At 72.3% G+C, this 208968-nt stretch carries 204 protein-coding genes and 4 tRNA genes; 145 read left to right on the top strand and 63 right to left on the bottom strand.

What is annotated here, in order from left to right; genetic code table 11:
* Nucleotides 1-66: 66 nt before the first annotated feature.
* The 8 genes from AB0L25_RS09455 to AB0L25_RS09420 form a co-directional block, all read right to left on the bottom strand.
* The gene (locus AB0L25_RS09455) at nucleotides 67-666 is read right to left on the bottom strand and encodes a GTP-binding protein (RefSeq protein ID WP_500170278.1); all 600 of its coding nucleotides are present in this window, start codon (nucleotides 664-666) and stop codon (nucleotides 67-69) included.
* On the bottom strand, nucleotides 647-1069 hold the full coding sequence (locus tag AB0L25_RS09450) for a DUF742 domain-containing protein (protein WP_500170277.1): 423 nt from the start codon (nucleotides 1067-1069) through the stop codon (nucleotides 647-649). The genes AB0L25_RS09455 and AB0L25_RS09450 overlap by 20 nt, the downstream gene beginning before the upstream one ends.
* Nucleotides 1069-1479 (bottom strand): roadblock/LC7 domain-containing protein, encoded by a 411-nt coding sequence (locus AB0L25_RS09445; RefSeq protein WP_500170276.1) that lies wholly within the window; start codon nucleotides 1477-1479, stop codon nucleotides 1069-1071. The genes AB0L25_RS09450 and AB0L25_RS09445 overlap by 1 nt, the downstream gene beginning before the upstream one ends.
* Complete coding sequence (locus tag AB0L25_RS09440; protein ID WP_500170274.1) at nucleotides 1476-3854, bottom strand: nitrate- and nitrite sensing domain-containing protein; 2379 nt, start codon at nucleotides 3852-3854, stop codon at nucleotides 1476-1478. Before AB0L25_RS09440 ends, AB0L25_RS09445 begins: the two co-directional genes overlap by 4 nt.
* A gap of 289 nt (nucleotides 3855-4143) precedes the next feature.
* The gene (locus tag AB0L25_RS09435) at nucleotides 4144-5775 is read right to left on the bottom strand and encodes a prenyltransferase/squalene oxidase repeat-containing protein (RefSeq protein WP_500170273.1); all 1632 of its coding nucleotides are present in this window, start codon (nucleotides 5773-5775) and stop codon (nucleotides 4144-4146) included.
* Nucleotides 5772-6701, bottom strand: coding sequence for a terpene synthase family protein (locus AB0L25_RS09430; RefSeq protein WP_500170271.1), 930 nt, complete (start codon nucleotides 6699-6701; stop codon nucleotides 5772-5774). Before AB0L25_RS09430 ends, AB0L25_RS09435 begins: the two co-directional genes overlap by 4 nt.
* Complete coding sequence (locus AB0L25_RS09425) at nucleotides 6698-8059, bottom strand: cytochrome P450 (protein ID WP_500170269.1); 1362 nt, start codon at nucleotides 8057-8059, stop codon at nucleotides 6698-6700. The genes AB0L25_RS09430 and AB0L25_RS09425 overlap by 4 nt, the downstream gene beginning before the upstream one ends.
* 401 nt (nucleotides 8060-8460) lie before the next feature.
* Nucleotides 8461-8808 (bottom strand): hypothetical protein, encoded by a 348-nt coding sequence (locus AB0L25_RS09420; protein WP_500170268.1) that lies wholly within the window; start codon nucleotides 8806-8808, stop codon nucleotides 8461-8463.
* 110 nt (nucleotides 8809-8918) lie between these two features.
* Here AB0L25_RS09420 and msrA point away from each other — a divergent pair, with 110 nt between their 5' ends.
* From msrA to AB0L25_RS09400, 4 genes are all read left to right on the top strand, one after another.
* Nucleotides 8919-9575, top strand: a complete 657-nt coding sequence (gene msrA / locus AB0L25_RS09415; protein WP_500170267.1) for a peptide-methionine (S)-S-oxide reductase MsrA — start codon at nucleotides 8919-8921, stop codon at nucleotides 9573-9575.
* Between the two features lie 45 nt (nucleotides 9576-9620).
* Nucleotides 9621-9932, top strand: a complete 312-nt coding sequence (locus AB0L25_RS09410) for a hypothetical protein (protein ID WP_051300895.1) — start codon at nucleotides 9621-9623, stop codon at nucleotides 9930-9932.
* Entirely contained in the window at nucleotides 9908-10324 is a 417-nt protein-coding gene (locus tag AB0L25_RS09405) for a PIN domain-containing protein (RefSeq protein WP_500170265.1), read from the top strand. The genes AB0L25_RS09410 and AB0L25_RS09405 overlap by 25 nt, the downstream gene beginning before the upstream one ends.
* Nucleotides 10325-10405: 81 nt before the next feature.
* Entirely contained in the window at nucleotides 10406-10864 is a 459-nt protein-coding gene (locus tag AB0L25_RS09400; RefSeq protein ID WP_500170264.1) for a hypothetical protein, read from the top strand.
* 6 nt (nucleotides 10865-10870) lie between these two features.
* Here AB0L25_RS09400 and AB0L25_RS09395 read toward each other — a convergent pair whose 3' ends face one another.
* A complete protein-coding gene (locus tag AB0L25_RS09395; protein ID WP_500170262.1) occupies nucleotides 10871-11461 on the bottom strand; it encodes a TetR/AcrR family transcriptional regulator in 591 nt (196 codons plus the stop codon).
* Nucleotides 11462-11533: 72 nt separating this feature from the next.
* On the opposite strand from AB0L25_RS09395, the gene AB0L25_RS09390 reads away from it, so the two are divergent.
* Nucleotides 11534-12373 carry an SDR family oxidoreductase gene (locus AB0L25_RS09390; protein ID WP_500170260.1) on the top strand — a complete coding sequence of 280 codons (840 nt, stop codon included), beginning with the start codon at nucleotides 11534-11536 and terminating at the stop codon, nucleotides 12371-12373.
* A gap of 21 nt (nucleotides 12374-12394) precedes the next feature.
* Nucleotides 12395-13060 (top strand): hypothetical protein, encoded by a 666-nt coding sequence (locus AB0L25_RS09385; RefSeq protein ID WP_500170258.1) that lies wholly within the window; start codon nucleotides 12395-12397, stop codon nucleotides 13058-13060.
* On the opposite strand, the gene AB0L25_RS09380 is transcribed toward AB0L25_RS09385, so the two are convergent.
* Nucleotides 13039-13713: a hypothetical protein gene (locus AB0L25_RS09380; RefSeq protein ID WP_500170256.1), complete on the bottom strand. Its 675-nt coding sequence runs from the start codon at nucleotides 13711-13713 to the stop codon at nucleotides 13039-13041. The genes AB0L25_RS09385 and AB0L25_RS09380 overlap by 22 nt on opposite strands.
* Nucleotides 13714-13869: 156 nt before the next feature.
* Between AB0L25_RS09380 and AB0L25_RS09375 the strand changes: the two genes are divergently transcribed.
* Complete coding sequence (locus AB0L25_RS09375; RefSeq protein WP_500170254.1) at nucleotides 13870-15000, top strand: sensor histidine kinase; 1131 nt, start codon at nucleotides 13870-13872, stop codon at nucleotides 14998-15000.
* Nucleotides 14997-15644, top strand: a complete 648-nt coding sequence (locus AB0L25_RS09370; protein WP_500170252.1) for a response regulator — start codon at nucleotides 14997-14999, stop codon at nucleotides 15642-15644. Before AB0L25_RS09375 ends, AB0L25_RS09370 begins: the two co-directional genes overlap by 4 nt.
* Here the strand turns inward: AB0L25_RS09370 and AB0L25_RS09365 are convergent.
* The 5 genes from AB0L25_RS09365 to AB0L25_RS09345 form a co-directional block, all read right to left on the bottom strand.
* Nucleotides 15633-16259, bottom strand: coding sequence for a TetR/AcrR family transcriptional regulator (locus AB0L25_RS09365; protein ID WP_500170250.1), 627 nt, complete (start codon nucleotides 16257-16259; stop codon nucleotides 15633-15635). The two genes, AB0L25_RS09370 and AB0L25_RS09365, sit on opposite strands and share 12 nt — an antisense overlap.
* Nucleotides 16260-16338: 79 nt before the next feature.
* Entirely contained in the window at nucleotides 16339-17340 is a 1002-nt protein-coding gene (locus AB0L25_RS09360; protein WP_500170249.1) for an AMP-binding enzyme, read from the bottom strand.
* Nucleotides 17341-17364: 24 nt separating this feature from the next.
* Complete coding sequence (locus AB0L25_RS09355; protein ID WP_500170247.1) at nucleotides 17365-20604, bottom strand: carboxyl transferase domain-containing protein; 3240 nt, start codon at nucleotides 20602-20604, stop codon at nucleotides 17365-17367.
* Between the two features lie 770 nt (nucleotides 20605-21374).
* The gene (locus tag AB0L25_RS09350; protein ID WP_500170245.1) at nucleotides 21375-22037 is read right to left on the bottom strand and encodes a response regulator; all 663 of its coding nucleotides are present in this window, start codon (nucleotides 22035-22037) and stop codon (nucleotides 21375-21377) included.
* Nucleotides 22016-23338 carry a sensor histidine kinase gene (locus AB0L25_RS09345; protein ID WP_500170244.1) on the bottom strand — a complete coding sequence of 441 codons (1323 nt, stop codon included), beginning with the start codon at nucleotides 23336-23338 and terminating at the stop codon, nucleotides 22016-22018. The genes AB0L25_RS09350 and AB0L25_RS09345 overlap by 22 nt, the downstream gene beginning before the upstream one ends.
* A gap of 131 nt (nucleotides 23339-23469) precedes the next feature.
* Here AB0L25_RS09345 and AB0L25_RS09340 point away from each other — a divergent pair, with 131 nt between their 5' ends.
* From AB0L25_RS09340 to AB0L25_RS09330, 3 genes are all read left to right on the top strand, one after another.
* Complete coding sequence (locus AB0L25_RS09340; protein WP_500170242.1) at nucleotides 23470-24225, top strand: ABC transporter ATP-binding protein; 756 nt, start codon at nucleotides 23470-23472, stop codon at nucleotides 24223-24225.
* Nucleotides 24219-26162, top strand: a complete 1944-nt coding sequence (locus tag AB0L25_RS09335) for an FtsX-like permease family protein (RefSeq protein ID WP_500170240.1) — start codon at nucleotides 24219-24221, stop codon at nucleotides 26160-26162. The genes AB0L25_RS09340 and AB0L25_RS09335 overlap by 7 nt, the downstream gene beginning before the upstream one ends.
* A 711-nt stretch (nucleotides 26163-26873) precedes the next feature.
* The gene (locus tag AB0L25_RS09330; RefSeq protein ID WP_500170238.1) at nucleotides 26874-27149 is read left to right on the top strand and encodes a hypothetical protein; all 276 of its coding nucleotides are present in this window, start codon (nucleotides 26874-26876) and stop codon (nucleotides 27147-27149) included.
* Between the two features lie 375 nt (nucleotides 27150-27524).
* On the opposite strand, the gene AB0L25_RS09325 is transcribed toward AB0L25_RS09330, so the two are convergent.
* The 3 genes from AB0L25_RS09325 to AB0L25_RS09315 all read right to left on the bottom strand — a co-directional run bounded on the left by AB0L25_RS09325 (nucleotide 27525) and on the right by AB0L25_RS09315 (nucleotide 31580).
* Nucleotides 27525-28352, bottom strand: a complete 828-nt coding sequence (locus AB0L25_RS09325; RefSeq protein WP_500170236.1) for an ABC transporter permease — start codon at nucleotides 28350-28352, stop codon at nucleotides 27525-27527.
* The gene (locus AB0L25_RS09320; RefSeq protein WP_500170235.1) at nucleotides 28349-30832 is read right to left on the bottom strand and encodes an alpha/beta fold hydrolase; all 2484 of its coding nucleotides are present in this window, start codon (nucleotides 30830-30832) and stop codon (nucleotides 28349-28351) included. The genes AB0L25_RS09325 and AB0L25_RS09320 overlap by 4 nt, the downstream gene beginning before the upstream one ends.
* Before the next feature lie 115 nt (nucleotides 30833-30947).
* A complete protein-coding gene (locus tag AB0L25_RS09315; protein ID WP_500170233.1) occupies nucleotides 30948-31580 on the bottom strand; it encodes a TetR/AcrR family transcriptional regulator in 633 nt (210 codons plus the stop codon).
* Between the two features lie 87 nt (nucleotides 31581-31667).
* Here AB0L25_RS09315 and AB0L25_RS09310 point away from each other — a divergent pair, with 87 nt between their 5' ends.
* Nucleotides 31668-34265, top strand: a complete 2598-nt coding sequence (locus AB0L25_RS09310) for an MFS transporter (protein ID WP_500170231.1) — start codon at nucleotides 31668-31670, stop codon at nucleotides 34263-34265.
* 47 nt (nucleotides 34266-34312) lie between these two features.
* Nucleotides 34313-35140, top strand: a complete 828-nt coding sequence (locus AB0L25_RS09305) for a YceI family protein (RefSeq protein ID WP_500170229.1) — start codon at nucleotides 34313-34315, stop codon at nucleotides 35138-35140.
* Here AB0L25_RS09305 and AB0L25_RS09300 read toward each other — a convergent pair.
* The 5 genes from AB0L25_RS09300 to AB0L25_RS09280 form a co-directional block, all read right to left on the bottom strand.
* Nucleotides 35137-35868 (bottom strand): SecDF P1 head subdomain-containing protein, encoded by a 732-nt coding sequence (locus tag AB0L25_RS09300; RefSeq protein ID WP_500170227.1) that lies wholly within the window; start codon nucleotides 35866-35868, stop codon nucleotides 35137-35139. The two genes, AB0L25_RS09305 and AB0L25_RS09300, sit on opposite strands and share 4 nt — an antisense overlap.
* Before the next feature lie 790 nt (nucleotides 35869-36658).
* On the bottom strand, nucleotides 36659-37720 hold the full coding sequence (locus AB0L25_RS09295) for a 2-oxoacid:ferredoxin oxidoreductase subunit beta (protein ID WP_500170225.1): 1062 nt from the start codon (nucleotides 37718-37720) through the stop codon (nucleotides 36659-36661).
* Nucleotides 37713-39554, bottom strand: a complete 1842-nt coding sequence (locus AB0L25_RS09290) for a 2-oxoacid:acceptor oxidoreductase subunit alpha (protein ID WP_500170224.1) — start codon at nucleotides 39552-39554, stop codon at nucleotides 37713-37715. The genes AB0L25_RS09295 and AB0L25_RS09290 overlap by 8 nt, the downstream gene beginning before the upstream one ends.
* Before the next feature lie 379 nt (nucleotides 39555-39933).
* Complete coding sequence (locus tag AB0L25_RS09285) at nucleotides 39934-41427, bottom strand: LolA-like protein (RefSeq protein ID WP_500170222.1); 1494 nt, start codon at nucleotides 41425-41427, stop codon at nucleotides 39934-39936.
* 137 nt (nucleotides 41428-41564) lie between these two features.
* Nucleotides 41565-42836: a hypothetical protein gene (locus tag AB0L25_RS09280; protein ID WP_500170221.1), complete on the bottom strand. Its 1272-nt coding sequence runs from the start codon at nucleotides 42834-42836 to the stop codon at nucleotides 41565-41567.
* A 153-nt stretch (nucleotides 42837-42989) separates the two neighbouring features.
* Here AB0L25_RS09280 and AB0L25_RS09275 point away from each other — a divergent pair, with 153 nt between their 5' ends.
* The 4 genes from AB0L25_RS09275 (at nucleotide 42990) to AB0L25_RS09260 (ending at nucleotide 46206) form a co-directional block, all read left to right on the top strand.
* Nucleotides 42990-43361, top strand: coding sequence for an NADH-quinone oxidoreductase subunit A (locus AB0L25_RS09275; RefSeq protein ID WP_500170219.1), 372 nt, complete (start codon nucleotides 42990-42992; stop codon nucleotides 43359-43361).
* A gap of 73 nt (nucleotides 43362-43434) precedes the next feature.
* Complete coding sequence (locus AB0L25_RS09270) at nucleotides 43435-44610, top strand: NADH-quinone oxidoreductase subunit B (protein WP_500170217.1); 1176 nt, start codon at nucleotides 43435-43437, stop codon at nucleotides 44608-44610.
* On the top strand, nucleotides 44607-45260 hold the full coding sequence (locus AB0L25_RS09265; RefSeq protein ID WP_500170215.1) for an NADH-quinone oxidoreductase subunit C: 654 nt from the start codon (nucleotides 44607-44609) through the stop codon (nucleotides 45258-45260). Before AB0L25_RS09270 ends, AB0L25_RS09265 begins: the two co-directional genes overlap by 4 nt.
* Entirely contained in the window at nucleotides 45253-46206 is a 954-nt protein-coding gene (locus tag AB0L25_RS09260) for a complex I subunit 1/NuoH family protein (protein ID WP_500170213.1), read from the top strand. Before AB0L25_RS09265 ends, AB0L25_RS09260 begins: the two co-directional genes overlap by 8 nt.
* On the opposite strand, the gene AB0L25_RS09255 is transcribed toward AB0L25_RS09260, so the two are convergent.
* Together AB0L25_RS09255 and AB0L25_RS09250 are read right to left on the bottom strand one after the other, a co-directional pair.
* Nucleotides 46203-46994 (bottom strand): hypothetical protein, encoded by a 792-nt coding sequence (locus AB0L25_RS09255; protein WP_500170211.1) that lies wholly within the window; start codon nucleotides 46992-46994, stop codon nucleotides 46203-46205. The two genes, AB0L25_RS09260 and AB0L25_RS09255, sit on opposite strands and share 4 nt — an antisense overlap.
* A 58-nt stretch (nucleotides 46995-47052) precedes the next feature.
* The gene (locus AB0L25_RS09250; RefSeq protein ID WP_500170209.1) at nucleotides 47053-47904 is read right to left on the bottom strand and encodes a ComEA family DNA-binding protein; all 852 of its coding nucleotides are present in this window, start codon (nucleotides 47902-47904) and stop codon (nucleotides 47053-47055) included.
* A gap of 207 nt (nucleotides 47905-48111) precedes the next feature.
* Between AB0L25_RS09250 and AB0L25_RS09245 the strand changes: the two genes are divergently transcribed.
* The 7 genes from AB0L25_RS09245 (at nucleotide 48112) to htpX (ending at nucleotide 55453) form a co-directional block, all read left to right on the top strand.
* A complete protein-coding gene (locus tag AB0L25_RS09245) occupies nucleotides 48112-48567 on the top strand; it encodes a 4Fe-4S binding protein (RefSeq protein ID WP_500170208.1) in 456 nt (151 codons plus the stop codon).
* On the top strand, nucleotides 48564-49181 hold the full coding sequence (locus AB0L25_RS09240; protein WP_500170206.1) for an NADH-quinone oxidoreductase subunit J family protein: 618 nt from the start codon (nucleotides 48564-48566) through the stop codon (nucleotides 49179-49181). The genes AB0L25_RS09245 and AB0L25_RS09240 overlap by 4 nt, the downstream gene beginning before the upstream one ends.
* Nucleotides 49181-49549, top strand: coding sequence for an NADH-quinone oxidoreductase subunit NuoK (gene nuoK, locus AB0L25_RS09235; protein WP_500170205.1), 369 nt, complete (start codon nucleotides 49181-49183; stop codon nucleotides 49547-49549). Before AB0L25_RS09240 ends, nuoK begins: the two co-directional genes overlap by 1 nt.
* The gene (locus AB0L25_RS09230) at nucleotides 49546-51543 is read left to right on the top strand and encodes an NADH-quinone oxidoreductase subunit 5 family protein (RefSeq protein WP_500170203.1); all 1998 of its coding nucleotides are present in this window, start codon (nucleotides 49546-49548) and stop codon (nucleotides 51541-51543) included. Before nuoK ends, AB0L25_RS09230 begins: the two co-directional genes overlap by 4 nt.
* Entirely contained in the window at nucleotides 51540-53045 is a 1506-nt protein-coding gene (locus AB0L25_RS09225; protein ID WP_500170201.1) for a complex I subunit 4 family protein, read from the top strand. The genes AB0L25_RS09230 and AB0L25_RS09225 overlap by 4 nt, the downstream gene beginning before the upstream one ends.
* On the top strand, nucleotides 53045-54538 hold the full coding sequence (locus AB0L25_RS09220) for an NADH-quinone oxidoreductase subunit N (RefSeq protein ID WP_500170199.1): 1494 nt from the start codon (nucleotides 53045-53047) through the stop codon (nucleotides 54536-54538). Before AB0L25_RS09225 ends, AB0L25_RS09220 begins: the two co-directional genes overlap by 1 nt.
* Nucleotides 54539-54604: 66 nt before the next feature.
* On the top strand, nucleotides 54605-55453 hold the full coding sequence (gene htpX, locus AB0L25_RS09215; RefSeq protein WP_500170197.1) for a zinc metalloprotease HtpX: 849 nt from the start codon (nucleotides 54605-54607) through the stop codon (nucleotides 55451-55453).
* Nucleotides 55454-55546: 93 nt separating this feature from the next.
* On the opposite strand, the gene AB0L25_RS09210 is transcribed toward htpX, so the two are convergent.
* Both AB0L25_RS09210 and AB0L25_RS09205 read right to left on the bottom strand, forming a co-directional pair.
* Complete coding sequence (locus tag AB0L25_RS09210; RefSeq protein WP_500170196.1) at nucleotides 55547-56035, bottom strand: YajQ family cyclic di-GMP-binding protein; 489 nt, start codon at nucleotides 56033-56035, stop codon at nucleotides 55547-55549.
* A 54-nt stretch (nucleotides 56036-56089) separates the two neighbouring features.
* Nucleotides 56090-56503 carry a cold-shock protein gene (locus tag AB0L25_RS09205; RefSeq protein WP_500170194.1) on the bottom strand — a complete coding sequence of 138 codons (414 nt, stop codon included), beginning with the start codon at nucleotides 56501-56503 and terminating at the stop codon, nucleotides 56090-56092.
* A 137-nt stretch (nucleotides 56504-56640) separates the two neighbouring features.
* Between AB0L25_RS09205 and AB0L25_RS09200 the strand changes: the two genes are divergently transcribed.
* Together AB0L25_RS09200 and AB0L25_RS09195 are read left to right on the top strand one after the other, a co-directional pair.
* Nucleotides 56641-56722 (top strand) — tRNA-Tyr (locus AB0L25_RS09200).
* Between the two features lie 445 nt (nucleotides 56723-57167).
* Nucleotides 57168-58040 carry an NAD(P)-dependent oxidoreductase gene (locus AB0L25_RS09195; RefSeq protein ID WP_500170192.1) on the top strand — a complete coding sequence of 291 codons (873 nt, stop codon included), beginning with the start codon at nucleotides 57168-57170 and terminating at the stop codon, nucleotides 58038-58040.
* Here the strand turns inward: AB0L25_RS09195 and AB0L25_RS09190 are convergent.
* On the bottom strand, nucleotides 58030-58500 hold the full coding sequence (locus tag AB0L25_RS09190) for a nuclear transport factor 2 family protein (protein ID WP_500170190.1): 471 nt from the start codon (nucleotides 58498-58500) through the stop codon (nucleotides 58030-58032). The two genes, AB0L25_RS09195 and AB0L25_RS09190, sit on opposite strands and share 11 nt — an antisense overlap.
* An 83-nt stretch (nucleotides 58501-58583) precedes the next feature.
* On the opposite strand from AB0L25_RS09190, the gene AB0L25_RS09185 reads away from it, so the two are divergent.
* The 5 genes from AB0L25_RS09185 to AB0L25_RS09165 are packed head-to-tail and all read left to right on the top strand — an operon-like array spanning nucleotide 58584 to nucleotide 61778.
* Entirely contained in the window at nucleotides 58584-59147 is a 564-nt protein-coding gene (locus tag AB0L25_RS09185; RefSeq protein ID WP_500170188.1) for a TetR/AcrR family transcriptional regulator, read from the top strand.
* A gap of 6 nt (nucleotides 59148-59153) precedes the next feature.
* On the top strand, nucleotides 59154-59639 hold the full coding sequence (locus AB0L25_RS09180) for a 2'-5' RNA ligase family protein (protein WP_500170186.1): 486 nt from the start codon (nucleotides 59154-59156) through the stop codon (nucleotides 59637-59639).
* A gap of 10 nt (nucleotides 59640-59649) precedes the next feature.
* Nucleotides 59650-60204: a DEAD/DEAH box helicase family protein gene (locus tag AB0L25_RS09175; RefSeq protein ID WP_500170184.1), complete on the top strand. Its 555-nt coding sequence runs from the start codon at nucleotides 59650-59652 to the stop codon at nucleotides 60202-60204.
* Nucleotides 60205-60237: 33 nt separating this feature from the next.
* Nucleotides 60238-60954, top strand: a complete 717-nt coding sequence (locus AB0L25_RS09170) for a MerR family transcriptional regulator (RefSeq protein ID WP_500170182.1) — start codon at nucleotides 60238-60240, stop codon at nucleotides 60952-60954.
* Complete coding sequence (locus AB0L25_RS09165; RefSeq protein ID WP_500170180.1) at nucleotides 60948-61778, top strand: hypothetical protein; 831 nt, start codon at nucleotides 60948-60950, stop codon at nucleotides 61776-61778. Before AB0L25_RS09170 ends, AB0L25_RS09165 begins: the two co-directional genes overlap by 7 nt.
* A 3-nt stretch (nucleotides 61779-61781) precedes the next feature.
* On the opposite strand, the gene AB0L25_RS09160 is transcribed toward AB0L25_RS09165, so the two are convergent.
* The gene (locus tag AB0L25_RS09160) at nucleotides 61782-63089 is read right to left on the bottom strand and encodes an MFS transporter (RefSeq protein WP_500170178.1); all 1308 of its coding nucleotides are present in this window, start codon (nucleotides 63087-63089) and stop codon (nucleotides 61782-61784) included.
* A 313-nt stretch (nucleotides 63090-63402) separates the two neighbouring features.
* On the opposite strand from AB0L25_RS09160, the gene AB0L25_RS09155 reads away from it, so the two are divergent.
* The 9 genes from AB0L25_RS09155 (at nucleotide 63403) to AB0L25_RS09115 (ending at nucleotide 69577) form a co-directional block, all read left to right on the top strand.
* Nucleotides 63403-64152: a protein phosphatase 2C domain-containing protein gene (locus AB0L25_RS09155; RefSeq protein WP_500170176.1), complete on the top strand. Its 750-nt coding sequence runs from the start codon at nucleotides 63403-63405 to the stop codon at nucleotides 64150-64152.
* A gap of 35 nt (nucleotides 64153-64187) precedes the next feature.
* Entirely contained in the window at nucleotides 64188-65315 is a 1128-nt protein-coding gene (locus AB0L25_RS09150; protein ID WP_500170174.1) for an acyl-CoA dehydrogenase family protein, read from the top strand.
* Nucleotides 65316-65419: 104 nt separating this feature from the next.
* Nucleotides 65420-65492 (top strand) — tRNA-Thr (locus AB0L25_RS09145).
* A gap of 283 nt (nucleotides 65493-65775) precedes the next feature.
* A tRNA-Met gene (locus AB0L25_RS09140) sits at nucleotides 65776-65849 on the top strand.
* A gap of 118 nt (nucleotides 65850-65967) precedes the next feature.
* Nucleotides 65968-66132, top strand: coding sequence for a 50S ribosomal protein L33 (gene rpmG / locus AB0L25_RS09135; RefSeq protein WP_026404241.1), 165 nt, complete (start codon nucleotides 65968-65970; stop codon nucleotides 66130-66132).
* Nucleotides 66133-66672: 540 nt separating this feature from the next.
* The gene (locus AB0L25_RS09130; RefSeq protein WP_500170172.1) at nucleotides 66673-67110 is read left to right on the top strand and encodes a MaoC family dehydratase N-terminal domain-containing protein; all 438 of its coding nucleotides are present in this window, start codon (nucleotides 66673-66675) and stop codon (nucleotides 67108-67110) included.
* A 2-nt stretch (nucleotides 67111-67112) separates the two neighbouring features.
* A complete protein-coding gene (locus AB0L25_RS09125; RefSeq protein ID WP_500170170.1) occupies nucleotides 67113-67538 on the top strand; it encodes a MaoC family dehydratase in 426 nt (141 codons plus the stop codon).
* A gap of 74 nt (nucleotides 67539-67612) precedes the next feature.
* On the top strand, nucleotides 67613-68680 hold the full coding sequence (locus AB0L25_RS09120; protein WP_500170168.1) for a UDP-N-acetylmuramate dehydrogenase: 1068 nt from the start codon (nucleotides 67613-67615) through the stop codon (nucleotides 68678-68680).
* A gap of 126 nt (nucleotides 68681-68806) precedes the next feature.
* Nucleotides 68807-69577: a GntR family transcriptional regulator gene (locus AB0L25_RS09115; RefSeq protein WP_500170167.1), complete on the top strand. Its 771-nt coding sequence runs from the start codon at nucleotides 68807-68809 to the stop codon at nucleotides 69575-69577.
* A gap of 16 nt (nucleotides 69578-69593) precedes the next feature.
* On the opposite strand, the gene AB0L25_RS09110 is transcribed toward AB0L25_RS09115, so the two are convergent.
* Nucleotides 69594-70553, bottom strand: coding sequence for an adenosine deaminase (locus tag AB0L25_RS09110; RefSeq protein WP_500170292.1), 960 nt, complete (start codon nucleotides 70551-70553; stop codon nucleotides 69594-69596).
* A 332-nt stretch (nucleotides 70554-70885) separates the two neighbouring features.
* Between AB0L25_RS09110 and AB0L25_RS09105 the strand changes: the two genes are divergently transcribed.
* The 3 genes from AB0L25_RS09105 (at nucleotide 70886) to AB0L25_RS09095 (ending at nucleotide 73278) form a co-directional block, all read left to right on the top strand.
* Complete coding sequence (locus AB0L25_RS09105) at nucleotides 70886-71914, top strand: hypothetical protein (RefSeq protein WP_500170165.1); 1029 nt, start codon at nucleotides 70886-70888, stop codon at nucleotides 71912-71914.
* Nucleotides 71915-72026: 112 nt separating this feature from the next.
* Entirely contained in the window at nucleotides 72027-72536 is a 510-nt protein-coding gene (locus AB0L25_RS09100) for a SigE family RNA polymerase sigma factor (protein ID WP_500170163.1), read from the top strand.
* A gap of 1 nt (nucleotide 72537) precedes the next feature.
* Complete coding sequence (locus tag AB0L25_RS09095) at nucleotides 72538-73278, top strand: hypothetical protein (protein ID WP_500170161.1); 741 nt, start codon at nucleotides 72538-72540, stop codon at nucleotides 73276-73278.
* Nucleotides 73279-73329: 51 nt separating this feature from the next.
* Here the strand turns inward: AB0L25_RS09095 and AB0L25_RS09090 are convergent, their stop codons facing one another.
* Nucleotides 73330-74541, bottom strand: a complete 1212-nt coding sequence (locus AB0L25_RS09090; protein ID WP_500170159.1) for a pyridoxal phosphate-dependent aminotransferase — start codon at nucleotides 74539-74541, stop codon at nucleotides 73330-73332.
* Between the two features lie 291 nt (nucleotides 74542-74832).
* On the opposite strand from AB0L25_RS09090, the gene AB0L25_RS09085 reads away from it, so the two are divergent.
* The 23 genes from AB0L25_RS09085 (at nucleotide 74833) to AB0L25_RS08975 (ending at nucleotide 102759) form a co-directional block, all read left to right on the top strand.
* Nucleotides 74833-74905: transfer RNA gene (locus tag AB0L25_RS09085), tRNA-Trp, on the top strand.
* 123 nt (nucleotides 74906-75028) lie between these two features.
* Nucleotides 75029-75283 carry a preprotein translocase subunit SecE gene (secE, locus tag AB0L25_RS09080; RefSeq protein ID WP_500170158.1) on the top strand — a complete coding sequence of 85 codons (255 nt, stop codon included), beginning with the start codon at nucleotides 75029-75031 and terminating at the stop codon, nucleotides 75281-75283.
* 128 nt (nucleotides 75284-75411) lie between these two features.
* On the top strand, nucleotides 75412-76356 hold the full coding sequence (nusG, locus tag AB0L25_RS09075) for a transcription termination/antitermination protein NusG (RefSeq protein WP_500170291.1): 945 nt from the start codon (nucleotides 75412-75414) through the stop codon (nucleotides 76354-76356).
* A 120-nt stretch (nucleotides 76357-76476) separates the two neighbouring features.
* Nucleotides 76477-76905 (top strand): 50S ribosomal protein L11, encoded by a 429-nt coding sequence (gene rplK, locus AB0L25_RS09070; protein WP_500170156.1) that lies wholly within the window; start codon nucleotides 76477-76479, stop codon nucleotides 76903-76905.
* A gap of 60 nt (nucleotides 76906-76965) precedes the next feature.
* The gene (gene rplA / locus AB0L25_RS09065; protein WP_500170154.1) at nucleotides 76966-77682 is read left to right on the top strand and encodes a 50S ribosomal protein L1; all 717 of its coding nucleotides are present in this window, start codon (nucleotides 76966-76968) and stop codon (nucleotides 77680-77682) included.
* Between the two features lie 156 nt (nucleotides 77683-77838).
* A complete protein-coding gene (locus AB0L25_RS09060) occupies nucleotides 77839-78750 on the top strand; it encodes a hypothetical protein (protein WP_500170152.1) in 912 nt (303 codons plus the stop codon).
* Nucleotides 78751-78919: 169 nt separating this feature from the next.
* The gene (locus AB0L25_RS09055) at nucleotides 78920-79771 is read left to right on the top strand and encodes an SCO4651 family lipoprotein (RefSeq protein WP_500170150.1); all 852 of its coding nucleotides are present in this window, start codon (nucleotides 78920-78922) and stop codon (nucleotides 79769-79771) included.
* 128 nt (nucleotides 79772-79899) lie between these two features.
* A complete protein-coding gene (locus tag AB0L25_RS09050; RefSeq protein ID WP_500170290.1) occupies nucleotides 79900-80772 on the top strand; it encodes an SCO4651 family lipoprotein in 873 nt (290 codons plus the stop codon).
* 312 nt (nucleotides 80773-81084) lie between these two features.
* A complete protein-coding gene (rplJ, locus tag AB0L25_RS09045) occupies nucleotides 81085-81639 on the top strand; it encodes a 50S ribosomal protein L10 (RefSeq protein WP_500170148.1) in 555 nt (184 codons plus the stop codon).
* A 52-nt stretch (nucleotides 81640-81691) separates the two neighbouring features.
* Nucleotides 81692-82081, top strand: a complete 390-nt coding sequence (gene rplL, locus AB0L25_RS09040) for a 50S ribosomal protein L7/L12 (RefSeq protein ID WP_500170146.1) — start codon at nucleotides 81692-81694, stop codon at nucleotides 82079-82081.
* Nucleotides 82082-82798: 717 nt separating this feature from the next.
* Nucleotides 82799-83869 (top strand): ABC transporter ATP-binding protein, encoded by a 1071-nt coding sequence (locus AB0L25_RS09035; protein ID WP_500170144.1) that lies wholly within the window; start codon nucleotides 82799-82801, stop codon nucleotides 83867-83869.
* A complete protein-coding gene (locus AB0L25_RS09030; protein WP_500170142.1) occupies nucleotides 83869-84717 on the top strand; it encodes an MlaE family ABC transporter permease in 849 nt (282 codons plus the stop codon). The genes AB0L25_RS09035 and AB0L25_RS09030 overlap by 1 nt, the downstream gene beginning before the upstream one ends.
* Nucleotides 84718-85566: an MlaE family ABC transporter permease gene (locus tag AB0L25_RS09025; protein ID WP_500170140.1), complete on the top strand. Its 849-nt coding sequence runs from the start codon at nucleotides 84718-84720 to the stop codon at nucleotides 85564-85566. It begins immediately after the preceding gene.
* Nucleotides 85567-85573: 7 nt separating this feature from the next.
* Nucleotides 85574-86881, top strand: a complete 1308-nt coding sequence (locus AB0L25_RS09020; protein WP_500170138.1) for an MCE family protein — start codon at nucleotides 85574-85576, stop codon at nucleotides 86879-86881.
* A complete protein-coding gene (locus AB0L25_RS09015) occupies nucleotides 86878-87909 on the top strand; it encodes an MCE family protein (protein WP_500170136.1) in 1032 nt (343 codons plus the stop codon). The genes AB0L25_RS09020 and AB0L25_RS09015 overlap by 4 nt, the downstream gene beginning before the upstream one ends.
* Entirely contained in the window at nucleotides 87910-89004 is a 1095-nt protein-coding gene (locus tag AB0L25_RS09010) for an MCE family protein (RefSeq protein ID WP_500170134.1), read from the top strand.
* A gap of 19 nt (nucleotides 89005-89023) precedes the next feature.
* The gene (locus AB0L25_RS09005) at nucleotides 89024-90355 is read left to right on the top strand and encodes an MCE family protein (protein WP_500170132.1); all 1332 of its coding nucleotides are present in this window, start codon (nucleotides 89024-89026) and stop codon (nucleotides 90353-90355) included.
* On the top strand, nucleotides 90352-91749 hold the full coding sequence (locus AB0L25_RS09000; protein ID WP_500170130.1) for an MCE family protein: 1398 nt from the start codon (nucleotides 90352-90354) through the stop codon (nucleotides 91747-91749). The genes AB0L25_RS09005 and AB0L25_RS09000 overlap by 4 nt, the downstream gene beginning before the upstream one ends.
* Entirely contained in the window at nucleotides 91746-93233 is a 1488-nt protein-coding gene (locus AB0L25_RS08995) for an MCE family protein (protein ID WP_500170128.1), read from the top strand. Before AB0L25_RS09000 ends, AB0L25_RS08995 begins: the two co-directional genes overlap by 4 nt.
* Nucleotides 93234-93243: 10 nt before the next feature.
* Nucleotides 93244-93741 (top strand): Rv1363c family protein, encoded by a 498-nt coding sequence (locus AB0L25_RS08990; RefSeq protein ID WP_500170126.1) that lies wholly within the window; start codon nucleotides 93244-93246, stop codon nucleotides 93739-93741.
* Nucleotides 93738-94898 carry an Rv1363c family protein gene (locus AB0L25_RS08985; protein WP_500170124.1) on the top strand — a complete coding sequence of 387 codons (1161 nt, stop codon included), beginning with the start codon at nucleotides 93738-93740 and terminating at the stop codon, nucleotides 94896-94898. The genes AB0L25_RS08990 and AB0L25_RS08985 overlap by 4 nt, the downstream gene beginning before the upstream one ends.
* Before the next feature lie 499 nt (nucleotides 94899-95397).
* A complete protein-coding gene (rpoB, locus tag AB0L25_RS08980; RefSeq protein ID WP_500170123.1) occupies nucleotides 95398-98865 on the top strand; it encodes a DNA-directed RNA polymerase subunit beta in 3468 nt (1155 codons plus the stop codon).
* Between the two features lie 21 nt (nucleotides 98866-98886).
* Nucleotides 98887-102759, top strand: a complete 3873-nt coding sequence (locus AB0L25_RS08975) for a DNA-directed RNA polymerase subunit beta' (RefSeq protein WP_500170121.1) — start codon at nucleotides 98887-98889, stop codon at nucleotides 102757-102759.
* Nucleotides 102760-102908: 149 nt separating this feature from the next.
* Here the strand turns inward: AB0L25_RS08975 and AB0L25_RS08970 are convergent, their stop codons facing one another.
* The 5 genes from AB0L25_RS08970 to AB0L25_RS08950 form a co-directional block, all read right to left on the bottom strand.
* On the bottom strand, nucleotides 102909-106667 hold the full coding sequence (locus tag AB0L25_RS08970; protein ID WP_500170119.1) for an Ig-like domain repeat protein: 3759 nt from the start codon (nucleotides 106665-106667) through the stop codon (nucleotides 102909-102911).
* An 11-nt stretch (nucleotides 106668-106678) separates the two neighbouring features.
* Nucleotides 106679-107440 (bottom strand): HoxN/HupN/NixA family nickel/cobalt transporter, encoded by a 762-nt coding sequence (locus tag AB0L25_RS08965; protein WP_500170117.1) that lies wholly within the window; start codon nucleotides 107438-107440, stop codon nucleotides 106679-106681.
* The gene (locus tag AB0L25_RS08960; protein ID WP_500170115.1) at nucleotides 107437-108120 is read right to left on the bottom strand and encodes a hypothetical protein; all 684 of its coding nucleotides are present in this window, start codon (nucleotides 108118-108120) and stop codon (nucleotides 107437-107439) included. The genes AB0L25_RS08965 and AB0L25_RS08960 overlap by 4 nt, the downstream gene beginning before the upstream one ends.
* Nucleotides 108121-108386: 266 nt before the next feature.
* Complete coding sequence (locus AB0L25_RS08955; RefSeq protein WP_500170113.1) at nucleotides 108387-109157, bottom strand: GNAT family N-acetyltransferase; 771 nt, start codon at nucleotides 109155-109157, stop codon at nucleotides 108387-108389.
* 156 nt (nucleotides 109158-109313) lie between these two features.
* Nucleotides 109314-109970, bottom strand: a complete 657-nt coding sequence (locus AB0L25_RS08950; protein WP_500170111.1) for an SDR family NAD(P)-dependent oxidoreductase — start codon at nucleotides 109968-109970, stop codon at nucleotides 109314-109316.
* Between the two features lie 84 nt (nucleotides 109971-110054).
* Here AB0L25_RS08950 and AB0L25_RS08945 point away from each other — a divergent pair, with 84 nt between their 5' ends.
* From AB0L25_RS08945 to AB0L25_RS08790, 32 genes are all read left to right on the top strand, one after another.
* Nucleotides 110055-110939 carry a LysR family transcriptional regulator gene (locus AB0L25_RS08945; protein ID WP_500170109.1) on the top strand — a complete coding sequence of 295 codons (885 nt, stop codon included), beginning with the start codon at nucleotides 110055-110057 and terminating at the stop codon, nucleotides 110937-110939.
* Nucleotides 110940-111055: 116 nt separating this feature from the next.
* Nucleotides 111056-111289 (top strand): hypothetical protein, encoded by a 234-nt coding sequence (locus tag AB0L25_RS08940; RefSeq protein ID WP_500170107.1) that lies wholly within the window; start codon nucleotides 111056-111058, stop codon nucleotides 111287-111289.
* 411 nt (nucleotides 111290-111700) lie between these two features.
* Entirely contained in the window at nucleotides 111701-113203 is a 1503-nt protein-coding gene (locus AB0L25_RS08935) for a hypothetical protein (RefSeq protein WP_500170105.1), read from the top strand.
* 489 nt (nucleotides 113204-113692) lie between these two features.
* Nucleotides 113693-114067 (top strand): 30S ribosomal protein S12, encoded by a 375-nt coding sequence (gene rpsL / locus AB0L25_RS08930; RefSeq protein ID WP_026404044.1) that lies wholly within the window; start codon nucleotides 113693-113695, stop codon nucleotides 114065-114067.
* A complete protein-coding gene (gene rpsG, locus AB0L25_RS08925; protein WP_026404045.1) occupies nucleotides 114067-114537 on the top strand; it encodes a 30S ribosomal protein S7 in 471 nt (156 codons plus the stop codon). Before rpsL ends, rpsG begins: the two co-directional genes overlap by 1 nt.
* A gap of 41 nt (nucleotides 114538-114578) precedes the next feature.
* The gene (fusA, locus tag AB0L25_RS08920; protein WP_500170102.1) at nucleotides 114579-116690 is read left to right on the top strand and encodes an elongation factor G; all 2112 of its coding nucleotides are present in this window, start codon (nucleotides 114579-114581) and stop codon (nucleotides 116688-116690) included.
* Nucleotides 116691-116770: 80 nt separating this feature from the next.
* Entirely contained in the window at nucleotides 116771-117964 is a 1194-nt protein-coding gene (gene tuf, locus AB0L25_RS08915; RefSeq protein WP_500170100.1) for an elongation factor Tu, read from the top strand.
* A 108-nt stretch (nucleotides 117965-118072) separates the two neighbouring features.
* Complete coding sequence (rpsJ, locus tag AB0L25_RS08910; RefSeq protein WP_018657599.1) at nucleotides 118073-118381, top strand: 30S ribosomal protein S10; 309 nt, start codon at nucleotides 118073-118075, stop codon at nucleotides 118379-118381.
* 14 nt (nucleotides 118382-118395) lie between these two features.
* Nucleotides 118396-119040 (top strand): 50S ribosomal protein L3, encoded by a 645-nt coding sequence (gene rplC, locus AB0L25_RS08905; protein ID WP_500170098.1) that lies wholly within the window; start codon nucleotides 118396-118398, stop codon nucleotides 119038-119040.
* Nucleotides 119037-119639, top strand: coding sequence for a 50S ribosomal protein L4 (gene rplD, locus AB0L25_RS08900; protein ID WP_500170096.1), 603 nt, complete (start codon nucleotides 119037-119039; stop codon nucleotides 119637-119639). Before rplC ends, rplD begins: the two co-directional genes overlap by 4 nt.
* 14 nt (nucleotides 119640-119653) lie before the next feature.
* Nucleotides 119654-119953, top strand: coding sequence for a 50S ribosomal protein L23 (rplW, locus tag AB0L25_RS08895; protein ID WP_500170094.1), 300 nt, complete (start codon nucleotides 119654-119656; stop codon nucleotides 119951-119953).
* A gap of 41 nt (nucleotides 119954-119994) precedes the next feature.
* Nucleotides 119995-120828: a 50S ribosomal protein L2 gene (gene rplB / locus AB0L25_RS08890; protein ID WP_500170092.1), complete on the top strand. Its 834-nt coding sequence runs from the start codon at nucleotides 119995-119997 to the stop codon at nucleotides 120826-120828.
* A gap of 12 nt (nucleotides 120829-120840) precedes the next feature.
* On the top strand, nucleotides 120841-121122 hold the full coding sequence (gene rpsS / locus AB0L25_RS08885) for a 30S ribosomal protein S19 (protein WP_030176138.1): 282 nt from the start codon (nucleotides 120841-120843) through the stop codon (nucleotides 121120-121122).
* 36 nt (nucleotides 121123-121158) lie between these two features.
* Entirely contained in the window at nucleotides 121159-121539 is a 381-nt protein-coding gene (gene rplV / locus AB0L25_RS08880) for a 50S ribosomal protein L22 (protein ID WP_026404053.1), read from the top strand.
* Nucleotides 121539-122354 carry a 30S ribosomal protein S3 gene (gene rpsC, locus AB0L25_RS08875; protein WP_500170091.1) on the top strand — a complete coding sequence of 272 codons (816 nt, stop codon included), beginning with the start codon at nucleotides 121539-121541 and terminating at the stop codon, nucleotides 122352-122354. Before rplV ends, rpsC begins: the two co-directional genes overlap by 1 nt.
* A gap of 8 nt (nucleotides 122355-122362) precedes the next feature.
* Nucleotides 122363-122782: a 50S ribosomal protein L16 gene (gene rplP / locus AB0L25_RS08870; RefSeq protein ID WP_026404055.1), complete on the top strand. Its 420-nt coding sequence runs from the start codon at nucleotides 122363-122365 to the stop codon at nucleotides 122780-122782.
* On the top strand, nucleotides 122782-123021 hold the full coding sequence (rpmC, locus tag AB0L25_RS08865; protein WP_026404056.1) for a 50S ribosomal protein L29: 240 nt from the start codon (nucleotides 122782-122784) through the stop codon (nucleotides 123019-123021). The genes rplP and rpmC overlap by 1 nt, the downstream gene beginning before the upstream one ends.
* Nucleotides 123018-123287, top strand: a complete 270-nt coding sequence (rpsQ, locus tag AB0L25_RS08860) for a 30S ribosomal protein S17 (RefSeq protein ID WP_500170088.1) — start codon at nucleotides 123018-123020, stop codon at nucleotides 123285-123287. The genes rpmC and rpsQ overlap by 4 nt, the downstream gene beginning before the upstream one ends.
* Nucleotides 123288-123351: 64 nt before the next feature.
* Nucleotides 123352-123720, top strand: a complete 369-nt coding sequence (gene rplN, locus AB0L25_RS08855; protein ID WP_026404058.1) for a 50S ribosomal protein L14 — start codon at nucleotides 123352-123354, stop codon at nucleotides 123718-123720.
* Nucleotides 123720-124070 carry a 50S ribosomal protein L24 gene (gene rplX / locus AB0L25_RS08850; protein ID WP_500170087.1) on the top strand — a complete coding sequence of 117 codons (351 nt, stop codon included), beginning with the start codon at nucleotides 123720-123722 and terminating at the stop codon, nucleotides 124068-124070. The genes rplN and rplX overlap by 1 nt, the downstream gene beginning before the upstream one ends.
* On the top strand, nucleotides 124063-124638 hold the full coding sequence (rplE, locus tag AB0L25_RS08845; RefSeq protein ID WP_051301106.1) for a 50S ribosomal protein L5: 576 nt from the start codon (nucleotides 124063-124065) through the stop codon (nucleotides 124636-124638). The genes rplX and rplE overlap by 8 nt, the downstream gene beginning before the upstream one ends.
* 2 nt (nucleotides 124639-124640) lie before the next feature.
* Nucleotides 124641-124826: a type Z 30S ribosomal protein S14 gene (locus AB0L25_RS08840; protein WP_500170085.1), complete on the top strand. Its 186-nt coding sequence runs from the start codon at nucleotides 124641-124643 to the stop codon at nucleotides 124824-124826.
* Between the two features lie 139 nt (nucleotides 124827-124965).
* A complete protein-coding gene (gene rpsH / locus AB0L25_RS08835; protein WP_026404060.1) occupies nucleotides 124966-125364 on the top strand; it encodes a 30S ribosomal protein S8 in 399 nt (132 codons plus the stop codon).
* 16 nt (nucleotides 125365-125380) lie between these two features.
* A complete protein-coding gene (gene rplF, locus AB0L25_RS08830; protein WP_500170083.1) occupies nucleotides 125381-125917 on the top strand; it encodes a 50S ribosomal protein L6 in 537 nt (178 codons plus the stop codon).
* 2 nt (nucleotides 125918-125919) lie between these two features.
* Nucleotides 125920-126306 carry a 50S ribosomal protein L18 gene (gene rplR, locus AB0L25_RS08825; protein WP_500170082.1) on the top strand — a complete coding sequence of 129 codons (387 nt, stop codon included), beginning with the start codon at nucleotides 125920-125922 and terminating at the stop codon, nucleotides 126304-126306.
* A 34-nt stretch (nucleotides 126307-126340) separates the two neighbouring features.
* A complete protein-coding gene (gene rpsE, locus AB0L25_RS08820; RefSeq protein WP_075894470.1) occupies nucleotides 126341-126964 on the top strand; it encodes a 30S ribosomal protein S5 in 624 nt (207 codons plus the stop codon).
* A complete protein-coding gene (rpmD, locus tag AB0L25_RS08815) occupies nucleotides 126961-127143 on the top strand; it encodes a 50S ribosomal protein L30 (RefSeq protein ID WP_026404064.1) in 183 nt (60 codons plus the stop codon). The genes rpsE and rpmD overlap by 4 nt, the downstream gene beginning before the upstream one ends.
* Nucleotides 127144-127145: 2 nt before the next feature.
* Nucleotides 127146-127628: a 50S ribosomal protein L15 gene (gene rplO, locus AB0L25_RS08810; RefSeq protein WP_034519599.1), complete on the top strand. Its 483-nt coding sequence runs from the start codon at nucleotides 127146-127148 to the stop codon at nucleotides 127626-127628.
* 214 nt (nucleotides 127629-127842) lie between these two features.
* On the top strand, nucleotides 127843-129138 hold the full coding sequence (gene secY / locus AB0L25_RS08805; protein WP_500170288.1) for a preprotein translocase subunit SecY: 1296 nt from the start codon (nucleotides 127843-127845) through the stop codon (nucleotides 129136-129138).
* Nucleotides 129138-129788: an adenylate kinase gene (locus AB0L25_RS08800; RefSeq protein WP_500170079.1), complete on the top strand. Its 651-nt coding sequence runs from the start codon at nucleotides 129138-129140 to the stop codon at nucleotides 129786-129788. The genes secY and AB0L25_RS08800 overlap by 1 nt, the downstream gene beginning before the upstream one ends.
* Nucleotides 129789-129870: 82 nt before the next feature.
* Entirely contained in the window at nucleotides 129871-130686 is an 816-nt protein-coding gene (map, locus tag AB0L25_RS08795; protein ID WP_500170077.1) for a type I methionyl aminopeptidase, read from the top strand.
* Nucleotides 130687-130716: 30 nt separating this feature from the next.
* Nucleotides 130717-131148 (top strand): DUF1707 SHOCT-like domain-containing protein, encoded by a 432-nt coding sequence (locus AB0L25_RS08790; RefSeq protein WP_500170076.1) that lies wholly within the window; start codon nucleotides 130717-130719, stop codon nucleotides 131146-131148.
* Between the two features lie 24 nt (nucleotides 131149-131172).
* Here the strand turns inward: AB0L25_RS08790 and AB0L25_RS08785 are convergent, their stop codons facing one another.
* Nucleotides 131173-131988 carry a phosphodiesterase gene (locus AB0L25_RS08785; RefSeq protein WP_500170074.1) on the bottom strand — a complete coding sequence of 272 codons (816 nt, stop codon included), beginning with the start codon at nucleotides 131986-131988 and terminating at the stop codon, nucleotides 131173-131175.
* A gap of 268 nt (nucleotides 131989-132256) precedes the next feature.
* The gene (locus AB0L25_RS08780; protein WP_500170073.1) at nucleotides 132257-132814 is read right to left on the bottom strand and encodes a hypothetical protein; all 558 of its coding nucleotides are present in this window, start codon (nucleotides 132812-132814) and stop codon (nucleotides 132257-132259) included.
* A 270-nt stretch (nucleotides 132815-133084) separates the two neighbouring features.
* Between AB0L25_RS08780 and infA the strand changes: the two genes are divergently transcribed.
* The 8 genes from infA to truA all read left to right on the top strand — a co-directional run bounded on the left by infA (nucleotide 133085) and on the right by truA (nucleotide 138078).
* Nucleotides 133085-133306, top strand: coding sequence for a translation initiation factor IF-1 (gene infA / locus AB0L25_RS08775; protein WP_034519601.1), 222 nt, complete (start codon nucleotides 133085-133087; stop codon nucleotides 133304-133306).
* Nucleotides 133307-133412: 106 nt separating this feature from the next.
* Nucleotides 133413-133526, top strand: a complete 114-nt coding sequence (gene rpmJ, locus AB0L25_RS08770) for a 50S ribosomal protein L36 (RefSeq protein ID WP_026404072.1) — start codon at nucleotides 133413-133415, stop codon at nucleotides 133524-133526.
* 200 nt (nucleotides 133527-133726) lie between these two features.
* The gene (rpsM, locus tag AB0L25_RS08765; RefSeq protein ID WP_500170070.1) at nucleotides 133727-134107 is read left to right on the top strand and encodes a 30S ribosomal protein S13; all 381 of its coding nucleotides are present in this window, start codon (nucleotides 133727-133729) and stop codon (nucleotides 134105-134107) included.
* A gap of 55 nt (nucleotides 134108-134162) precedes the next feature.
* Nucleotides 134163-134564 carry a 30S ribosomal protein S11 gene (rpsK, locus tag AB0L25_RS08760; protein ID WP_021596710.1) on the top strand — a complete coding sequence of 134 codons (402 nt, stop codon included), beginning with the start codon at nucleotides 134163-134165 and terminating at the stop codon, nucleotides 134562-134564.
* 19 nt (nucleotides 134565-134583) lie between these two features.
* On the top strand, nucleotides 134584-135210 hold the full coding sequence (rpsD, locus tag AB0L25_RS08755) for a 30S ribosomal protein S4 (protein ID WP_500170068.1): 627 nt from the start codon (nucleotides 134584-134586) through the stop codon (nucleotides 135208-135210).
* Between the two features lie 120 nt (nucleotides 135211-135330).
* Nucleotides 135331-136344: a DNA-directed RNA polymerase subunit alpha gene (locus AB0L25_RS08750; RefSeq protein WP_026404075.1), complete on the top strand. Its 1014-nt coding sequence runs from the start codon at nucleotides 135331-135333 to the stop codon at nucleotides 136342-136344.
* Between the two features lie 95 nt (nucleotides 136345-136439).
* On the top strand, nucleotides 136440-136952 hold the full coding sequence (gene rplQ / locus AB0L25_RS08745; protein ID WP_500170066.1) for a 50S ribosomal protein L17: 513 nt from the start codon (nucleotides 136440-136442) through the stop codon (nucleotides 136950-136952).
* A gap of 232 nt (nucleotides 136953-137184) precedes the next feature.
* Nucleotides 137185-138078 (top strand): tRNA pseudouridine(38-40) synthase TruA, encoded by an 894-nt coding sequence (gene truA / locus AB0L25_RS08740; RefSeq protein ID WP_500170287.1) that lies wholly within the window; start codon nucleotides 137185-137187, stop codon nucleotides 138076-138078.
* A gap of 40 nt (nucleotides 138079-138118) precedes the next feature.
* Here truA and AB0L25_RS08735 read toward each other — a convergent pair whose 3' ends face one another.
* Genes AB0L25_RS08735 through AB0L25_RS08725 form a run of 3 tightly spaced genes read right to left on the bottom strand, consistent with a single transcriptional unit; the run spans nucleotide 138119 to nucleotide 141789 of the window.
* On the bottom strand, nucleotides 138119-139723 hold the full coding sequence (locus AB0L25_RS08735) for a hypothetical protein (protein WP_500170065.1): 1605 nt from the start codon (nucleotides 139721-139723) through the stop codon (nucleotides 138119-138121).
* A gap of 24 nt (nucleotides 139724-139747) precedes the next feature.
* Nucleotides 139748-140668, bottom strand: a complete 921-nt coding sequence (locus AB0L25_RS08730) for a hypothetical protein (RefSeq protein WP_500170063.1) — start codon at nucleotides 140666-140668, stop codon at nucleotides 139748-139750.
* A gap of 29 nt (nucleotides 140669-140697) precedes the next feature.
* Nucleotides 140698-141789 (bottom strand): CAP domain-containing protein, encoded by a 1092-nt coding sequence (locus AB0L25_RS08725; RefSeq protein ID WP_500170061.1) that lies wholly within the window; start codon nucleotides 141787-141789, stop codon nucleotides 140698-140700.
* Nucleotides 141790-142188: 399 nt separating this feature from the next.
* Between AB0L25_RS08725 and rplM the strand changes: the two genes are divergently transcribed.
* From rplM to glmM, 3 genes are all read left to right on the top strand, one after another.
* The gene (rplM, locus tag AB0L25_RS08720) at nucleotides 142189-142641 is read left to right on the top strand and encodes a 50S ribosomal protein L13 (protein WP_075905053.1); all 453 of its coding nucleotides are present in this window, start codon (nucleotides 142189-142191) and stop codon (nucleotides 142639-142641) included.
* A gap of 189 nt (nucleotides 142642-142830) precedes the next feature.
* Nucleotides 142831-143346, top strand: a complete 516-nt coding sequence (gene rpsI / locus AB0L25_RS08715) for a 30S ribosomal protein S9 (protein WP_500170059.1) — start codon at nucleotides 142831-142833, stop codon at nucleotides 143344-143346.
* 185 nt (nucleotides 143347-143531) lie between these two features.
* Nucleotides 143532-144875: a phosphoglucosamine mutase gene (gene glmM / locus AB0L25_RS08710; RefSeq protein ID WP_500170057.1), complete on the top strand. Its 1344-nt coding sequence runs from the start codon at nucleotides 143532-143534 to the stop codon at nucleotides 144873-144875.
* 142 nt (nucleotides 144876-145017) lie between these two features.
* Here the strand turns inward: glmM and AB0L25_RS08705 are convergent, their stop codons facing one another.
* Both AB0L25_RS08705 and AB0L25_RS08700 read right to left on the bottom strand, forming a co-directional pair.
* Entirely contained in the window at nucleotides 145018-145326 is a 309-nt protein-coding gene (locus AB0L25_RS08705; protein ID WP_500170055.1) for a hypothetical protein, read from the bottom strand.
* Between the two features lie 23 nt (nucleotides 145327-145349).
* Complete coding sequence (locus tag AB0L25_RS08700) at nucleotides 145350-146018, bottom strand: HNH endonuclease family protein (RefSeq protein WP_500170053.1); 669 nt, start codon at nucleotides 146016-146018, stop codon at nucleotides 145350-145352.
* A gap of 130 nt (nucleotides 146019-146148) precedes the next feature.
* Here AB0L25_RS08700 and AB0L25_RS08695 point away from each other — a divergent pair, with 130 nt between their 5' ends.
* The 5 genes from AB0L25_RS08695 (at nucleotide 146149) to AB0L25_RS08675 (ending at nucleotide 150662) form a co-directional block, all read left to right on the top strand.
* Nucleotides 146149-147111 carry a DUF389 domain-containing protein gene (locus tag AB0L25_RS08695; RefSeq protein ID WP_500170285.1) on the top strand — a complete coding sequence of 321 codons (963 nt, stop codon included), beginning with the start codon at nucleotides 146149-146151 and terminating at the stop codon, nucleotides 147109-147111.
* Between the two features lie 113 nt (nucleotides 147112-147224).
* Nucleotides 147225-148166, top strand: a complete 942-nt coding sequence (locus tag AB0L25_RS08690; protein ID WP_500170051.1) for an ABC transporter ATP-binding protein — start codon at nucleotides 147225-147227, stop codon at nucleotides 148164-148166.
* Nucleotides 148163-149041, top strand: a complete 879-nt coding sequence (locus AB0L25_RS08685; protein WP_500170050.1) for an ABC transporter permease — start codon at nucleotides 148163-148165, stop codon at nucleotides 149039-149041. The genes AB0L25_RS08690 and AB0L25_RS08685 overlap by 4 nt, the downstream gene beginning before the upstream one ends.
* Nucleotides 149038-149949: an ABC transporter ATP-binding protein gene (locus tag AB0L25_RS08680; protein WP_500170048.1), complete on the top strand. Its 912-nt coding sequence runs from the start codon at nucleotides 149038-149040 to the stop codon at nucleotides 149947-149949. The genes AB0L25_RS08685 and AB0L25_RS08680 overlap by 4 nt, the downstream gene beginning before the upstream one ends.
* Nucleotides 149946-150662 (top strand): ABC transporter permease, encoded by a 717-nt coding sequence (locus tag AB0L25_RS08675; RefSeq protein ID WP_500170046.1) that lies wholly within the window; start codon nucleotides 149946-149948, stop codon nucleotides 150660-150662. Before AB0L25_RS08680 ends, AB0L25_RS08675 begins: the two co-directional genes overlap by 4 nt.
* 31 nt (nucleotides 150663-150693) lie before the next feature.
* On the opposite strand, the gene AB0L25_RS08670 is transcribed toward AB0L25_RS08675, so the two are convergent.
* Complete coding sequence (locus AB0L25_RS08670) at nucleotides 150694-151110, bottom strand: hypothetical protein (RefSeq protein WP_500170044.1); 417 nt, start codon at nucleotides 151108-151110, stop codon at nucleotides 150694-150696.
* Between the two features lie 84 nt (nucleotides 151111-151194).
* Here AB0L25_RS08670 and AB0L25_RS08665 point away from each other — a divergent pair, with 84 nt between their 5' ends.
* Entirely contained in the window at nucleotides 151195-151521 is a 327-nt protein-coding gene (locus tag AB0L25_RS08665) for a PadR family transcriptional regulator (protein WP_500170042.1), read from the top strand.
* On the top strand, nucleotides 151518-152135 hold the full coding sequence (locus AB0L25_RS08660; RefSeq protein WP_500170040.1) for a permease prefix domain 1-containing protein: 618 nt from the start codon (nucleotides 151518-151520) through the stop codon (nucleotides 152133-152135). Before AB0L25_RS08665 ends, AB0L25_RS08660 begins: the two co-directional genes overlap by 4 nt.
* 4 nt (nucleotides 152136-152139) lie before the next feature.
* Here the strand turns inward: AB0L25_RS08660 and AB0L25_RS08655 are convergent, their stop codons facing one another.
* Genes AB0L25_RS08655 through AB0L25_RS08645 form a run of 3 tightly spaced genes read right to left on the bottom strand, consistent with a single transcriptional unit; the run spans nucleotide 152140 to nucleotide 155191 of the window.
* Complete coding sequence (locus AB0L25_RS08655; protein WP_500170038.1) at nucleotides 152140-153552, bottom strand: pyruvate, phosphate dikinase; 1413 nt, start codon at nucleotides 153550-153552, stop codon at nucleotides 152140-152142.
* Nucleotides 153549-154121, bottom strand: a complete 573-nt coding sequence (locus AB0L25_RS08650) for a transcriptional regulator (RefSeq protein WP_500170284.1) — start codon at nucleotides 154119-154121, stop codon at nucleotides 153549-153551. The genes AB0L25_RS08655 and AB0L25_RS08650 overlap by 4 nt, the downstream gene beginning before the upstream one ends.
* Nucleotides 154122-154123: 2 nt before the next feature.
* A complete protein-coding gene (locus AB0L25_RS08645) occupies nucleotides 154124-155191 on the bottom strand; it encodes a TetR/AcrR family transcriptional regulator (protein WP_500170036.1) in 1068 nt (355 codons plus the stop codon).
* Nucleotides 155192-155274: 83 nt separating this feature from the next.
* Here AB0L25_RS08645 and AB0L25_RS08640 point away from each other — a divergent pair, with 83 nt between their 5' ends.
* The 4 genes from AB0L25_RS08640 (at nucleotide 155275) to AB0L25_RS08625 (ending at nucleotide 158440) form a co-directional block, all read left to right on the top strand.
* Nucleotides 155275-156222, top strand: a complete 948-nt coding sequence (locus AB0L25_RS08640) for an ATP-binding cassette domain-containing protein (RefSeq protein WP_500170034.1) — start codon at nucleotides 155275-155277, stop codon at nucleotides 156220-156222.
* The gene (locus tag AB0L25_RS08635) at nucleotides 156219-156989 is read left to right on the top strand and encodes an ABC transporter permease (RefSeq protein WP_500170033.1); all 771 of its coding nucleotides are present in this window, start codon (nucleotides 156219-156221) and stop codon (nucleotides 156987-156989) included. Before AB0L25_RS08640 ends, AB0L25_RS08635 begins: the two co-directional genes overlap by 4 nt.
* A gap of 60 nt (nucleotides 156990-157049) precedes the next feature.
* A complete protein-coding gene (locus tag AB0L25_RS08630; protein WP_500170031.1) occupies nucleotides 157050-157190 on the top strand; it encodes a hypothetical protein in 141 nt (46 codons plus the stop codon).
* Between the two features lie 77 nt (nucleotides 157191-157267).
* Entirely contained in the window at nucleotides 157268-158440 is a 1173-nt protein-coding gene (locus AB0L25_RS08625) for a GDSL-type esterase/lipase family protein (RefSeq protein WP_500170029.1), read from the top strand.
* 10 nt (nucleotides 158441-158450) lie between these two features.
* Here AB0L25_RS08625 and AB0L25_RS08620 read toward each other — a convergent pair whose 3' ends face one another.
* Nucleotides 158451-159929, bottom strand: coding sequence for an MGH1-like glycoside hydrolase domain-containing protein (locus AB0L25_RS08620; RefSeq protein WP_500170027.1), 1479 nt, complete (start codon nucleotides 159927-159929; stop codon nucleotides 158451-158453).
* Between the two features lie 140 nt (nucleotides 159930-160069).
* Nucleotides 160070-161308: an MFS transporter gene (locus AB0L25_RS08615; protein ID WP_500170025.1), complete on the bottom strand. Its 1239-nt coding sequence runs from the start codon at nucleotides 161306-161308 to the stop codon at nucleotides 160070-160072.
* 97 nt (nucleotides 161309-161405) lie between these two features.
* Between AB0L25_RS08615 and AB0L25_RS08610 the strand changes: the two genes are divergently transcribed.
* The 3 genes from AB0L25_RS08610 (at nucleotide 161406) to AB0L25_RS08600 (ending at nucleotide 163330) form a co-directional block, all read left to right on the top strand.
* A complete protein-coding gene (locus AB0L25_RS08610) occupies nucleotides 161406-162098 on the top strand; it encodes a TetR/AcrR family transcriptional regulator (RefSeq protein WP_500170023.1) in 693 nt (230 codons plus the stop codon).
* Nucleotides 162099-162276: 178 nt separating this feature from the next.
* A complete protein-coding gene (locus tag AB0L25_RS08605) occupies nucleotides 162277-162906 on the top strand; it encodes a LysE family translocator (RefSeq protein WP_500170021.1) in 630 nt (209 codons plus the stop codon).
* A gap of 97 nt (nucleotides 162907-163003) precedes the next feature.
* Nucleotides 163004-163330, top strand: a complete 327-nt coding sequence (locus AB0L25_RS08600) for a VOC family protein (protein ID WP_500170282.1) — start codon at nucleotides 163004-163006, stop codon at nucleotides 163328-163330.
* Nucleotides 163331-163355: 25 nt separating this feature from the next.
* Here the strand turns inward: AB0L25_RS08600 and AB0L25_RS08595 are convergent, their stop codons facing one another.
* The 3 genes from AB0L25_RS08595 to AB0L25_RS08585 are packed head-to-tail and all read right to left on the bottom strand — an operon-like array spanning nucleotide 163356 to nucleotide 169890.
* Nucleotides 163356-165632 (bottom strand): DUF4132 domain-containing protein, encoded by a 2277-nt coding sequence (locus AB0L25_RS08595; RefSeq protein WP_500170019.1) that lies wholly within the window; start codon nucleotides 165630-165632, stop codon nucleotides 163356-163358.
* Complete coding sequence (locus AB0L25_RS08590) at nucleotides 165629-167662, bottom strand: DUF4132 domain-containing protein (protein WP_500170018.1); 2034 nt, start codon at nucleotides 167660-167662, stop codon at nucleotides 165629-165631. Before AB0L25_RS08590 ends, AB0L25_RS08595 begins: the two co-directional genes overlap by 4 nt.
* Complete coding sequence (locus AB0L25_RS08585) at nucleotides 167662-169890, bottom strand: DUF4132 domain-containing protein (protein ID WP_500170016.1); 2229 nt, start codon at nucleotides 169888-169890, stop codon at nucleotides 167662-167664. Before AB0L25_RS08585 ends, AB0L25_RS08590 begins: the two co-directional genes overlap by 1 nt.
* Before the next feature lie 124 nt (nucleotides 169891-170014).
* Here AB0L25_RS08585 and AB0L25_RS08580 point away from each other — a divergent pair, with 124 nt between their 5' ends.
* Nucleotides 170015-171403 carry an alkaline phosphatase PhoX gene (locus AB0L25_RS08580; protein ID WP_500170014.1) on the top strand — a complete coding sequence of 463 codons (1389 nt, stop codon included), beginning with the start codon at nucleotides 170015-170017 and terminating at the stop codon, nucleotides 171401-171403.
* A gap of 75 nt (nucleotides 171404-171478) precedes the next feature.
* Here the strand turns inward: AB0L25_RS08580 and coaA are convergent, their stop codons facing one another.
* Nucleotides 171479-172417: a type I pantothenate kinase gene (gene coaA, locus AB0L25_RS08575; RefSeq protein WP_500170012.1), complete on the bottom strand. Its 939-nt coding sequence runs from the start codon at nucleotides 172415-172417 to the stop codon at nucleotides 171479-171481.
* 122 nt (nucleotides 172418-172539) lie between these two features.
* On the opposite strand from coaA, the gene glmS reads away from it, so the two are divergent.
* Nucleotides 172540-174384, top strand: coding sequence for a glutamine--fructose-6-phosphate transaminase (isomerizing) (gene glmS, locus AB0L25_RS08570; RefSeq protein WP_500170010.1), 1845 nt, complete (start codon nucleotides 172540-172542; stop codon nucleotides 174382-174384).
* A gap of 216 nt (nucleotides 174385-174600) precedes the next feature.
* On the opposite strand, the gene AB0L25_RS08565 is transcribed toward glmS, so the two are convergent.
* The 3 genes from AB0L25_RS08565 to AB0L25_RS08555 form a co-directional block, all read right to left on the bottom strand.
* Complete coding sequence (locus AB0L25_RS08565; RefSeq protein WP_500170008.1) at nucleotides 174601-174807, bottom strand: DUF397 domain-containing protein; 207 nt, start codon at nucleotides 174805-174807, stop codon at nucleotides 174601-174603.
* Nucleotides 174808-175059: 252 nt separating this feature from the next.
* Nucleotides 175060-175275, bottom strand: coding sequence for a DUF397 domain-containing protein (locus AB0L25_RS08560; RefSeq protein WP_500170006.1), 216 nt, complete (start codon nucleotides 175273-175275; stop codon nucleotides 175060-175062).
* Nucleotides 175276-175321: 46 nt separating this feature from the next.
* On the bottom strand, nucleotides 175322-176182 hold the full coding sequence (locus tag AB0L25_RS08555; protein ID WP_500170004.1) for a helix-turn-helix domain-containing protein: 861 nt from the start codon (nucleotides 176180-176182) through the stop codon (nucleotides 175322-175324).
* Nucleotides 176183-176408: 226 nt separating this feature from the next.
* Between AB0L25_RS08555 and AB0L25_RS08550 the strand changes: the two genes are divergently transcribed.
* The 8 genes from AB0L25_RS08550 (at nucleotide 176409) to tsaD (ending at nucleotide 184310) form a co-directional block, all read left to right on the top strand.
* Complete coding sequence (locus AB0L25_RS08550; protein WP_500170002.1) at nucleotides 176409-177884, top strand: NAD(P)H-hydrate dehydratase; 1476 nt, start codon at nucleotides 176409-176411, stop codon at nucleotides 177882-177884.
* A 55-nt stretch (nucleotides 177885-177939) separates the two neighbouring features.
* Nucleotides 177940-179064 (top strand): alanine racemase, encoded by a 1125-nt coding sequence (gene alr, locus AB0L25_RS08545; protein ID WP_500170000.1) that lies wholly within the window; start codon nucleotides 177940-177942, stop codon nucleotides 179062-179064.
* Nucleotides 179065-179077: 13 nt separating this feature from the next.
* The gene (locus AB0L25_RS08540) at nucleotides 179078-180163 is read left to right on the top strand and encodes an alpha/beta fold hydrolase (RefSeq protein WP_500169998.1); all 1086 of its coding nucleotides are present in this window, start codon (nucleotides 179078-179080) and stop codon (nucleotides 180161-180163) included.
* A gap of 50 nt (nucleotides 180164-180213) precedes the next feature.
* A complete protein-coding gene (gene tsaE / locus AB0L25_RS08535; RefSeq protein WP_500170281.1) occupies nucleotides 180214-180642 on the top strand; it encodes a tRNA (adenosine(37)-N6)-threonylcarbamoyltransferase complex ATPase subunit type 1 TsaE in 429 nt (142 codons plus the stop codon).
* A gap of 230 nt (nucleotides 180643-180872) precedes the next feature.
* Nucleotides 180873-182000, top strand: coding sequence for a hypothetical protein (locus AB0L25_RS08530; protein ID WP_500169997.1), 1128 nt, complete (start codon nucleotides 180873-180875; stop codon nucleotides 181998-182000).
* A gap of 80 nt (nucleotides 182001-182080) precedes the next feature.
* Nucleotides 182081-182743: a tRNA (adenosine(37)-N6)-threonylcarbamoyltransferase complex dimerization subunit type 1 TsaB gene (gene tsaB, locus AB0L25_RS08525; protein ID WP_500169995.1), complete on the top strand. Its 663-nt coding sequence runs from the start codon at nucleotides 182081-182083 to the stop codon at nucleotides 182741-182743.
* A complete protein-coding gene (gene rimI, locus AB0L25_RS08520; RefSeq protein ID WP_500169993.1) occupies nucleotides 182740-183276 on the top strand; it encodes a ribosomal protein S18-alanine N-acetyltransferase in 537 nt (178 codons plus the stop codon). Before tsaB ends, rimI begins: the two co-directional genes overlap by 4 nt.
* Complete coding sequence (gene tsaD / locus AB0L25_RS08515) at nucleotides 183273-184310, top strand: tRNA (adenosine(37)-N6)-threonylcarbamoyltransferase complex transferase subunit TsaD (protein ID WP_500169991.1); 1038 nt, start codon at nucleotides 183273-183275, stop codon at nucleotides 184308-184310. Before rimI ends, tsaD begins: the two co-directional genes overlap by 4 nt.
* Before the next feature lie 30 nt (nucleotides 184311-184340).
* Here the strand turns inward: tsaD and AB0L25_RS08510 are convergent, their stop codons facing one another.
* From AB0L25_RS08510 to AB0L25_RS08500, 3 genes are all read right to left on the bottom strand, one after another.
* A complete protein-coding gene (locus AB0L25_RS08510; RefSeq protein ID WP_500169989.1) occupies nucleotides 184341-185345 on the bottom strand; it encodes a phosphotransferase family protein in 1005 nt (334 codons plus the stop codon).
* A 274-nt stretch (nucleotides 185346-185619) separates the two neighbouring features.
* Complete coding sequence (locus AB0L25_RS08505; protein WP_500169987.1) at nucleotides 185620-187182, bottom strand: apolipoprotein A1/A4/E domain-containing protein; 1563 nt, start codon at nucleotides 187180-187182, stop codon at nucleotides 185620-185622.
* 683 nt (nucleotides 187183-187865) lie between these two features.
* The gene (locus AB0L25_RS08500) at nucleotides 187866-189113 is read right to left on the bottom strand and encodes a class I SAM-dependent methyltransferase (protein WP_500169985.1); all 1248 of its coding nucleotides are present in this window, start codon (nucleotides 189111-189113) and stop codon (nucleotides 187866-187868) included.
* Nucleotides 189114-189369: 256 nt separating this feature from the next.
* Between AB0L25_RS08500 and groES the strand changes: the two genes are divergently transcribed.
* From groES to AB0L25_RS08475, 5 genes are all read left to right on the top strand, one after another.
* Nucleotides 189370-189678 carry a co-chaperone GroES gene (gene groES, locus AB0L25_RS08495; RefSeq protein ID WP_026402970.1) on the top strand — a complete coding sequence of 103 codons (309 nt, stop codon included), beginning with the start codon at nucleotides 189370-189372 and terminating at the stop codon, nucleotides 189676-189678.
* Nucleotides 189679-189760: 82 nt separating this feature from the next.
* Nucleotides 189761-191386, top strand: coding sequence for a chaperonin GroEL (gene groL / locus AB0L25_RS08490; RefSeq protein WP_500169983.1), 1626 nt, complete (start codon nucleotides 189761-189763; stop codon nucleotides 191384-191386).
* A gap of 169 nt (nucleotides 191387-191555) precedes the next feature.
* Nucleotides 191556-192230, top strand: a complete 675-nt coding sequence (locus AB0L25_RS08485) for a sigma-70 family RNA polymerase sigma factor (RefSeq protein ID WP_500169982.1) — start codon at nucleotides 191556-191558, stop codon at nucleotides 192228-192230.
* On the top strand, nucleotides 192227-192976 hold the full coding sequence (locus tag AB0L25_RS08480; protein WP_500169981.1) for a hypothetical protein: 750 nt from the start codon (nucleotides 192227-192229) through the stop codon (nucleotides 192974-192976). The genes AB0L25_RS08485 and AB0L25_RS08480 overlap by 4 nt, the downstream gene beginning before the upstream one ends.
* A gap of 272 nt (nucleotides 192977-193248) precedes the next feature.
* A complete protein-coding gene (locus AB0L25_RS08475; protein WP_500169979.1) occupies nucleotides 193249-194544 on the top strand; it encodes an FAD-binding oxidoreductase in 1296 nt (431 codons plus the stop codon).
* 42 nt (nucleotides 194545-194586) lie between these two features.
* On the opposite strand, the gene AB0L25_RS08470 is transcribed toward AB0L25_RS08475, so the two are convergent.
* Nucleotides 194587-194973 (bottom strand): DUF5319 domain-containing protein, encoded by a 387-nt coding sequence (locus AB0L25_RS08470; RefSeq protein WP_075894742.1) that lies wholly within the window; start codon nucleotides 194971-194973, stop codon nucleotides 194587-194589.
* Between the two features lie 243 nt (nucleotides 194974-195216).
* Here AB0L25_RS08470 and guaB point away from each other — a divergent pair, with 243 nt between their 5' ends.
* The 3 genes from guaB to glpD all read left to right on the top strand — a co-directional run bounded on the left by guaB (nucleotide 195217) and on the right by glpD (nucleotide 199861).
* Entirely contained in the window at nucleotides 195217-196713 is a 1497-nt protein-coding gene (gene guaB, locus AB0L25_RS08465; protein WP_500169977.1) for an IMP dehydrogenase, read from the top strand.
* 117 nt (nucleotides 196714-196830) lie between these two features.
* On the top strand, nucleotides 196831-197943 hold the full coding sequence (locus tag AB0L25_RS08460) for a GuaB3 family IMP dehydrogenase-related protein (RefSeq protein WP_500170279.1): 1113 nt from the start codon (nucleotides 196831-196833) through the stop codon (nucleotides 197941-197943).
* A gap of 178 nt (nucleotides 197944-198121) precedes the next feature.
* A complete protein-coding gene (gene glpD / locus AB0L25_RS08455; RefSeq protein WP_500169975.1) occupies nucleotides 198122-199861 on the top strand; it encodes a glycerol-3-phosphate dehydrogenase in 1740 nt (579 codons plus the stop codon).
* A 24-nt stretch (nucleotides 199862-199885) separates the two neighbouring features.
* Here glpD and AB0L25_RS08450 read toward each other — a convergent pair whose 3' ends face one another.
* Complete coding sequence (locus tag AB0L25_RS08450) at nucleotides 199886-200596, bottom strand: TetR/AcrR family transcriptional regulator (protein ID WP_500169973.1); 711 nt, start codon at nucleotides 200594-200596, stop codon at nucleotides 199886-199888.
* A 216-nt stretch (nucleotides 200597-200812) separates the two neighbouring features.
* On the opposite strand from AB0L25_RS08450, the gene AB0L25_RS08445 reads away from it, so the two are divergent.
* The 3 genes from AB0L25_RS08445 to AB0L25_RS08435 are packed head-to-tail and all read left to right on the top strand — an operon-like array spanning nucleotide 200813 to nucleotide 204969.
* Nucleotides 200813-202393: a succinic semialdehyde dehydrogenase gene (locus AB0L25_RS08445; RefSeq protein ID WP_500169972.1), complete on the top strand. Its 1581-nt coding sequence runs from the start codon at nucleotides 200813-200815 to the stop codon at nucleotides 202391-202393.
* An 8-nt stretch (nucleotides 202394-202401) separates the two neighbouring features.
* Entirely contained in the window at nucleotides 202402-204168 is a 1767-nt protein-coding gene (locus tag AB0L25_RS08440; protein WP_500169970.1) for an FAD-dependent oxidoreductase, read from the top strand.
* Nucleotides 204169-204228: 60 nt separating this feature from the next.
* Entirely contained in the window at nucleotides 204229-204969 is a 741-nt protein-coding gene (locus AB0L25_RS08435; protein WP_500169968.1) for a DNA alkylation repair protein, read from the top strand.
* Here AB0L25_RS08435 and AB0L25_RS08430 read toward each other — a convergent pair.
* Nucleotides 204957-205955 carry a zinc metalloprotease gene (locus AB0L25_RS08430; protein ID WP_500169966.1) on the bottom strand — a complete coding sequence of 333 codons (999 nt, stop codon included), beginning with the start codon at nucleotides 205953-205955 and terminating at the stop codon, nucleotides 204957-204959. The genes AB0L25_RS08435 and AB0L25_RS08430 overlap by 13 nt on opposite strands.
* A gap of 273 nt (nucleotides 205956-206228) precedes the next feature.
* Here AB0L25_RS08430 and guaA point away from each other — a divergent pair, with 273 nt between their 5' ends.
* Nucleotides 206229-207797 (top strand): glutamine-hydrolyzing GMP synthase, encoded by a 1569-nt coding sequence (gene guaA, locus AB0L25_RS08425; RefSeq protein ID WP_500169964.1) that lies wholly within the window; start codon nucleotides 206229-206231, stop codon nucleotides 207795-207797.
* A gap of 13 nt (nucleotides 207798-207810) precedes the next feature.
* Here the strand turns inward: guaA and AB0L25_RS08420 are convergent, their stop codons facing one another.
* Nucleotides 207811-208848: a hypothetical protein gene (locus AB0L25_RS08420; protein WP_500169963.1), complete on the bottom strand. Its 1038-nt coding sequence runs from the start codon at nucleotides 208846-208848 to the stop codon at nucleotides 207811-207813.
* Nucleotides 208849-208968 lie beyond the last annotated feature (120 nt).

Below are 208968 nucleotides of genomic sequence, written 5' to 3'. Positions count from 1 at the left end.
CCCCCCCGCCCCCCCCCCCCCCGCCGCCCCCGCCGGGCCCCCCCCCCCCGGCCGCTTCGTAAGCCTTTAGACCGGTTGTTCTTCGGTGATGCCGCGGGCCTTCATGGCGTGCAGGACGAGGTCGATGAGGACCTCCTTGCACGAGTCGAGCTTGCGGGCGTCGCAGAGCATGACGGGGACCTTCGGGCCCAGGTTGAGGGCCATCTGGATCTCCTCCAGGTCGTACTGCTGCGCGCCCTCGAAGCAGTTGACGGCGACGATGAAGGGGGTGTTGCGGCGCTCGAAGTAGTCGACCGAGGGGAAGCAGTCGGACAGCCGGCGGGTGTCGGCGAGGACGACCGCGCCGAGCGCGCCGAGCGTGACCTCGTCCCACATGAACCAGAACCTCTGCTGCCCGGGCGTGCCGAACAGGTACAGGACGTACTCGTCCCGCATGGTGATGCGGCCGAAGTCCATCGCGACGGTCGTCGTCTGCTTGCGTTCGACACCGGAGACGTCGTCGACGCCGACGCTCTCGTCGGTCAGAATCTCCTCGGTCCGCAGCGGGCGGGTCTCCGAGACGGTCCCGACCATCGTGGTCTTGCCGACCCCGAAGCCGCCCGCGATGACGATCTTTACCGCGGTGGGCAGCCGACGCGCGCGCACACTAGAGGGCCCGGAGACCATCGATCACCGCCTTGTAGAGCCTGATGTCGTGCATGTCCGCCTCCGGCTCGGGCTCCTGCATCATGACGAACCCCTTGTCGAGGAGGTCGCCGAGCATGACCCGGACGGTCGCGACGGGAAGGTCGAGGTGGCCGGTGAGCTCCGCCACCGACATCACCGACTGGCACAGCCGGATGATCGCCAGGTGTTCGGGGCCGAGGCCGATGGCGCCCTCGGGTTCCGGTCCGGACGCCACCACCAGCGTGATGAGGTCGAACTTGCCGCGGGCGGGTTCGATCCGCCCGCTGGTCATCACGTACGGGCGGACCATGGGGCCCGCGTGGTCGTCGAGCAGTTCGTTCTCGGCCGGGGGCCGCGGCGCCGGCTCGTCCGGCCAGCGCTCGGTATCCTCGGGAGGCATCATCAGGAGCCCGCCTCGGTCCGCGACGGCGACGTCAGGTGGTGCCCCATGCTCGTGACCAGCATCGCCATCTCGTAGGCGATCAGGCCGACGTCGGCCTCCTCCTCGGCGAGGACCGCCAGGCAGGCGCCCTTCCCGGCGACGGTGACGAGCAGGAACGCCGACTGCATCTCGATGATCGTCTGCCGGACCGGGCCGCCGCCGAAGCGGACCCCGGCACCCTTGGCCAGGCTCTGGATCCCCGCCGCGACCGCCGCCAGGTGCTCGCCGTCGTCCTGCGTGACCCCCTCGGAGGAGGCCATGAGCAGGCCGTCGGCCGACAGGACGACCGCGCTGCGGGCGTGCGGGAGCCGATGGACGAGGTCGTCCAGCAGCCAGCCCAGGTCGGATGCGGACCCCGTCTTCTGCGTCACTGCTCTTCCTCGCCTTCCGGTGTGTTGCCGAGGGTCGCGGCCGCGTCGTTGCGGCCCTGCCGGGTGCCGCGCTGGTACGACCCCATGATCCGCTTGATCTCCTCGGGGGAGCGGCCGGGGTCGTCGTCCTCGTCCGGCTGCGGGGCGGCGCCGGCCTCGTCGGTGCGCAGGGGTTCGGCAAGGTTCGCCTGCGGCACCCGGACGGGCAGTCCGGACGGTGTGGTGGAGATGTCGGGCACGGGTGGGAGGTCCTCCGGCTCGATGGTCACGGGACGTTCCCCGGTGTCCGCCAGGGGGACGTCCGTCTGGGAGCGCGGCTCGTCCGCGGGGGCGTCCCGCCGGACGGGCGGGACGGACGCGCCGTCGTCGGTGCCGTCGTCGCCCCGGGGCGTCCAGGGGGCTTCGGTGCCGCGGTCGCCGTTCGCGGGTCCGGAGCCGCCGGGCACCGCGACCAGTGCGGGCCCGGCCGCGGGCGCCGCGGCCCTCGCGCCGACCCCGGCCGGCTGGCGGACCTCCAACCCGTTCGGTGTGGTGGTTCCGCTCTTCGCCGCGGCGGCGGCGGCGCGGAGGCGGTCTTCCGGCTGTTCGACGATGAGCTCGCTGGGGATCACGACGACCGCGGTGGTGCCGCCGTACGCGGAGCGCTTCAGCATGACCTGGAGGCCGTACCGCTCGGCGAGCTTGCTGACCACGAACAGACCGAGCTGCACGGAGCTCTGCAGGTTGAAGTCGGGCGGGTCGGCGATCCGCTGGTTGATCTCGGCGAGCTTCTCGTCGGTCATGCCGAGCCCGCGGTCCTCGATGTCGATGGCGAAGCCGTTGCCGACCAGGTGGCCGCCGACCTGCACGACGGTGTCCGGCGGGGAGAACGACACCGCGTTCTCGATCAGCTCGGCCAGCAGGTGGGTGACGTCGCCGACGGCGCGTCCGGCGAGCCCGATCGGGCCGAACGGGAGGACGGTGACGCGGGTGTAGTCCTCGACCTCGCCGACGGCGGCGCGGACGACGTCCACCATCGGCACCGGGTTGCGCCAGCCGCGGGCGGGGAGGGCGCCGGACAGGACGATGAGGTTCTCGGCGTTGCGCCGCATCCGGGTCGCGAGGTGGTCGAGGCGGAACAGCTCCTCGAGTTCCTTCGTCTCGATGTCGCGGCGCCGCTCCATCGTGTCGAGCATGGTGAGCTGCCGGTGGACGAGCGTCTGGGTGCGGCGGGCGAGGCTCAGCAGGACGTCGCGGATGCCGCGGCGCAGTTCGGCCTGCTCGACGGCGGTGCGGATCGCGGTCTCCTGGACGACGTTGAACGCGCGGCCGACCTGGCCGATCTCGTCGTTGCCGAACTGCAGCGGCGGGGCCTCGGTGGCGACGTCGACCTTCTCGCCGTGCCCGAGGCGTTCGACGACACCGGGGAGGCGCTGCTCGGCCAGTTCGAACGCGGCGCCGCGCAGCTTCTCCAACTGCCGGACGAGCGCCCGCGCCGTGGTGATCGACACGACGACCGACGCGATGACGGCGAGCAGGCCGAGACCGCCGGCCAGCGCGAGCCGGAGGACCACGCCCATGACGACGGGGGTGGTGCGTTCGAGGAGCCGGTCTCCGGCGTCGAGCACGAGCTTGTCGTGGCCCGTCATGATGGGCTCGACGGCGGCCTGCCACTCCGCCGCGGTGACCGCGGGCCTGCTGCTGGTGCGGGCCTGCTGAATCACGCGCTCCTCGAGGCCGTGGAGCTGGCGGTAGGCGGTGCCGTTGCGGAACTTCTCGTACTCGGCGCGATCGGCGGCGGGCAGCTCGCCCACGGCCTCGTCGAAGAGGAACCGCTGGGTGCCGACGAGCCGGTTGAACTCGATGGCCTCGGCCGTGGTGAGGCGTCCGGCGGCCAGCGCACCGGTGAGCAGGGCGTCCTCACGGGAGAGGACCTCGCGGGCCCGGGTCAGGGCGATCAGGGTGCGGCTGTCCTTGGCGATGACCTCGTCGTCCACGCCGGCGCTCGTGTTGAAGATGCGGAACGTCGCGTCGATGACGGTGTTGAACGTCTCCGCGGCCTGGAGCCGGTCCGTGCCCCGGTCGATGGACTGCCGGGCGGCGCCGAGCTCGCCGAGGCTCGCGATCGTCTCCCTGACGCGCTTCCATCCGATGTCGCTGGTCGCGTCCTTGGTGTCCTCGTTGTCGGCGAGTTCGCGGAACGTGCTCGAAATCCGGTCGGTGCGGGCACGCTGGGTGTCCAGGGTTTCCCGCGCCTGCGGGGAGGGGCGCCCCAGGTACGCCATCGTGACCCGGCGTTCTTCCTGCAGGGCCGTGATGAGGTCGTTGCCGGGACGGCCGGTGTTGGCGTCGAGGGTGCCGACCTCGAGCAGGTCAAGGCCGTCGCGCAAAGTCACCCATGCGGCGAATCCCCAGAGGGCGACGAGTGACAGCAGAAGCGCCGTGACCTTGAGTCGCACGCGCGAATTGCGCAAGCGCATTGTACCTGCCCAGAAATAGATAGCGTCATGGGTACGTGTCAGGGGTCGAGCCCGGAGCGCCCGATTTCGTGTGGCATGACGGGGGCGAAACACGTGACCGTTTCGTTGCCGTGCAGAACTGTAGCAACGCCGCCATACCCACTCAAGGCGAATGCCGACAACGGGTACGATGTCCTATTTGAGCATCCATGAGGCTTTTGTTAGCCTAGAGGCGCCTGTCTTTTGGCGCGAAGCCGCGGCGGGTGAGATGAAGCGCGGCGAGGATTTCGGCGTCGACGATCGCCGTGGGGTGATAGAGGTCTTTATCATGCCACAGGGCCGGACGCGGCTCGTCGTCGGCCGAGCGGAGCAGCCATCGGCGTCCGTCCGTTACCGCCCGCGCGACCGCCGAGTCCGCGTTCGTCCCGGTGAGCAGCAGCGTCTGGAGCGCGTACGCCGTTTCCTCGGCGGTTCCGTTCCACGCACCCCACGAACCGTCAGATCGCTGCGTGGCCAGCACCCAGCGGATCGCCCCGGCCACGGCGTCCCGTCCGGCGTCGCCGCCGAACTCCGCGAGCGCGAGCGCGCAGGACACCGTGGCGTAGTAGGGGGACGCGTGCCACCGGTCATGCCAGCTTCCCTCCTCGTGCTGCTGGTCGCACAGCCACGATGAGAGCTTCCTCACGATTCCGGAAGAATGCTGAACGGACATCCCCGGGTCGGGCGAGCCCGTTCCGATGTCCTTCAAGTATCGGCCGAAGGCGCTGAGAACATGCGCGTTCACGCTGGCCGAATGGCCGTCTTCACCCGGCCAGGTGCAGAAATGGGTGTCGGTCTCGTAATGCAGCAGCGAGGTGGGCGCGCACCTGACGCCGAGGAGCGACAGCGAGTAGAGGGTCATCGCGGTCGTATCGGCGTCGGCGGGCAGGCCCGCCGCCGCCGGAGTGCCCTCGGGGCCGAGGCCCGCAAGAAGTTCCGTAACGAGTTCCGCCGGCACGTCCGGGGAGAGTCCGGCACGCACCAGGGTGCCGAGCACCCAGGAGCGTTCGAACATCGTGACGGGCACGCCGCACGGGACCGGTCCGCCCTGGCTGCGCACGACGGTCTCCAGGAAACGCCGAGCGGGATGCCCCGGGTCTGCGGCGCCGGCGTCACCGAGCCAGGCGGCGGTCGCGGCCGGAGCCGCGCCGATCGCGCCCGTCGGAGCGGGGTGCGCCCCGGCCGCGCCCGCCCCGGCAGGACCGGCCACCTCCAGCGCGTGGAAGAGCTTGACCGGCAAGGGAACGCCCGCGTCCAGCGCGGCCAGGACGGCGGCCAGCCGCCCGCCGTCGAACCAGGCGGGCAGCGCGGGCGCTCCCCGGCGGACCCAGTCGCGCAATACCGTCGACGACGAGTCCCGCAGACCGCGCAGACGATCGTCGATCGAGCCGGTCAGCGAGGCCATGATGACGTCCGCCGCGGGCATGTCGGGCACGTCGGCCGGGGCGAGCCGCGCGAGCAGCCGCGCCAGCATGCCGAGCGCGCGGTCGGCGGCGCGTTCCAGGGCCGCCCGATCGGGTCCGTCCGGCGCCCGCTCCAGGCAGGCGATCAGCGCGTCCGCCGCGCTCAGCGTCGGGACGAGCGCGTAACCGCCCGGGCCGCCCCAGCCGCCGTCCGGCCGCTGCGACTCCAGTAGATAGGCGATGCGCCTCCCGTGACCGGTGAGCCACGGAGCGAGCACGACGAGCCGCGCGGTCTCGTAGACGGACGGCGAGACCTGCCCCCAGGGCTCTCGGATCAGGCTCCTGACCAACTCGTTCGCCGCGGCCCGGTGATCGGCCCCGGTCGAGGTCGCGGTGGCGCGGTCGTCGACGGTCACAGGCTCCCCCAATAGTCGGTGGTCCCGTAGAAGCCGGTGCTGTAGCCGATCTGCCGCTCCAGATAGTCGGCCTCGCGCGGGCAGGTCTCCCGCAGTGGCCGCAGCAGCTCACGGCACTCGTCGACGATCGCGGCGATCCGTCCGGTCACCCCCGCGCGGTCCACGCCGAGCATGAGGGAGTTGAGGTCGCCCCACGTGACGTCCCGCTCATAGGTGGCGAGGTCGTTGAGCAGCCGCAGCACGCGCTGCACCTCCTCGCCCACCCGCCACAGTTCGTCGAGGTGGTCGAGCGTCCGCCGGTCGCCCGTGAAGATCCAGTGCGCGACGTTGACGAGCGACGACCCGAAATTGTCCGCGTTGGCGACGTACTCCTCGAAGGACGGCGCGGTACCGGGGTCCTCCTGGAAGCGTGCCTTCCACTCCCACTCCCGCGCCATCGCCGTCAGGTACCGCTCGAGCTGCCGCCGCCACAACCGCTCGCCGGACTCGAACGCGGGGACGGACGCGAGATCGTCCTGCAGGTCGGCCAGGCAGCGTGCGAGCTCGGAAGCGGCCGTGGCCGGCTCGGTGCCGGGACGGCTCCCGGAAGCCGGACGATCCGGAACGGCCGTGCATGCGCGGACGACCGAGGCGACGTCGTCGCGCGTCTCGGCGCAGTAGTCCACGACCCAGTCGGCGCCGAAGACCCACAGCGACGCGCGGACGGCGATGCGCAGCCGGTCCGCGGACTCCCAGGGCGCGCCGAACGCGTTGGCCATCGCGACCGTGCCGAACAGGCGGCCGTCGAACGGCCGGGCGGAGAACAGGACGGGATAGGACTCCGCCCACTTCTCCAGGTCGCGCTGGCAGTCGGCGGCCAGCGCCGCGGTCCTGCCGGCCTCCAGCGCCCGCTGTATCTCGTCCTCGGCGATGCTCTGCGTCGTCACTGCCGCCCCTTCGGCACGAGGGAGATGTCCACCCGCTCCCGCGGGATCAGCGTGAGTCTCACCTGCGGTTCGACGGGTTTCTCGTTCTGCACCACCGGACGGAACCGCTGCAGCAGGGTCGCGGTGATCAGCTGCGCCTCGATGGTGAAGAAGAGGGTCCCGACGCACTGGTGGGGCCCGGCGCCGAAGGCCATGTACGCGAACCGGTGGCGACCCTTGGCGCGGGCGGGGGAGAACCGGTCCGGGTCGAAGACGTCCGGGTCGGGCCATACGTCGCCGAGCCGGTGCGTGAGGTAGGGGCTGATCAGGACGGTCTTGCCGCCCTTGATCCGCACCCCGTCGATGACGTCGTCGGCGACGGACGTCCGGGGGATGATCCAGCCGATGGAGTACTTCCGGAGCAGCTCCTGGATGACCGTCTTCGTGTAGCGGAGCTCCGGCGGGTGCGCGCGGCCCGGCGGGTCCGAGCCCAGCACGGCGTCGACCTCGGCGTGGACCTTCTCCGCCACGTCCGGACGGTCGTTCAGCACCACCCACAGCCAGGTGAGGGCCGTCGCGGTCGTCTCGGTCCCGGCGGTGAACATGGCCACCACGCCGTCGCGGACCTGCTGGTCGTTGAGGCCGCGCCCCTGCTCGTCCCGCGTCTCGATCAGCATGGAGACGATGTCGCGCTCGATGACGTCGCCCCGCCGCGCCTCCCGGACCAGCGGGAGGATCACGTCGTCCACCGCCTGGACGGCGGACCGGAACGCCTTGTCGCCGGGGAGCGGCACCGACAGCGGGACGAACGGCATCAGCATCCGGAAGCCGATCGACCTCGTCGCCGTCCTGATCGCGTCGGCCAGATGGTCCGCTTCGTCCAGCGAGATCCGGTTGCCGAAGAAGACCCGGATGATGGCCCGCTGCACGATGCGGGTCATCTCGGTCTGGGAGTCCACCGCGACCCCGGTCGCCCGTTCGCCCAGCCGGTCGACGCCCTCGGCGATCGTCCGCGCCATCTCGTCCGTCACGGAGGCGATGTTCGGCCCCGACATCAGCCGCTGGAAGATCCCCCTGTTCAGAGCCCACTCGGGCCCTTCCCCGGCGATCTCGCCCACCAGCCGGGTGAGCGGCTTCCACATCATGCCTTCGCGCGGGTAGTTCGCGGCGTTGTCGCGCAGGACGTGCTGAACATGATCGGGGTGCGTCACGAGATAGGGACGGAAGACGCCCAGATCCACTCGGGTGATCTCCCCGTTCGCTTCCCGGCCGAGTTGCTCGAACGCGCCGAGGGGATCGCGGAGGAGTTTGGGAATGCCTTGCAGGAATGGAATCCTGCCGGGCTTCCTTGCCATCTGCGGGACGAGATCAGTGGTCATGTCCGCCTGCCGTCATGCGAGGTATCCGAACATCGAAAGCTGGCGAGATTGAGTTGTTTTTCTGGTTTACCAGACCGCCCTAGAGGGGACATGTCATGGTTTGGAGTGACCTGTGCGCTTTGTGACGTTCGATGGAAGTATCACATGATCGTTTGGGTGGGGCAAGGTTGCGAGAGGGGCGAATTGGGAGTCATTGTCTGTGGTGTGCGTCACTGACGAACGCGTTGTCAGAAAAATTGACCGAACGCCTATATGCAAGGCGTGTTCAGTCAATCACCCAAAGTGATGGCGCCGTGGATGCGGCAACGGGCGTAATCGAACAATAGTTCGACATCCCGTCAGGTTCCTGGATAATTAGCCAGTGAAATAAAGGCCGGTGTTCCCGGCTGTCGGCCGTTCCGTCATCCGGTGGGCAGCAGCGGCGGCCACGTGAGCCGGCCCGTCACCCGGAAAGCGCCGGAGAACGTCCGGCCGTCGCACCGCACCCGCACCGTGTGGGTGCCGGACTCGACGCCCTTCCGTACGACGACCGAGCCCACGCCCTCGTGCAGCCGCACCCTCGCGAACGCCGGGGACGACACCGTCCCCGCATCGCACCCGGGCACCGAAACCTGCACCTCGTCGCCCGGCCGCGCCATCCCGGGATCCACCGTCACGCCGCCGCGCTCACCGGTCGTGGCCTCGCCCGCCGCGGGCACCGCCAGCCCCGCGGCGATGAGGGCGCCCCCCAGGACAGTGACGCTGAGCACGCGCAACGAAACTCCTCGAATCGGAATGTGACGCCCGGCACTTTAGCCGCTCCCGCGCATCCGCTCCAGAGGAGCCGCTGACCTCCGCTCCGAAGAGCTAACCTGAAGACATGTTCGGCCTAGCCAAGACCCAGATGGTCACCCCGGAGAAGGCGCTGCCCGGCCGGGACGAGCCCATCCCGGTGCCGCCGCGCCACGACGTCCTGGACGCCCCCCTCGCCCCGCCCTACCCGGACGGCGTCGAGATCGCCGAGTTCGCCCTCGGCTGCTTCTGGGGCGCCGAACGCAAGTTCTGGCAGACCCCCGGCGTCGTCTCCACCGCCGCCGGCTACGAGGGCGGCTACACGCCCAACCCCACCTACGAAGAGGTTTGCAGCGGCCTCACCGGCCACACCGAGACCGTCCGCGTCGTCTACGACCCCGCGAAGATCACCTTCACCGACCTCCTGCGCGTCTTCTGGGAGGCCCACGACCCCACCCAGGGCATGCGCCAGGGCAACGACGTCGGCACCCAGTACCGCTCCGCGATCTTCTACCGCGACGACGCCCAGCGCGCGGCCGCCGAAGCCTCCCGCGACGCCTACCAGCCCGTCCTCACGTCCGCCGGCTACGGCCCGATCACCACCGAGATCACCGCCGCGACCGACTTCTACTTCGCCGAGGACTACCACCAGCAGTACCTCTCGGACAACAAGAACCCCAACGGCTACTGCGGCATCGGCGGCACCGGCCTCTCCTGCCCGGTCGGCGTCGCTCCGGTCGAGTAGCGGATACCGCCCTCAGTTTGCTACTTGAAGTAGTAAACTGAGGGCATGGCTGCGGAGGAGAAGGAGTTCGGGCTGGGCGAAGGCCCGGCCGTGAAGGCGAGCGTCTCGCTAAGAGCCGGGAACATCCGCGCCGTCCGTGAACGGGTGGGAAGCCGTGGTTTCTCCGCCTACGTCGATGCCGCCGTCGAGCGCCAGATAGAGCGCGACCTGCTCGAAGAGGCATTGCAGGCCAATGAGAACGCTTCCGGGCCGATCCCGCAGGCGCTGCGCGACGAAGCCGCAGATCTCTTCCGTGCCGTCAAGGCTGCGCCCGAGTTGCAGGAGGGCGCCGAGTGGGCCGGTCACGAAGCAGGCTGAGCGCGGGCACGCTCGTCCTCGACTGTGAAGGCCTGGTCAAGTGGTGCCAGGCCGATCAACGCGTCACGGCTCTGGTCCGCGAAGCTCAGGACAACGACTTTCGTGTCGTGATCAGCGCGCTCACTCCGATCGAAGCCCAAGACGTCCGGACCAAGCCGGACCGCCTCCGCTGGTACCTGTCCAGGCTCCGCGTCGAACCGGTCACCGAAGAGATCAGTACGGCCGCCATCGACCTGCTTCGCGCCCACCGGCTTCACGGGCACAAGTACGCGATCGACGCGGTCGTCGCCTCCACGGCGCACCGGGCTCCGAAGCCCGTGGTCCTCCTGACCTCCGATGAGGACGACATGACGACCCTCTGCGGGAAGTCCGTCAAGGTGGTCGCCGTATGACTCGGCCGACCTCGACCGTCCGGTCTGGATGCACGTGTATCGAGGGCCGGGGCCGGTGACGGCCGGGGCGGGAGGGTGGCCGTGAGCGGGGGCGAGGCCGATCGTCTGGGGCGGGTGCTCACTCCGGAGGACGTCCAGGCGATCGGGATGCTCGATCTGCAGCGGCTCGCGCGGGAGAACGCCGGCCGGGAGTTCCAGGCCGACGAGCCCGCCTTCGGCGTCCTCAACTGCCTGCGCATGTGGGAGAACCTGATCCTGCGCATGGAGGAGGGGTGGCGGCGGCAGGACTACTACATGGTGTACGAGTACTTGAACGTCCTTACCGTCAGGAACGGTATCGAGGACTTTCTCGACGCCATGTCGCCTGGCTTGCGCGCCAAGGTCGGGAGCTGCGTGGACAGGCTCGATGCCCGCTACCGCGCCGTGACGTACGACGACGGCGGGGAGGAGCTCGCGCGGTACTGGCGGCCGCTGGCCGAGGGGCGGGAGGTCCGCTGGTGGTGGACCCGGTGTCCCGCCGAGTTCCCGCCCGGGTGGTGAGCCGGGTCAGGGCTTCGGGGCGGGGAGGGTGTCGAGCCAGCGGGTGAGGCGGGCGCCTTCGCGGGTCATGATGCCGGGGTCGCGGAGGGCGTTGGCCAGGACGGACATGCCCTGGTAGCCGGCGACGAGCGTGACGGCGAGGCCGGACGGGTCGGGTAGGCCGAGCTCGCGGAACTGGCGCTCGACCCAGCCGAGGAGGACGCGGACGACGTTCGCCGCCTCGACGTCGAGTCCGCCTTCGGGACGTTTGTCGAGTTCGGTGGCCAGCGTGCCGGTGGGGCAGCCGTAGCGGGCGGCGACGTCCCGGCGGTCGACCCATGCGTCGATCAGGCCCTTCAGGCGGTCGAGGGGGTCGGGCAGCTCGTCGAGCCGGTCCGTGAGACGGGTCAGGTTCGCGGCGTGCTCGTGCAGGGCGGCCTGGACGAGGTCGTCCTTGGTCTTGAAGTAGTAGTACACGTTCCCGGTCGGGACGTCGGCGGCCTTCGCGATGTCGGCGATGGTGGTGCGTTCGACGCCCTGTTCGTGCAGGACGCGCGCGGCGGCGGCCGTCAGCCGGCGGCGCTTGTCGCTCGCCCGGGACCTCGTTGAGTCAGTCACCCGACTAACTGTAGTCCGGAGAACCTGCTACGGTTCCGAGTTAGTTAGCCAACTGACTCAAAGGAGATCGGCATGATCGTGGTGACCGGGGCGACCGGGAACGTCGGCGGGGCCGTGGTGCGTCTGCTGACCGGGGCGGGCGAGAAGGTGACCGCCGTGTCGCGGCACATCGCCGACGCGCCCGAGGGGGCCGTGGCGATGCGGGCCGACCTCGCCGACGCCGCGAGCCTCCGCCCCGCGCTGGACGGGGCCGACGCGGTGTTCCTCTGCCCCGCCGGCGACCTGCTCGCCGGCGCGGGCGACCCGGCCGGGCTCGTCGGGACGATCGAGGCGGCGGGCGTGCGGCGCGTGGTGCTGCTGTCCTCGCAGGTGACCGCGACCAGGCCGAAGGCCGTCTCGCACGCCCGGCTGCGCGAGTTCGAGCAGGTCGTCCGCGACTCGGGGCTGCGATGGACGATCCTGCGGCCCGGCGGCTTCGCGTCCAACGCCTACGCCCACATCGCGAGCGTCCGCGCCGACCGGACGATCGCGGCCCCGTTCGGCGACGTGGGGCTCCCGCTGATCGACCCCGCCGACATCGCCGAGGTCGCGGCCGCCGCGCTGCGGGACGGGCGGCACGCGGGGCGCACGTACGTCCTGACCGGCCCGGCGGTGATCACCCCGCGAGAGCAGGCGGCGGCGATCGGCGCCGCCATCGGCGTCGAGCTGGGCTTCACGGAGCTGACCCGCGAGCAGGCGATGGCGGTGTTGTCCCAGGTCATGCCGGGGCCCGTCGCGGACGGCACCCTCGACATCCTGGGCGCGCCGACGGACGAGGAGCTCGCGATCAGCCCCCACGTCGAGGAGGTCCTCGGGCGCGCGCCGCGCTCGTTCGCCGCGTGGGCCGAACGCAACGCCGCGGCCTTCCGCTGAGCGGCGCGGCATGATGGCCCGGTGGGGTTCGGAACGTACGCGCGGCGGGTCCGCGACGAGGCGTCGGACCCGCGTGCCCGGTACGCCGCGCTCCGCTGCGCCGTCGGCCGCTACAGTCCGCTGGGCTTCAACGCGACGTGGGCGTACGTCACGGCGGTCGCGCGTCCGCTGCCGGACGTCCGCCGCGACGTCCCCGCGCTGCTGCGGGCCCTCGACGTCCTGGAGGCGAGCCGGTCGGTGCTGCTGGCGGAGACGGCGGCGTTCGCGGCGGTCCGCCGCGCCGAGAAGGCCGCGGGCCGCCGGACGCCGCGGCCCGCCGACCTGGCGCCGTTCGCGACGCCGCGCTGGCCCGGCCGGGCGGCGCCGTCCCGGCTGGGGCTCGTCGCGGCCGTGGCCGACCGGCACCGCTGGTTCCGCGGGCTGCCGTTTCCCGACGCGTCCCTGCTGACGGACGAGCGGGCCCGCGACCTCGCCGACCTGCGCGACCGTCTCGAGGCGGCGGCCGGCGGGTACCTCGCGCGGCTGGGGGAACCGGACGGCGCCGTCCGGGGCTCCGCCGCCGAGGCTCTGCGGGGGATCGACGCGTTCGTCCGTCCCGGCTACGCGCCCCTGAACACGTACGTGCTGCCGTGGCGCCGGTTCGCCGCCCTTTTGGAGTACGCGGCTCAGCCGAGGGACGAGACGTAGGCGAGGGCGCCGAGTGCCGCGGCGAGGGCGGCGGTGCGGGCGAGCGCGCGGGACGACGGGCGCGGGGCGTCCAGCAGGACGCGGGCGCCGCAGGGGACGAGCGCCGCGGCGAGCCCGGCGGTCGCGGCGATCGACAGGGGCGTGGTGCCCTTCAGGACGCCGAGGGGCAGGGCGGCCGCGAGCGCGAGGGCGAGCGCGCGGGGCGCGCCGAGGGCGCCGGCCCGGTGCGCGCCGAGGGCGAGCAGCGGCCAGCCGAGCATGATCGCGAACGAGGCGTAGCGGAACACGTGGAAGCCCGTGTAGGAGTCGGCGACGGCTTCGGTCGCGGCGCCGACCCCCTGCGCGTCGACCAGCCGGAACGCCAGGTGGTCGGCGCCCGCGTGGAACGTCCGGGCGAACAGCCCGACGATCGTCAGCGCGCCGCCGAGCGCGGCCGTCCGGTTCAGGCCGATCAGGTGCAGGACGGCGGGGCAGAGGACGATCGTGCCGACGGCGAACGCGCTGTAGGAGGCGGTCATGAGGACGGGGTGACCGTCGAACGCGGCGAGCTGGTCGGGAAAGAAGAACGGGTAGCGCGCGCGCAGCAGAACCCCAGCCATGAGTAGCGCGGGCCCCAGGATCAGTGACATGCCCGTGAGATGCGTCTTGGTCATGCCCCAACGGTCGTGGTTTCAGGCCAACGGCGAATCAGCCCGCGATGGACGATCGGGATGTCCTCCCAGGGCGACACTCATGGACGTTCATCCTCCTGCAGGACGATCCACACTGGGCTGATGTGCGGGGCACATCGTCCGGATACCGTTCGGCACGTGGAAGGCCGTCGTGGTTTCGTGCTCGATCTGGTCGCCGCGTTCGCCGTGGTGGTCGCGAACGTGCTCGTGGCAGGCAACCTCCTCAAAGACCGCGACGATTTCTCGCTGTGGTTTCTGGGGTCGGTGTTCGTGGCCTTGGGGCTCGGGTGCGTTCTCGGCACGCGCCGCCGGGCTCCTGTGGCCGCTCTGTACGTTGCCCTGGGTCTGTCCGGGGCAGCCACTGTCGCGGGCTTGCTGTGGGAGCCGTTCGTGGTGGTCTCGCTCGCGCTTTACCTGGTCGCCGCCCAGGGCGGTTCGAGGCGGACATTGGTGTGGTGCGGCGGTATCGCACTGGGCGCGACGTCGCTGGGACAGGTCGTCCACCCGAGGTGGGAGTGGCCGGTCGCCGCCGGATGGGCCGTGGCGGGCGCCGCGCTCTGCACGGTGACGTGGACGATCGGACGGTTCGTCCGGGCGCGGCGGCTCGACGCCGAGGCCCTCGAACGGCAGCGCGAGCGGCAGATCGTGATGGACGAACGGCTGCGGATCGCCCGCGAGATGCACGATGTGGTCACGCACGGCATGGGGCTCATCGCGGTCAAGTCCGGCATCGCCAACCACATCGCGGGGGAGCGGCCGGAGGAGGCGCGGGAGGCGCTGCGGGTGATCGAGGCGACCAGCCGGGAGGCGCTCGTGGAGATGCGCAGGCTGCTGGGCGTCCTGCGGGACGGGTCGGAGCCGCCGGCGCCCGGCCTGGCCGGGCTCGCGGACATCGCCGCGCGGGTGCGGACGGCGGGCGTGGACGTGGACCTGGCGATCGCGTGCCCGGACGGCCTGCCGGACGGTGCGGGCCTCGCGGTGCACCGGATCGTGCAGGAGGCGGTCACGAACGTCGTCAAGCACGCCGCCCCGGCGCGGTGCGCGGTGCGCGTCCACGATGATCAAGGCGTGGTGCGGATCGAGGTGACCGACGACGGGCCCGGCGGCGCCGCCGGCGCGGGCGGGCACGGCCTGGTGGGGATGCGGGAGCGCGTCGCGGTGTACGGCGGGTCCTTCGAGGCCGGGCCGCTGCCGGGGCGGGGGTTCCGGGTGGTCGCGACGCTGCCCTACGCGGCGGCCGCGACGCCGGCCCGGGGAGCGGACGCGTGACCGTGCGGGTGCTGATCGCGGACGACCAGGCGCTGCTGCGGGGCGGTTTCCGCGCCCTGATCGAGACCGCGCCGGGACTGGCGGTCGCGGGCGAGGCGGCGGACGGCGCCGAGGCGGTGCGCGCCGCGCGCGAACTGCGGCCCGACGTCGTGCTGATGGACGTCCGGATGCCCGGTACGGACGGGATCGAGGCCACGCGTCGGATTCGTGCGGACACCGACGTGCGCGTCCTCATCCTGACGATGTTCGACCTCGACTCCTACGTGTTCGCGGCCCTGCGCGCGGGGGCGAGCGGGTTCCTGCTCAAGGACGTTCCGCCCGCCGATCTGCTCGCGGCCGTGCACGTCGTCGCGTCCGGGGAGGGCCTGCTCGCCCCGACCGTGACCCGGCGGCTCATCGAGGAGTTCGCGCGGCGTCCCGAGCCGGGACGGGCGCCGGCGCGGCGGCTCGACGGGGTGACCGGACGGGAGCGCGAGGTGCTCGCGCTTGTCGGGCGCGGCCTGTCGAACGGGGAGATCGCCGAGCACCTGCACCTGAGCTTGGCGACGGTGAAGACGTACGTGGGGCGGCTGCTGGCGAAACTGCACGCCCGGGACAGGGCGCAGTTGGTCATCGTCGCCTACGAAACCGGGCTAGTCCCCTGACGCTTCGGGGAGACCCAGGAGACGCAGGTACATCGCCGTCAGGTGGTTTACCGTCTCGTCGTACCCGGACGGGTTCGCCGCAACGTGGTGGGCGAACTGGGTGAAGATCCCGTAGGTGGCCTCGGCGATGACGGGGGCGGGCGCGGCGGGCCGGGCGCGGCCCTGGACGGCCAGCCGTTCGATGTACCGGGACGTGCGGTGCATCGGCCGTTCGCGTATCTCGCGCCAGATCGCGTGGATCCCGGGGTCCGCGAGGGCCTGGTGCTCGATGACCGTCATCAGTTCGAGGTTGTCGGTGCAGGCCCGCAGGAAGGCCGCACTGGACTCGCGGGCCAGCTCGTACGGGTCGTCCGCGTTCACGCCGGGGAGTTCGTGGGCGGCGAGGAAGGCGTCCCGGACGCGCAGGGCGACGGCCTCGAACACGTCGGCCTTGGACGCGAAGTAGATGTAGAACGCGGCCCGGGAGACCTCCGCCTCCCGGGTGATGTCGGCGATGGTGGTGCGGGCGTAGCCGATCCGGCCGAACACCCGGGCGGCGCAGTCGAGGAGCAGGGAACGGGTCTCGCTCTCCCTGCCTTCGCGGGCGGTACGGGCCGCCCAGGGTGTCTTGGTCATATCGATCCAGGGTATGCGGGTCCGCCGCGGGCCGAGCGCCCCGACCGTCCGGGACGGCCTGGGACGGCCCGGGCGGCGGTCAGCCGGACAGCTCCGCGATGATCGCCTGCCGGAGCCGGTACTTCTCGACCTTGTTGGTGGGCGTGCGCGGGATGTCGTCGACGATCCGGACGTGCCGGGGCCGCATGTACTTCGGCATCGCGCCGGCCGCGAACGCGTGCACCGCCTCCTCGGTGAGCCCGGGTTCGGCGGCGACGACGAACGCGCACACGTCGTCCTCGTCACCCTCGCGGCCGGGGATGGCGAAAACGGCACAGAACTGGATCTTCGGGTGCTGGTTGAGCAGGTCCTCGACCTGGAAGGACGACAGGTTCTCGCCGCGGACGCGGATGCGGTCGCCGAGCCGGTCGACGAAGTAGAACAGGCCGTCGTCGTCGCGGACGGCGGCGTCCCCCGTGTGGAACCACAGGTTGCGGAACGCGGCCACGGTCGCTTCTGGCTTGCCCAGGTACTCCTTGAGGAAGAGACCGGGGAGACGTGGGCGCAGTGCAAGTTGCCCTTGCTCTTCCGGGGCGCACTCTTCGTCGTGCTCGTTCAGGACGGTCGCGTCCACGAACGGGGTCGGGGAGCCCATCAGTCCCTTGCGCGTGACCGTTTTCCCTTGGACGACCGTGACGCCGTGACGTGCGGCGACTTCGGCGACCTGTTCGTGTGTCAGGCCCCGGTAGAGGTCGGGAGGGGTGCCCTCACCCGGCGGGGTCTCCTCCATGAGGATCGAGAGCGGCGCCCCGGATTCCGTCTGCCCGAACCCGGCGGTGACGAAGTCGATCCCGAAGCGCGTTGCGATTTCGTGGTGCTGCAGGGGGAGCGGCTGCATGTGGACCTTGTTGAGCGTGTTGCGGCGGTCGCTGCCCGCGATCGCGTCGGTGCGGCGCGCGAAGTCGGCGAACGTGAGGGTGACGCCGTCCTCGCCGTAATGGAAGAACGGCCTGTCCCCGGCGACGGTCGCCCAGTGGTCCAGGCGGGCGGTCACGATCTCCCCGTCCGCCCGCAGGCGCGCGGCCAGCTCGTGCTGGTTCATGGCGAATCCTCCTGTCGGGGCCGGTCAGGGGCGGGCGCCGAACGACGGGCGTCCGGTCAGTTCGGGCAGCAGCCGATAGGCGTCGCGGACCCAGTCGCACAGCAGGGCGCGGCTGTCGCGCGGGTCGATGAGGTCCTGGACGCCGAAGCGTTCGGCCGTCCGGAACGGCGAGGTGATCGCGGCGAGCTGCGCGCGGAGCCGTTCGAGCTCCCGCTCCGGATCGTCGGCCTTCTCCAGGTGCGCGCGGAACGCCGCCTCGATCCCGCCCTGCACCGGCAGCGACCCCCAGTCGCCCGACGGCCACGCCCAGCTCCGTCCGGGCCGGTGCCGGTTCACGATCCCGGCCCCGCCCACCCCGTACACGCGACGCAGGATCAGCTCGGCCTGGGGAACCCTCGCCTGGTACACGGCGGCGATGGCGCGCGCGCCGTGCCGGATGGTCGCGCGCCGTTCGGCGGACGACCCGATCGTCATCCCGGCCTGGTCGGTGAGGCTGACGATCGGCAGATGGAACGTCTCGCACAGGTCCACCAGGCGGGTCACGGCCTGCGCGCCCTCGGCCGACATCGTCGCGCCCTTGAACGGGTCGGCGGCGATCACCCCGACCGGGCGGCCGTCCAGGCGCGCCAGCGCGGTGACCGTCGCGCCCCCGTACTCGGCGTACCGGAACACCGAGCCCGCGTCGAACACGGCGTCCAGGATCGGGTCGATGCGGTACGGCGCGCGCGGGTTGCGCGGGACGGCCGTCAGCAGGTCGTCGGTGCGGCGGTCGGCCGGATCGGTGGCGGGGGAGACGGGCGGAAGCTCGAAGACGCTGCCCGGCAGGTACGACAGGAACCGCCGGACGACGTCGAAGGCGGCCTCCTCGGTGGGGACGAAGCGCTCGATCGCGCCGTTGCCCCGGTGGATCCCGGCGCCGCCGAGCTCCTCCTTCGTGAGGTCCTCGCCGGTGCCGCCCCGCACGACGGGCGGCCCGGCCGTGAAGAGCTGCCCGATTCCCTCCACCATGACCGACAGGTGCGACATGACGAGCCGGGCCGCGCCGAGGCCCACGGTCGGCCCGAGGCACGCGGCGACCACCGGGACCAGCGACATGTTGTCCACGACCGCGTCCCACGCCGGATTCACCGGCAGGTACGTGAACCCCGCCTCCGTCGCCATCTTGACGCTGCCGCCGCCGCTCGCGCCGTCCAGCAGCCGGACGACCGGCAGCCGCATCTCCCGCGCGTACTCCTCGGAATACACCTGTTTGGCATGGATCGCCGCATCCCCGGACCCGCCCCGGACCGTGAAGTCGTCCGCCCCCAGCACGACCTTGCGGCCGTCGATCCGGGCCGTCCCGGCCACGAAGTTCGCGGGCAGCAGCGAAGCGAGCCGCCCGTCCGGGCCGTGCTCGGCGAACCCGGTCAGCGACCCGATCTCCGCGAAGCTCCCGGGATCGACCAGGAGGTCGATGCGCTCCCGCACGGTCAGCCGGCCCGACGCGTGCTGCCGCGCGACCTTCTCCGGCCCGCCCATCCGGTGGGCCAGCTCCCGGCGGCGATGGATCTCCTCCACCTCGGCCGCCCAGCCGTCGTCCGCGGGCGCGCTCTCCTCCGCCGCGCCCGTCACGTCCGCCGGCTCGACGAAGAACAGCGGAGCGCCCTCGTCGACCAGCTCCCCCTTCGCCGCGACGACCTTCCGGACGATCCCGCCCGAACCCGCCCGGACCACATGCTCCATCTTCATGGCCTCCAGGACCATGAGCCGGGCGCCCGGCGCCACCCGGTCGCCCTCGGCGGCCTCCACGCCGACGACCGTGCCCTGCATGGGCGCGACGATCGCGTCCGTCCCGTCCGGAACCGCCACGGCCGATTCGATGGACTTTTCGCCACCGGTTCGTTCGTCGCTGTCGAAGTAAAGGCGCCGATGGTCGCCCTCAAGAAGCTCGGCCAGATGGTCGGCCACGAACGTTGTCGTCCAGTTCCCCTCGGCGACGTCCGGATGCCGCAGAAGGCTCTGCAGTAGGGGAATGCTGGTCGACACCCCTTCCACATGGAACTCGCCCAACGCCCCGTAGGCCCGAGCCAGAGCGTCCCCGAACGTGCTCCCACGCGCGATGACCTTCGCGATGAGCGAGTCGTACCGCGGGCTCGTCCGGTACCCGGGGTAGCCGTACGTGTCGACCCGCACCCCCGGCCCCGTCGGCGGGACGAACGCGCGCAGCCTCCCCGCGCTCGGACGCGGCGCCCCATCGCCGTCGAGCGTCTCCAGGTTGACGCGAACCTGCACGGCGAAGCCGTCCGGTTCGGGCGTCCGATCGAGACCCACCTCCCGCAGCGACGCACCGTCCGCGAGCCGGATCTGCGCCCGCACCAGATCGACGCCCGTGACCTCCTCCGTCACCGTGTGCTCCACCTGGAGGCGAGGGTTCGCCTCGATGAACCAGAACTCGTCGCCCTGCACGAGGAACTCGAACGTCCCGAGACCCTCGTAGCGGACGTGCCCCGACATCCGGACGGCCGCGTCGAACAGCCGTTCCCGCAGGTCCGCGTCCAGCCCGGGGCTCGGGGCGACCTCCACGAGCTTCTGGTGCCGCCGCTGCACGCTGCAGTCCCGATCCCACAGATGCCGCACCGCCCCGGACCCGTCCCCCGCCACCTGCACCTCGACGTGCCGAGCCGCCGCGAGCAGCCGCTCCACGTACAGGTCCCCGTTCCCGAACGCCTGCCGCGCCTCCGAACGGCACCGCTCGTACGACTCGTCCAGTTCGTCCGGCCCCATGACCGCCCGCATCCCGCGCCCGCCGCCGCCCGCGAGGGCCTTGAGCATCACGGGCCCGTGCTCCGCCGCGAACGCCCGCGCCTCCGCGAGCGTCGTCGCGCCCCGCGTCCCCGGGATCACCGGCACCCCGAGCTCCACCGCGAGCGCCCGCGCCCGCGCCTTGTCCCCGAACAGCTCCAGCAGCTCCGGGCGCGGCCCGACGAACGTCAGCCCCGCCTCCGCGCACCTGCGGGCGAACCCCGCGTTCTCGCTCAGGAACCCGTAACCCGGATGGACGGCGTCGCACCCGGTCTCCCGCGCGGCCTCGACGAGCCGTTCGACGTCCAGGTAGGCCGCGACGCCCTCGCCGGGAAGCTCGTGCGCCGCATCGGCGATCCGCGTGTGCAGGGACCCCGAGTCGTCCCGCGCGTGCACGGCGACGGACCGCACCCCGAGCTGCGCGGCGGCGCGGGCGATCCGGACGGCGATCTCTCCTCGATTGGCCACCAAGATGCCCTGCATGCCGCCCCTCACCTGCGCGTTGACACTGACGTCAACGCCATCATGCGGCCCCCGCGCCGCATTTGGCAAGTGTGCACCGACACACGATGACCCCTCCCCCGCTGTACGAAATGCCCACCGGGCGCCCGTCCTGAAAGCGGGCCGAACCGCCCACCTGGCCGACGAGTGCTGATCGGCCCTGCTCACCGGTGGCCCGGCTCAGACGCCGCCGGACGTGCGAGGTCGGCCCGCCACGCGTATGGCGAACCCGCCACGTGGCGGACCCGCCTGGCTCGGTCCGCCGCCGGGAGCGCCGGGTCGAACCCGCCACGCGCGGGGGCGAATCTGCCGCGCGTGGGTGCGGGCCCGCCCCGCGCCGGCCCGGGGCGGGCCCGCCCCGGGCGCCGGTTCGCCGCCGACATCGCCTTCGGCGGACGGAGCCGCCTTGGCGTGAAGATCGACGCGGGCCGCCCGACAGCCCGGCAGCCCGACGGCCCGGCAGCCCGACGGCCCGGCAGCCCGACGGCCCGGCAGCCCGACGGCCCGGCAGCCCGGTGGCGTGGCAGCCCGGTGGCGTGGCAGCCCGGGGGCCAGTGGCCCGGCGGCCCGGCGGCCTCACGGCCCGGCGGCGTGGTGGCGCGGCAGCCCGGTGGCGCGGCGGTCCGGGGGCCAGTGGCCCGGCGGCCCGGCTGCCCGGCGGCCCCGCGGTGCGGCGGCCCGGCGGCGCGGCGGCGCGGTGGTTCGGCAGCGCGGTGACGCTGGGGTCTGGCAGGCCAGGTGGTCCCGGGGGGTTAGGCGGCGGTGCTTCGGAGGTAGGTGAGGACGGCGAGGACGCGGCGGTTCGTGTCGTCGGTGAGGGGGAGGTCGAGTTTGCCGAGGATGCTGCCGACGTGCTTGCCGACGGTCACCTCCGCGACCACCAGGCGGCGGGCGATCGCCGTGTTCGAGTGGCCTTCGGCCATGAGCGCGAGGACCTCCCGTTCGCGTGCCGACAGCCGTGCGAGCGGGTCCTCGCTGCGACGCAGCAGTTGCCGGACGACCGAAGGGTCGACGACCGTGCCGCCGTCGACGACCCGGCGCAGCGCGGCCGCGAACTCCTGGACGTCCACCACGCGGTCCTTCAGCAGGTAGCCGGCCCGGGCGCCGTCGTGGGAGTCGAGCAGCTCGCTCGCGTAGCTCACCTCCACGTACTGGCTGAGCGCGACGACGGCGAGGCCGGGCCTGGACGCGCGCAGCTCCACGGCGGCGCGCAGGCCCTCGTCGCTGAAGCCGGGCGGCATGCGGATGTCGGTGACGACCAGGTCGGGTTCGTGCGCGGACACCGCGTCGATCAGGGCCCCGGCGTCGCCGACCGCGGCCACGACCTCGAACCCGAACCTGGCGAGCAGGCCCGCGAGCCCCTCCCGCAGCAGGACGCCGTCCTCGGCGAGGACTACCCGGATGGTCGGCTGCAAGGCGACTCCACGCGCAGGACGGTCGGCCCTCCGGCCGGACTGGACAGCAGCATTCTCCCGTCGACGACCGCCACCCGGTCGGCCAGGCCGGTGAGACCGGTCCCCAGGGCGGGGTCGGCGCCGCCGCACCCGTCGTCCTCGACTTCGAGGACGAGCATGCCGTCCCGGATCCGGACGGTGACCGAGGCGCGCGTCGCGCGGCTGTGCTTGGCCACGTTGGCCAGTGCCTCGGCGGCCACGAAGTACGCGGTTCCCTCCTCGTGCGGCGCGAGCCGTCCGGGCAGGTCGGCCCGGACCGTCACCGGCACCGGGGAGCGGTCGGCGAGCTCCCGCAGGGCCGCGGGGAGGCCGCGATCCGTCAGGACCCGGGGGTGGATGCCGCGGATGAGCTCCCGGAGTTCGCCCATCAGCAGCTTGGCGTGCTCGTGCGCCTCCGCGACGCTCCGCCCGGCGTCGGAGTCGGGCGGGATGTCGACGCGGGCCAGGCCGAGCTGCAGCGTCAGGCCGAGGAGCCGCTGCTGCGCGCCGTCGTGCAGGTCGCGCTCGATGCGGCGGCGCTCGGCCTCGAACGCGTCCACGAGACGGGCGCGCGACCGCGCCACCTCGACGAGTTCGGCCCGCAGCCGCTCGTCGCGGTCGCGCCCGAGCAGCGCGCGCGCCACCGCGCCGTGCGCGCCCGCGAGGAGAGCGGCCAGGTACGGGAGGGCCGCCAGGAGGACGGCGCCGAGCAGCGCGTACGGGATCGCGCCGGTGGGCGTGGCGACCTCGGCCACGCCCAGCGCGACCGGCTGCCCGGCCCCGCGGGCCAGCAGCGGGCTGAGCACCAGGCCCGCGACGACCAGGGCGAACACCAGGAACGCCCCGTACAGGACGGGCACCACGGTCACCAGCAGGAACGCGTAGCCCATCTCCCGCCAGACCGCCGCGTCGCCGTACCGCACGGGCGACCACGGCCAGACGTCCGCGGCCGCCGCCCCCGTCGCGCGTGGGCGGACGGGACGGGAGTCGACCAGCCGGAGACGCCGGCGCTCGACCTCGGCGAGCGGCAGCGCCACCAGCGGGCCGATCCCCGCGACGAGCAGGACGCCGAGCGCGCCCAGCAGCAGCCGCGCGCCCACGCCGTGCGGCGACGAGAGCGCCTCCGCCCAGGGCAGCGCGAACAGCCCGAAGGGCACGGCCGCCGCGAGCACGGGGATCGGCGTCGTGAGCAGATACCCCGCGCAGCGCCACGGCCACCGCGTGAGCAGGAACCGGCGTCTCGTCGCCGACTCCAGCGCGGTACGGGGTTCGGCGGCGGTCATGGCACCCAAGCTAGCCAGCGGACGGCCGACCTGGAGGTATGCCTACCCATACCTTCAAGTTGGTGGCTGGACATGATCCGGCGCCCATGCCCCCGGTGGTTCCTTGGATTGCGGAAGCGAGGGGGATGACAATGTCGATCACACCGATGGCCGGGGTCCCGGCGTCCGAACTGCGCGCGGTGGTCCGGGATCACGGAGGCGGCAACGCGCGGGTCCGCGCCCTCGACGGGGTCAGCATGGCGTTCCCCGTCGGCTCCTGGACGGCCGTCATGGGCCCGTCCGGTTCCGGGAAGTCCACGCTGCTGCACTGCGCCGCCGGGCTCGACCGGGTGGACGGCGGGCAGGTGTACCTCGCCGGGCAGGACATCACCTGGGCGCCCGACCACGTGCTCACCGGGCTGCGCCGCCGCACCATGGGATTCGTCTTCCAGAGCTTCAACCTGATCGGCTCGCTGACCGCCGAGCAGAACGTGGCGCTCCCGCTGAAACTCGCGGGGCTCCGGGTGTCCCGCGCGGACGTCCGCGCGGTGCTCGCCTCGGTCGGCCTCGGCGACCGGCTGAGACACAGACCCCGCGAACTGTCCGGCGGTCAGCAGCAGCGGGTGGCGATCGCCCGCGCCATGGTCACCAGACCCGCCGTCCTGTTCGCCGACGAGCCCACCGGTGCGCTCGACTCCGCGTCCGCCCGCACCGTCCTGGCCCTGCTCCGCCGGATGGTCGACCAGGACGGTCAGACCGTCGCGATGGTCACCCATGACCCGGCGGCCGCCGCCCACGCCGACGCGGTGGTGTTCCTGTCCGACGGCCGGCTCGTCGACCGGCTCGACCGCCCGACCGCCCGCGACGTCGCCGAACGGTTGGCCCTGCTGGAGGCGGCGCCGTGCTGACCGTGTCCCTGCACACCTTCCGCGAGCACCGCCGGCTGTTCGCCGGGGCGGTCACCGCCGTCGCGCTCGGGGTGGCGCTCGTCCAGGCGTCCCTCCTCGTGATGATCTCCGCCGACCGGGCGCCGCTCCCGCCCGGCCTCACGGGCCGCGCCCGGGAGGAGCTCCGCGAGGACTACGCCGGAGCCGCCACCGTCCTCGGCATGACGCTGATGCTGGCGACCTTCCTGACGATCTTCATCGTCAGCTCGACTTTCGCCTTCACGGTGGCGCAGCGCCGACGCGAACTCGCCCTGCTCCGCCTCCTCGGCGGCGGCCGCGCCGGGCTGGTCGCGCTGCTGCTCGGCGAGGCGCTCCTGCTCGGCACGGTCGGCACGGCCATCGGGATCATCGTCGGCATCCCGGCGATGTGGCTGCAGGCCCTGCTGATGATCCGTCTCGGCTTCCTGCCGGACGGCTTCTCGCCCGGCTGGGACGCGGGCGTCCTCTTCGTGTCACCCTGCATCGGGATCGGCGTGTCCCTCGTCGGGGTGCTCGCCGCCGCCCGCCGCGCCGCCAAGGTCCGTCCGCTCGACGCCATGCGCGACGTCGGCGCCGCCGCCCGGGTGATGACCCCGGCGCGCTGGCTCTCCGGGGTCTCATGCCTCGCCCTCACCATCTGGATGGTGACGCTCGCCCAGTCCGCCGACCTGCTCGGCGCCCTCCTGCTGGGCATCGGCATCTGCATCATGGGCTCGGTGGCGCTCAGCGCGCTCAGCCCCCTCGTCGTGCCGCTCACCGGCCGCGCCCTCGGCCTCCTCCTGCGCCGCACCACCCTCGGCGAACTCGCCCAGGCCGAACTCCGCGACGGCGTGCGGCGCAGCGCCTCCACCGCCGCCCCGCTCATCGTGCTCGTCGCCCTCCTCGTCGGGCTCACCGGCACACTGGGCTCGCTCGCGCTCATGGCGGGCGAGGAGCAGCGCCGCCTGGTCAACGGCCACCTGGTGGTCACCTCCACGGGCGCCGACGCCGAACGCATCGCGTCCGTCCCCGGCGTCGCCGTCGCGTCCACCGAACTGTCCGTCGAGATCAGCGTGCGCGCCCGCCACCACAGGCAGGGCAGATCGTCCGGCCGCACCCACTACGGCGGGATCATCGCCGTCGACGCCACCGCCTACCGCCGCACCCACCACCTGCAACCCCACGCGGGCTCGCTGCGCCGCCTCCACGGCCGCACCATCGCCGTCGGCCCCGGCCTGGCCGCCGAAGGGATCCGCGTCGGCTCCACCGCCACGGCCGCGATCGACGGCCGCAAAGTGCGCGTGAAGGTCGTCGCCGCACTGGCCCCCACCCTGGAGAACTACTCCGAACGCTTCCTGATCCCGAGAGACCTCATCCCTCCGGACGCCCGCGCCGCCGCCCCGGCCCGGACGGTCGTCCGGACGGCGCCCGGCGTCGCCCCGTCCACGGTGGCGAGCGCCCTCCGCAAGGCGGGCATCGGCGAAGTCGAGACCGTCGCCCAGTGGGCCGACGGCAGAGCCGCGGCCCAGCAGCGCATGAACATCGGCATCCTCGCCGTCCTCATGGGCATGGCGGGCGGCTACGCCGCCGTCGCGGTCGTCAACGCCGTCGTCATCGCCGGAAGCGAGCGCCGCACCGAGTTCGCCGCGGCCCGCGTCGCCGGACTGACCCGCGGCCAGGTCGTCCGCGCCGCCCTGATCGAGTCCTGGGCGGTCACCGCGATCGGCCTCGCCCTCGGCTGCACCGTGGCGGCGGGAGCCCTGTCCGGCATGCTCGCCGCGTCCCTGCGCGCCGTCGACCGCCCCCTGGTCGCCGTCCCCTGGACCCTCCTCGCCGCCATCACCCTCGCCTCCTTCGCCGTGACGAGCCTCGCCTCCGTCTGGACCACCCGCGCCGCCACCAAACCCACCCCGATCACTCAGTTGGGAGCCCGCGAATGAAGCCCGAGCACGCAGAACTCCCCTCCCGCCTCCGCCACGCCGCCCACCGCACCCGCGGGCCTGCGGTCTGCACGGTCAGCGTGCGGCCACTTGGCCCGGAGGCGCGGGTGCATGAGGCCGCCGCGCCGCCGATGGTGGGCCGTCGCCGTCCAGCGCCCGGGCCCCGCGTCTGATGCCCTGGGGAGTGCCGTCGGCGTCAGCTTCCAGGGGCGTCCGCCGCTGGGGCAGCCCCCCGGCGGCCTGGTCGCTGCAGCCGCCGCCCCAGCGGTGGAGCACCGCCGGCATGAGCGGCGCCTCGGGGGCCGGTCACTGGTGTCGGCGCAGGCATGCGCTGAATTGGGGTCCGGGACTGGGGCGGGACTGTCGACGGACTCTTTCGGTGCCGGTGCCGGTGCCGGTGCCAGTGTCGGTGCTTGTGCCGGTGCCGATGGCGCGGCCGTCTGGTGATGCCGCGAGAGTTTGGTGGGGTCGTGTTTGGTCAGCCGGGGGTGGAGACGGGCCGCGGCCGAAGGTGCCGTCGATGCTGCCGGTCACGAGGGTGGGGTGTCTGGGGTGATGCGGTCGTTCGGGGGCTCGTCTGTTCGGGGGGCTCTGGTGTCGGGAATTGTGGTGTCGGGGGTTGTGGGTTTCCAGGTTGGGATTGTGGGGGTGGGGGGAGGTGGGGAGAATCGGTGTATGGGTCTGGGTTTGGCGCCTCATACGGTCGTCCTCATGGTCGTCACCGCGCTCGCCGTGGTCGGTGGGCTGGTCTACGCGATGCGGCAGGAGGAGGCCGACCGGCGGGCGTGGCGGCGGGTCTCCGACGAGGTGGGGGAGATGGGGCTGCCCGAGATACGGCGGCTGATGCGGCAGGGGCTCGTGGCGCCGAGCCCGCAGTTCTGGCAGGTGATCGAGGACGGGCTCGTCCGGTTCCGGCCGAGCGACCGGGACGAGGAAGTGCAGCGGCAGCGGTTGCTGCAGGAGGTTCGACTTCGGCTCATGCCCTGAAAGATCGGGCTGTTTCCCGAGAAAAAGAAAGGACCTCCCGGAAGGGAGGTCCTTTGTGATTTCGGAAGTTCATCAGTACGGCAGGAGGCGGCCGGACGGCGTCCTGAGGTCGGGCTGGCTCGGTTGACGTGGAGGCTTGGGGCGTTTGATGAGCTGCTGCCGTGCCATGGTGATCATCTCCCCCGTAGGGCGAGATTTAACCCGCCCGTCGAGCTGATGCCGCATTCACCTCGTACGACGCGGGCCGCGCGTGCGAGGTTCGGCGAGTGTATGCGACCACCTCTGCCCGTTCGACCGATTTTGCGGAAGTCCTCATTGCGGAGAGTGGTCGTGAAATAGCGGAGAGTGATTCGAGTGTGGCCGGACTCGGCCAGTTCAGGAGACGATGTCGCGGTTGCGGAAGCGGCGGAATGCGAGGGCGAACAGGACGGCGGCGTACGACACCGAGAGCGCGGTGCCCTTCGCCATGCCCGTCCATTCGATGTCGGGCTGGAGCGCGTCCATCCACGCGTACATCCAGTGGGTCGGCAGGAAGTCGCGGAGCGAGCCCAGGGCGGTGACGGCGTCCAGGATGTTGCTGACGATGACGAGCCCGACGGCGCCGCCGACCGCGCCGAGCGGGGAGTCGGTCGTCACCGAGAGCAGGAAGGCGAGCGCGGCCACGACGAGCTGGGCGATCAGCGAGTACCCGACGATGATCGCCATGCGCTGGAGCGCGGTGCCGACCGGGACGCTGCCGCCCGTGGGGAGTTCGACGTCGCCCCAGCCGAACGCGACGGTGCCCGCGACCAGCGACATCAGCGGCAGCGACAGGACGGCGACGACCGCGTAGCCGAGCGCGACGATCAGCTTCTGCCGCAGCAGCCGGCCGCGCGGGACGGGCGCGGCGAGCAGGTAGCGCAGGGACGACCAGCCCGCCTCGCTCGCCACGGTGTCGCCGCAGAACAGCGCGACCGCGACGACGAGCAGGAACCCGGTCGAGACGAACAGGGCGAAGAGCGCGAAGTTCAGCGCGCTCGCGGTCGCGACGTCCACCAGGCTCGGGACGCCGTCCGGACCGGGATCGCCGCCGATCTTGAACGCGGCCACGAGCACCCAGGGCAGGACGAGCAGGACGGCGAACGCGAACATCGTGCGGCGGCGGCGGAACTGCCGGACGGTCTCGACACCGAGCGGCAGCGTCCGGTTGACCTGGTACGTCACGTTCCCTCCCCGATCAGTTCGAGGAAGGCGTCCTCGAGGCGGCGGCCCGACCCGACGATCTCGGCGACGGGGCCCGCGGTGACGCGCCGTCCGCCCGCCATGACGACGGCGTGCGTGCACGTCTGCTCGACCTCGGCGAGCAGGTGGCTGGAGACGATCACCGTGCGCCCGGCCGCGGCGTAGCGGACGAGCACGTCGCGCATCTCGCGGATCTGCGGCGGGTCGAGGCCGTTGGTGGGTTCGTCGAGGACGAGCAGGTCGGGGAGGCCGAGCATGGCCTGGGCGATCGCGAGCCGCTGCCGCATGCCCTGCGAGTACGTGCGGACGGCGCGGTCGAGGGCCGGGCCGAGCGCGGCGATCTCGAGCGCCTCGTCCATGTGCGCCTCGGCGCGGGGACGTCCGGTGGCGCGCCAGTACAGGTCGAGGTTGTCGCGGCCGGACAGGTGCGGCAGGAAGCCGGGGCCCTCGACGAACGAGCCGAGCCGGGCGAGGACGGGCGCGCCGGGGGTGACGCGCTGCCCGAAGATGCGGATCTCGCCCGCGTCGGGGTGGATCAGGCCCATCAGCATGCGGAGGGTCGTGGTCTTCCCGGCGCCGTTCGGCCCGAGCAGGCCGAGGACCTGGCCCTTCTCGACGCGGAAGGAGAGGTCGGCGACGGCGAGATGCCCGTTTTTGTACTTCTTCGTCAGCCCGATGATCTCCAGTGGGACGTCGCCGTCCCCGGCGTCGGCGGGCGTGCGGCGCCGGACGAGGAGGCCCGCGGCGACGGCCAGGGCGGCGAGGGGGAGCGCCCAGACCCAGACGGGCGGCGGGCTGGTCGCGGTCGACAGCGCCGGGACGGTCGGGACGGTGAGCGGCGAGGACGCCCGCACCTTGAAGGACGCGGCCTCGGGCGGGGTCGCGAACCCCATGTCGGTGGTCGAGACGACGAGCCGGAGCCGGTGGCCGCGGTCGAACCGGTGGTCCATCCCGGGGAGCGTGACGGTGACGTCCTCGCCGTCCGGGGCGCGGAACGGCGCGGCGAGGCGGCGTGCGGGGGTCGCGCGGCCGTCCGGTGCGACGTCGTAGAGCTTGGCGAACAGCGGCACGCCGTCGCCCTCGCCCTCGCCCTCGCTCACCCGGAGCCGGACGGACGCGGCGCCGGTGAGGTGCACGGGACGGTCCAGCGGTGCGGTGTCGAACGTCGCGGACTGGCCCGGCGGGTCGGTGAGCCCGCCGCCGCCGAGGGCGCCGAGGTCGAGCCCGCCGCCGAGCGAGCCGATGCCGGGCAGGGCGGAGATGCCGGTGGGGACGCCGCCCGCGGGGCGGTGGATCGTCTGCTCGCGGCCTTCGAGGGGGAGGGCGCGGGGCGCGCCCGCCAGGCCCGGGTAGTCGGGCGCGGCGGCCTCCTCGACCACGACCTCCCCGGTGGACGAGTCGAGCCCGCCGGAGCGCGTGACCGTGAAGCCGGGGAGTTCGATGCCCCGGGCGCCCTTGAGGTGCGCGTCGAAGAAGTCGCGGACGAGGCCCCGGACGCGTTCGGTCTCCTCCGGGCCGCCGTCGTGGCCGCCCCGGTACCAGACGACGGAGACGGGCGCGCCGTTGCGGGTGATGGCGCGGGCGTTCGCGTCGGCGTGCGACAGCGGGAACAGCGAGTCGGACTGCCCCTGGACGAGCAGGGTGGGGACGTCGATGCGGTCGGCGACCGCGGACGGGCTGGAGCGCCGCAGGGTCGCGACGGCCTCGTCGGTGGGCCGTCCGGTCTCGGCGACCTCCTCGAACATCGCGCAGAGGGACGGCAGGAACCGGCCGCAGGCCGTCCCGCCGGCGCCGTTGGCGAAGAACAGCCCGGCCCACAGCTTCTTGTAGACGCCGTTCGCGGGGCCTTCGCCGGACGCGTCGGGGAACAGCGCGTCGTCGAGGCCGTGCCAGGTGATCTGGGGGGCGATGGCGTCGACGCGGTCGTCGTACGCGGCGGTGAGCAGGGAGATCGCGCCGCCGTAGGACGGTCCGGCGACGCCGATGCGCGGGTCGCCGGGGCCGTCGAGCCGGACCTCGGGGCGGGCCGCGAGCCAGTCGACGAGCCGCCGCGCGTCTTTGACCTCGTAGTCGGGCGAGTTGAGGGCGATCTCTCCGGTGGACTCGCCGAACCCGCGCGCCGACCAGGTGAGGACGGCGTACCCTTCCTCAGCGAGGGCGCGGGCTTCACCCGCCATGTCCCGTTTGGTGCCGCCGAATCCGTGCGCCAGCATGATCGCGGGGACGCGGCGGGCGTTCTCGGGCGCGTAGAACGAGACGTCCAGGGTGACGCGCTGGTCGTCGCGGGGGCCGTCCAGGACGGCGACGCGCCGTTCGAGGACGCGCACGTCCGGTGCGGTGTCGGCGGTGACGCCCCAGAGGGCGCCCGTGCCGGCGAGCGCGAGCGCGGCCCCCGCCGCCGTCCAGCGCGCGGCCCGTCCCGTTCCGTTCCAGCGCTCGCGGACCCGTCCCCCCAGCCTCATGTCGGCAACCCTATGGGCGCGGGACCGCCGCGCGCTCCGCCCGGCGGCCGATCCGCGCTGCGCCCGCCGCGGTACGCGGCCGTCCGCCCGTACGCCTCCGGGACGATCGCGGCGGTCAGGGGGCGAGGGCGGCGGTGAACATGGCGGTGAGGCGGTCGGTGAGTTCGTCCGGGTCGGCCTCGCGGAGGTCGTTGAGGCCGAAGAGCCGCCGGACGGGCCCACCGCCCATGAGGATCGTGGACGCGAGCAGCGCGCGCGCACGCGGGTTGGGCCCGTCGAGTTGCGCGACCATCGGTTCGACGATGGCGTCCTCGAGGTAGCGCAGGAGGCTCTGCTTGACCTCGGGATGCCCGGCGGAGCGGTCGAGGAGCCGCGACACCGACGTGACCGAGCGGTGTTCGACCTGGTGGGCGAAGTATTCGGCGAGCCGCCGGGGGAGGCCCTCGGGGCCGCCGGCGATGACGCCGCGCAGCACCGACTCCCCGGAGAGGACCTCGGCGAACAGGTCGGCCTTCGAGCCGAAGTAGCGGTGGACGAGCGCGGTGTTCGCGTCCGCCTCGGCGGCGATCATCCGGATGGTGACGCCGCCGTAGCCGTGCTGGCCGAACAGGTCGCGGGCGGCGTCCAGGATGCGCCGCCGGGTGGCCTCCCGGTCGCGCTTGCGGACGGCCGGACGCGCGTCGCCGTCGACCCCCGCGGGGGTGTCGACGTCGACGCCCGCGGGGTCATCGACCTGTATCGCCTCCATCACATCAGTATCCCCCGAGTTGCAAGTAAACATCCGTCTACATAGGATACATGCTAAGCACAGATAATTGAGTTCGATGGGGGCAGAGTGGTTCGAGGGAGCGCGGCTACGGCCGAGCCTGAGCAAGAGATCCCGCAGTACACGCACCGTCAGGTCCTGAAGATCCTGTCCGGCCTGATGATGGCGATGCTGACCGCGATGATCTCCACGTCGGTCATCAGCACCGCGCTGCCGACGATCGTCGGCGACCTCGGCGGCCAGGACAAGCTCGCCTGGGTGGCCAGCGCCGCGCTGCTGACGATGACCGCCTCGACGCCGCTGTGGGGCAAGCTGTCGGACGTCTTCGGCCGCAAGCTCATCTTCCAGACGGCGCTGCTGATCTTCGTCCTCGCCTCGGTGGGGGCCGGGCTGTCGCAGAACATCGGCCAGCTCATCGTCGCCCGCGGGCTGCAGGGCCTCGGCGTCGGCGGCCTGTCCGCGCTGGCGCAGGTCATCCTCGGGGACGTCGTCGAGCCGCGGCAGCGCGGACGCTACGCCGGGTACATGGGGGCGGTGTTCGGCGTCGCGACGGTCGCCGGGCCGCTGCTCGGCGGGTTCATCGTCGACGCGGGCGCCCTCGGCTGGCGCTGGTGCTTCTACGTGTGCGTCCCGCTCGCGGTCGTCGCGTTCATCGTCATCCAGAAGGTCCTCAAGCTGCCGAAGTCGCGGACCGACACGAGCATCGACGTCTGGGGCGGCATCACGATCACCGGCGCCGCCGCCGCGCTGATGTTCCTGCTGTCGATGGGCGGCGACCAGTTCGCGTGGAACTCCATCTGGACGTACGTGCTGATCGGCGTGACGGTCGTCCTGACCGCCCTCGCGATCGTCGCCGAGCGGTACGCCCGCGACCCGATCCTGCCGCTCCGCCTGTTCCGGGACCGGACGTTCGTGCTGGCGAGCATCGGCCTGCTGTGCATGGCCGTCGCCATGTTCGGCGCGATGATCTACATGCCGCAGTACCTGCAGATCGTCAAGGGGATGAGCCCCACGGTCTCCGGCCTGATGACGCTGCCGCTGGTCATCGGCATGCTGATCACCTCGACCCTCTCCGGCCAGCTCGTCACCCGCACCGGCCGCTACAAGATCTACCCGGTGGTCGGGATGGTGTTCGTCGCGGGCGCCCTGTACCTGCTGTCGCGCCTGCACGTCGACTCGTCCAGGGTCGAGATCGGCGTCGGCCTCGCGCTGCTCGGCGTCGGGCTCGGGCTGACCCTGCAGATCCTGATCCTCGCCGCGCAGAACTCCGCGGCCCGCGCCGACCTGGCGTCCACCACGTCCGGGCTGTCGTTCTTCCGCAACCTGGGCGGCGCGATGGGCGTCGCCGCGTTCGGGTCGATCCTCACCAACCGGCTCGGCGACGAGATGGCCGAGGGCGCGCGCGCCGCGGGCATCGCGCTGCCCGCGGGCGGCGACGGCGGGCTCGGCTCGCCCGACCAGATCGCGGCGCTGCCCGAGCCGATCAAGCACATCGTGCTGACCGCGTTCAACAACGCCATCGAGACCGTCTTCATCATCGGCGTCCCGATCGCCGTCCTCGGCTTCCTCGTCGTCCTCGGGCTCAAGGAGCTGCCGCTGCGCGGCGGACCGGCCGCGCCCGCGCCCACCGCCGCCGGGGGCCCGCAGGACGGCGCGACCGCCGCGGACGCCGTCCGTCCGGTGGTCACGGCGGGCCGGCACGAGCGGACGCCCGCGATCCCGCAGGCGGACCAGGAGCTCGTCGCCGCGGGCGCCGTCCCGTACGGGCACGCGGCGTCGGTCAACGAGATGTCCCACAACGGCTTCGGCTCCCCCTCGGGCGACGGCGCGCCGCGCTCCGCGGGCGACGCCGAGGTCCCCGGCGCGGCCGAGCCGGTCGCCCGGTCGGCGCCGCGCGGCGAACCCGGCGGCGTCCCGGTCCGGGGCGTGGTCCGGACGTCCGACGGCGCGCCCGTCCCGTCCGCCGCGCTCACCCTGATCGGCGTGGACGGTCATCAGCTCGCGCGCGCGCTGACCCTCGCCGACGGACGGTACGCGCTCCCCACGCCCGGACCCGGCACGTACGTGCTGATCGCGGCGACCGGGGAGCACGAGCCGCAGGCCGCGACGCTCGTCGTCGGCGACAAGCCGGTCGAGTTCGACCTCCTCCTGGCGGGCAACGGGGGCCTCGCCGGGACGGTCCGCGGCGCCGACGGGCTCGCGGTGCCGAACGCGATGGTCGTCGTCACCGACGTCCGCGGCGAGGTCGTCGGCACCGGACGGACCGGCCCCGACGGGCGGTACGCGTTCGGCGACATCGTCTCCGGGACCTACACGCTCGCCGTGAGCGCCGCCGCGCACCGGCCCGTCGCCCTGCCCGTCGAGGTCGGCGGCAACGGGCAGACCGTGCAGGACGTCGAGATGCCGCCCGGCGCCCGGGTGCGGGGGACCGTCCGGAACGCGGCGGGCGAGCCCGTCGCGGACGCCCGCGTCACGATCGTCGACGCGGCCGGCAACGTCGTCGCGATGATGATCACCGGACCGGACGGGGAGTACGCGTTCGCCGACCTGACCGGCGGCCAGTACACCGTCATCGCGTCCGGCTACCCGCCGGTGGCCACCGCGCTGTCGCTGTCGGGCGGCGGCCGCGACGAGCACGATGTCACGCTCGGCCACCCGCACGAGTGACCGACACCGCCCGGACGAACCGGGACCAACGAGCACGAGGCTGGTCAATGGACGTGAGTCGAGGTCTGCGCGGCAGCGTGCGGACGAAGGACGGCTGGGCGGTGCGGCACGCGATCGTCACCGTGACCGACCTGGCCGGGAACCAGGTGGCGCGGGAGCGGACCGGGGAGGACGGCGTGCTCGCCGCCGGCCCGCTGCCCGCCGGCACCTACACGGTGATCGTGACGGCGATGGGCTTCCAGCCCGCCGCCGCCACGCTCATCGTGACCGGCTCGGGCACCGCCGACATCGGCAGGATCGCCCTGGCCCGCGCCGGCGGCACCGAGCTGCCGCCGCCCGGCCCGTGGACGATCGACCCCGCGCACTCGAGCGTCGGCGCCGTCGCCCAGCACCTCGGGCTGTCGAGCGTCCGCGGCCGGTTCGGCGTCTTCGAGGGGCGCGTCGACGTCGCCGAACCCGTCGAGGCGTCCCGCGTGACCGCCCGCATCGACGCGTCGTCCATCGACACCGGCAACAAGCTCCGCGACGACCACCTGCGCTCCGCCGACTTCCTCAACGTCGACGAGCACCCGGTCATCGACTACGCCGGCGACCGCGTCACCGCCGCGGGCGCCGACCGCTGGACCGTCCACGGGCGGCTCACCCTCAACGGGCGCACGCAGCCGGTCGACCTCGACCTCGCTTACCTCGGGACGGGCGCCGACCCGTGGGGCGGCGTCCGCGCCGCGTTCCGTGCGACCGCCGAACTCCGCCGCCGCGACTTCGGCATCCGCTACAACGAGCTGCTGGAGGCCGGCATCGCGATGGTCGGCGAGAGCCTCCGCGTCGAGCTGGAGATCCAGGCCGTCCAGGGCACCGAACTCCCGCAGGGCTAGCGGCCCCGCAGGTCCCGCAGGAGCCGCACCGCCGACGCGCGGTCCTCCGCGCCCGTCACGATGATCTTGCCGTCGGTGATCGCCATGTCGACCCGTGGCAGGGTGACGATCTCGTCGCGGACCACGAACGCCAGGTCGCGCCCCACGGTGGAGCGCGTGAGGTCGGCGAACGCGTTCCGGTCCGCGGCCCGCAGCGTCAGCGCCACGTCGTACCCGCCTTGCCGCACCCGCGACCGCTGCACGTGCAGTTCGGACACCTCGTGGATCGCGAGCCCCTGCTCCAGCCGGTAGCACGTGGGCCCGCCCGCCGACTGCCCGGTGACGCCGCGCGTCCCGGGCGGGCACTGCCCCGGCGTCGCCTGCGTCACCGGGTAGATGTGCAGCGGATCGGCCAGCGGCACCGGCCGCGTCCGCATCGACGACGCGATCAGCCCGCCGGTCACCGCCACCGCCGCGATCAGCAGGCCCAGCGTGAGCACCATGACCAGCAGCGCCGACCGGTGCCGGTCGGCGGCCCGCGCCTGCGGCGACACCCGCCGCGCCGGCCCGGGCCGCAGCGCCGCCCGGCTCCGCTTCGCGTCCGCCGCGGCCCGCCGCCGCTCCGCCGCGCGCGCCCGCCGCCGCCCGTCCGCGTCCCCCTTCCGCCCCTCGCGGCGCGGCGGCACCGAGTGCCGCCACGGCTCCTCCGGCCCCGGCCGCCCCCAGCTCTCCTGCCCGAGCGCCTCCACCGGATCCGTCCACGAGTCCTCGCGCCACCCACGCCCGCCCCCGGGGGCGGCACCGAACGGCGCCGCACGCCCAGGCCGCACAGCCGCCCCCGAGCCACTCCCTGCACGCCCGCCGACGTCCCCCGGGAGAGGCGCCCCCGGCCGCGTGTCCCCACCCCGCACACCAGACAGCGGGGCGTCGCCGGGCCGCACGGGCGTCGTCGGACCGTCGTCTGCGCGCGCGCCGACGTCTTGGGGTCGGGCCGGTGCGGGCTGCGTGTCCCCAGCGCGCGCGCCGGACGACGGGGCGTCGCCGGGACGGGTGGGTGCACCTGGGGCGTCGTCCGTGCGCGCGTCGGCGGCCTCGGGGGCGGGGGACACCGGTTGCGTATCGCCTGACCGTGCTTCGACGGGTGGGGCGGACGGGCTGGGCGTGGGGGGTTCGTCCTCGTCGAGGGTGCTTCCGAGGATGCGGACGTTCCGGGGCTCGGGCTCGGGAGCGGCGGGAGTGTCCGGTTCGTCGGGCGAGGAGTCGGTGAGGGGTTGGGTGTCCTGATTGTCCGGGGTGGGGGCGTCGTCCTTCTGGCGTCGACGGTCCTTGTTGCGGCGCGGCACGACCCGCATCGTCACCTCCCCGGGGACATGATCTCTCCAGTGTTCCAGGATGAGACGCCGTCCCGCACCGTGTCGCGTCCGAACCCGGCCGCTGTTCGCTGATCGCTCACCACGTGGAACGGTGCCCGTTTCGCGACGGTTCCATACGCGGAGAACCCGGCCCCGTAAGGCGTGGGGCCGGGTTCTCCGGTGTTCGTCAGTCGATGCGCCAGGTGTCGCCGCTGCCGAGGAGGGCGGCGAGGTCGCCGGCGCCCTGGGTCTCGACGGCCTCGTCGACCTGCTCGCGCATCAGCTCGTCGTAGGACGGGCGGTCGACGTCGCGGAAGATGCCGATCGGGGTGTGCTCGAACGCGGGCGAGTCGAGGCGGGACAGGGCGAACGCGTGGGACGGGTCCGAGGCGTGGGCGTCGTGGACCACGATCTCGGACGGGTCGACGTCGGCGACGTTCACGACCTCGAAGGAGCCGGTCGGGGTGCGCCGGAGGCCCTTCGAGCGGTCGGCGCCGAAGACGATCGGCTCGCCGTGTTCGAGGCGGACGGTGATGTCGTCGCGGACGTCGGCGTCCTTCAGCGGGTCGAAGGCGCCGTCGTTGAAGATGTTGCAGTTCTGGTAGATCTCGACGAGCGCGGTGCCGCGGTGCTGGGCGGCGGCGCGCAGCACCGACTGCAGGTGCTTGCGGTCGGAGTCGATGGTGCGGGCGACGAACGTGCCCTCGGCGCCGACGGCGAGCGAGATCGGGTTGAACGGCGCGTCCAGGGACCCCATCGGCGTCGACTTGGTGATCTTGCCGATCTCGGACGTCGGGGAGTACTGGCCCTTGGTCAGCCCGTAGATCCGGTTGTTGAACAGCAGGATCTTCAGGTTGACGTTGCGGCGCAGCGCGTGGATCAGGTGGTTGCCGCCGATCGACAGCGCGTCGCCGTCGCCCGTCACGACCCAGACCGACAGGTCCGGACGGGAGGTGGCGAGGCCCGTCGCGATCGCGGGGGCGCGGCCGTGGATCGAGTGGAACCCGTAGGTGTTCATGTAGTACGGGAACCGGGACGAGCAGCCGATGCCCGACACGAACGTGATGTTCTCCTTGCGCAGCCCGAGTTCGGGCAGGAAGGACTGGACGGCCGCGAGGATCGCGTAGTCACCGCAGCCGGGGCACCACCGGACCTCCTGGTCGGTCTTGAAGTCCTTCAGCGTCTGCTTGCCGTCGGTCTTCGGAACCAGGGAGAGGGGGCTGCGGCCGTTGCCGTTGACTTCACTCACTGTCGATCACATCCTGGATGACGCCCTGCAGCTCTTCGGCCTTGAAGGGCAGGCCGCGGACCTGGTTGTAGCCGATGACGTCCACGAGGTACCGGCCGCGCAGCAGCAGCGCGAGCTGGCCCAGGTTGATCTCCGGCACGATGACCTTGTCGTAGGAGCGCAGGACCTCGGGCAGGTTCGCGGGGAACGGGTTGAGGTGCCGCAGGTGGGCCTGCGCGACGCGCTGCCCGGTGTCGCGGACGCGGCGGACGCCGGCGGAGATCGCGCCGTACGTGCCGCCCCAGCCGAGGACGAGCACGCGGGCCGCGCCGGACGGGTCGTCCACGGTGAGCGGGGCGATGTCGTTCGCGATGCCGTCGACCTTGGCCTGGCGGAGCCGGACCATCTTGTCGTGGTTCGCCGGGTCGTAGGAGATGTTCCCGGACCCGTCGGCCTTCTCCAGCCCGCCGATCCGGTGCTCCAGCCCGGCGGTGCCGGGGATCGCCCACGGACGGGCGAGGGTCTCCGGGTCCCGCTTGAAGGGCTGGAAGTCGGGGTCGGCGGCCGTCGCGAAGTCGGGCTCGATCTTCGGGAGGCTCGCGACGTCCGGCAGTTTCCACGGCTCGGAGCCGTTCGCGAGGTAACCGTCGGACAGCAGGATGACCGGCGTGCGGTACTTGACGGCGATACGCGCGGCCTCGATCGCGGCGTCGAAGCAGTCGGACGGCGACTGCGGCGCGATGACCGGGACGGGCGCCTCGCCGTTGCGGCCGTGCATGGCCTGCAGGAGGTCGGCCTGCTCGGTCTTGGTGGGCAGCCCGGTGGACGGCCCGGCGCGCTGGACGTCGATGACCAGCAGCGGCAGCTCGGTGGCGACGCCGAGGCCGATCGTCTCGCTCTTCAGCGCGATGCCGGGCCCGGACGTCGTGGTGACGCCGAGGGACCCGCCGAAGGACGCGCCGAGCGCGGCGCCCACGGCCGCGATCTCGTCCTCGGCCTGGAACGTTCTGACGCCGAACCGCTTGTGCTTCGACAGTTCGTGCAGGATGTCGGACGCCGGGGTGATCGGGTACGAGCCGAGGTACACCGGCAGCCCGGACTGGACGCCCGCGGCGACGAGCCCGTACGCGAGCGCGACGTTGCCGGTGATGTTGCGGTACAGGCCGGACTCGTGCTCGGCCGGCTTGATCTCGTACTGGACGGAGAACGCCTCGGTGGTCTCGCCGTAGCTCCAGCCCGCCTGGAAGGCCGCGATGTTGGCCTTCATGATCTCGGGCTTCTTGGCGAACTTGCGCTCCAGGAACGCGAGCGTCCCCTCGGTCGGGCGGTGGTACAGCCACGACAGGAGCCCGAGCGCGAACATGTTCTTCGCGCGTTCGGCGTCCTTCTTGGAGATGTCGAAGTCGGCGAGGGCGGTCACCGTCATCGACGTGAGCGGCAGGGCGTGCACCCGGTACTCGGCGAGCGAGTCGTCCTCGACCGGGTTGGCCGCGTAGCCGACCTTGGCGAGGTTGCGCTTGGTGAACTCGTCGGTGTTGACCAGGACGTCCGCCCCGCGGGGGAGGTCCCCGAGGTTGGCCTTGAGGGCGGCCGGGTTCATGGCGACCAGGACGTCGGGCGCGTCGCCCGGCGTGAGGATGTCGTGGTCGGCGAAGTGCAACTGGAAGCTGGACACGCCGGGGAGGGTCCCGGCGGGGGCGCGGATCTCGGCCGGGAAGTTCGGCAACGTGGAAAGGTCGTTGCCGAACGCGGCCGTCTCCTGGGTGAAGCGGTCGCCGGTCAACTGCATGCCGTCACCGGAGTCCCCGGCGAAGCGGATGATGACGCGGTCGAGCTGCTGGACCTGTTTGGTCACAGAGGAAGACCTCCTCGACGGGCAGCACCCGACCTGGGGGAGGCACCCAGGATCGTGATGCTACTTAGGCTTGCCTTCATGGTATGTCCGGGAGGCGATGCTGGGATCGGGGGACTGCTGAGTCACCGGACACCCCGGGTACGAACTGGTCGAATCCCCCAGTTACCGCCGACACAGGCAGCTGTGCTGGCGGCAGAGGTCGACGTGCAGCCGCCGGACGAGCCTTCTGCGGTTCGCCGAGGAGCCGTCATCTCCCGTGGGCACGGAGTTCACGCCCCGAAGTGTAGACAGAGCGAATTCCGCTCGAACCCACCGGCCCCCACGCGACCCCGGCCGCGGCCGACTCCGGCCGTCCGGGCGGGCCGGGCGGGCCGGGCGCTCACGGGGTCCGCGACGTGACGGCCTGCGGGGCGTCCGGCGCCGTCGCGCCCGGCGAGGCCGACGAACCGGGCCGCGGCGCCGCGGCCTGCACCAGCTCCCGGCGCTCGGCGTCGATCTCGGCGAGCAGTTCCGGGACGTCGTCCGCGGCGAGCGCCTCGCCGACGACGCGGGCGTTCGCCTGGTACGGGTACGAGCCCGGGTTGTTCAGCGCGGCCCGCATCCACGTCCGCCACTGCCTGCCCGCGACCGTGCAGCTCAGCGTGACCGTCCGGGCGTCCGTCACGGGCGCCGAGCCGCGGCACGTTCCGAGCGGCCGCCCCCGCGAGTCGATCGACGCCCGCAGCGACGCGCGCGCGTCCGCCGAGACCGTCCCCTCCCAGGTCGACAGCGTCGCCGGGACCTGGACGGTGCAGCCGTTCATGTTCTGGTCGCAGTTCTTGAACGTCAGCTTGCCGGGCGTGAAGTGCAGCGTGGGGTCGGTCGCGCCCCCGAGCTGCTTCACGCGCGCGCGCAGTTCTTTGAACAGGGGCGCCGGGTCGGTGAGGGGCTGCGCCTTGAGCGCGAGCGTGGTCCGGCCGGACGTGCGCACGCCCAGCAGGCGGTGCGGTGCGGCGACCGCGACGAGGTACTCGGCGTCCGCGGCCCGCACCACGTAGGCGGGGACGCCGCCGACCTCCTCCCGCTTCGGGTTCGCGGACGCCTTGGCGAGCATCCGCGCCACCGACTCCGGCGACAGCGTCTTCGCGACGTCCACGCCGGGCAGCGCCAGCGGCGCCTTCGCCCAGCCGCCCGCGTAGTACTCGGGGTGCTCGGTGCCCGCCGCGTACGCGCGCCAGAAGTCGAGCCCCGCCTTGATGTAGGTGACGCCGTCGACCGTCGCGAGCAGCGCGGTCCGGGCGCCGGCCGTGAGCGTCCCGCTGGCCGACCCCTCCGGGCTGATCTGCAGCCGCAGCCGCGCGGGCCCGCCCGCGACGGTGAGCGTCCCCGCGTACCGGAGACCGAGCCCGTCGGTGAGCCCCCGGCCCGCCGCGAGCGACCACGCGGGCGGCGGCGTCACGGACGGCTTCGCGATCGGCCCGGACGGTTCGTCGTCCGCGGCCGTCGCCATCGTGACGGCGCCCGCGGCGGTCGCGGCCATCGCGACCCCGGCCGCGAGCAGCAGCATCCGGTTCCGCTTCGCCATCCCGCGCTGCCGCCCCGGGACGGCACCGGGCGGCACCGGCCCGCCGCTCCCCGGCGGCACCCGCCCGTCACCGCCGGGACCGCCGGGACCGCCGGGGTGCCCGTCGTCCGGGCCGCGTCCGGCCTCCGGCCATGCCGGGCCGTCCGCGAACGCGTCCGGCCGCCGCTCGTGCGCGGCCCGTCCGGCGACCGGCACGTCGCGCGGCGCGCCGCCGCGGCGGCCGTGCCGCGGGACGGCGGGCTCGTGCGGGCGCCCGGGAGGCATGCCGGGCGCGGCGGGATCGGTGGGCTCGGAGGAAGGGAAGTCCACGATGACAAGAATGCCCGACGACACGGGTCCCCGGAGCGGGGACGGACGCGTCGCCGGGCATCCGGACGCGGACCGGTGCGGCGCGCGGAGCACCCCGCCTGCGGTGCTCCGCGCCCCTCACCTGCGGTGGCCTGCGCCTACTCGCTGTCGAGGCCGCTCTGCATCGCCTGGACCTCGCTCGCCGTGGCGCCGATCACCTTGTAGTCGGCGTGCTTGTAGAACGTGCCGCCGGTCTTCTCGGCCCAGCTCGTCCACGCGGAGCTCTTGACCCGGCAGCTCGCCCAGACCGGGTCCTCCGTCTTGATCGTGATCGTGGTGGTGCACTCGCCGAGGCTCTTGCCCGTCAGGGTCCCGGCCGTCAGCGAGAACTGGATCTCGACGCTGACGGGCGTCCCGACCCCGTACGGCGGCCGGATCTGCGCCTGCACGGTGCAGCCGGAGTCGTCCTGGCAGTTGCCCTTCTTCCACTCGGCGATCGTCGGGCGCGCCGCCGCGTTGAACGAGTCCTTCAGCTCGCCCATGCTCGTGCGCATGTTCGAGACGATCGTCTCGCTCTCCGAGGAGCTCTTCGGGTTCACGTCCAGCGCCACGCGCGGCGTCGTCGCCTCGAAGTGCAGCAGCTCGGGGTCGTCGGAGTCGCTGATGTAGAGGGTCGAGGAGAACGTGCTGAACTTGAGCGCCTTCGTGCCCTTCCAGCTCGTCTCGACCGGGTCGACCGTTCCACCGGCGGCCGCGTCCAGCTTGGCCGCCAGCGCCGTCGGCGACAGCTCCTCCTTGAACTTCAGGTCGAGCTCGTCGGGGTTCATGCGCCCCCACTGCTCGCCGTCGCCCAGGTAGTACGGCGTCTCGGACCCGGAGATCTGCTGCTTCCAGAACGCGGAACCGGCCTTGGCGAACAGCATCCCGTCGGCCGCCAGCACGGTGACCTGGCTGTTGTTCCACGTCACGGCGCCGTAGGCGCGGCCGCCCTTGGTGACCGACAGCTCACCGCGGATCGCGTTGGCGCCGCCGCCGAAGTCGCCCTCCAGCCCGACGGAGGTGTCGGCGCCGATGTCGTCCGCCGCGGCGCGCAGCTTCTCCTCGGGGGTCATGCCGCCGCTCGTGGCGATCACCACCGCGACCACGGCGACGATGATCACCGCGACCAGGCCGCCGCCGACCAGCAGGGCGATCAACGGGCCGTTGCCGCGCCTCGGCGGAGACGGCGGGGGCATCCCCGGCCCCATCGGGGCACCGGGCGGCGGGGGGAAGAAGGGGGGAGGGGTGCCGGGGCCGCCGACGCCGCCGGGGCCCGGCCCGCCCGGGACGCCGGGACCGTGGCCGCCCGGACCCGCGGGCGGCGGCGGAGGCGGCCAGGACGAACCGCCCGGGGTCTCCCAGCCGCCAGGCGGCGGAGGAGGGTTGCTCATCTGGTCACGTCCTTCCAGGTCAACTGACCCCAATGCATCACTAGTGTGCAGTAAAAGGATGACACTGCGATCCTCCAGGGGGGAGGTACGTCGTCACACTCCCCGTGGACCGTCCTCAGGGATACTCGGTGAGACGCACTCCGGGAGGAAGTCGTGCATAACTATTTCGACTCATATGCGCTCGTCCTGGCGCTGCTCCTGGTAGGCGGCGCCATCGTCGGGGGCGGTCTCGCCGCCAACCGCATGCTGCGCCCGCATCGTCCCACGGCCGAGAAATTCATGACGTACGAGTGCGGCGTCGACCCGGTCGGCGAGGGCTGGGCGCACTCCTACGTCCGGTACTACGTGTTCGCCTACCTGTACGTCGTGTTCGCCGTGGACGCCGTCTTCCTGTTCCCGTGGGCCACCGTCTTCGACGCCCCCGGCTACGGCTTCACCACCCTGGGCGAGATGTTCGTCTTCCTGGGGTTCCTCGCCACCGGCCTCGCCTACGCCGCGAAGAAGGGCGTCCTGTCCTGGGTCTGATCCCGGCGCCGGCCGCCCGCCGCGGCCTTCCGCGGGCCTGAACGGGGCGCGTCCCGGCTGTAACAATGAGGGCGTGGGCACTGAGGGCAAGGGCACCGGGCGCGCGGGCGCCGAGCGCGCGGGCACCGTCGATCTACCGTCGCCGGGCGTGGGGCCGCTGTCGCGGATCGCCCCCAAGCCGATCAAGTTCGTGCTCAACTGGGGGCGCCGGTACTCCCTGTGGGTGTTCAACTTCGGTCTCGCCTGCTGCGCGATCGAGTTCATCGCCACCTCGATGAGCCGGCACGACTTCATGCGCCTCGGCGTCATCCCGTTCGCGCCCGGCCCCCGGCAGGCCGACCTCATGGTCGTGTCCGGCACGGTCACCGACAAGATGGCCCCCGCCGTCCGGCGCCTGTACGAGCAGATGCCCGAACCGAAGTACGTCATCTCGTTCGGGGCGTGCTCCAACTGCGGCGGCCCCTACTGGGACTCCTACAGCGTCACCAAGGGCGTCGACCAGATCATCCCCGTGGACGTGTACGTGCCGGGGTGCCCGCCGCGTCCCGAGGCCCTGCTGCACGGCATCGTCCACCTGCAGGAGCGGATCGCGGGCGAGACGCTGGGCGACCGGTACGACGGCGACCCGGTGACGCCCCCGCCCCCGCCGCGCCCGCTGTCCCCGACCGTCCTGCGCCGCCCCCTCCAGCCCCCGCCCGCACCCGAACCCGAGCCGTCGGCACCCGTGCCCGAGCCGCCGGAGGACGGGGCGCGCGCGGTCGTCGCGCCGCCGCCGGAGGACGACGACGAGGCGCGCGACGTCCCCGAGTACGACGAGCGGCCGCTCGGGCCGTCCGACGTCGAGGCCGTGCAGGCGGCCGACGTCCGGACGCAGCCCGTCCCGTCCCTCGACGACGCCCCGCCGGCCCCGGGACCCGCGGACGAGACGATCCCGGTGGCGCCCGTCGGCGAACCGGCCCGCCCGTCCGGTCCCATCGGGCGCACGCCGGACGGGGACGAGACGGTCCCGGTCCTGCCCGTCGAGAACCCCGACGGGGACGAGACGCTGCCGGTGCAGGCGCTCGCGGACGACCCGCCGCGGTTCGGCCTCCCCGGGCGGCGCGCCCGGGACCTGCGCGACCACGACCCGACGATCATCCCCGGGCTGTCCGACGGCGGCCACTACGAGATCGACCACGACGAGATCGGCCACGACGAGATCGGGCACGACGAGATCGGACACGACGACGAGATCGGGCGCGACCGGTGACCGCGGACGGGCCCGCCGGGCTCGAGTCCGCGTGGCGCGGGCGGTTCGGCGACGAGGTCAGCACCGAGGAGACGCACGGCGGCCTCGCCGTCGGCGTCCCGCCCGAGCTGTGGATCGACGCGCTGACGTTCGCCCGCGACGACCTGGCCTGCGGCTTCTTCGACTGGCTGACCGGCGTCGACGAGCTGGAGGACGGCTTCGCCGTCGTCGTGCACGTGTACTCGCTCGAGCGCCGCCACCACCTGCTCGTCCGCACGCGGGTCCCCCGGGACGAGCCGGTGCTGCCGACCGCGACGGCCGTGTACCGGGGCGCGGCGTGGCACGAGCGCGAGACGTTCGAGATGTTCGGCATCGCGTTCGAGGGGCACCCGCACCTCGTCCCGCTCCTCCTGCCGGACGGCTTCGAGGGGCATCCGCTGCGCAAGGACTTCGTGCTCGCGGCGCGCGTCGCGAAACCGTGGCCGGGCGCGAAGGAACCGGGCGAATCGGGACACGGGGCGCCGAGCCGCCGCCGCGTCCGTCCGCCCGGGATCCCCGACGCGGGCCCGTGGGCGGAGGCGGCCGAACGCGCCGCCCGTCCGGCCGCCCGTCCGGCCGCCCGTCCGGACGAGCGCGCCGCCCGTCCGCCGGAGAGGGACCCGGATGCTTGAGGTCGTCGTCAAGCTCGCGCTCGTCGCGGCCGCGTTCGCGGTCCTGCCGCTCCTGGTGGGGCAGGCCGAGCACAAGGTCATGGCCCACATGCAGAGCCGCCTCGGCCCCATGTACGCGGGCCGCTTCCACGGGTGGGCGCAGCTCGTCGCGGACGGCGTGAAGTTCGCGCAGAAGGAGGACGTGGTCCCGCTGGCGGCGGACCGGTGGGTGTTCAAGCTCGCGCCGGGCGTCGCGCTCGTCCCGTACCTGCTGGTGCTGCTCGTGATCCCGGTCGGGCCGGGCGGTCAGGTCGCGCTCGACCTCGGCGTCGGCGTGTTCTTCGCGCTGGCGGTGATGGGCGTCGGCGTGATCGGCGCGATCATGGCGGGCTGGGCGTCGGCGAACAAGTACTCGCTGCTCGGCGGGATGCGCGTCGCGGCGCAGCTGATGTCGTACGAGCTGCCGATGGTGTTCGCGGCGTCGTCGGTGGCGATGGCGGCCGGGACGCTGTCGCTGCAGGGCGTCGTGGAGGAGTGGCGCTGGTGGTGGCTGCCGTGGCAGGCGGTCGGCGCGGTCGTGTTCTTCGTCGCGGGCCTCGCCGAGCTGCGCCGCCCCCCGTTCGACATGCCGGTCGCCGACTCGGAGATCATCTTCGGCCCGTACACCGAGTACGGCGGCCTCCGGTTCGCGCTGTTCATCCTCGCCGAGTACGCCGGGATCGTCGTGCTCTGCGCGCTCACGACCGTCCTGTTCCTCGGCGGGTGGAAGGGCCCGTTCCTGAACACCGAGCTGGGCTGGTTGTGGACGACGCTGAAGGTCGCCGCGCTCGCGTTCTGCGTCATCTGGCTGCGCGTCGCGAACCCCCGGATGCGCGAGGACCAGCTGCAGAAGCTCGCCTGGGCGTGGCTCGTGCCGCTGTCCCTCGCGCAGCTCGCGCTCACCGGCGTCCTCAAGGTCGCCCTCTAGAGGTACTCGTCGTCGCCGCCTTCGAGGTCGTTGAGCCCGACGTGCAGCGGGTCGAGCGGCCCGTCGCCCCATGGTTCCAGGTACGTTTCCGCGGGCCGCCGCACGCCGTCGGCCCAGCGGACGTCCAGCCATTTCGTCGCGAGCACCGGCTCCCGCAGCGGCGGCAGGGCGCCGGCGAGCGCGTCCCAGTCGAGGGCGAGCCCGTCGACGGTGACGCCGCCGTGCGACGACGGCGCCTTCCCGGCCTCGGCGTCCGCGAGGATCCGGTCGAGCTCGGCGCGGGCGGCGGCGTCGCCCGCCCGGCCCCGGTCGTGCAGGTCGAACGCGTGCGCCAGCAGCGGCAGGGACCGCTCCGGGTCGAAGTCGTAGGGGTCCATGATCCGCGCGGCGACGCGCCCGGCCCCGTCGTCCTCGCCGGTCTCCTCGTCGCCGTCCTCATCCTCGTCGAGGTCGTCGAGGTCGTCGGCCCGCAGGGCGAGCACGCGGGCGAGCGCCGCGTCGCAGCGCTCGTCGCCCGTCCGCAGGAAGGGGTGCAGGTCGACGCCCTGGACGATCTCGCCCTCCTGGACGACCCACGCGTGCAGGACGGCGCCGTACAGCATCACCAGGTAGTCGTCGACGCCGCCGCCGAGGGACTCGAAGCTCTCCCGGAGGAGGTCGAGCGTCGGCGCGGCGTGCACGTGCCCCTGCCGGGCGCCGCCGGGCGACACCGAGAACTCCAGCAGGTAGCAGCTGTGCGGCAGCCCCTCTTCTTCGTCGCGCGAGTCGGTTTCGGGCGCGTCGGGCACGTCGGCCTCCGGGAACGGGAGCGGGTTCGGAGACCGGTTCTACCGGACGGGTCGGACGTTACGGCAGGAAGATCGTGAAGTCGGCGAGCTGGGGGAGGACGTCGGGCGGCAGGTCGGCGTCCACGACCATCTCCTCGACGGAGATGAACGGGCCCGTCTCCGCCCGCCGCCGGACGACCCGTTCGGCCAGCTCGGGCGTCATGCCGGGCAGCGCCGCGATGATGTTCGGCGGGGCGTGGTTGACGTCGACGAGGCCGCCGTCGTCGTAGGTGCGCGGCTCGTCCGGACGGCCGATGCGCAGCTCGCGCGCGAGCGCCGGGTCGCGCGCGGCGAGCTCCCGGGCCTCCTCGCGCAGCGTCCGCCGGAACTTGGCGACCTCGATGGCGTGCTCGTTCGCGAGGTTGCGCGGCGGCTCCTTCGGGAACACCTTCGACCGCGCCGCGAACGCGTGCCCGGTGCCGCCGATCCACAGCAGCATCATCAGGAACGAGCCGATCGCGCTGAGCAGCAGGCTGTCGAACCCGAACGACGCCATCGAGACCATCAGCCCGGCGCCGTAGCCGGTGGCGGCGGCGCCCATCCCCCACGAGCCCCGCTTGATCGCGGCGTACATGAACGAGAACGGCGTCCCGTACCCGAAGGTGAGCAGCGGGACGAGCGCCCAGCCGACCCCGCTCGACACGGCCGGGGCCACGACGGGGACGGGCGGCGGTGGCGGCAGCGGCGCCGCCGGCGGGTGCGGCGCGCGCCACGGCGGCGACCCGTACGGGCGGGGCGGACCGCCGTGCGGGACGCGCGGCGCCTGCGGCGCCCGGGGCGGGTGCGGCGGGCGCGGGGCGCGCGGCGGCGCGTGCGGCGCGTCCCCGGGCCGGCCGGGTCCTGCTTTCTCGGGGCCGTTCGCGTGGCTCACCTGACCTCCTCGCCGCAGGCCGATCGCGGTACGGACCGGCGGTCCCACGTCTCGTACGACGAACGCGGCCGCCGTCGCGTTCCCCCGCGCCCCGCAGTGCGCAATCATGGGGCCGTGGGACGGCTACCAGGAGGCGGGCTGGCCAAGGGGCTGGCCGTCACGTTGCGGACGATGACGCGGCGTTCCATCACGCGCCAGTATCCGGAAGTGCAGCCGGATCTGCCACCGCGCAGCCGGGGCGTCATCGCGCTGTTCGAGGAGAACTGCACGGTCTGCATGCTCTGCGCCCGCGAGTGTCCGGACTGGTGCATCTACATCGACTCCCACAAGGAGACGCTCCCGGCCGAGGGCGGCGGGCGCGCGCGCACACGGAACGTCCTCGACCGGTTCGCCATCGACTTCGCGCTGTGCATGTACTGCGGCATCTGCGTCGAGGTGTGCCCGTTCGACGCGCTGTTCTGGTCGCCGGAGTTCGAGTACGCCGAGTACGACATCGCCGAGCTGACGCACGAGAAGGAACGGCTGCGGGAGTGGATGTGGACGGTCCCGCCGCCGCAGGCCCCCGATCCGGCCGCCGAGGACCCGAAGGAGCTGGCCGCGGCGGAGAAGGCCGCCGCCCGCGCCGCCCGCACCTCCGGCGGGCCCCCGGGGGACGCGCGGTGACCGGCCAGGAGGTCGTCTTCGCGCTGCTCGGCGTCGTCGCCGTCGGCTCCGCGCTGCTCGTGGTGACGACGCGTCAGCTCGTCCACGCGGCACTGTGGCTGGTCGTGTCGTTCGGCGCGCTCGCCGGCGGCTACCTGGTGCTGACGGCGGAGTTCGTCGCGTGGGTGCAGGTGCTGATCTACGTCGGCGCGATCGTCGTGCTGCTGCTGTTCGGGATCATGCTGACCCGCGCGCCGATCGGCGAGTCCGCCGACCTCGACTCCCCGAACCGGTGGGTCGCCGCCGCCGTGGCCGCCGCGACCGCCGCCGTCCTGGTCACCGTCCTCGTCATGGGCTTCGGCGACGAGCGGATGCCGCTGCGCGCCGGCGGCGGCTCGGCCGAGGAGCTCGGCTCGGCGGTGTTCCGCACGTGGGTGCTGCCGTTCGAGGTGCTGTCGGTGCTGCTGCTCGCGTCCCTCGTCGGCGCGATCGTCCTGTCCCGCTCGGACGTCCGCACGAAGCCCGACCGGGCGAAGACCGACCGCACGAAGCCCGAGCCGGACGGCGAGCCGGAGGCCGAGCGGGACGGCGAGCCGGAGGCCGCGCCGGACGGCGAGCGGGAGGGCGAGCGCTGATGCACCTCGCCTACCCCACGGTCGTCGCGGCCCTCCTGTTCTCGATCGGCGTGTACGGGGTGCTGGCGCGGCGGAACGCGATCCTCGTCCTGATGTCGGTCGAGCTGATGCTGAACGCCGTGAACCTGAACCTCGTCACGTTCGACGTGTGGCTCCAGGACCGGCTGCACGGCGGCCAGGTCCTCACCCTGTTCACGATCGTGATCGCGGCGGCGGAGATCGGCATCGGGCTCGCGATCGTCCTGCTGGTCTACCGGAACCGCCGCATGATCGACGTCGACCGCCTCCGCGACCTCGCCGAGGACCGGACGGACGAACGTCCGGATCGTCCCGCGAGCCCGGCCCGGGACGAGGAGGCCGCACGGTGATCGCCCTCGCGTCCCTGACCGTCCTCCTCCCGTTCGCCGCCGCCCTCGCCGGATTCCTCCTCGGCCCCCGCCTCACCCGCGCGCTGCGCGGCGGCACGCCCCCGCGGTCGCCGCTGCGCAACGGCCCCGCGCTGATCGCGTGCGTCCCGGCGGCGGTGTCGCTCGTCCTCGCGGCGATCGTCGCGTTCACCGTCTGGCGCGACCCCGGGACCCGCACCGGCGGGCTCACCGTCGTCGACACCGGCACCGTCCCGATCCGGGTCGCGCTGCAGGTGGACGGGCTGTCGGCCGTCGTCGCGCTGATGGTGTGCTGCGTCGCGCTCGCCGTCCAGGTGTACTCGGTCGTCTACCTCGACGGCGACCGCCGCTACTCCTCGTACGCCGCCTTCGTGTCGCTGTTCACGTCGGCGATGCTGCTCGTCGTCTTCGCCGCCGACCTGATCGTCCTGTACGTCGGCTGGGAGGTCATGGGCGTCTGCTCGTACTTCCTGATCGGCCACCACTGGGAGGAGCGGGAGTACTCGCGGGCGGCCGTCAAGGCGTTCCTGACGACCCGGCTCGGCGACGCGGGCTTCCTCGTCGGCATCATCGTCCTGGGGGTCGGCGCCGGATCGTTCGCGATCGACGACGTCCTGCGGTTCGCGGGCGGCCTCCCGGACACGACCGTCACCGTCGCCGCGCTGCTGCTCCTCGCGGGCGTCGTCGGCAAGAGCGCCCAGTTCCCGCTGCACACCTGGCTGCCGGACGCGATGGCCGGTCCGACGCCGATCAGCGCGCTGATCCACGCCGCGACGATGGTCGCGGCGGGCGTGTACGTCGTCGCGCGGCTGTTCGGCGTGTTCGCGGCGGCCCCGGCGGCACTGGCCGTCCTCGGCGTCCTGGCCGTCGTCTCCATGGTCGGGGCGGCGCTCGCGGCCCTCGCGCAGGACGACCTCAAGCGCGTCCTCGCGTACTCCACGATCAGCCAGCTCGGCGTGATGGCCGCCGGCCTCGCCGTCGGCGCGCACACCCCGGCGATCTTCCACCTGCTGTCGCACGGCGCGTTCAAGGCGCTGCTGTTCCTCGCCGCCGGGTGCGTCATCGTCACGACCGGAACGAACATGCTCGCCCGCTACGGCGGCCTCCGGCACGGCATGCCGATCACGTTCTGGTCGATGACGATCGGGCTCGGCGCGCTCGCGGGCGTCCCGCCCCTGTCCGGCTGGTTCAGCAAGGACTCGGTCATCGAGGCCGCCCAGCACTCCGCCCTCCACGGCGGGACCCTGTACGACGAGGCGCGCGGACCGGGCCTCATGGCCGTCGTCCGTCCTATGGAGAGCCACCCGGGTGAAGGCGGCTGGTTCGCCTACGCGCCGATAAGCCCCGGCACCACGCTCGAACCGACCTACGGCCAGACCATCCCCACCGGGGTCGCCTGGCTCGTCTACCTGGGGCTGCTCCTCACCATCGCCCTCACCGCCGCCTACGCGACCCGCACCTGGCTGATGACGTTCTTCGGTGAGCCGCGCGGGACGCACGACGCCCGCGAGCCGTCGAAGATCATGTCGTGGACGGTCGCGGCGCTCGCCGTCCCGGCGGCGGTCCTCGGGTTCTTCGGGCTCGGCGCGGACGAACTGCGGCCGCACGTCGGCCCCGCGCTCCTCGGGCTCCTCTTGACCGCGCTCGGTGCGGGAGCCGCGTTCCTCATCTGGAACCGCGATCCCGCACTCGACCCGGCGCGCGCGCTCGGGCGCGTCCGTCCGGTCTTCGCGCGCGCCTTCTACGTGGACGAGCTGTACGCGGCGGCCATCGTGCGGCCCGTCCGGGCGCTCGCGCGCCTCGTCCTCACGGCGGACGCGCGCGGCGTCGACGCCGCCGTCGTCGCGACCGGACGGTCGGCGCGCCGGATCGCCGGGCCCCTGCGCCTCCCGCAGAACGGCAACCCGCAGACGTACCTGACGGGCCTGCTCGCGGGCGTCGTCGTCATCGCGGCCGTGGTGGTGATCTTCCAGTGATCTTCGTCGTGATGATGGCGATCCCGCTCTGCGGGGCGCTCGCGCTGCTCCTGCCGCGCGACCGGTTCCTCGCGAGCGGCCTCGCCGTCCGCCGGTTCGGGACGTTCGCGTCCGGCGCGACGCTCCTCGTCGCGGTCGCCGCGCTCAACGCGTTCGACTACGCCGACCCGTCCGCCGTCCAGCTCGGGATCGACCGGGAATGGGCCCCCGCGATCGGGCTGCGGTTCCACCTGGGCGTCGACGGGATCTCCCTCCCGCTCGTCGCCCTCACCGCCCTGCTCACCTTCCTGTGCTTCCTGCACCTGCTCCGGCACGTCCCGGACGGCGGCGACGTGCGGCTGCTGACCGCGCTGCTGCTCGTCCTGGAGGTCGGGCTCCTCGGCACCTTCACGTCCCTCGACCTCGTCCTGTTCTTCGTGTTCTTCGAGGTCGTGCTGATCCCGATGTACGCGGTGATCATGCTGTGGGGCGGGCCGGGGCGCCGCGCCGCCGCGTACAAGTTCGTCCTCTACACCCTCCTCGGCTCCGGGCTGCTCCTCGCCGGGATGCTGCTGGTCGCCGTCGACGCCGGGACGCTCGACATGACCGAGCTGGCCGCGCGGCACGGCTCCGGCCTGACCCACGGCATGCAGGTGACGGCGTTCGCGCTGATGGGGCTCGGGTTCGCGGTGAAGGCGCCGATGTGGCCGCTGCACACCTGGCTGCCCGACGCGCACACCGAGGCCCCGACCGTCGGGTCCGTCCTGCTCGCCGGGGTGCTGCTGAAGATGGGCACCTACGGGCTCGTTCGCGTCGCCGTCCCGCTCGCCCCCGACGGCGCCGCGTTCTGGGCGCCGTGGCTCGCGCTCCTCGCCGTGATCGGCATCGTCTACGGCGCCCTCGCCTGCCTCGGCCAGCGCGACCTCAAACGGATGATCGCCTACTCGTCGGTCGGGCACATGGGCTTCGTGCTGCTCGGCATCGCGACGCTGACGCCCGTCGGGGTGAACGCGGCGCTGTTCGGCAACATCGCGCACGGCCTCATCACCGGCCTGCTGTTCTTCCTCGCCGGCGCGGTCAAGGAACGCTGGGGAACCTACGACCTGGACGCCCTGGGCGGCGGGATGCTCGCGACCGCCCCGCGGCTCGCGTCCGTCCTGACGTTCGCGTCCGTCGCGTCCCTCGGCCTGCCCGGGCTCGCCGGGTTCTGGGGCGAGATGATGGCCCTCATGGGCGCGTACCGGCCCGCCCCCGACCTGCCCCGCACCGCGTTCCTGATCTTCCTGGCGGTCGCCGCGCTCGGCGCCGTCCTCACCGCCGCCTACTTCCTGCGCATGCTCTCCACGATCACCCACGGCCGCCCGGACCCCGCCGCACCCCCGCGCGCCCCCGCCGCCGTCACCGTCCAGGAGTACGCCGCCTGGATCCCCCTGGTCGCGCTGACCCTGCTCATCGGGCTGTGGCCGAAGACCCTGCTGGACGTGACGACCGCCCCCGTGCGGGCCCTGCTCGGAGGCGGCTGATGATCCAGAGCATCGACTACGCGGCCGTCGCCCCGCCGCTGATCATCGCGATCGCCGCCGTCGGGCTGCTGCTCGGCGACGCGTTCGGCGTCCCCCGGCGCGTCCTCGGGGCGCTGTCCGGCGCGTCCCTCCTCGCCGCGTTCGGCGCCGTTCTCGCGCTCGGCCCCGGCGACCGCCGCGCCACGTTCTGCCTCCCGGACGGCCTGCGCGGCGACGGGCCCGCGTCCTGCTCGTACGTCGCCGACGACTTCACGCTCGCCTTCCAGGGGATCGTCCTGCTCGGCGCCGCCGTCGTCGTCCTGCTGTCCGTCCAGCAGATCGCCGACGCGAAGGTCCCGGCGGGGGAGTACCACTTCCTCCTGCTGGCCGCCGTCGTCGGCGCCCTCACCCTCGTCGCCGCCCGCGACCTGATCCTGCTGGTCGTCGCCCTCGAAACCCTCTCGCTCCCCGTCTTCGCGCTCGTCGGGCTCCGCCGCTACGACGGCACCGCCTCCGAGGCGGCCCTCAAGCTCTTCCTCGTCTCCGTCGTCTCCGCCGCGATCATGCTGTTCGGCGTCAGCCTCCTCTACGGCGCGACCGGCGCGATGCACCTCGACCGCATCGCCCCCGCCCTCGAGACGCTCCCCGCCGAACTCGACGCGGTCGCGGCCGCCGGCATCGTCCTCGTCCTCGCGGGCTTCGGCTTCAAGGTCGCCGCGGTCCCGTTCCACTTCTGGGCCCCGGACGTCTACCAGGGGGCGCCGCTCCCCGTCGCCGCGTTCCTGTCCGTCGTGTCGAAGGCCGCCGGATTCGCCGGGCTCGCGATCGTCCTGTCCCTCGGCCTCCCCGCCTACGCGCACGTGTGGGGGCCCCTCGTCGCCGTCCTCGCCGCCGTCACGATGACGCTCGGCAACCTCGTCGCGCTCCGCCAGCGCACCGCGATCCGCCTGCTGGCCTGGTCGTCGGTCGCGCAGTCCGGGTACATGCTGGCGCCCCTCGCCGTCGGCACCGACCACCTGCCCGAGGCCGTCGCCGCCACCACCGCCTACGTCGCGTTCTACGCCGTCATGAACCTCGGCGCGTTCGCCGTCGTCACCGGCTTCCGCCGCCGCACCGACGAGACGTCCCAGCCGATCGACACCTTGGACGACTTCCGCGGGCTCGCCCGCCGCGCCCCCGCCCCCGCCACCGCCGCCGCCCTCGCCTTCTTCCTCATCTGCCTCGCCGGGCTCCCCCCGGGCGTCATGGGACTGTTCGCGAAGGTCGTCGTGTTCCGCGGCGTCGTCGCCGGCGACGTCGTCTGGCTCGCCGTCGTCATGGCGATCAACACCGTCGTCGGGCTCTACTACTACCTGCTCTGGGCCGCCCGCCTGTTCACCGCGCCCACCGGGCCCGCCCCCGAAACCGTCCCCGGCCTGCCCGTGCGCTTCGCCGTCGCCGCGACCGCCGCGGGCGCGCTCGTCCTGTCCGTCGCGCCGCAGGTCATCCTGCAGACGGTGACCGCCGCGAGCTGACGGGAACGTTTCGCCAGGTCACCCCGTTTCGTTCTTGGGTGGAGCAAACGGGGAGGCTTCGGGAAAGTGCAGTTCAACGGCATCAAAACCGCGGCACTCATCGCTGCGCTGTCGGCCTTGATGCTCGCCGTCGGCTGGACGATCGGCGGAGGCACCGGGCTCACGATCGCCCTGGTCATCGCGCTCGGCACCAACGGCGTCGCCTACTTCTTCAGCGACCGGATCGCGCTGCGCTCCATGCGCGCCCATCCCGTCGGCGAGGTCGAAGCGCCCGTCCTGTACCGGCTCGTCCGCGAACTCGCGACCTCCCAGCGGCAGCCCATGCCGCGCCTGTACGTCTCCGAGACCATGCAGCCCAACGCGTTCGCCACCGGCCGCAACCCCCGCAACGCCGCCGTCTGCTGCACCCGCGGCATCCTCCGCATGCTGGACGAACGCGAACTCCGCGCCGTCCTCGGGCACGAACTCTCGCACGTCTACAACCGCGACATCCTGATCTCCTCGGTCGCCGCCGCCATCGCGACCGTGATCACCTACCTGTCGCACCTCGCGATCTTCCTGCCGCTCGGGCGCTCCGAGGACGACGACGGCCCCGGCATCCTCGGGGCCCTCCTCATGCTCGTCCTCGGACCCGTCGCGGCCGCCGTCGTGCAGATGGCGATCAGCCGAACCCGCGAGTACGCCGCCGACGCCGCCGGGGCCCGCATCACCGGCGACCCCCTCGCCCTCGCCTCCGCCCTCCGCAAGATCGAGGCCGGCACCCGCGCGATGCCGCTGCCCCAGGACCCCGAACTCGCGACGACCAGCTCCCTCATGATCGCGAACCCGTTCCGGGGCGCGGGCATCGGCAGGCTGTTCTCCACCCACCCCCCGACCGCCGACCGGATCGCCCGCCTCGAACGCATGGCCCGCTGACTCGCGCGAACAATCCCGCACCCGCCGGCGTCATAGAAAACGAGAGCGCGCCGGCCGTCTCTGCGGGGGAGACGGGCGGCGCGCTCTCGAACGTCAGCGGTAGTTGACGAACTGGAGGGCGACGTCGAGGTCCTTGCCCTTCAGCAGGGAGATGACCTCCTGCAGGTCGTCCTTCTTCTTCGAGCTGACCCGCAGCTCGTCCCCCTGGATCTGCGCCTTCACGCCCTTCGGGCCCTCATCCCGGATGATCTTGCCGATCTTCTTGGCGTCCTCCTGGGAGATGCCCTCCTTCAGCCCGACGCCGATCTTGTACAGCTTCCCCGACGGCTTCGGCTCGCCCGGATCGATCGCCTTCAGCGAGATGCTCCGCTTCACGAGCTTCTCCTTCAGCACGTCCAGAACGGCGTTCGCGCGCTCCTCGGTGTTCGCCTGGATCTCGATGGTCTCCCCGGACCACTTGATCCCCGCGTCCACGTTCCGGAAGTCGAACCTGTTGGCCACCTCCTTCGCGGCCTGGTTCAGCGCGTTGTCGACCTCCTGGCGGTCCAACTTCGAGACCACGTCGAAACTACTGTCGGCCATCAGACGTCCCCTCACCAGCGACTAACACGTCGACGAAGCGTATCGACCTTCCGCTCAGTCCTCGGTCCACCCGTGCTTCTGCGCGACCGCCAGCAGGCTCTCGCGGATCTTCACGATCTGCCCGCCCGTCAGCTCCGGAACCTTCGCCAGCAGCACATCGGTGATCTCGTGCCCCAGCTCCCGCGACGACAGGACGTCGCACAGCACATCGTCGTCGAACGACTCGGCCGTCCGCCGCACCGGCGCGCGCTCGGGCGGCCGAGGCTCGTCGAGCGCCCGCACCGCGAACGCCTTCGGCCCCCGCTCCCCCTGCGCGATCTCGAACTCCACCGCCGTCCCGGGCGTGAACAGGCTCTTGTCGTCCAGCAGGTCGTTGGCGTGCACGAACACGTCCTCGCCGCCCCCGTCCGGCACGATGAACCCGTACCCCCGCACATTGTCGAAACTGAAGATCGTTCCTGAACTCACCACAGACCTCACCACGTCAACACAGCTCAAGCGCAGGGTAGCGGCTGCCCCCCGCGCGCCTCCCCCACCACCGATGTCACGTCCACTCGCCCCGTCCGCTATTCTTTCCAGTGCCGTCGCCGAGCGCGACACACCACGGCGGGTTGCCCGAGTGGCCAATGGGAGCGGACTGTAAATCCGTCGGCTTAGCCTACCCAGGTTCGAATCCTGGACCCGCCACCCCAGCCTAAACGGCCCCTGACCAGCACCGATGGTCGGGGGCCGTTGGCATGCTCGCCCGGCCGCCGGCGATCGCCTCCGGCCGTCCGTGCCGAAGGCGTGCCGAAATCTGGCGCTGTGCCGCAGGGAGACCACTACGGCGAGACGCTCTGACCGGCCGTCGAAGTCGTCTCGACGATCGACACCGAGACCGAGCGGGAGTCACTGCGCCCGCGTTACGAGTGAATCCGGAGTGCGTGGGCCTGAGTCCCTGGTCATGACCGGTGTTCACTCCATCGGAGGCTTGGGCGCATGCGCTGAGAGGGATGCGCCGAGCACGCCGGATGGCCTCCGCCGATGACCGTTCAGATTCGCTGGCCGCGTTGACATCAATATTGGTTGAGGTTTTAGCGTCGGTCCCGGTCGCCCGATCACCGGATCGGGCGCGAGCGGACAGGAGGACGCCATGGACGGCGCATCGATCGGGGTGACGGTGATCGGCCTCGGCGAGATGGGGTCGGCGATCGCGGACGCCTTTCTCGGACGGGGCCATCCGGTCACCGTGTGGAATCGGACGCCCGGTAAAGGGGACGCCTTGGCGGCCAAGGGCGCACGGAACGCGGAGACGGTTCGGGACGCGGTGCTCGCAGGGGAGCTCGTCGTCGTGAGCGTGAAGGGCAACGCGACCGTCCTCGGGCTGCTGGACGACGCGGGCGACGCGCTCCGGGGCCGCACGGTGCTGAACCTGACGGACGGGACGTCCGCGGAGGTGACGGCCGTGGCCGAGCGGGTCCGCGACGGGGGTGCGGAGCACCTGCACGGGCAGATCATGACGATCGCGCCCGGTGTGGGCCACGAGGACGCGGTGGTGTTCTACGGCGGGGACGAGCCGGTTCACGAGCGGCTTCGGCCGGTGCTGCGGGCTCTCGGCGGTCGCGGGACCTGGGTCTCGGCCGAGCCGGGCGCGGCCGTCCTGTACGGGATGGCCGTGCACGACACGATGTGGGGCCTGCTGAACGGGTTCCTCCACGCCGCCGCTCTCCTGGCCGATGCGGGCATCGAGGCCGAGCGGTTTCTGGGGCACGCGCGCCCGTCGATGTCCGCGCTGATGTCCTTCCTGCCGTCGATCGCGGGCGCGGTCGACGCGGGGGAGCACGCGGTGCCGTTCGGGGCGCTGCGCCACCACCTGCCGTCGGTCGACGATGTGGTCCGGGAGAGCCGCGCGCGCGGCATCGACGACGAACTGCCGGAGTACACGCGGACGCTCGTCGCGCGCGCCCTCGGTCAAGGCCACGGGGGCGACGGCTATTCGCGGCTGGTCGAGCACTTCAGGGCGTGAAGCGGCGCTGCCAGGACGATTTCGCCGTGCGGAGTGCGGTGGGGAGGAGGGCGCGGACGCCAAGGGCCTGGACGCCGGCGAGGGGGCTCCAGTAGTCGCGCCACGTGAGGATCTCGCCGTCCCTGGTCTTGAGCAGCTGGATGTACGGCATCGCGTAGGGCTTGCCGGTGCGGACGACGCGTCCGCGGGCGGTGTACTCGGCGATGAGCGTGTCCGCATCCTGGGTGCGGTGGACGGTGAGGTCGTCGAAGCCGGTCAGTTCGAGCGGGGTCGCGGTGATCGAAATGAGGTACTGCCGGATGCGTTCGCGGCCCTGGAGGTACTTCGGCACTCCGGGGGGCGCGAAGGGGAGTTCGTGGGTGCCGTCCTCGGCGAACATGTCGGCGAATCCGTCGAGGTCCTTGGCGAGGAACAGGCGCTGCGCGCGTTCGAGGACGGCGACGGGATCGGTGTCGTGCATGGCCTTCCCGTTTCGGTCTACGTGTGTTGACTAAAGGTTAGCCGCCGCTCCTCTGGTGGGTCAACGTGTGTAGACTGAATCGCATGGCGGACGAACCGACGCGGGTGTCGCGGGCCGAGCGCCGGCGGCGGACCGAGGCGCGCATCCTGGACGCCGCGCGCGACCTGTTCGGACGTTCGGGCTACGACCGCACGACGATCCGCGCCGTCGCCGCCGCGGCGGGCACCGATCCCGGCCTGGTGATGCGCTACTTCGGGTCCAAGGAGCGGTTGTTCGCGCGCGTCGCGGAGCTGTCGCCGGACGAGCCGGTCGCGGGGCCCGCCGAGGACGTCGCCGAGCTGCTCCTGGCGTCGCTGGGCGACAAGCTGCGGGGCGATCGGTCGGGCACGGTGGCGATGCTCCGCTCGATGCTCACCCATCCCGAGGCCGGACGGGAGGTGCGTGCGGCGATCACCGGGCGGCAGCGGCAGGTCGCCGACGCGATCCCCGCGGACGACGCGGCCCTGCGCGCCGCGCTGGTCGGCGCGATCACCCTCGGCGTCGTCGTCGGGCGCGAACTGCTCGATCTGGACGGCCTGCGCGACGCGGCGCCCGAGGACGTCGTGGACGTGCTGCGCCCGGCCGTGCACGCCATCGTCGAAGGCTGATCCCGCGTGCCGCCCTCGCCGGGTGATCACGCGCTGAACCTGCCGCTGCCGCAGGGGTTGAGCGCCCGCATCGAGCGTTTCCGCGAGCGGCACGCGGGGTGGGCGCGGCGGCCGATGCGGTCCCGGCCGCATGTCTCGATCAAGGGCGGCGCGGGTCTCTCGGACGATCGCCGCTGTCTCGAGCTGATCGAGGCCATCGCCGGGGCCACCCCCCCGTTCCCCGTCCGGCTCGGCGGCCCGGCCGTGTTCCCGGACGGCGGCGGGGTGCTGCACCTGCGGGTGGACGCGCCGGGCTGGGGCCGCCTGCCGGCAGGCTGCTCGCATGGCGATCACGTTGCAACTGGCCCGCGTCACGTTTCACCGGGCTCCGGTATTTCTGCCGCGCCGCCGCCGAACGTCGTCTGGCCGTCGTCAGCTGGTGGGATTGAGGTTCGTGTAGGCGATGGCGGGCGTTGGGGGCGATCTGTCGTCGCTTGGGGTGCGTGTGCGTAGGGTCGGAGGGATGAGACGTGGAGTGATCCTCTGCGGGCCCGCGGCGGTGGGGAAGTCGACGGTCGCGGAGGAGCTGTTCCGCCTGGACGAGCGGTTCGTGCGGCTGCCGGAGACGGCGGCGGGCGGGCTCGCGCCGGGGGAGCTCGACGCGCTGCGGGCGGCGGGGCGGGTCGCGGTCGAGCTTCGCGGGGAGGCCGTGGTCGACCGGCGGGACATGGACGCGGTCGCCGATGCGGGGGACGTCCCGGTGGCGCGGCTGGTCGAGGTGGAGGATCTGCGGCGGTTGAAGTTCGCGGTGCCGTTCTTCGGGTGGACGAGCGTGCTGCTGTGGGCGCCGCGGGAGGTGTGCGGGCTGCGGGCGCAGCGGCGCGGCGACGCCGACGCGCGGGTCGTCCTCGGGGTGTGGGACGGGACGCGGCGGGAGCTGCTGGGGCTCGAGGACCCGGTGTTCAACCTCGTGGTCCACACGGATCGGGTGGATCCGGGGGAGGCGGCGCGGCGGGTGGCGGAGGCGGTCGAGGCGGGGCCGGCGCAGCCGGTGTCGGTCGTCGGCGACGTGGCTTGACCTTGACGCGGCGTCAACGTTTTCAATGGCCGTATGCGAATCGGAGAGATCGCGACGCTGGTGGGGGTGTCCACCCGGACGGTGCGGCACTACCACGCGCAGGGGCTGCTGCCGGAGCCGGAGCGGCTGTCGAACGGGTACCGCGAGTACCGGATGCGGGACGCGGTGCTGCTGGCGCGGGTGCGGCGGCTGGTCGAGCTGGGGATGTCGCTGGACGAGGTCCGGGACGTGCTCGCGGACGATCGGGGCCGCGACCTGCGGGAGGTGCTGCGGGAACTCGACGACGACCTGGCGCGGCAGGAGGCGGCGATCCGGGCGCGACGGGCGCGGCTGGCGCTGCTGCTTGAGGAGGGGGAGCTGAACCCCGACTCGGCGGTGTCGCCCGAGGTGGCGGGCGTCCTGCGGGACGTCACGGGCGGGGACTCGAAGTTCGCGGAACTCGACCGGGGGATGCTCGCCCTCGTCGACACGGCGGCGGACGAGGAGGGCCGCGAGTGGCTCCTGGCGACGCTGCGTCCGCTGGCGGAGCCGGAGACGGCCGTGCGGGTGCGGGAGCTGTACGCGCGGATGGACGAGCTGGCGGACGCCGACGTGGACGATCCGCGCATCCCGCAGGTGGCGGCCGACCTCGCGGCGCTGCTGCCGGAGGATCTGGTGCGGGCCTTCGCCGAGCAGGGTGAGGACGCGCCGTACCTCGACGGGATGACGCCCGCGCAGGCGGAGGTGCTGCGGCGGGTGCGGCGATGCTGAGGGTCTCGAGGGGCGTGCTGTTCGCGATGGTCCCGTTCGAGGTCGTCCTGCTGGCGCTGGTGGTGTCGGGGGTGGCGCTGCCCCACGGGGTGGTGGTGGCGGGCGAGGCGTTCGTGCTCGCGACGCTGGCGCTGGAGGGGACGGTCGCGTTCCGGCTGTACCGGGGGGCGCGCCGGGACGGTGCGGGACGTGCGGCGGCGGCGCGGCTCACGTACCGGACGATCGTGCCCGAGCAGGTGCGCCGGATCATGGCGTTCGACAAGGACGGGCTGGTCAGCCTGGTCATGTTCGTGGCGCGGCGGCGGCACGGGGTGCCCGCGGGCGGGGTGGGCGTCTCGTATTCGAAGGGGCAGACGGCGATGCAGCTCGCGTTCCTGACGGCGATGGTGATCGAGCTGGTCGCGGTGGAGCTGCTGCTGCGGGCGGTGGGCGCACCCGAGGCCCTGAGGCTGGTCGTCCTGCTCGTGGACCTGTACTCGGTGCTGATCGTGCTGGCGGTCATCGCGGCGTGCGTCACGCGCCCGCACGTGGTGACGGACGAGGAGGTGCGCGTGCGGTACGGGGCGTTCTTCGACCTGCGGATCCCGCGGGAGAAGATCGCCTCGGTGCGGACGGTCCGGAACTACAACGAGGAGGGGCTGGTGCGTGTGTCGGAGGGGCGCCTCGCGGTGGCGGTCGCGTCGCAGACGAACGTGCTGGTCGAGCTGACGGAGCCGATCGTCGCGGTGCGCCCGCTCGGGAAGCGGGTCGAGGTCCGGAGCGTCCGGTTCTACGCGGACGATCCGGACCTCGTGGGCACGCGCGCGGTGCCGTCCCCGGCGTGACGGTCAGGTCGCGACGGCGGCCTTGCGCGGCTCGTCCTCCGCGCGGGCGTGGTCGCGGGGGATGACGAGCGCGGCGGCGAGGCTGATCGCGGCGATCACCGTGAGGTAGCCGGTGATCGCCAGGGAGGTGCCGGTGGAGGCGAACAGCGACTCGGCGACGAGCGGGGTGATGCCGCCGCCGAGCAGGGACGCGAGCTGGTAGGCGACCGAGGTGCCGGAGTACCGGATGGCGACGGGGAAGAAGCTCGCGGTGAGGGTGCCCTGCGGGGCGTGGCTCATCGACAGGACGGCGCCCATCGCGACCATGAACACCGCGATCAGCACGAGGTTGCCCGTGTTGATCACCGGGAGGATCGCGACGGCGCCGACCAGGAGGACGACCGAGCCCCCGGTGAACACGGCCCGCATGCCGAACCGGTCGGTCCAGTGCGCCCAGAGCGGGGCGGTGACGAGCCAGAGGGCGGAGCCGCCGATGACGCACATCAGCAGGTAGTCGCGGTCGAGGGCGACGTTGTCCTCGCCGTAGGACAGGGCGTAGACCATGAAGATGTACGCGACGGCGCTGTTGCCGATGATGACGCAGATGGTGTGGACGACCGAGCGCCAGTGGTCGCGCAGAACGAGCGCGACGGGCAGCTTCGCGGGCTTGCGGCGCTCGACGAGCCCCTCGTAGTCGGGGCTCTCCTCGATGCGGAGCCGCAGGTACAGGCCGACGCCGACGAGGACGAGGCTGAGCAGGAACGGCACCCGCCAGCCCCACGACTGGAACGCGGCGTCGCCGAGCAGGGCCGAGGTGCCGAGGAAGACGGCGTTCGCGCACATCATCCCGGCGGGCGTCCCCATCATCGGGAAGGCGCCGAACAGGCCGCGCCGTCCGCGGGGCGCGTGCTCCATGGTGAGGACGACGGCGCCGCCCAGCTCGCCGCCGAGGCCGATGCCCTGGGCGATGCGGAGGACGACCAGGAGGACCGCGGCCCAGATGCCGAGCGTGTCGTAGGTCGGGAGCAGGCCGATCAGCGCGGTCCCGATGCCCATGATCAGCAGCGAGACGACGAGCGTGTTGCGCCGTCCGATGCGGTCGCCGAAATGGCCGAAGATGACGCCGCCGAGGGGGCGGGCGAGGAATCCGACGGTCATCGTGCCGAAGGAGGCGATGGAGCCGGCGACGGGGTCCATCGTGGGGAAGAACTGCTTGCTGAAGACGAGCGCGGCGGCCGTTCCGTAGAGGAAGAAGTCGTACCACTCGATGGTGGTGCCGATGAAGGCCGCCCATGAGACGCGGCGTGCCGCTTGCCGGCGGTCGATGTCCATCACCTGGGCCTTCCGGTCGAGTTATACCTGACGAGGATGCACGTGAGCGATATCACCGGCTAATACCTAAATGCGGATCCACTATGTTCACCTCGTCATATGGCTGGACGGTTATATGGCCGCTCGCAAAAGGTATAGGGCAAATTCTCATCCCTCCGGTAAAGTGGCTGCCTTTCGTGCGGGAAAACCTCCGAGAGGACGGTCCGAAAGTGCGGGACACCGGCACGGCCGCGGACGCCCGGAGGGCCCCCGGAGGTGAGGTTTCGGTGGCCGCCGGCCCCGGACGGACGGCCGTGCGGGTAGATCTGGACCCGTGCAGGTGAGCTATGCGAGCGAGGCGACGCCGGGCCGGGAGAACGAGGACTTCGTCGCGGCCGGGCCCGGGTGGGTGGTGCTGCTGGACGGCGCGACGGCGCCGCCGGGCGTGGACGGCGGCTGCCGGCACGACCCGGCGTGGCTGGTGCGGCGGATCGGCGGCCGGATCGCGGCGGGCCTGGCGGCCGAGGCCGGCGAGCCGCTGCCCGACCTGGTGGCCGAGGCGATCAAGGTGACGGGGGAGGCGCACGCCGGCACGTGCGACCTCGGCGACCCGGACAGCCCGTCGGCGACGGTCTCGGTGCTGCGCCGCCGCGCGGACGCCGTCGACTGGCTCGTCCTCGCCGACTCCCCGATCGTGTTCGAGACGTCCGCCGGGACCGTCGTCTGCCGGGACGACCGCATCGACCGGCTGCCGAGTTACACGCGCGCGGCGGTGCGGGCGGCGCGCAACAGCCCCGGCGGGTTCTGGGTCGCGAGCACGAAACCGGAGGCGGCGTACGAGGCGCGGACCGGACGGGTGCCGCTGCGGGGGCTGCGCCGGGCGGCGGTGCTGAGCGACGGCGCGTCCCGCCTGGTGGAGCGGTTCGGGCGGCTGACCTGGGCGGGGCTGGTCCGGCTCCTGGACGAGGAGGGGCCCGCCGAACTGGTCCGGCGGACGCGCGAGGCGGAGGCGGCGCAACCGGCGGACGCCGCCGGGCGGGGCAAGCGGTACGACGACGCGACCGCGGTCCTCGTCCGCTTCTAGACGCCATCCTAGAAAGGGATTCTAGAATGGGCGGCATGGAGCCACAGGATTTCGACGACGTGCTGCAGGCCGTCCGCCGCTTCGTCCGCGACGAGGTGATCCCCCGCGAGGAGGAGATCGAGGAGACCGACGCGATCCCCGAGTCGGTGCGGCGCACGTCCCGCGACATGGGCCTGTTCGGGTACGCGCTGCCGGAGCAGTACGGCGGGCTCGGCCTGTCGATGAGCGAGGAGGTCCGGCTCGTCTTCGAGATCGGCTACGCCAGCCCGGCGTTCCGCTCGATGTTCGGGACGAGCAACGGCATCGCCGGCCAGGTCCTCGTCCACGCCGGGACCGACGCGCAGAAGGACCGCTGGCTGCCCCGCCTCGCGTCCGGGGAGGTCGTCGGCGCGTTCGCGCTCACCGAGGCCGAGGCCGGGTCCGACCCGAGCACGCTGACGACGACCGCGCGCCGCGACGGCGACGAGTACGTCATCGACGGCGCCAAGCGGTTCATCACCAACGCCCCGGAGGCGGACGTCTTCATGGTGTTCGCCCGCACGGGCGGCGAGGGCTCCCGCGGCATCTCCACCTTCCTCGTCGAGAAGGGCGCGGACGGGCTGAAGGTCGGGCCGTCCGACGTGAAGATGGGGCAGCGCGGGGCGCACACCGCCGAGGTGTTCTTCGACGGCGTCCGCGTCCCCGCCGCCGCGATGGTCGGCACGGAGGGCACCGGGTTCCGCACCGCGATGGCGTCCCTCGCGCACGGCCGGCTGAGCATCTCCGCGGTCTGCGTGGGCCTCGCCCAGCGGATCCAGGACGAGGCCGTCGCGTACGCAAAGGAACGCGCCCAGGGCGGCCGGAAGATCGGCGAGTACCAGCTCGTCCAGGGGCTCATCGCCGACTCGCAGGCCGAGCTGTACGCGGGACGGTCGATGGTGCTGGAGGCCGCGCGGGCCTACGACGCCGGCGAGGACACCAAGCTCGGGCCGTCCTGCGCGAAGTACTTCTGCTCGGAGATGGTCGGGCGGGTCGCCGACCGGGCCGTCCAGGTCCACGGCGGGATGGGCTACATGCGGGGCGTCGCCGTCGAGCGGTTCTACCGGGACGTCCGGCTGTTCCGCATCTACGAGGGCACGAGCCAGATCCAGCAGCTCGTCATCGGCCGGCACCTACTGCGCTGACCTGCGGAAACGCCGCCGCGAAGGGGCGGGGCGGGCGAGCGGGGCTTTCCAGTTCGCAAGTGGTGCCCGGGCCGTGTATGGTTTCCACTGCGCGAACGACGCAAGCCCCTTTAGCTCAGTCGGCAGAGCGTCTCCATGGTAAGGAGAAGGTCTACGGTTCGATTCCGTAAAGGGGCTCAACGACACCGCGGCCGCCGTCCGGACGATCGGAGGGCGGCCTTCGTCGTTCCCGGGGCGCTCCGGGCCCGGACGTCCGGATTCGCCTCGTGACGGGCCCTGTGGTAGCGTCCCACCGGTTCCATCGGGACGATTCGCGGGTCACCCGGCACACCGGGTAACCTGGGTGCGGCCCTCCGGGGCCACCCGAACGCGCTTCCCCGACCTCCGGTCCGGGAAATGCTGTTCCGAGGGTGCGGTGGGCATCCGGTATCCTTGCAAACCGGTCCACACCGACCATCACGGCGGGGTAGCTCAGTCAGGCAGAGCAAGCGGCTCATAATCGCTGTGTCGCCGGTTCAAGTCCGGCCCTCGCTACTACCCAGGTCTCTCACCCCCTCCGGGGGGTGAGCAGGCTGGGGTCCGTACCGCCGGCCGCCCGCAGGGCGGCCCCGGTCCGTAGTTCCCTGTCCCTAGCTCAGAAAGGCACTCCAACGTGGCTGCCACCGACGTACGGCCGAAGATCACGCTGGCCTGCCAGGAGTGCAAGCACCGCAACTACATCACGCGGAAGAACCGGCGCAACGACCCGGACCGCCTCGAGATCAAGAAGTACTGCCCGAACTGCCGGACGCACCGTCCGCACCGGGAGACCCGCTAGCCCGACGCCGGGGAGCCGCGCGGCCTCCGGGCGCAGAGCGCCCTCCGGCCGCGCGTGGAACGAGCCCCGGCACACGGCCCCTCCCACCCCGCCCACCGGCTGCGAGGCCCGGCCCACGAGCGTGACACGGGCCCCCGCCGGACCCGCTGACGCGAGTCGGCCTCACGCGGGGCGGGGCGAGCGTCGTCCGGATGCGAGCCCGGCTCACGGGGTGGATCGAGCGCCCATCGGACGCGCGGGCCCGGCGCCGGGCGGAGTGCCCTTCGGACGGACGGACGCGAGTCCGGCTCACGCGGGGGTTCGGGCCGAGCGGCCTCCGATCCCACCGGTGCAAGCGCGCCGGACGTGGGGGACGAGCGGGGTGGCTTCTTCGCGGCTTGCTCACCTGTTCAGCACGACCTTCAGCCCGTCCTCGTGGGTGAGACCCACGGGGGCGGGCTGAACGTCATTCTGTTACCGTCCGTCGAGACGCAGAGGAACGGTGCTCACGGCGCGGGCACCCGGGCGCGACGCCCCGTTCGACCTGGAAGGACGGACTGCATGGCACTGAACCGTGATTTCATCGGGCGGAGCTTCCCGCCCAGCGAGCCCTACGAGGTCAGCCGCGTCAAGATCCGCGAGTTCGCGGACGCGATCGGCGACCGCAACCCCGTCTACCGCGACGCGGAGGCGGCGAAGGCGGCCGGGCACCCCGACGTCATCGCGCCGCCCACGTTCCCGATCGTGGTGTCGCTCGGCAACCCCGGCCTCGCCGACCCCGAGCTCGGCCTCAACTACGCGATGGTCGTGCACGGCGAGCAGCGGTTCGAGTACACCCGCCCGATCAAGGCCGGGGACGTCGTGACGTGCACGTCGACGATCACCGAGATCAAGTCGATCGGCAACAACGAGAAGATGGTCGTGGAGACCGACGTGAAGACGGTCGAGGGCGAGCTGGTCTGCAAGACCTACAACACGATCGTGGAGCGGGGGGCCTAGGGATGACCGCGAAGGTGAAGTACGACGACGTCGAGGTCGGCACCGAGATCCCGGCGCAGACGTACAAGGTCGACCGCGCGAACCTCGTCATGTACGCGGGCGCGTCCGGCGACTTCAACCCGATCCACTGGCGCGAGTCGTTCGCGAAGTCCGTCGGGCTGCCGGACGTCATCGCGCACGGCATGTACACGATGGCGCAGGGCGGACGGTTCGTCACCGACTGGGCCGGTGACCCGGGTGCGGTCGTCGACTACGGGGTACGGTTCTCCTCGCCCGTGGTCGTCCCCGACGAGGGCGGCGCGTCGCTGGAGATCAGCGGCACGGTGGAGGAGAAGCTGGACGACGGCAAGGTCGTCGTGGCGCTCACCGCCAGGTCGAACGACCAGAAGGTCCTCACGCGCGCCAAGGCGGTCGTCCGTCTCGCCTGAACGGGCGCGCGCCCGTCCGCACCGGCCGGGGACGCCCGGCCGGTGCGGACGCGAACGTACGGAGGGATGACGACGTGGCGGTGATCGCCGAAGAGGTGAACCTGGCCGGATACACCACGCTGCGGCTGGGCGGCCCCGCCCGGAAGTTCGTCGAGGCGACCACCGAGGAGGAGGTCGTCGCGGCGGTCCGGGAGGCCGACGAGTCGGGCGGGCCGCTGCTGGTGCTCGGCGGCGGCAGCAACGTGGTGGTGTCCGACGACGGGTTCCCCGGGACGGTCGTGCACGTCGGCACGCGCGGGACCGAGCGCGTCGCCGCCGAGGGCGACCGGGTGCACGTCCGCGTGCAGGCCGGCGAGGACTGGGACCCGTTCGTCGCCCGCTGCGTGTCCGACGGGCTCGCCGGCGTCGAGTGCCTGGCGGGGATCCCCGGACGGGTCGGCGCGACGCCCATCCAGAACGTCGGCGCCTACGGGCAGGACGTCAGCGAGACGATCGTGCGGGTCCGCGCCTACGACCGGCGCGACCGGGCGTGGGTGACGCTCGGCCCGGACGAGTGCCGCTTCACCTACCGCAACAGCGTGTTCAAGGGCGACGACCGGTACGTCGTCCTGGACGTGACGTACGCGCTGCGCGAGTCGGAGGAGTCGCAGCCGATCGCGTACGCCGAGCTGGCGCGCAAGCTGGACGTGCGGCCCGGCGAGCGGGTCGCGCTGAAGGAGGCGCGCGACGCCGTCCTGGAGCTGCGGCGCGGCAAGGGCATGGTCCTCGACCCGGCCGACCCCGACACCCGCAGCGCCGGATCGTTCTTCACGAACCCGATCCTGGAGCCGGCGCAGCTCGCCGACCTGGAGCGCCGCGTCGCCGAGCGCCTCGGCCCGGACGCGACGTTCCCCCGATACCCCGAGCCGGACGGGCGCACCAAGACGTCCGCGGCGTGGCTCATCGACCGCGCCGGGTTCGCGAAGGGGCACGGCACGGGCCCGGCCCGCATCTCCGGCAAGCACACGCTCGCGCTCACCAACCCGGGCGGCGCCCGGACCGCCGATCTCCTCGACCTGGCCCGCGAGGTGCGCGCCGGGGTGCGGGACGCGTTCGGCGTGGAGCTCGTGAACGAACCGGTCCTCGTCGGCGTCACCCTCTGACCGCACCGGCGACCGAGTGAGGTTCGGGGTCGTGGGCGTCAGGCAGGGCGTTCGCGGGCATGAACAGAGCGGGCCCTTTGACGTCCGCGGGGCCCGGCCGCGGCGGGGCCCGTTGGGGAGTGCACCGTGGCCGTCCCCCTGCCCCGGCACACGCCCGGCGCGCCGCCGGGCCCGCGACCGCCGCGCCCGCGACCGGTGGAGCCGCGGCCGCCGAGTCCCGCGGCGGCCGGAATGCGCCTGCAGCTCGCCGACGAGGTCGCCGCGCGGATCCGGGAACTGATCGTCGACGGGCGGGTCCGGCCCGGCGAGCATCTGCGCCTCGAACGGCTCGCCGCCGAGTTCCGGATCAGCGTCACGCCCGTCCGGGAGGCGCTGAAGTCGCTGCGCGCCGAGGGGTTCGTCGTCCTCGAGCCGCGCCGCGGGTTCGTCGTCGCGCCGCTGTCGAAGCAGGACGTCGCCGACCTGTTCTGGGTGCAGGCGGGCATCGCCGCCGAGCTGGCCGCCCGCGCCGCCGCCGCGCTGGACGACGCCGCGCTGTGCGACCTCGACGCGTTCCACCGCGCGCTCGAACAGGCCCGGACCGTCCGCCGCCCGGACCTGATGGAGCAGCACAACCGCGACTTCCACCGGCGGATCAACGTCGCCGCCGCGTCCCCGAAGCTCGCCTGGTCGATGGGGACGGCCGCCCGGTACGTCCCGCGCGGGCTGTTCGGCGACGTCCCCGAGTGGCCGCGCCTCGCCGTCCGCGACCACCGGCGCGTCCTGGACGCGCTGCGCGCGGGCGACGGGCCGGGCGCGGGCGCCGAGATGCGCGCGCACGTCCTGCGGGCGGGCGAGCTGCTGGTGGCGCACCTGGAGCGGCGCGGGCGGTGGCGCCCGGACGGCCCCGGCGCGTGAGCGCCCGCGCCCCGGGTCAGTTCGCGTTCGCGAGCCAGGCGTCGATGCCCGCGAGGAGCCGCGCCCGGACGTCGTCCGGTGCGGCCGACCCCCGGATCGACTGCCGCGCCAGTTCGGCGAGCTCCGCGTCGGTGAACCCGTGCTCGGACCGGACGAGCTCGTACTGCCGGGCCAGCCGCGAGCCGAACAGCAGCGGGTCGTCGGCGCCGAGCGCGATCGGGACGCCGGCCTCCTGCAGGGCCCGCACCGGGACGTCCGCCGCGGTCGCCGCGACGCCGAGGCCGACGTTCGACGCGGGGCACACCTCCAGCGTCACGCCCCGCCGCGCGATCGCCTCCAGCAGGTACGGGTCCTCGACGGCGCGCACCCCGTGCCCGATGCGGTCGGCGCCCAGCGTCTCCAGGCACTCCCGGACGCTCGCGGGCCCGAGCAGCTCGCCGCCGTGCGGGTCCGACAGGAGCCCGCCGCGCCGCGCGATCCGGAACGCCCCCTCGAAGTCGTAGGCGCGGCCCCGCCGCTCGTCGTTGGACAGCCCGAACCCGACGACGCCCCGCCCCGCGTACCGGACGGCGAGCCGCGCGAGCGTCTTCGCGTCCAGCGGGTGCCGCGTCCGGTTCGCGGCGATCACCACCCCGATGCCGACACCGGTCGCCGCCGACGCCTCGCGCGCCGCGTCGAGCACGAGCTCCACGGTCGGGGTGAGCCCGCCGAACTTCGCCGCGTACCCGCTCGGGTCGACCTGGATCTCCAGCCAGCCCGACCCCTCGGCGGACTCGTCCTCGGCCGTCTCGCGCAGCAGCCGCCGCAGGTCGTCGGGGGTCTGCAGGACCGAGCGCGCGATGTCGTAGAGCCGCTGGAACCGGAACCAGCCCCGCTCGTCGGTCGCGTGCAGCCGCGGCGGCCAGTCGTCCACGAGGGCGTCCGGCAGGTGCACCCCGTGCAGCCGGGCCAGCTCGACCAGCGTCGAGTGCCGCATCGAGCCGGTGAAGTGCAGGTGCAGGTGCGCCTTCGGGAGCAGCGCCGTGTCGGGGCGCGCGGCGCCGCGCGTGACGGGCCCCTCGTGGGCATCCTCGTCGACCGGACGGGCGGGAACGGTACGGGCCTCCATGGACCAATGTTGCCGGATGGCGCGCCGCCGTGAACGGCCGCCCCACCAGGATCATCACACCGGACTACCTCCCATGACACGCGGCGGCCATCACGCCCCATGGGCATGACGGAAAAATCTTGTGATTTCCGTGCAACCCTGCTCACCGTCCGTGCGTAGACGAGGGGCGCAAGAGTGTTGCGGGGCAGAAGGGAATCACGATGATCACGCTCAAGGCCGCCCTCATCGCCGCGTCCGCCGTCGGGACGCTGTCCGTCGGCGGCGGCGTCACGTGGGCCATGACCGGCGCGGGCTCGGACACGGCCGCGCCCGCGGGCGCGCATGCGTCCGGGCCCGCCGCCGCCGCGCGGGAGGCCGGCGGCGCGCCGGCCGCGACGCCGACGTGCGTCCCGGCTCCCGGCGCGGCGCTGCCCGAGCCCGGCGCGGTGCCGCCGGCGTCCGGTGGCGTGCCCGGGACGGAGGGGCTGCGCCAGAAGGGCGCGCCGGAGGTCCCGGCCGTCGACCTGCCTGCCGGGGCCGCCGAGGCCGCCGAGGGCGCGCAGGCCCGAGCGGGCGAGGCCGCGGGCAGCGCGACCGGGACGGCGGGTGAGGCCGCGGGCGGCGCGGCGGCCCAGGCGGGCGAGGCCGCGGGCGGCGCGACCGGTGCGGCGGGCGAGGCCGTCGGCGGCGCCGGGGAGAAGGCCGCGGAACTGCAGCGGAAGGCCGGGAACCTGCCCGTCTGCCCGCCCGCGGGCGGGGACGCCCCGGTGAGCACGTCCGCGGCCGCGCCGAACGCGCGCGTCCCCGCGACGCCCGCCGTGCCCGAGGCGCCCACCCCGCGCCTCGACTGCCGCGACCTCGACCCGGCCGTCCCGGTCGGCGGCCCGGCGGAGAAGGCCCTCATGCTCACCAAGGGCCTGCGCCACGAGGCGACGTCCCGCGCCGCCCGCGACCTCGGCGGCGAGCAGGTCTGCACGGTCGCCCAGAAGTGGACGGGCGCCGCGGGCCGGTGGCTCAGTGTGCAGCTCCTCCAGACGCCGTCCGGCGTCACCGAGCAGGAGCTGCGCCAGGCCCTGAAGCTGCCCTCGGGCGGCACGCCCGTCACCGTCTCCGGCGCGGCCGCGTGGCAGCTGCCCGGCGGCCACGGCGTCCTCGTGTACGACGAGAACGGCCACTCCCTGTACGTCCACGGCTCGCCCGCGCTCGGCCAGGTGAAGGACGTCGCGGCCGGGCTCCGCGAGGCCCGCTGACACCACCGGCGGGACCCGACCCGAAGACCGGCGGGCGGTCCCGGGCGCCGACCCCGTGGCCCGGGACCGTCCGTCCCCGATGACCGTTACCGCACGAGCCGGACGGAGCACAGTGGGGCGTCGAGACGACGAGTCGTTCGTGGAGTTCGTGGCGGCACGCGGCAACGCGCTGCTGCGCACGGCGGCGCTGCTGTGCGGCGCCGGGCAGGACGCCGAGGACCTGCTGCAGACCGCACTGGAGAAGGCGTACCGGCACTGGGGCAGGCTCGACGCCGACGCCGACCCCGAGCCGTACGTCCGGCGAATCCTGGTGAACCTCACGATCAGCCGGGCGCGGCGCTGGAAGGTGCTGCGCGAGATCCACATGGCCCGGCTCCCCGAGACGCCGGCCGTGTCGCCGCACCATTCCGTCGAGCTGAGAGGGGCGCTGATGGACGAGCTCCGCAGGCTGGGCCCGCGCCAGCGCGCCGTGCTCGTCCTGCGCTTCTGGGAGGACCTCTCGGAGGCGGAGACCGCGCGGGTGCTCGGCTGCTCCGTCGGGACCGTCAAGAGCCAGGCGTCGCGGGGGCTCGCCAGACTCCGCGAACGCCTCGACACGAACCTGGCGCCGATGGGGGGATGACATGGACGTAGAGGACGAACTGCGCCGCGCCATGGCCGAACGGGTCGCCGACACGCGGGCGCCGAGGTCGCTCGCGTCGGACGTCCGGCGCCGGCACCGCCGCCGCAAGGCCCGGATCCGGACCGCGACGGCGGTGGCCGGGGCGTCCGTCGCGGCGCTCGCGCTGGTCCCGACGTACCGGTCGATCCAGCCCGCGCCCGCCGGGGCGCCCGAGGGCGTCGCGCCCTCCACCGCCGCGCCCGGGAACGGCGTCCCCGAGCGCGCGCCCGTGCCCGTCCCGTCCCGTTCGTCCGAGTCCGGGAAGGACGGCACGGCGGGGCCGCGGACGCCGCGCCCGTCCACCGGCGCGCCCGAGGCCCCGGCCTCCGCGACGCCGCGCGCCGAGCCGTCCCGCCCCGCGTGGCTCACCTACCTGCCGGACGGCCTCGCCGCCGCGCGCCCGTGCACCACCGAGCGCGACGCCGCCCGCACCACGACCACCTGCGAGTGGCGCGGCGACTCCGGCTGGGTGCGGATCCGGCTGGTCGAGGGCACCGGCATCCGCGGCCCCGAGGAGCTCGCACCGCCGGTCGGCGTGCCGTCCCGCACGTCCGTCCGGGGGACGCCCGCGCTCGCGGGCGCCGCGCCCGGCTCCGGCCGGCAGGTCTCCTGGCTGCCGCGCCCCGGCGTCGGCGCGACCGTCCAGGCGGGCGGCGCCGCCGCAGCCGACCTCATGCGCGTCGCCGAGGGCGTCCGCCCATAGGGAAGGGCCCCGAGCCGAAGCCCGGGGCCCTTCCCTCGTCCGCGGCGGGCGTCAGCTCGCCTCGGACAGCAGCTTCGCCACGCGGGAGACGCCCTCGACGAGGTCGTCGTCGCCGAGCGCGTACGACAGGCGGAAGTAGCCGGGGGTGCCGAACGCCTCGCCCGGCACCAGCGCCACCTCGGCCTCCTCCAGGATCAGCGAGGCCAGCTCTACGGACGTCGCGGGACGCTTGCCGCGGATCTCCTTGCCCAGCAGCTCCTTGACCGACGGGTACGCGTAGAACGCGCCCTCGGGCTCCGGGCAGAGCACGCCGGGGATCTCGTTCAGCATCTTGACCATCGTGTGGCGGCGCCGGTCGAACGCCTTGCGCATCTCCGCGACGGCGTCGAGGTCGCCCGTCACGGCGGCGAGCGCGGCGGCCTGCGAGACGTTCGCCACATTGGACGTCGCGTGCGACTGCAGGTTCTGCGCGGCCTTCACGACGTCCGCCGGGCCGATCATCCAGCCCACCCGCCAGCCGGTCATCGCGTACGTCTTCGCGACCCCGTTCAGGACGAGCGTGCGGTCCGCGAGCTCGGGCACGACGACGGGCATCGAGTGGAACTCGGCGTCCCCGTACACGAGGTGCTCGTAGATCTCGTCCGTGATCACCCAGAGGCCGTGCTCGTCCGCCCAGCGGCCGATCGCCTCGATCTGGTCGCGGGTGTAGACGGCGCCGGTCGGGTTCGACGGGGAGACGAACAGCAGCACCTTCGTCCGGTCCGTGCGGGCCGCCTCGAGCTGCTCGACGCTCACCCGGTACCCGGTCGTCTCGTCGGCGACGACGTCCACCGGGACGCCCCCGGCGAGCTTGATCGACTCGGGGTAGGTCGTCCAGTACGGGGTGGGGACCAGCACCTCGTCGCCCGGGTCGAGCAGCGCGGCGAACGCCTCGTACACCGCCTGCTTGCCGCCGTTGGTGACCAGGACCTGGGACGACTCGACCTTCAGGCCCGAGTCGCGCTCGGTCTTCTCGGCGATCGCCGTGCGCAGCTCCGGCAGCCCCCCGGCCGGGGTGTACTTGTGGAACCGCGGGACGCGGCAGGCCGTCACCGCGGCCTCGACGATGTAGTCGGGCGTCGGGAAGTCGGGCTCTCCGGCGCCGAACCCGATGACCGGACGCCCGGCCGCCTTCAGCGCCTTGGCCTTGGCGTCGACGGCCAGCGTGGCGGACTCGGAGATCGCGGATATGCGCTTGGAGATGCGAGGACGGTCGATGCTCATACCCCTATCGTTACAGACCCCGGCCGGTGACCAGAGCGATATGTATGGGCCGGTGGGGACGCGTTCCGCGCCTCCGCCCGCGAGCCGGACGCGCGCCGCCCGCGACGCGGACGCGACGATCTTCGCGGGTTTCGGTTCGACGCGGGGGCCGCGGCCACGTAGACTCCTGCCACTAGTGACGCGTCACCGGCTACGAGGCTGTCCGCACGAGCGACCCTCGGGAGGCCGTAAGCTGGTAACCGGCACGAGCTCGGCCGCCCGGCCGGGCAGTTCTCCGTATCCGGAGAATGAAGGGCAGTGGCTCAATTGGTAGAGCACCGGTCTCCAAAACCGGCGGTTGGGGGTTCGAGTCCCTCCTGCCCTGCGAGGTGCGGTGCGCGCACCCGTGCCGGCCGCGTCGCGGCGGCCGACGCCGTGACGCGCGAAGGCGCGAACGGCGCGGCGACCACGAGGTGGTCCGAACACGACCGATGGGGTGAACGGCGGCATGGCGACTGAGACGCGCGGCGAGCCCGAGGCCAAGGACGAAGGCAAGGGCAAGCGGAAGAAGGTCGGAAAGCGGACCTCCCCCGCGCTGTTCGTGCGCCAGATCGTCGCCGAGCTGCGCAAGGTCATCTGGCCCACCCGCCGGGAATTGATCACCTACACGGCGGTCTCCCTGGTGTTCGTCCTCTTCATGGTCGCGCTCGTCTCCGGCGTCGACTGGGGTCTGCAGGAAGGCATCTACCGAATCTTCGGCTGATCCCGTCCCGCAGGGAACGACCGCGTCGGGACGACCGGCGCCGGGGCATCCGGGCCGCGCGCGGCCGTCGAACGGCCGCACCGCCGTACCGTCGTACAACCAGTCAGCGCAGACCGAGAGAAAGAGACATCGTGTCCGAGTCCTCACAGCCCTACGACGAGGCCGTGGAAGAGGCCCAGTCCGCTGCGGCTGCTGCGGCCGGCCAGGCGGCCGAGCCCGCCGACGAGGCGGCCGAGGCGGCCGTCACCGCCGGGGAAGGCGAGCCCGCGGACACGAAGCTCGAGGGCGAGGAGCCCCCCGGTCCGGAGGTCGCCGAGGGCGCCGCCGACCTCGCCGCCGAAGTGCGCGCCGAGGACGAGGCCGCCGAGGCCGCCAACGCCGGCGAGACCGCCGCGGAGGGCGAAGCCGCCGAAGCGGACGAGGAAGCCGAGGAGGGCGAGGAAGGCGAGGAGGCCGAGGCCCCCGCCGGGCCCCCGGCCGACCCGTACGCCGACTTCAAGATGGAGCTGCGGCTCCAGCCGGGCGACTGGTACGTCGTGCACACCTACGCGGGCTACGAGAACCGGGTCAAGACCAACATCGAGACCCGGACGCAGACCCTCAACATGGAGGACTACATCTTCCAGATCGAGGTCCCGCAGCACGAGGTCACCGAGATCAAGCAGGGCAAGCGGCAGAAGGTCAACGAGAAGGTCCTGCCGGGCTACATCCTCGTCCGCATGGACCTCACCGACGAGTCCTGGGCCGCGGTCCGCAACACCCCGGGCGTCACCGGGTTCGTGGGCCTGCTGAACAAGCCGTCCCCGCTGAGCCTCGACGAGGTCGCGAAGCTGCTGGCCCCCGAGCCCGAAGAGGTCGCCGGGGCCGTCAAGACCAAGGAGCCCGCGAAGGCGCAGGCGACCGTCGACTACGAGGTCGGCGAGTCCGTCACCGTCATGGACGGCCCGTTCGCGACGCTCCCCGCGACGGTCAACGAGATCAACATCGAGGCGCAGAAGCTCAAGGTGCTCGTCTCGATCTTCGGACGCGAGACCCCGGTCGAGCTGTCCTTCAACCAGGTCTCCAAGATCTGACAGACCCGCCCCGACCAGGGGCGTACAGCGGCTCCCACACGGCGGAATCGTCCCAGCCATCGTGTTGCCCGGATCTCCGGGAGTCGGAGCCACCAGAAAATGGGACGCAAGGGGTGAGGCATGCCTCCCAAGAAGAAGGTCGCCGCCGTCGTCAAGGTCCAGCTGCAGGCTGGCGCCGCGACCCCGGCCCCGCCGGTCGGTACCGCTCTCGGTCCGCACGGCGTCAACATCATGGACTTCTGCAAGCAGTACAACGCTGCCACGGAAGCCCAGCGCGGCAACGTCATCCCCGTAGAGATCACCATCTACGAGGACCGCTCGTTCACCTTCGTCACCAAGACCCCGCCGGCCGCGCAGCTCATCCTGAAGGCCGCGGGCATCGAGAAGGGCAGCGGCGAGCCGCACAAGAACAAGGTGGGCTCGGTCACCGCGGACCAGATCCGCGAGATCGCCAACACCAAGATGCCCGACCTCAACGCCAAGGACATCGAGGCCGCCGAGAAGATCGTCGCGGGCACCGCGCGGTCCATGGGCATCGAGGTCAAGTAAGTCCGTCACGTGGGAGGGCCGGGCGCGGCCCGTGACCACGGGTTCCACTGGAGGAACAGCATGAAGCGCAGCAAGGGCTACCGCGCCGCGGCGGAGAAGATCGACCGCGACCGGCTGTACACGCCGGCCGAGGCCGTGAAGCTCGCCAAGGAGACCGCGGTCACCAAGTTCGACGCGACCGTCGAGGTCGCCCTGCGGCTGGGCGTCGACCCCCGCAAGGCCGACCAGATGGTGCGCGGCACCGTCAACCTGCCGCACGGCACCGGTAAGACCGCCCGCGTGCTGGTCTTCGCCGGTGGCGCGAAGGCCGACGAGGCCCGCGAGGCCGGTGCCGACTTCGTCGGCTCCGACGACATGATCGAGCGGATTCAGGGCGGCTTCCTGGACTTCGACGCGGTCGTGGCGACGCCGGACCAGATGGGCAAGGTCGGCCGGCTGGGCCGGGTGCTCGGTCCGCGCGGCCTGATGCCGAACCCGAAGACCGGCACGGTCACCATGGACGTGGCCAAGGCCGTCTCCGACATCAAGGGCGGCAAGATCGAGTTCCGGGTCGACCGGCACTCGAACCTGCACTTCATCATCGGCAAGGCGTCCTTCGACGAGCGCCTGCTGGTGGAGAACTACGCTGCGGCGATCGAGGAGATCCAGCGGCTCAAGCCGTCGGCCGCCAAGGGCCGGTACGTCAAGAAGGCCGCGCTGACGACCTCGATGGGCCCGAGCATCCCGGTGGACCCGAACGCGGTCCGCAACCTGACGGCGGACCTCGAGACCGCCTGATCCGTTCGGCCTGATCACAGGGCGTCCCCGCACGGGGGCGCCCTGTGGCGTTTCCGGCGAAAAACCGGGGATTACCGGATATCGGGTCCGGAAATGGCCAAACCGATATGCGAAGACCTTTGTTACCGCCGGGGAACCTGGTGTTAGATCGGGTCCGTGAAGCGTAGAACGGACCGCATCATCGCGATTTCCGCGCTCGGTGCCGTGGCGGTCGTCCCCACGGTCGTCCTGGCGGTGGTGAAGACCGGCGGCGGCCCGGGGCCGGACGCCGGGGCGATGCCGCCCGCCGCCGCCATGGCGGACCGGGAGGCCGCCGGGGAGGGGCCCGGCACGGGAACGCTGACCCCCTCCGGCGGCGCGGTCCCCGGGACCGGGACGGGCTCCGGCGCGGGCGCCGGGGCCGGTTCGGGCGCGGGCGCGTCCGGCGGCGCCGGAACGGCCGCGGCGGGCGGCGGGAGCGAGGCCGCGAAGGCCGTGCTGCCCGACGAGCAGCCGAAGCCGAGCCCCGATCTGCGCGCGTTCGTCCGCAAGACCGACGTGAGGCTGACGTTCGGGACGGGCGGCGACTACACGCACGCGGCGGAGACCGCGGAGTTCACGCTCTACCCGGAGTTCGCGCTGACCGCGACGGGCGTCACCACCACGGTGAAGGACGGGCAGACGTCCGAGGTGACCGAGAAGGTCGTCGTGCGGGACGGCGTCCTCAAGGGGTACGACGGGCAGCAGTGGACCCAGTCCAAGCTGACCCAGGCCCAGCTGACGCAGCTGCAGACGCAGTCCGATCCGCGCCAGTTCACGTACCTGATGGCGAGCCTGCCCGGCCTGTTCGCCGAGGGACCGGATGCGCAGGGCCGGACGCACTTCCTCGCCGAAAGCGCGATGGGCGACCTGTACGGGCTGCTGCCGCGGCAGGCGGCGGAGCAGATCGGCAAGGTCGTCCCGGCGGAGACCGGGGTCGGCGTCGACCTGTGGGCGAACGCCAAGGCGCGTCCGACGTGGATCGGGCTGAAGGCGCAGGCCCCGGGCGGTGCGCTGGCCGGGTCGATGACGTTCGGTTCGTACCGCTGACGTCCCGCCCGTAGCGCCGGCGCGTTCCCGGGAGCCCGTTCGTCATCCCGGCCGCTACCCCCATGGTCGTACCGGTCCGTCCAGCATTCGTACCATCGGGGGATGCCGCGTTTCCGCCGCGCCTACAGACTGGTGGAAACGAGCAGGGCGATCAAGGAGGCTCGAACCGATGAACCGACGACTCATGGTCGCCGCCGGCGGAACCGCGATGGGGGCGGTGCTCCTGCTGTCCGGCTGCGGCGGGGACGGGTCGGGCGGCACGGCGGCCAACGTGAACCTCAGCGCGAACGAGGCGCTGCTGGCCTCGTCGAAGGAGACGAGCAAGGCCGACACGTTCCAGGCCGACCTGACCGTCACGACCGGGGAGAACGGCGGCGGAGAGATCCGCGCCAACGGGCAGTTCCAGCTGCGGCCGACGCTGAAGTTCTCCGCCGAGCTGGACGAGGCGACGCGCGGCGGGTCGGCGATCCCGGGCCTCCAGGGGCGCGCCGTCTACACCGGTGACGTGCTGTACGCGAAGGTTCCGCAGCTCGCCCGGTTCGTCGCCGACGGCAAGCCGTGGGTGAAGATCGACGTGAACCAGGTCGCGCGGCAGAGCGGATTCGACGTCCGGCAGCTCATCGACCAGGTGCGCAAGGTGAACCCGGCCGAGCAGACGAAGATGCTCACCGGCTCCGAGGACGTCCGCCGCGTCGGCACCGAGGAGGTCAACGGCGTCGAGACGACGCACTACGCGGGCACCGTCACCGTCCAGGACGCGCTCAGCCGCCTCGACGCGCAGACGCGCGAGGAGGTGAAGCGGTACATGCCGGAGGACGCCGACGCGACGATCGAGTTCGACCTGTGGACCGACGGCGAGAACCTGCCGCGCAAGCTCGAGACGAACGTCAAGGGCGACCAGGGGCACGGGGGCAAGGTGACCGTCGTCTACAGCGAGTACGGGGAGTCGGTGTCGGTGAACCCGCCGCCGGCCGACCAGGTCGGGACGCTCTCCCTGGAGTCGCTCCTCGGCGGCAACTGACCGTTTCCTGACGGAAATTCCCAGTTCGAGGCGAACTTGGCGGGGGTCTCCGGCGTCATAAGGACGAGATAAAGAGCGGTCCGGCCCCAGGCCGGGCCGCTCTTCAAGGACGCGAGGAGACCGTGAAGATGATCCGTCGGTTCGCCGTGGGGACCGCGTTGGTCACCAGCCTGACCCTCTCGCTCACCGGCTGTCTCGGCGATGCCGGCGACAAGGTGAGCCAGGCGGGCGAGAACCTGAAGCTGAGCGCCGCGCAGGTGCTCGGCAAGAGCGCCGAGAAGACCGGCCAGATCGACAGCTTCCAGGCCGACTTCGACATGAGCATGCAGGCCCCCGACGGGAACCTCAAGGCGGCCGGGACCATGCAGTACCAGCTGAAGCCCGAGCTGGCGTACGGCATGAAGTACACCGAGATGTCCGTCGGCGGCCAGTCCATGGGCGGCATGGAGCAGCTCCTCGTCGGCCGCACCATGTACATCAAGGCGCCGATGCTGGCGGAGCTGCCCGGCGCCTCCGCCAAGCCGTGGATCAAGGTCTCGCTGGAGGAGGCCGGACGCGCGGCCGGGCTGAACCTCGACCAGATGCTGCAGCAGTCGCAGCAGATGGACCCGGTGGCGAACATGAAGAAGCTGACCGCGTCCAAGGACGTCCGCGAGGTCGGCAAGGAGAACGTGAACGGCGTCGAGACGACGCACTACTCCGGCACGTACAACATGGCCGACGCGATCGCGGAGCTTCCCGCGGACCAGCAGGAGGCGGCCCGCGCGGCCATCGCCCAGTCCGGCATGGAGTCGATGAAGTTCGACGTCTGGGTGGACGGGCAGCAGCTCCCGCGGAAGATGGCGATGTCGACGCCGTCGTCCGCGGCGGGCGCGATGACGATGACGATGACGTACCGCGACTACGGCAAGCCGGTGCAGATCACGGCGCCGCCCGCGAGCCAGGTCACCGACATCGCGGAGATGATGCAGGGGCTGGTCGGCGGCCTCGGCGGCACCTGATACGACGGAACCCGACACTGATCGTGGGGGCCGCGCCGGTGGGCGCGGCCCCCCTCGCCGTTGCGGGACGCGCCGATTTGGTCTAGAGGCGGTTCTCCGCGTACCCTGTTCTCTGCCGAAGACCGCCGGTCGCCGCCCGCTCACGGGCGGCCGAAGGACCCGAAGAGATTCGGGCGGCCCGCGTAGGTGAGACGAGAGCTTCCGCATGACCTCCGCGTCATGCCCACGCCCCGTGCGCCTGCGCCGGGGCGTTCCCTTTTCCGAGACCTTTTTCGCCCCGGCGGCTTCCCCAAGGTAATCGGAAGGAGGGCCATGGCCAAGGACCACAAGGATGAGGCCATCGCCGAGCTCAAGAACGAGTTCGAGAGCTCGAACGGCGCCGTGCTGACCGAGTACCGCGGGCTGTCGGTCGCGCAGGTCACCGAACTGCGCGGCAACCTCGGCGAGGTCGCACGTTTTCGCGTTGTGAAGAACACGCTGACCAAGCGCGCCGCGAACGAGGCCGGTGTCGACGAGCAGTTCCGCGAGCTGCTCGAGGGCCCGTCGGCCATCGCGTTCGTCCGGGGCGACGTGGTCGAGGCCGCCAAGGGCCTGCGCGACTTCGCCAAGGCGAACCCGGCGCTGGTGATCAAGGGCGGCTACATCGACGGTCAGTCGATGGACGCCGCGCAGGTCACCAAGCTGGCCGACCTGGAGTCTCGCGAGGTGCTCCTCGCGAAGCTGGCCGGCGCGATGAAGGGCTCCATGGCGAACGCCGCGGGCCTCTTCAACGCCCTGCCGACGCAGGCGGCCCAGCTCGCCGAGGCGCTGCGCGCCAAGCGCGAGGGCGAGGGCGAGAGCGCGCCCGCCGAAGCGTCCGCCGAATAGGCACCCGCGGTTCCGTACACCCCAGTTTTGAAGCCATAGCGGAGGAAACATCATGGCGAAGCTCAGCACCGAAGAGCTGCTCGACGTCTTCAAGGAGATGACCCTTCTCGAGCTCTCCGAGTTCGTCAAGGAGTTCGAGACCACCTTCGACGTCAAGGCCGCCGCGCCGGTCGCCGCCGTCGCGGCCGCCCCGGGCGCCCCGGCCGCCGGCGGCGAGGAGGCCCCGGTCCAGGACGAGTTCGACGTCATCCTCGAGGGTGCCGGCGACAAGAAGATCCAGGTCATCAAGGAGGTGCGCGCGCTCACCAGCCTCGGCCTGAAGGAGGCCAAGGACCTGGTCGACGGCGCGCCGAAGCCGCTGCTGGAGAAGGTCAACAAGGAGACCGCCGACAAGGCCAAGGAGGCCCTGGAGAAGGCGGGCGCCTCGGTCACCGTCAAGTAAGTTCGCTGCTCGGCCCTTCAAGGGGTCGTGACGGCAAGACGGTCCGCAGGACTCCACGCACCGGAGCCGTGCGGCTCGGCTCCACCGCGTCACGGAAGGCGGTCACCCGTTCGGGTGGCCGCCTTCCCGCATGTCCGACTTCGGACGTTTCCTCCCGCTCCGGGCATCCCGCACGGGCGCGGACGGGCGAGCGCGCCGCGCGCGTGAACGAAGAGCGGCCGTCAGGAGGCGGGGGAGGGCCCGCGTTGTCGGTGGCTGCGCAACCGTGCTGGTCAGAGGGCCCGCTTTTCTGTCCCGAGGTGATAAAGGTCCGGTTCAAACCGTGTGCCGGGGCGGGTTGTGCGGGTCACAGACCGGGGCGTAGCGTCCCTTTCTGGTGCTGTGGCCCCACCGGGCCGCTCCCGTAACGGCCGCCCGTCGGGCAACAGCGGACGGCCGGGGCCGTGACCCCCCGGCTTGAGGAGCCGGTTCTTGGACCACTAGTCTCATAGGCGCCGTAAGTAACGATTGTCTTACGACGTCGCATTTAGCCGCTGATCTGGTCCGGTACCTCTTCCATTTGCCCGGGAGGTCGCTACGGTAGTGGCACCCGTCACGGCTACCGGACGGTAGCAAGGGGACGGGCACGCGGTGTGACGACAGAACCCCCGTAAGACAGCCTGAGTACTACTCGCTCATTGGTTCGGGATTCCCCCCGGCCTGGACGAAAGGTGACGAGTGGGCGTCGAGATCAGAGTTGAGGGCCTGACCAAGTCCTTCGGCCGCCAGGTGATCTGGCAGGACGTGTCGCTGACCATTCCCGCAGGGGAGATCTCCGTTCTCCTGGGCCCGTCCGGCACCGGCAAGTCGGTCTTCCTGAAGTCGCTCGTCGGGCTGCTCAAGCCGGACCGCGGGCACATCTGGATCGGCGACCGGGACCTGCCCAACCTGCCCGAGTCGCAGCTGTACGAGACGCGGAAGCTGTTCGGCGTCCTGTTCCAGGACGGCGCCCTCTTCGGCTCGATGAACCTGTTCGACAACATCGCGTTCCCGCTGCGCGAGCACACCAAGAAGTCCGAATCCGAGGTCAAGCGAATCGTCCTCGAGAAGATGGAACTGGTGGGTCTGCTCGGCGCCGAGTACAAACTGCCCGGCGAGATCTCCGGCGGTATGAAGAAGCGCGCCGGCCTGGCCCGCGCGCTGGTGCTGGACCCCGAGATCCTGCTGGTGGACGAGCCGGACTCCGGCCTCGACCCGGTGCGGACCGCGTTCCTCAACCAGGTGTTCATCGACCTCAACGCGCAGATCAACGCGACGTTCCTGATCGTCACCCACGACATCAACACCGCCCGGACCGTCCCGGACAACATCGGCCTGCTGTACCAGCGGAACCTGGCGATGTTCGGGCCGCGGGAGATGCTGCTGTCGAGCGAGGAGCCGGTCGTCCGGCAGTTCCTCAACGCGAGCAAGATCGGCCCGATCGGCATGTCGGAGGAGAAGGACGCCTCCGAACTCGAGGCCGAGGCGAAGATGGGCCACGACCCGGGCAAGCTGCCGCCGATCCCGCCGCAGCAGATGCCGACGAACGGTCTGGTGCGCGCGGGCCAGCACGCGCCCGGCGCGTGGTGCGCCGCGCACGGCGTCGTCCCGCCGCCCGGTTCGTTCATCGACGACCTGGGCCGCAACTGGGTCGAGGAGTGGCCGCGGTACGTGGCGTCGGCGGCGACGGCCGGCGGTCCGGCCGCGGCGCCCGGCCAGTTCCCGGGTGGCCCGCCGCCGGGGCAGTACGGGGCGGGTGCGAAGTACTGATGTCCTCTCCTGGTATCGGCGCGGACCAGGGCGGTGAGAAGAGCACGTCGTCCCGTGTGTCGCTGCGCAAGATCGGCGACGGCGCGACGAACGTCGTGGTCCGGGAACCGGGGCGGTTCTTCGCCCTGTGCCTGGACACGGGCCGCGCGATGTTCCAGTGGCCGTTCCAGTGGCGCGAGTTCATCCAGCAGGCCTGGTTCATCGTCAGCGTCACGGTCGTCCCGACGATGCTGGTCGCGATCCCGTTCGGCGGCGTGCTGTCGTTGCAGGTCGGCGGGCTGATCCGGCAGCTCGGCGCGCAGTCCTACACGGGCGCGACGGCGGTCGTGGCGATCGTCCGCGAGGCGAGCCCGCTGGTGACGTCGCTGCTGATCGCGGGCGCGGCGGGGTCGGCGATGTGCGCCGACCTCGGGTCCCGGAAGATCCGCGAGGAGATCGACGCCATGGAGGTGCTGGGGATCAATCCCCTGCACCGCCTGGTCGTCCCGCGGATGCTGGCGTGCGCGTTCGTGGCGCTGTTCCTGAACGGCCTGGTGTCGGTGGTCGGCCTGATGGGCGGCTACGTCTTCAACGTCATGCTCCAGGACGGGACGCCCGGCGCGTACCTGGCGTCGTTCAACGCCATTGCGCAACTCCCGGACCTGCTACAGGCGGAGTTCAAGGCGTTCGTCTTCGGCATCACCGCCGGCCTCGTCGCGGCCTATAAGGGGCTGAACGCAAAGGGAGGCCCGAAGGGCGTGGGGGACGCGGTCAACCAGACCGTGGTCATCACCTTCATGCTCCTGTTCGTGGAGAACTTCCTGATCTCCACGCTGTACTTCCAGTTCGTTCCGTCGAAGGGCATGTAGATGGCGGCCCCAGGCAAGACGGGGAAGGCCGTCTCCCGTGCGGTTAACGCGCCGCTCCAGCGACTGGACGACTTCGGGCACCAGCTGTCGTTCTACCTGCGGGCGTTCGCGTGGACGTTCCGGGCGCTGCGCCGGTACCGCACCGAGGTGATGCGGCTGCTGGCCGAGGTGAGCCTCGGCACCGGCGGGCTCGCGGTGATCGGCGGCTCGGTGGTGATCGTCGGCTTCATGACGTTCTTCACCGGCAGCCAGGTCGGCCTGCAGGGCTTCGAGTCGCTGGACCAGATCGGGACGGCCGCGTTCACCGGGTTCGTCGCGTCGTACTTCAACACCCGCGAGATCGCGCCGCTGGTGTCGGCGCTGGCGCTGTCGGCGACGGTCGGGTGCGGGTTCACCGCGCAGCTCGGCGCGATGCGGATCTCCGACGAGATCGACGCGCTGGAGGTCATGGCCGTCCCGTCGATGCCGTTCCTGGTGACGACGCGGATGATCGCCGGGATGATCGCGGTGATCCCGCTGTACATCGTGGGTCTGCTGGCGTCGTACGGCGCGACCCGGATCGTCGTGACGACGTTCTACGGGCAGTCGACCGGCACCTACGACCACTACTTCAACCTGTTCCTGCCACCGAACGACATCCTGTGGTCGTTCGGCAAGGTGATCGTCTTCTCCGTCCTGGTGATGCTGATCCACTGCTACTACGGCTACAACGCCAGCGGCGGGCCCGCCGGCGTGGGCGTCGCGGTGGGCCGCGCGGTGCGGACGAGCCTCGTCGTGATCAACGTGGCGGACCTGATGCTCGGCATGGCGATCTGGGGCACCGACACGTCGGTGCGGATCGCGGGGTGAGGGCGCGATGAGCGAACGGATGCGGCTGCGCCTGCTGGGCGTGACGATGGTCGCGGTGATCGTCCTCGCGCTGGCGTTGACGGTGGCGTTCTACAACAAGGCGTTCCGGCCGGTGGTGAACGTGAAGGTCGCCGCCGAGCGGGTGGGGCTGCAGCTGCTGCCGCACTCGGACGTCAAGGTGCGGGGCCTGATCGTCGGCGAGGTGCGCGACACCGAGGTGACCGACGACGGCGCGATCCTGCACCTGGCGCTGGACCCGGACAAGGCGGAGCTGATCCCGCGGAACGTCCAGGCGCGGATGCTGCCGAAGACGCTGTTCGGCGAGAAGTACGTGTCGCTGGAGATCCCCGCGCAGGCGGGGCCGGCCGGCCTGACGGACGGCATGACGATCCAGCAGGACCGGTCGCGCGCGGCGGTCGAGGTCAACCGGCTGCTGGACGACCTGCTGCCGCTGCTGCAGGCGGTGAAGCCGGCGGAGCTGAACACGACGCTGAACGCGCTGGCGACGGCGCTGCAGGGCCGCGGCGACCAGCTCGGCGAGAACCTGGAGCAGGCCGACGCGCTGCTGCAGAAGATCAACCCGGAGCTGGGCACGCTGGTGAAGGACCTGCACGGCCTCGCGGACGTCGCGGACGTCTACAACGCCGCGGCGCCCGACCTGCTGCAGACCCTCCGGAACCTGAACGTGACGAGCCGGACGATCACCGACAAGGAGCGGACGATCGAGGGGCTCATCCCCGCGGTGACGGCGCTGTCGGAGGACGGGAACACGTTCATGCGGCAGAACGGCCCGAAGATCATCGGGGTGAACATCGCGAACCGGGACGTGCTGCAGATCGTCGCGAAGTACTCGCCGACGCTGCCGTGCGTCCTGGAGGGCCTGATGGAGGCCAAGCCGGAGCTGGAGCGGGTCGGCGGCGGCGGTGGGTCCAAGACCTACAACCTGACGATCGAGATCGTGAAGCCGCGCCCGCCGTACAAGTACCCGCTGGACAAGCCGGAGGCCCGGGACCACCGGAACCCGCGCTGCTACGGGATCCCGAACTCGAAGGTCCCCTTCCCGGACTACCTGGCGCTGGACGGCACGCAGGACGACCTGTGGTGGAAGAACCCCGACCCGGCGAACGCCGGCGCGGCGGGGAACCGGGGCCGCGCGGTGTCGAACGTGTTCGTGGAGCCGGGCGCGGGTGACGAGAACGAGACGATCAAGAACATCGTCGCGCCGCTGACGCGGACGCCGTCCGACGAGCTGTCGGACATGTCGGCGCTGATGTTCGGGCCGCTGCTGCAGGGATCGGTGGTGACGGTCGAGTGAAGACGACGGGCGCGGCGGTCAAGCTGGGGATCTTCGTGGTCCTCACCTCGCTGACCACGGGCGTGCTGGCGATGACGATCTCGAACCTGCGGTTCGGTCCGTCCGAGACGTACAAGGCGGTGTTCTCGGACGTCACCGGGCTGCTGGAGAACGACGACGTGCGCGTCGCGGGCGTGCGCGTCGGGCAGATCGAGGACATCGAGCTGCACAAGGGCACGCAGGCGCTGGTGACGTTCAGCGTCGACAGCGACGGGGTGTTCCGGGCGGGGCTGCCGAAGTCCACCCAGGCGCACATCCGGTACCGGAACCTGATGGGGCAGCGGTACCTCGCGCTGACCGACGGGGCCGGGCAGCCGAACCAGTACCTCGACCCGGGCGACACGATCCCGCTGGCGCAGACGAAGCCGGCGCTGGACCTGACCGTCCTGTTCAACGGGTTCCGGCCGCTGTTCCGGGCGCTGGAGCCGAAGGACGTCAACACCCTCGCGATGCAGATCATCAAGGTGCTGCAGGGCGAGGGCGGGACGATCAACAGCCTGCTGCGGCACACGGCGTCGCTGACGAACACGCTCGCGGACCGCGACGCGGTGATCGGCCGGGTCATCGAGAACCTCAACGAGGTGCTCGGCACGATCGACTCGCGGCACGACCAGGTGAACAAGATGGTCGTGGACCTGCGGAGCTTCGTCAGCGGGCTGTCCCACGACCGTGAGGCGATCTTCGAGTCGGTCGAGGCGATCAACGGGCTGGAGTCGGCGACGGCGGGGCTGCTGCAGGACGCCCGGCCCGACATCAAGGACGACATCGCGGGGCTGCGCAAGCTCACCGGGACGCTCGACGACCACAGCGCGACCCTGGACAAGGGGTTGCAGCGGACGCCGCGGCGGCTCGAGGAGCTGCTGAACATCTCGTCCTACGGGTCCTGGTTCAACATGTACGTCTGCGGTCTCGACGCGCGGGTGCGGCTGCCGGGCGGACCGGTCTACCAGACACCGGCGATCGTGAACGAGAACGCGAGGTGCAAGTAGATGAGGATCCCGTTCCGGGAGCGAAACCCGGTCCCCATCGGCCTCTCCGCGTTCGCGGTCATCATCGTCGCGCTGCTGGTGGTGATGAACCTGGAGAGGATCCCGTTCGTCGCCGGCGGGACGACCTACACGGCGTCGTTCAGGGAGGCCGCCGGGCTGGAGCCGGACGAGGAGGTCCGCATCGCGGGCGTCAAGGTCGGCGAGGTCCGCGCGGTCGAGCTCGACGGCGACAAGGTGAAGGTCACGTTCCGGGTGGACGACGGCGTGCGGCTGGGCGACCGCACCGAGGCCAGCATCAAGATCAAGACGCTGCTGGGCGCGCACTACCTCGGGCTGTCGCCGAACGGGTCGCGGCCGATGAAGTCGCACATCCCGCTGGAGCGGACGCACACGCCGTTCGAGGTCGTCCCGGCGATCAGCGAGCTGGGCGAGCGGGTCGGGCAGATCGACGTGCAGCAAGTCGCAAAGTCGTTCGACGTGCTGTCGACGACGTTCGCGAACTCGCCGGACGAGGTGCGGGCGTCGCTGCAGGGCCTGCGGCGGCTGTCGGACACCATCGCGTCCCGCGACGACGAGCTGCACGAGCTGGCCGACAAGGCCCGCAGCGTGTCGGGGCTGCTCGCGGACCGCAACGAGGACTTCGAGAAGCTCGTGCAGGACGGCGACCGGCTGCTGGCGGCCGTCCAGGCGCGGCGCGAGGTCATCCACCGGCTGCTGGTGAACACCGTCCAGCTGTCGCAGCAGGTCAACGCGCTGATCCGGGAGAACGAGGCGCAGCTCAAGCCGATGCTGGACAACCTGGAGCAGGTCAACCAGGTGCTGCTGAAGAACCAGCAGAACCTGGACCGGATCCTGCAGCTGTTCGGCCCGTTCGCCCGCCAGTTCGCGGACGTCACCGGCACCGGCCGCTGGTTCGACGCCTACCTGCAGAACCTCATCCCGATCCCGGCGTCCATCGACGACTCGAACGCCGGGACGAAGGGGCAGGGCGGCCACGGCGCCGCCCCGCACGGCGCCCAGAACGGCCAGAACCAGACCAGGCAGGGCCAGAACGGCCAGAACCAGGGCGACAGCCCGCTTCCCTTCCTCCCGTGACAGCAGGCAGGTACCGGTAGTGCGAAACTCGGCAACGATTCTCCGCCTCGGCGGCGTGATACTCGCCGTCGCGGTGCTGGTCGCCGCGCTCGTCCTGCTGTTGCAGGAGCCGAAGCAGCGGCACATGACCGCGTACTTCACCAAGACCGTCGGCCTCTACGCGGGCGCGGACGTCCGCATCCTCGGCATCAAGGTCGGGGAGGTGACGAGCGTCGACCCGGTCGGCGACTCGGTCCGGGTGAAGCTGAAGTACGACGCCAAGTACAAGATCCCGGCGAACGCGCAGGCCGTCATCGTCAACCAGACGCTGGTCGCCGACCGGTACGTCCAGCTCACGCCCGCCTACAAGAACGGGCCGGTGATGAAGGACGGCGCGACGCTGACGACCAGCCGGACGGCCGTCCCCGTGGAGATCGACTCGATCAGCGGCAGCCTGAACGAGCTGAGCGAGGCGCTCGGCCCGCAGGGCGCCAACGCGCCGGGCGCGACGGGCGAGGGCTCGCTGTCGCGGCTGCTGCGGGTCGGCGCCGAGAACCTGCAGGGCCAGGGCGACGACATCAACGAGACGATCAAGAACACGTCGGACATGCTCAGCACGCTGAGCACCGACCGCGAGGACGTCGCGAAGACGATCGAGAACCTGCGGATCATCACCGACGCGATGAAGGAGAACGACCAGCAGATCAAGTCGTTCACGACCCGGCTCAACTCGGTCTCCGGGCAGCTCGCCCAGGAGAAGGAGGAGCTGAGCGCGGCGCTGAACACGCTGGGCCCGACGCTGCGGAACGTCGAGACGTTCGTGAAGGAGAACCGCGGGCAGCTGTCCGACAACGTCGAGCAGCTCGCGCAGATCACCGGCGTCCTGGTGAAGGAGAAGGAGGCGCTGGCCGAGATCCTCACGGCTGGCCCGCTCGCCATCAACAACCTGGCCCGCGCCTACGACCCGATCAGCGGCACCATCCACAACCGGGCCGACCTGCGGCAGTTCAACAACCTGGCCGACTGGGTGTGCTCGCTGGCGTACTCGGTGGGGACGCCCGCCGACCAGTGCCTCGACTTCGTCGAGCCCTACAACGGCATCGGTCAGGCGCTGGGCGGCCTCCACCTGGACCTGTCGTGGATCACGGCGCTGACCACGCACTACGACCCGGTCCCGATCCCGCCGGACGCCTACGGCCCGAACGACCCCGAGAACCCGAACCGGGGCGGCGCCCGGACGAACGCGCAGCCGAACGCGCAGCCGAACGCGCAGCCGAACCAGACGCGGACGGGCGCGCAGGGCGGCGCCCAGGGGAACACGGCCCACGGGCCGCAGGGACTCTCCGCACTGCTGCCTGGAGGTGGCCGATGAGCAGGACACGGCCCGTGCGGGGCGCGCGGCGCCGGGCGCGGCTGCTCGGCGCGGCGGCGCTGGCCGGCGTGACGGCGCTGTCGGGCTGCTCGTTCGACGGCGTGGCGTCGCTGCCGCTGCCCGGCGGCCCCGACCTCGGCGACGACCCGCGGACGTTCAAGATCGAGTTCTCGAACGTGCTGGACCTCGTCCCGCAGTCGGTGGTCAAGGTCAACGACGTGTCGGTCGGCCAGGTCGAGGAGATCGAGCTGGCCGGCGGCGAGGGCGGCTGGCGCGCGGTCGTCACGGTCGCGGTCCGCAAGGACGTCGAGCTGCCCGACAACGCGAGCGCGCGGATCTCCCAGACGAGCCTGCTGGGCGAGAAGTTCGTGGACCTGTCGCCCCCGGCGAACGAGCCGCCGCGCGGCCGGCTCGGCGCGGGCGACGTGATCCCGCTGGCCCGCACCACGCACGGCACCGAGATCGAGCAGGTGCTGTCGGCGATGTCGCTGCTGCTGAACGGCGGCGGCCTGGAGCAGGTCTCGACGATCAGCCACGAGCTGCAGGCCGCGATGGGCGGCCGCGAGGCGACGATCAAGTCGGTGCTGGACCGGGTGAACGTGTTCGTCGGCACCCTCGACCAGAACCGGGACGCCATCACCCGGGCGCTCGACAGCCTCGACCGGCTCACGGCGAAGCTGTCGGACGAGCGGCAGACGATCCAGGACACGATCGACGAGACCGGTCCGGCGATCGCGGTGCTGGAGCAGAACCGCGAGGACCTCACCGAGATGCTCGTCGCGCTGGACAAGCTCAGCCGCACCACCACGAACGTGATCAACCAGTCGCACGACGACCTGCTCGTCAACCTGAAAAACCTCGACACGGTCCTCCAGAACCTGAACAAGGCGGGCTCCGACCTGCCGAACGCGCTGGAGATGCTGATCACCTACCCGTTCCCGACGACGTTCGAGAACGTCATCGAAGGCGACTACGGCAACGTCCACCTCACCGTCGACCTGGACTTCGAGTCCCTGGCGCAGAACCTCCTGGGCGGCACCGACCTCGAGGGCATGCTCGGCAGCGGGCAGGACATGCGCAAGATGATCCAGGTGCCGAACCTGACGCTGCCGGACGCGCCGCTGGGCGTCCTCCCGCCGGACGGCGCCGCCGGTGCGGCGGGCGGCGGGGCGCGGCAGAAGCCCGGCGGCGGGGGCACGAACGCCCCCGGCGGCACGACCCCGACGCCGGCGCCGTCCAAGACGCCCACCGGGGAGCAGACTCCCGGGACCGGGGGCGAGAAGAAGGACGGCGGGGATTTCTGGGACCTCTTCGGCGGCGGTGAGAACCGCCCCGGGGCGTTCGGTCAGCGGCAGAGCGGTCTGTCGACCCTGATGACGGGGGGCCTCTCGTGATCCTCAAGCGCGGCGTCAAGATCCAGCTGATCGCCTTCCTGCTCATCACGATCATCGGCGTGACGGTCGTGTCGGTGAACTACATCGGCTTCGGCCGCGAGATGCTCGGCCGGCAGTACACCGCCTACGTCGACCTCACCGACTCCGGCGGCATCTTCAGCAACGCCGAGGTCACCTACCGCGGCGTGCCCGTCGGCCGGGTCGGCCCGATCCGGCTGACAGACTCCGGCATCAAGGTCGAACTGGAGCTGGAGCGCGGCGAGCGGATCCCGCGGGAGGGCCTCACGGCCGTCGTCGCGAACCGCTCCGCCGTCGGCGAGCAGTACATCGACCTGGTGCCGTCCGGGAAGAACGGCCCGTACCTCGACGAGGGCGACCCCTATACGATCCCCAAGGAGCGCACGAAGCTGCCGGTCTCCACGGCGGAGCTCCTGCAGAACGTCGACGCCCTCGTCACCTCGGTGAACACCGAGGACCTCGGCATCGTCATCGACGAGCTGAACAAGGCGTTCACCGGCACCGCCGAGGACCTCCAGCAGATCCTCGACGACACCGACCGGATCCTGGACACCGCCGACGAGGCGTACCCGGACACCAAGAAGCTCCTCGACAACAGCCTGACCGTCCTGGACACCCAGCGGAGCCAGGGCGCGAACATCCGGGGCTTCGCCCGGAACCTGAACGAGCTGAGCACGTCCATCCGCAACGACGACAAGGCGCTGCGGCGGACGATCGACGCCGCGCCCGGCGCGGTGAGCCAGACCCACCAGGCCATCAACCAGCTGTCCCCGACGCTGCCGGTGCTCCTGGCGAACCTCACCACCACCGGGCAGATCATCACGCAACGCCAGGCGGGCCTGCGGTCGCTGTTCATCCTTTACCCGGTGACCGTCGCGGGTCTGCCCACCGTCATGCCCGGTGACGGCACCCAGCACATGGGCCTCGTGCTGAACATCAACTCGCCGCCCAACTGCACCAAGGGTTACGAGAAGACCGACCAGCGGTGGCCGCAGGACACCGCGCACAAGGAGCCCAGGCTGGACGTCGGCTGCGCCGAACCGCACGACTCCGAGAAGGCCGTCCGCGGCGCCCGCAACTTCCCGACCGAGGCCCTCGTGCCCGCGCCGAAGCTGCCCGAGGGCGCCACCGAGGGCGCCGGGTTCCCGGTCGGCGGCGCGTCCGGCTCGGACGGCGGTTCCGGTTCGGACGCCGCGTCCGTCGCGGGCGCGGACGGCGGCGCCGGCACGAAGTCGGACGCGACCGGGAAGGCCGCGGAGTCGTCCGGCGGCGCGATGCTGGCGAACGGCCGGCTCTACATGTCATATCCGGCCGATTCGGTGAAATTCGCTGGATACGATCCTTCGACCGGCGCGGTCTACGGCGCCGACGGCAAGCGATACGTCATGTCCCGCACCGCAGGTTCGCGGGAGTTGGGAGAGGATTCATCGTGGAAGTGGCTCCTGCTCGGACCTCTGAGCCAGTGAGGCCGGCCCGATGAGCCGCCTCGGGGGGAAAGGGTCCCGCACGCTGGTCGTGGTGCTGAGCGTGGCCGTCGCCGGCCTGCTCGCCGGCACCGGCTGGCTCGGCTTCCGCGCCTGGCAGAACGGCGGCGACGCCGACGACTGGGCCCAGGCGCGGCAGTCCGCGCGGCAGATGGGCGTCAACCTGCTGACCCTGGACAGCAAGACCGCCCAGCAGGACCTCGACCGGATCGTGTCCGGCTCGACCGGCGACCTGAAGGACGAGCTCAGCTCCCAGTCCAAGGTCTTCCTGGACCAGCTGAACAAGACCAAGGCCCAGTCGACGGTGACCGACGTGGAGGCCGCGGTCGTCTCCATCGACGGGGACTCGGCCGAAGTGATGGTCTCCCTCAACGGCACGGTCACCAACGAGAAGGTCAAGAACGGCGTCACGCGCGCCTACCGGTACCTGATGCAGATGACCAAGGTCGATGACCGTTGGCTCGTTTCCCAACTGGAGATGGTCCCGTGACAGTGCTCGGCCGGGGCAAGCGCTCCTCCACAGAAAAGCCCGGCAAGGGCCGTAAGGGCGGCAAGGGCGTCCTGGAGAAGGACCCAGAAGAGGGCCTCACCCGGGAAGAGGCGGCCGCGAAGGCCGACACGGCGGAAGAGAAGGCGCGCCGGGCGGCCGAGCGGGCCGCCAAGGCCGAGGAGGCCGCCGAGGCGGCCCGGCTCGCCGAGGAGGCGGCCGCCCGCGCCAAGGAGGCCGCGCGGCTCGCGCAGATCGCCGCCGACGCCGCCTCCGCCGAGGCCGGGACGGACGACGACGCGGACGCCCCGGAGGAGTCCGGTGAGGCCGCCACATCGCTCGAGAAGAAGCGGAAGGGGCGGAAGGGCTCCGAAGTCGCACCCGAGGGTGACGAGGCCGCAGCGGGCGACTCAGCGGCTCCCACGGCCGTTTCCGCCGCCGCCGTCGACGACGAGACCGACGAGGAGACCGACGGCGACCGGATCGACGACGAGGACGACCTCGAGGACGACGACCTCGCCGACGAGGACGACTTCGAAGACGACGAAGACGAGGACGACGAGGACGACGAGGAAGAGTCCGAGGACGACGCGGAGGGCGCGGACGACGCGGAGACCGCGAAGTCGGGCGCCGACGCGTCGGACGACGACGAGCCCGCCCGCCCGTCCGGGCGGCGCGGCTCTCCCGCCGTCGTGATCGGCGTCCTGTCCGTCGTGGCGGTCGCGCTGGCCGCCGGCGCGGTGTTCCTCGGGCTGAAGGTCCGCGAGCAGCAGGCGACCGCCGACGCCCGCCGCGACGCCGTCGCCGCCGCGTCGAACTCCGCCAAGGCGCTGTCGTCCTACGACTACCGGACGCTGGAGACCGACCTGAAGTCGGCGTCCGCGACCACGACGGGCGACCTGCGCAAGGAGTTCGACACGCTCGCGGCCCAGCTGCGGACACAGGCGACGCAGCAGCAGGCCGTGTCCACGACGACGGTCCTCAAGGCCGGCGCGGTGAGCGCGAAGCCGGACGAGGTCGTCGTGCTGGTGTACGCGAACCGCGCGTCGGCGACGAACAAGGACACCGAGCCGCGGCTGCCGGAGCCGCTGCGGATTCGGATGATCATGGTCGAGAAGGACGGCGAGTGGCTGGCCCGGAAGCTGCAGGTCATCTCCTGACCTGAGGACGCGTTCCGAGATCGGGCGACCGCCCCCCGAGGGCGGTCGCCCGATCTACGTTCGGGGCCGCTTCCGCACCGCCGCGCCGCCTCGTCGAGGGCCCGTCCGGACGCCCGCACAGAGGCCCCCACAGGGGCCCGCACAGAGGCCCGAGGTGCCCGGAATCGCCCGTCTCCAGGGGCCTACCGCCGGGTAGGGGGAGCGATCCTAAACTATGGCCTTCCTCACTGCAGGTCAGAGCCCGAAAAGTCCAAGTCCGCTCTTGACTGCACGGGCTCGAGGGGCGATGCTCCAAGGCAACGTGATGCATACTGCGGCGCTAGAGTTGCGAGCGGTGTGGCGAGTCGGCTACACTGCCCCTTTGCGCTGCCCTCTGACTATCCGCGTGTGAGAGCACCCCTACAAGAGTCCGTTTTGGACCCTATCGCGTAGGTCTTGGACGTGGATCGTCTGGCGTGCGTGTCGTCAGTTACGCCGCGAGCCCTCGGAAGGACCACTCTTGGCAGCCTCGCGCAACGCCTCGAATACCGCAACCGGTCCGAACCGCGTCTCCTTCGCGCGCATCAAGGAGCCGCTCGAAGTCCCGGACCTCCTTGCTCTGCAGACCGACTCTGTTGACTGGCTGCTGGGCAACGAGAGGTGGAAGGCCCGGGTCGAGGCGGCCCAGAAGGCCGAAAGTAAGAGCGTCCCGACGCAGTCGGGCCTCGAGGAGATCTTCGAAGAGATCAGTCCCATCGAGGACTTCTCCGGGACCATGTCCCTCTCGTTCCGCGACCACCGGTTCGAGCCGCCCAAGTACTCCGTCGAGGAGTGCAAGGACAAGGACATGACCTACTCCGCCCCGATGTTCGTCACGGCGGAGTTCATCAACAACACCACCGGTGAGATCAAGAGCCAGACGGTGTTCATGGGCGACTTCCCGCTCATGACCCCGAAGGGCACCTTCATCATCAACGGCACCGAGCGCGTCGTCGTGTCGCAGCTGACCCGCTCGCCGGGTGTGTACTTCGACCGCGCCCTCGACAAGGCGTCCGACAAGGACATCTACGGCTGCCGGGTCATCCCGAGCCGCGGCGCCTGGCTCGAGTTCGAGATCGACAAGCGCGACAACGTCGGCGTGCGCATCGACCGCAAGCGCAAGCAGCCCGTCACCGTGCTGCTCAAGGCGCTCGGCTGGGACGAGGCGCGCATCCGCGAGCGCTTCGGCTCCTACGAGTCGATCAACGTGACCCTGGAGAAGGACCACACCTCCGGCCAGGACGACGCGCTGCTCGACATCTACCGCAAGCTGCGGCCGGGCGAGCCGCCGACGCGCGAGTCCGCGCAGACGCTGCTGGAGAACCTGTACTTCAACCCGAAGCGCTACGACGTCGCCAAGGTCGGCCGCTACAAGATCAACAAGAAGCTCGGCCTCGACCTGGACATGAACCAGGGCACCCTCACCGAGGACGACATCGTCGCGACGATCGAGTACCTCGTCCGGCTGCACGCCGGTGAGGAGGAGGCGACGCTCGGCGCCGTCTCCGTGCCGATCGAGGTCGACGACATCGACCACTTCGGCAACCGGCGCCTGCGCACGGTCGGCGAGCTGATCCAGAACCAGGTCCGGCTCGGCCTCGCCCGCATGGAGCGGGTCGTCCGCGAGCGGATGACCACCCAGGACGTCGAGGCGATCACGCCGCAGACGCTGATCAACATCCGGCCGGTCGTCGCCTCCATCAAGGAGTTCTTCGGCACCAGCCAGCTGTCGCAGTTCATGGACCAGACGAACCCGCTGGCCGGGCTGACGCACAAGCGCCGCCTGAACGCCCTCGGCCCCGGTGGTCTGTCGCGTGAGCGGGCGGGCATGGAGGTCCGCGACGTCCACCCGTCGCACTACGGCCGCATGTGCCCGATCGAGACGCCGGAAGGCCCGAACATCGGCCTGATCGGCTCGCTCGCCGCGTTCGGCCGGGTCAACCCGTTCGGGTTCGTCGAGACCCCGTACCGGCGCGTCACCGACGGCGTCGTCACCGAGCACATCGACTACCTGACCGCCGACGAGGAAGACCGCTTCGTCATCGCGCAGGCCAACTCCCTGCTCAACGACGACGGCACCTTCGTCGACGACCGCGTCCTGGTCCGCCGGAAGGGCGGCGAGATCGAGCTCGTCCCGGCCCGCGAGGTCCAGTACATGGACGTCTCGGCCCGGCAGATGACCTCGGTCGCCACCGCGATGATCCCGTTCCTGGAGCACGACGACGCCAACCGCGCGCTGATGGGCTCCAACATGCAGCGCCAGTCGGTGCCGCTGCTGCGCAGCGAGGCGCCGCTGGTCGGCACCGGCATGGAGTACCGCGCCGCGACCGACGCCGGCGACGTCATCACGGCCGAGAAGGCCGGCGTCGTCGAGGAGGTCTCCGCCGACTACGTCACCGTGATGAACGACGACGGCACGCGCACCACCTACCGCGTCGCGAAGTTCAAGCGGTCCAACCAGGGCACCTGCTTCAACCAGAAGCCGATCGTCGACGAGGGCCAGCGCGTCGAGGAGGGCCAGGTCATCGCCGACGGGCCCTGCACCGACAACGGCGAGATGGCGCTCGGCAAGAACCTCCTCGTGGCGTTCATGCCGTGGGAGGGCCACAACTACGAGGACGCGATCATCCTGTCGCAGCGCCTCGTGCAGGACGACGTCCTGTCCTCGATCCACATCGAGGAGCACGAGGTCGACGCCCGCGACACCAAGCTGGGCCCCGAGGAGATCACCCGGGACATCCCGAACGTCTCCGAGGAGGTCCTGGCCGACCTCGACGAGCGCGGCATCATCCGCGTCGGCGCCGACGTCGTGCCCGGCGACATCCTGGTCGGCAAGGTCACCCCGAAGGGCGAGACCGAGCTGACCCCGGAGGAGCGGCTGCTCCGCGCGATCTTCGGTGAGAAGGCGCGCGAGGTCCGCGACACGTCGCTGAAGGTGCCGCACGGCGAGCAGGGCAAGGTCATCGGCGTCCGGGTGTTCTCCCGCGACGAGGGCGACGAGCTCCCGCCCGGCGTGAACGAGCTGGTCCGGGTGTACGTCGCGCAGAAGCGCAAGATCACCGACGGCGACAAGCTGGCCGGCCGGCACGGCAACAAGGGCGTCATCTCCAAGGTGCTCCCCGTCGAGGACATGCCGTTCCTCGAGGACGGCACCCCGGTCGACATCGTCCTGAACCCGCTGGGCGTCCCCGGCCGGATGAACGTCGGCCAGGTCCTGGAGACGCACCTCGGCTGGGTCGCGAGCCGCGGCTGGAAGGTCGAGGGCGACGACGCCGAGTGGAAGCGCGCGCTCAAGGCCATCGGCGCCGACGAGGCCGCGCCGTGGACCAACACCGCGACCCCGGTGTTCGACGGCGCCCGCGAGGACGACGTCACCGGCCTGATCGAGTCCACCCTGCCGAACCGCGACGGGCAGCGGCTCGTCGGCCCGGGCGGCAAGGCGCGGCTCTTCGACGGCCGCACCGGCGAGCCCTACAAGGACCCGATCTCGGTCGGCTACATCTACATCCTCAAGCTGCTGCACCTGGTCGACGACAAGATCCACGCCCGGTCGACCGGTCCGTACTCCATGATCACCCAGCAGCCGCTCGGCGGTAAGGCCCAGTTCGGCGGCCAGCGCTTCGGTGAGATGGAGGTGTGGGCGCTGGAGGCGTACGGCGCCGCCTACGCCCTGCAGGAGCTCCTGACCATCAAGTCCGACGACGTCCTCGGCCGTGTGAAGGTCTACGAGGCCATCGTCAAGGGCGAGAACATCCCCGAGCCCGGCATTCCCGAGTCCTTCAAGGTGCTCATCAAGGAAATGCAGTCGCTCTGCCTCAACGTCGAGGTGCTCTCCAGCGACGGCATGTCCATCGAGATGCGCGACACCGACGAGGACGTCTTCCGCGCCGCGGAGGAGCTCGGCATCGACCTGTCCCGGCGCGAGCCGAGCAGTGTCGAAGAGGTCTGATCAACTCAAGGGGAAAACACGTTGCTTGACGTCAACTTCTTCGACGAGCTTCGCATCGGCCTGGCGACCGCCGACGACATCCGCCAGTGGTCCCACGGCGAGGTGAAGAAGCCGGAGACGATCAACTACCGGACCCTCAAGCCGGAGAAGGACGGGCTCTTCTGCGAGAAGATCTTCGGCCCGACCCGCGACTGGGAGTGCTACTGCGGCAAGTACAAGCGCGTCCGGTTCAAGGGCATCATCTGTGAGCGCTGCGGCGTCGAGGTGACCCGCGCCAAGGTGCGGCGTGAGCGGATGGGCCACATCGAGCTGGCCGCGCCGGTCACCCACATCTGGTACTTCAAGGGCGTCCCGTCGCGCCTCGGCTACCTGCTGGACCTGGCCCCGAAGGATCTCGAGAAGATCATCTACTTCGCGGCCTACATGATCACCAGCGTGGACGCCGAGCGCCGCGACCGCGACCTGCCGACGCTGGAGGCCCACATCTCCGTGGAGCGCCAGCAGATCGAGCAGGCCCGCGACGCGCAGGTCGAGGCCCGCCAGCAGAAGCTGGAGGCCGACCTGGCGGAGCTCGAGGAGGCCGGCGCGAAGGCCGACCAGAAGCGCAAGATCCGCGACGGCGCCGAGCGGGAGATGAAGCAGCTGCGGGACCGCTCGCAGCGCGAACTCGACCGTCTCGACGAGGTGTGGAACCGGTTCAAGAACCTCAAGGTCCAGGACCTCGAGGGCGACGAGCTGCTCTACCGCGAGATGCGCGACCGGTTCGGCCGGTACTTCGAGGGCGGCATGGGCGCCGCGGCCATCCAGGCCCGGCTGCAGAACTTCGACCTCGACGCCGAGGCCGAGAAGCTGCGCGACATCATCCGCACCGGCAAGGGCCAGAAGAAGGCCCGCGCCCTCAAGCGGCTGAAGGTCGTGTCCGCGTTCCTCAACACCCGCAACAGCCCGCTCGGCATGGTGCTGGACTGCATCCCGGTCATCCCGCCGGACCTGCGCCCGATGGTGCAGCTCGACGGCGGCCGGTTCGCGACGTCCGACCTGAACGACCTGTACCGCCGGGTCATCAACCGGAACAACCGCCTCAAGCGGCTGCTCGACCTCGGCGCGCCCGAGATCATCGTCAACAACGAGAAGCGGATGCTGCAGGAGGCCGTCGACGCGCTGTTCGACAACGGCCGCCGCGGCCGCCCGGTCACCGGGCCGGGCAACCGTCCGCTGAAGTCGCTGTCCGACATGCTCAAGGGCAAGCAGGGCCGGTTCCGCCAGAACCTGCTGGGCAAGCGCGTCGACTACTCCGGCCGTTCGGTCATCGTCGTCGGCCCGCAGCTCAAGCTGCACCAGTGCGGCCTGCCCAAGCAGATGGCGCTGGAGCTGTTCAAGCCGTTCGTCATGAAGCGGCTCGTCGACCTGAACCACGCGCAGAACATCAAGTCCGCCAAGCGGATGGTCGAGCGCGCGCGCCCGGTCGTGTGGGACGTCCTGGAAGAGGTCATCACCGAGCACCCGGTGCTGCTGAACCGGGCGCCGACCCTGCACCGCCTGGGCATCCAGGCGTTCGAGCCGCAGCTGGTCGAGGGCAAGGCCATCCAGATCCACCCGCTGGTCTGCACCGCGTTCAACGCGGACTTCGACGGCGACCAGATGGCGGTGCACCTGCCGCTGTCCGCCGAGGCGCAGGCCGAGGCGCGGATCCTGATGCTGTCCACGAACAACATCCTCAAGCCGTCCGACGGCAAGCCCGTCACCATGCCCACCCAGGACATGGTCATCGGCCTGTACTGGCTGACGACGGAGAAGGACGGCGCCGAGGGCGAGGGCCGCGCGTTCGGCTCGGTCGCCGAGGCGATCATGGCCTACGACCGGGGCGAGCTCGACCTGCAGGCCAAGATCGCCATCCGGCTGAAGGACGTCCCGCCGCCGCGCGGCTGGACGGCCCCGGAGGGCTACGACCCGTCGCAGCCGTACCGGATGGAGACCACGCTCGGCCGCGCGCTGTTCAACGAGGCGCTGCCCGCCGACTTCCCGTTCGTGAACGCGGAGATCGGCAAGAAGCAGCTCTCGGCGATCGTCAACGAGCTGGCGGAGACCTACCCGAAGGTCACCGTCGCGAACTCGCTCGACGCGCTCAAGAGCACCGGGTTCCACTGGGCGACCCGGTCGGGCGTCACCATCGCGATCGACGACGTCATCACGCCGCCCGGCAAGCAGGACATCCTGACCGGCTACGAGGCCCGTGCCGAGAAGGTGCAGCGCGAGTTCAACCGCGGTCTGATCACCGATGACGAGCGCAAGCAGGAGCTCATCGAGATCTGGAACCGGGCCACGGCCGACGTCGCCAAGAACATGGAGGAGGCGTTCCCGAAGGACAACCCGATCTGGATGATGATCCAGTCGGGCGCCCGCGGCAACCCGCTCCAGCTCCGGCAGATCGCCGGCATGCGCGGCCTGGTGTCGAACCCGAAGGGCGAGACGATCCCGCGGCCGATCAAGTCGTCGTTCCGCGAGGGCCTGTCGGTCGTCGAGTACTTCATCTCGACGCACGGCGCCCGGAAGGGTCTGGCCGACACCGCGCTGCGGACCGCCGACTCGGGTTACCTGACCCGTCGTCTGGTGGACGTCGCGCAGGACGTCATCGTCCGCGAGGTCGACTGCGGCACCGACCGCACGATCCCGTTCGAGGTCGCCGAGAAGCTGCCGGACGGCACGCTCGTCAAGCTCGCCACGACCGAGACCGCGCTGGTCGGCCGGACGATCGCCGAGGACGTCGAGGTGGACGGCACGGTGATCTTCCCGGCCGACACCGACCTGTCCGACTCGGTCGTGACGCGCCTGGTCGAGGCCGGCGTGGAGAGCGTCCGGACCCGCAGCGCCCTGGTCTGCGAGGCCAAGATCGGTGTCTGCGCCGCCTGCTACGGCCGCTCGCTGGCCACCGGCAAGCGGGTGGACGTCGGCGAGGCCGTCGGCATCATCGCGGCGCAGTCCATCGGTGAGCCCGGCACCCAGCTGACCATGCGGACGTTCCACACCGGCGGTGTCGCCGGCGGCGACATCACGCACGGTCTGCCGCGTGTCCAGGAGCTGTTCGAGGCCCGCATCCCCAAGGGCGTCGCCCCGATCAGCGAGGTCGCCGGCCGCGTCAAGATCGACGAGACGGAGAAGGCCCGCAAGGTCGTCGTCGTCCCGAACGACGGCTCCGACGAGATCGCCTACCAGGTGCCGATGCGGTCCCGCCTCCTGGTCAAGGAGGGCGAGGCCGTGGACGTGGGCCAGAAGCTCATCGCCGGTGCGATCAACCCGCACGAGGTGCTGCGCATCCTCGGCCCGCGCGCCGTCCAGCTCCACCTGGTCCAGGAGGTCCAGGAGGTCTACCGGTCGCAGGGCGTGTCGATCCACGACAAGCACATCGAGATCATCGTCCGCCAGATGCTGAAGCGGGTGAACATCCTCGAGTCGGGCGACACCGAGCTGCTGCCGGGCGACCTGGTGGAGCGGCCGATCTTCGAGGAGACGAACCGCAACGTCGTCGCCGAGGGCGGCCAGCCCGCCGCCGGCCGTCCGGTCCTGATGGGCATCACCAAGGCCTCGCTCGCGACCGAGTCGTGGCTGTCGGCGGCGTCCTTCCAGGAGACGACCCGGGTCCTCACCGAGGCCGCGATGCACGCCAAGAGCGACCCGCTGCTCGGCCTCAAGGAGAACGTCATCATCGGTAAGCTCATCCCGGCCGGTACCGGCATGCCGCAGTACCGCAACGTCCGGGTCGAGCCGACCGAGGAGGCGAAGGCCGCGGTGTACTCCGTCGGCTCCTACGACGACGGCGCCGAGTACGCCTTCGGGCAGGGCTCCGGCGAGGCCGTGCCGCTGGAGGAGTACGACTTCGGGCAGTACAACCGCTGATTCCGGAGTTCGCGCACTGACGACGCGCAAGAGCGAGGCCCCTTCCGGCACGAGCCGGAAGGGGCCTCGCCCTTTTTCCGTACAGGCCCGGCGTGTTGCTTCAGCCGGGGTTCTGGTCGGTCGGGCCGGGCTCTCCTTTCCGGGTCGGTCTACCTGCGGAGGGTGAAGGCGTCGGTCGCCTCGGCGAAGTTGGCGTCACCGCCGTACCGGGCGGTGACGGTCACGTCGCCCGAGCCGGGGATCGCGGACGGCGAGCACGAGGCCGCGCCCTTCGCGATCGTCCCGGTGCACAGCGCCGTGCCGTCGGCCGCCTGGAAGACGACCGTGCCGGTGGCGCGCTCGTCCAGTTCGGCTTCGAGCCTCGGCTGCGCGCCGCGGGCGTCGCCGTCGCCGCGCAGGCCGGGGTCGGCCTTGGCGACGGTCAGCGTCAGCGCCGCCGCGGACGCCCCGTACCGCTCGTCGCCCGAGTACCGCGCCGTCACCTCGTACGCGCCGGCCGGCAGGTCGGCGGGCGTCCGGCATTCGGCGCGGCCGCCGTCGACCTGTGCGTCGCACAGCACCGTGCCGTCGGCGGTCGCGAACGCCACCGTGCCGGTCGCGTCGCCGGGGAGGTTCCGGGCGCGGAGCCGGGCGTCCCGGCCGTACTCGGTGCCCTCGTCCCGGACGGTCATCGACGTGGCGGTGCGGTTCTTCCCGGTCGTGAACGACCAGACGGGCGACGTCGTCCGGTAGCCGTCGGCGTCGGTGGCCTCGACGTACCAGCTGTAGCGGGTGTCGGGCGACAGCTCGCCCGCCGGGACCGCGACCTGCGAGCCCGACGCGGCGTCCTGCACGGTGCCGACGGTCGTGGACGTCATCGCGGTGATGCCCACGTAGTCGGTGCTGACCTTGCGGGTGGGCGCCTGCAGGTCGAGCGGGACGGTGAAGTTCTCCAGCTCGGGGTCCCAGTAGTGGTTCCCGTCGCTGAGCACGGAGAACGTCTCGTTGCCGACCGTCTGGTTCGCGGTGTCGAAGCCGACGGTCCGCATCCAGCCGCCGCCGGACGTCGGGACCTCCTGGTAGTCGGCCAGCACCTCGACGATCACCCGCTCGCCCTCGCGCTTGACGTTCAGCGCGACGCCGTGGACGTGGCCGGAGAGGATCATGTCGACGTTCTCGTTCGGCAGGACGATCTCGTCGAAGATCTTCTGGCCGGGGCCGTAGTAGGCCCCGCCGACGGTGATGTACTGGTGCGTCGCGATCACGACGTTGTGCTCGGGATGCGCCTTGATGATCTTGTTCGCCCAGGCGATCTCCTCGGCGTCCAGGCTCCAGTCCAGGTACATGACCAGGTAGTCGGCGCCCGGGGTCGACACGATGTCGTAGTGCTGGACGTTGTCGTTGACCGTGCCGCCGTACCAGGGCTTGCCCGCGTACCGGGCCTCGCCGAAGTGCGTGCGGTACACCTCGTAGTGGCCGTTGCCGATGTCGTGGTTGCCGGGGACGATCCCGTACGGGAAGCCCGCGTCGTCCCACGTCTTCATGATCCGGGACGCGTTGGCCCACTCCTGGCTGACGCCGACGTGCTCGACGATGTCACCGGTGTGGACGCCGTACCCGATGTTCTTCTGGTAGCGGTTCTTGATCGCCCAGTCGACCATCTTCTGGTACGTCTCGGGCTCCCGCTCGGAGTAGTGCTGCGTGTCGGTCATCCACGCGAACACCGCGTCCTTCTCGGAGATCACCGACGCGGCGACGTCCTGCACCATGACCCGGGCCTTGCCGTCCCGGACGGTCTCGGTGACGCTCGCCCGCCCGCTCAGCGCGAGATCCCTGCCGCCCTCGCCGTCGTCGAGCAGCTGCCACTTCTGGGTGGAGTAGTTCCACACCGACAGCGCCGCGCGCTGCCCCGCAGGGACCGTGCCGTTCCAGTTGACGGTGTACTGCTGCGCCGCCAGGTTCGGCGGCACCTCCATCTCGAACTGCTGGAACGGGTACGCGCCGTCGCCCTCGGACGTCGCGACCTCGCCGTCCTTGGCCGCGAGCGCCTCGCGCGCCGCCCCGTCCACGGCGTCGCCGGCGACCCGTCCGGGCGCCGCCGCCGTCGACGAGCCCTGCGTCGCCGTGTTGGTCCCCGTGCCGTAGTCGCTCGTGTACGCCCACTTGACGGCGACGTCGACCGCGTCGCCCGCCGGGTCCCGCACGGTCACGCCGAGCGTCGTCCCGGACGGCGACACGTCCGTCGCGCCGTTGCCCGGCGTCGGGTCGGACGGCGCCAGCGGGTAGTTGCCGATCGTCGAGAAGACGATCTTCTTTTCGCCCTCGTTGCCGAGCTTGTCGACGGCCTTCGCGACGAGCGTGTGCTCGCCGTCCTTCAGGTCGTCCGCGGTGAACCGGTCGCCGTTGCGCACGGCCTTCCCGTCCAGCGTCAGCTCCAGCGACGCGACGCCGTGCGGGTCCTCGGCCGCGACATCGACGACGAACGGCTTCTCCTTGTACCGCTCGCCCGCCGCGGGGCTGTTGAACGTCACCGCGGGCACCGTGTTGTCGACGGTCACGGTCGCGGACGCCTTGCGGACGCTGCCGTCCTTGGCCGCGACGACCTCGTGCGTCCCGTCGTCCACCTGCGAGCTGTCCCACAGCGCCGCGTACTCCGTGCGGAACGACTCGGGGACGTCGAGGACGAACTCCTTGTAGTACGCCTTCGGGTTGATGTTGTCGCCGATCGTCATGATCGTGGACGGCGCGATCGACGGGTCCGCGACGGTGCGGCCGCCGCTGAACTCCAGCCGCGCGTTCCGCACCCGGAAGTCGTCGTTGTTGTTCTCACCGGCCTCGTCGACCGGGTCGGCGCCGCTGCCGGTGCGGATCCGCATCCGGTTCTCGCCCTGCCGCAGCTCGGCGAGCGGGACGGTCACCGACACCTCGGCGTAGTTGTTGATCGTCCCGACCTCGGGCTCGGCGATGATCTCGCCGTTCAGCCAGACGGTGTTGCGGAAGCTGCCCGTCTGGTAGTCGTCGGCCTGGAACACGAACGTCGGGTCCGGCGACGGCCGCGCCTCGGTCGGCAGCTCCGTCCCGTCGACGGCGATCGTCACCGGGCCGTCCGACCCGGCCACGACCTCGCGCGCCCCGCTGACCACGTCGCCGTCCGCGAGGCTCATGCTGACCGGACGGCCGTGGTCGACGTGGACCTCGGCCTCGGCCTTGCGGTCGCCGTCCTGCGACGTCGCCGTCACCGTGTAGGTGCCGGCCTCCAGCGCGGTCGTGTCCCACGTGTGCGTCGTCCGCGCCAGCAGCTGCTCCGCCGGCACCGCGATCGCCCAGTCGTGGGACGTGCTCATGTTCGCGCTGTCGCCGATGCGGATCACGGTCGTCGGCGACGTCGCCGGGTCCGCCGCGGTCGTCCCGTCGGCGAACTCCAGCCGCATGTTCCGGACGTTGAAGTCGTCGTTGTTGTTCACGGGGTCGTCCGGCATCGTCTTGCTGCCGGTGACGACGCGGACCGTGTTCCCGCCCGCCTTGAACGCCGACGCCGGGACCGACGCCCGGATCGGGGTGTAGCCGGACACGTCGCCGGGCGGCTGCGCCACCTGCACGCCGTTCACCCAGACGGTGTTGACGTGGCCCGCGCCGGCCTGCCAGCCGTCGGCCTCGAACACGACGTCGATCGTCGCCTCGGCCTGCGCGCCCTCCCGCTCCTCGCCGTCGATGGACAGCGTGACCGGCTGCCCGCCCTCCCGGTCGGTCGCCGCCAGCGGCACCCGCCCGGTGAGGATGTCGCCGTCCTGCACCGACAGCCAGATGCCGTCCTCGACGGCCCCCGTCTCGGCCACCGACACCCCGGCGCCGCCGAGCGCCAGGGCCAGGCCCGCGAGCGCCGCCACCGGCGCCCGGAGCCGCCGCCACGTTCTGTGACGTGATCTCATTCCTTGCCTTCCTAGAGTGCCACCAGGTTGCTCACCGCGACCGCGGTGATCGCGCAGCCGGCGATGGTGATGCCGGATGCGGCGAACAGGGGGGCCAGCCGGGACGCGAGTCGCACGGCGGCACGGGACCGGCCGACCCGCAGCACCAGGGCGCGGCCGTAGAGGGCGGTCAGGCCGACGGCGCACAGCACCGCGGCCATCCCGACGCCGGAGATCATCACGAGCGTCAGCGCGAAGCCGGAGCGCCCGCTGAACAGGCCCGTGATGAGGACGAGGAACGCGGACGGGGACGGCGTCAGGCCCCCGGACGCGCCGAGCAGCAACAACCCGGGACGGCTCGGCCCGTGGCCGTGTCCGTGCCCGTGGCCGTGTCCATGGCCATGCCCGTGGCCGTGGTGGTGGTGGCCCCGGTGGGCGGCGTGGCGCCAGAGCAGCCAGCCGCCGAGCGCGACCACGGAGACGCCCACGACCACCTGCAGGCCGCCGGTCAGCTCCTCCATCCGGACCAGGTCCGACAGCGAGAAGAACGTCCACGCGACCGCGATGACCAGCACCGACAGCGTGTGCATCACCGCGACGCTCGCTCCGAGGTACGCGGCGTCCCGCACGCGCCCGTCCGTCCCGATGAGGTACGCGGCGGCGAGGCTCTTGCCGTGCCCCGGGCCGATCGCGTGCAGCGCGCCGGCCACGAACGCGACGACGATCGCCGCCGGGGCGAACCCGGGGGAGTCGACGAACGCGACGAGCCGGTCGCCGAACCCGTCCCCGATCACGCCGCGCTCCGCCGCCGCCGGAACCACACGACCGCGGCGCCCGCGGCGACCACGACGCCGATCGGGACGGCCAGCCGCAGCACCGTCCCGGACGTCCGGGCGGCGCTCGCCGCGGAGCCGTCCAGCGTCCACGTGTGCGTGGGCGACGACTCGGCGTAGGTGTGCCGCTCGCCGCCGTCGCCGCTCGCGAGCGTCCGGTACGCGGGATGCAGGTCGAGCAGCGTCCGGACCGTCACCTCGGCGGACGCGACGGCCCGCGGGCAGTCGAACTCCAGCCGGGCGCCGTCCCGCACGAGGTCCGCCGCGGACACGAGCCTGCCGGGACACGCCGTCCCGTCCGACTTCACCTGGATGTTCTTCAGCAGGTACTCGCCGAGCCGCGCCGACTTCCCGAGCGTGACGGCGTCCGACTCGTCCGACTCCTCGGGGACGAGCGCGCCGTCCTTGTACACGTACGTCCGCTTGACCTTCAGCACCCGCAGGGCCAGCGCGAGCGCCGTCAGGTCGTCGGCCGCCGCCCGCCACCGCGCGTGCACGGTGGCCCCGTCGGCGCTCACCTCCAGCGTCTGCGGATCGCCGAACGGGTGCGCCCGCGCCGGGCTCGCGAGGAGGACGAGCGGGACGCACACGAGCACGGCGCAGGCCGTCACGGTGCGGAGCCGGAAACGAAGATCGCGCATGGCCGGAGACGCTAAGAACGGCAGAGGTGCGTCGCCCGATGGGAACGAAGATCCTCAACGACGGTTCGATGAACATTCAACGATCCGGGAACTCCGCCGCGAACCGCGCCCCCGGCCCCTACGCAACGTCGCTGAGCAGGAACGACGCGCGAGCGACCACCGACCTCCCCGCGCGCGGCCGCCCCTGGGGTGTCGATGCCCCCTGGGCGGGGCGACGTCTGTGGACTGCCGCCCTCCTCGGCGGGCGTGCCGCCGTCCGGGGGCGGTCAGGGGAGGGGGTGGCGGACCCAGACGTTCGGTTCGACGTAGACCGCGTGGTCGTGCGCGAGGTGGCAGTGCACCGGGACGAGCGCGCCCGGGACGTGCACGGGGCCGTCGGCGTCGAAGGGCAGGCCCGTCCACGCCCGCCATTCGGCGAGCGAGCCCGTGACCACCATCGACGCGGGCGCCACCGCCACGATCGTCCCGCCGGCCCGCGCGTGGGTGCGCAGCCACGGGTCGGCGGGGAGCCCGTCGGGCCTGGTGCGCCGCGCGTACTCGCGCATCGGCACGTCCGGTTCGCGGTCCTTCATCGTGGGGCGCACGGGCGCGACCACCTCCGCGAGTCCCGCCGCCCGCGCCGCCTCCTTGAGCGCCCGCAGCATCCGCGCGGCGAGGCCGGTGCCGCGCTGGTCGGGCCGGACGGCGATGCCGAGCAGGCCGAGCGCGTCCGGGGGGTCGCCGCGGCGGACGTCCGCGAGGGCCCACGTGAGGAGTTCGTCCCAGCCCCGGTCGGGCAGCATCCCCCGCCGCGCGAACGGCACCCCGCCGCCCTTGCCCGCTACGGCCCCGTCGGGGTCCACGGCCACGACGGAGAACTGCGGGAACCGCTCCGCGATGCCCCAGTAGCCGATGAACCGCCCCGCCGGGTCGTGCCCGACGAACGCGGGCACGTCGGCGTCCGCCCCCATCGGCGCGTCGGCGAGGCCGGGCCGCTCCACGAGCGTCTTGATCGCCGGGACCGGCCCGTTCCGGACCCGTCCGCGCACGTCCGTCATGTCGCCCTTCTCTCCCGGATCGGACGGTGAGTCGCCGGGCAGCCGGGCCGAACCGCGCTGTCGACCCGGCTGCCACCAGAGATGATTACGCAGAGTGACGACTCTGGGGAGTGTCGGGCGAGTAAGTGAATGTGGCGCCGGGGTAAGCGGCGTCCGTCACCACGGCAGCGGACGGCCGTCGCGGAAGAACCCGCCGGTGGGGCCGTCGTCGGGGAGGGTGGCGGCCCAGACGACGCCCGCCGCGCCGTCGGCGACGGGCCGGCCGCCGGGGCCGCCCATGTCGGTCGCGACCCAGCCGGGGCACACGGCGTTGACCAGGACCCCGTCGTGCCGGAGTTCGGCCGCCAGCATGCGGGTGAGGGCGTTGAGGGCGACCTTGGACGCGGTGTAGGCGGGGGTGCCGCCGCCCATGTTCGTCAGCGAGGCGACCTCGCTGGACACGTTGACGATCCGGCCGTGCCCGCTCTCGCGCAGCAGCGGCAGCATCGCCCGGACCAGCCGCCACGGGCCGTACAGGTTCGTCTCGGCGGCCTCCCGCACCACGTCCAGGTCGGCGTCGGCGGCGCGCTGCCACGTGTCGTAGGTGATCGCGGCGTTGTTCACCAGGACGTCCAGCCGCCCGAACCGCTCGGCGACCGTCTCCGCGGCCCGCGCGGCGTCGCCGTCCGAGGTCACGTCGAGCCGCAGCGGGACCTGCCCCGCGGCGGCCTCGGGGGAGCGGGCCGCCGCGATCACCGTGTGCCCGCGCTCGGCGAGCTGCGCGCAGACCTCCCGGCCGATGCCCCGGCTCGCCCCCGTCACCAACGCGATCATCGTCCGGCTCCTCTCCTCGGGACGGCACGATCGTGCGGCCCCACGCGCTTCCCCGTCCAATACCCGCCGTGATAGCCGTTGGCCATGGACGGTCATCTGCGCGATCTGCGGTATTTCGTCGCGGTCGCCGAGGAGCTGAACTTCACCCGCGCCGCCGAGCGCCTGTTCGTCTCCCAGCCCGCGCTGAGCAAGCAGATCCGCCGCCTGGAGGACGACCTGCGCGTGCGGCTGTTCGAGCGCGACCGGCGCACGGTGGCCCTCACCGCGCCCGGGGAGGCGCTGCTCCCGGCCGCGCGCGAGATGCTCGGCCGCTGGGACCAGGCGCAGCGCGAGGTCGCCGACGCCGCCGCCGCGGCGGCCGCGGTGCTGACCGTCGGGCTGTCCACGAGCGTCGGCCGCGGGCTGCTCGGCGCCGTCCGCGACCGGTTCGCCGAGCGCCGTCCGGGGTGGCGGCTGCGGATGCGGCAGATCGACTGGGCGGACGCCAGCGCCGGGCTCGCGTCCGGGGACGTCGACGTCGCGTTCGTCTGGCTGCCCGTCCCGGCCGCGGACGCCCTCCGCCTGCGGGTGGTCGCGCGGGAGCCGCGCTGGGTCGCGTTCCGCGACGACCATCGGCTCGCCGGGCGCGACGAGGTGGACTTCGCCGACCTCCTGGACGAGCCGTTCCTCGCCCTCCCGGAGAGCGCGGGCCCGCTGCGCGAGCACTGGCTCGGCGTCGCGCACCGCGGCGGCCGTCCCGTCCGGATCGGCGCGACGGTGGCGAACGCGGACGAGACGTTCGCGGCGATCGAGGAGGGCAGCGGCATCGTCCTGCTGTCCGCCGGGAACGCCGCGATCTACCGCCGTCCGGGCGTGCGCGCCGTCCCGGTGGCCGGGCTGCCGCCGTCCGAGCTGGCCGCCGCCTGGCGCCGCGGCGACGAGCGGACGGTCGTCCGCGACTTCGTCGACGCGCTGCCCACCGCCCCTTGACCTGGACGATCCGTCGTTTTCTTGACGTTTGGTCGCGTTTTGTGGCCGGTGTGCCCGGGGACTTACGCCTTGCTGACATACATGCATTTCGGGGGAGGAAACGCATGAAGAGGGTCATGACTGGAGCGCTGGTCGCCGCCATGGTCGCCGCCGGGGGGATCAGCGGTACCGCCGCGGCCGCCGAACCGCAGCCGCGGCAGCAGCAGACCCGGGACTGCCGCACCTATTCGAGCACCACCCGGTGCGGCGACGTCCGGCTCGACGAGAAGCAGCGAGCGTGCGTGTCCTCCAGCGTCCGGCTCGGCATGACCGAGCGCCGGGCCGAGGTGGAGTGCCAGGCCTTCCGCTGACGGACGGCCGCACGGGCCCGCCCCCGGACGACGTCCGAGGGCGGGCCTTCGTTCGTCGACGGCCCGCGCGCGGGGCGATCGGGGCCGTGATCCTCGTCATGGCGGCCCCGCGACGCGGGACGCGCGTGAGGAAGTCGACGTCCGGGCGGCCCGAGGGGTGGTGATCGTCGCCGCGGCGATGCATTGTGGACTGGGCCGCACCCGTTCCCGAGGGTGATTCCTAGCGCAGGGTGGTGATTTGCGATCGCACCTGCGAACGGGGCAGTCTGGGGACCGAGAACGCCCACGCGTGGCACGTCCGCTACGAGGGGAAACCGAGATCAGGTCCGGAGACCGCGTTATGCGCCGCGCGTCTCCGGGCGCACCGGGAGCCGAGGAGCCCCGGGACGACGGCGCTGAAGGAGCCCGACGATGACCGAGAATGACGGCGCGCAGGGACCGCAGCGGCCGTTGCCGGAAGACGAGGGCCAGGTCACGCCCCCGGAGGGGCAGGGAGAGCAGCCTCCCGCCCGCCCGCTGGGCGAGCGCACGGTGGTGTTCGGCGCCCCGCAGCTGGGCGGCCAGGCCCGCCCCGCCGCGCAGCCGCCGGCGCCGCAGCCCCCCGCCCCGCACCAGCAGCCGCCCGCCGGTCAGCAGCCGCCCGCCCCGCAGCAGCCGTATGGGCAGCAGCAGGGAGACCGCCCGGTGTCCCCGCCTCCGCCGACCATGGTGGAGCAGCCCGTCCAGCAGTTCGGCGAGCAGCCGCCGCCCCCGCCGCCGCAGCCCTACGGGCAGCCCGGCGGGTTCCCGCCCCCGGAGCAGCAGCAGTACGGGCAGCCGCCGCAGCAGCCCGGGTACCCGCAGCAGCCCGCGCACGGCGCCCCCGCGGAGCAGCCGCCGTTCGGCCAGCAGCCGTACGGGACGTCCACGGGCGGGTTCCCGCCGGTCGAGCCGCGCGGCCCGGAGAGCGCCCCGCCCGCCGAGCCGCCCGCCCCGCAGGAACCGGCCGCCGACCGGACGCTGATCGTCCCGAACCCGGGCACGGGGGAGCAGGAGAAGCCCCGCCCGAAGGTCGACGACCAGGCGACGCTGCACTGGTCGCCCGGCACCGACATCCCGGTCGCGACCGGTCCGGAGCGCCGGCAGGAGCCGCCGTCCGAGCCGTGGCAGGCGCCCGCCCCGCCGGCGACGCCGGAGCCGTGGTCGCCGGACGCCCAGCAGCCGCAGCAGCCGCAGCAGCAGCCGCAGGGCTTCGGCGGTATGGAGGAGCCCCCGGCGACGGAGGCGTTCGACCCGTCCGCCCAGGGCGCGCAGGGCCGTCCGGCGGAGTCGGGCGGCGGCCTCGCCGACCACACGGTGATGGACCTCGGCCAGCAGCAGTGGCAGACCGCGGGCCAGCCGCCGCAGCACCAGCAGCCGCCGCAGCCGGGCGCGCAGCAGTTCGGCCAGCAGGACTACGGCCAGCAGGACTTCGGTCAGCAGTCGCCCTACGGCCAGCAGCAGTTCGGGCAGCCCGACCAGCAGCAGTTCGGCCAGCAGCAGCAGCCGTATGAGCAGCAGCAGTACGGTCAGCAGGCGCCCGGACAGGCCCCCGGACAGGCCCCCGGACAGGCTCCGGGGCAGGCCCCCGGGCAGGGCACCGGCGGGCAGTACCCGCCGTTCGGCCAGCCCGACCAGCAGGGCGGCGACGAGCAGCACGGCGCGCTCCAGTTCGGCCAGCAGCAGCCCTACGGCCAGGCCCCCGGCGCGCCGGGAGCCCCGGGCCAGCCGGGCCAGTACGGTCAGCCGGGGCAGCCCGGCCAGTACGGGCAGCAGGCCGGGTACGGCGGGGACGCCGCCGGGTCGGGCGACAAGAAGAAGGTCGTCCTGATGACTGCGGGCGTCGGCATCGTCCTGCTCGTGGTGATCGTGGTGGCGGTGCTCTTCCTGCGCTAGCACGCCGGTCAAGTTTCGGACACATCTTCCCCAACACGGGGTGCGTGGGTCACAATGCCGACGGGTCTCCCGCCCAGCGGGCGGGAACTCCCCGTCGGCATTCGGCCGTTCTGGGGGGAAATCGGCCCCCACGGGCCCGGTCGGCTTGCGCCGGGAGGCGTCCGCGCGGTAGTGCGCTGCTCGCTTTGCACTTTGGCGTCGCGGTCGGTAACCTTTTCGCTTGTGCCCGCTGTATGCGGGCCGCTATGCGTGCGCTCAGGCGAAGCCCGTCAGGGCAGGGCCGGCGGCCGCATCCACTCCCCGGCTTGATTCGGCCCTTCTCGGGCCGGGCGGTCTGTGTCGGTTTCTTGTGGAGTCACTTCCGCGAGGTGGCGACACGCCCGACCGCGTGGGTCGGAGAGGGTCGGGAAACCGGCAGGTCACAGCCTCTCCTGAGGTGGTGATTGCAGACAAGACTTACCGGCTCGGTACGAGGAAGACGGAGACGCGGTGCCCACGATCCAGCAGCTGGTCCGCAAGGGCCGCCAGGACAAGGTGACCAAGAACAAGACGCCCGCGCTGAAGGAGAGCCCCCAGCGCCGGGGGGTCTGCACGCGCGTCTACACGACGACGCCCAAGAAGCCGAACTCCGCGCTTCGCAAGGTCGCCCGTGTCCGGCTGACCAGCGGGATTGAGGTCACGGCCTACATCCCCGGTGTCGGTCACAACCTGCAGGAGCACTCGATGGTGCTCGTGCGCGGCGGCCGTGTGAAGGACCTCCCCGGTGTTCGGTACAAGATCATCCGCGGGTCCCTCGACACGCAGGGCGTCCGCAACCGTAAGCAGGCGCGCAGCAAGTACGGCGCGAAGAAGGAGAAGAGCTGATGCCGCGCAAGGGCCCCGCTGGCAAGCGCCAGCTGATCGCTGACCCGGTGTACAACTCGCCGCTGGTCACCGCGCTCATCAACAAGATTCTCCTGGACGGCAAGCGCTCCATCGCGCAGCGGATCGTCTACGACGCCCTCGAGGGCGCCCGCGAGAAGACCGGCAACGACCCGGTCGTCACGCTGAAGCGCGCGCTCGACAACGTGAAGCCGACCCTGGAGGTCCGCAGCCGCCGTGTCGGTGGCGCGACCTACCAGGTCCCGGTCGAGGTTCGTCCGGCCCGCAGCACCACGCTCGCGCTGCGCTGGCTGGTGGTGTACGCCCGGCAGCGTCGTGAGAAGACGATGACCGAGCGCCTGATGAACGAACTTCTGGACGCCAGCAACGGCCTCGGCGCCTCGGTCAAGAAGCGCGAGGACACGCACAAGATGGCGGAGTCCAACAAGGCCTTCGCCCACTACCGCTGGTAACCCCGGCGGAACTGCAACGACGAGACGCAGCGAGGACGACAGTGGCTACCAAAACCGGTGTGGATCTGGCCAAGGTCCGCAACATCGGGATCATGGCCCATATCGACGCGGGCAAGACCACGACGACCGAGCGCATCCTGTTCTACACGGGGATGAGCTACAAGATCGGCGAGGTCCACGACGGCGCCGCCACCATGGACTGGATGGAACAGGAGCAGGAGCGGGGGATCACCATCACCTCCGCCGCCACCACGTGCACCTGGCCCGTTGAGGACGTCAAGCACACGATCAACATCATCGACACCCCCGGCCACGTCGACTTCACCGTCGAGGTGGAGCGCAACCTGCGGGTGCTCGACGGTGCGGTCGCGGTGTTCGACGGTGTCGCCGGTGTGGAGCCGCAGTCCGAGACCGTGTGGCGGCAGGCCGACCGTTACGGCGTGCCCCGCATGTGCTTCGTCAACAAGCTCGACCGGGTCGGCGCGGAGTTCCACCGCTGCGTCGACATGATCGAGAACCGGCTCAACGCGACGCCGCTGCCGCTGCAGCTGCCGATCGGCGCCGAGGCCGACTTCAAGGGCGTCATCGACCTGGTGACCATGAAGGCCCTCGTGTGGAACGAGGAGGCCAAGCTCGGCGAGATGTACGACACCGTCGACATCCCCGACACCCACGCCGACGCGGCGCGCGAGTGGCGCGACAAGCTCGTCGAGACCCTCGCCGAGAACGACGACGAGATCATGGAGCTGTACCTGGAGGGCACCGAGCCCACCGTCGAGCAGCTCCACGCGGGCATCCGCCGCGCCACCATCGCGGCGAACCTGACGCCGGTCCTGTGCGGCACCGCGTTCAAGAACAAGGGCGTGCAGCCCCTGCTGGACGCGATCGTCCGCTACCTGCCGTCGCCGCTGGACGTCGAGGCCATCGAGGGCCACGCCGTCCGCGACGAGGAGAAGGTGCTCAAGCGGATCCCGAGCGAGGACGAGCCGTTCTCCGCGCTCGCGTTCAAGATCGCCAGCGACCCGCACCTGGGCAAGCTGACGTTCGTGCGGATCTACTCCGGCGTGCTGGAGTCCGGCACCGCCGTGATGAACTCCGTCAAGGAGCGCAAGGAGCGCATCGGCAAGATCTACCGGATGCACGCCAACAAGCGCACCGAGATCGAGCGCGCGGGCGCCGGCGACATCGTCGCGGTGATGGGCCTCAAGCAGACCACCACCGGTGAGACGCTGTGCGACGAGAAGGACCCCATCGTCCTCGAGTCGATGAACTTCCCGGCGCCGGTCATCCACGTCGCGATCGAGCCGAAGACCAAGGCCGACCAGCAGAAGCTGAGCACCGCGATCCAGCGGCTGGCCGAGGAGGACCCGTCCTTCCAGGTCCGCACCGAGGAGGACACGGGCCAGACCGTGATCTCCGGCATGGGCGAGCTCCACCTGGAGATCCTCGTCGACCGGATGAAGCGCGAGTTCAAGGTCGAGGCCAACGTCGGCAAGCCGCAGGTCGCGTACCGCGAGACGATCACCAAGAAGGTCGAGAAGGTCGAGTACACCCACAAGAAGCAGACGGGTGGCTCCGGCCAGTTCGGCCGCGTGATCATCGACCTCGAGCCGCTGGGCGGCGGGTCCGACGGCTACGAGTTCGAGAACAAGGTCACCGGTGGCCGCATCCCCCGGGAGTACATCCCGTCGGTGGACGCGGGCTGCCAGGAGGCCGCCGATTTCGGTGTCCTGGCCGGCTACCCCATGGTGGGGGTCAAGGTCACCCTGCAGGACGGCGCCTACCACGAGGTCGACTCGTCGGAGATGGCGTTCAAGGTCGCCGGTTCCATGGCGTTCAAGGAGGCCGCCCGCAAGGCGTCCCCCACGCTGCTGGAGCCCATGATGGCCGTCGAGGTCACCACGCCCGAGGAGAACATGGGCGACGTGATCGGCGACCTCAACAGCCGTCGCGGCCAGGTCCAGTCCATGGACGAGCGGAGCGGGATGCGCGTCGTCAAGGCGCTCGTGCCCCTGTCCGAGATGTTCGGCTACGTGGGTGATCTGCGAAGCAAGACCCAGGGCCGGGCTGTTTTCACCATGCAGTTCGACTCCTACGCCGAGGTTCCGGGGAACGTCGCGCAGGAGATCATCGCCAAGGCGCGGGGCGAGTAGCACCCGGCCTGCCACAGATCACCAGGACCCACATCGAAGCGGTCGTCTAGGCGGCCGAGGATCGCAACAAGGAGCAACCAGTGGCGAAGGCCAAGTTCGAGCGGACCAAGCCGCACGTGAACATCGGCACCATTGGGCACATCGACCACGGTAAGACCACGCTTACCGCGGCGATCACCAAGGTGCTCCACGAGCAGTACCCCGACCTCAACCCCTACACGCCGTTCGAGGACATCGACAAGGCGCCGGAGGAGCGCGAGCGGGGCATCACCATCTCGATCGCGCACGTCGAGTACCAGACCGAGTCCCGGCACTACGCCCACGTGGACTGCCCCGGTCACGCCGACTACGTGAAGAACATGATCACCGGTGCGGCGCAGATGGACGGCGCCATCCTGGTGGTCGCCGCGACCGACGGCCCGATGCCGCAGACCAAGGAGCACGTGCTGCTCGCCCGCCAGGTGGGCGTGCCGTACATCGTCGTCGCCCTGAACAAGTGCGACATGGTCGACGACGAGGAGATCCTGGAGCTCGTCGAGCTCGAGGTCCGCGAGCTGCTCTCGGAGTACGAGTTCCCGGGCGACGACCTGCCGGTCGTCCGCGTGTCCGCCTTCCAGGCCCTGCAGGGCGAGGAGAAGTGGACGCAGTCGATCGTCGAGCTGATGAGCGCGGTGGACGAGAACGTCCCCGAGCCCACCCGTGACGTCGACAAGCCGTTCCTGATGCCGATCGAGGACGTCTTCTCGATCACCGGTCGCGGCACCGTCGTCACCGGCCGCATCGAGCGCGGCGTGATCAACGTCAACGAGGAAGTCGAGATCATCGGCATCAAGGAGGCCTCGTCCAAGACGACGGTCACCGGTGTCGAGATGTTCCGCAAGCTCCTCGACCAGGGCCAGGCGGGCGACAACGTCGGCCTCCTGCTCCGCGGCACCAAGCGCGAGGACGTCGAGCGCGGCCAGTGCGTCATCAAGCCGGGCACGACCACCCCGCACACCGAGTTCGAGGCGCAGGTCTACATCCTGTCCAAGGACGAGGGCGGCCGCCACACGCCGTTCTTCAACAACTACCGTCCGCAGTTCTACTTCCGGACCACGGACGTGACCGGCGTGGTGAACCTCCCCGAGGGCACCGAGATGGTCATGCCGAGCGACAACACCGAGATGCGCGTCGAGCTGATCCAGCCCGTCGCCATGGAGGAGGGCCTGAAGTTCGCCATCCGCGAGGGTGGCCGGACCGTCGGCTCCGGTCGCGTCACGAAGGTCATCAAGTAACACCCCTCGTCGATGCGGCGGCCCGGCCGCGCACGCCTGCCGGCCGGGCCGCCGCGTCACGACTCCTGAAGTAACAGCGGCACTACAGCAAAGGACACCGAGGCCACCATGGCGGGACAGAAGATCCGCATCCGGCTCAAGGCCTACGACCACGAGGTCATCGACACCTCCGCGAAGAAGATCGTTGAGACGGTGACGCGGACTGGCGCCAAGGTCGCGGGCCCGGTGCCGCTGCCGACCGAGAAGAACGTGTACTGCGTCATCCGCTCGCCGCACAAGTACAAGGACAGCCGCGAGCACTTCGAGATGCGCACGCACAAGCGGCTGATCGACATCATCGACCCGACGCCCAAGACGGTCGATTCGCTGATGCGCCTCGACCTTCCGGCCGGCGTTGACATCGAGATCAAGCTCTGAGGGACGCACCGAGAATGAGTACGCAGAGGAAGGGCGTCCTGGGCGAGAAGCTCGGCATGACCCAGGTCTTCGACGATGAGGGCCGGATCGTTCCGGTGACCGTCGTCCAGGCCGGGCCCTGTGTCGTCACCCAGCTCAAGACCCAGGAGAAGGACGGCTACACGGCGGTCCAGATCGGGTACGGGCAGATCGACCCGCGCAAGGTCAACAAGCCGCGGGCGGGGCACTTCGAGAAGGCCGGCGTCACGCCGCGCCGCTACCTCGTCGAGCTCCGGGGCGACACCGAGCTGGAACTCGGCCAGGAGATCACCGCCAGCGTCTTCGAGGCCGGCCAGAAGATCGACGTAACCGGCACGAGCAAGGGCAAGGGCACCGCCGGTGTCATGAAGCGCCACGGCTTCAAGGGCCTCGGCGCCTCGCACGGCACCCAGCGCAAGCACCGCTCGCCGGGTTCGATCGGCGGCTGCGCGACCCCCGGTCGCGTCTTCAAGGGCCTCCGCATGGCGGGACGGCACGGCAACGCCCGGACGACCGTGCAGAACCTGACCGTGCACGCCATCGACGAGGAGAAGGGCCTGCTGCTCATCAAGGGCGCGGTCCCCGGTCCCAACGGCGGCGTGGTCCTGGTCCGCGACGCAGTGAAGGGGACGGGCAAGTGACCTCCAAGCTCGACATCGACCTGCCCGCCGAGATCTTCGACGCCAAGACCAGCGTCCCGCTGATCCACCAGGTCGTGGTGGCGCAGGAGGCGGCCGCTCGGCAGGGCACCCACGCGACGAAGACCCGCGGCGACGTCCGCGGCGGTGGCAAGAAGCCGTACCGGCAGAAGGGCACCGGCCGCGCCCGTCAGGGCTCGACCCGCGCGCCCCAGTTCGCCGGCGGCGGCACCGTCCACGGCCCGCAGCCGCGCGACTACTCGCAGCGGACGCCCAAGAAGATGAAGGCCGCCGCGCTCCGCGGCGCGCTGTCCGACCGCGCCCGCGCCGGCATGGTGCACGTGGTCGACCACCTCATCGAGGGCGACGCGCCGAAGACGAAGGCGGCGCTGACGGCGCTGCGCTCGGTCACCGAGGCCAAGCGCGTCCTGGTGGTCGTGGACCGCGAGGACGACCTGACCTGGAAGAGCCTGCGCAACGAGCCGAGCGTGCACCTGCTCGTCTCCGACCAGCTCAACACCTACGACGTGCTGGTGAACGACGACGTCGTCTTCACGCAGAAGGCGTACGACGAGTTCATCTCGCGCGCGGCGAAGAAGTAAGGAGGGGGCAGGACATGGCGAAGATCGCCGACCCCCGCGACATCATCATCGCGCCGGTCGTCTCGGAGAAGAGCTACGGGCTGCTGGACGAGAACAAGTACACGTTCATCGTCCGCCCGGACGCCAACAAGACGCAGATCAGGCAGGCCGTCGAGGAGGTGTTCAACGTCAAGGTGACGAACGTGAACACCCTCAACCGTTCGGGCAAGCGCAAGCGCACCCGGTACGGCTACGGCAAGCGCAAGGACACCAAGCGCGCCATCGTCAGCCTGGCCGAGGGCGAGCGGATCGACATCTTCGGCGGCACGGCCTAAGAGGCTAGGGCCCCGAAGCAGACAAGGGATGAACGAAAAAGATGGGCATCCGTAACTACAAGCCGACCACTCCGGGTCGTCGCGGCTCCAGCGTGGCCGACTTCGTCGAGATCACGCGCCGCGAGCCTGAGAAGTCGCTGCTGAAGCCGCTCCCGAAGAAGGGCGGCCGCAACAACCACGGCCGGATCACCACCCGGCACCAGGGCGGCGGGCACAAGCGCGCGTACCGCGTGATCGACTTCCGCCGGCACGACAAGGACGGCGTCCCGGCGAAGGTCGCGCACATCGAGTACGACCCGAACCGCACCGCGCGCATCGCGCTGTTGCACTACGCGGACGGCGAGAAGCGCTACATCCTCGCGCCCCGCGACCTGAAGCAGGGCGACCGGGTGGAGAACGGGCCGGGCTCCGACATCAAGCCGGGCAACTGCCTCCCGCTGCGCAACATCCCGACGGGTACCGTCATCCACGCCATCGAGCTCCGCCCCGGCGGCGGCGCCAAGCTCGCCCGCAGCGCGGGCGCGGGCGTCCAGCTGCTGGCCAAGGAGGGCAAGTACGCCACGCTGCGCATGCCCTCGGGCGAGATGCGGATGGTGGACGTGCGCTGCCGCGCGACGGTCGGCCAGGTCGGCAACGCCGAGCAGTCGAACATCAACTGGGGCAAGGCCGGCCGTATGCGGTGGAAGGGCAAGCGCCCGACCGTCCGCGGTGTGGCCATGAACCCGATCGACCACCCGCACGGTGGTGGTGAGGGCAAGACCTCCGGTGGCCGGCACCCGGTGAACCCGAAGGGCAAGAAGGAAGGCCGCACTCGCCAGGCGAACAAGTCGAGCGACCGGCTGATCGTCCGTCGTCGCAGCAAGAAGAAGCGGTAGGAGTCGCTCGTCATGCCACGTAGCCTCAAGAAGGGCCCCTTCGTGGACGACCACCTGATCAAGAAGGTGGACGCCCAGAACGAGAAGGGCACCAAGAACGTCATCAAGACGTGGTCGCGGCGCTCCATGATCGTTCCCGACATGATCGGGCACACGATCGCCGTGCACGACGGGCGCAAGCACGTCCCGGTGTTCATCACCGACGCCATGGTCGGGCACAAGCTCGGCGAGTTCGCGCCGACGCGGACGTTCCGCAGCCACGTCAAGGAAGACCGCCGTAGCCGTCGAGGCTGAGCGGCAGAGCAGAGATCGTAGGAGAGAGGGACAGCGATGGAAGCCAGGGCCCAGGCGCGGTACATCCGTGTCACGCCCAGGAAGGCCCGCCGCGTGGTGGACCTCATCCGCGGCCTGCCCGCCGCGGAGGCTCAGGCGGTGCTGCGGTTCGCCCCCCAGGCTGCGAGTGAGCCGGTGGGCAAGGTGCTGGCGAGTGCCATCGCCAACGCCGAGCACAACTTCAAGCTCGACTCGGACACGCTGGTCGTCAGCCGAGCGTGGGTGGACGAGGGGCCGACGCTGAAGCGTTTCCGTCCCCGCGCCCAGGGCCGGGCTTACCGCATCAACAAGCGCACGAGTCACATCACCGTGGTCGTGGAGTCGCGCGACGAGGCTTCGGCCGGCGGCGGCGGTAAGAAGACGAGGAGGGCCCGGTAGTGGGTCAGAAGATCAACCCGCACGGGTTCCGTCTCGGCGTCACCACCGACCACAAGAGCGTGTGGTTCGCCGACAAGCTCTACAAGGACTACGTCAAGGAAGACGTCCAGATCCGGCGCATGCTGCAGAAGGGCATGGACCGGGCGGGCATCTCCAAGGTGGAGATCGAGCGGACCCGTGACCGTGTCGAGGTCAACATCCACACGGCCCGGCCGGGCATCGTCATCGGCCGCCGCGGTGCGGAGGCCGAGCGCCTCCGGGGCGACCTGGAGAAGCTGACCGGCAAGCAGGTGCGGCTGAACATCCTCGAGGTGAAGAACCCCGAGATCGACGCGCAGCTCGTCGCGCAGGGCGTGGCCGAGCAGCTGTCCAGCCGTGTCGCGTTCCGCCGCGCCATGCGCAAGGCGATCCAGTCCGCGATGAAGTCGGGCGCCAAGGGCATCAAGGTGCAGTGCGGCGGCCGTCTCGGCGGCGCCGAGATGTCGCGGTCGGAGTTCTACCGCGAGGGCCAGGTGCCGCTGCACACGCTGCGCGCCGACATCGACTACGGGTTCTACGAGGCCCGGACGACGTTCGGCCGCATCGGCGTGAAGGTGTGGATCTACAAGGGCGAGGCCGCGCAGACCCGCGCCGAGCGCGAGCAGCAGGCCGCCCAGCAGCGCGCCGCCGGCGGTGGCCGGGAGCGGCGCGAGCGTCGTGGCGGCGGCCGTGGCGGCCGTGGCGGCCGCGGCGGCGAGCGCGGCGGCGCGCAGAAGCAGAGTTCCGAGCAGCCCGCCCAGGCGACCGAGGCTGCTCCGCAGGGTGAGGGGAGCTGAAGTAACCCATGCTGATCCCTCGCAAGGTCAAGCACCGCAAGCAGCACCACCCGAAGCGCCGGGGCATGGCCAAGGGCGGCACGCGGGTGACGTTCGGCGAGTACGGCATCCAGGCGGTCGAGGGCGCGTACGTCACGAACCGCCAGATCGAGGCCGCGCGTATCGCCATGACGCGTCACATCAAGCGTGGCGGCAAGGTCTGGATCAACATCTTCCCGGACCGCCCGCTGACCAAGAAGCCCGCCGAGACCCGCATGGGTTCCGGTAAGGGCTCGGTCGAGTGGTGGGTGGCCAACGTCAAGCCGGGGCGCGTGATGTTCGAGCTGTCCTACCCCAACGAGGAGGTCGCTCGGGCCGCGCTGATGCGCGCGATCCACAAGCTCCCGATGAAGTGCAAGATCGTGAAGCGAGAGGTGGGTGAGTCCTGATGGCCAAGGGTCTTACCGCCGAAGATCTGCGGACCGAGCCGGACGACGTCCTGGTCACCAAGCTCAAGGAGGCGAAGGAGGAGCTGTTCAACCTTCGCTTCCAGGCCGCCACCGGCCAGCTCGAGAGCCACGGGCGGCTGCGCACCGTGAAGCGCGAGATCGCTCGCATCTACACCGTGATGCGTGAGCGGGAGCTCGGCATCGTCACGGTCGAGGACGCCGTGGAGGGCAACGAATGACCGAGCAGACCAAGCAGCGGAACTCACGCAAGGTGCTCGAGGGCCTCGTGGTCAGCGACAAGATGGACCGTACGGTCGTCGTCTCCGTCGAGGACCGCGTGAAGCACCCGAAGTACCACAAGGTGATCCGGCGGACGAAGAACTACAAGGCGCACGACGAGTCCAACGAGTGCGGCGTCGGCGACCGCGTCCGTCTCATGGAGACCCGCCCCCTGTCGGCCACCAAGCGCTGGCGCGTGGTGGAGATCCTCGAGAAGGCCAAGTAATTACCCGGTTCCACCAGGCTGCTCCGCGAAGCGAGCAGAACCGGTGTGACGAACAGGAGTCAACGTGATCCAGCAGGAGTCGCGACTCAAGGTCGCCGACAACACGGGTGCGAAGGAGATCCTTTGCATCCGGGTTCTCGGCGGCTCGGGTCGGCGCTACGCGGGAGTCGGCGACATCATCGTCGCGACGGTGAAGGACGCCCTTCCCGGCGCCGGCGTGAAGAAGGGGGATGTCGTCAAGGCGGTCATCGTGCGCACCCGCAAGGAGCGCCGGCGCCCGGACGGCTCCTACATCCGTTTCGACGAGAACGCGGCCGTCCTCATCAAGGACGGCGGCGACCCCCGGGGCACCCGTATCTTCGGCCCGGTGGGCCGCGAACTGCGCGAGAAGAAGTTCATGCGCATCATCTCGCTCGCGCCGGAGGTGCTGTGATGAAGATCCGCAAGGGCGACGAGGTCGTCGTCATCGCCGGCAAGGACAAGGGTGCCACGGGCAAGGTGCTGCGCACCTACCCCACCCGGGACCGGGTCGTCGTCGAGGGCGTCAACATCATCACCAAGAACATCAAGGCCGACGCGCAGCGGGCCGGCAAGGAGAGCGGCCGGGTCCAGGTCGAGGCTCCGATCCACGTCAGCAACGTCGCGCTCGCCGAGAAGGGCGAGCCCGTCCGGATCGGCTACACGTTCGACGAGGACGGCAACAAGGTCCGGGTCACCCGCCCGCACAAGAGCCGCGCCAAGTCGGTCGGCAAGGGCGGTAAGGAGTCTGCTTCCGATGACTGAGACCGTGACCGAGCGTCCCGTTCCGCAGCCGCGGCTCAAGCTGCGCTACCGCGAGGAGATCGCGGGGCAGCTGCGCGAGCAGTTCGGCTACGAGAACGTCATGCAGATCCCGGGCCTGACCAAGATCGTGGTCAACATGGGCGTGGGGGACGCGGCGAAGGACGCCAAGCTGATCGAGGGCGCGATCCGCGACCTGTCGGCGATCACCGGCCAGAAGCCCGCCGTGAACCGGGCCCGCAAGTCCATCGCGCAGTTCAAGCTGCGCGAGGGCATGCCGATCGGCGCGCACGCCACGCTGCGCGGCGACCGCATGTGGGAGTTCCTGGACCGGCTGCTGGCCACGGCGCTGCCCCGTATCCGCGACTTCCGCGGTCTGTCGCCGAAGCAGTTCGACGGCAACGGCAACTACACCTTCGGACTGACCGAGCAGGTCATGTTCCACGAGGTCGACCCCGACAAGATCGACCGCTCGCGGGGCATGGACATCACGGTCGTGACGACCGCGAAGACCGACGACGAGGGCCGGGCGCTGCTCAAGCTCCTGGGCTTCCCCTTCAAGGAGAGCTGAGCATGGCGAAGAAGTCGCTGATCGCCAAGGCGGCGCGCAAGCCGAAGTTCGAGGTGCGCGCGTACACTCGATGCTCGCGCTGCGGGCGTCCGCGGTCGGTCTACCGGAAGTTCGGCCTGTGCCGGATCTGCTTCCGGGAGATGGCCCACCGCGGCGAGCTGCCCGGCATCACCAAGTCCAGCTGGTGACCGCGTCCCCCTCGGGGCGAGGGGGAGCGGTACCGGCGTGTAATAACCACCGGGCACCCAACGGGGTGCCCTCGACCGCGCCAAAGGTCCACGGCCCGCGCCGGGCCGAGGAAACCGTGGCGAGGAGGGCCAGCAGGCCATGACGATGACCGACCCGATCGCAGACATGTTGACGCGTCTGCGGAACGCGAATTCGGCGTACCACGACCAGGTGGCGATGCCGTACTCGAAGATCAAGGCGCACATCGCCGAGATTCTCCAGCAGGAGGGCTACATCTCGGGCTGGAGCGTGGAGGACGCCGAGGTCGGCAAGAAGCTCCTGATCGAGCTCAAGTTCGGCCCGACCCGTGAGCGTTCGATCGCCGGCATCAAGCGCGTCTCGAAGCCGGGTCTGCGCGTGTACGCGAAGAAGGACAACCTGCCGAAGGTCCTGGGCGGACTCGGCGTCGCGATCATCTCGACGTCGTCCGGTCTCATGACGGACCGGCAGGCCGGCAAGCGCGGCGTGGGCGGGGAAGTCCTCGCCTACGTGTGGTGAGGGGAGGAATCTAACAATGTCACGAATCGGACGTTCTCCCATCACCGTGCCCAGCGGTGTCGACGTGAACATCGACGGCCGGGCGGTCACCGTCAAGGGACCGAAGGGCACGCTCTCGCACACCGTCGCGGAGCCCATCGAGGTCAGCCTCGAGGACGGCGTCATCTCGGTCTCCCGGCCGAACGACATGCAGAAGGTCCGGGGCCTGCACGGGCTCACCCGGTCGCTGATCAACAACATGGTGGTCGGCGTCACGGACGGCTACAAGAAGACCCTCGTCATCCAGGGCGTCGGTTACCGTGTGGTGGCCAAGGGCAAGAACCTGGAGTTCTCGCTCGGCTACAGCCACCCGATCACGGTCGAGCCCCCGGAGGGCATCACCTTCAAGGTGGAGAAGCCGACCCAGCTCACCGTCGAGGGCATCGACAAGCAGCTCGTCGGCGAGATCGCCGCCCGTATCCGCAAGCTGCGCAAGCCCGACCCGTACAAGGGCAAGGGCGTGCGGTACGAGGGCGAGCAGATCCGCCGCAAGGTCGGAAAGGCTGGTAAGTAGTCATGGCAGGCACCAAGACCCTGGCCGGGAAGGCCACGTCGGCGCGGGCGAAGTCCCGCAGGCGCCGGCACCTCCGGGTCCGCAAGAAGGTCGTGGGCACCGCCGCGCGGCCGCGCCTGGTCGTGACCCGCTCCAACCAGCACGTGTTCGTCCAGGTCATCGACGACGACAAGGGCCACACGCTGGCCAGCGCGTCGACGATGGAGGCGGACCTGCGCGCCGACGCGGGCGACAAGACGGCCAAGTCCCGCAAGGTCGGCGAGCTCGTCGCCGCCCGTGCGAAGGAGGCCGGCGTCTCCGCCGTCGTGTTCGACCGGGGCGGCAACAAGTACCACGGCCGCATCGCCGCTGTCGCGGACGGTGCGCGCGAGGGGGGCCTGCAGCTGTGACGGCCCTGACGACGAACGAGAAGAGGAACCACTGATGGCAGCGCAGAGGCGTGGTGGCGGTCAGGGTGGCGACCGTCGCGACGGCCGCCGCGACGACCGCCGCGGTGGCGCCGACAAGGGCCAGTCGTACATCGAGAAGGTCGTGGCGATCAACCGGGTCGCCAAGGTCGTCAAGGGCGGGCGTCGCTTCAGCTTCACCGCCCTCGTGATCGTCGGTGACGGCAACGGCACCGTCGGCGTCGGCTACGGCAAGGCCAAGGAGGTGCCGGCCGCGATCGCCAAGGGCGTCGAGGAGGCCAAGAAGCACTTCTTCAAGGTGCCGCGGATCCAGGGCACCATCCCGCACCTGGTGCAGGCGCGCGACGCGGCGGGCGAGGTCCTGCTGCGTCCGGCGAGCCCCGGTACCGGTGTCATCGCGGGCGGCCCGGTCCGCGCCGTCCTGGAGGCCGCCGGCATCCACGACGTGCTGAGCAAGTCGCTGGGCAGCGACAACGCGATCAACATCGTGCACGCGACGATCGCGGGCCTGAAGGCGCTGAAGCGTCCCGAGGAGATCGCGGCCAAGCGCGGCCTGCCGATCGAGGACGTCGCTCCGGCGGCCATGCTGCGGGCCCGTGCCGCGGGCAGCGAGCCGCGGGCGGAGGTCGCCTCGTCATGAGCCAGCTGAAGATCACGCAGAAGAAGTCCGTGATCAGCGAGAAGCAGAACCAGCGTGACACGCTGCGCACCCTCGGCCTGAAGAAGATCGGGCAGAGCGTGGTCCGTGAGGACCGCCCCGAGGTGCGCGGCATGATCCGGACGGTGGCCCACCTGGTCACCGTCGAGGAGGTCGACTGACCATGGCGGCTGATCTCGAGAAGAACGCCTCGGGTTCGGAGGGCGCGCCCCTGAAGCTGCACGACCTGCGTCCGGCCCCCGGCGCCAACCGCGCGAAGACCCGCAAGGGCCGCGGCGAGGCGTCCAAGGGCAAGACCGCGGGCCGCGGCACCAAGGGCACGAAGGCGCGCAGCACCGTCCCCGTCGGGTTCGAGGGCGGCCAGATGCCGCTGATCCGCCGGGTGCCGAAGCTCAAGGGCTTCAAGAACCCGAACCGGGTCGAGTTCCAGGTCGTGAACCTGGACAAGCTCGCCGCGCTCTACCCCGAGGGCGGCGAGGTCACGGCGGAGGACCTGGCGGCGAAGGGCGCGGTGCGCTCCGGCCGTCCGGTCAAGGTCCTCGGCACCGGCGACATCTCCGTCGCGGTCCAGGTGAAGGTGCACGCCTTCTCCGGTTCCGCGAAGGAGAAGATCGCCGCGGCCGGTGGAACCGCGGACGAGCTGTAAGAAGGAACACCTTCGATGCGGGGGCCGTCATCGCCTTTCGCCGCGGGCCTGGAGGTCCGGGCGCCGGGCGGGGCGGCCCCGTTCGCATCTGCTGTTAGAGTCACACCGGCGAGGCGGCTAACGTGAGCTTGCACACGGCGGTCCCCGCCGGATCGCATGGACCTGTAACCGGCCCCTCGGCGGCCATGATTTCGTCAGTCGCGCAGGAGGAATGGTGCTGACCGCGTTCGCTCGGGCTTTCCGTACGCCTGACCTGCGTAAAAAGCTGCTCTTCACGTTGTTCATCATCCTGATCTTCAGGCTGGGGTCCAACATCCCGACCCCGAACGTGAACGTGCAGGTGCTGCGAGAGACCGCCGATGCGGCCCGGGACAGCAGCCAGTTGTACGGCCTCGTCGACCTCTTCAGCGGCGGGGCGCTGCTGCAGCTCTCGATCTTCGCGCTGGGCATCATGCCCTACATCACCGCGAGCATCATCCTGCAGCTGCTGACGGTGGTGATCCCGAAACTGGAGGCCCTGAAGAAGGAGGGCCAGTCCGGCACGACGAAGATCACCCAGTACACCCGGTACCTGACGGTCGCGCTGGCGATCCTGCAGGGCACCGGCATCGTGGCGATGGCCAGCACCGGACAGCTCTTCCAGGGCATCTCCGGCAGCGGCGACATCCTCTACGACACCGGCATCTTCCCGGTCATCACGATGGTCATCGTGATGGTCGCGGGCACCACGGTGATCATGTGGCTCGGTGAGCTGATCACCGACCGCGGCGTCGGCAACGGCATGTCGATCCTGATCTTCACGCAGGTCGTCGCGGTCTTCCCCGCCCAGTTCTGGGGCATCTACAAGGCGCAGGGCGGGTTCGTCTTCGCGCTCGTCATCGCGGTCGGCCTGGCCATCATGGCCGGGGTCGTGTTCGTCGAGCAGGCCCAGCGCCGCATCCCCGTCCAGTACGCCAAGCGGATGGTGGGGCGCCGCATGTACGGCGGCACCTCGACCTACATCCCGCTGAAGGTGAACCAGGCCGGCATCATCCCGATCATCTTCGCCTCGTCGCTGCTGTACCTGCCGGTGCTGGCGACGCAGCTGTGGCCGGACACGAAGTGGCTGCAGGAGGCCCAGCCCTACCTCCAGCAGGACAACCCCTGGCACATGGCGGTGTTCTTCGCCTTCATCATCTTCTTCACGTACTTCTACGTCGCCATCACCTTCAACCCCACTGAAGTCGCCGACAACATGAAGAAGTATGGTGGTTTCATCCCAGGTATCCGTCCTGGCCGGCCCACCGCCGAGTACCTCGACTACGTGCTGACCCGGATCACCACACCCGGAGCGCTCTACCTGGGGGTCGTGTCCCTGATCCCGATGGTGGCGTTCGCACTCCTGAACGCCACACAGCAGTTCGCCTTCGGGGGCGCGAGCATCCTGATCATCGTCGGCGTCGGACTGGATACCGTGAAGCAGATCGAGAGCAAACTCCAGCAGCATCACTACGAGGGCTTCCTCCGGTAGTGCGTATCGTCCTGGTGGGCCCCCCGGGAGCGGGCAAGGGGACGCAGGCCCAGTTCATCGCATCGCATCTGTCCATCCCGAAGATCTCGACAGGTGACATCTTCCGCGCCAACGTGAGCGGCGGCACCGACCTCGGCCGCAAGGCCAAGGAGTACATGGACCGCGGCGACCTCGTCCCCGACGAGATCACCATCGCGATGGTGCGCGACCGGCTGGCCGAGGACGACGCCCGGGAGGGCTTCCTCCTGGACGGCTTCCCCCGCAACGTGCCGCAGGCCGAGACCCTCAACAAGATCCTCGACGAGTTCGGCGTCCGGCTCGACATCGTGCTGGAGCTCGTCGTCGACGAGGAGGAGGTCGTCCGGCGGCTGTCGGGCCGGCGCACCTGCACCAAGTGCCAGAAGATCTGGCACGTCGACTTCGACGACAAGAAGGACGACATCTGCGACGACTGCGGCGGCCACCTGTTCCAGCGGGACGACGACAAAGAGGACGTCGTCCGGCACCGGCTCGAGGTCTACCAGGAACAGACCGCGCCCATCGTGCAGTTCTATGGAGACGAGGGCATTCTGGTGCGCATCGACGCCACCGGCCCGGTCGATGAGGTAACCGCTCGCGCGCTGGACGCGCTCCGCCCGTCGGAGAAGTGACGGCGGAGACGCCGGGCCGCGCGCGGCCGCACGATCGCCGGGATCGCACTCGCGGTCCCGGCGACGCCGTTATGGGAGAGGGATGTTCAGACGCAGGCCCGCGATCCAGGTCAAGACCGCCGAGCAGATCGAGCTGATGCGGGCCGCCGGCCTGCTGGTCGGCCGTACGCTCGAACTGCTCCGGGAGGCGGTCAAGCCGGGGATCACCACCCTCGACCTCGACGCGCTCGCCGAGGAGCACATCCGCGACAACGGCGGCGTCCCGTCGTTCAAGGGCTACCACGGCTTCACCGGGACGATCTGCGCGTCCGTCAACGAGGAGATCGTGCACGGCATCCCGCGCGCCGGGAAGGTGCTGCACGAGGGCGACGTCATCTCGATCGACTGCGGCGCGATCGTCGAGGGCTGGCACGGCGACGCCGCGATCACCGTCCCCGTCGGGGAGATCACCGACGACCTGAGGCGGCTGCTGGACGTCACCGAGACGTCCCTGTGGCACGGTCTGGCGGCCGGAGTCGCCGGGGCCAGGCTCACGGACATGTCGCACGCCGTCGAGTCGTACGTCCGCTCTCAGGGCCCGTACGGCATCGTCGAGGGGTACGGGGGGCACGGCATCGGCACCGAGATGCACATGGACCCGCTCATCCCGAACCACGGCGCCCCCGGGCACGGCCCGGTGCTGCGGCCCGGGATGTGCTTCGCCGTCGAACCCATGGTGAACCTCGGCACGAAGCAGACCGTGGAACTCGACGACGGCTGGACCGTTATCACCACCGACGGGCGCGCCTCGGCGCACTTCGAGCACACGTTCGCCGTCACGCCCGACGGACCGCGCGTGCTCACCGCTCTTGACGAGGGCCGGGAGTGGTTCGCCAAGCTGGGAGCAGACACGCCCTGACACGTGCGGGCGCTTCGGGAGGGAGCTGAGGTGGCGCCGAATCCGGACATGCGGGCGTCGGACGCCGACCGCGACCGGGTGGCCGAGAGCCTGCGCGAGCACTGCGCCGTCGGCCGCATCACCGTGGACGAACTGCACGAGCGGCTCGAGGACGTCTACAGCGCCAAGACGCTCGGCCGGCTCGACGAGATCACCGCGGACCTCCCCGAGGAGGACCTGTACGAGCTTCCGGTGCCCGCGGCGCAGCCCAAGAGCACCGAGCTGCCCGTCCGCCGCACGACCGGGGCGGGCGTCGAGCGCGCCGCGTGGGCCGGGCTGGCGGCCGTCGGCGGGCTCAACCTCGCGATCTGGCTGATCATCGGGGTGACGGCGGGGTTCGTGTACCCGTGGTGGATCTGGGTCGTGGGCCCGTGGGCCGCGGTCCTGCTGCTGCGGACGATCATGGGGTCGCGGCGCGACTGATCGCCCGGCGGATCGTCCGGCCGATCACTCGACGTCCATCAGCGGGCGGTAGTTGCCCGTGGGGACGAAGTGCGTCGTGGCCGAGCCGCGCTCGTCCACGAGGTGGATGGCGAACCCCGCGGGCTCCCCGGTGACCGCCGCCCGTCCCGGGTGCGTCAGGTCGAGGAACAGCTGCCGGTAGGTGCTCGGGCACGTCGTGCTCACCTTCCCGCCGACCGACCCGACCGACCCGCGGTGCACGTGCCCGGAGATCACGCGGACGATCTGCGGGTGCCGCTCGACGATCGCCGCGAACCCCGCGGGCTCCACGAACCGCATGTCGTCGATGAACCGGATGCCGATGGGGAACGGCGGATGGTGCGTCGCGACGACCGTCGGCGTGTCGGGCGCCGCGGCGAGCGTCTCGTCCAGCCAGCGGAGCCGGTCCTCGTCGAGGTGGCCGTGCGGGTGCCCGTCCACCGTGGTGTCGCAGCAGACGAGGCGCGTCCCCGCGACGTCCACCGCGTACTGCAGGGGGGCCTGTGGAACGGTCCCGGTCGCCGCGACGGCCGGGTGGTCCTTGAAGACGGCGCGCAGCGCGTCGCGGTCGTCGTGGTTGCCCGCCATCGGGTAGACGGCCATCGGCAGCGGCGACAGCAGCGCGTGCAGGCGGGCGTACTCCGCGGGCAGCCCGCCGTCGGCCAGGTCGCCCGTGAGCACGACCGCGTCCGGCCGCGCCGGCAGGGTGAGCAGGCTCGACACCGCGGCCCGCAGCGCGCGCACCGGCCCCGAGCCGTCGTCCACCTCGCCGTCCCGCCCGGCCGCCAGGTGGATGTCGCTCAACTGCGCGATGATCGCCATTGATCCTCCCCCTTGCAAGAAAACCACGGACCCGCGACCCGGGCGTCCGGAGGGCCGCGGTCCGGCCGCACCGCCGGGGGCCCGTTGCGGGACGATCTTGTCGTCAGCGGGCCGGGCTGTCGACTCGGCGAAATGAGAAGAAGATCACGACCCGGTCTCGGCGCCGTATCGGTGCAGTCCCCGGACCCTGAACGCTCCCTGGACGCCCTCACGCCGGACACGCGCCGATCGCGGGCCGGGCGTGTCCGCCGGGGCCGGGAGCGGACGGTCAGGCGACGTGGGGGATCACCAGGCTCAGGGCCGAGGTGACCTCTTCGGGGGTGGGGGCCACGTCCGGGACGACGTCGCGGAGGGCGAGCCACCCGTTGATCGCCTGCACGGTGGGCTTGGCCTCGACGAGCTGCGGGTCGTCCAGGCCGTACCAGGCGGCGACCTTCGACCAGCGCCACAGCCGGTGACCCGCCGTGGACATCTCCGACGCCGGGAAGCCGGTGGCGCCGCGCGCGCCGGTGATGGCGTGCCGGACGGAGTCGGCGGAGCGGCCGACGCGTTCGGCGATGTCGCGGATCGTCAGCAGCGGGTCGGCCTCGACCTGGAGGACGTGCAGGCCGGGGGCGCTCGTCTCGACGTGCTCGACGAGCTCCATGATGGCCGCGGCGAGGGTGGGGCCCTCCCACGTGCAGGACGCGTTGCCGGCGCGGTCGGCGTGCTGCGGCTCGGTGATGATGGACACCGTGACCGCGCCGTGCGTGCGGGCGAACAGGGGGTCCAGCTCCTCCTCGTAGAGGGGACGGCTGAGGATCAGCGCGAAGTCATAGCTCGGCATGCTGACCCTCCTCGTGCGTCTCTACTACTGAAAGGTACCAACGCCCTGGCAGGGTATGCTTATGTTGGGAGCAGTCTCCGCAGCCGTATCATGCGCTGATTTCGCATTCGGCGGGTCGGTGACGTACACTCCTGTGTCGGTCCGTCGTCGGCCGCCCGATTCCCCTGTTCTCGGCGTTGATTCGCCGTGGCGCCCGCCATGCGGGCCAGGATCGCATCGATGGCGCGTCGGACCGACGTCCAATGAGCCGATCAGTGAAGCGCGGAGGACATGCCCAAGAAAGAAGGGGCCATCGAGATCGAGGGCACCGTCATCGAGTCGCTGCCCAACGCCATGTTCAAGGTGGAGCTCGACAACGGGCACAAGGTGCTCGCCCACATCAGCGGCAAGATGCGGATGCACTACATCCGGATCCTGCCGGACGACCGCGTCGTTGTGGAGCTGAGCCCCTACGACCTCACGCGCGGTCGGATCGTCTACCGATACAAGTGAACGCGCGCCGCGGGATCCGTTCCGGACGTCCCGCGGTGCCAACTCACTGAGGTTGCCTCTCTCGCGCGTGGCGGTGCGGGGGTGACCCTAAGCCTTAGGAGACCCAGTGAAGGTCAAGCCGAGCGTCAAGAAGATCTGCAAGAACTGCCGCGTCATCCGCCGGCACGGCCGGGTCATGGTGATCTGCTCCGACCCGCGCCACAAGCAGCGCCAGGGCTGACGGCCGCCAGGCCGGACGACCCGCTCGACAAGCGCATCGCAGTCTTCGCACGTTCAGCCGCCGTACGTCCCGCAGGGGCGTACGGCAGCGGCGTGTGAAGGGACCACCCTCGGATCGACGGAGGCCGAGGCCGCCACCCGGGCAGGGTGTGTGCGGACGCGATGCGCCCATACCTCCGCGCAATGAAAGGAACTGCCCACATGGCACGCCTTCTCGGCGTCGACCTCCCGCGCGACAAGCGCGTCGAGGTCGCTCTCACCTACATCTTCGGGATCGGACGGACGCGCGCGCTCGAGACGCTCGCGAACACCGGCGTCAGCGGAGAGCTGCGGGTGCACCAGCTCGGCGACGACGAGCTGATCAAGCTGCGCGACTGGATCGAGGGCAACTACCGGACCGAGGGCGACCTCCGCCGGGAGATCCAGGCCGACATCCGGCGCAAGATCGAGATCGGGTGCTACCAGGGCATCCGGCACCGCCGCGGGCTGCCGGTCCACGGCCAGCGCACGCAGACCAACGCGCGCACCCGCAAGGGCAAGAAGAAGACCGTGGCCGGCAAGAAGAAGGCCGGCAAGAAGTAGTCCGTCGCGGGCTCCGCCCGCCACGGTCCGACGACCTCGAGAGTAGAGAGAGCAGATGCCTCCTAAGAGCCGTGTCGGCGCCAAGAAGGTGCGCCGCAAGGAAAAGAAGAACGTCGCTCACGGGCACGCCCACATCAAGAGCACGTTCAACAACACGATCGTCTCGATCACCGACCCGAACGGGAACGTGATCTCCTGGGCCTCCTCGGGCCACGTGGGCTTCAAGGGCTCCCGCAAGTCGACGCCGTTCGCCGCCCAGCAGGCCGCCGAGGCCGCCGCCCGGCGCGCGATGGAGCACGGCATGCGCAAGGTCGACGTCTTCGTGAAGGGCCCGGGCTCGGGCCGCGAGACCGCCATCCGCTCGCTGCAGGCGACCGGGCTCGAGGTGGGCTCGATCCAGGACGTCACGCCCGTCCCGCACAACGGCTGCCGCCCGCCGAAGCGTCGCCGGGTCTGAGGTCAGGAGATCTAGAACAATGGCTCGTTACACCGGTGCGGACTGCAAGCTCTGCCGCCGCGAGAAGATGAAGCTGTTCCTCAAGGGCAGCAAGTGCGAGGGCCCGAAGTGCCCGATCGAGATCCGTCCTTACCCGCCGGGTGAGCACGGCCGCGGTCGGCCGAAGGAGACCGAGTACCTGCTGCAGCTCCGCGAGAAGCAGAAGGCCAAGCGCATCTACGGCGTGCTGGAGCGGCAGTTCAGCAACTACTACGTCGAGGCGAACCGCCAGGACGGCAAGACGGGTGACAACCTGCTCGGCCTCCTCGAGCGCCGCCTGGACAACGTGGTCTACCGCGGTGGCTTCGCGAAGTCCCGCGACATGGCCCGCCAGCTGATCCGGCACGGACACATCCGGGTCAACGGCCGGAAGGTCAACATCCCGTCGGCGCTCGTCAGCGAGGCCGACATCATCGACGTCAAGCCCAAGTCGCTGGAGATGACGCCGTTCCAGGTCGCCAAGGCCGAGGCGGGCGAGCGTCAGGTCCCGGCGTGGCTGGGCGTGGACGCCGACAAGATGCGGATCTTCGTGCACTCGCTGCCGGTCCGGCAGCAGATCGACGCTCCCGTCCAGGAGCAGCTGATCGTCGAGCTCTACTCCAAGTAAGAGCTCGGGTCCGCCGGGATCCCCGCGCAGGTGGGGATCCCGGCGGAACGGGGAACAATCCCCTGAGGTACTCCGATCGCGGTCGTCAAATAGCGGGCACCGCGGGAAGAAGGCACAACCATGCTCATCGCTCAGCGTCCCACTCTCACCGAAGAGCAGGTCGACGAGTACCGGTCGCGGTTCACCATCGAGCCGCTGGAGCCGGGCTTCGGCTACACCATCGGCAACTCGCTCCGCCGCACGCTGCTCTCCTCGATCCCCGGCGCCGCCGTCACCAGCATCCGGATCGAGGGCGTCCTGCACGAGTTCTCGACCGTGCCGGGCGTCAAGGAGGATGTCACCGACATCATCCTGAACCTCAAGGAGCTCGTCGTCTCCTCCGAGCACGACGAGCCCGTCGTGATGTACCTGCGCAAGCAGGGCCCGGGCGAGGTGACCGCCGCCGACATCGCGCCGCCGGCCGGTGTCGAGGTCCACAACCCGGACCTGCGCATCGCCACGCTGAACGGCAAGGCGAAGCTGGAGATGGAGCTCACGGTCGAGCGCGGCCGCGGCTACGTCTCCGCCGCGCAGAACAAGCAGCCGGGCCAGGAGATCGGCCGCATCCCGATCGACTCGATCTACTCGCCCGTCCTCAAGGTCGTCTACAAGGTCGAGGCGACCCGAGTCGAGCAGCGCACCGACTTCGACCGTCTGATCCTGGACGTCGAGACCAAGCAGGCGATGCTGCCGCGCGACGCCGTCGCGTCCGCCGGCAAGACCCTCGTCGAGCTGTTCGGGCTGGCCCGGGAGCTCAACGTCGAGGCCGAGGGCATCGACATGGGCCCGTCCCCGACGGACGCCGCGCTCGCCGCGGACCTGGCCCTGCCGATCGAGGAGCTGAACCTCACGGTCCGCTCCTACAACTGCCTCAAGCGCGAGGGCATCCACTCGGTGGGCGAGCTCGTCGCCCGCTCCGAGCAGGACCTGCTGGATATAAGGAACTTCGGCGCCAAGTCGATCGAAGAGGTCAAGCAGAAGCTCAACGACATGGGCCTCTCGCTGAAGGACTCCCCGCCCGGGTTCGACCCGAGCGCGGCGGCCGACAACTACGGCGACGACGACCAGAGCTACGCCGAGACCGAGCAGTACTAGAAACCAGATCCCGGCGGCCGGGGGCTCGTTCCCCGGCCGTCCCGGGACTCGACTGACGCCGGTACCTGATACGGCCGGCGCAGGAAGGAAGCACCATGCCCAAGCCCACCAAGGGCGCCCGCCTCGGCGGTTCCGCCGCGCACCAGCGCCTCATCCTGGCGAACCTGGCCACGGCGCTGTTCGAGCACGGCAGCATCACCACCACCGAGGCCAAGGCCCGGCGGGTGCGTCCGCTGGCGGAGAAGCTGATCACCAAGGCCAAGAAGGGCGACCTGCACAACCGTCGCCAGGTGGCCAAGACGATCCGCGACAAGGGCGTCGTGCACGAGCTCTTCACGGAGATCGCGCCGAGCTTCGAGAACCGTCCGGGCGGCTACACGCGCATCACGAAGATCGGGCCGCGCAAGGGCGACAATGCGCCCATGGCGATCATCTCGCTGGTGCAGGAGCCGATGGCCGCCTCGACGGCCGCCGCCGCTCCGAAGGAGGAGCCGGCCGAGGACGTCACCAAGGTCGACGCCGACGAGGCCGCGGCCGAGGAGACGAAGGCCGAGGAAACCAAGGCCGAGGAGACCAAGGCCGAAGAGAACGAGGGCGACACCAAGTAACGTGTCGCTTGCCAAGGGTGCTCCCCACGTACGTGGGGTGATCCATTCCCTTGGCTAATTCGTTCATGGTTTAGGCAACAAGGTGAGGCCCGCCGGTCCGCTACGGGACGGCGGGCCTCGTCTTTGCCAGACTTACGTTCATGGTCATGTTAGGAGTCCGCCGATGCAGCGAGGGCGGCGCCCGTCCCAGCGGACGGGCGGAGGATGCGAGGAACAGGACACCCCCACCGACATGACCGCACTGGTACGACTCCGGCTCGACATCTCCTACGACGGGTCGGACTTCGCGGGCTGGGCGCGGCAGCCGAACCAGCGGACCGTCCAGGGCGTGATCGAGGACGCCCTCGCGCGGATGCTGCGGCTCGACCCGCCCCCCATGCTCACCGTGGCGGGCCGCACCGACGCGGGCGTCCACGCGCGCGGCCAGGTGGCGCACCTGGTGGTGCCCGTCGCGGCGTACTCGGCCATCAACGGCACGATGCCGCGCAGGCTCGCCGGGCTGCTGCCGCCGGACGTCCGGGTCTGGCGGGTGTCGGTGGCCCCGGAGGGCTTCGACGCCCGCTTCTCCGCGCTGTCGCGCCGCTACGTGTACCGGGTGTGCGACAACCCGAACGGTGTCGAGCCGCTGCGGCGCCACGACGTCCTGTGGCATCCGCGGCCGCTCAGCCTCGACCGGATCAACGAGGCCGCGCGGCTGCTGGTCGGCGAGCACGATTTCGCCGCGTTCTGCCGCAAGCGGGAGGGTGCGACGACGATCCGGGAGCTGCTGCGCTTCTCGTGGGCCCGCGACGACCGCGACCCGTACCTCGCGCTCGCCACCGTCGAGGCGGACGCGTTCTGCCACTCGATGGTGCGGGCGCTCGTCGGCGCGATGCTGGTGGTGGGGGACGGCCGCCGCGACGTCGAGTGGCCCGCGCAGGTGCTGTCGGCGCGCGTCCGGGACTCGGCGGTCAACGTGGCGCCCGCGCACGGGCTGTCGCTGGAGGAGATCCGCTACCCCGAGGACGAGGACCTGGCGCGCCGCGCGCAGGAGACCCGCCGCGTCCGCACCCTGAACGCCGCCGCGGCCGTGGCCGCCGCGGAGGCCGCGGAGAGCGTCGAGGCGCCGCCCGGCGATCCGTCCTGAGGACGGCGCGGCCGGGCGGCGCTCGGCGTCGCGTGCGGCCTCAGCGGCCCGCCCGCGCGTCCAGCGGGCGCGCGTTGTGGTCGATGAACTGCTGCGCGACCTGCTTGACGACCTGGTCGCCGGGCTGGACGGGCTTGCCGTCGGAGCGCTGCACGTACGCGTACACGACGTACCGGCCGCGGACGGTCGCGGCCGCGTAGCCGCCGGCGCGGTCCATGGCGGCGGTGTGCTCGCCCGGCATGCCGCGGAACCACTCGTAGCGGGCCGGGTCCCCGGCCTCGCTCACCGCGAGGGCGGCGGCCTTGGTCGGCATGACCGCGATACCGGACGTGACGGCGACGTGGCGTCCGGGGTCGAGGTACGTCGCCCGGACGATCTTGCGGCACTGCTGCCGCTGGAGGGTCTGCAGCATCGCCCCGTTCGCCGCGTACTTCAGGTCGCGGTTGATGGAGCGGCGGTCGAGCCGGTAGGTGTGCCCGCCGAGATTGATCGCCGCCGTCGGGAAGACCTCGGAGAACTCCAGCGGCTTCGGATCGGTCTTCTCGTTGTCGATCTTCTGCGGGGACGGGTCGGGGGCGGGCGGCGGGGCCTGCGGCGGCTGCGCGGGCGCCGAGGCGGACGGCGTCCCGACCGGGCGCTCGGCGGCCTTGCGGGTGGCGCCGTCGTCCGATGAGCCGCCGACGGCGAACAGTGCGACCACCGCGGCCAGTACGGCCGCCGCGCCGCCGCCGATGAGCAGCGTCCGCTTGTTCCCGGGCCCCTTGCCGCGCTTCGCCCCCTTGGCGGCCGGGCCGGGCCCGCCCGTCCCGGCGGGCGGCGGCGGGGGAGCGTCGGTGGGCGGGACGCCCTGCTCGTGGTACACGGGCGTGACGATGGGCGGTTCGCCCGGGTTCGCCGCGCCGGGCGCGCCCGGTCGCGGGTGCTCCCCGCTCTCCCCGCTCGGGGGCAGGACGCCGGGCGGCAGGATCGCGTCGGGGACGAGCACCGGCGCCGCCGACGCGGCCGCCTTCTCGGCCTCCTTGGCGCGTTCGAACGCGGAGGGCGCCGGCTCCCCGGACGGGACGGGCGCAGGGCCCGGCGCCCGCGCCGGTGCGGCCGTCCCGTTCGCCGCGGCGACGACCGCCTGCCCGGGCTCGGGAGCAGGCGCCGGGGCAGGCGCCGCCGCCGGCGTCGCCGCCGCCGGGGCCGGTGCGGGCTCCTCGGGACGGACGGCCGGGATGCCGTCGGGGTCGGTGTCGGTGAACGTGGACGGCGTCGGAGGCACCAGCGGCTCGGCGGGGACGGCGCCGCGGGAGTCCACCTGCGGGATGCCGACACCGGCCACGAGCGTGCCGGGCGGCCGTCCTGCGGCCGCACGCGGCACCGCGGCCGGAGGCTCGCTCCCGCCCGCGCCCGCGGACGCCCGCGCGCCGGCGGCGTCGGACGCGGTGTCGTCGTCCGCCGGTTCGGGGGCCTCCTCGGACGAGTCGGCCGAGGACGCCCACCAGGGGGCCTCCAGGCCGAACGGGGGAAGCCGGGGGGCCGGGGGCGCGGGCGCCTCGGCCCCGTCGGCCGGCGGGACGGCCGGGGCGCCGGCCGGGGGAGACGCGCCGCCGAAGTGCGGCGGCGCGGGGGAGGCGGTGGCGGCGGTTTCAGGTCCAGACATAAGCAGAGAGGGTATTCAAACCGGTCACTTTTGGAGGGGCTTGCCTTCGGTTTCCCTGTAGTGCAGGGCGAGCGCGAGGTTGCTGCCCTTGTAGATCTCCTCCCCGAAGACCCGGACGGTGTCGTGGTGGCGTTTCGCGATGGTCTTGCCGTTGGGGCGCTGCACCCAGGTCATCACCAGGTAGTGGCCGCGCGCCCGGGCGGTGCCGAGCGCGACGCCCTTGCCGTTCGTCTTCGTGATGCCCTTGCCGGGGAGCGCGAGCAGGTACGCGTCGTCGGCCGTCGCGGCCTTCTCGGCGGCCTTCGCGTGCGCCTCGGTCTTGAGGTTGAGGACGCCGAGCGTCCCGATGAGCGCGCCGCCGCTGATGGCGTAGGTGGCGCGGAGGGCCTGGGTGCAGTCGCCCTTCGCGACGGCCGCGTCCAGCTTGGCGCCGCCGACGACGCCGGTGCACTTCTCTTCGCTGTTCCAGGCCGTGCGCGCGTACTCGTGGTCGTCGATCTCGAACTTGCCGTTGCCGAAGACCTCCTTGAGCGTCAGCGGCGCGGGGTCGGTGGTGCGGTCCCGCAGCTTCACCGGCGCGAGCGTCACCGACGGGGTCGGCGTGGGCGGGGTCGTGGACGGGGCGGGCCGGTCGGCCGCGGCCGGGGCGCCCGAGTCGCCGCCCAGCGTCGACGAGAGCGCGACGCCGCCGCCGACGAGGACGAGCCCGGCGACGACGGCCGCGCCGATGACGAGCGGACGCCGCCGGCGCGGGCGCTCGTCCCCGTACGGGTCGTCGTCGTACCGGTCGGGCCCGGGGCCGAACTCGCGGTCGAACGCGGGGTCGCCCTGGTCGTACGGCCCCGGCGGGCCGTCGAACGGACGGTCGTCTCCGGGACCGTACGGCGACTGCGGCGGCCACGGCGCGCGGCCGCCGGGATTGCCTTGATCACCCGGGTAACCCATGGGGTGGACCCTACCGAACCCCGGACGGGTCACTTCCAGCCGAAGTTCTGGGTCCACAGCTTGCCGCCCGGGCCGTCGACCATGCCGACGCCGATGGCACGAAGATCGCAGTTCAGGATGTTGCGGCGGTGCCCGGGGCTGTTCATCCAGCCGCGCACGACGGCCTCGGCGCTGCCGTAGCCCTTGGCGATGTTCTCCGCGCCGGGGCTGGAGTAGCCGGCGGCCTCCATGCGGTCCCAGGGCGTGTCGCCGTTCTGGGACGTGTGGCTGAAGTAGTCGTTGGCGGCCATGTCGGCGGAGTGCCGCTCGGCCGCGGTCATCAGCCGCTCGTCCGTCCGCAGCGGTCCGCATCCGGCGTCGGCGCGCTCGTCGTTCGTGAGCTCGATCACGGCGCGTTCCGCAGTGGACGCGCCGGTCGTCCGGTAGGTCGGCGAGTCGTCCCCGGCCGAGCCGCCCGAGCCGCCCGAGCCGCCGGGGGAGGACGGCCGGGCCGGGGCGTCCGCGGTCTTCTCGGGGCGCGACGTCGACGGCTTGGGCGTCGGGCGCGGCGGGGCGCTCATGGTCTTGAGCGGCGGCGGTTCCTCCGTGGCGGACGGTGCCGCGGCGTTCGCGGGGGCGTCCGGCGACGGCGCGTCCCCGGCCCCGGACGGGACGGGCGCGGGCCGGTCCTCGGGCAGCGCGTCGGCCGCGGCGGACCGCTCGGGGCTCTGCGCGGGCAGGACGAGGCGGTCGAGCGCGACGCCGGTGCCGATCGCGAGCACGGAGGCGGCGACGGTCGCGCCGACGGTGACGACCGCCCGCAGGCGGCGGCGGGGCCGCTTGGGCGCGCGGCGGCCGGGCGGTGCCGGGCGCGGGCGGCCGCTGGCGACGAGGGTGTCCCCGGCGGGTCCGGGACGGCCGGGACGGTGCGGCGGCGGCGCGGCGCCCGGACGGGGTCCGGGGCCGAAGCCCGGGCCGGGGGCGGGACGGCCGGTGCGGCCGTCGCCGTGGGGCTGCTGGGGTCGCCCGGCGGGCCGGCCGGGTCTGCGGGGAGTGGACAGCGGGGGCTCCCGGGGGCTGGCCGGCGTACGCCGGTACGCCGGCAGGGGGACCGGTCGGCGGCACTTTATCCCTTCATGCACGTCAGAGTAAGAAGATCTCGGTAAAATGATCACTCTGCGTACATTTCGCGACGTTCCGTGACCAGGCGGCGTAAGGAACGGGCCGGTCCCGCGCGGGCCGGGAGGACCACCGGGGGAATCGCGGTCCGCGAGGTGGGGCATACTGGTGGGTGGCTGGGAGACTGTCACGGTTGCTCGCTTTGACCCGCGCCCGCGCGGGCTAGTATCCTGCGGGTTTGTTGTATGCGTCGGCGCCTGCCCGGACGGTGGGATGGCGACGGCATCCACGTGTCGGTGTGCCCCATGTGCGCTCGCACGGGCCCCGGCCTCCCGGAGCGCCCGGTCGGAACGAGAACGAGTCTGATCGGCGCGAGCAGGAGATCCGCTGAGAAAGTCGACGAGAAACGAAGGCTGACGACCGTGCGCACGTACACCCCTAAGCCCGCTGACGTTCAGCGTCAGTGGTACGTCATCGACGCGACCGATGTCGTGCTGGGCCGTCTCGCCAGTCATGTCGCGCAGCTGCTTCGGGGTAAGCACAAGCCGATCTACGCTCCGCACCTCGACACCGGTGACTTCGTCGTCATCGTGAACGCCGACAAGGTGTCGCTGTCCGGCAACAAGCTGGAGCAGAAGCGGGCGTACCGGCACTCGGGCTACCCGGGCGGACTGCGGTCGGTGAACTACGCCGACCTGCTGGCCAAGAACCCCGAGCGGGCCGTCGAGAAGGCGATCAAGGGCATGCTGCCCAAGACCACACTCGGCCGCCAGATGTTCCGCAAGGTGAAGGTCTACGCCGGTCCGGAGCACCCGCACCAGGCGCAGAAGCCGGTCCCGTTCGAGATCACCCAGATCAGCCAGACCGGCAAATAAGGCAGACCCGGTCGGCTTCCGGGCGCAGAGCGCCCTGCAGCCGCCCGGTACCCGTCCGGTCGGGCGAGGGGGAGAGTTCCCTCTGGTCGGCCGGGAGCGCGCACGCGGCCGTGTGCGCGTCCGTTCAGTGGCCGCCGGGGCACCCGATGACCGGGCCAGCCGCCCTGGCTAGAAGACCCAAGGAGAACCGTGGACGAGTCCACCGGCACCGAGACGCCCGAGGGCGTCGAGTTCGACTCGTACGAGGAAGCGCCTTCCGAGTACACCACCGAGAGCCCCGAGGCCGCGGGCGAGGGTTTCCTCGGCCAGCCGGTCGCGACCGGCCCCGCCGCCGGCACCGGCCGCCGCAAGCAGGCCATCGCGCGGGTGCGCATCGTCCCCGGTAGCGGCCAGTGGAAGATCAACGGCCGCACGCTGGACCAGTACTTCCCGAACAAGGTCCACCAGCAGATCGTGAACGAGCCGTTCGTCCTGCTGGGCCTGGAGGGCCAGTTCGACGTGCTCGCGCGCGTGAACGGCGGCGGCACCACCGGCCAGGCCGGTGCGCTGCGCCTCGGGATCTCCCGCGCGCTGCAGTTCGCGAACATCGAGCACCGCCCGGCGCTGAAGAAGGCCGGGTTCCTCACCCGCGACGCGCGGGTGCCGGAGCGTAAGAAGGCCGGTCTCAAGAAGGCCCGCAAGGCTCCGCAGTACAGCAAGCGTTGATCGACGGCACGAGCCGCCGCACCCCATGGCTTCTCCGTGGCCGACCCCGCATGGTCGGCGCGCCGGGTGCGGCGGCTCGTCCGCTTTTTCTGGTTCGTTCGCTTTGTATGCCGCACGGCACGGACGGGACGCCGCACGTCCCGTCCCGTCCGGGCGGCTTTTCTCGTCTCTCCGGGAGTTGAACTGTGGCTCGTCTGTTCGGGACCGACGGCGTGCGGGGGCTCGCCAACCGTGATCTGACCGCCCGGCTCGTCATGGACCTGTCCGTCGCCGCGGCGCGGGTCCTCGGCGAGCAGGGCGAGTTCCGGGGGCATCGGCCGCTGGCGGTGGTCGGGCGCGACCCGCGCGCGTCCGGCGAGTTCCTCGAGGCCGCCGTCGTCGCGGGGCTCGCCAGTTCCGGCGTGGACGTGCTGCGCCTCGGCGTCCTGCCCACCCCGGCCGTCGCGTACCTGACGCACCAGCTGCACGCCGACCTCGGCGTGATGCTGTCCGCGTCGCACAACCCCGCCCCCGACAACGGGATCAAGTTCTTCGACCGGTACGGGCACAAGCTGCCCGACGAGACCGAGGACCGCATCGAGGCCCGGCTCGGCGAGGAGTGGGACTGGCCGACCGGCGCCGGCGTCGGCCGCGTCCGCGACGCGCACGGCGCGGTCGAGCAGTACGTGGCGCACCTCGTCGCGTCCGTCCCGAACTCGCTGGACGGCCTGCGCGTCGTCGTCGACTGCGCGAACGGCGCGTCGTCGGACGTCGCGCCCGAGGCGCTGCGCCGCGCGGGCGCCGAGGTCATCACGATCGGCACCGCCCCGGACGGCCTCAACATCAACTCCGGGTGCGGTTCGACGCACCTCGAGGCGCTCCAGGCCGCCGTCCGCGAGCACGGCGCCGACGCCGGCATCGCCAACGACGGCGACGCGGACCGCTGCCTCGCCGTGACCGCCGCCGGCGAGGTCGTCGACGGCGACCAGATCATGGCGATCCTCGCGCTGGAGATGCGCGAGTCCGGCGCCCTCGCCGCCGACACCGTCGTCGCGACCGTGATGTCGAACCTGGGCTTCAAGCTGGCGATGCGGGAGGCCGGGATCACGGTCGTCGAGACCGCCGTCGGCGACCGGTACGTGCTGGAGGCGATGAAGGCGGGCGGGTTCGTCTTCGGCGGCGAGCAGTCCGGCCACGTCATCATGCTCGACCACGCCACCACCGGCGACGGCGTCCTCACCGGCCTGCGGCTCCTCGCGGCGATGGCGCGGCGCGGCCGCCCGCTGGACGAGCTCGCGAAGGCGATGACCCGGCTGCCGCAGGTGCTGGTGAACGTCAAGGGCGTCGACAAGACCCGCGCGAAGACGTCCCCCGAGCTGGCCGCGGCCGTCGCCGCCGCCGAGGCCGACCTGGGCGAGACCGGCCGGGTGCTGATCCGCCCGAGCGGCACCGAGCCGATGGTCCGCGTGATGGTCGAGGCGGCGTCGCAGGAGCAGGCCCAGAGCATCGCCGAGCACCTCGCCGGCGTCGTCCGCACCGCCCTCGCCTGACCCCGTCCACGCCCTGAGCCTCGCCTACGCCCCGCGCGGGCGACGGGGGCTCGTGCGGTGGCGGCCCCTGGTGGCCGCGGTCTCGCGTCCGGACGCCCGTGCCCGTGCCGTCAGGCGACGGCACGGGCGTCCGGGCGGTTCGTCAGCGCTCCTCGATGTCCAGGCGGCCGACCTTGAGGTGCTTGATCTCGACCGTTCCGGCTTCCAGGTGGTCGACGATGGCGCGCTTGACGATGAGCTTGCCGATGGCGACGGCGCCGACGGCGAGCACGCCGAGGGCCATCGAGCCGAGCGCCAGGGAGCCGAACGCGTTGCCGAGGCGCAGGTCGAGGCCGGTGGCGGACGCGCCGGTGGCCTCGGCGCCCGTGACACGTGCGCCGACGGCGCGTTCCGTCCGGACACGGGGGCGTTCGTCCTGCTCGTTCGCGGGCTGCTCGATGGATTCGCTCATGGGTCGAGCATAGGACGGCCGGTTCAGCAGCGGTCGAGGAAGCCGTCGAGGGCGCGCTTGTCGGCGGAGGTGACGGGCAGGCCGTACATGGCGGCGACGCCGATGTAGGTGAGCGCGTACTCGCACTGGAACGCCTTGCGGGGCTTCCATTCGGCGGGGCCGGAGTCGCCCTTCTGCCCGTTGGGCACGCCCCACACGGCGAGCAGGTTGCCGTGGTCGTTGGCGAACCGTTCGCGCTTGCGCTCGCTCCAGCCGGCCGCGCCCATCCGCCACGCGAGCGCGAGCGGGTAGACGTGGTCGATCTGCACCTCGGCGGCGTCCGCCTTGGTGAAGGTGATCTCGCGGCCGGTGTAGGGGTCGTGCAGGCGTCCCGCGACGACGACGCAGTCGCCGCGCTTGCGGACGTCCCGGAGGTCGCGGGCGAGGACGTCGTTGCGCTGGTCGCAGCCGTTGCGGTCGGTGTCCTTCCAGCGGGTGCCGAACGCGGCGCGCTCGTAGCCGTCGCCGTCGTCCTCGGCCGCGACGCGCAGGTCCGCGAGCGCCTCGCGCGCCTCGGCCGCCTCGGCGCCCGACGCGCCCGACGCGCCGGGCGGGGCGGGCGTGCCGGTGCCGGAGATGCCGACGTCGGCGCTGCATCCGGTGAGAAGGGCCGCGGCGAGCGCGATGGCCGCCATGGGTGCCGCGCGTTGCATGCCGTCACCGTCCTGGGGGGTTTCTGTGGTTTTTCGCCGAGATGCAGGTGAATAAACGATCTCACCGTACGGGGCGGCGAAGTGGCCGTGCGCGGCGGCCGTTCAGGGGAGGATGTGGGGCGTGCTGCACATGAGAGCGATCGTCCCCCCGGACCGGACGGACGAGGTCTGCAAGGCGCTCGCCGACTGCGACGGGGCGACGAACATCGTGGTCGTCCGGGGCGCGGCGCTGTCCCCGGCCGGCGACCTGGTGACCGGGGACGTCGCCCGCGAGTCGGCGAACGAGGTGCTCGACGCGCTGCAGGGGCTCGGGGTCGACCGGGACGGGTCGATCGCGATGGAGCGGATCGACCTGTCGATGTCGCAGGTCGCGGAGCGCGCGGAGCGGCGGGCGCCGGGGCACGGGGACGACGCCGTCGTGTGGGACGAGCTCGACCGGCAGGTCACCGAGGGCACCGAGATGACGTGGTCGTTCATCGCGTTCCTGGTGCTGGCGACGCAGCTCGCGGCGATCGCGGCGCTGATCGACTCGCCGATCCTGGTCGTCGGCGCGATGGTGCTCGGGCCGGAGTTCGCCGCGGTCGCGGCCATCTGCTACGGCATCGTGCGGCTGCAGGGCCGGCACATCGTCGACGCGGTGCGCACGCTGGTCATCGGCTTCGCGGTCGCGATCATCGTGACGTACGTGTGCGCGCTGGTCAGCCGGTGGGTCGGCGTGATCGAGATGGCGGAGCTGCCCGCGGACCGGCCGCTGACCGCGTTCATCTACAGCCCGGACCGCTGGTCGTTCATCGTCGCGCTGCTGGCGGGGGCGGCCGGGGTGCTGTCGCTGACGGCGGGGAAGTCGTCGACGCTGGTCGGGGTGTTCATCTCCGTCACCACCGTGCCCGCCGCGGGGAACCTCGGGGTGGCGCTGGCGCTGAAGCACGTGAGCGAGATCGAGGGGTCGCTGATGCAGCTCGGCGTCAACTTCGGCGGCATGATCATCGCGGGGACGGTGACGCTGCTCGTGCAGCGGGCGGTGTGGGCCCGCGTGCTGCGCCGCCGCACGCACCGGACGTCCACCGGACGGCCGGTGCACCGGGGACCGTAGCGGCGCGTCGCCCTTCGGGGCGACTTTGGTCGATACCGAAATCAGACCTATGGCCCACGGCATCGCACCTAAGGGCGACGTGAGCGGACAACACAGGCGATAGGTTCGGCACCATGCCGATCATCGCCACCCAGGGCCTGACGATGAGGTTCCCCCGGGTGACCGCCCTCGACGACCTGAACGTGGCCGTCGAACCGGGCGTCGTCGGGCTCGTCGGCGCCAACGGCGCCGGGAAGTCCACGCTCATCAAGATCCTGCTGGGGCTGCAGCCGCCCACGGCGGGGACGGCGAGCGTGCTCGGGCTCGACATCGCGCGCGAGGGCGTCCGCATCCGGGAGAACGTCGGGTTCATGCCCGAGTACGAGTGCCTGCCGCCGGACATCTCCGCGACCGAGTTCGTCGTCCACATGGCCCGGATGTGCGGGCTGCCCGCGACCGCGGCCCGCGAGCGCGCCGCCGACACGCTGCGGCACGTCGGGCTGTACGAGGAGCGGTACCGCCCGATGGGCGGCTACTCGACGGGCATGCGCCAGCGGGTGAAGCTCGCGCAGGCGCTCGTCCACGACCCCAAGCTCGTCTTCCTGGACGAGCCGACCAACGGCCTCGACCCGGCCGGACGCGACGAGATGCTCGACCTGATCCGCCGGATCGGCGCCGAGTTCGGGATCAGCGTCCTCGTCACCTCGCACCTGCTGGGCGAGCTGGAACGCGTGTGCGACCACGTGGTCATCATCGACGGCGGGAAGCTGCTGCGCTCCCAGGCCGTCGAGGCGTACACCGAGGCCAGCGGCGCCCTCACCGTCGAGGTCGAGGAGGGACGGGACGAGCTGGGCGCGCGGCTGCACGAGCGGGGCGCGACCGTTCGTCCGGAGGGGCGGCTGCTCGTGGTCGAGATCGCGGACGAGACGACCTACGACCTCGTCCGGGACGGCGTCGCCGACCTGGGGCTGCGGCTGATCCGGATGGAGCAGCGGCGGCACCGCATCGAGGAGGTCTTCCAGGGCGACCCGGCCGCGGCCGCCCCGGCCGTGCCGGACCAGGGGGCGCCCCGATGAGCACCAGCACGATCCACGACATCGGCTACCGGCACTACGAGGGCCGCCGCAACGGCCGCGGGTACGTGCTGCGGTCGCTGTACGTCCACAACCTGCGGGCCGCGTTCGGGCTGGGCCGGCCCGCCCGCGCCAAGATCATGCCGTTCCTGCTCGGCGCGATCATGCTGCTGCCGGCCGCCGGGTCGATCGCCGCGTTCGCGGTCTCCAAGCAGGAGGACGCGCTGATCCCGTACTCCTTCTACGCGGTGATCATGCAGGTGGTCATCGCGATCTTCACGGCGACGCAGGCGCCGGTGCTGGCGTCGCGGGAGCTGCGCTTCCACGTCGTCCCGCTGTACTTCTCCCGTCCGATCGACCATCTGGACTTCGTCCTCGCCAAGATCGGCGCGATGGCGACGGCGCTGCTCGCGATCACGGCCGTGCCGATCACCGTCCTCTACGTGGGCGGGCTCGTGACGAAGGCGCCGGACTCGGGTCAGCAGCTCGTCGACTTCCTGACGGCGCTGGTCGGCTGCGTGCTGTTCGCGGTCGTGCTCGCCGCGATCGGGATGGTCGTCGCCGCGTTCACGCCCCGCCGCGGGTTCGGCGTCGCCGCGGTCATCGCCGTCTACATGCTGTCCGTCGCGTTCGTGGCGATCGTGCAGACGCTCGCCGAGGTGCAGGGCAACTTCACCCTGCAGGGCTGGATGTCGCTGTTCACCCCGTTCGACCTGGTCGACACCGTCCAGGTCAGGCTGCTCGGCGCGGAATCGGCCTCGATGGCGGCGGCGCCGGGCGTCGGCGGCGGGCTGGTCGCGCTGTTCCTGTGCGCCGCGCTGGCGGTCGGCTCGATCGCGGTCCTGTACCGCCGGTTCCGGAAGGCGGGCCTCTCATGAGCGAGCTGAAACTGGAGAACGTGTCCCGCTGGTACGGCAACGTCGTCGCCGTCAACGGGGTGTCGATGACGATCGGACCGGGCGTCACCGGGCTGCTCGGCCCGAACGGCGCCGGGAAGTCCACGCTCATCCACATGATGGGCGGGTTCCTCGCGCCGTCCTCGGGGACGGTCACGCTGGACGGCGCGCCGATCTGGCGGAACCCGGACGTGTACCGCGGGCTCGGGCTCGTCCCCGAGCGGGAGGCGGCGTACGACTTCCTCACCGGCGCCCAGTTCATCGAGGCGATGGCGAAGCTGCACAAGCTGCCCGACCCGGACGCCGCCGCGCGCCGCGCGATCGGCCTCGTCGAGATGGACTACGCCGCGGACCGCGCGATCGGCAACTACTCCAAGGGCATGAAGCAGCGGATCAAGATGGCGTCCGCGCTCGTGCACGACCCGCCCGTCCTGCTCCTGGACGAGCCGTTCAACGGCATGGACCCGCGGCAGCGGCTCCAGCTGATGGACCTCATCCGGCGGATGGCCGACGAGGGACGCACGATCCTGTTCTCGTCGCACATCCTGGAGGAGGTCGAGCGGCTCGCCGGGCACATCGAGGTCATCGTCGCGGGGCGGCACGCCGCGTCCGGCGACTTCCGCCGGATCCGCCGGCTGATGACCGACCGGCCGCACCTCTTCCTCGTCCGGTCCGCGGACGACCGCGCGCTCGCCGCCGCGATCATCGCGGACGGGTCGGCGCGCAGCGTGCAGCTCACCGACAAGGGCCTGCAGGTCGAGGCGACCGACTTCCAGCGGTTCACCTGGCTGCTCCCGCAGGTCGCGAAGCAGGCGGACGTGCGGTTGTGGGAGGTCTCGCCGGCCGACGAGTCCCTCGAAAGCGTCTTCTCCTACCTGGTGGCGAAATGAACGCGACGATCGCGAGAATCACCTTCCGGTCGATGCTCGGCCGGCGGCGCGCGCTGCTGCTGCTCGTGCTGCCCGCCATCCTGCTGGCGCTCGCGGCCGGCATCCGCCTCACGGGCGAGGACGACCTGGAGACCGCAGCCCTCGTGCTGCAGCAGTTCGGGCTGGCGACGCTGCTGCCGCTGCTGGCGCTCATCGCCGGCACCGGCGTGATCGGCCCGGAGATCGACGACGGCCAGATCATGTACGTGCTGACCAAGCCGATCCCGCGCCAGGTGATCGTGCTGACGAAGCTGGCCGTCGCGATCGTGCTGGTCACGGCGTTCGCGGTCGTCCCGACGCTGCTCGCCGGGATCCTGCTGGCCGGGACCACCGCGGGCGTGACCGTCGCGTACACCGTGGGCGTCCTCGTCGGCGGCCTCGCCTACAGTTCGATCTTCGTGGCGCTCGCGGTCGCGAGCCGCAACGCCGTCACGGTCGGCCTGCTGTACGCGCTGGTGTGGGAGTCGCTGCTGGCGAGCTTCGCGCCGGGCGCGAAGTCCGCGTCCGTCCAGGCGTGGGCGCTGGCGGTGACGGACTCGCTGACCTCGGCGACGATGGTGGACTCGTCCGTCGGCCTGCCGCTGGCGATCACGCTGCTGGTCGCGGTGACGGTCGTCGGGACGTTCCTGGCGGTGTTCCGGCTGCGCGCCCTGTCGGTCGCGAGCGCCGAGTAGTCCCGCGCCGCTCCGTTCGTCCGCCCCGGCGTCACGCGCCCGGGCGGACGATCATCAGGACGGCGACGGCCGTCCACAGCAGGTTGAAGATCCCGGTGGTCATCGCCAGCCGGCCCGCGACCCGCTCGCCCGGGACGTCCCCGGCCACCGCCCGCGCCTGGACGGGCAGGACCGCGAACGCCAGCAGCGCCGCCGCGACGGCCGTCAGGACGATCGACGCGACGAGCCACGCCTGCGTCAGCACGCCGAGCGTCGCCCCCGTGCCGAACCCGAACAGCGGCACCGCGAGCCCGACCAGCGCGTAGCCGCGGCAGATCCGGTGCAGGACCGCCATGACGCCCGCGTTGCCCTCGCGGGCGTAGCGGGGGAACAGCGACCCGGCCACCGACACCGGCCCGATCGCCAGGATCGCCGCCAGGACGTGCAGCGTCAGCAGCACCTCGGTCATCGTGGCTCCTCATGAGTTGGTGACCAACATATTGGCTACCAATACATAGCACGCCTACGCGTTCGATAGGTAGGCTGCGTACCTATGAGGGGAGACGCGGTACGGGGACACCTGGACGCACTGCTGCTCGCCGTGCTCGAAGCCGGCCCGCTGCACGGGTACGCGATCATCACGGCCGTCCAGGAGCGCAGCGGGGGAGCCCTCGAACTGCGCACGGGCACCGTGTACCCGGCGCTGAACCGGCTGGAGCGCGTCGGGCTGCTGAGCGGAAGCTGGCAGTCCGCGGGCGGGCGCCGCCGCCGCTGCTACGCGCTCACCGACGCCGGCCGCCGCACCCTCGCGGGCGAGCGGACGGCCTGGCGCGAGTTCACGTCCGCGATCGGCGCGGTCCTCGAACCGGGACCGGCATGATCATCGACGAGCACGTCGCCGCGCTCTCCGCCGCCCTCCAGGGCCCCGCCCGCACCAAGGCGCGGATGCTCACCGAGGTCCGCGCCGGACTTGCCGACGCCACCGACGACCTCGCCGCGACGGGCCTGCCCGCCGACGACGCCGCGCGCCGCGCCGTCCGCGACTTCGGCGCCGTCGCGGACGTCGCCCCCGACTTCCAGCGCGAACTCACGATCGCGCAGGCCCGCCGCACCGCCCTCGCGGTCGCGCTCAGCGCGCCCGTCCTCCTGCTCTGCTGGCAGGTCGCGGGCTCGGGCGGCGGTGTGCTGCCGCACACCGCCCGGCTCGTCGGCGCCGCCGCCGCGGTCGCCGCCCTGCTCGGCGCCGGCGGCCTCGCCGCCACCGGCGCGTGGGCCCGCCGCCTGCCCGTCCCGTCCGCCCTGCCGCGGACGGTCGCGTGGGCCGGGACGGTCTCCGGCGCGGCCCTCGGCGTCAGCGCCGTCGCCCTCACCGTCGCGTCCGCGCTGGCCGGGAACTGGCCGCTCGCCGCGGCGATCGCCGCGCTCACTCTGGTGTCCCACGCGAAGGTCGCGGCGTCCGCGCGGGCCTGCCGCCACTGCGCCCGCCTCGCCTGACGGATCAGCCGGACGCGTCGGCCCATTCGAGCAGGCGCGCCAGGTGCGGGTTCGCCGCCTCGGCCGCCGGGGCGCGCCCGGCGACGACCTCGCCGCCCGTCCCGTCGATCGTGACGAGCGCGCCCGCCGGGACGTCGAGGCCCCGCGCCCCGACCACGGCCGGTTTGCCCATCGACCGCGCGACGACCGCCGCGTGGCTCGTCGTCCCGCCGACGGCGGTGACGACGCCCGCCGCCGCCGCGAGCCCGTGCATGTCGAGCGGCGACGTCTGCGGGCGCACCAGGACGACCGGGCCTTCGGCCGCCATGCGGACCGCGTCGTCGGCGGTGGTCGCCACCCGCCCCGTCGCGACGCCCGGGGAGGCGCCGACCCCGCGGGCCAGGACGTCCAGCCCGGCCGTGTCGAGCCGAGGGGCGCGCGCGTGCCGCAGGTCGTGCGGCGACACGCGCCGGACCGCCTCGCCCCGGTCGATCACCCCCGCGTCGGCCAGGTCGACCGCGACCCGCACGGCCGCGCGCCCGGCGAGCCCCCCGGCCCGGACCTGCAGCAGCCACAGCGCGCCCGACTCGAACGTGAACTCCACGTGGCACGCGTCCCGGTAGCGCCCCTCGATCCGCCGCAGCGCGTCGAGGAGGGCCGCCTGCACCTCGGGCTCCCGATCGGCCAGCGCGGACAGCCGCAGCGGGCTCGACCGCCCGGACACGACGTCCTCCCCCTGGCCGCCGAACAGCACCTCCCCGAACGGGACGGGCTCGCCGGTGCCCGGGTCCCGGCTGAACGCGACGCCCGTCCCGCTGCGCCCGTCCCGGTTGCCGAACACCATCGCCTGCACGGTTACGGCCGTCCCCGAACCGTCCGGAATGCCGTGGATCGCACGATAGGTCTTCGCGCGCGCCGTGTTCCACGACGCGAACACCGTCCGAACGGCGAGCTCAAGCTGCCCCCGCGCGTCCTCCGGAACCTCGACGCGGGCCGCCATGGGGACGCCGGAGGTTGCGGCGGTGAGGCTTTCCAGGAAGCGGCGGCGGGAGTCGTGGGCGAAGGGGGCGTCGCCCGTTTCGGCGGCGAGGGCCGCCGTCGCCTCCGTCGTGAGGCCCAGGTTCAGGATCGTGCTCATCATGCCGGGCATCGACACCGCGCCGCCCGAGCGGACGGCCAGGGCCAGCGGGCGGGCGGGGCCGCCGAGGCGTCGTCCGGTGGCGGTCTCGAGGTCCGCGACGGCCGCGTCCAGTTCGGCGGCGAGACCGTCGGGGAGGCGGCCGTCGCGCAGGAACGCGCGGCACGCCGGGGTGCCGATCACGAACCCGGGCGGGACGGGCAGCCCGAGGCGGTGCAGCTCGATCAGGCCGCGGGCCTTGCCGCCGAGGACGTCCGCGGGCTCGTCGACGTCCGGGGCGAGCGGGTGCGTCCAGGTCATCGCGGGATGCCCAGCGTGACGAGCAGGTCCTCGTGGAGCTGGAACCACACCGTGTGGTACGAGGCGAGGTCGTCCGCCACGTACTCGACCGCGCCGGCGCGGGCCCGGGCGAGCGCGCGGGCGAGCCGGTCGCGGTACCGCCGGAACCGGAGCAGCGCGGCGGCGAGGTCGGCGCAGACGGCGTCGGCGCGCAGGTGGAAGTCGGCCAGCGCGTCCAGCACCCGGGCGCCGTCGTCGGTGCGGAGCTGCCACGCCGTGCAGAGGTCGAGCATCTCCGGGTTGAGCACGAGGAAGCGGTCGAACGCCGCGGCGACCCGGGGACGGGCGCCCGTCGCGTCCAGCTCGGCGCGCATGCGGGCGGCGTCCGACACCCGTCCGGCGTCGGTGAGGCTCCACCCGCCGAACTCGCCGGGCAGGTGCGTGACCAGCCCCGACACCGCGAGGTCGATCAGTTCGGACTCGACGTCGGGTTCGGGGAGCGCCGCGGCCTCGGCGAGCCGGGCGGTGCCCGCGACGCCGACGCAGCGCAGGGTGTGGAGGACGAGCAGGTCGGTGCCGGTCGCGTGCATCGTCACACCCGCGTCCCGCCGGCCGCGACCGCGTGGGCCGCGCCGCGCCCGTCCGCGCGGGCGACGATCTCGCCCGCCCGGACGCGCACGGCCGTCTCGGTGTCGTCGTCCGGTTCGGGGACGCCCGCGGCCGCCGCGACGGCGCCGCGCTCGTCCAGGACGAGGCGCAGGCCGGGCCGCGCGTCCGGGGGGAGCGCGCGGCGCAGGCAGCGGGTGACGTCGCCGATCCGCAGCCGCACGAGGCGGCCCAGCTCGGCGGGGTCGCCCGTCACGACGGCCACGGTCACCGGCTCGCCGGGGCGGGCCGCGCGGACCGCCTCCTCGGCCGCGCGCAGCCGGCCGGTGCCGAGGACCGCGACCACCCCGTCGGCGCCGAGGGCGGCCGGGCGGCCGGTGATCTCGTCCGTGGGTTCCCCGGGCGGCTCCCAGGCGTCCCGGACGGGCGTCGCGGGGACGGCGAACGGGAGGTGCGGCGGGTCCCAGGCGTCGGCGAGGTCGAGTCCGGCCAGGTGGCGGCAGGCGCGGGCGACGTCGAACGGGTCGCCGAAGCCGGGCGCCGTCCCCGCGAGGTGCCCGGAACCGTCGAGCAGCGTCAGCACCAGCTCGGCCAGCCGGACGCGCCGGACATGCGGCGCGTACGTCTCGAGCGCCAGCCCGAGCAGCAGCGCCTCCAGCCACGTGACCTGCGCGAGCGCGGTCCGGCCGCGGTCGTCGTCGAACAGGCCGTCCGTCGACCGGAGCCGCAGCCCGGCGCTCGCGGGGGAGTCGCCGCTCATCGGGAGGCGTTCGAGCCGGGCGCGGGCGAACGCGCCGAGCGCCTCGTCGAGCGAGGCCGCGGGCGGCGCCGCGGCGCCCTCCGGCTCGTCGAGCGCGTCGACGAGGACCGCGAGGTACAGCGCGCGCTTGCTCGGGAAGTTCGAGTAGACCGCGCCGCGGGTGAGTTCCGCCCGCTCCGCGATCCGGTCGATCTTCGCGTCGGCGTAGCCGCGTTCGGCGAACTCCTCCCGTGCCGCGACCAGCACGGCCGCGCGCGTCCGTTCCTGCCGCTGGGCCCGCGTGAGCCTGACCATCGCCACCCCTCGTTGCTCGTCCGGACGCCCTAAGATACTTTCACCATCCAGATGATGCCAACATCCTAATGTCGGGAGCATGTATGGACCAGCAAGGCTTCGAGGCGGAGGACCTGGTCAGACGGTTCGGCGGGACCACGGCACTGGACGGCGTCACCCTGGCGGCCGGGCGCGGGCGGGTGCTCGGGCTGCTCGGGCCCAACGGCGCGGGGAAGACGACCGTGATCAGGATCCTGGCGACCCTGCTGCGCCCGGACGCCGGACGCGCGACCGTCGCGGGATTCGACGTGGCCCGCGACCCCGCGCGGGTCCGGGAGCGGATCGCGCTGTCGGGCCAGCACACCAGCGTCGACGAGGAACTGACCGGACGGGCGAACCTCGTGATGATCGGGCGGCTCCTCGACCTGTCCCGGCGCGGCGCCGCGGCACGGGCGGACGAACTGCTGGACCGGTTCGGGCTCGGCGACGCCGCCGACCGCCGCGTCGCGGGCTACTCCGGCGGCATGCGCCGCCGCCTCGACCTCGCCGCGAGCCTCGTCGGGCGGCCCGAGGTCGTCTTCCTCGACGAGCCGTCCGCCGGCCTCGACCCGGGGAGGCGGGACGAGCTGTGGCGGCTGATCCGGGGCCTGGCGGCCGACGGCGCCACCGTCCTGCTCACCACCCAGTACCTGGAGGAGGCCGACGCGCTCGCCGACGCGATCACCGTCATCGACGGCGGGCGGGTCATCGCCGCCGGGGCCCCCGCCGAGCTGAAGCGCCGCATCGGCGGCCACACGATCGCCGTCCGGCTCGGCGATCCCGCCGACGCCGAACCCGCGGCGGCGATCCTCGCCGCGATCGCCGGACGCGCCCCCGACCGCGCCGCGCGCGGCGAACTCGTCGTCCCCGTCACCGGCGACGCCGCCCTCTACGAGACGGCCGCCCGCTTCCGCGAGCACCGGATCGGCGTCACCGAACTCGCCCTGCGGCTGCCCAGCCTCGACGAAGTGTTCCACGCCCTGACCGGCGACTCCCGGAAGGCGGCACGATGACCGGCCCCCTGCGCACCGTCCGGCACGCCCTCGTCCTCGCGCGCCGGAGCCTGGCGAAGACGGGACGCAACCCCGGTCCCGTCGTGAACGGTGTGGTCTCGCCCGCGCTGTTCCTCGTCCTGTTCCTCTACCTGTTCGGGCGCCCGGTCGCGGGCTCGACCGGCGACTACCTGCAGTACCTGTTCCCCGGCATCCTCGTCATGGGCGCCGCGCTGTCCGGGCTGGTGTCCACCGGCACGAACATCAACCTCGACCTCAAGAACGGCGTGACCGACCGGTTCCGCAGCATGCCGATCAGCCGGCTCGCGCCCCTCCTCGGGTCCGTGCTGGCCGACTTCGCCCGCTACGCGTTCGCCGTCGCCGCGCTGTTCGTCCTCGGCGTCGCGCTCGGCTTCCGCACCGGCGGCGGGATCGCCGCGGCCCTGGGCGCCGCGGGACTGGCCGTCCTCTTCGGGTTCTGCGTGAGCTGGGTCGCCGTGCTCTTCGGCGTGCTCGTCCGCGACGCCGGGGCCGTCCTGGCGTTCAGCTTCATCACCTTCCTGCCGCTGCAACTGGGCACCAGCCTCGCCGCGCCGACCGGCACCCAGCCGGGCTGGCTGCGCGCGTGGGCCGAGGTCAACCCCGTCACCCACGTCATGGACGCCTGCCGCGCCCTGCTGAACGGGACCCCGGCCGACGGGACCGTCACAACCACGCTGCTCTGGTGCGCCGCCCTGTTCGTCGTCTTCTGCCCGCTCGCCGTCCGCGCCTACGGCCGCGCGGAGTGAGCACGGCCGAACCCGGACGGTGCTCTTGCACTTAGTTCAAGAGCACTCGAGAGGACCCCCATGCCGACCCTCGCCGCCGTCCTGCTCGCCGCCGCCGAGGGCGCCTTCCCCCGCTGGGTCATGCCGCACCTGCAGAACGTCCGCCACGTGATCGTCTTCGGCGGGTCGGCCGTCGCCCTCCTGGCCGTGACCCTCGGCTGACCGCGCCCGTCCGCCGTCCGATTTGCCTACACCCCTTAGGCTATAACCAACAAGCCTTCAAGGAACGGCGAGCGACCATGCAGACCTGGACCACCACGCCCATCACCGCGGACCTCCTGCGCGGTGCCCTCGATGTCGAGCGCACCGCGCGGGGCGTGCTGCCGCACCGGCTGCCCGCGCGGGCGCGCGCGCAGAACACCGATGGGCAACTCGCGATGGCCGAGGCCCAGCCGTCCGGCGTCCGGCTGGCCTTCCGCTCCCGCGCCACCGCCGTCGAACTCGACGCGGTGCCCACCAAGCGCTCCTACACGGGCGCCCCGGCCCGTCCCGACGGCGTGTACGACCTGCTCGTCGACGGACGCCTGCACGGGCAGGCCGTCCTGCCCGGCGGCGACACCCTGGTCATCGACATCGCCACCGGCGCCGCCGAGCACCGGCCCGGCCCGTCCGGCACCGTCCGCTTCGCCGGCCTGCCCGGCCGCGCCAAGGACGTCGAGATCTGGCTGCCGCACAACGAGACGACCGAGCTCGTCGCCCTGCGCACCGACGCGCCCGTCGAACCCGTCCCGGACCGGGGCCGCCGCACCTGGCTGCACCACGGCAGCTCGATCAGCCACGGCTCCGACGCCGCGAGCCCCACCGCCACCTGGCCCGCGCTCGCCGCGGCGGGCGGCGGCGTCGAGCTCACCAACCTCGGCTTCGGCGGCAGCGCCCTGCTCGACCCGTGCACGGCCCGCGCCATGCGCGACGCCCCCGCCGACCTGATCAGCGTCAAGATCGGCATCAACCTGGTCAACACCGACGCGATGCGGCTGCGCGCCTTCACCCCCGCCGTCCACGGGTTCCTCGACACCGTCCGCGAGGGCCACCCGGACGCGCCGCTGCTGGTCGTCTCGCCGATCTACTGCCGCATCCACGAGGACGTCCCCGGCCCCACCGCCATGGACGCCACCGGCCTCGCGGAGGGACGGCTGCGGTTCCGCGCCACCGGCGACCCGGCGGAACGCGCGGCCGGGAAGCTGACGCTGAACGTCGTCCGGGACGAGCTCGCGCGCATCGTCGAGCGGCGCGCGGCCGACGACCCGAACCTGCACCTCCTGGACGGGCGCGACCTCTACGGCGCGGCCGACTACGCCGAACTCCCGCTGCCCGACGACCTGCACCCGGACGCCGCCGCGCACCGGCGCATCGGCGAACGCTTCGCCGCCCGCGCCTTCGGCCCCGGCGGGCCCTTCGCCGGCGGAGCCTGATCCCCGCGGGTCAGCGGTCCGCGGCGGCCGGCCGCGCCACGGCGCCGATCCGGCCGGCCGTCGAGGCGTCCAGCCGCCGCGCGCCGTCGTGGACGATCGACGGCAGCGGCACGGCGCCGTCGTCCGCGGCCAGCATGTCGAGGGCGAGCGCCGCCGACCAGCTGAAGTCGTGCGCCCCACGCCCGCCGCCGTCCACGGGGTCGAAGTACTCGCGGAACCCCGAGCGCTCCACCAGGTCGAGGGTCGACGCGGAGATCGTCCGGGCGATGTCGGGCCGCCCGGCGCGCAGCGCGCCCACCCACAGCAGCCAGTTGGTGTTCACCCACGTCGGGCCGCGCCAGTAGCGGCGGCGATCGAAGTTCGGCTCGCGCAGATCGTAGGTGGGAACCGGGTGGCGGCAGCCGCCCATGAACGCGGGCGACAGCAGCAGACCGACCAGCCGGTCGCGCACGCCGGCGGGCAGCCACGGGTCGAGCAGCGGCGCGAACCCGGCGATCGTCGCCGCCGTCCCCCGGACGCCGGTGCGGACGTCGCGGGCGACGAACGTGCCGCGCTCGTCGTCCCACAGCCGCTCCATCAGCCCCCGGTGGACGACGCGGGCGGCCCGCAGGTGCGGCTCCGGGTCGCGGCCGAGCCGCCGGGCGATCTCGGCGAGGCACAGCTCGCCGTCCAGCAGGATCGCGTTGAACAGCGGGTCCTCGACCGTGAAGCCGTGCTTGTCGAGGAGCTTGAGGTCGTCGTAGCCGATGTCGCGGTAGCTCTCGGCCAGCGCGATGTACGCCGAGTAGTCCGCGTCGCTGGGCCGCTCGTCCGCCGGAACGTGCACCATGTCCTGGCGGACGAACGCGCACCGCGCCTCGGTGAACTGTGCGAGGAACGGGTCCCACGCGGGGCTGTTGTCCGTGCCGGACTCCCACGGGTGGACGATGCACGCCAGCCCGCCGCCGTCGAGGTCGCGGCGCTCGCGCAGGTAGCGGTGCTGCGCGGCGAGCTTCGGGTACGCCTCGGCGAGGAACCGGACGGCCGCGGCCTCGTCGCCGGCCCGCGTGCAGACGGTCAGCGCCGCGCGGGCGTGCACGGGCGGCTGCACGATGCCGGACGTCCGCACGGCGGGGGCGTCCGGAACGCCGCGGCTGTCCCAGAAGCCGGGGCCGGGGAAGTACGACTCGTCCTCGGTGTCGCCGTAGACGATGTGCGGCAGCCGTCCGGTGTCCCACTGGGCGCGGAGCAGGCCGAGCAGCTCGCGCTGCGCGCGGTCTTGGTCGATGCGGGCCAGCCCGATCGCGATGAACGCCGAGTCCCAGCTCCACTGGTGCGGGTACTGCGTGCGGGACGGCAGCGTGGCGGCGCCCGTCCAGTTGCCGGCCAGCGTGGCGACGGCGGTCTCGGCCAGCCGGCGCCGCTCGTCCGGGCCGGGGCGCATCGCCGGGGGAAGGCCGGCGCGGACGTCGACCTCACCGGGTCCCGCGAAGGGTGCGGCGCGGTCCACTCGGGGGCTCCTCACAGGTCAGGGGCATGTCGAGGGGGCACGTTGACCGAACATGCACCGTCCATCGACCACTCATTGTCATGGTATGACCTAATCTTGTAACTTCGTGGCGCGCAGCGGAACTTTTGCATTCCCGCAGTTCACGCTTCCGGACCGGCCAGACTGGCCCGCCGCAGAGCAGGAAAGGCCGCCGCGACGGCCAGCGTCGCGATCACGCAGAACACGCCCCCGGCGACGACGGCCGTGTGGGGACTCGTCAGCTCGGCCAGGAAACCCACGCTCGCGTTGCCCAGCGCGGGGGACACGGTGGCCTGCACCATCCACAGGCTGCTGACGCGGCCGCGCAACCCGTCGGGCGTCCCGTGCTGCAGCAGCGCGGAGCGCAGCGTCTCCGAGATGAGATCGCCCAGCCCGGCCAGCGCCAGCAGCAGCAGGGCCAGCGGCAAGAGCGTCGTGGCGCCGAAGCCGGTCAGCGACGCGCCCCACAGCAGGACGGCGCCGATCAGCGCGTGGCCGCCCGCCCGCGCCGTCCATCCGCTGGTGGCGGCACCGATCAGCGCGCCCAGCGCGGGCGCCGCGTACAGCAGGCCGACGACCGCCGGCCCGCCCCCGAACCGCTCCTCGGCCAGCGCCGGGTAGAGCGCCTGCGGCATCGTGAACACCATCGCGGCGGCGTCTACCAGCAGCAGCCCGGCGACGAGCCGCCGTCCGCGCACGAACCGCAGCCCGTCCGCGACCGAGGCGAACGCCCGCCGCACCCCGGCGCCCGCGCCCGCGCCGCCGTCCGGCGGGAGGGGCCGCACGAACAGCAGGGCGAGCGTGAACACCAGGAGCCCGGCGGCGTCGATCGAGTAGCAGGCGGCGAGGCCCGGACCGGCGACGAGGAGGCCGCCGACCGCCGGGCCGAGGAGCGCGGCGAACTGGGCGGACGCCGAGGTCAGCGCGCCCGCCGCCGCCAGCCGTCCGGTTCCCGCCAGCGCGGGGACGGCCGCGAGCATCGCCGGGCCGCCGAGCCCGGCCAGCAGCCCGGTCAGGCCCGTGGCCAGGTAGATCACCCACACCCGCGGCTCCGGCAGCAGCGCGTTGACCGCGAGGACGCCCGCGACGGCGGCCAGCGGCGCCCGCGTGGCCAGCATGAGCAGCCGCCGGTCCAGCCGGTCGGCCAGGACGCCGCCCACGATCAGCCCCACGACCATCGGCAGCGCCCGGGCCAGGCTCACGAGCCCCGTCTGCAGCGGCGAGCCGGTCATGCCGTAGATCTGCACGGCCACCGCCACGCTCGTCATCAGCGTCCCGACCAGCGCGCCGACGAACCCGGCGTACAGCAGGCGGAAGTCGCGGCTCTCCCGCAGCGGGGACAGGTCCATGACCAGGCGCATGGCACTCCTTAGGTAAGGCTTACCTCGGTCACCCTGATGGACCGCCCGCCAGAAGTCAACATGTGTGAAGTTCAAGCGCCGCTAGGCTGGCGGCGCGATGAGCACCCAACCCCGGCGCCGGCCGACCCACCGCAAGGGCCGCGCGACCCTCACCCGCGAGTCGGTCGGCGCGGCCGCACTGGACTTCCTCGGCCGCCGCGGGCCCGCCGAGCTGACCATGCGCTCCCTCGCGGCCGAGCTCGGCGTCTCGCCGCGCGCGCTGTACAACTACGTGCGGGACCGCCGCGACCTCATCACCGTGGCCGCCGAGATCTTCGAGTCCCGCTGGGCGCCCGCCGTCCTCGACCCGTCCCGCTGGCGGGACGACCTGCGCGCCTTCTGCCGCGACCTGCGCGCCCACTACCGGCGCCACCCCGGCATGACGACCCTCGCCCTCGGCGAGAACGTCACCCCCGCCCGCCACCCGGCGATGCTCCGCAACGTCGACGCGCTGATCGGCGTGTTCGTCCAGGTGGGCCTCCCGCTCCCGGACGCCTACCGGGCCTGCATGGAGACGATCCGGATGGTCGCGGGCTTCGTCGAGTTCCAGGACGCCCCGCACGACCGTCCGCCCCCCGACCTGGACCCCGCCGACCTGCACGCGTCGCCCCCGCCCTGGCTGGCCGCCCCCGACGGCGAGGACCTCCCGCACCTGCGCCGCATCGCCGTCCTCGAACCCGACCCGCCGGACGTCCTGTTCGAGTTCGCCCTCGACGTCCTGATCGACGGCATCGCCGCCCGCACCCGCTGAGCGCCCACGGCGGGAGGGGCCCCGGCCCCTTCCCGCCCGCCGTCGCTGGCCCTTCGTGATGGAGACGTGCATGCTCGCGTAGTCGAACGTGGTGGCGCGCCGCTTGAAGAACTCGTGGGCAGGCGATCCGACCCGCGCCGGCGTTTCCTCGCCGTCTCCGGAATGCGAAGATCGACGGATGCCGATCGACCCGCACCTGCTCGCCGTGTTCACGGTGACCACCATCGTCGCCCTCGTCACCCCGGGGCCCGACATGCTGTTCGTCCTCGGCTGCGGCGTGCGGGGCGGCGCCCGCGCGGGCCTGCTCGCCACGGCCGGCGTCGTCACGGGCGACGCCCTGTACATCGTCGCGGCCACCGCCGGACTCGCCGCGCTCCTCACGGCGTTCCCCGTCGCGTTCACCGTGATCCGGATCGCCGGCGCCGCGTACCTGATCTACCTCGGCGTCCAGATGATCCGGAACCGCAGGAAGGGGCGGGTCGACGACCCGGCCGCGACCGGGATGTCGGGCAGGCGCGCGTTCCTGAACGGCGTCGTGGCCTCGGCGGCCAACCCGCAGACCTTCACGTTCGTGGTCGCCTTCCTCCCGCAGTTCATCGACCCCGCCGCCGGGCCCGTCTGGCTCCAGGTCGCGATCCTCGGCGCCGTCCTGCTCACGCTCGAGTTCCTCGCGGACGGCACGGTCGGCGTCCTCGCCGGACGCATCGGCGGCTGGCTCCGGACCCGCGAGACCGTCCGCCGCCGCCTCGACGCCGCGACCGGCGGCGTCTTCATCGGCCTCGGCGTCACCCTCGCCGCCGAAACCTGACCCTCGCCGCGGCCGTCGGCCCGACGACCTGGTGTGCGACCCTGGGCGGGTACTCCAGCCGCCACCACCGGGAGCCGCCGTGCCCATCCGCCGAGCCATGCCCGACATCCGCTCCGAGGCCATGGAGGAGAGCCGCGACTTCTACGGCCTCCTGGGCTTCGAGGAGGTCATGAACCTCGGCTGGGTCATGACGCTCGCCTCCCCGTCAAACCCGACCGCCCAGGTCACCTTCATGACCCACGACGCGACCGCGCCCGTCGTGCCCGACATGAGCGTCGAGGTGGACGACGTCGACGCGGCCTACGCGGCGATGCGCGCGAGCGGCGCCGAGATCGTCCACCCGCTGCAGGACGAGGAGTGGGGCGTCCGCCGCTTCTTCGTCCGCGACCCCAACGGCCGAGTCATCAACGTCCTGTCCCAGTAACGCCCTCCGCGACCGCCGTCGGCCGTCACGAGGTCAGCCGGGTCAGGTCGTTGATGAGTTCGGACGCGGCGGCGGGGTCGAGGTCGCCGAGGGGCATCGGCTTGCCGGAGTAGCGGCCGGGCAGCACGATGACCTCGCGGAGCCGCTGGTCGGGGAGTTCCTCGGGCGAGTACACCCGGATGCCGGGGCTGAAGAAGACCATCACGTGCCGGCCGTCGCCCGTCATCCGCATCACCTGGCGGCGGAAGCCGCCGTCCTCCTTGTCGCCGAGTTCCCAGCCGCGCGAGGTCATGCCCGTGATCCGGCCGAAGTGGACGGTCGAGTCCGTGAACCGGTCGAGCCGCGTCGCCGCCCGTTCGTCGTCCGTCAGCCGGTACACCGGACGGGCGAGCTGCTCGAACGGCTGCAGGAGTTCGTAGTCGGCGAAGACCTCGCTCCACGGTTCGAGGTCGGCGCGGACCGGGTGCGGGATCGTCACCCGCGCGTCCTCCGGGAGGACGAACGCGTCGTCGCGGACGTCGGCGAACGTGCCGTCTTCGGCGACGCGGAAGGTGGTCGAGTCCGCGGACCACACGAGGCGCCGCACGGCGTGGCGGAGCAGCGGGTGTTCGGCGAAGATCGTGCGGAACTCGTCGGGCGTCCACGGCCGTCCGGCGATCATCGCCCGTTCGAGCCGCTTGATCTGTTCGGCGGCGACCGCCCGGGCCTCCTTCTTCAGTGCGGCGAATCGCTCGTAGGCGGCGGGCGCGAGTTCCGGGTCGTCCTTCACGCCCGGCTTCGGCAGGGTCTTGCGGACCTTGCCCGCGTCGTCGGTCACGAACGGCTTCAGCTGCTCGTCGAACCCGACGGTGAACGACCGGTGCCCGTAGTCGAGCGTCATCGTGCCGTCCGCGTCCAGTCCGAGGGGCGGGACGAGCCGGTCGGCGAGCTGCTCGGTGGTGTACCCGCGCTCCTTGGCGATGGCCTCCAGGTTGCGCTTGGCGAAGAACCGGATGCGCTTCGGGTCGGCGGCCTTCTGGGAGAGCATGTGCAGGTGCCGCAGCGCGGTGGGCGTTTCGAGCCGGTTGAACAGGCGCAGGGCGTTCGAGGCGTTCGCCTCCCACGTGTACCACTTGGGCCAGCGCTTGACGATCGGGGCGAAACGGTCGGCGGTCCGGTCGTCGCCGTGTTCGAGCAGCAGGTACTGGACGCCCGGCGTCGCCCACTCCTTCGGGTGCCGGTCGGCCTGGTAGAGCGCCCACGCGAACTCGGCGAGGGAGCCGGGGTCGAGAGCCTCCACCACCGGCGGGACGCCCGCGTAGGGTTCGCGGGGGCCGGAGATCAGCAGCATCGTGATGAAGGTCCGGGTGGCCGCCGGGGGGAGCGCCTGCTCGCGGCCGCGCAGGAGGAGCTGCGGCAGGTTCTCGGGGGCGAGGGCCTCCGGCGGTTCCGGGAGCGGGTCGGGGTAGGCGTCCAGGGGGTCGTCCTCGTCGAACAGCCCGGCCAGGGCGGCGGCGGCCTCGTCGCCGTGGTGCCGCGCGGCCTCGGCGACCGCGTCCCGGCCGTGCTCCCGGGCGACGAACCGGAGGGCCTCCTCGGCGCGGGCCCGCGTCGGGCCGGGCTTGCGCAGCGCGGCCGGGACGGTCAGCCGCGCGGCGTCGCGGCCGTGCAGGCGGAACCAGCCCTCGGACTCGCCGCGGTTGGGCCAGACGCCGAAGTACTTGATCATGACCTGGGCGACCTTGGCGTCCAGGAACGGTTCGAGTCCGTAGAACGAGTGCTCGTTCTTCGCCTTGTGGAGAAGGAACGGGTAGGCGGCCGAGCCGTGGCGGGCCGCGGCGCCCCGGCACAGGTTCTCCTGGCTGTAGGTGCCGTGGATGTTCCAGCTCTTCCAGTTGCGGTACTTCTGGTACACGTGCCGCTGGTAGATCGCGGGGAAGCGTGCGCAGACGTCCCAGTTGCCCTCGTCCGCGAGGATCTTCTCCCCGATCTCCAGGGGCGCCTGCATGACCAGGGCGCAGAACGCCCGGTACCGGTCGACCGGGTCGAGCGCGAGGGCCTCGCCGTCCGCGAAGGTCGCGGCGAGCGCGTCCCAGTCGGTGTCGTCGGGGAGCGGCGCGGCGCCGAAGGTCCCGTTCTTCGGACGCAGCCACTCCTCGCGCATCCCCGGGGCCCAGCGCACGGTCGTCGGCTCCTTGGACGCCTTCAGCTTGAGGACGGCCGGTTCCGTGGCGGCCCTCGGGCCACCGGCCCAGGGCGGCCGGACGAGCAGGGGCGGGAGGGCGCCCTCGGGGGCCTCGGGGAGGCGGGACGTGTCGGTCATGTCTCCTGTTTCGGGTCTTGGACGGTCGGGGGCGCCGGGTCGGTCGTGAGGGCGGTGAGGAGTTCGGACACGGCGACGGGATCCACGTCGCCCCACCGGGCCTGCCGCGCGCCCACCAGTCGGACGGCGTGGAGCTCCTGGTCCGCGTACCGTTCGGGATGCCGGATGTGGATCCCGGGCTCGAACGTGACCATCAGGCCGTGCCCGTCGGCCGTCGTGCAGTGCAACTGACGCTTGTGGACGAGGCGGTGCGGCGGGTTCGGAAGGCTCCAGCCGCGCGATGTCAGCCCGACGATCCGGCTGGTCGGGACGGTCGTGCCGCGAAGCCGGTCCAGCGACATCGAGGCCCGCTCCCCGTCGGTCAGGACGTGGACGGGACGGGCGAGCTGCGCGAACGGCTGCGAGATGACGAGGCCGGCGAAGACGTCGGCCCACGCCTCGGCGTCGTCGAGGCGGAGCGGGTGCGGCAGCGTGACCCGGGCGTCCTCCGGCGGGACGAACGGGACGCCGCGGACGTCGGCGAACGCGCCGTCGTCCGCGACGCGGAACGGCTCCGACCCGGCGGACCAGACGAGACGCCGGGCGAGGCGCCCGAGCAGCGGGTGCGCGACGAGCACCGCGCGGAACTCGTCCACGGCCCACGAACGTCCGGACAGCATCGCCCGTTCGAGGCGTCCGGCCTGCTCGGCGAGGACGGCGCGGACGTCGTCCGCGGGGGCGTCCGGGCCGAGGGGCGGGACGAGCCGGTCCGCGAGCTGGTCGAACGTCAGCCCGCGGACCCGCGCGGCGACGCCGAGCCGGTCCCGGGCGGCGGCGCGCAGCTCCGCGGCGTCCGCGGTGCGGGCGAGCCGGTCCAGGCGGCGCGGGGCGTCGTCCGGCGCCATCGTCGCCAGCACCCCGACGGCCTCGTGCCCGGACCGCTCCCGGACGAACGCGTCGTCCCAGCCGCCCATCTCGGCGGCGAGCCGTTCGGCGGTCCGGCCGTCGCCGAGCCGCTGCAGCGCGTACCGGACGTCCGGCGCGGCCCAGCGGTCGTCCGCGCGGTCGCGGTGCTCGTACAGGGCCCAGGCGAGATCGGCGAGGGAGCCGCGGTCGAGGTGGGTGAGGACCTGCTCGCAGCCCGCGTACGGTTCCTCGACCGTCGACATCCGCAGCATCGTGACGAGGGCCCGGGCCGCCGGGACGGGCAGCGCCGCCTTCCGGCCGCGCAGCAGCACCCGCGGGAGCCGCTCCCGGACGAACGCCTCGTCGGGTTCGGGCAGCGGGTCGGGGAACCGCCGCAGCGGGTCGAGGCCGAGCGCATCCACCGCCGCGGCGGCCTCCTCGCCGTACTCCCGCGCCGCCTTGACGACGCACCCGGCCCCGTGGTCCCGCGCGATGAGCGCCAGCGCCCGTTCGGCCCGGTCGCGCTCGGTGCCGGGCTCGCGCAGCGCCTCCGGGACGACGAACGCCGCGGCGGCCCGGCCGTGGTACAGGAACCAGACGCGGGCGTGGTCCGCGCGGTCGGGGTCGTCGAGGGCGGCGGCCATGACCCGGGCGACGGCGGCGTCCCGGAAGGGGACGAGGGCGGCCACGTGCCCGTGCCGCTCGGCGGCGTGCAGCAGCAGCGGGAGCGCCGCGAGGCCGTGGCGGGCCGCGATCCGCATCAGGGCCGCTTCGGACTCCGCGTCGGACCAGGCGTCGAAGTACCGCTCGTCCCGGAGCAGCTCGCGGGCGGGGCCGTCCGGGCCGCGCGTCACCAGCCAGTAGTACTCCCTGCGCGTCCCGGCCGGGCCGCGGAGGCAGTCCGCCGCCTCCGCCCAGTCGGTGGTGCCGGGGAGCGCCGGCCACAGGTCGGGGAGCGGGGCGTCCGGCATCGACCGCCACGCCTGCCGCATCCCGAACGGCCACCACTCGGCGGGCGGTGTCGCCGGCGCCTCCAGCCCGCGGACGACGACCGGTTCCCGGGGGCGCGCCCGAGCCCAGGGAGGGTCCGCGAGCAGGGGCGGGACGGCACGCGGGGCGGCGTCCGGCACGGGAGGCGCGTCCATCACGCGTCCCGGTCCGCGCCGGTGAGCTTCGTCAGCGTGGCGAGCACCTCGGACGCCAGGACGGGCCCGAGGTCGTCGAGCGTGACGTCGTCCCCGGCGTAGCGGGACGTCCCGAGCCGCACCCGGACGATCTCCTGGACGGGCGCGTCCTCGGGGGTGAGGACGCGGATGCCGGGCTCGATGTGGACCGTGAGGTGCCGCTTCTCCGCCAGTTCGAGCGCGACGTCCCGCCGGTACCCGCCGGTCTCCTTCTCCCCGAGCACCCAGCCCGCGCGGACGAGCCCGAAGAGCGGCCCGTTCGGGACGTGCGCGCCCTCGAACCGGGTCAGCCGCGACGATGCCCGCTCGTCCGGCGACGGCTCGTGCACCACCCGTCCGAGCTGGGGGAACGGCTGCAGGATCTCGTAGTCGGCGAACACCTCGGCCCAGGCGGCGCGGTCGTCGATCAGCAGCGGGTGCGGCAGCGAGACCGACGCGTCCGGCGGCAGGACGAACGCGTCGTCGCGGACGTCGGCGAACGTGCCGTCCTCGGCGATGCGGAACGCGCCGGGCCCCGCGGACCAGACGAGCCGGCGGGCGATGTGCCGCATCAGCGGATGCTCGGCGAGCACCTCGCGGAACTCGCCGGGCGCCCACGACCGCCCGGCGACCATCGCCTGCTCCAGCCGCGCGATCTGGTCGGCGGCGACGGCCCGCACCTCCTTCTTCAGGTCGGCGAACCGCTGGTGCGCGGCGGGCGCGAGTTCCGGATCGTCCTTCACGCCCGGCTTCGGCAGGGTCGCGCGCCGCTTGCCGCTCTCGTCCAGGACGAACGGCTTGAGCCGCTCGTCGAACCCGACGCGGAAGCGGCGCCGGCCGTAGTCGAGCGTGAGGCCGCCGCCGGCGTCCAGCCCGAAGCCGGGGACGAGCCGGTCCGCGAGCTGCTCGGGCGTCAGGCCCCGCTCGCGGGCGACCGCGTTCAGCCGCCACCGCGCGTGCTCCCGCATCCGCTTGGCGTCGGTCGCCTTGCGCGCGAGCCGGTCGAGGTGGCGCAGCGTGTCGGGCGAGTCGATCGCGGTCAGCACGTCCAGCGCCTTGAGCCCGCCGGACCAGACCCGGTTGCGGCTCCAGCGGCCCATCACGGTCGCGAGCCGCGCGGCCGTCTCCGCGTTGCCGAGCCGCCGCAGCGCGTACTGCGCGCCCGGGGTGGCCCAGTCGTCCGGGGCGTAGCCGTCCTGGTACACGGCCCAGGCGAGTTCGGCGAGCGAGTCGGGGTCGAGGTCCTCGAACACCGGCTCGCAGCCCGCGTACGGGTCCTCGATGGAGGAGATCCGCAGCATCGTGACCAGGTTGCGGGTCGCCCACACCGGCAGCGCCTGCTTCCGCCCGCGCAGCAGCACCTGCGGGTACCGCTCCCGGACGTGCGCCTCGTCCGGCTCCGGCAGCGGATCGGGATACCGGTCGAGGGGGTCGAGGCCGAGCGCCTCCATCGCCGCGACCGCCTCGTCCCCGTACCGCCGCGCCGCCTCCAGGACGCACGCGCCGCCGTGCTCCCGCACGATGATCGCGATGCCGTGCTCCGCCTGCGTCCGCTTCGGGCCGGGCTTGCGCAGCGCCTCCGCGACGACGAACGGCGCGGCGGCCGGGCCGTGCCAGGCGAACCACGCGCGGGACGCGGCCTCGACGCCGTGCTTGCCCATCCCCTTGATCATGAACTGGGCGGTGGCGTCGTCGACGAACGGGACGAGCGCCTGCGCGCACGACAGGTGCTCCTTGGCGGCGTGCAGGATCAGCGGGTGGGCGGCCAGGCCGTGCCGGGCGGCGAACCGCTTGAGCGGCGTCACGTACACCCAGCCGGACCAGTCGCCGAAGTAGCGCGCGTCGGCGAGCAGTTCGCGGGCCAGGTCGTCCGGGCCGTCCAGCACCAGCCAGCGGTAGCGGGCGCTGCGCATCCCGCCGCGCCCGTCCCGGAGGGCGGCGCCGCCGCGGAAGTACTCGGCGATCTCCGCCCAGTCCACGTCGTCCGGGACCGGCGCCTCGTTCTGCCGCCAGCCGTCCGAGACGGCCGCGAACTCCTCCCGGAGCCCCGGCGGCCACGACTCGGCCGTCGGCGGCTTCGGCTTCTTCAACCCCCGGACGACGATCGGTTCCGCGCCGCGCGCCGCGCGGGGACGCGCCCACGGCGGGGCGGACAGCAGGGGCGGGACGGCGCTCGCGGGGGCCTCTGGGACGCGGGGTGTTTCCGGCATCGTTCCCGTTTCATGGTCGGTTCCGGCGGCGACAACGTGAACACGCGGTCGCGCACCGTGGGAGATCATGCAATTTACGACGGACGGGTGACATCGGATCGTTCCACCGAAATGGGGTGTGGGCATGACAGTGACGCGTCGGCAGGTCCTCACGGGGACCGGCACGTTCGGAGCGGGCATCGCGGTCATCGGCGCCGTCGACCATCTGTTCGGCGGCACCGTCTTCGGGGACGGCGCCGACGCGGTCGTCGGCCCCGCCCGCGAGACCGGGTACGGGCCGCTCCTCCCCGACCCGGACGGCCTGCTCGACCTGCCGCGCGGCTTCCGGTACACCGTCGTCTCCCGTGAGGGCGAGCCGCTGCGGTCCGGGGAGGGCCCGATCCCGAGCCACTTCGACGGCATGGCCGCGTTCCCCGCGCGCGGCCGGAACGTCCGGCTCGTCCGCAATCACGAGAACCGGCAGGACGCCGAACGGCGCGTGCCCGTCGTCCACGGCCTCACCTACGACCCCGAGGGCCCGGGCGGCTGCACCGTCGTCGAGGTCGACGCGGCGCACCGGGTGCGCGAGGAACGCGTCGCGATCGCCGGGACGGCGGTGAACTGCGCGGGCGGCCCCACCCCATGGCGCAGCTGGCTGACCTGCGAGGAGACCGAGGACAAGGCGGGCGACAACGGCTACGCCAAGGACCACGGCTTCGTCTTCGAGGTCGACCCCTACCAGCACGGCCGCACCGTCCCCGAGCCGCTCACCGCCCTCGGACGGTTCCAGCACGAGGCCGTCGCGATCGACCCGCGCGACGGCACCGTCTACGAGACCGAGGACGCCTTCGACGAGCCGTTCGGCCTGTTCTACCGGTTCCTGCCGAAGAACCCGCGCGGCGGCTTCGGCAGCCTCCGCGCCGGCGGACGCCTCGAGGCCCTGCGCGTCCCCGACGTCCCGGACCTCTCGCTCGTCCGGGAACCCGGCACCGTGTTCGAGCACGTCGAGTGGGTGGAGGTCCCCGACCCGCTCGCCCGCGAGACGCCCGTCCGCCTCCAGGACTTCGGCACCGGCGTCACCCACGCGCAGAAACTCGAGGGCTGCTACTGGAGCGGCGACCGCGTCCACTTCGTGTCGAGCTACGCCCGCAGCGCCGAGGGCTCCCGCGCCGACCACTTCGGGCAGGTCTGGTCGTACGAGCCGCACGCCGGCCGCCTCACGCTCGTGATCGTCTTCGGCCCCGGCACCGGCACCGGGACGCCCGGCGACTCGCCCGACAACATCTGCACGGCCCCGCAGGGCGGCCTGATGATCTGCGAGGACGGCGACGGCGCCCAGCACGTGTTCGGCGTCACCCGCCGCCGCACCGTCTACCCGATGGCCCGCAACCGCCAGAACATCGGCGGCGACGGCGCCCCAGAGTGGGGCGAGTTCGCCGGCGTCACCTTCGCCCCCGACGCCCGCACCATGTTCGTCAACGTCTACGAGCCCGGCACGACCTTCGCCGTCACCGGCCCCTGGAACCGCCTCTGACACCGCCCACCTCCGCACGGCACCCACGCGGCCGGAGGGCGCTCTGAGCCTGGAGGCCGTGCGGAGGGGGTGGGGTCAGATGCGGCGCAGCCGCACCCGCTGCACCGCGTGGTGCTTGTCCTTGTGGAGGACGAGCGTGGCGCGGGCGCGGGTGGGGAGGATGTTCGACACCAGGTTCATCTCGTTGACGTCGCGCCACACGCGCTGCGCGAACGCCGCCGTCTCGTCCTCGTCCAGTTCGTGCGCGTACTTGTGGAAGTACGAGCGCGGGTCGGTGAACGCCGTGCGGCGCAGCGCGAAGAGCCGGTCGATGTACCACTGCCGGATGTCCTCGACGCGCGCGTCCACGTAGATCGAGAAGTCGAAGAAGTCGGACACGCCGAGGGCGCCCGGGGGCGGCGGCTGCAGGACGTTCAAGCCCTCGACGATCAGGATGTCGGGGCGCCTTACGGTCTGCTGGGCGTCCGGGACGATGTCGTACTCCAGGTGCGAGTACACCGGGATCGACACCTCCTCCGCGCCAGCCTTGATCGACGAGACGAAGCGGACGAGCGCGCGCCGGTCGTAGGACTCCGGGAAGCCCTTCCGCTCCATCATGCCGCGCTCCGTCAAAATCGCGTTCGGATGGAGGAAACTGTCGGTCGTCACCAGTTCCACGCTCGGGTGCTCCGGCCAGCGGGCCAGTAGCGTGCGCAGGAGCCGCGACGTCGTCGACTTCCCGACCGCGACGCTGCCCGCGACGCCGATGATGAACGGTGTGGGCTTCACCTCACCGCCGAGGAACTCGCTGACGGTGCCGCGCAGCCGGGTGTCGGCGAGGAAGAACAGGTTCAGCAGCCGGGACAGCGGCAGGTAGACCTCCTCGACCTCGGTGATGTCGATCGGGTCCCGCAGGCCGCGCAGGGCGTCCAGCTCGCCGGCCGTCAGCGGCAGCGGCGTGCTCTCGCGCAGGCGGCGCCAGGCGTCGCGGGAGAGTTCCACATAGGGGCTCGGCACGCCGTCCCATCCGTTCATGCCAGTAACGTAACGGCCTGTTCAGGTCCGTTCCGGGATTTCACCGGGCGTCCACGCTAGCGTCACCCTCCTACGGCGGATGCAGGTAGGGCGGGCGTCGCGCAGCGAATAGAGTTGCGGCCATGTGCGGAATCGTGGGGTACGTAGGCGCGCGGCCGGCGCTCGACGTCGTCGTCGAGGGGCTCGCCCGGCTGGAGTACCGCGGCTACGACTCGGCCGGTGTGGCCGTGCTGGCCGACGGGAAGCTGACGACGGCCAAGCGCGCGGGCAAGCTGGTGAACCTGCGCGGGGCGCTGGAGGAGGAGCCGCCGCCGGAGAGCACGCTCGGGATGGGGCACACCCGGTGGGCGACGCACGGGGCGCCGACCGACCGCAACGCGCACCCGCACGTCGACTGCACCGGCTCGGTCGCCGTGATCCACAACGGGATCATCGAGAACTTCGCGGCGCTGCGCGCCGAGCTGGCCGAGGCCGGGCACGGGCTGGAGTCCGACACCGACACCGAGGCCGTCGCCCACCTGCTGGAGGACGAGCTGAAGGGCGGCGGCGGCCTCGCCGACGCGATGCGCCGCGTCTGCCGCCGTCTCGAGGGCGCGTTCACGCTCGTCGCGATGCACACCGGCGACCCCGACCTGGTCGTCGGCGCCCGCCGCAACTCGCCGCTGGTCGTCGGCGTGGGCGACGGCGAGAACTTCCTCGCCAGCGACGTCGCCGCGTTCATCGCGCACACCCGCGACGCGATCGAGCTCGGCCAGGACCAGGTCGTCGAGCTGCGCGCCGGCGGCGTGACGATCACCGACTTCGAGGGCCGTCCCGCCGAGGTCAACGAGTACCACGTCGACTGGGACGTGTCGGCCGCCGAGAAGGGCGGCTACGACTACTTCATGCTCAAGGAGATCGCCGAGCAGCCCCGCGCGGTCGCCGACACCCTCCTCGGCCGCATCGGCACCGACGGGCGCCTGCACCTGGACGAGATGCGCATCGGCGACCGCGAACTGCGCGAGGTCGACAAGGTCGTCATCGTCGCGTGCGGCACCGCCAACCACGCCGGGATGATCGCCAAGTACGCGATCGAGCACTGGGCGGGCCTGCCCTGCGAGGTGGAGCTCGCGCACGAGTTCCGCTACCGGGACGCGATCCTGTCGCCGACCACGCTGGTCATCGCGATCTCCCAGTCCGGCGAGACGATGGACACGCTGATGGCCGTCCGGCACGCCCGCGAGCAGAAGGCGAAGCTGCTCGCCGTCTGCAACGTCAACGGCTCGACGCTGCCGCGCGAGTGCGACGGCGTCCTGTACACGCACGCGGGCCCCGAGATCGCCGTCGCGTCCACGAAGGCGTTCCTCACCCAGCTCGTCGCCGTCTACCTGATCGCCCTGTACCTCGCGCAGGTCCGGGGCACCAAGTGGGGCGACGAGGTGTTCGCGATGATCCAGCTCCTCGAGCGGATGCCCGAGAAGGTCGACAAGGTCCTCGAGACGATGGAGCCGGTCCGCGAGCTGGCCCGCTCCCTCGCGAACGAGCGGTGCGTCCTGTTCCTCGGACGGCACGTGGGCTTCCCCGTCGCGCTCGAAGGGGCGTTGAAGCTCAAGGAGCTCGCGTACATGCACGCCGAGGGCTTCGCCGCCGGGGAGCTCAAGCACGGCCCGATCGCCCTCATCGAGGAGGGCCTGCCCGTCGTGGTGATCGTCCCGCCGCGCGCCCGCGACGTCCTGCACGACAAGATCGTCTCGAACATCCAGGAGATCCGCGCGCGGGGCGCCCGCACGATCGTGATCGCCGAGGAGGGCGACGAGTCCGTCGAGCCGTACGCGGACACGCTGATCCGGCTCCCCGCCGTCCCGACCCTCCTGCAGCCGCTCGTCGCGACCGTCCCGCTGCAGGTGTTCGCGTGCGAACTCGCGACGGCGAAGGGCCACGACGTCGACCAGCCCCGCAACCTCGCGAAGTCCGTCACGGTCGAGTAGGCCGCGCGCCCGTTCGTCCGTTCGTCCGTTCGTCCGTCCGTCCGGAGGGCGGCGTCCCCGCACCGGGAACGCCGCCCTCCGCCGTTCCGGGAGCGAACGCGCAAGGCGCGTGCGGCTTCGGGCGCAATGGGCGGTGGAAAGCGGGCCGCGGGCAACGTCGCACCGCGGAACCCGCAATTTCCGGATGGGGTGAGATTCTCTAGTCGACCGCAATTCTCAATCGCGGTCGTAGCGTCCCCGTTCGATGTCGGTGACGAATCGGTGCCATTCAGCGGTGCCGAACGACAGGATATCCGCCGTCCGTTCGGTGTCCCGCACGGATATCGTCCCGTGGTCGAGCCGTGCGACCTCAATACATCCCATGCTGGCCCCGCATCGGGTGCTCTTTCTCCATCGGGCGGGCGGTGTCGCGTGGAAACTCATGCCGGGCTCCTGCCTCGAGGTGGGAACTGCCCGCGGCCGCGCTGCCGTGTCTTTCCAACCACACGGTAACAAGATCGGCCCGAACGCGTGATCAGCCCGGGCGGTGCGGTGCCGCCGCGGCGGGCGGGACGAGGAAGGAGCGGAGGGACGGGGGAGACGGCGACGGGCCGGGTCCGCGTGGGATCCGGCCCGCTCGGTGCGGCCCCGTCCTGCCCGGTCCGGGTGGGTTCGGGTTATATGCCGCTTATATTGCTATAGGTCGAATTCGCCGCGCTTGGTGCGCTCGACGAAGTCCCGCCACTCGTCCTTGGAGAACGACAGGATCGGACTCTGCGCACCATGCTTCGCGTCACGTGCCCCGACAGAAAGGGACGAACCGGCCAGTTCGGCCACTTCGACGCAGGTGTTGCTCGCCCCGCAGTGGGCGCTTCTCCTCCATTGTGGAGCAGGAGTGGCGAAAGGGGACACTCGGTGTGCCTTTCCCAAGTAGGAGCCACCTTGCGGCTCCTACCTCCTACCAGGAGTCCTTGGCCTCGTTGATCCGCCGCCTCGATTCGGCGGGGTCCAGTGCTTGCTCGGCAAGGGTCGAATAGGCGAGCCGGTACATATAGGTGACGGACTCATCCGCAAAGTGGCTGATCGTCAGTGATTCCGTGTGGACGATATCATTGAAGACGACGTCGTGCACCGGCGAGAATTCCAGGATGATAAATGTCTCGGCCAAGACCGAGTGTGCCACCCCGAGTGGCAGGATCTGCACGGTGACATTCGGCAGTTCGCTGAATGCGTTCAGCTGTTCGAGTTGCTCGCGCATGACTTCCCGGTCGCCGATGCGGCGTTGCAGAACCGCCTCGTCCAGGACGACCGACAGTTCCAGCGGGCGCGGACCCCGCAGCAGTTCCCGGCGCCGCATCCGCACCTCGACGCGGCGGTTGATCTCCTGCGGCGGCAGGGTGGCGAGCGCGCTCCACCCGCCGATGACGTGCCGCGCGTAGGACTCGGTCTGCAGCAGGCCCGGAAAGACGGTGCTGCCCCATTCCCGGACGGCCGAGGCCTCGGATTCGAGGGCGATGAAGTCGGCGAGGGGGCGCGGCAGGTCGCGGTAGTCCTCCCACCAGCCGCGCTCCCCGGCGTCGCGGGCGAGCGCGAGGAGGTCGTCGCGGCGGTCGCCGCGCACGTCGTACAGGTCGAGCAGGCGCTGGACGTCGGGGATCTTCGCGCCGGTGCGGGCGTTCTCGATGCGGCTGACCTTGGCGGTGGACCAGGCGAGCCGGTCGGCGACCTCGTCGCCGGTCAGCCGCCTGCTCTCGCGGAGCCGGCGGAGCTCGGCGGCCAGGCGCCGCTGCCGGACGGAGGGACCTCGGGAACCGCTCATAGCACGGGCCTCTCCAGCCCTGACGGACTGCTCTGGGGCGCATTCTGCCGCAGGGGGCGTCGCGGCGCGAATACATCTGGACCGATGCGGAAGATTCTACGGCCGGAGATCCTTACCCGCACATGACGTCGCAAGTTGCACTGCAAGCGTCGAATCGGTCGGGGGGCGGGTGCCGGGCGCGTCCGCGTGGCACGCTGAGCATGGTGATCGACTCGAGGAGCCGCGAATGAGGTACGCGCACGAGGTCGGCAAGGTGCGGGAGGCCGAGCACGCGCTGATGGCGCGGCTGCCCGATGGGACGCTGATGCAGCGCGCCGCGGCCGGGCTGGCGGCGGTGTGCGCGCGGCTCCTGCCCGCGGTGTACGGCGCTCGGGTGGTGCTGCTGGTCGGCGGCGGGGACAACGGCGGGGACGCCCTGTACGCGGGGGCCCGGCTGGCGCGGCGGGGCGCCCGGGTCGTCGCCGTGCAGGCGGGCTCGAAGATCCACGAGGCGGGGCTCGCGGCGCTGCGGGCGGCGGGCGGGCGGCTGCGGGACGGCGCGGACGCCGACCGCGCGGTGCGCGGCGCGGACCTGATCATCGACGGGCTCACCGGCATCGGCGGCACCGGCGGCCTGCGGGAACCGCACGCGCGGCTCGCGGCGCTCGCGTCGGAGGCCACGGGGTTCGTGGTGGCGTGCGACGTGCCGAGCGGGGTGGACGCGAGCACGGGGTGCGTCGAGGGCGCGGCCGTGCACGCGGACGTGACGGTCACGTTCGGCACCTACAAGCCGGGGCTGCTGATCGATCCCGGCGCGGCGCACTGCGGGGTCGTCGAGCTGGTCGACATCGGACTCGGCGACGACCTGCCCGACCCGGACGTCGTCGCGGCACGGCCCGCGGACGTTCAGCCGCCGGAGCCGGGCGCCGAGTCCGACAAGTACCGCCGCGGCGTCGTCGGCGTCCTGGCGGGCGGGGACGCGTTCACGGGCGCGGCCGTGCTGTGCGCGGGCGGCGCGGTGCGCGGCGGTGCCGGGATGGTGCGGTTCGCGTCGGTCGCGCACCCGGTGGAGCTCGTGCGGCAGCGGTGGCCGGAGGCGGTCACGACCGTGCTGGAGCCGGGGACGCCGGGCGACAAGGCGCTGGAGCGGATCGGACGGGTGCAGGCGTGGGTCGTCGGCCCGGGGCTCGGCACCGGGGACGCCGCCGCGTCGCTGGTCGCGGCCGTGCTGGCGACCGAGCTGCCGGTCCTCGTCGACGCGGACGGCCTGACGATCGTCGCGCGGCGCCGCGCGCTGCTGCGCCGTCCCGCCCCGACCGTCCTGACCCCGCACGCGGGGGAGCTGGCCCGGCTGCTCGGGACGGACCGGGACGCCGTCGAGGCGCGCCGCCTGGAGCACGTGCGGCGCGCGGCGGACGAGCTGGGCGCGACCGTCCTGCTGAAGGGCTCGACGACGCTCGTCGCCGAGCAGGACCGCCCGGTGCGGGTGAACCCGACCGGGACGCCGCGGCTCGCGACGGCCGGGACGGGCGACGTCCTGTCGGGGCTCGTCGGGGCGCTGCTGGCGGGCGGGATGTCCGCGCTGGACGCGGCGGCGGGCGGCGCCTACCTGCACGGACTCGCCGGACGCCTCGCGTCCGCCGGGCGGGACGGGCGGGAGGCGCCGATCACCCCGCAGGACGTCGTCGAGGCGATCCCGGCCGCGTTCCGGACGCTCGCTTAGCGACTCACCGTGATCGTGCCCGGTCATGGCCGGGATGGCGGCACACTGGGTAACCATGAGGGTTCCTGCGGAGGCGCGCGTCAGCCTGGACGCCATCGGCCACAACATCGGGGTGCTGCGCGAGCGTGCGGGCGGCGCCGAGGTCATGGCGATGGTGAAGGCGGAGGCGTACGGGCACGGGCTCGTGGAGGCGGCCCGCGCGGCGCTGGCCGGCGGGGCGGGGTGGCTGGGCGTCGCGAAGCTCGCCGAGGCGCTGCGGCTGCGCGACGCGGGGGTGACGGCGCGGACGCTCGCGTGCGTGCTGGTCCCGGGCGAGCCGTTCGCCGACGCGGTGACCCGCGACGTCGACCTCACCGCGGGCTCGCCCGGGCTGGTGGCGGAGATCGCGGCGGCCGCCGGACGCGCGGGCCGTCCCGCGCGCGTCCACCTGAAGGCCGACACGGGCATGACGCGCGGCGGCGCGGCCGGGGAGGGCTGGGCCGCGCTGGTGGAGGCCGCGCTGAAGGCCGAGGCCGACGGGCTGGTGCGGGTCGCGGGCATCATGTCGCACCTGGCGTGCGCGGACGAACCGGGCCACCCGTCGATCGCGCGGCAGGTCGCGGCGTTCACCGACATGGTGGCGCTCGCGGAGAAGGCGGGCGCGCGGCCGGAGGTGCGGCACCTGTCGAACTCGGCGGCGACGCTGACGCTCCCCGAGGCCCGCTTCGACCTCGTCCGTCCGGGCATCGCGACGTACGGGCTGACGCCGGTGCCGGCGGCCGGGACGTTCGGGCTGCGGCCCGCGATGACGCTGGTCGCGGACGCCGCGCTGGTCAAGCGCGTCCCGGCGGGCAGCGGCGTGTCGTACGGGCACACCTACGTGACGGAGCGGGAGACGAACGTCGCGGTCGTCCCGGTGGGCTACGGGGACGGCGTCCCGCGGCACGGGTCGAACCTGCTGGAGGTCCTCGCGGGCGGACGGCGGCGGCGGATCGCCGGGCGGGTCTGCATGGACCAGTTCGTCATCGACCTCGGCGACGACGACATGGCGGCGGGGGACGAGATCGTGCTGTTCGGCCCCGGCGACCGGGGCGAGCCCACCGCGCAGGAGTGGGCGGACGCGCTGGGGACGATCTCGTATGAGATCGTCACCCGGATCGGATCACGCGTGCCGCGGGCGTACTCCGGCGGCGGGGCGTAGGGAAGGCGCGGGGATGGAGAGCAGGACGAGGCGCAGGGTCGGCATCGCGGGCGCGGTGGCGGGCGTCGCGGCCGGCGCGGGCGCGGCGGCGGTGGGGCTGCGGCATCTCGCCGTCGGCCGGAAGCGGTTGCGGCCGGATCCGGACGCGGGCGAGCAGTTCGGCGAGCTGCGCGGCCGGGAGGTGGCCGTGGAGGGCGACGACGGGCTCGCGCTGCACGTCGAGGTGGAGGGCCCGGACGACGCGGACCTGACGGTCGTGTTCTGCCACGGCTTCGCCCTCAACCAGGATTCGTGGCACTACCAGCGCCGCGACCTGCGCGGGCGCGTCCGGATGGTGTTCTGGGACCAGCGCAGCCACGGACGGTCCGGGCGGAGCGTGCCGACCCGCGCGACGATCGACCGGACGGGCGCCGACCTGGCGGCGGTGCTGGCCGCGACGGTCGGCCCGGACGATCCGGTGGTGCTCGTCGGGCACTCGATGGGCGGCATGACGATCATGGCGCTGGCGGAGCGGCGGCCGGAGCTGTTCGCGCGGCAGGTGGTGGGCGTGGCGCTGGTCAACACCTCGTGCGGGAACATGGCGGAGCTGACGCTGGGCCTGCCGATGGTGGTGGCGAAGGCGGTCCGGCCGCTGGCGCCGGGCGCGCTACGGGGCCTCGGGCAGCGGGCGGCCTTGGTGGAGCGCGCCCGCGGGCTGGGCGCCGACCTGGCGTTCGTCGTCACCCGCAAGGTGGCGTTCGCCGACCGGCACGTGAGCCCGAGCGTCGTCGCGTTCCTCGACGACATGATCCGGGACACGCCGATCGACGTGATCGCGGAGTTCTACCCGTCGCTGATCGGCCACGACAAGTCGGCGGCGCTGGACGTCCTGGCGAAGGTCCCGGCGCTGGTGCTGGTGGGCGGCCGCGACAAGCTGACCCCGGCCGCGCACGGCCGCCGCATCGCGGAGGCGCTGCCGGACGCGGAGCTGGTCGAGGTGGAGGAGGCCGGGCACGTGCTGCCGCTGGAGTACCCGGGCGTGGTCACCGGGGGACTGCGGCGGCTGCTCGGACGGGTCCGTCCGGAGAGCGGAGACGTGGAGGAGGAGCGCACGGCGTGAGCGCACAGGATGTGAGCGGGCGGACGGTGACCGTCCCGACTTCGGCGGACATGCACCGGCTGGGCGTCCGGCTGGGCGGCCTGCTGGCGCCCGGGGACCTGCTGGTCCTGTCGGGCGATCTCGGCGCGGGCAAGACGACGCTGACGCAGGGCATCGGGGAGGGGCTGAAGGTCCGCGGGCCGATCACCTCGCCGACGTTCGTGATCGCGCGCGTCCATCCGTCGCTCGTCGACGGACCCCCGCTGGTGCACGTGGACGCCTACCGGCTGGGGGGTTTCGCGGAACTGGACGACCTCGACCTGGACGCGTCCGTCGACGAATCGGTGACGGTCGTGGAATGGGGAGAAGGGCTCGCGGAGGGGCTCGCGGACGAGCGCCTGGAAATGATCATTTCGCGGGGCGACGGGACCGATGAGACGCGCGAAGTAAGGATCGTCGGGGTCGGTCATCGCTGGTCCGACCTGGAGCGGGACCTCTGAAGCACCAAACCTGAAAAGTCTTCACTTTTTGCCGGGATTAGTTGGTTCACTTTACGGCGACATGTCGTACTCTTTGCCGGAACAACCTCACTACGCGACAAATCGATTTCCTCATGCGGGAGTGGGATCCGGTGAGTGGTAGCCATCGCAGCGGTGATGACCGCGACAGCTACCGCGGTCCGGGCGGTGGCCCGAGCGACGGGTACCGCACGGACGGCGGTGGGTACGGCATGGGCGGTTCCGGCGAGCGGGCCGCCCGTCCCGGCACGGGCGGGTACCCCGAGGACCCCCTCACCTCCCCGGCCGGATCCCCGACGTCCGGGTACCCCACGGTCGGCGGCGGCTCCGAAACCGGCCGCTACTCGTCCGGCGGGTACGCCACGGGCGGGTACGCGACGGGCGGTTACTCGACCGGCGGTTACTCGACGGGCGGGTACGCCACGGGCGGCTACTCCCAGGCGAGCGGCTCCGGCCCGTACGCGTCCGGCGGCCAGGGGCCGGGCGGCTACGAGTCCGGTTCCGGCGGCTACGAGTCCGGTTCCGGACGGTACGCCGGCTCCCGGCGCTCGGACGGCGGCGAGTACGCGCGGAGCCCGCGGAGCCCGCGGGACTCGTCCGGGCGCGGCGGCGGGTACCGCACGGGGACCGGCAGTCATCGCATCGTGCGCGAGGAGCGCCGCGGGCGCCGCTGGGGGATCGCCCTCGCCGGGGCCTGCGCGGGCATCGCGGCGTGCGTGCTCGCCGTGTTCGTCGTCATGTCCGGGAGCGGGACGGACGGCGGGGACGGCACCGGGCGGATCGTCGGCAGCGGCGCGTCCGAGAGCGCGTCGGCCGGGACGGCCGAGTTCGCGGGCGTCCCGGACTCGTGCACGATCGTCGACTCGGACCTCATCGGGAGGCTCGCGCCGGACGCGGAGCGCAACGAGGCCGACAATTACCAGGGCAACGACCGGCAGACGCAGTGCGTGTGGGGCGTCTACACCGGCGACCAGAAGCGGCAGCTGACCGTCGAGCTGCGCGCGATCGAGGCCGCGGGCGGGCAGTCGGCGACCGCGACGGCGCAGCGGACGTACGCGTCCGAGCAGAAGGTCGACGAGGCGGGCGAGGCGCTGCTGGAGGGGCAGGAGCTCACCGACAAGCGGCGGCTCGACGGCGTCGGCGACGAGGGCTACGTCGTCTACAGCGTCGACGACCAGCACGGGACGGGCGAGGCGATCGCGAACGTCCGGTTCGTCAACGTGCTCGTGACGATCCACTACGGCGGGTCGGCGGGCGACGACCCGCTGAGCCACGACGCGGCGGGCGACGGCGCGGTCGAGGTCGTCGAGGCGGTGCTGGCGAAGCTCAAGGAGTCCTGAGCCCGCGTCCCGATCGGCGGGGAGCGCCGGTCGCGCGGACGAGTCCCGGACGCGCGCGGCCTGCACTACCCTTGTAATCCGTGCTGGTCTTGGCTTTCGACACCGCGACCGCCGCGGTCACCGTGGCGCTGTACGAGTGGGTTCCGGGCGAGGGCGCCGCGTGCCGCGCCGCGTCCGAGGCGGTCGACCGGCGCAAGCACACCGAGCTGCTCACCCCGTCGATCGCGCGGGTGATGGCGGACGCGGGCGCGGCGCCGGACGACCTGAGCGCGATCGCCGTCGGGGTCGGCCCCGGCCCTTACACGGGCCTGCGGGTCGGGCTCGTCACGGCGCGCGCCATGGGCGACGCCCTCAAGGTCCCCGTGCACGGCGTCTGCACGCTGGACGTGCTCGCCTGGGAGACCGGACGCGACGAGCCGTTCGTCGTCGCGACGGACGCGCGCCGCAAGGAGCTGTACTGGGCGCGCTACAACTCGGCTCGCGCGCGCGCCACGGAACCCACGGTCGGGCCTCCGGCGGAGGTGGAGGCCGAGGGCCTCCCGATCGTCGGCGAGGGAGCCGCCCTGTACTTCGGGGACGCCGCCCACGAGCCGATGCTCCCGAACGCGCAGGCGCTGGCGGAGCTGGCCATCGCGCGGCTGTCCGGCCGCAAGGGCCCGGACCTGCTGCCGCCCGAGCCGCTCTACCTGCGCAGGCCCGACGCGAAGGAGCCGGGCCCCCGCAAGAGGGTGACGCCGGTATGACCGCCCCCGGTCCGGGCGGCCCCGCGACCGGCGGGCCCGGGGCGGAGATCGTCCTGCGGGACATGACGGTCGCCGACCTGCCGGCCGTCCACCGGCTGGAGCGGCTGCTCTTCCCCGACGACGCGTGGACCGAGCAGATGCTGCGGGAGGAGCTGGCCGGGCAGCCGGACACCCGCCGGTACGTGGTCGCCGAGTCGTCCGGCGGCGAGGTCGTCGGCTACGCGGGCCTGGCGAGCGCGGGCGGGCAGGCGGACGTCCAGACGATCGGCGTCGCGCCCGGCCGGCGCGGCGCGGGGATCGGGGCGCTGCTGCTCACCGAGCTGATCGACGAGGCGGTGCGGCGCGGCAGCGAGGGCCTGTTCCTGGAGGTGCGGGTCGACAACGCCCCGGCCCGCCGGCTCTACGAGCGGTTCGGGTTCGAGCAGATCGGCATCCGCGAGCGCTACTACCAGCCCGCGGACGTGGACGCGGCGGTGATGTTCCGCAGGCTGCGGAAGCGTCCGCCCGTGGGCTTCACCAGGGAGGACACGTGATCGGGGACTCCGAGCCGCTGGTGCTCGGCATCGAGACGTCGTGCGACGAGACCGGCGTCGGCATCGTCCGGGGGCGCACGCTGCTGGCGGACGCGATCGCGTCCAGCGTCGAGCAGCACGCCCGGTTCGGCGGCGTCGTGCCGGAGGTCGCGTCGCGCGCGCACCTGGAGGCGATGGGCCCGACGGTCGAGCGGGCGCTCGCCGACGCGGGCGTCACGCTCGCCGACGTCGACGCGTTCGCCGTCACCGCCGGGCCGGGGCTGCCGGGCGCGCTGATGGTCGGCGTCGCGGCGGCGAAGGCGTACGCGCTGTCGCTCGGCAAGCCGCTGTACGGGGTGAACCACCTGGCCGCGCACGTGTGCGTCGACCAGCTCGAACACGGCCCGCTGCCGAAGCCGTGCGTGGCGCTGCTGGTGTCGGGCGGGCACTCGTCGATCCTGCTGGTGCCGGACGTCGCGTCGGACGTCCGGTCGCTCGGCAGCACCGTGGACGACGCGGCCGGCGAGGCGTTCGACAAGGTCGCGCGGGTCCTCGACCTAGGGTTCCCGGGCGGGCCGGTGATCGACGAGCGGGCCCGGGAGGGCGACCCGGCGGCGATCGCGTTCCCGCGCGGCAAGTACAACGACGGCACCTACGACTTCTCGTTCTCCGGCCTGAAGACGGCCGTGGCGCGCTGGGTGGAGGCGCGGCAGCGGGCGGGCGAGCCGGTGCCGGTCGCGGACGTCGCGGCGTCCTTCCAGGAGGCCGTGGTGGACGTCCTCGTCCACAAGGCGCTCAAGGTCTGCAAGGACAACGACGCCCGCGACCTGCTGATCGGCGGCGGCGTCGCGGCGAACTCGCGGCTGCGGGCGCTCGCCGCGGAGCGGTGCGCGAAGGCGGGCGTGCGGCTGCGCGTGCCGCGCCCGAAGCTGTGCACCGACAACGGCGCGATGGTCGCGGCGCTCGGCTCGGAGCTGGTGTCGGCCGGTCTGGCGCCGTCCGAGCTGGCGCTCCCGGCCGACTCCAGCCTCCCGATCGAGTCCGTGACGCTGTAGCGGCGCGGGGGACCGCCGCCGGACGGACGGTCAGCCGCGCAGGTCGGCGAGCAGCGCGGCCAGGTAGTCCTCCAGGAGCGGGACGGTCGCCTCGTCGATCGTCCGGTCGCCGTCCTCGGGCAGCAGCTCCAGCACGCACCGGACGTCCCAGTACGGGTCGTGCGCGTGCCCGCCCGACACCATGTCGAACGTCGACCGGAACCGGTCGGCGACGGACCGGCCGTACCGGACGGCGAGGCCGCGCCGCATGTGCGCGACGTCGACCGCGACCGGGCCGGACGACGCGTCGGACCAGTCGACGACGCCGGTGAGCCGCCCGTACGACCACAGCGTGTTGTCGGCGTGGTAGTCGCGGTGGATGAACCGGGAGGGCGCCTCGGGGGCGGGCCCGGACACCGCCTCGAACGCGCGCTCCCACAGTTCGGGGCGCAGCGCGTGCTCGGGGGGCACCCGCACGTCGAGCCGGTTGTGCGGGACGTACGGCGGCATCGTCCCGGCGCCGTTCACCCCGTGCACCAGCAGGAGCGCGGCGGCGAGCTGGATCAGGTACTCGGGGAGGTCGTCGGGGGACGGGCGCGGCGGATGGCCGGGCAGCCGCGAGATCAGCAGGGCCGGGGCGTCGCAGTGCGCGCCGGCCGGGTCGGCGGCGACGAGCGAGGGGGTCGCGAGGTCGGTGCCGGCGAGCAGGGCGAGCGCGGCGATCTCGCGCTCCGGGGAGAACTCGGCCTCGCCGAACGTCCGCCGCGCGGTGCCGCCGCCCGGGGCGCCGCCGAGCGGGGGGCCGGCGTCGGCGCGGGGGTCGCCGCCGGGCGCGTCCCGGACCGTCCAGCGGCGCAGCACCAGCCGGTGCGCGCTGCCGGACGGGCTCTCCACCAGCAGCGCGTGGTTGGCGTGCGCGGTGCCGCCGGGGAGGGGGCGCACCATCCGCACCTCGGCGCCCTTCCCGAGGCACTCCTCGACCCAGCGCAGGGTGGCGTCGCCGGGCGGGGCGCCGAGCGGTTGGCTGAGAGCCTGAGTATGGGTCACGAGATCCATGAAAACGGATTCCGAACGGTATTGGGAGTGATTTTGCGAAGACGGAACGTAACAAACAGCACGTCATCGCCGTGCCGTCCCGTCGAACTTTCGGTCATCGAACCCATTTAACGGACGAACTTCGCAGATTCCGGTCGGTATCCACGCGTTTCCGAACAGTATTCGGCGCCTCGCACGCCCCGCCCGCCCCGCGCGCCCCCGGAACGCGAAACGGGTGGGACCGCCCTGACGGCCCCACCCGCGATCTCCGATCGAACGCCTCGTCGCTCCCGGATCAGTCCTTGCCGTCCCGCCGCGGCCGCAGCAGCGCCTCGGCCAGCGCGAGCATCGTCTCCTCCAGCGTCGACAACCGCTTCAGCACGTCCTCGTGCACCGCGCCGACCTGCTTCGACACGTCGTCGTGCACGCTCTCGACCTTCCGGCCCACCTCGTCCTCGACGTGCGAGAACCGCTTGGTGAACTCGGCCTGCACCGCCTCGGCGCGGCGGCCCACCTCGTGGTGCACGCCCTCCATCCGCCGGACGAAGTCGTCCTGGACGCCGCCGACCTGCCGGGCCACGTCCTCCTGCAGGTTGCCGACCTGCTTGGCGACGTCCTCGTGGATGCCGCCGACCTGCCGCGTGACGTCGTCGTGCACGCCGCTGACCTGCCGGGCCACCTCGTGGTGCACCGACTCCACCTGCTTGGTCACGTCGATGTGCACCGACTCCACGCGGCGCGACACGATGTCGACCTGCGTGGTGAACTCCTCCAGCGCACCCTCGACCTTCTTCGAGACCTCCTCGTGGATGCCCTCGATCCGCTTGCGGACGTCGTCGTGGACGTCGTCGAACCGGCGGCTGAACTCGTCCATCCGGCGGGCGACGTCGCTGTAGGCCGTCTCGGCGATCTCCGACATCGTCGCCTTGACCTCGTCGCGGTCGGGGCGCGCCCGCAGCTCCTCGACGAGCGGGTCCACGGCGTCGGCGAGGTGCTTCTCCAGGGCGTCGAACCGGTCGCCGTGGTCGGACGCCGGGCGCTGCACCAGCTCGGTCAGCATCCGGTGCACGTCGGTGATCTCCAGCGCGTCGGGGAGCCGGGCGATGCGCTCGCCCACGCCGTCGATCCGTCCCTCCAGGCTCTCGAACCGGCCGTCGACGCCCTCCAGCTTGCCCGACAGGCCCTCGAGCCGCCCGTCCACGCCGTCCAGCCGGCCGTCCAGCCCGTCCAGCCGCCCGCCGACGCCCTCGACCCGCCCGCTGACCGCCTCCAGCCCCTGCTCCATCCGCTCGGCCATCTCGCCGAGCGACTGGTCCACGCGCGCGGTGACGCCGTTGATCGAGTGCTCCAGCCGCTCCGAGCGGTGCCCCAGCTCCGCGAGCGACTTGTCGAGCCGGTTGAAGCGGACGGACGCGGCCTCCATGCTGCCCTGCAGCTTGTCGAGCCGCTTGGTCATCTCGTCCATCCGCTGCGACGCCTGCTGCGTGACGTCGGTGATGTGCTGCGCGGAGTCGAGGACGGCCTGGAGGCGGTTCAGGCCCTCGTCGACGTGCTCGGCGACGACGCCGACGTCGGCCCACAGCGCGGGGAGCTCGGCGACCGGCTTGACCTTCTCGCCGACGGACTCGATGTGCAGGGCGAGGCCCTCGGCCCACTCGGGGGGCTTGCCCGCGAGGTCGTCGACCTGCCCGCGGACGCTCTCGATCTGCCCGGTCAGCCCGCTGAGCTCCCGCTCCCGGACCTCCCGCAGCAGCCACTCCATCCCTTCCAGCCGCTGCCGTATCTCATCCAGGACCTGACCCTGTGAGCGCTGTTCGTAGACGTGGTCCTGCGCCGCACGGGCGAGCAACTCCCGCATCCGATCCGAGACCGGTTGACCCCCTGTCTGCAGGAAGTTGTGATTCGTTTCCACCGGAGCTCCTTCGTGTGCCGATGCGATGAAAAGGCGCACGGCAATGAATCGTGAAGCCGCCACTCTAGTGCGTGTAGAGCGTCGCTATAACGGGTAGTAGAGAACGTTGCGAGTTCCGTGGAATGCACGCGTTACCCGACTGGTGAAGAAAGTCGAAGATCAAGATCATTGACGGGAAATTCCCGATTCGACGGCACTCATCACAAATGCAGGTATGTGGCCTGTTCTGCCCGGCGGCCCGGACGGGCGCGCCGTGGGGCGCCGTGTCCGTACATCTCGCCCAACATCGGCAGTTCCCGAGCCTCCGCCGGACGCCCGCGGCCGGGCCCGCGCGCGCCCCGCGCGGGCCCGCGACCGCCCGTCGCCGCCGCCGCGGAAGGCATTCGACGCCTCCGCCCCACCCGTTCCTGAACAACCCTTGGTGTTTCCCCGGGCGTTGATCTGTCCGCGCCGATTCACGGGCCCCGTTACCGCCTTGCCGCGCGTCCCGCGGTCCCCTGGGGAACGCAATGCCGGAAAGCGCCGATGATTTGCGCCGCCATGGTGCGCCGCCGGGGCGCGCTTGGGCCGCCCGGGGTCCCCGGAAGATCTTTGGAATCGATTCCCGGCCGCCGCCCGGTCCGGGCGGGTCAGCGCCCTTCCGGCCCCGCGGACGACCCGGTTGGCACCCCCGCCAGCGGACGGACGAGCAGCGCCACCGGGTCCCGCCCGACCCGCGTCACCACGACCGTCAGCTCCGCGCCGCCCCGCCGCCGGCGCCCGCCGAACCCCAGGTCGCGCCGCAGCCTGTCCACGTCCACGGCCGACCCGCGCTTCTTGACCGTCAGCACCCCGACGTCCCGCCGCCGCAGCTCCGCGCGCAGCCGCTTCACCGAGAACGGCAGCACGTCCTCGATCGCGTACCCGGACGCGAACGGCGTCGCGTGCGCCTCGTCCGACGTCACGTACGCGATGCGCGGGTCCGCGAGCCCGCCGCCGACCCGCTCCGCGACCTCCGCCACCAGGTGCGCCCGGATGACCGCGCCGTCCGGCTCGTACAGGTAGCGGCCCCACCCGCGGACGTCCGGGTCGCCGAGCCCGCGCGGCGTCAGCGAGCCCGCCACCGCGCCGTCCCCGGCCAGCAGCGTCGCGCGCCGCGGGACGCCGCTCGCGAGCCCGCCGAGCCACAGCGCGGCCTCCTTCACGTCGCCGCCCACCGAGATCCACTCGGCCTCCGCGCCCGCCGGCACCGCCTCGTGCGGGACGCCCGGCGCGACCTTCACGCACGCGCCGCCCGTCCGTCCGGCCAGGTCGAGGACGGCGTCGAGCGGCGGCTCGTACGCGCGCGGGTCGAACACCCGGCCGCGCGCCGTGCGGCGCCCGGGATCGGCGAACACGGCCGTGTACCCCGCCGGGTCCTGCTCGACCGCGTCGCCCACCCGGACGGACGCGCGATCGGCGACGCCGAGCGCGTCCACGTTCGCCTGCGCGACCTCCGCCGTCAGGGGGTCGAGTTCCACGCCGTCCCCGATGAGGCCCGCGCGCGCACGGGCGATCAGGTCGGCGCCGATGCCGCACCCCAGTTCCAGCACACGCGCGCCCGCCAGCCGGTCCGCGAACCGTCCGGCCCGGTACGCGGCCACGCTCGCCCTCGTCGACTGTTCGAGCCCGGCCTCGGTGAAGTACATCCGCTCGGCGTCCGCGCCGAACTTGGCCTTCGCCCGTTCCCGCAGCCGCGCCTGCGTCAGCGCCGCCGCCACCAGGTCGGGGTCGTGCGCCTCCCGCAGCCGCGCGGCCGTCGCGAGCAGCCCGTCCCCGCCCACGTCCGCGCCCGTCGCCGCCGCGAGGACGTCCTGGCCGGAGGGGGTCCGCAGGCGGCGGAACGCGACGGGGTCCATAGGGTGAAGTTAGCGCTCCGTGAACGCCGCGGAACCGTTGCCGGACGCTCGCCGCGGACGTTCGCGTTCGTGTTGACGAGCCACCGGGCACGGCATAGTTTCATGTCTGGCACTCTCCACGCTAGAGTGCCAACACAGCGACAAGGTCGGTCTGGCACCCGCGACGGCAGGCCGGTCCAGGGTCGCCTCTCTCTGTCACAGTTGCCGGTCGGCCGACCATGGCCGGCCGAGGACCTATCGAAGGGGAGGTCAGATCGTGACGACCGCCACCAAGGTCACTCTCAAGCCGCTCGAGGACCGCATCGTCGTCCAGCCGCTCGAGGCCGAGACCACCACCGCGTCGGGCCTGGTGATTCCCGACACCGCCAAGGAGAAGCCCCAGGAGGGCACCGTTGTCGCGGTCGGCCCCGGCCGCGTCGACGACAAGGGCGACCGCGTCCCCGTCGACGTCAAGGTCGGCGAGGTCGTGCTCTACAGCAAGTACGGCGGCACCGAGGTCAAGTACAACAACGAGGAGTACCTCGTGCTCTCGGCCCGCGACGTGCTCGCGGTCATCGAGAAGTAATCAGCGAGACGTGATGCGCCCGCCCCGGTCCGCGCCGACTTCGGCGGGGCCGGGGCGGACCGCGTGAAAGAGGAGAATCCGCATGGCGAAGATCCTGGAGTTCAACGAGGACGCTCGCCGGGCTCTTGAGCGCGGCGTCAACGCTCTCGCTGACGCCGTCAAGGTGACGATCGGCCCGCGCGGCCGCAACGTCGTCATCGACAAGAAGTTCGGCGCGCCGACGATCACCAACGACGGCGTCACCATCGCCCGCGAGGTGGAGCTGGAGGACCCCTACGAGAACCTGGGGGCCCAGCTCGCCAAGGAAGTGGCGACCAAGACCAACGACATCGCGGGCGACGGCACCACCACGGCGACCGTCCTCGCGCAGGCGCTGGTCCGGGAGGGCACCCGCAACGTCGCCGCCGGCGCGTCGCCGCTCTCCCTCAAGCGCGGCATGGACGCCGCCGCCCAGTTCGTGTCCGACCAGCTCCTGAAGGCGTCCCGCGAGGTCGCCACCAAGGAGGAGATCGCGCACGTCGCGACCATCTCCGCGCAGGACCCGCAGATCGGCGAGCTGATCGCCGAGGCGTTCGACAAGGTCGGCAAGGACGGCGTCATCACCGTCGAGGAGGCCCACACCATGGGCCTCGAGCTGGAGTTCACCGAGGGCCTCCAGTTCGACAAGGGCTACCTGTCCCCGCACATGGTCACCGACCCCGAGCGCATGGAGGCCGTCCTGGAGGACGCCTACGTGCTCATCGTGGACGGCAAGATCTCCAACGTGCAGGAGTTCCTGCCGCTGGCGGAGAAGGTCGCCCAGACCAAGAAGCCGCTGCTGGTCGTCGCCGAGGACGTCGAGGGCGAGGCCCTCGCGCTGCTCGTCGCCAACAAGATCCGCGGCACCTTCACCTCCGTCGCCGTCAAGGCGCCGGGCTTCGGTGACCGCCGCAAGGCGATGCTGGGCGACATGGCCACCCTGACCGGCGGCCAGGTCGTGTCCGAGGCCCTCGGCCTCAAGCTCGACTCGATCGACATCGACGACCTGGGCCGCGCGCGCCGGATCACCGTCACCAAGGACAACACCACCATCGTCGACGGTGAGGGGTCCGCGGACGAGATCAACGCGCGCGTCAACCAGATCAAGGTCGAGATCGAGAACAGCGACTCCGACTGGGACCGCGAGAAGCTGCAGGAGCGGCTGGCCAAGCTGGCCGGCGGCGTCTGCGTGCTGCGCGTCGGCGCCGCCACCGAGGTGGAGCTGAAGGAGAAGAAGCACCGTCTCGAGGACGCCATCTCCTCCAGCCGCGCCGGCATCGAGGAGGGCATGGTCTCCGGCGGCGGCAGCGCGCTCGTGCACGTCGCCAAGGAGGGCTTCGACGCCCTCGGCCTGTCCGGCGACGAGGCCGTCGGCGCCGAGGCGCTGCGCCGCTCGCTCGACGAGCCGCTCCGGTGGATCGCCGAGAACGCGGGCCAGGAGGGCTACGTCGTCGTCTCCAAGGTGCGCGACCTGCAGCCGGGTCACGGCTACAACGCCGCCACCGGCGAGTACGGCGACCTGGTCGCCCAGGGCGTCATCGACCCGGTGAAGGTCACCCGTTCGGCCGTCACCAACGCCGCCTCCATCGCGGGCATGCTGCTCACGACCGAGGCGCTCGTGGTCGACAAGCCGGAGGAGGAAGAGGAGTCCGCCGGCGGTCACGGCCACGGTCACGGCCACGGCCACTGATCGACGGCACCGGCGAAAGCGCACGTCGGACGGCGTGTCGCGCGCCGTCGAAGGGCCCTCGTCCGTACGGGCGGGGGCCCTTCCGCGCATCCCCCGGCGCGGAACTGTGACCATTCCGTTGCATGAGACGGTGGCGACACGCCCGGCGGCGCTGGGCATCATGCTTGACGTGACCGAGGGAAGCCACGCCCGGACCATGGCCGCGAGCGCAGCCGAGCTCTCCGGGGGACCGCCGCCCCCGCCCCGCGACATCGGCCGTGGAAGGCGGCGGACGGCGAAGCCCGACGACGGTGATCTCAAGGAACTGACCGCGCTGGCGGTCCAGGGCGACCCCGGCGCGATCGAGGTGCTGATCGCCGAGGTCCGCCCCATGATCGTCCGGTACTGCCGGGCGCGGCTCGGCCGCGTCTCCGGGCAGTACCACATCGCCGACGACGTGGCGCAGGAGGTGTGCATCGCCGTCCTGTCCGCGCTGCCCCGCTACCGGGACATGGGCCGCCCCTTCGCGTCCTTCGTCTTCGGCATCGCCGCGCACAAGATCGCGGACGCGCTGCGCAGCGCGGTCCGCGCGGCCGTGCCCACCGAGGACCTGCCGGACGGTCCGGACGACCGTCCCGGGCCCGAGGAGACGGTGGTACGGCACATCGAGGCGCAGCGCGCCCGCGACCTGCTGACGCGGCTGCCCGAGCAGCAGCGCGAGCTGGTGCTGCTGCGCGTCGTGGCGGGTCTGTCGGCCGAGGAGACCGGTAATGTACTGGGCATGTCCGCGGGGGCGGTACGGGTCGCGCAGCACCGGGCGCTGGCCCGGCTTCGGGCGATGGCCAGAGAGGAGTCGATCGCTTGACGGAGCGGAGCCCCGGCGCCCCGAATCCGGCCGAGCCATCACGCCCCCACGACGTCCCCGCAGCGTGGGGCGGGTCGTCGGCCCCCGCCGACCTGAGCGCGGTGCGCCGTACCGACGCCATCATCGACGCCATGGCGGCCCGGCGCGCTGCCGGCTCCGCTGACCGCGCCGCCCCGCCCGACGAGGCCGACCCGGCCGTCCGGCTGCTGACCGCGCTGATCAGCGACGTCGAGGAGCCGGCCCCGCCCGTCCCGACGGGCCCCGGCCCGCGCCGCCGCGGGCCCCGCACGATCGTCGCGCTCGGCGTCGCGGGCGCCGTCCTCGCCAGCACCGGCGTCGCCGCGGCCGGCAGCGGCGTGACCGACCGGTCGTCCGCGGTCGCGCCCACGACGCCCGGCCCCACGGGCGCCGCCGAACCGGCGCGCGACGCCGACGACTCGGTGGCCGCCACGCACGCGCGGCCCGCGCCGCCCGCCCCGCCGACGTCGCGCCCGCCCGAGCGCGCCCGTCCCACCACGTCGGCGCCCGCGGCGCCCACGCCGCCCGACCGGGGGATCCCCGAGCCCGTCGAGCGCCAGTTCAAGGAACGGCTGGAGCGGTTCCTCGAGTCCCGCCCGGAGCCGGGCGCGCGCCCGTCCCTGTCGGCGTCCCGCGAGGACGACGACGGCCGCGACGCCGAGCCGCCCACGCTCCGCGAGCTGCGCGACCAGGCCCGCGAACGCTGGAACCGGCTCACCCGCGACTAGGCGGCACGTCCAGCGGCGCCCGCAGCGCGGGCTCGAACGCGTGGTCCGCGGGTGCCGCGTAGCCCACGCCGGCCGCCCGGACCCGATGGCCGCCCGAGCGCCCGGGTCAGCGCCGCCCGCCGTCCGCCGCCGGACGTCTCCAGCAGCGGGTCGGCGCCGACCCGCTCGGCCAGATTGACCCAATCTTCCGACATGGAATTGCACCACACAGCCGGTCTTTCGCACCCCTAGCCTCATAACTGGACACCAAAAATCCAGAATCGAGGCCGACCATGAACGACCTGCGCTCCGCCGTCCGAGGCCGCGTCCTGCTCCCCGGCGACCCCGGCTTCGACGCGGCCCGCCGCCCGTGGAACCTCGCCGTCGACCAGCCCGCCGCCGCCGTCGTCGAGGCCGCCGACGCCGCCGACGTCGCCGCGCTCGTCCGGTACGCCCGCGCCGCCGGGCGCACGATCACGACGCAGCCCGGCGGGCACGGCGCCACCGGACGCACCGACGGCGCGATCCTCCTGCGCACCGGACGCCTCGACGGCCTGCACGTCGACCCGTCCGCCAGGCGCGCCCGCGCCGAGGCCGGCGTCCAGTGGGGCCGCGTGCAGGCCGCCGCCGCGCCGCACGGCCTCACCGGCCTGCCCGGCAGCTCGCCCGTCGTCAGCGTCACCGGCTACACCCTCGGCGGCGGCCTCAGCTGGTTCGGCCGCGCCCACGGCTGGGCCGCCGACTCCGTCAGCGCGTTCGACATCGTCGACGCCACCGGCACGCCCCGCCGCGTCACCCCCGGCGACGACCTCTTCTGGGCCCTGCGCGGCGGAGGCGGCGACTTCGCGATCGTCACCGCCGTCGAGTTCGACCTGCACCCCGCCCCCGCCCTGTACGGCGGCCGGATCATGTGGAGCGCCGACCGCGCCCCCGACGTCCTCGCCGCCTACCGGGAGATCACCGCCGCCGCGCCCGACCGCCTCACCGCCTGGCTCGACCTCCTGCACTTCCCCGGCTCCGACCCCCTCGTCGCCGTCGACGTCACCCACCTCGGCGACGCCGCCGAGGCCCGCGACCTCCTGCGCCCCCTCGACGCCGCCGGCGCCCCGCTCTCCGACGGCCGCCACCCCATGACGCCGTCCGAACTCGGCCCGATCACCGCCGAACCCACCGACCCCGGCGCCGGCCTCTCCCGCGGCGAACTCCTCACCGACCTCGACGACCTCGCCGCCAAGACCCTCCTCGACCCGATCGCCCCGCTCATGAGCGTGCAGATCCGGCACCTCGGCGGCGCGTTCGCCCGTCCGTCAGACGGGCCGCACGGCCCCCTGCACGAGCCCTACGCGCTGTACCTGTTCGGGGTGCCCACCGGGCCCGAGTCGTCCGCCGCCATCACCGCGAAGCAGCGCGCCATCGCCGAATCGCTCGCCCCGCGCCTGTCCGGCCGCAAGCCCTTCACGTACCTGAACCCCGCGGAGACGGCCGCGGACGCCTTCGCTCCCGCGGCCCTCGCCCGCCTGCGGTCCGTCAAGCGGGCCCACGACCCGAACGGAGTCTTCCGCAGCAACCACCCCGTCCTCCCGGAGTGACGCCGAGGGTCCCGACCGCGCGGGCCGGGGCGGGAGGGGGTGTCAGTCGTCGCGGCCCTCTTCGCTGTCGATGACGCCGTCGACGTAGCCGCGGGCGTACTCCCAGGAGACGTAGTCGACCGGGTCGGGGGACAGGGCCGGCTCGTGGACGCGGGGGAGGCCCTCGTCGAGGAGGTGGCGCAGGTTGCCGTGCAGGAGGTCCCAGTCGATGTAGTGCGGCTTGCCGCAGTCGCCGCAGTCGACGGTGAGCCCGCGGACGCCCAGGGGTTCGAGGAGGGCGCGGAAGACCTCGAGGTCGGCGAGGTCGGCGAGGACGTCCTCGCGTTCGGTCACGCTGAGCGGGGCGGTGTCCTCGCCCGGGTCGCCGAGCGACGCCGCCGGGTCGTCCGGGTCTCCGGCGAACGGGTCGAGCGGAGCGTCGTCGTGCACACTCCCACGCTACTGCCAGACGCCCGGTGAGGTGCACCCCCCGGTGGGCGGTGCGTCGAAACGATCGGAGGGTGGGGTGGTATGTGGGGGAATGTCGGGGCGGGGGGCGGTTGTTGGTCGGTGTCATCAAGCCCACTCGGGGACCGTCCCGAACCGCCCCTCGTGGTGCGGACGCACGCCCTACCATGGGTACAGGGTCGCCCTGACCTGGCCGGACACCGCCACCACGATCGGAAGGTCGCAATGAACCCCGCCGCCGAGCCCGCCAAATTCCTCCCGCAGGGCCTCACCTTCGACGACGTCCTGCTGCTCCCCGGGTACTCCGACCTGCAGCCGGGCGAGGCCGACACGACGACGCGGCTGACCCGCGAGATCTCGCTGCGGATCCCGCTGCTGTCGGCGGCGATGGACACGGTGACCGAGGCCCGGACGGCGGTCGCGATGGCGCGGCAGGGCGGCATCGGGGTGCTGCACCGGAACATGCCGATCGAGGAGCAGGCCGACCAGGCCGACCGGGTGAAGCGGTCCGAGGCCGGGATGATCACCAAGCCGGTGACGTGCCTGCCGGACGCCACCCTCGCCGACGTCGAGGAGCTGTGCGCCCGCTACCGGATCTCCGGGGTGCCGGTCACCGACGTGCGGGGCGTGCTGGTCGGCATCGTCACCAACCGGGACATGCGGTTCGAGTCCGACCCGTCGCGTCCGGTGCGCGAGGTCATGACGCCGATGCCGCTGGTCACCGCGCCGGTGGACGTGACGCGGGACCAGGCGTTCGCGCTGCTGGCGGGCAACAAGGTCGAGAAGCTGCCGCTGGTCGACGGCGAGGGTCGGCTCAAGGGCCTCATCACCACCAAGGACTTCACCAAGAGCGAGAAGTACCCGAACTCGACCAAGGACGCGGACGGACGCCTGCTGGTGGCGGCGGCCGTGGGCGTCGGCGAGGACGCGGTGAAGCGGGCGCGCGCGCTCGTCGAGGCGGGCACGGACGTGATCATCGTCGACACCGCGCACGGGCACTCGAAGGGCGTCGCCGACACGATCGCGGCGATCAAGGGCGGGTCGCGGGTGCAGATCGTCGGCGGCAACGTCGCGACCTACGCGGGCGCGAAGCTGCTGGTCGAGGCCGGGGTGGACGCCGTCAAGGTCGGCGTCGGACCGGGGTCGATCTGCACCACGCGGATCATCGCGGGCGTCGGCGTCCCGCAGCTGACGGCGATCTTCGAGGCGGCGCGGGCGGCGAAGGAGGCGGGCGTCCCGGTGATCGGGGACGGCGGTATCCAGTACTCCGGCGACATCGCGAAGGCGATCGTCGCGGGCGCCGACACGGTGATGCTCGGCAGCCTGCTGGCGGGCATCGAGGAGTCGCCGGGCGAGCTGATCTTCGTGCACGGCAAGCAGTACAAGTCGTACCGGGGCATGGGGTCGCTGGGCGCGATGCGCAACCGGGAGCGGGGCGGCTCGTTCTCCAAGGACCGGTACGCGCAGGCCGACGTGAACAGCGAGGAGAAGCTGATCCCGGAGGGCGTCGAGGGGCAGGTGCCGTACCGGGGGCCGCTCGCGAACGTCGCGCACCAGCTCGTCGGCGGGCTGCACCAGTCGATGTGGTACGCCGGGACCCGGACGATCCCCGAGCTGCAGGAACGCGGGCAGCTCATGCGGATCAGCCCGGCGGGGCTGCGGGAGAGCCACCCGCACGACATCCAGATGACGGTCGAGGCGCCGAACTACCAGGGACGCTGACCCGAGGGGGCGTCCTGGCCCTGTCCTGGGCTGACGTAAGCTCTTCCGGGGCTCGTTTCCGCAGCGGGAACGCCCTGGACGTCCCGTGACCAGAGGAAGGGCGCAGTGGCCGCAGACGTGGAGATCGGCGCCGGCAAGAGCGGCCGGCGGGCGTACGCCTTCGACGACATCGGCATCGTGCCGTCCCGCCGGACGCGCGATCCGGAGGAGGTCAGCGTCGCCTGGCAGATCGACGCCTACCGGTTCGAGATGCCGCTGGTCGTGGCGCCGATGGACAGCGTCGTCAGCCCGGCCACCGCGATCGCGGTGGGGCGGCTCGGCGGGCTCGCCGTGCTCGACCTCGAGGGCCTGTGGACGCGGTACGAGAACCCGGAGCCGCTGCTCGCCGAGATCGCGTCGCTGGACGACGCCCGCGCCACCCGGCGGCTCCAGGACATCTACAACGAGCCGATCAAGGCGGAGCTGATCGGCCGCCGGATCGAGGAGGTCCGGGAGGCGGGGGTGACGGTCGCGGCGCGGCTGTCGCCGCAGCGCACCGCGCAGTTCCACCGGACGGTGATCGACGCGGGCGTCGACCTGTTCGTCATCCGCGGCACCACGGTGTCGGCGGAGCACGTGTCGGGACGCGCGGAGCCGCTGAACCTCAAGCAGTTCATCTACGACCTGGACGTCCCCGTCATCGTGGGCGGCTGCTCCACGTACACGGCGGCCCTGCACCTGATGCGGACGGGCGCCGCGGGCGTCCTCGTGGGGTTCGGCGGCGGTTCGGGGCACACGACCCGCACGGTGCTGGGCGTCGCGGTGCCGATGGCGACGGCCGTCGCGGACGTCGCGGCGGCGCGGCGCGACTACCTGGACGAGTCGGGCGGCCGGTACGTGCACGTGATCGCGGACGGCGGCATGGTGAACAGCGGCGACATCGCGAAGGCGTTCGCGTGCGGGTCGGACGCGGTGATGGTGGGTTCGCCGTTCGCGCGGGCCACCGAGGCGCCGGGGCGCGGCTACCACTGGGGCAGCGAGGCGCACCACCCGGACATCCCGCGCGGCACCCGGCTGGAGGTCGGGACGATCGGGACGATGGAGCAGATCCTGCACGGCCCGTCGCACGTCGCGGACGGGTCGATGAACCTGATCGGCGCGCTGCGCCGCGCGATGGCGACGTCCGGGTACACGGAGCTGAAGGAGTTCCAGCGGGTGCAGGTCGTCGTGGCCCCGCGCCACGCCGACTGACCCGACTGACGCCTCCGAGCGCGTTCCGGAAGCCCCGGGCCCGTACGGGTCCGGGGCTTCCGCGCGTCCGCCGAACTGAGACCAGACACACCAGGGGAATCGGCGGATTCCGGGGTAGGTCCGTACCTACTGTGGGGTAGGTATCTGGCGTAACCGATCCGTGTGGGGGGAATCTGCGATGACGGGATCACCGATGACCGGCTTGGGCAGCTCGCGGCTGGGTCCCGCCGAGCGGGCCACCGCCCTCGACCGCATGGCGCGCGAGGAGTTCGACGTGGTCGTGGTCGGCGGCGGCATCGTGGGCGCCGGCGCGGCGCTGGACGCGGCGACGCGGGGGCTGTCGGTCGCGGTGGTCGAGGCGCGGGACTTCGCGTCCGGGACGTCGTCGCGTTCGTCGAAGCTGATCCACGGGGGCCTGCGGTACCTGGAGCAGTACAACTTCGACCTGGTCCGCGAGGCGCTGACCGAGCGCAGCCTGCTCCTGCAGATGATCGCGCCGCACCTGGTGCGGCCCGTCCCGTTCCTCCTGCCGACGACCCACCGCGTGTGGGAGCGGGCGTACTTCGGGGCGGGCGTGGCGCTGTACGACGCGCTCGCGTTCCAGATGGGCAGCACGCGGGGTGTCCCGCACCACCGGCACCTGACCCGGAAGGGCGCGCTGCGGCTGGCGCCGTCGCTGCGCAAGGACTCGTTCACCGGGGCGATCCAGCTGTGGGACGCGCAGGTGGACGACGCCCGGTTCGTCATGATGGCGCTGCGGACGGCCGCGGAGTACGGCGCGCAGATCGCGTCGCGCGTCCAGTGCGTCGGGTTCCTGCGGGAGGGGGAGCGCGTCACCGGGCTGCGGGTCCGCGACCTGGAGGCGAACACGACGGCGGAGGTCCGCGCGAAGCAGGTCGTGAACGCGACCGGGGTGTGGACGGACGACATCCAGGAGCTGGTGGGCGGTCGCGGGCAGATCCACGTGAAGGCGTCCAAGGGCATCCACCTGGTGGTGCCGAAGGACCGCATCCACTCGTCCACGGGCATCCTGCTGCGCACGGAGAAGTCGGTGCTGTTCGTGATCCCGTGGGGGCGGCACTGGATCATCGGGACGACCGACACCGCGTGGGACCTCGACAGGGCGCACCCGGCGGCGTCCCAGGCCGACATCGACTACGTGCTCGAACACGTCAACGCCGTCCTGACCACGCCGCTCACGCACGACGACGTGGAGGGCGTGTACGCGGGGCTGCGCCCGCTGCTCACGGGGGAGACGGACGAGACGTCGAAGTTGTCGCGCGAGCACGTGGTGGCGCACCCGGTGCCGGGGCTGGTCCTGGTCGCGGGCGGGAAGTACACGACGTACCGGGTGATGGCGAAGGACGCGATCGACGCGGTGGCGCACGGGCTGGACGGCAAGGTCGCCGAGTCGTGCACGGACCGGATCCCGCTGGTCGGCGGGGACGGCTTCCAGGCGATGTGGAACGCGCGGCACCGGCTGGCGAGCCGGTCGGGGCTGCACGTGGCGCGCATCGAGCACCTGCTGCGCCGGTACGGCACGCTGGTGGACGATCTGCTGCGGCTGATCGCGGAGAAGCCCGACCTGGGCAAGCCGCTGACGGGCGCGGACGACTACCTGCGCGCGGAGGTCGTCTACGCCGCGTCGCACGAGGGCGCCCGGCACATCAACGACGTCCTGGCGCGCCGGACCCGGATCTCGATCGAGACGTGGGACCGCGGCGTCGGCGTCGCGCAGGAGGCCGCCGACCTGCTGGCGCCGGTGCTCGGCTGGTCGAAGAAGCAGCGCGACCGGGAGATCGAGTACTACCGCAAGCGGGTGGAGGCGGAGCGCGCGTCGCAGACGCAGATCGACGACCAGGAGGCCGACGCGCACCGCCGCGGCGCCCCCGACATCGTCCCGACCGCCACCCCGTAGCCGGGCGCCGCGCCCCCGGCCCGGTCAGGGCGCGTCGGTCAGGGCGCCGGTGCTCTCGGCCGCCTCCGGGCGGACGAGCGCGCGGGCGGTCTCGTAGAGGCCGGCGGGCACCCGGGCCGGGTCGAGGAGGTGCTGGAACGCGAGGCCGACGTCGAGCGCGACGGCGAGCGCGGCGCGGTCGTCCGGGGCGATGCCGTCGCATTCGGGCAGGTCGCGGGCCAGCAGGGCGCGGCGCTCGGCGTACCAGTCGGCGATCCGCCAGCCCGCGGCGTAGTCGCGCATGCCGTAGAGCCAGAACTCGACGAGGAGGAGGGCGATGCGGCGGGCGCCGTCCGGCGGTTCGGGGGACGGACGGGCGCGCCCGGCGCGGCCGCCCGCGTCCGGTTCGGGCGGGACGGGCGGGGGGTCGTCGGGGTCGCCGGGGGTGAGGTCGTCGCGGAGTTCGGTGCCGAGGCGGTCGCTGGTGAAGCGTTCCAGCAGGGCGAGCAGCAGGTCGGTCTTGCCGGTGAAGTTCGAGTAGACGGCGCCCTTGGTGAGCCCGGCGGCCGCGGCGACGTCGTCGAGGGAGGCGCCGTGGATGCCGTGTTCGGCCCACAGGCGTTCGGCGGCGGCGAGGAGGGCCTCGCGGGTCTGCTCGCGGCGCTCGCGCCGGGCGGCGGGGCCGCCGCCGGCCCGGTGCCGCGGGGCGCCGTTCGCGGTGCCCGCGGACGGGTCGTCGCCGTGGGCGTCGGTCATGGAGGGGTTCCCTTCGCGTGGGGGGCGCGTCGGCTTGGTCTTCGTCGGTTCTTTCTTCGTCGGTTCGGCCTTTTCGGAATACACCGGTCGAGCATGGTCAGTCCGGGAGTTGCGGAAGTCCGCGCCGGTTGGAACGGTCCGTTCGGGTGGGCGGCGGGTGAAATCGTCGTTACTTGCGGGTAGCAAAAATGGCCGGGCGGTCATACCCTCTTCTGCATGGCATCTCCGACGGTCCGTGCCGACGGTGCGGCAGCGCACGAACTCCCCCCGAACCTTCTCGACCGGCTGGTCGCGCGCGTGGCGTCGGACGGCGCCGAGTCGGCGACGATCCCGGCCCCCTTCACCGGCAAGCCGCTGGCGACCGTCCCGCTGTCCACGGCGGACGACGTCCGCCGCGCGCACGAGCGGGCCCGCGCGGCGCAGCGCGCGTGGGCGGCGCTTCCCGTCCGCGAGCGGGTCAAGCCGTTCCTGCGGCTCGCGGACGCGCTGGTGGCGCGGCGGGAGGAGATCCTCGACGTCATCCAGCTCGAGACCGGGAAGGCCCGGCGGCACGCGCTGGAGGAGTTCCTCGACGTGGCGCTGTGCTCGCTGTACTACGCGCGGCGCGCCGGGAAGCTGCTGAAGCCGCAGCGCAGGCAGGGCATGATGCCGGGGCTGACCCGCGTCCAGGAGATGCGGCACCCGAAGGGCGTCGTCGCGCTGATCGCCCCGTGGAACTACCCGTTCGCGCTCGGCGCCAGCGACATCGCGCCCGCGATCATGGCCGGGAACGCGGTCGTCCACAAGCCCGACACCCAGACGTGCCTGTCCAGCCTGTGGGTGCTCGACCTGCTGGTCGAGCTGGGCCTGCCGGAGGACGTGTGGCAGATCGTCGTCGGCGACCCGGCGGAGATCGGCGACCCGCTGATCGGCGAGGCCGACTACGTGTCGTTCACCGGCTCCACCCGCGGCGGCAAGGCCATCGCGGAGAAGGTCGCGCCGCGCCTGGTCGGGTACTCGCTGGAGCTCGGCGGCAAGAACCCGATGATCGTCATGGCGGACGCCGACGTCGAGCGGACCGCGCGGGGCGCCCTGCGGGCCTGCTTCACCAACGCGGGCCAGCTGTGCATCTCCATCGAGCGCATGTACGTGCACGAGGACGTCTACGACCGGTTCGTCCCCCGGCTCGCCGAGCTGGTCAAGGGCATGAAGCTCGGCACCGGGCTCGACTTCGACGCCGAGATGGGCTCGCTGACGTACGAGCGGCAGCTCGAGGCCGTCACCGAGCACGTGGACCAGGCCGTCGAGGCGGGCGCGACCGTTCTCGCGGGCGGCAAGGCCCGCCCGGACGTCGGCCCCCTGTTCTACGAGCCGACGCTGCTCACCGACGTCACCACCGACATGGACCTGTGCGCCAACGAGACGTTCGGCCCGGTCGTGTCGATCTACAAGTACCGGGACGAGGACGAGGTCGTCGAGCGCGCCAACGACACCCCGTACGGGCTCAACGCGTCGATCTGGACGAAGAACGTCGCCGCGGGCCGCCGCCTCGCCGCCCGCATCCAGGCGGGCACCGTCAACATCAACGACGGGTACGGCGCCGCGTACGCGTCCTACGACTCGCCGATGGGCGGCATGAAGCAGTCCGGGGTCGGCCGCCGGCACGGCGCCGAGGGCCTGCTCAAGTTCACCGAGGTCCAGACGATCGCCAGCCAGCACTACATGAACCTCGAGCCGCCCGGCAACATCGGCTACGACACCTTCGCCGGGGTCATGGCGAACGGGATCAAGCTGATGAAGAAGCTTCGGATCAAGTAGGGGCGCGAGTGAAGCACGACGGCGCGAACCGGGATTACGACGTCCTGGTCATCGGGTCGGGGTTCGGCGGCAGCGTCACCGCGCTGCGGCTGACGGAGAAGGGCTACAAGGTCGGGGTGATCGAGGCGGGCCGCCGCTTCGACACGAACCCGTCCGGGGCGCCCGGCTCCCGCTACCCCGAACTGCCGAAGACGAACTGGCGCGTCGCCCGCTACCTGTGGGCGCCCGCGCTCGGCCTCACCGGCATCCAGCGGCTGCACCTCATCCGCGGGACGAAGCAGAGCCGCGTCCTCGTCATGGCGGGGGCGGGCGTCGGCGGCGGGTCGCTCAACTACGCCAACACCCTGTACGTGCCGCCGGAGCCGTTCTTCAAGGACCGGCAGTGGGCGCACATCACCGACTGGCAGGACGAGCTCGCCCCCCACTACGAGCAGGCCCGGCGGATGCTGGGCGTCGTGCAGAACACCACGACGACCGCCGCCGACGAGGTGATCCGCCGGGTCGCCGACCGGATGGGCAAGGGCCACACGTTCGTCAAGACGCCCGTCGGCGTCTTCTTCGGGCGCGGCGCCGGGATCGAGAGCGCCGACCCCTACTTCGGCGGCGCCGGACCGCGCCGCCGCGGCTGCCTCGAGTGCGGCGAGTGCATGGTCGGCTGCCGGCACGGCGCCAAGAACATGCTCACCGAGAACTACCTGTACCTCGCCGAGAAGGCCGGGGCCCGGGTGATGCCGCTCAGCCGCGTCACGCAGGTCGCTCCCATGGAGGGCGGCGGCTACGCGGTCGAGATCGTCCGGACCGGCTCGTTCGGCCGCAACCGCAAGACCCTCACCGCCGAGCAGGTCGTGTTCGCCGCCGGGACCTACGGCACCCAGAAACTCCTGCACAAGCTCAAGTCGACCGGACGGCTGCCGCGCGTCTCCGACCGGCTCGGCGCCCTCACCCGCACCAACTCCGAGGCGATCCTCGGCGGCGGACGGCCGAACGGCAAGGCGGGCCCCGACTACTCCAAGGGCGTCGCGATCACCTCGTCGTTCCACCCCGCCCCGGACACGCACATCGAACCCGTCCGGTACGGGCGCGGCTCGAACCTGCTCGCCGGCCTGCAGACGATCCTCGTCGACGGCGACCGGCCCGGCGAACCGCACGTCCCGCGCGTCCGCAAGTTCGTCCGCGCGGCCGCCCGCCGGCCCCGCGACCTGCTGCAGCTGTTCGACGTCCGGCACTGGTCCGAGCGGACCGTCATCGCGCTCGTCATGCAGACCCGCGACAACTCGATCACCCTGTCGCCGAAGAAGGGCCCGTTCGGCTGGGACGTCCGCGCCACCACCGGGCACGGCGAGCCCAACCCGACGTGGATCCCGGAGGGGCACGAGGCGACCCGGCTGATCGGCGAGGAGGTCGGCGGCATCGCCGGCGGCACCTGGGGCGACCTGTTCGACGTCCCGATGACCGCGCACTTCCTCGGCGGCTGCGCGATCGGCGACTCGCCCGCCACCGGCGTCATCGACCCCTACCACCGCCTCTACGGGCACCCCGGCCTGCACGTCGTCGACGGCTCGGCCGTCTCGGCGAACCTCGGTGTCAACCCGTCCCTGACGATCACCGCGCAGGCCGAGCGCGCCATGTCGCTGTGGCCGAACCGGGGCGAGCCCGACCCGCGCCCCGAACTCGGCGACGCCTACCGCCGCATCGACGCCGTCGCGCCGAAGAACCCGGTCGTCCCGGCGGACGCGCCCGCCGCGCTGCGGCTGCCGATCGTGGACGTGCGCTGACCGCGTTCGCTGTCACACGAGCGAGGCCGGACGTCCGACCTCGGGCGTAGCGTGGCGCGCATGGACGTCGAAGGGGAGGTCGCGCGGATCCTCGCGGAGCTGCGCGACCAGGCCGACCCGGTCCGGGCGGAGAGCGAGCGGCGGTACCTGCGGAGCGCGTTCGCCCACATCGGCGTGCCGGTCCCGGTGCTCCGCAAGATCGCCGTGTCGGCCGTCCGGAGGCCGCCCTCCCGCGACGACCTGCTCGCCCTCGCCGCCGCCCTCTGGACGGTCGAGGACGCGGGACGGCCGGTGCACGAGGCCCGCATGGCGGCCGTCGAGGTGCTGGTCAAGCGGGTCGCGCTCCTCGACGCCCGCGACGTCGCGGTCGCCGAACGGATGATCCGCGACTCGTCCAGCTGGGTGTACGTCGACAACCTCGCCGAACGCATCGTGGGCGCGCTCGTCCTGCGGACGCCCGGCCTCGCCCCCGTCCTGGACGCCTGGGCGGCCGACCCCTGCATGTGGATCCGGCGGTCGGCGCTGCTCGCGCTGCTGCCCGGCGTCCGGACGGGCGTGCCCGACCTCGCCCGCATCGACCGGTTCGGCGGCGCGCTCGTCGGCGAGACGGGGTTCTTCATCCGCAAGGCCCTCGGCTGGGTGCTGCGCGAGCACTCGAAGAAGGACCCGGCGTGGGTCGTGCGGTGGGTGGAGGCGCACATCGGGGAGGTCTCGGGCGTGACGTTCCGCGAGGCCGTCCGCCGCCTGCCGGACGGCGACGCCGCCCGGCTCGCGGACGCCTGCAAGGCTCAGCGCCGGTAGGCCGCCCACACCTTGTGCATGCGGTCGCCCTGCCCCCGGGTGAACGACGACATGCAGGTGTCGTAGCTGTAGTTCATGAAGTTGTGGATCGGGTCGTCGCCGGGCTGCGGGCAGGTGTCCTTGCCCTCCGGGCACCCGTTGGACGGGTCGCGCTCCGCCGGGGTGTCCGCCACCCGGTCGCCCTCGCCGCCGCAGCCGTCCTGGAACGTGTGGTACAGCCCGAGCCAGTGCCCCACCTCGTGCGTCGCGCTGAACCCGCGGTTGAACCGGTCGATGTGACCGCCCGGCATGCTGCCGTAGTGGATCGTGACGCCGTCCATCTTCGGGTCGTCCCGGTACTTCCACGGGAACGTCGACCAGCCGAGCAGGTCGCCCTCGACGTACGCGCTGTACAGGTTCAGCGTGCCCTTGCCGCCCCTGCGCAGCCGCGGCTTGTACGACCCCTCGTACTGCTCCGGGTACCGGAACCAGTCCGCGTTGTCGGACCGGGTGATGCCGCGCAGCCGGAACGACACGTCGGTGTCGTCGCCGCCGTACCGGCCCCCGTAGGCGTCGTTCATCACCTTGATCTGCCGCTTGACCTCGGCGTTCGACACGTTGCCGCGCGACCCGTCGTGCAGGACGTGGAAGTACACGGGCACGGTGAACTGCTTCGCCGCCCGGCGCTCCGCCGCGTTCGCCTCCTGCGGCTTCTTCGGGCCGAGCGTCAGCCCGAGCCCGTCCAGGATCCGGTCGAGGTCCGACTCGACGGACGCCGACTCCGCCGGGCTCAGCTCCGCGTGGCCCTCGTGCCCGCCGTGCTCACCGTGCTCCCCGTGCCCGCCGTGCCCGTCCGGGCCGGGCCGCAGCCGCGCCGCCGCCGGCGGGCAGTCGTCCCGGACGGCCTCGCGCTGCCCGGCCGCGAGCCCCGCCGGAGCGGCGGCCGGGACGGCGGGGACGGCGGGGACCAGGGCGGCGAGCAGGGCGGCGGTGGTCAGCAGCTTCACGGCACTCCTACAGGGGCGGACGCGGACGGGCGACACGCGAACACAGGGCGTCATCAACAGGTATCAGAGCGAAGTCATGGTGCGCGTGTGATCCAGGTAAACGGATGCCGACCGTTACCGCCCGCATCCCGGCCGTCATCCGCCCCCGCGCTCGCCCGTCCGCGGGCACGGGGGCCGGGCCGGGCCGGGCGCGGCGTGCGGCCGCGGGCATCAGCGCAGGCCGGGGCCCGTAGACTGGGAAGTCCTTCCGGCCGTGGGAAAGGCGTTTTGTTGGTGGCCGCAGACCAGTCCTTCGACACCGTTCTCGTCGTCGACTTCGGCGCGCAGTACGCGCAGCTCATCGCGCGACGCGTCCGCGAATGTCACGTGTTCAGCGAGATCGTGCCGTCCACGATGCCCGCCGCGGAGATGCTCGCGAAGCGGCCCAAGGCGATCATCCTGTCCGGCGGGCCCGCCTCCGTCTACGAGGACGGCGCCCCCGCCGTGCCCGACGGCCTGTTCGACCTCGGCGTCCCCACCTTCGGGATCTGCTACGGCCACCAGGTGATGGCCCGCGCCCTCGGCGGCACCGTCGAGAACTCGCACGTCGCCGAGTACGGCGGCGCGACCGTCGCCGTCACGGCGCCCGGCATGCTGTTCGCCGGGCTGCCCGCCGAGCAGGCCGTCTGGATGTCGCACCGCGACTTCGTCAGCCGCGCCCCCGACGGGTTCACCGTCACCGCCAGCACCGACGTCACCCCGGTCGCCGGCATGGAGGACCGCGAGCGCGGGTTCTTCGGCGTCCAGTTCCACCCCGAGGTGCTGCACACCGAGCACGGGATGGAGATCCTGCGCCGGTTCCTCTACGAGGGCGCCGGCTGCCGGCCGAGCTGGACGATGGTCAACATCGCCGAGGAGTCGATCGAGACCGTCCGGGCGCAGGTCGGCGGCAAGCGCGCGATCTGCGCGCTGTCGGGCGGCGTCGACTCGGCGGTCGCGGGCGCGCTCGTCCAGCGCGCCATCGGCGACCAGCTCACCTGCGTGTTCGTCGACCACGGGCTGCTGCGCAAGGGCGAGGCCGAGCAGGTCGAGAAGGACTTCGTCGCCGCGACCGGCGTGAACCTGCACGTCGTCGACGCGCAGGACCGCTTCCTCGCGGCCCTCGACGGCGTCTGCGACCCGGAGCAGAAGCGCAAGATCATCGGCCGCGAGTTCATCCGCGTGTTCGAGGAGGCCGCGCGCGAGATCGTCGGCGAGGACGCCCCGGAACCGGTCGAGTTCCTCGTGCAGGGCACCCTCTACCCGGACGTCGTCGAGTCCGGCGGCGGCACCGGCGCGGCGAACATCAAGTCGCACCACAACGTCGGCGGCCTCCCCGAAGACCTCCAGTTCAAGCTGGTCGAGCCGCTCCGCACCCTGTTCAAGGACGAGGTCCGGGCGCTCGGGGAGCAGCTCGGGCTGCCCCCCGAGATGGTGTGGCGGCAGCCGTTCCCCGGCCCCGGCCTCGCCATCCGCATCGTCGGCGCCGTCACCCGCGAGCGCCTGGAGATCCTGCGCGACGCCGACGCGATCGCCCGCGAGGAGCTCACCCGCGCCGGGCTCGACCGCGACGTCTGGCAGTTCCCGGTCGTCCTGCTGGCCGACGTCCGCTCGGTCGGCGTCCAGGGCGACGGCCGCACCTACGGGCACCCGATCGTGCTGCGGCCGGTGACCAGCGAGGACGCCATGACGGCCGACTGGGCGCGGCTGCCCTACGACCTCCTGCAGCGGATCTCCACGCGGATCACCAACGAGGTCCGCGAGATCAACCGCGTCACCGTCGACATCACCTCCAAGCCCCCGGGCACCATCGAGTGGGAGTGACCCCCGGGCGGGCTCAGTCCCGCCGGGGGCGGGCGGCGCGCGCCCAGGCGTCCAGCAGCCGGGCCGCCGAGCCGCCGACCGGGCCCACCGCGTCGGCGAGCACGTCGCGGGCGGGGAGCCGGGCGGCGGTGACGGCCGGGACGGCGTCGGCCGCGTCGCCGATCGTGGCGGAGCACACCGACAGCAGGTAGTCCGGGACGGACAGGGCCGGGTCGGTGCAGCCCACCACGGGCGTGCCGACGGCCGTGATCAGCGGGAAGATCGTGCCCGGGATGCCGATCGCCGCCTCCGCGCGGGCGGACGCCCGCAGCGTGGGGACGTCGCTGATCTCGTAGTCCTCCCACAGCGAGCGGTCCTCGCGCGGGTGCAGACCGACGAGGATCCGCTTGCCCGCCTGCCGCAGCCGCTCGGTCGCCGCGAGCAGCAGCTCGGTGCCGGGCGCCGCGCCGCCCGTCTCGTCCGACCGGGTGACGCTCGTGATGACGAGCACCAGGCCGGGTTCGGGCCGCCGCACGGGCAGGTCGTCCGTCTGCGGCGAGCCCACGACGCGGACGCGGCGGCGGGTGCCGAGGTACCCGGCGAACGACCGGGCCTCGGCCGGGGAGGACGAGGTGACCAGGCGCAGCCCGCGCCGGACGCGGTCGGCCCCGGGCGCCTCGTCCGGCCCGAGGTAGGCGAGGGAACTCGCCGCGCGGGGCAGCCGCCCGAACCTCCACGCGCACTCCAGCGGCCAGTCGTCCGCGCCCGTCACCACCAGGAGGTCGGCGCGCGGCGCGTCCCGCGGCGTCGCCACCGGGACGGTCTCGTCCGGCCCGATCCCGGACATGTCGGGGACGAGCTGGGTGAGGCGGACGCCGCGCCGCGCGGCCTCGGCGAGCAGCGGGCGGACGTGGTAGGTGCCCCAGGGCTCGTTGGTCGCGATGAGGACGTGCGGGCGGGGCCGGGGGCGCGGGGCGGCGTCGGCGGGGGCGGCGAGGGCGAGCGTCCCGGCGGTGCCGAGCGCGCCGGTCAGTACCGCGCGGCGGCCGAGGGTTCCTTGATCGTTCGTCACGTCCGTGACCGTAGAGGCCCAGGTGGGACGGCGAGTGAACGGCTCGGGCGCCGAACCCGGCGCCCCCGGCGAGCACCGCCCCGACATCGTCGCCGTCGGCGACTGCGCCGCCTGGTGGTC

Source organism: Spirillospora sp. NPDC052242, assembly GCF_040679555.1.
Taxonomy (GTDB): Bacteria; Actinomycetota; Actinomycetes; order Streptosporangiales; family Streptosporangiaceae; genus Spirillospora.
Note: the sequence above shows the minus strand (reverse complement) of the source record. Positions and strands in the feature narration are given on the sequence as shown.

What these genes read in the sequence shown, in the direction of transcription:
- AB0L25_RS08475 (WP_500169979.1), top strand. Translation starts at nt 193,249, where the DNA reads ATGAACGACCTGCGCTCCGCCGTCCGAGGCCGCGTCCTGCTCCCCGGC.
- AB0L25_RS08610 (WP_500170023.1), top strand. Translation starts at nt 161,406, where the DNA reads ATGAGCACCCAACCCCGGCGCCGGCCGACCCACCGCAAGGGCCGCGCG.
- rplA (WP_500170154.1), top strand. Translation starts at nt 76,966, where the DNA reads ATGAAGCGCAGCAAGGGCTACCGCGCCGCGGCGGAGAAGATCGACCGC.
- AB0L25_RS09220 (WP_500170199.1), top strand. Translation starts at nt 53,045, where the DNA reads ATGATCCAGAGCATCGACTACGCGGCCGTCGCCCCGCCGCTGATCATC.
- AB0L25_RS09130 (WP_500170172.1), top strand. Translation starts at nt 66,673, where the DNA reads ATGGCACTGAACCGTGATTTCATCGGGCGGAGCTTCCCGCCCAGCGAG.
- AB0L25_RS09160 (WP_500170178.1), bottom strand. Translation starts at nt 63,089, where the DNA reads ATGGACATCGACCGCCGGCAAGCGGCACGCCGCGTCTCATGGGCGGCC.
- coaA (WP_500170012.1), bottom strand. Translation starts at nt 172,417, where the DNA reads ATGAACGGATGGGACGGCGTGCCGAGCCCCTATGTGGAACTCTCCCGC.
- secE (WP_500170158.1), top strand. Translation starts at nt 75,029, where the DNA reads ATGGCGACTGAGACGCGCGGCGAGCCCGAGGCCAAGGACGAAGGCAAG.
- rpmC (WP_026404056.1), top strand. Translation starts at nt 122,782, where the DNA reads ATGGCCAAGGGTCTTACCGCCGAAGATCTGCGGACCGAGCCGGACGAC.
- AB0L25_RS08640 (WP_500170034.1), top strand. Translation starts at nt 155,275, where the DNA reads ATGGACCAGCAAGGCTTCGAGGCGGAGGACCTGGTCAGACGGTTCGGC.
- AB0L25_RS08555 (WP_500170004.1), bottom strand. Translation starts at nt 176,182, where the DNA reads ATGAGCGGTTCCCGAGGTCCCTCCGTCCGGCAGCGGCGCCTGGCCGCC.
- AB0L25_RS09340 (WP_500170242.1), top strand. Translation starts at nt 23,470, where the DNA reads ATGTCGATCACACCGATGGCCGGGGTCCCGGCGTCCGAACTGCGCGCG.
- AB0L25_RS09000 (WP_500170130.1), top strand. Translation starts at nt 90,352, where the DNA reads ATGAGCAGGACACGGCCCGTGCGGGGCGCGCGGCGCCGGGCGCGGCTG.
- rplP (WP_026404055.1), top strand. Translation starts at nt 122,363, where the DNA reads ATGCTGATCCCTCGCAAGGTCAAGCACCGCAAGCAGCACCACCCGAAG.
- AB0L25_RS09030 (WP_500170142.1), top strand. Translation starts at nt 83,869, where the DNA reads ATGTCCTCTCCTGGTATCGGCGCGGACCAGGGCGGTGAGAAGAGCACG.
- rplR (WP_500170082.1), top strand. Translation starts at nt 125,920, where the DNA reads ATGGCAGGCACCAAGACCCTGGCCGGGAAGGCCACGTCGGCGCGGGCG.
- AB0L25_RS08445 (WP_500169972.1), top strand. Translation starts at nt 200,813, where the DNA reads ATGGCATCTCCGACGGTCCGTGCCGACGGTGCGGCAGCGCACGAACTC.
- AB0L25_RS09365 (WP_500170250.1), bottom strand. Translation starts at nt 16,259, where the DNA reads ATGACCAAGACACCCTGGGCGGCCCGTACCGCCCGCGAAGGCAGGGAG.
- AB0L25_RS09210 (WP_500170196.1), bottom strand. Translation starts at nt 56,035, where the DNA reads ATGGCCGACAGTAGTTTCGACGTGGTCTCGAAGTTGGACCGCCAGGAG.
- AB0L25_RS09105 (WP_500170165.1), top strand. Translation starts at nt 70,886, where the DNA reads ATGATCACGCTCAAGGCCGCCCTCATCGCCGCGTCCGCCGTCGGGACG.
- AB0L25_RS08750 (WP_026404075.1), top strand. Translation starts at nt 135,331, where the DNA reads ATGCTCATCGCTCAGCGTCCCACTCTCACCGAAGAGCAGGTCGACGAG.
- rpsJ (WP_018657599.1), top strand. Translation starts at nt 118,073, where the DNA reads ATGGCGGGACAGAAGATCCGCATCCGGCTCAAGGCCTACGACCACGAG.
- msrA (WP_500170267.1), top strand. Translation starts at nt 8,919, where the DNA reads ATGTTCGGCCTAGCCAAGACCCAGATGGTCACCCCGGAGAAGGCGCTG.
- AB0L25_RS09455 (WP_500170278.1), bottom strand. Translation starts at nt 666, where the DNA reads ATGGTCTCCGGGCCCTCTAGTGTGCGCGCGCGTCGGCTGCCCACCGCG.
- infA (WP_034519601.1), top strand. Translation starts at nt 133,085, where the DNA reads ATGCCCAAGAAAGAAGGGGCCATCGAGATCGAGGGCACCGTCATCGAG.
- glmS (WP_500170010.1), top strand. Translation starts at nt 172,540, where the DNA reads ATGTGCGGAATCGTGGGGTACGTAGGCGCGCGGCCGGCGCTCGACGTC.
- rplF (WP_500170083.1), top strand. Translation starts at nt 125,381, where the DNA reads ATGTCACGAATCGGACGTTCTCCCATCACCGTGCCCAGCGGTGTCGAC.
- AB0L25_RS08670 (WP_500170044.1), bottom strand. Translation starts at nt 151,110, where the DNA reads ATGACCGAGGTGCTGCTGACGCTGCACGTCCTGGCGGCGATCCTGGCG.
- AB0L25_RS08450 (WP_500169973.1), bottom strand. Translation starts at nt 200,596, where the DNA reads ATGACCGACGCCCACGGCGACGACCCGTCCGCGGGCACCGCGAACGGC.
- nuoK (WP_500170205.1), top strand. Translation starts at nt 49,181, where the DNA reads ATGCACCTCGCCTACCCCACGGTCGTCGCGGCCCTCCTGTTCTCGATC.
- rplJ (WP_500170148.1), top strand. Translation starts at nt 81,085, where the DNA reads ATGGCCAAGGACCACAAGGATGAGGCCATCGCCGAGCTCAAGAACGAG.
- AB0L25_RS09320 (WP_500170235.1), bottom strand. Translation starts at nt 30,832, where the DNA reads ATGAGGCTGGGGGGACGGGTCCGCGAGCGCTGGAACGGAACGGGACGG.
- AB0L25_RS08660 (WP_500170040.1), top strand. Translation starts at nt 151,518, where the DNA reads ATGATCATCGACGAGCACGTCGCCGCGCTCTCCGCCGCCCTCCAGGGC.
- AB0L25_RS09175 (WP_500170184.1), top strand. Translation starts at nt 59,650, where the DNA reads ATGAGACGTGGAGTGATCCTCTGCGGGCCCGCGGCGGTGGGGAAGTCG.
- AB0L25_RS09450 (WP_500170277.1), bottom strand. Translation starts at nt 1,069, where the DNA reads ATGATGCCTCCCGAGGATACCGAGCGCTGGCCGGACGAGCCGGCGCCG.
- AB0L25_RS09020 (WP_500170138.1), top strand. Translation starts at nt 85,574, where the DNA reads ATGAGCGAACGGATGCGGCTGCGCCTGCTGGGCGTGACGATGGTCGCG.
- AB0L25_RS08580 (WP_500170014.1), top strand. Translation starts at nt 170,015, where the DNA reads ATGACAGTGACGCGTCGGCAGGTCCTCACGGGGACCGGCACGTTCGGA.
- rplC (WP_500170098.1), top strand. Translation starts at nt 118,396, where the DNA reads ATGAGTACGCAGAGGAAGGGCGTCCTGGGCGAGAAGCTCGGCATGACC.
- AB0L25_RS09360 (WP_500170249.1), bottom strand. Translation starts at nt 17,340, where the DNA reads ATGAACCAGCACGAGCTGGCCGCGCGCCTGCGGGCGGACGGGGAGATC.
- AB0L25_RS08635 (WP_500170033.1), top strand. Translation starts at nt 156,219, where the DNA reads ATGACCGGCCCCCTGCGCACCGTCCGGCACGCCCTCGTCCTCGCGCGC.
- AB0L25_RS09190 (WP_500170190.1), bottom strand. Translation starts at nt 58,500, where the DNA reads ATGCACGACACCGATCCCGTCGCCGTCCTCGAACGCGCGCAGCGCCTG.
- rplW (WP_500170094.1), top strand. Translation starts at nt 119,654, where the DNA reads ATGGCGAAGATCGCCGACCCCCGCGACATCATCATCGCGCCGGTCGTC.
- AB0L25_RS09425 (WP_500170269.1), bottom strand. Translation starts at nt 8,059, where the DNA reads ATGACCACTGATCTCGTCCCGCAGATGGCAAGGAAGCCCGGCAGGATT.
- AB0L25_RS08705 (WP_500170055.1), bottom strand. Translation starts at nt 145,326, where the DNA reads ATGAGCGAATCCATCGAGCAGCCCGCGAACGAGCAGGACGAACGCCCC.
- rplO (WP_034519599.1), top strand. Translation starts at nt 127,146, where the DNA reads ATGGCGGCTGATCTCGAGAAGAACGCCTCGGGTTCGGAGGGCGCGCCC.
- AB0L25_RS09330 (WP_500170238.1), top strand. Translation starts at nt 26,874, where the DNA reads ATGGTCGTCACCGCGCTCGCCGTGGTCGGTGGGCTGGTCTACGCGATG.
- groL (WP_500169983.1), top strand. Translation starts at nt 189,761, where the DNA reads ATGGCGAAGATCCTGGAGTTCAACGAGGACGCTCGCCGGGCTCTTGAG.
- AB0L25_RS08780 (WP_500170073.1), bottom strand. Translation starts at nt 132,814, where the DNA reads ATGCCGAGCTATGACTTCGCGCTGATCCTCAGCCGTCCCCTCTACGAG.
- AB0L25_RS08550 (WP_500170002.1), top strand. Translation starts at nt 176,409, where the DNA reads ATGAGGTACGCGCACGAGGTCGGCAAGGTGCGGGAGGCCGAGCACGCG.
- rplL (WP_500170146.1), top strand. Translation starts at nt 81,692, where the DNA reads ATGGCGAAGCTCAGCACCGAAGAGCTGCTCGACGTCTTCAAGGAGATG.
- map (WP_500170077.1), top strand. Translation starts at nt 129,871, where the DNA reads ATGTTCAGACGCAGGCCCGCGATCCAGGTCAAGACCGCCGAGCAGATC.
- AB0L25_RS08945 (WP_500170109.1), top strand. Translation starts at nt 110,055, where the DNA reads ATGGACGGTCATCTGCGCGATCTGCGGTATTTCGTCGCGGTCGCCGAG.
- rpmD (WP_026404064.1), top strand. Translation starts at nt 126,961, where the DNA reads ATGAGCCAGCTGAAGATCACGCAGAAGAAGTCCGTGATCAGCGAGAAG.
- rpsK (WP_021596710.1), top strand. Translation starts at nt 134,163, where the DNA reads ATGCCTCCTAAGAGCCGTGTCGGCGCCAAGAAGGTGCGCCGCAAGGAA.
- AB0L25_RS08650 (WP_500170284.1), bottom strand. Translation starts at nt 154,121, where the DNA reads ATGCACGCGACCGGCACCGACCTGCTCGTCCTCCACACCCTGCGCTGC.
- AB0L25_RS08785 (WP_500170074.1), bottom strand. Translation starts at nt 131,988, where the DNA reads ATGGCGATCATCGCGCAGTTGAGCGACATCCACCTGGCGGCCGGGCGG.
- rpsM (WP_500170070.1), top strand. Translation starts at nt 133,727, where the DNA reads ATGGCACGCCTTCTCGGCGTCGACCTCCCGCGCGACAAGCGCGTCGAG.
- rpsG (WP_026404045.1), top strand. Translation starts at nt 114,067, where the DNA reads ATGCCGCGCAAGGGCCCCGCTGGCAAGCGCCAGCTGATCGCTGACCCG.
- AB0L25_RS09010 (WP_500170134.1), top strand. Translation starts at nt 87,910, where the DNA reads ATGAGGATCCCGTTCCGGGAGCGAAACCCGGTCCCCATCGGCCTCTCC.
- AB0L25_RS08505 (WP_500169987.1), bottom strand. Translation starts at nt 187,182, where the DNA reads ATGCGGGAGTTGCTCGCCCGTGCGGCGCAGGACCACGTCTACGAACAG.
- AB0L25_RS09355 (WP_500170247.1), bottom strand. Translation starts at nt 20,604, where the DNA reads ATGCAGGGCATCTTGGTGGCCAATCGAGGAGAGATCGCCGTCCGGATC.
- AB0L25_RS09050 (WP_500170290.1), top strand. Translation starts at nt 79,900, where the DNA reads ATGATCCGTCGGTTCGCCGTGGGGACCGCGTTGGTCACCAGCCTGACC.
- AB0L25_RS09025 (WP_500170140.1), top strand. Translation starts at nt 84,718, where the DNA reads ATGGCGGCCCCAGGCAAGACGGGGAAGGCCGTCTCCCGTGCGGTTAAC.
- AB0L25_RS08655 (WP_500170038.1), bottom strand. Translation starts at nt 153,552, where the DNA reads ATGACCTGGACGCACCCGCTCGCCCCGGACGTCGACGAGCCCGCGGAC.
- AB0L25_RS08530 (WP_500169997.1), top strand. Translation starts at nt 180,873, where the DNA reads ATGGGCGGTTCCGGCGAGCGGGCCGCCCGTCCCGGCACGGGCGGGTAC.
- AB0L25_RS08665 (WP_500170042.1), top strand. Translation starts at nt 151,195, where the DNA reads ATGAGGGGAGACGCGGTACGGGGACACCTGGACGCACTGCTGCTCGCC.
- AB0L25_RS08500 (WP_500169985.1), bottom strand. Translation starts at nt 189,113, where the DNA reads ATGGACCCCGTCGCGTTCCGCCGCCTGCGGACCCCCTCCGGCCAGGAC.
- AB0L25_RS09170 (WP_500170182.1), top strand. Translation starts at nt 60,238, where the DNA reads ATGCGAATCGGAGAGATCGCGACGCTGGTGGGGGTGTCCACCCGGACG.
- AB0L25_RS08605 (WP_500170021.1), top strand. Translation starts at nt 162,277, where the DNA reads ATGCCGATCGACCCGCACCTGCTCGCCGTGTTCACGGTGACCACCATC.
- AB0L25_RS08510 (WP_500169989.1), bottom strand. Translation starts at nt 185,345, where the DNA reads ATGGATCTCGTGACCCATACTCAGGCTCTCAGCCAACCGCTCGGCGCC.
- AB0L25_RS09305 (WP_500170229.1), top strand. Translation starts at nt 34,313, where the DNA reads ATGGACGTGAGTCGAGGTCTGCGCGGCAGCGTGCGGACGAAGGACGGC.
- rplV (WP_026404053.1), top strand. Translation starts at nt 121,159, where the DNA reads ATGGAAGCCAGGGCCCAGGCGCGGTACATCCGTGTCACGCCCAGGAAG.
- AB0L25_RS08960 (WP_500170115.1), bottom strand. Translation starts at nt 108,120, where the DNA reads ATGCGCGATCTTCGTTTCCGGCTCCGCACCGTGACGGCCTGCGCCGTG.
- rplE (WP_051301106.1), top strand. Translation starts at nt 124,063, where the DNA reads ATGACTGAGACCGTGACCGAGCGTCCCGTTCCGCAGCCGCGGCTCAAG.
- AB0L25_RS08730 (WP_500170063.1), bottom strand. Translation starts at nt 140,668, where the DNA reads ATGGGTTACCCGGGTGATCAAGGCAATCCCGGCGGCCGCGCGCCGTGG.
- AB0L25_RS08590 (WP_500170018.1), bottom strand. Translation starts at nt 167,662, where the DNA reads ATGGACGCGCCTCCCGTGCCGGACGCCGCCCCGCGTGCCGTCCCGCCC.
- AB0L25_RS08685 (WP_500170050.1), top strand. Translation starts at nt 148,163, where the DNA reads ATGAGCACCAGCACGATCCACGACATCGGCTACCGGCACTACGAGGGC.
- AB0L25_RS09260 (WP_500170213.1), top strand. Translation starts at nt 45,253, where the DNA reads ATGCTTGAGGTCGTCGTCAAGCTCGCGCTCGTCGCGGCCGCGTTCGCG.
- AB0L25_RS09185 (WP_500170188.1), top strand. Translation starts at nt 58,584, where the DNA reads ATGGCGGACGAACCGACGCGGGTGTCGCGGGCCGAGCGCCGGCGGCGG.
- AB0L25_RS09090 (WP_500170159.1), bottom strand. Translation starts at nt 74,541, where the DNA reads ATGAGCATCGACCGTCCTCGCATCTCCAAGCGCATATCCGCGATCTCC.
- AB0L25_RS08940 (WP_500170107.1), top strand. Translation starts at nt 111,056, where the DNA reads ATGACTGGAGCGCTGGTCGCCGCCATGGTCGCCGCCGGGGGGATCAGC.
- AB0L25_RS09195 (WP_500170192.1), top strand. Translation starts at nt 57,168, where the DNA reads ATGGACGGCGCATCGATCGGGGTGACGGTGATCGGCCTCGGCGAGATG.
- glpD (WP_500169975.1), top strand. Translation starts at nt 198,122, where the DNA reads ATGACGGGATCACCGATGACCGGCTTGGGCAGCTCGCGGCTGGGTCCC.
- AB0L25_RS09345 (WP_500170244.1), bottom strand. Translation starts at nt 23,338, where the DNA reads ATGACCGCCGCCGAACCCCGTACCGCGCTGGAGTCGGCGACGAGACGC.
- AB0L25_RS09410 (WP_051300895.1), top strand. Translation starts at nt 9,621, where the DNA reads ATGGCTGCGGAGGAGAAGGAGTTCGGGCTGGGCGAAGGCCCGGCCGTG.
- AB0L25_RS08625 (WP_500170029.1), top strand. Translation starts at nt 157,268, where the DNA reads ATGCAGACCTGGACCACCACGCCCATCACCGCGGACCTCCTGCGCGGT.
- AB0L25_RS08840 (WP_500170085.1), top strand. Translation starts at nt 124,641, where the DNA reads ATGGCGAAGAAGTCGCTGATCGCCAAGGCGGCGCGCAAGCCGAAGTTC.
- AB0L25_RS08690 (WP_500170051.1), top strand. Translation starts at nt 147,225, where the DNA reads ATGCCGATCATCGCCACCCAGGGCCTGACGATGAGGTTCCCCCGGGTG.
- AB0L25_RS09380 (WP_500170256.1), bottom strand. Translation starts at nt 13,713, where the DNA reads ATGACCAAGACGCATCTCACGGGCATGTCACTGATCCTGGGGCCCGCG.
- AB0L25_RS09110 (WP_500170292.1), bottom strand. Translation starts at nt 70,553, where the DNA reads ATGCGGCACTCGACGCTGGTCGAGCTGGCCCGGCTGCACGGGGTGCAC.
- AB0L25_RS08950 (WP_500170111.1), bottom strand. Translation starts at nt 109,970, where the DNA reads ATGATCGCGTTGGTGACGGGGGCGAGCCGGGGCATCGGCCGGGAGGTC.
- AB0L25_RS09125 (WP_500170170.1), top strand. Translation starts at nt 67,113, where the DNA reads ATGACCGCGAAGGTGAAGTACGACGACGTCGAGGTCGGCACCGAGATC.
- AB0L25_RS08565 (WP_500170008.1), bottom strand. Translation starts at nt 174,807, where the DNA reads ATGAGTTTCCACGCGACACCGCCCGCCCGATGGAGAAAGAGCACCCGA.
- rplK (WP_500170156.1), top strand. Translation starts at nt 76,477, where the DNA reads ATGCCTCCCAAGAAGAAGGTCGCCGCCGTCGTCAAGGTCCAGCTGCAG.
- guaB (WP_500169977.1), top strand. Translation starts at nt 195,217, where the DNA reads ATGAACCCCGCCGCCGAGCCCGCCAAATTCCTCCCGCAGGGCCTCACC.
- rpsD (WP_500170068.1), top strand. Translation starts at nt 134,584, where the DNA reads ATGGCTCGTTACACCGGTGCGGACTGCAAGCTCTGCCGCCGCGAGAAG.
- AB0L25_RS09095 (WP_500170161.1), top strand. Translation starts at nt 72,538, where the DNA reads ATGGACGTAGAGGACGAACTGCGCCGCGCCATGGCCGAACGGGTCGCC.
- AB0L25_RS08935 (WP_500170105.1), top strand. Translation starts at nt 111,701, where the DNA reads ATGACCGAGAATGACGGCGCGCAGGGACCGCAGCGGCCGTTGCCGGAA.
- truA (WP_500170287.1), top strand. Translation starts at nt 137,185, where the DNA reads ATGACCGCACTGGTACGACTCCGGCTCGACATCTCCTACGACGGGTCG.
- AB0L25_RS08585 (WP_500170016.1), bottom strand. Translation starts at nt 169,890, where the DNA reads ATGCCGGAAACACCCCGCGTCCCAGAGGCCCCCGCGAGCGCCGTCCCG.
- rpsE (WP_075894470.1), top strand. Translation starts at nt 126,341, where the DNA reads ATGGCAGCGCAGAGGCGTGGTGGCGGTCAGGGTGGCGACCGTCGCGAC.
- AB0L25_RS08955 (WP_500170113.1), bottom strand. Translation starts at nt 109,157, where the DNA reads ATGACGGACGTGCGCGGACGGGTCCGGAACGGGCCGGTCCCGGCGATC.
- AB0L25_RS08990 (WP_500170126.1), top strand. Translation starts at nt 93,244, where the DNA reads ATGAGCCGCCTCGGGGGGAAAGGGTCCCGCACGCTGGTCGTGGTGCTG.
- rplX (WP_500170087.1), top strand. Translation starts at nt 123,720, where the DNA reads ATGAAGATCCGCAAGGGCGACGAGGTCGTCGTCATCGCCGGCAAGGAC.
- AB0L25_RS08680 (WP_500170048.1), top strand. Translation starts at nt 149,038, where the DNA reads ATGAGCGAGCTGAAACTGGAGAACGTGTCCCGCTGGTACGGCAACGTC.
- AB0L25_RS08675 (WP_500170046.1), top strand. Translation starts at nt 149,946, where the DNA reads ATGAACGCGACGATCGCGAGAATCACCTTCCGGTCGATGCTCGGCCGG.
- AB0L25_RS08540 (WP_500169998.1), top strand. Translation starts at nt 179,078, where the DNA reads ATGGAGAGCAGGACGAGGCGCAGGGTCGGCATCGCGGGCGCGGTGGCG.
- AB0L25_RS08645 (WP_500170036.1), bottom strand. Translation starts at nt 155,191, where the DNA reads ATGGTCAGGCTCACGCGGGCCCAGCGGCAGGAACGGACGCGCGCGGCC.
- alr (WP_500170000.1), top strand. Translation starts at nt 177,940, where the DNA reads ATGAGGGTTCCTGCGGAGGCGCGCGTCAGCCTGGACGCCATCGGCCAC.
- AB0L25_RS08630 (WP_500170031.1), top strand. Translation starts at nt 157,050, where the DNA reads ATGCCGACCCTCGCCGCCGTCCTGCTCGCCGCCGCCGAGGGCGCCTTC.
- AB0L25_RS08600 (WP_500170282.1), top strand. Translation starts at nt 163,004, where the DNA reads ATGCCCGACATCCGCTCCGAGGCCATGGAGGAGAGCCGCGACTTCTAC.
- AB0L25_RS09055 (WP_500170150.1), top strand. Translation starts at nt 78,920, where the DNA reads ATGAACCGACGACTCATGGTCGCCGCCGGCGGAACCGCGATGGGGGCG.
- AB0L25_RS09280 (WP_500170221.1), bottom strand. Translation starts at nt 42,836, where the DNA reads ATGAGCAACCCTCCTCCGCCGCCTGGCGGCTGGGAGACCCCGGGCGGT.
- AB0L25_RS08595 (WP_500170019.1), bottom strand. Translation starts at nt 165,632, where the DNA reads ATGACCGACACGTCCCGCCTCCCCGAGGCCCCCGAGGGCGCCCTCCCG.
- rpsQ (WP_500170088.1), top strand. Translation starts at nt 123,018, where the DNA reads ATGACCGAGCAGACCAAGCAGCGGAACTCACGCAAGGTGCTCGAGGGC.
- AB0L25_RS08435 (WP_500169968.1), top strand. Translation starts at nt 204,229, where the DNA reads ATGGACGTCGAAGGGGAGGTCGCGCGGATCCTCGCGGAGCTGCGCGAC.
- rpsS (WP_030176138.1), top strand. Translation starts at nt 120,841, where the DNA reads ATGCCACGTAGCCTCAAGAAGGGCCCCTTCGTGGACGACCACCTGATC.
- AB0L25_RS08695 (WP_500170285.1), top strand. Translation starts at nt 146,149, where the DNA reads ATGAGAGCGATCGTCCCCCCGGACCGGACGGACGAGGTCTGCAAGGCG.
- AB0L25_RS08970 (WP_500170119.1), bottom strand. Translation starts at nt 106,667, where the DNA reads ATGAGATCACGTCACAGAACGTGGCGGCGGCTCCGGGCGCCGGTGGCG.
- AB0L25_RS08700 (WP_500170053.1), bottom strand. Translation starts at nt 146,018, where the DNA reads ATGCAACGCGCGGCACCCATGGCGGCCATCGCGCTCGCCGCGGCCCTT.
- AB0L25_RS09315 (WP_500170233.1), bottom strand. Translation starts at nt 31,580, where the DNA reads ATGGAGGCGATACAGGTCGATGACCCCGCGGGCGTCGACGTCGACACC.
- tsaE (WP_500170281.1), top strand. Translation starts at nt 180,214, where the DNA reads ATGCACCGGCTGGGCGTCCGGCTGGGCGGCCTGCTGGCGCCCGGGGAC.
- AB0L25_RS08615 (WP_500170025.1), bottom strand. Translation starts at nt 161,308, where the DNA reads ATGCGCCTGGTCATGGACCTGTCCCCGCTGCGGGAGAGCCGCGACTTC.
- AB0L25_RS09150 (WP_500170174.1), top strand. Translation starts at nt 64,188, where the DNA reads ATGGAGCCACAGGATTTCGACGACGTGCTGCAGGCCGTCCGCCGCTTC.
- rimI (WP_500169993.1), top strand. Translation starts at nt 182,740, where the DNA reads ATGACCGCCCCCGGTCCGGGCGGCCCCGCGACCGGCGGGCCCGGGGCG.
- rplQ (WP_500170066.1), top strand. Translation starts at nt 136,440, where the DNA reads ATGCCCAAGCCCACCAAGGGCGCCCGCCTCGGCGGTTCCGCCGCGCAC.
- rplB (WP_500170092.1), top strand. Translation starts at nt 119,995, where the DNA reads ATGGGCATCCGTAACTACAAGCCGACCACTCCGGGTCGTCGCGGCTCC.
- AB0L25_RS09390 (WP_500170260.1), top strand. Translation starts at nt 11,534, where the DNA reads ATGATCGTGGTGACCGGGGCGACCGGGAACGTCGGCGGGGCCGTGGTG.
- AB0L25_RS09165 (WP_500170180.1), top strand. Translation starts at nt 60,948, where the DNA reads ATGCTGAGGGTCTCGAGGGGCGTGCTGTTCGCGATGGTCCCGTTCGAG.
- rpsH (WP_026404060.1), top strand. Translation starts at nt 124,966, where the DNA reads ATGACGATGACCGACCCGATCGCAGACATGTTGACGCGTCTGCGGAAC.
- AB0L25_RS08735 (WP_500170065.1), bottom strand. Translation starts at nt 139,723, where the DNA reads ATGTCTGGACCTGAAACCGCCGCCACCGCCTCCCCCGCGCCGCCGCAC.